204 protein-coding genes, 1 other RNA gene, 1 pseudogene and 3 riboswitches (2 of these 209 running past the window's edge) are annotated in these 230,686 nt (G+C 62.8%); of the genes and pseudogenes, 86 read left to right on the top strand and 120 right to left on the bottom strand.

Annotated features, from left to right (window positions below):
- A protein-coding gene (locus EK373_RS08770) for a formimidoylglutamate deiminase (RefSeq protein WP_198683161.1) crosses the window boundary here: on the bottom strand, nt 1–114 show its 5' end (the start). It extends 1,278 nt beyond the left edge of the window; 114 of the gene's 1,392 nt are visible here — the first part of the coding sequence; the start codon lies at nt 112–114; its stop codon lies off the left edge, out of view.
- A gap of 26 nt (nt 115–140) precedes the next feature.
- Between EK373_RS08770 and hutI the strand changes: the two genes are divergently transcribed.
- Nucleotides 141–1,415, top strand: a complete 1,275-nt coding sequence (gene hutI, locus EK373_RS08765; protein ID WP_129642303.1) for an imidazolonepropionase — start codon at nt 141–143, stop codon at nt 1,413–1,415.
- On the opposite strand, the gene EK373_RS08760 is transcribed toward hutI, so the two are convergent.
- A complete protein-coding gene (locus EK373_RS08760) occupies nt 1,412–2,116 on the bottom strand; it encodes an outer membrane beta-barrel protein (protein WP_157994280.1) in 705 nt (234 codons plus the stop codon). The genes hutI and EK373_RS08760 overlap by 4 nt on opposite strands.
- Nucleotides 2,117–2,330: 214 nt before the next feature.
- Nucleotides 2,331–2,741, bottom strand: a complete 411-nt coding sequence (locus tag EK373_RS08755; RefSeq protein ID WP_129642301.1) for a hypothetical protein — start codon at nt 2,739–2,741, stop codon at nt 2,331–2,333.
- A gap of 113 nt (nt 2,742–2,854) precedes the next feature.
- Here EK373_RS08755 and EK373_RS08750 point away from each other — a divergent pair, with 113 nt between their 5' ends.
- Both EK373_RS08750 and EK373_RS08745 read left to right on the top strand, forming a co-directional pair.
- Complete coding sequence (locus EK373_RS08750) at nt 2,855–3,673, top strand: helix-turn-helix domain-containing protein (protein ID WP_129642300.1); 819 nt, start codon at nt 2,855–2,857, stop codon at nt 3,671–3,673.
- A complete protein-coding gene (locus EK373_RS08745; RefSeq protein WP_129642299.1) occupies nt 3,670–4,452 on the top strand; it encodes a thioesterase family protein in 783 nt (260 codons plus the stop codon). Before EK373_RS08750 ends, EK373_RS08745 begins: the two co-directional genes overlap by 4 nt.
- A 2-nt stretch (nt 4,453–4,454) precedes the next feature.
- Here the strand turns inward: EK373_RS08745 and EK373_RS08740 are convergent, their stop codons facing one another.
- On the bottom strand, nt 4,455–4,694 hold the full coding sequence (locus EK373_RS08740; protein ID WP_129642298.1) for a hypothetical protein: 240 nt from the start codon (nt 4,692–4,694) through the stop codon (nt 4,455–4,457).
- Between the two features lie 92 nt (nt 4,695–4,786).
- Here EK373_RS08740 and EK373_RS08735 point away from each other — a divergent pair, with 92 nt between their 5' ends.
- The 3 genes from EK373_RS08735 (at nt 4,787) to EK373_RS08725 (ending at nt 10,021) form a co-directional block, all read left to right on the top strand.
- On the top strand, nt 4,787–6,595 hold the full coding sequence (locus EK373_RS08735) for an ATP-binding cassette domain-containing protein (RefSeq protein WP_129642297.1): 1,809 nt from the start codon (nt 4,787–4,789) through the stop codon (nt 6,593–6,595).
- Nucleotides 6,596–6,747: 152 nt separating this feature from the next.
- Nucleotides 6,748–7,302, top strand: coding sequence for an ECF-type sigma factor (locus EK373_RS08730; protein WP_129642296.1), 555 nt, complete (start codon nt 6,748–6,750; stop codon nt 7,300–7,302).
- 4 nt (nt 7,303–7,306) lie between these two features.
- Nucleotides 7,307–10,021, top strand: a complete 2,715-nt coding sequence (locus tag EK373_RS08725) for a serine/threonine-protein kinase (RefSeq protein ID WP_129642295.1) — start codon at nt 7,307–7,309, stop codon at nt 10,019–10,021.
- Between the two features lie 294 nt (nt 10,022–10,315).
- On the opposite strand, the gene EK373_RS08720 is transcribed toward EK373_RS08725, so the two are convergent.
- The 3 genes from EK373_RS08720 to EK373_RS08710 all read right to left on the bottom strand — a co-directional run bounded on the left by EK373_RS08720 (nt 10,316) and on the right by EK373_RS08710 (nt 13,666).
- Nucleotides 10,316–11,530, bottom strand: coding sequence for a S41 family peptidase (locus tag EK373_RS08720; protein ID WP_129642294.1), 1,215 nt, complete (start codon nt 11,528–11,530; stop codon nt 10,316–10,318).
- A gap of 360 nt (nt 11,531–11,890) precedes the next feature.
- Nucleotides 11,891–12,781, bottom strand: a complete 891-nt coding sequence (gene bla, locus EK373_RS08715; protein WP_129642293.1) for a class A beta-lactamase — start codon at nt 12,779–12,781, stop codon at nt 11,891–11,893.
- 561 nt (nt 12,782–13,342) lie between these two features.
- Nucleotides 13,343–13,666 carry a hypothetical protein gene (locus EK373_RS08710; protein WP_129642292.1) on the bottom strand — a complete coding sequence of 108 codons (324 nt, stop codon included), beginning with the start codon at nt 13,664–13,666 and terminating at the stop codon, nt 13,343–13,345.
- 340 nt (nt 13,667–14,006) lie between these two features.
- Here EK373_RS08710 and EK373_RS08705 point away from each other — a divergent pair, with 340 nt between their 5' ends.
- Nucleotides 14,007–14,564 carry an NADAR family protein gene (locus EK373_RS08705; RefSeq protein ID WP_129642291.1) on the top strand — a complete coding sequence of 186 codons (558 nt, stop codon included), beginning with the start codon at nt 14,007–14,009 and terminating at the stop codon, nt 14,562–14,564.
- A gap of 195 nt (nt 14,565–14,759) precedes the next feature.
- On the opposite strand, the gene EK373_RS08700 is transcribed toward EK373_RS08705, so the two are convergent.
- Nucleotides 14,760–15,116, bottom strand: a complete 357-nt coding sequence (locus tag EK373_RS08700; protein ID WP_129642290.1) for a winged helix-turn-helix transcriptional regulator — start codon at nt 15,114–15,116, stop codon at nt 14,760–14,762.
- A gap of 114 nt (nt 15,117–15,230) precedes the next feature.
- Between EK373_RS08700 and EK373_RS08695 the strand changes: the two genes are divergently transcribed.
- Nucleotides 15,231–16,094 (top strand): NAD(P)-dependent oxidoreductase, encoded by an 864-nt coding sequence (locus tag EK373_RS08695; RefSeq protein ID WP_129642289.1) that lies wholly within the window; start codon nt 15,231–15,233, stop codon nt 16,092–16,094.
- 127 nt (nt 16,095–16,221) lie between these two features.
- Here the strand turns inward: EK373_RS08695 and EK373_RS08690 are convergent, their stop codons facing one another.
- The gene (locus EK373_RS08690; protein WP_129642288.1) at nt 16,222–17,487 is read right to left on the bottom strand and encodes an MFS transporter; all 1,266 of its coding nucleotides are present in this window, start codon (nt 17,485–17,487) and stop codon (nt 16,222–16,224) included.
- A gap of 205 nt (nt 17,488–17,692) precedes the next feature.
- On the opposite strand from EK373_RS08690, the gene EK373_RS08685 reads away from it, so the two are divergent.
- The 4 genes from EK373_RS08685 (at nt 17,693) to EK373_RS08670 (ending at nt 21,168) form a co-directional block, all read left to right on the top strand.
- Entirely contained in the window at nt 17,693–19,075 is a 1,383-nt protein-coding gene (locus EK373_RS08685) for a spinster family MFS transporter (protein WP_157994279.1), read from the top strand.
- Between the two features lie 35 nt (nt 19,076–19,110).
- Nucleotides 19,111–19,674 (top strand): DOMON-like domain-containing protein, encoded by a 564-nt coding sequence (locus EK373_RS08680; protein ID WP_129642286.1) that lies wholly within the window; start codon nt 19,111–19,113, stop codon nt 19,672–19,674.
- Nucleotides 19,671–20,873 (top strand): exo-beta-N-acetylmuramidase NamZ family protein, encoded by a 1,203-nt coding sequence (locus EK373_RS08675; RefSeq protein ID WP_129642285.1) that lies wholly within the window; start codon nt 19,671–19,673, stop codon nt 20,871–20,873. The genes EK373_RS08680 and EK373_RS08675 overlap by 4 nt, the downstream gene beginning before the upstream one ends.
- A gap of 76 nt (nt 20,874–20,949) precedes the next feature.
- A complete protein-coding gene (locus tag EK373_RS08670; protein ID WP_129642284.1) occupies nt 20,950–21,168 on the top strand; it encodes a DUF6496 domain-containing protein in 219 nt (72 codons plus the stop codon).
- A 24-nt stretch (nt 21,169–21,192) separates the two neighbouring features.
- Here the strand turns inward: EK373_RS08670 and EK373_RS08665 are convergent, their stop codons facing one another.
- Nucleotides 21,193–22,434: an MFS transporter gene (locus tag EK373_RS08665; RefSeq protein ID WP_129642283.1), complete on the bottom strand. Its 1,242-nt coding sequence runs from the start codon at nt 22,432–22,434 to the stop codon at nt 21,193–21,195.
- Complete coding sequence (locus EK373_RS08660) at nt 22,427–24,463, bottom strand: MDR family MFS transporter (protein ID WP_198683160.1); 2,037 nt, start codon at nt 24,461–24,463, stop codon at nt 22,427–22,429. Before EK373_RS08660 ends, EK373_RS08665 begins: the two co-directional genes overlap by 8 nt.
- Nucleotides 24,464–24,639: 176 nt before the next feature.
- Between EK373_RS08660 and EK373_RS08655 the strand changes: the two genes are divergently transcribed.
- The 6 genes from EK373_RS08655 (at nt 24,640) to EK373_RS08630 (ending at nt 32,158) form a co-directional block, all read left to right on the top strand.
- Nucleotides 24,640–27,738 carry an efflux RND transporter permease subunit gene (locus EK373_RS08655; RefSeq protein WP_129642282.1) on the top strand — a complete coding sequence of 1,033 codons (3,099 nt, stop codon included), beginning with the start codon at nt 24,640–24,642 and terminating at the stop codon, nt 27,736–27,738.
- Entirely contained in the window at nt 27,735–28,814 is a 1,080-nt protein-coding gene (locus tag EK373_RS08650) for an efflux RND transporter periplasmic adaptor subunit (RefSeq protein ID WP_129642281.1), read from the top strand. Before EK373_RS08655 ends, EK373_RS08650 begins: the two co-directional genes overlap by 4 nt.
- A gap of 342 nt (nt 28,815–29,156) precedes the next feature.
- Nucleotides 29,157–29,450: a DUF3649 domain-containing protein gene (locus EK373_RS08645; RefSeq protein WP_129642280.1), complete on the top strand. Its 294-nt coding sequence runs from the start codon at nt 29,157–29,159 to the stop codon at nt 29,448–29,450.
- Nucleotides 29,447–31,030, top strand: coding sequence for a PepSY-associated TM helix domain-containing protein (locus EK373_RS08640; RefSeq protein WP_129642279.1), 1,584 nt, complete (start codon nt 29,447–29,449; stop codon nt 31,028–31,030). Before EK373_RS08645 ends, EK373_RS08640 begins: the two co-directional genes overlap by 4 nt.
- On the top strand, nt 31,030–31,362 hold the full coding sequence (locus tag EK373_RS08635; RefSeq protein WP_129642278.1) for a DUF3325 domain-containing protein: 333 nt from the start codon (nt 31,030–31,032) through the stop codon (nt 31,360–31,362). Before EK373_RS08640 ends, EK373_RS08635 begins: the two co-directional genes overlap by 1 nt.
- A gap of 19 nt (nt 31,363–31,381) precedes the next feature.
- Nucleotides 31,382–32,158 carry a ferredoxin--NADP reductase gene (locus tag EK373_RS08630; RefSeq protein ID WP_129642277.1) on the top strand — a complete coding sequence of 259 codons (777 nt, stop codon included), beginning with the start codon at nt 31,382–31,384 and terminating at the stop codon, nt 32,156–32,158.
- 54 nt (nt 32,159–32,212) lie between these two features.
- Here EK373_RS08630 and EK373_RS08625 read toward each other — a convergent pair whose 3' ends face one another.
- The 3 genes from EK373_RS08625 to EK373_RS08615 all read right to left on the bottom strand — a co-directional run bounded on the left by EK373_RS08625 (nt 32,213) and on the right by EK373_RS08615 (nt 34,705).
- Entirely contained in the window at nt 32,213–33,013 is an 801-nt protein-coding gene (locus EK373_RS08625) for an exodeoxyribonuclease III (protein WP_129642276.1), read from the bottom strand.
- A gap of 3 nt (nt 33,014–33,016) precedes the next feature.
- Nucleotides 33,017–33,478, bottom strand: coding sequence for a DUF411 domain-containing protein (locus EK373_RS08620; RefSeq protein WP_198683159.1), 462 nt, complete (start codon nt 33,476–33,478; stop codon nt 33,017–33,019).
- A gap of 162 nt (nt 33,479–33,640) precedes the next feature.
- Nucleotides 33,641–34,705, bottom strand: coding sequence for a hypothetical protein (locus EK373_RS08615; protein ID WP_129642275.1), 1,065 nt, complete (start codon nt 34,703–34,705; stop codon nt 33,641–33,643).
- A gap of 156 nt (nt 34,706–34,861) precedes the next feature.
- Between EK373_RS08615 and EK373_RS08610 the strand changes: the two genes are divergently transcribed.
- From EK373_RS08610 to EK373_RS08585, 6 genes are all read left to right on the top strand, one after another.
- The gene (locus EK373_RS08610; RefSeq protein WP_198683158.1) at nt 34,862–36,781 is read left to right on the top strand and encodes an outer membrane protein assembly factor BamB family protein; all 1,920 of its coding nucleotides are present in this window, start codon (nt 34,862–34,864) and stop codon (nt 36,779–36,781) included.
- Between the two features lie 20 nt (nt 36,782–36,801).
- Nucleotides 36,802–37,986, top strand: a complete 1,185-nt coding sequence (locus tag EK373_RS08605; protein WP_129642273.1) for a DUF3089 domain-containing protein — start codon at nt 36,802–36,804, stop codon at nt 37,984–37,986.
- Between the two features lie 67 nt (nt 37,987–38,053).
- The gene (locus EK373_RS08600; protein ID WP_129642272.1) at nt 38,054–38,806 is read left to right on the top strand and encodes an HAD family hydrolase; all 753 of its coding nucleotides are present in this window, start codon (nt 38,054–38,056) and stop codon (nt 38,804–38,806) included.
- A gap of 149 nt (nt 38,807–38,955) precedes the next feature.
- Nucleotides 38,956–41,115 carry a M3 family metallopeptidase gene (locus EK373_RS08595; RefSeq protein ID WP_198683157.1) on the top strand — a complete coding sequence of 720 codons (2,160 nt, stop codon included), beginning with the start codon at nt 38,956–38,958 and terminating at the stop codon, nt 41,113–41,115.
- A 112-nt stretch (nt 41,116–41,227) separates the two neighbouring features.
- The gene (locus EK373_RS08590; RefSeq protein WP_129642271.1) at nt 41,228–41,953 is read left to right on the top strand and encodes an FKBP-type peptidyl-prolyl cis-trans isomerase; all 726 of its coding nucleotides are present in this window, start codon (nt 41,228–41,230) and stop codon (nt 41,951–41,953) included.
- A gap of 37 nt (nt 41,954–41,990) precedes the next feature.
- Nucleotides 41,991–42,620, top strand: coding sequence for a thiol:disulfide interchange protein DsbA/DsbL (locus tag EK373_RS08585; protein ID WP_157994278.1), 630 nt, complete (start codon nt 41,991–41,993; stop codon nt 42,618–42,620).
- A gap of 72 nt (nt 42,621–42,692) precedes the next feature.
- On the opposite strand, the gene EK373_RS08580 is transcribed toward EK373_RS08585, so the two are convergent.
- The gene (locus tag EK373_RS08580) at nt 42,693–43,424 is read right to left on the bottom strand and encodes a DUF481 domain-containing protein (protein ID WP_157994277.1); all 732 of its coding nucleotides are present in this window, start codon (nt 43,422–43,424) and stop codon (nt 42,693–42,695) included.
- A gap of 201 nt (nt 43,425–43,625) precedes the next feature.
- Between EK373_RS08580 and zapD the strand changes: the two genes are divergently transcribed.
- On the top strand, nt 43,626–44,420 hold the full coding sequence (zapD, locus tag EK373_RS08575) for a cell division protein ZapD (RefSeq protein ID WP_157994276.1): 795 nt from the start codon (nt 43,626–43,628) through the stop codon (nt 44,418–44,420).
- 7 nt (nt 44,421–44,427) lie between these two features.
- Complete coding sequence (gene yacG, locus EK373_RS08570; RefSeq protein ID WP_129642267.1) at nt 44,428–44,622, top strand: DNA gyrase inhibitor YacG; 195 nt, start codon at nt 44,428–44,430, stop codon at nt 44,620–44,622.
- Here the strand turns inward: yacG and EK373_RS08565 are convergent.
- A complete protein-coding gene (locus EK373_RS08565) occupies nt 44,619–46,844 on the bottom strand; it encodes a prolyl oligopeptidase family serine peptidase (protein ID WP_198683156.1) in 2,226 nt (741 codons plus the stop codon). The genes yacG and EK373_RS08565 overlap by 4 nt on opposite strands.
- Before the next feature lie 113 nt (nt 46,845–46,957).
- Here EK373_RS08565 and EK373_RS08560 point away from each other — a divergent pair, with 113 nt between their 5' ends.
- Nucleotides 46,958–49,246, top strand: a complete 2,289-nt coding sequence (locus EK373_RS08560; protein WP_129642266.1) for a S9 family peptidase — start codon at nt 46,958–46,960, stop codon at nt 49,244–49,246.
- A gap of 23 nt (nt 49,247–49,269) precedes the next feature.
- Here the strand turns inward: EK373_RS08560 and EK373_RS08555 are convergent, their stop codons facing one another.
- The 4 genes from EK373_RS08555 to EK373_RS08540 all read right to left on the bottom strand — a co-directional run bounded on the left by EK373_RS08555 (nt 49,270) and on the right by EK373_RS08540 (nt 54,490).
- Complete coding sequence (locus EK373_RS08555) at nt 49,270–49,683, bottom strand: (deoxy)nucleoside triphosphate pyrophosphohydrolase (RefSeq protein WP_129642265.1); 414 nt, start codon at nt 49,681–49,683, stop codon at nt 49,270–49,272.
- Nucleotides 49,684–49,834: 151 nt separating this feature from the next.
- On the bottom strand, nt 49,835–50,491 hold the full coding sequence (locus EK373_RS08550; RefSeq protein WP_129642264.1) for a hypothetical protein: 657 nt from the start codon (nt 50,489–50,491) through the stop codon (nt 49,835–49,837).
- 116 nt (nt 50,492–50,607) lie between these two features.
- Nucleotides 50,608–53,358, bottom strand: a complete 2,751-nt coding sequence (gene secA, locus EK373_RS08545; RefSeq protein WP_129642263.1) for a preprotein translocase subunit SecA — start codon at nt 53,356–53,358, stop codon at nt 50,608–50,610.
- Nucleotides 53,359–53,569: 211 nt separating this feature from the next.
- Nucleotides 53,570–54,490 carry a M23 family metallopeptidase gene (locus tag EK373_RS08540; protein ID WP_129642262.1) on the bottom strand — a complete coding sequence of 307 codons (921 nt, stop codon included), beginning with the start codon at nt 54,488–54,490 and terminating at the stop codon, nt 53,570–53,572.
- 239 nt (nt 54,491–54,729) lie between these two features.
- Nucleotides 54,730–54,834, bottom strand: a riboswitch (cyclic di-GMP riboswitch).
- 67 nt (nt 54,835–54,901) lie between these two features.
- Between EK373_RS08540 and EK373_RS08535 the strand changes: the two genes are divergently transcribed.
- Nucleotides 54,902–55,222 (top strand): DciA family protein, encoded by a 321-nt coding sequence (locus EK373_RS08535; protein WP_129642261.1) that lies wholly within the window; start codon nt 54,902–54,904, stop codon nt 55,220–55,222.
- A 45-nt stretch (nt 55,223–55,267) separates the two neighbouring features.
- Here the strand turns inward: EK373_RS08535 and lpxC are convergent, their stop codons facing one another.
- The 19 genes from lpxC to rsmI form a co-directional block, all read right to left on the bottom strand.
- Complete coding sequence (gene lpxC / locus EK373_RS08530) at nt 55,268–56,185, bottom strand: UDP-3-O-acyl-N-acetylglucosamine deacetylase (protein ID WP_129642260.1); 918 nt, start codon at nt 56,183–56,185, stop codon at nt 55,268–55,270.
- Nucleotides 56,186–56,417: 232 nt separating this feature from the next.
- Complete coding sequence (ftsZ, locus tag EK373_RS08525; protein ID WP_129642259.1) at nt 56,418–57,602, bottom strand: cell division protein FtsZ; 1,185 nt, start codon at nt 57,600–57,602, stop codon at nt 56,418–56,420.
- A gap of 136 nt (nt 57,603–57,738) precedes the next feature.
- Nucleotides 57,739–58,974 carry a cell division protein FtsA gene (gene ftsA / locus EK373_RS08520; protein WP_129642258.1) on the bottom strand — a complete coding sequence of 412 codons (1,236 nt, stop codon included), beginning with the start codon at nt 58,972–58,974 and terminating at the stop codon, nt 57,739–57,741.
- A complete protein-coding gene (locus EK373_RS08515; protein ID WP_129642257.1) occupies nt 58,967–59,788 on the bottom strand; it encodes a cell division protein FtsQ/DivIB in 822 nt (273 codons plus the stop codon). Before EK373_RS08515 ends, ftsA begins: the two co-directional genes overlap by 8 nt.
- Nucleotides 59,785–60,783, bottom strand: coding sequence for a D-alanine--D-alanine ligase (locus tag EK373_RS08510; protein ID WP_129642256.1), 999 nt, complete (start codon nt 60,781–60,783; stop codon nt 59,785–59,787). Before EK373_RS08510 ends, EK373_RS08515 begins: the two co-directional genes overlap by 4 nt.
- Complete coding sequence (gene murB, locus EK373_RS08505) at nt 60,776–61,678, bottom strand: UDP-N-acetylmuramate dehydrogenase (protein ID WP_232831048.1); 903 nt, start codon at nt 61,676–61,678, stop codon at nt 60,776–60,778. Before murB ends, EK373_RS08510 begins: the two co-directional genes overlap by 8 nt.
- Complete coding sequence (gene murC / locus EK373_RS08500; protein ID WP_198683155.1) at nt 61,675–63,105, bottom strand: UDP-N-acetylmuramate--L-alanine ligase; 1,431 nt, start codon at nt 63,103–63,105, stop codon at nt 61,675–61,677. Before murC ends, murB begins: the two co-directional genes overlap by 4 nt.
- Nucleotides 63,102–64,190, bottom strand: coding sequence for an undecaprenyldiphospho-muramoylpentapeptide beta-N-acetylglucosaminyltransferase (gene murG / locus EK373_RS08495; RefSeq protein WP_129642255.1), 1,089 nt, complete (start codon nt 64,188–64,190; stop codon nt 63,102–63,104). Before murG ends, murC begins: the two co-directional genes overlap by 4 nt.
- A complete protein-coding gene (ftsW, locus tag EK373_RS08490) occupies nt 64,187–65,389 on the bottom strand; it encodes a putative lipid II flippase FtsW (RefSeq protein WP_129642254.1) in 1,203 nt (400 codons plus the stop codon). Before ftsW ends, murG begins: the two co-directional genes overlap by 4 nt.
- Nucleotides 65,386–66,723 (bottom strand): UDP-N-acetylmuramoyl-L-alanine--D-glutamate ligase, encoded by a 1,338-nt coding sequence (gene murD / locus EK373_RS08485; RefSeq protein ID WP_129642253.1) that lies wholly within the window; start codon nt 66,721–66,723, stop codon nt 65,386–65,388. The genes ftsW and murD overlap by 4 nt, the downstream gene beginning before the upstream one ends.
- A gap of 4 nt (nt 66,724–66,727) precedes the next feature.
- A complete protein-coding gene (mraY, locus tag EK373_RS08480; RefSeq protein WP_129642252.1) occupies nt 66,728–67,810 on the bottom strand; it encodes a phospho-N-acetylmuramoyl-pentapeptide-transferase in 1,083 nt (360 codons plus the stop codon).
- A 16-nt stretch (nt 67,811–67,826) separates the two neighbouring features.
- A complete protein-coding gene (locus EK373_RS08475) occupies nt 67,827–69,209 on the bottom strand; it encodes a UDP-N-acetylmuramoyl-tripeptide--D-alanyl-D-alanine ligase (protein ID WP_129642251.1) in 1,383 nt (460 codons plus the stop codon).
- The gene (locus EK373_RS08470; protein ID WP_232831047.1) at nt 69,206–70,777 is read right to left on the bottom strand and encodes a UDP-N-acetylmuramoyl-L-alanyl-D-glutamate--2,6-diaminopimelate ligase; all 1,572 of its coding nucleotides are present in this window, start codon (nt 70,775–70,777) and stop codon (nt 69,206–69,208) included. The genes EK373_RS08475 and EK373_RS08470 overlap by 4 nt, the downstream gene beginning before the upstream one ends.
- Complete coding sequence (locus tag EK373_RS08465) at nt 70,774–72,501, bottom strand: peptidoglycan D,D-transpeptidase FtsI family protein (protein WP_129642250.1); 1,728 nt, start codon at nt 72,499–72,501, stop codon at nt 70,774–70,776. Before EK373_RS08465 ends, EK373_RS08470 begins: the two co-directional genes overlap by 4 nt.
- Entirely contained in the window at nt 72,498–72,764 is a 267-nt protein-coding gene (gene ftsL / locus EK373_RS08460; protein ID WP_129642249.1) for a cell division protein FtsL, read from the bottom strand. Before ftsL ends, EK373_RS08465 begins: the two co-directional genes overlap by 4 nt.
- Entirely contained in the window at nt 72,761–73,690 is a 930-nt protein-coding gene (rsmH, locus tag EK373_RS08455; RefSeq protein WP_129642248.1) for a 16S rRNA (cytosine(1402)-N(4))-methyltransferase RsmH, read from the bottom strand. Before rsmH ends, ftsL begins: the two co-directional genes overlap by 4 nt.
- 10 nt (nt 73,691–73,700) lie before the next feature.
- Nucleotides 73,701–74,156 carry a division/cell wall cluster transcriptional repressor MraZ gene (mraZ, locus tag EK373_RS08450; RefSeq protein ID WP_129642247.1) on the bottom strand — a complete coding sequence of 152 codons (456 nt, stop codon included), beginning with the start codon at nt 74,154–74,156 and terminating at the stop codon, nt 73,701–73,703.
- A gap of 673 nt (nt 74,157–74,829) precedes the next feature.
- An RNA gene (gene rnpB, locus EK373_RS08445) (RNase P RNA component class A) lies at nt 74,830–75,214 on the bottom strand.
- Nucleotides 75,215–75,232: 18 nt separating this feature from the next.
- Nucleotides 75,233–76,117: a 16S rRNA (cytidine(1402)-2'-O)-methyltransferase gene (rsmI, locus tag EK373_RS08440; protein WP_129642246.1), complete on the bottom strand. Its 885-nt coding sequence runs from the start codon at nt 76,115–76,117 to the stop codon at nt 75,233–75,235.
- 54 nt (nt 76,118–76,171) lie between these two features.
- Between rsmI and EK373_RS08435 the strand changes: the two genes are divergently transcribed.
- Complete coding sequence (locus EK373_RS08435) at nt 76,172–78,058, top strand: penicillin-binding protein activator (RefSeq protein WP_129642245.1); 1,887 nt, start codon at nt 76,172–76,174, stop codon at nt 78,056–78,058.
- On the opposite strand, the gene EK373_RS08430 is transcribed toward EK373_RS08435, so the two are convergent.
- Nucleotides 78,026–78,826, bottom strand: coding sequence for a DUF72 domain-containing protein (locus EK373_RS08430; RefSeq protein WP_198683154.1), 801 nt, complete (start codon nt 78,824–78,826; stop codon nt 78,026–78,028). The genes EK373_RS08435 and EK373_RS08430 overlap by 33 nt on opposite strands.
- A 172-nt stretch (nt 78,827–78,998) precedes the next feature.
- Between EK373_RS08430 and EK373_RS08425 the strand changes: the two genes are divergently transcribed.
- Genes EK373_RS08425 through EK373_RS08415 form a run of 3 tightly spaced genes read left to right on the top strand, consistent with a single transcriptional unit; the run spans nt 78,999 to nt 80,427 of the window.
- Nucleotides 78,999–79,367 carry a YraN family protein gene (locus EK373_RS08425; protein WP_129642244.1) on the top strand — a complete coding sequence of 123 codons (369 nt, stop codon included), beginning with the start codon at nt 78,999–79,001 and terminating at the stop codon, nt 79,365–79,367.
- Nucleotides 79,368–79,423: 56 nt separating this feature from the next.
- Complete coding sequence (locus EK373_RS08420) at nt 79,424–79,609, top strand: CPXCG motif-containing cysteine-rich protein (protein ID WP_129642243.1); 186 nt, start codon at nt 79,424–79,426, stop codon at nt 79,607–79,609.
- A 47-nt stretch (nt 79,610–79,656) separates the two neighbouring features.
- Nucleotides 79,657–80,427 (top strand): hypothetical protein, encoded by a 771-nt coding sequence (locus EK373_RS08415; RefSeq protein WP_129642242.1) that lies wholly within the window; start codon nt 79,657–79,659, stop codon nt 80,425–80,427.
- A gap of 1 nt (nt 80,428) precedes the next feature.
- Here EK373_RS08415 and EK373_RS08410 read toward each other — a convergent pair whose 3' ends face one another.
- The 5 genes from EK373_RS08410 to cobU form a co-directional block, all read right to left on the bottom strand.
- Complete coding sequence (locus EK373_RS08410; protein ID WP_129642241.1) at nt 80,429–81,190, bottom strand: inositol monophosphatase family protein; 762 nt, start codon at nt 81,188–81,190, stop codon at nt 80,429–80,431.
- Nucleotides 81,191–81,235: 45 nt separating this feature from the next.
- Nucleotides 81,236–81,544 carry a DUF2149 domain-containing protein gene (locus EK373_RS08405; protein WP_198683153.1) on the bottom strand — a complete coding sequence of 103 codons (309 nt, stop codon included), beginning with the start codon at nt 81,542–81,544 and terminating at the stop codon, nt 81,236–81,238.
- Nucleotides 81,541–81,978 carry a MotA/TolQ/ExbB proton channel family protein gene (locus EK373_RS08400; protein ID WP_129642239.1) on the bottom strand — a complete coding sequence of 146 codons (438 nt, stop codon included), beginning with the start codon at nt 81,976–81,978 and terminating at the stop codon, nt 81,541–81,543. The genes EK373_RS08405 and EK373_RS08400 overlap by 4 nt, the downstream gene beginning before the upstream one ends.
- Nucleotides 81,975–86,258 (bottom strand): cobaltochelatase subunit CobN, encoded by a 4,284-nt coding sequence (locus EK373_RS08395; RefSeq protein WP_198683152.1) that lies wholly within the window; start codon nt 86,256–86,258, stop codon nt 81,975–81,977. The genes EK373_RS08400 and EK373_RS08395 overlap by 4 nt, the downstream gene beginning before the upstream one ends.
- A gap of 112 nt (nt 86,259–86,370) precedes the next feature.
- Nucleotides 86,371–86,568, bottom strand: a riboswitch (cobalamin riboswitch).
- On the bottom strand, nt 86,565–87,158 hold the full coding sequence (gene cobU / locus EK373_RS08390; protein ID WP_232831046.1) for a bifunctional adenosylcobinamide kinase/adenosylcobinamide-phosphate guanylyltransferase: 594 nt from the start codon (nt 87,156–87,158) through the stop codon (nt 86,565–86,567). Its footprint overlaps the riboswitch before it by 4 nt.
- 43 nt (nt 87,159–87,201) lie before the next feature.
- Here cobU and cobT point away from each other — a divergent pair, with 43 nt between their 5' ends.
- The 5 genes from cobT to EK373_RS08365 are packed head-to-tail and all read left to right on the top strand — an operon-like array spanning nt 87,202 to nt 90,751.
- Nucleotides 87,202–88,212 (top strand): nicotinate-nucleotide--dimethylbenzimidazole phosphoribosyltransferase, encoded by a 1,011-nt coding sequence (gene cobT / locus EK373_RS08385; protein ID WP_198683151.1) that lies wholly within the window; start codon nt 87,202–87,204, stop codon nt 88,210–88,212.
- Complete coding sequence (locus tag EK373_RS08380; protein WP_129642236.1) at nt 88,209–89,003, top strand: adenosylcobinamide-GDP ribazoletransferase; 795 nt, start codon at nt 88,209–88,211, stop codon at nt 89,001–89,003. The genes cobT and EK373_RS08380 overlap by 4 nt, the downstream gene beginning before the upstream one ends.
- Nucleotides 88,988–89,521, top strand: a complete 534-nt coding sequence (cobC, locus tag EK373_RS08375) for an alpha-ribazole phosphatase family protein (protein ID WP_157994275.1) — start codon at nt 88,988–88,990, stop codon at nt 89,519–89,521. Before EK373_RS08380 ends, cobC begins: the two co-directional genes overlap by 16 nt.
- 43 nt (nt 89,522–89,564) lie before the next feature.
- Entirely contained in the window at nt 89,565–90,083 is a 519-nt protein-coding gene (locus tag EK373_RS08370) for a sigma-70 family RNA polymerase sigma factor (protein ID WP_129642234.1), read from the top strand.
- The gene (locus tag EK373_RS08365; protein ID WP_129642233.1) at nt 90,080–90,751 is read left to right on the top strand and encodes a DUF3379 family protein; all 672 of its coding nucleotides are present in this window, start codon (nt 90,080–90,082) and stop codon (nt 90,749–90,751) included. Before EK373_RS08370 ends, EK373_RS08365 begins: the two co-directional genes overlap by 4 nt.
- A gap of 82 nt (nt 90,752–90,833) precedes the next feature.
- Here the strand turns inward: EK373_RS08365 and bufA2 are convergent, their stop codons facing one another.
- Nucleotides 90,834–91,085 carry a BufA2 family periplasmic bufferin-type metallophore gene (gene bufA2, locus EK373_RS08360; RefSeq protein WP_129642232.1) on the bottom strand — a complete coding sequence of 84 codons (252 nt, stop codon included), beginning with the start codon at nt 91,083–91,085 and terminating at the stop codon, nt 90,834–90,836.
- Nucleotides 91,086–91,259: 174 nt separating this feature from the next.
- Between bufA2 and EK373_RS08355 the strand changes: the two genes are divergently transcribed.
- The 10 genes from EK373_RS08355 to EK373_RS08310 all read left to right on the top strand — a co-directional run bounded on the left by EK373_RS08355 (nt 91,260) and on the right by EK373_RS08310 (nt 101,372).
- Nucleotides 91,260–91,733, top strand: coding sequence for a DoxX family protein (locus EK373_RS08355; protein ID WP_129642231.1), 474 nt, complete (start codon nt 91,260–91,262; stop codon nt 91,731–91,733).
- Nucleotides 91,734–91,754: 21 nt separating this feature from the next.
- Nucleotides 91,755–91,969, top strand: a riboswitch (cobalamin riboswitch).
- A 119-nt stretch (nt 91,970–92,088) separates the two neighbouring features.
- A complete protein-coding gene (locus EK373_RS08350) occupies nt 92,089–94,050 on the top strand; it encodes a TonB-dependent receptor plug domain-containing protein (protein ID WP_198683150.1) in 1,962 nt (653 codons plus the stop codon).
- Nucleotides 94,050–95,090, top strand: coding sequence for a threonine-phosphate decarboxylase CobD (cobD, locus tag EK373_RS08345; protein ID WP_129642230.1), 1,041 nt, complete (start codon nt 94,050–94,052; stop codon nt 95,088–95,090). Before EK373_RS08350 ends, cobD begins: the two co-directional genes overlap by 1 nt.
- Nucleotides 95,087–95,716 carry a cob(I)yrinic acid a,c-diamide adenosyltransferase gene (gene cobO / locus EK373_RS08340; protein ID WP_129642229.1) on the top strand — a complete coding sequence of 210 codons (630 nt, stop codon included), beginning with the start codon at nt 95,087–95,089 and terminating at the stop codon, nt 95,714–95,716. Before cobD ends, cobO begins: the two co-directional genes overlap by 4 nt.
- The gene (locus EK373_RS08335; protein WP_198683149.1) at nt 95,713–96,579 is read left to right on the top strand and encodes an ABC transporter substrate-binding protein; all 867 of its coding nucleotides are present in this window, start codon (nt 95,713–95,715) and stop codon (nt 96,577–96,579) included. Before cobO ends, EK373_RS08335 begins: the two co-directional genes overlap by 4 nt.
- Nucleotides 96,576–97,553 carry a FecCD family ABC transporter permease gene (locus tag EK373_RS08330; protein WP_129642228.1) on the top strand — a complete coding sequence of 326 codons (978 nt, stop codon included), beginning with the start codon at nt 96,576–96,578 and terminating at the stop codon, nt 97,551–97,553. The genes EK373_RS08335 and EK373_RS08330 overlap by 4 nt, the downstream gene beginning before the upstream one ends.
- Nucleotides 97,550–98,344, top strand: a complete 795-nt coding sequence (locus EK373_RS08325) for an ABC transporter ATP-binding protein (protein WP_129642227.1) — start codon at nt 97,550–97,552, stop codon at nt 98,342–98,344. Before EK373_RS08330 ends, EK373_RS08325 begins: the two co-directional genes overlap by 4 nt.
- Nucleotides 98,345–98,348: 4 nt before the next feature.
- Nucleotides 98,349–99,293, top strand: a complete 945-nt coding sequence (gene cbiB, locus EK373_RS08320) for an adenosylcobinamide-phosphate synthase CbiB (protein WP_129642226.1) — start codon at nt 98,349–98,351, stop codon at nt 99,291–99,293.
- Entirely contained in the window at nt 99,293–100,774 is a 1,482-nt protein-coding gene (locus EK373_RS08315) for a cobyric acid synthase (RefSeq protein WP_129642225.1), read from the top strand. Before cbiB ends, EK373_RS08315 begins: the two co-directional genes overlap by 1 nt.
- Nucleotides 100,775–100,799: 25 nt before the next feature.
- A complete protein-coding gene (locus tag EK373_RS08310; protein WP_129642224.1) occupies nt 100,800–101,372 on the top strand; it encodes a cob(I)yrinic acid a,c-diamide adenosyltransferase in 573 nt (190 codons plus the stop codon).
- Here EK373_RS08310 and EK373_RS08305 read toward each other — a convergent pair.
- From EK373_RS08305 to EK373_RS08255, 11 genes are all read right to left on the bottom strand, one after another.
- Nucleotides 101,350–102,990, bottom strand: coding sequence for a hypothetical protein (locus EK373_RS08305; protein WP_129642223.1), 1,641 nt, complete (start codon nt 102,988–102,990; stop codon nt 101,350–101,352). The genes EK373_RS08310 and EK373_RS08305 overlap by 23 nt on opposite strands.
- Before the next feature lie 63 nt (nt 102,991–103,053).
- The gene (ypfJ, locus tag EK373_RS08300; RefSeq protein WP_129642222.1) at nt 103,054–103,902 is read right to left on the bottom strand and encodes a KPN_02809 family neutral zinc metallopeptidase; all 849 of its coding nucleotides are present in this window, start codon (nt 103,900–103,902) and stop codon (nt 103,054–103,056) included.
- A gap of 88 nt (nt 103,903–103,990) precedes the next feature.
- Complete coding sequence (locus EK373_RS08295; protein ID WP_129642221.1) at nt 103,991–105,169, bottom strand: glycosyltransferase; 1,179 nt, start codon at nt 105,167–105,169, stop codon at nt 103,991–103,993.
- A 137-nt stretch (nt 105,170–105,306) separates the two neighbouring features.
- Nucleotides 105,307–106,191 carry a protease HtpX gene (htpX, locus tag EK373_RS08290; protein WP_129642220.1) on the bottom strand — a complete coding sequence of 295 codons (885 nt, stop codon included), beginning with the start codon at nt 106,189–106,191 and terminating at the stop codon, nt 105,307–105,309.
- Nucleotides 106,192–106,323: 132 nt separating this feature from the next.
- The gene (locus EK373_RS08285; protein WP_129642219.1) at nt 106,324–107,568 is read right to left on the bottom strand and encodes a L,D-transpeptidase family protein; all 1,245 of its coding nucleotides are present in this window, start codon (nt 107,566–107,568) and stop codon (nt 106,324–106,326) included.
- Nucleotides 107,569–107,638: 70 nt separating this feature from the next.
- Nucleotides 107,639–108,130 carry a TPM domain-containing protein gene (locus EK373_RS08280; RefSeq protein ID WP_129642218.1) on the bottom strand — a complete coding sequence of 164 codons (492 nt, stop codon included), beginning with the start codon at nt 108,128–108,130 and terminating at the stop codon, nt 107,639–107,641.
- A gap of 5 nt (nt 108,131–108,135) precedes the next feature.
- Entirely contained in the window at nt 108,136–109,068 is a 933-nt protein-coding gene (locus EK373_RS08275; RefSeq protein ID WP_129642217.1) for a TPM domain-containing protein, read from the bottom strand.
- Nucleotides 109,069–109,097: 29 nt separating this feature from the next.
- The gene (locus EK373_RS08270) at nt 109,098–109,760 is read right to left on the bottom strand and encodes a LemA family protein (RefSeq protein ID WP_129643451.1); all 663 of its coding nucleotides are present in this window, start codon (nt 109,758–109,760) and stop codon (nt 109,098–109,100) included.
- A gap of 242 nt (nt 109,761–110,002) precedes the next feature.
- Nucleotides 110,003–112,063 carry a M13 family metallopeptidase gene (locus EK373_RS08265; RefSeq protein WP_129642216.1) on the bottom strand — a complete coding sequence of 687 codons (2,061 nt, stop codon included), beginning with the start codon at nt 112,061–112,063 and terminating at the stop codon, nt 110,003–110,005.
- 50 nt (nt 112,064–112,113) lie between these two features.
- Entirely contained in the window at nt 112,114–112,860 is a 747-nt protein-coding gene (locus tag EK373_RS08260) for a class I SAM-dependent methyltransferase (RefSeq protein WP_129642215.1), read from the bottom strand.
- Entirely contained in the window at nt 112,857–113,720 is an 864-nt protein-coding gene (locus EK373_RS08255; protein ID WP_129642214.1) for an alpha/beta fold hydrolase, read from the bottom strand. The genes EK373_RS08260 and EK373_RS08255 overlap by 4 nt, the downstream gene beginning before the upstream one ends.
- Here EK373_RS08255 and EK373_RS34225 point away from each other — a divergent pair.
- A pseudogene (locus tag EK373_RS34225) lies at nt 113,702–113,821 on the top strand (hypothetical protein); the annotation flags it as partial. The gene EK373_RS08255 and the pseudogene EK373_RS34225 overlap by 19 nt on opposite strands.
- Nucleotides 113,822–113,866: 45 nt before the next feature.
- Here the strand turns inward: EK373_RS34225 and EK373_RS08245 are convergent.
- Complete coding sequence (locus tag EK373_RS08245) at nt 113,867–114,061, bottom strand: hypothetical protein (protein ID WP_116810813.1); 195 nt, start codon at nt 114,059–114,061, stop codon at nt 113,867–113,869.
- Nucleotides 114,062–114,173: 112 nt separating this feature from the next.
- Between EK373_RS08245 and greB the strand changes: the two genes are divergently transcribed.
- Nucleotides 114,174–114,686, top strand: a complete 513-nt coding sequence (greB, locus tag EK373_RS08240) for a transcription elongation factor GreB (protein ID WP_129642213.1) — start codon at nt 114,174–114,176, stop codon at nt 114,684–114,686.
- A gap of 29 nt (nt 114,687–114,715) precedes the next feature.
- Here the strand turns inward: greB and EK373_RS08235 are convergent, their stop codons facing one another.
- From EK373_RS08235 to EK373_RS08225, 3 genes are all read right to left on the bottom strand, one after another.
- The gene (locus EK373_RS08235) at nt 114,716–115,273 is read right to left on the bottom strand and encodes a hypothetical protein (RefSeq protein WP_129642212.1); all 558 of its coding nucleotides are present in this window, start codon (nt 115,271–115,273) and stop codon (nt 114,716–114,718) included.
- A 169-nt stretch (nt 115,274–115,442) separates the two neighbouring features.
- Complete coding sequence (locus EK373_RS08230) at nt 115,443–116,861, bottom strand: homospermidine synthase (RefSeq protein WP_129642211.1); 1,419 nt, start codon at nt 116,859–116,861, stop codon at nt 115,443–115,445.
- Nucleotides 116,862–117,084: 223 nt separating this feature from the next.
- Nucleotides 117,085–117,753, bottom strand: coding sequence for a glutathione S-transferase family protein (locus EK373_RS08225; protein WP_129642210.1), 669 nt, complete (start codon nt 117,751–117,753; stop codon nt 117,085–117,087).
- Between the two features lie 70 nt (nt 117,754–117,823).
- Here EK373_RS08225 and EK373_RS08220 point away from each other — a divergent pair, with 70 nt between their 5' ends.
- From EK373_RS08220 to EK373_RS08190, 7 genes are all read left to right on the top strand, one after another.
- Nucleotides 117,824–118,669 (top strand): sulfurtransferase, encoded by an 846-nt coding sequence (locus EK373_RS08220; protein WP_129642209.1) that lies wholly within the window; start codon nt 117,824–117,826, stop codon nt 118,667–118,669.
- 81 nt (nt 118,670–118,750) lie between these two features.
- Entirely contained in the window at nt 118,751–120,715 is a 1,965-nt protein-coding gene (speA, locus tag EK373_RS08215) for a biosynthetic arginine decarboxylase (protein WP_198683148.1), read from the top strand.
- A 336-nt stretch (nt 120,716–121,051) separates the two neighbouring features.
- Entirely contained in the window at nt 121,052–121,327 is a 276-nt protein-coding gene (locus EK373_RS08210; protein ID WP_129642208.1) for an RNA recognition motif domain-containing protein, read from the top strand.
- 152 nt (nt 121,328–121,479) lie between these two features.
- The gene (locus EK373_RS08205) at nt 121,480–122,316 is read left to right on the top strand and encodes a class I SAM-dependent methyltransferase (protein ID WP_129642207.1); all 837 of its coding nucleotides are present in this window, start codon (nt 121,480–121,482) and stop codon (nt 122,314–122,316) included.
- Entirely contained in the window at nt 122,313–123,476 is a 1,164-nt protein-coding gene (locus EK373_RS08200; RefSeq protein ID WP_129642206.1) for a succinylglutamate desuccinylase/aspartoacylase family protein, read from the top strand. Before EK373_RS08205 ends, EK373_RS08200 begins: the two co-directional genes overlap by 4 nt.
- Nucleotides 123,477–123,481: 5 nt before the next feature.
- A complete protein-coding gene (locus EK373_RS08195; RefSeq protein WP_129642205.1) occupies nt 123,482–124,027 on the top strand; it encodes an NUDIX hydrolase in 546 nt (181 codons plus the stop codon).
- Nucleotides 124,028–124,242: 215 nt separating this feature from the next.
- A complete protein-coding gene (locus EK373_RS08190; RefSeq protein WP_129642204.1) occupies nt 124,243–124,617 on the top strand; it encodes a hypothetical protein in 375 nt (124 codons plus the stop codon).
- 3 nt (nt 124,618–124,620) lie between these two features.
- Here EK373_RS08190 and EK373_RS08185 read toward each other — a convergent pair whose 3' ends face one another.
- The 7 genes from EK373_RS08185 to EK373_RS08155 form a co-directional block, all read right to left on the bottom strand.
- Complete coding sequence (locus EK373_RS08185; protein ID WP_129642203.1) at nt 124,621–125,274, bottom strand: hypothetical protein; 654 nt, start codon at nt 125,272–125,274, stop codon at nt 124,621–124,623.
- A 1-nt stretch (nt 125,275) separates the two neighbouring features.
- Nucleotides 125,276–125,899 carry a hypothetical protein gene (locus tag EK373_RS08180; protein ID WP_198683147.1) on the bottom strand — a complete coding sequence of 208 codons (624 nt, stop codon included), beginning with the start codon at nt 125,897–125,899 and terminating at the stop codon, nt 125,276–125,278.
- 241 nt (nt 125,900–126,140) lie between these two features.
- Nucleotides 126,141–126,704, bottom strand: coding sequence for a hypothetical protein (locus tag EK373_RS08175; RefSeq protein ID WP_129642202.1), 564 nt, complete (start codon nt 126,702–126,704; stop codon nt 126,141–126,143).
- 17 nt (nt 126,705–126,721) lie between these two features.
- Nucleotides 126,722–128,014 (bottom strand): putative porin, encoded by a 1,293-nt coding sequence (locus EK373_RS08170; protein ID WP_198683146.1) that lies wholly within the window; start codon nt 128,012–128,014, stop codon nt 126,722–126,724.
- A gap of 266 nt (nt 128,015–128,280) precedes the next feature.
- Nucleotides 128,281–128,598 (bottom strand): RNA recognition motif domain-containing protein, encoded by a 318-nt coding sequence (locus EK373_RS08165; protein WP_129642200.1) that lies wholly within the window; start codon nt 128,596–128,598, stop codon nt 128,281–128,283.
- 389 nt (nt 128,599–128,987) lie between these two features.
- A complete protein-coding gene (locus EK373_RS08160; RefSeq protein WP_129642199.1) occupies nt 128,988–129,692 on the bottom strand; it encodes an HAD family hydrolase in 705 nt (234 codons plus the stop codon).
- A complete protein-coding gene (locus tag EK373_RS08155) occupies nt 129,692–130,885 on the bottom strand; it encodes an O-succinylhomoserine sulfhydrylase (protein ID WP_129642198.1) in 1,194 nt (397 codons plus the stop codon). The genes EK373_RS08160 and EK373_RS08155 overlap by 1 nt, the downstream gene beginning before the upstream one ends.
- A gap of 138 nt (nt 130,886–131,023) precedes the next feature.
- Here EK373_RS08155 and EK373_RS08150 point away from each other — a divergent pair, with 138 nt between their 5' ends.
- From EK373_RS08150 to EK373_RS08140, 3 genes are all read left to right on the top strand, one after another.
- Nucleotides 131,024–131,662, top strand: coding sequence for a glutathione S-transferase family protein (locus EK373_RS08150; RefSeq protein WP_129642197.1), 639 nt, complete (start codon nt 131,024–131,026; stop codon nt 131,660–131,662).
- A gap of 129 nt (nt 131,663–131,791) precedes the next feature.
- Nucleotides 131,792–132,976 carry an FIST signal transduction protein gene (locus EK373_RS08145; protein ID WP_129642196.1) on the top strand — a complete coding sequence of 395 codons (1,185 nt, stop codon included), beginning with the start codon at nt 131,792–131,794 and terminating at the stop codon, nt 132,974–132,976.
- Nucleotides 132,977–133,029: 53 nt separating this feature from the next.
- A complete protein-coding gene (locus EK373_RS08140) occupies nt 133,030–135,099 on the top strand; it encodes a S9 family peptidase (RefSeq protein WP_129642195.1) in 2,070 nt (689 codons plus the stop codon).
- Between the two features lie 49 nt (nt 135,100–135,148).
- Here EK373_RS08140 and EK373_RS08135 read toward each other — a convergent pair whose 3' ends face one another.
- From EK373_RS08135 to EK373_RS08125, 3 genes are read right to left on the bottom strand one after another with little or no spacing between them, the layout of a single operon-like run.
- Complete coding sequence (locus EK373_RS08135; RefSeq protein ID WP_129642194.1) at nt 135,149–136,183, bottom strand: D-alanine--D-alanine ligase family protein; 1,035 nt, start codon at nt 136,181–136,183, stop codon at nt 135,149–135,151.
- Entirely contained in the window at nt 136,180–137,241 is a 1,062-nt protein-coding gene (locus EK373_RS08130) for a putative zinc-binding metallopeptidase (protein WP_129642193.1), read from the bottom strand. The genes EK373_RS08135 and EK373_RS08130 overlap by 4 nt, the downstream gene beginning before the upstream one ends.
- Before the next feature lie 3 nt (nt 137,242–137,244).
- Nucleotides 137,245–138,675 carry an ADP-ribosylglycohydrolase family protein gene (locus EK373_RS08125; RefSeq protein ID WP_129642192.1) on the bottom strand — a complete coding sequence of 477 codons (1,431 nt, stop codon included), beginning with the start codon at nt 138,673–138,675 and terminating at the stop codon, nt 137,245–137,247.
- A 138-nt stretch (nt 138,676–138,813) separates the two neighbouring features.
- On the opposite strand from EK373_RS08125, the gene msrB reads away from it, so the two are divergent.
- Complete coding sequence (gene msrB, locus EK373_RS08120) at nt 138,814–139,287, top strand: peptide-methionine (R)-S-oxide reductase MsrB (RefSeq protein WP_129642191.1); 474 nt, start codon at nt 138,814–138,816, stop codon at nt 139,285–139,287.
- 25 nt (nt 139,288–139,312) lie between these two features.
- Here msrB and EK373_RS08115 read toward each other — a convergent pair whose 3' ends face one another.
- Entirely contained in the window at nt 139,313–139,840 is a 528-nt protein-coding gene (locus EK373_RS08115) for a TIGR00645 family protein (protein WP_129642190.1), read from the bottom strand.
- A gap of 97 nt (nt 139,841–139,937) precedes the next feature.
- Here EK373_RS08115 and EK373_RS08110 point away from each other — a divergent pair, with 97 nt between their 5' ends.
- Nucleotides 139,938–141,230 carry a sensor histidine kinase gene (locus EK373_RS08110; RefSeq protein ID WP_129642189.1) on the top strand — a complete coding sequence of 431 codons (1,293 nt, stop codon included), beginning with the start codon at nt 139,938–139,940 and terminating at the stop codon, nt 141,228–141,230.
- A gap of 76 nt (nt 141,231–141,306) precedes the next feature.
- On the opposite strand, the gene EK373_RS08105 is transcribed toward EK373_RS08110, so the two are convergent.
- The 6 genes from EK373_RS08105 to ampD form a co-directional block, all read right to left on the bottom strand.
- Complete coding sequence (locus EK373_RS08105; RefSeq protein ID WP_129642188.1) at nt 141,307–142,206, bottom strand: hypothetical protein; 900 nt, start codon at nt 142,204–142,206, stop codon at nt 141,307–141,309.
- Entirely contained in the window at nt 142,203–142,871 is a 669-nt protein-coding gene (locus EK373_RS08100) for an RNA polymerase sigma factor (protein WP_198683145.1), read from the bottom strand. Before EK373_RS08100 ends, EK373_RS08105 begins: the two co-directional genes overlap by 4 nt.
- Before the next feature lie 24 nt (nt 142,872–142,895).
- Complete coding sequence (locus EK373_RS08095) at nt 142,896–144,677, bottom strand: vWA domain-containing protein (protein WP_129642187.1); 1,782 nt, start codon at nt 144,675–144,677, stop codon at nt 142,896–142,898.
- Between the two features lie 90 nt (nt 144,678–144,767).
- Nucleotides 144,768–145,190: an MGMT family protein gene (locus EK373_RS08090; protein WP_232831042.1), complete on the bottom strand. Its 423-nt coding sequence runs from the start codon at nt 145,188–145,190 to the stop codon at nt 144,768–144,770.
- 8 nt (nt 145,191–145,198) lie between these two features.
- Nucleotides 145,199–146,653, bottom strand: coding sequence for a sodium:solute symporter family transporter (locus EK373_RS08085; RefSeq protein ID WP_129642186.1), 1,455 nt, complete (start codon nt 146,651–146,653; stop codon nt 145,199–145,201).
- Nucleotides 146,654–146,731: 78 nt separating this feature from the next.
- Nucleotides 146,732–147,283, bottom strand: a complete 552-nt coding sequence (gene ampD, locus EK373_RS08080) for a 1,6-anhydro-N-acetylmuramyl-L-alanine amidase AmpD (RefSeq protein WP_198683317.1) — start codon at nt 147,281–147,283, stop codon at nt 146,732–146,734.
- A gap of 160 nt (nt 147,284–147,443) precedes the next feature.
- Between ampD and EK373_RS08075 the strand changes: the two genes are divergently transcribed.
- Entirely contained in the window at nt 147,444–148,178 is a 735-nt protein-coding gene (locus EK373_RS08075; protein WP_129642184.1) for a 16S rRNA (uracil(1498)-N(3))-methyltransferase, read from the top strand.
- 3 nt (nt 148,179–148,181) lie between these two features.
- On the opposite strand, the gene EK373_RS08070 is transcribed toward EK373_RS08075, so the two are convergent.
- The 6 genes from EK373_RS08070 to EK373_RS08045 all read right to left on the bottom strand — a co-directional run bounded on the left by EK373_RS08070 (nt 148,182) and on the right by EK373_RS08045 (nt 159,310).
- Nucleotides 148,182–148,661 (bottom strand): chemotaxis protein CheW, encoded by a 480-nt coding sequence (locus EK373_RS08070; RefSeq protein ID WP_129642183.1) that lies wholly within the window; start codon nt 148,659–148,661, stop codon nt 148,182–148,184.
- Nucleotides 148,658–155,503, bottom strand: a complete 6,846-nt coding sequence (locus tag EK373_RS08065) for an Hpt domain-containing protein (RefSeq protein ID WP_129642182.1) — start codon at nt 155,501–155,503, stop codon at nt 148,658–148,660. The genes EK373_RS08070 and EK373_RS08065 overlap by 4 nt, the downstream gene beginning before the upstream one ends.
- 15 nt (nt 155,504–155,518) lie before the next feature.
- Nucleotides 155,519–157,627: a methyl-accepting chemotaxis protein gene (locus EK373_RS08060; protein WP_129642181.1), complete on the bottom strand. Its 2,109-nt coding sequence runs from the start codon at nt 157,625–157,627 to the stop codon at nt 155,519–155,521.
- Nucleotides 157,628–157,868: 241 nt separating this feature from the next.
- A complete protein-coding gene (locus EK373_RS08055; protein WP_129642180.1) occupies nt 157,869–158,435 on the bottom strand; it encodes a chemotaxis protein CheW in 567 nt (188 codons plus the stop codon).
- 19 nt (nt 158,436–158,454) lie between these two features.
- Entirely contained in the window at nt 158,455–158,826 is a 372-nt protein-coding gene (locus EK373_RS08050) for a response regulator transcription factor (protein WP_116810845.1), read from the bottom strand.
- A gap of 70 nt (nt 158,827–158,896) precedes the next feature.
- Nucleotides 158,897–159,310 carry a response regulator gene (locus tag EK373_RS08045; protein WP_129642179.1) on the bottom strand — a complete coding sequence of 138 codons (414 nt, stop codon included), beginning with the start codon at nt 159,308–159,310 and terminating at the stop codon, nt 158,897–158,899.
- 179 nt (nt 159,311–159,489) lie between these two features.
- Here EK373_RS08045 and gshB point away from each other — a divergent pair, with 179 nt between their 5' ends.
- The 7 genes from gshB (at nt 159,490) to EK373_RS08010 (ending at nt 166,541) form a co-directional block, all read left to right on the top strand.
- On the top strand, nt 159,490–160,476 hold the full coding sequence (gene gshB, locus EK373_RS08040; protein ID WP_456107222.1) for a glutathione synthase: 987 nt from the start codon (nt 159,490–159,492) through the stop codon (nt 160,474–160,476).
- Nucleotides 160,473–161,375, top strand: a complete 903-nt coding sequence (locus EK373_RS08035; protein ID WP_129642177.1) for a TonB family protein — start codon at nt 160,473–160,475, stop codon at nt 161,373–161,375. The genes gshB and EK373_RS08035 overlap by 4 nt, the downstream gene beginning before the upstream one ends.
- Before the next feature lie 45 nt (nt 161,376–161,420).
- Nucleotides 161,421–161,984, top strand: coding sequence for a YqgE/AlgH family protein (locus tag EK373_RS08030; protein ID WP_129642176.1), 564 nt, complete (start codon nt 161,421–161,423; stop codon nt 161,982–161,984).
- On the top strand, nt 161,915–162,427 hold the full coding sequence (gene ruvX, locus EK373_RS08025) for a Holliday junction resolvase RuvX (protein WP_322095822.1): 513 nt from the start codon (nt 161,915–161,917) through the stop codon (nt 162,425–162,427). Before EK373_RS08030 ends, ruvX begins: the two co-directional genes overlap by 70 nt.
- 162 nt (nt 162,428–162,589) lie before the next feature.
- Entirely contained in the window at nt 162,590–165,037 is a 2,448-nt protein-coding gene (locus EK373_RS08020) for a DUF4394 domain-containing protein (RefSeq protein WP_129642174.1), read from the top strand.
- Nucleotides 165,038–165,124: 87 nt separating this feature from the next.
- Nucleotides 165,125–166,114 (top strand): aspartate carbamoyltransferase catalytic subunit, encoded by a 990-nt coding sequence (locus EK373_RS08015; protein WP_129642173.1) that lies wholly within the window; start codon nt 165,125–165,127, stop codon nt 166,112–166,114.
- 16 nt (nt 166,115–166,130) lie between these two features.
- Nucleotides 166,131–166,541 (top strand): hypothetical protein, encoded by a 411-nt coding sequence (locus EK373_RS08010; protein WP_129642172.1) that lies wholly within the window; start codon nt 166,131–166,133, stop codon nt 166,539–166,541.
- A gap of 181 nt (nt 166,542–166,722) precedes the next feature.
- Here EK373_RS08010 and EK373_RS08005 read toward each other — a convergent pair whose 3' ends face one another.
- From EK373_RS08005 to EK373_RS07995, 3 genes are read right to left on the bottom strand one after another with little or no spacing between them, the layout of a single operon-like run.
- Nucleotides 166,723–167,850: a PilT/PilU family type 4a pilus ATPase gene (locus EK373_RS08005; protein ID WP_129642171.1), complete on the bottom strand. Its 1,128-nt coding sequence runs from the start codon at nt 167,848–167,850 to the stop codon at nt 166,723–166,725.
- 15 nt (nt 167,851–167,865) lie between these two features.
- A complete protein-coding gene (locus EK373_RS08000) occupies nt 167,866–169,029 on the bottom strand; it encodes a PilT/PilU family type 4a pilus ATPase (protein ID WP_129642170.1) in 1,164 nt (387 codons plus the stop codon).
- Between the two features lie 31 nt (nt 169,030–169,060).
- Nucleotides 169,061–170,101, bottom strand: a complete 1,041-nt coding sequence (locus EK373_RS07995) for a type IV pilus twitching motility protein PilT (protein ID WP_129642169.1) — start codon at nt 170,099–170,101, stop codon at nt 169,061–169,063.
- Between the two features lie 135 nt (nt 170,102–170,236).
- On the opposite strand from EK373_RS07995, the gene EK373_RS07990 reads away from it, so the two are divergent.
- The 5 genes from EK373_RS07990 (at nt 170,237) to EK373_RS07970 (ending at nt 173,695) form a co-directional block, all read left to right on the top strand.
- Complete coding sequence (locus tag EK373_RS07990; protein WP_232831041.1) at nt 170,237–170,941, top strand: YggS family pyridoxal phosphate-dependent enzyme; 705 nt, start codon at nt 170,237–170,239, stop codon at nt 170,939–170,941.
- A gap of 71 nt (nt 170,942–171,012) precedes the next feature.
- Entirely contained in the window at nt 171,013–171,831 is an 819-nt protein-coding gene (proC, locus tag EK373_RS07985) for a pyrroline-5-carboxylate reductase (protein ID WP_129642167.1), read from the top strand.
- A gap of 91 nt (nt 171,832–171,922) precedes the next feature.
- Nucleotides 171,923–172,456 carry a YggT family protein gene (locus EK373_RS07980; RefSeq protein ID WP_129642166.1) on the top strand — a complete coding sequence of 178 codons (534 nt, stop codon included), beginning with the start codon at nt 171,923–171,925 and terminating at the stop codon, nt 172,454–172,456.
- 51 nt (nt 172,457–172,507) lie between these two features.
- Nucleotides 172,508–173,035, top strand: coding sequence for a DUF4426 domain-containing protein (locus EK373_RS07975; protein WP_157994274.1), 528 nt, complete (start codon nt 172,508–172,510; stop codon nt 173,033–173,035).
- A gap of 348 nt (nt 173,036–173,383) precedes the next feature.
- Complete coding sequence (locus EK373_RS07970) at nt 173,384–173,695, top strand: HU family DNA-binding protein (protein ID WP_129642164.1); 312 nt, start codon at nt 173,384–173,386, stop codon at nt 173,693–173,695.
- 65 nt (nt 173,696–173,760) lie between these two features.
- Here EK373_RS07970 and EK373_RS07965 read toward each other — a convergent pair whose 3' ends face one another.
- Nucleotides 173,761–174,213: a tellurite resistance TerB family protein gene (locus EK373_RS07965; RefSeq protein ID WP_129642163.1), complete on the bottom strand. Its 453-nt coding sequence runs from the start codon at nt 174,211–174,213 to the stop codon at nt 173,761–173,763.
- A 27-nt stretch (nt 174,214–174,240) separates the two neighbouring features.
- Entirely contained in the window at nt 174,241–174,900 is a 660-nt protein-coding gene (locus EK373_RS07960) for an alpha/beta hydrolase (RefSeq protein ID WP_129642162.1), read from the bottom strand.
- Between the two features lie 179 nt (nt 174,901–175,079).
- Here EK373_RS07960 and EK373_RS07955 point away from each other — a divergent pair, with 179 nt between their 5' ends.
- Nucleotides 175,080–175,727 (top strand): YbhB/YbcL family Raf kinase inhibitor-like protein, encoded by a 648-nt coding sequence (locus tag EK373_RS07955; protein ID WP_129642161.1) that lies wholly within the window; start codon nt 175,080–175,082, stop codon nt 175,725–175,727.
- Between the two features lie 87 nt (nt 175,728–175,814).
- On the opposite strand, the gene EK373_RS07950 is transcribed toward EK373_RS07955, so the two are convergent.
- The 3 genes from EK373_RS07950 to EK373_RS07940 all read right to left on the bottom strand — a co-directional run bounded on the left by EK373_RS07950 (nt 175,815) and on the right by EK373_RS07940 (nt 178,743).
- Nucleotides 175,815–176,315 (bottom strand): FKBP-type peptidyl-prolyl cis-trans isomerase, encoded by a 501-nt coding sequence (locus EK373_RS07950; RefSeq protein ID WP_129642160.1) that lies wholly within the window; start codon nt 176,313–176,315, stop codon nt 175,815–175,817.
- Between the two features lie 46 nt (nt 176,316–176,361).
- Nucleotides 176,362–178,317: a molecular chaperone HtpG gene (gene htpG / locus EK373_RS07945; RefSeq protein WP_232831040.1), complete on the bottom strand. Its 1,956-nt coding sequence runs from the start codon at nt 178,315–178,317 to the stop codon at nt 176,362–176,364.
- Between the two features lie 195 nt (nt 178,318–178,512).
- Nucleotides 178,513–178,743 carry a hypothetical protein gene (locus EK373_RS07940; RefSeq protein ID WP_129642159.1) on the bottom strand — a complete coding sequence of 77 codons (231 nt, stop codon included), beginning with the start codon at nt 178,741–178,743 and terminating at the stop codon, nt 178,513–178,515.
- 221 nt (nt 178,744–178,964) lie between these two features.
- Between EK373_RS07940 and EK373_RS07935 the strand changes: the two genes are divergently transcribed.
- The gene (locus EK373_RS07935; RefSeq protein ID WP_129642158.1) at nt 178,965–179,927 is read left to right on the top strand and encodes a nucleotide-binding protein; all 963 of its coding nucleotides are present in this window, start codon (nt 178,965–178,967) and stop codon (nt 179,925–179,927) included.
- A gap of 12 nt (nt 179,928–179,939) precedes the next feature.
- Here the strand turns inward: EK373_RS07935 and EK373_RS07930 are convergent, their stop codons facing one another.
- The 8 genes from EK373_RS07930 to EK373_RS07895 all read right to left on the bottom strand — a co-directional run bounded on the left by EK373_RS07930 (nt 179,940) and on the right by EK373_RS07895 (nt 191,364).
- On the bottom strand, nt 179,940–180,209 hold the full coding sequence (locus EK373_RS07930) for a hypothetical protein (RefSeq protein WP_129642157.1): 270 nt from the start codon (nt 180,207–180,209) through the stop codon (nt 179,940–179,942).
- Nucleotides 180,210–180,504: 295 nt separating this feature from the next.
- The gene (locus tag EK373_RS07925) at nt 180,505–181,206 is read right to left on the bottom strand and encodes a DUF6901 family protein (protein ID WP_129642156.1); all 702 of its coding nucleotides are present in this window, start codon (nt 181,204–181,206) and stop codon (nt 180,505–180,507) included.
- Entirely contained in the window at nt 181,203–182,627 is a 1,425-nt protein-coding gene (gene ppnN, locus EK373_RS07920) for a nucleotide 5'-monophosphate nucleosidase PpnN (RefSeq protein WP_129642155.1), read from the bottom strand. Before ppnN ends, EK373_RS07925 begins: the two co-directional genes overlap by 4 nt.
- A gap of 13 nt (nt 182,628–182,640) precedes the next feature.
- Nucleotides 182,641–183,150 (bottom strand): L,D-transpeptidase family protein, encoded by a 510-nt coding sequence (locus EK373_RS07915; protein ID WP_198683143.1) that lies wholly within the window; start codon nt 183,148–183,150, stop codon nt 182,641–182,643.
- 184 nt (nt 183,151–183,334) lie between these two features.
- Nucleotides 183,335–183,718 (bottom strand): hypothetical protein, encoded by a 384-nt coding sequence (locus EK373_RS07910; protein ID WP_129642153.1) that lies wholly within the window; start codon nt 183,716–183,718, stop codon nt 183,335–183,337.
- The gene (locus tag EK373_RS07905) at nt 183,715–185,901 is read right to left on the bottom strand and encodes a LysM peptidoglycan-binding domain-containing protein (protein WP_129642152.1); all 2,187 of its coding nucleotides are present in this window, start codon (nt 185,899–185,901) and stop codon (nt 183,715–183,717) included. Before EK373_RS07905 ends, EK373_RS07910 begins: the two co-directional genes overlap by 4 nt.
- Nucleotides 185,902–186,163: 262 nt before the next feature.
- Entirely contained in the window at nt 186,164–188,125 is a 1,962-nt protein-coding gene (locus EK373_RS07900; RefSeq protein ID WP_129642151.1) for a cadherin repeat domain-containing protein, read from the bottom strand.
- A 104-nt stretch (nt 188,126–188,229) separates the two neighbouring features.
- Nucleotides 188,230–191,364, bottom strand: a complete 3,135-nt coding sequence (locus tag EK373_RS07895; protein ID WP_198683142.1) for a TonB-dependent receptor — start codon at nt 191,362–191,364, stop codon at nt 188,230–188,232.
- A gap of 491 nt (nt 191,365–191,855) precedes the next feature.
- Between EK373_RS07895 and EK373_RS07890 the strand changes: the two genes are divergently transcribed.
- Nucleotides 191,856–194,249, top strand: a complete 2,394-nt coding sequence (locus tag EK373_RS07890; RefSeq protein ID WP_198683141.1) for a glycoside hydrolase family 3 N-terminal domain-containing protein — start codon at nt 191,856–191,858, stop codon at nt 194,247–194,249.
- Between the two features lie 46 nt (nt 194,250–194,295).
- Here EK373_RS07890 and EK373_RS07885 read toward each other — a convergent pair whose 3' ends face one another.
- From EK373_RS07885 to EK373_RS07870, 4 genes are read right to left on the bottom strand one after another with little or no spacing between them, the layout of a single operon-like run.
- Nucleotides 194,296–196,965 (bottom strand): glycoside hydrolase family 3 C-terminal domain-containing protein, encoded by a 2,670-nt coding sequence (locus EK373_RS07885; protein WP_129642150.1) that lies wholly within the window; start codon nt 196,963–196,965, stop codon nt 194,296–194,298.
- A 2-nt stretch (nt 196,966–196,967) separates the two neighbouring features.
- Complete coding sequence (manD, locus tag EK373_RS07880) at nt 196,968–198,224, bottom strand: D-mannonate dehydratase ManD (protein ID WP_129642149.1); 1,257 nt, start codon at nt 198,222–198,224, stop codon at nt 196,968–196,970.
- Entirely contained in the window at nt 198,224–200,164 is a 1,941-nt protein-coding gene (locus EK373_RS07875; protein ID WP_129642148.1) for a sialate O-acetylesterase, read from the bottom strand. Before EK373_RS07875 ends, manD begins: the two co-directional genes overlap by 1 nt.
- Nucleotides 200,165–200,181: 17 nt before the next feature.
- Nucleotides 200,182–202,374 (bottom strand): alpha-glucuronidase family glycosyl hydrolase, encoded by a 2,193-nt coding sequence (locus EK373_RS07870; RefSeq protein WP_129642147.1) that lies wholly within the window; start codon nt 202,372–202,374, stop codon nt 200,182–200,184.
- Nucleotides 202,375–202,509: 135 nt separating this feature from the next.
- Here EK373_RS07870 and EK373_RS07865 point away from each other — a divergent pair, with 135 nt between their 5' ends.
- The 8 genes from EK373_RS07865 to EK373_RS07830 all read left to right on the top strand — a co-directional run bounded on the left by EK373_RS07865 (nt 202,510) and on the right by EK373_RS07830 (nt 212,451).
- On the top strand, nt 202,510–203,592 hold the full coding sequence (locus EK373_RS07865) for a LacI family DNA-binding transcriptional regulator (protein WP_129642146.1): 1,083 nt from the start codon (nt 202,510–202,512) through the stop codon (nt 203,590–203,592).
- A gap of 168 nt (nt 203,593–203,760) precedes the next feature.
- Nucleotides 203,761–205,251 carry a D-xylose transporter XylE gene (gene xylE / locus EK373_RS07860; RefSeq protein ID WP_129642145.1) on the top strand — a complete coding sequence of 497 codons (1,491 nt, stop codon included), beginning with the start codon at nt 203,761–203,763 and terminating at the stop codon, nt 205,249–205,251.
- 11 nt (nt 205,252–205,262) lie between these two features.
- On the top strand, nt 205,263–206,420 hold the full coding sequence (locus tag EK373_RS07855; RefSeq protein ID WP_129642144.1) for a fumarylacetoacetate hydrolase family protein: 1,158 nt from the start codon (nt 205,263–205,265) through the stop codon (nt 206,418–206,420).
- Between the two features lie 20 nt (nt 206,421–206,440).
- Nucleotides 206,441–207,208: an SDR family NAD(P)-dependent oxidoreductase gene (locus EK373_RS07850; protein ID WP_129642143.1), complete on the top strand. Its 768-nt coding sequence runs from the start codon at nt 206,441–206,443 to the stop codon at nt 207,206–207,208.
- Between the two features lie 30 nt (nt 207,209–207,238).
- Entirely contained in the window at nt 207,239–208,108 is an 870-nt protein-coding gene (locus EK373_RS07845; RefSeq protein ID WP_129642142.1) for an SMP-30/gluconolactonase/LRE family protein, read from the top strand.
- A complete protein-coding gene (locus tag EK373_RS07840; RefSeq protein WP_129642141.1) occupies nt 208,098–209,870 on the top strand; it encodes an IlvD/Edd family dehydratase in 1,773 nt (590 codons plus the stop codon). Before EK373_RS07845 ends, EK373_RS07840 begins: the two co-directional genes overlap by 11 nt.
- 190 nt (nt 209,871–210,060) lie before the next feature.
- A complete protein-coding gene (locus EK373_RS07835; RefSeq protein WP_157994273.1) occupies nt 210,061–211,722 on the top strand; it encodes an alkaline phosphatase family protein in 1,662 nt (553 codons plus the stop codon).
- 60 nt (nt 211,723–211,782) lie between these two features.
- Nucleotides 211,783–212,451, top strand: coding sequence for a DUF2459 domain-containing protein (locus EK373_RS07830; RefSeq protein WP_129642139.1), 669 nt, complete (start codon nt 211,783–211,785; stop codon nt 212,449–212,451).
- A 27-nt stretch (nt 212,452–212,478) separates the two neighbouring features.
- Here EK373_RS07830 and EK373_RS07825 read toward each other — a convergent pair whose 3' ends face one another.
- From EK373_RS07825 to EK373_RS07775, 11 genes are all read right to left on the bottom strand, one after another.
- Nucleotides 212,479–213,036, bottom strand: a complete 558-nt coding sequence (locus EK373_RS07825; protein ID WP_129642138.1) for a BON domain-containing protein — start codon at nt 213,034–213,036, stop codon at nt 212,479–212,481.
- Between the two features lie 116 nt (nt 213,037–213,152).
- Entirely contained in the window at nt 213,153–214,535 is a 1,383-nt protein-coding gene (locus tag EK373_RS07820) for a sugar porter family MFS transporter (RefSeq protein WP_129642137.1), read from the bottom strand.
- A complete protein-coding gene (locus tag EK373_RS07815; RefSeq protein ID WP_129642136.1) occupies nt 214,532–215,710 on the bottom strand; it encodes a hypothetical protein in 1,179 nt (392 codons plus the stop codon). Before EK373_RS07815 ends, EK373_RS07820 begins: the two co-directional genes overlap by 4 nt.
- A gap of 13 nt (nt 215,711–215,723) precedes the next feature.
- Complete coding sequence (locus tag EK373_RS07810) at nt 215,724–216,395, bottom strand: D-lyxose/D-mannose family sugar isomerase (protein WP_129642135.1); 672 nt, start codon at nt 216,393–216,395, stop codon at nt 215,724–215,726.
- 9 nt (nt 216,396–216,404) lie between these two features.
- Nucleotides 216,405–218,369 (bottom strand): bifunctional aldolase/short-chain dehydrogenase, encoded by a 1,965-nt coding sequence (locus tag EK373_RS07805; protein ID WP_129642134.1) that lies wholly within the window; start codon nt 218,367–218,369, stop codon nt 216,405–216,407.
- On the bottom strand, nt 218,366–219,067 hold the full coding sequence (locus tag EK373_RS07800) for a ribulose-phosphate 3-epimerase (protein WP_129642133.1): 702 nt from the start codon (nt 219,065–219,067) through the stop codon (nt 218,366–218,368). The genes EK373_RS07805 and EK373_RS07800 overlap by 4 nt, the downstream gene beginning before the upstream one ends.
- A gap of 1 nt (nt 219,068) precedes the next feature.
- The gene (lsrF, locus tag EK373_RS07795) at nt 219,069–219,962 is read right to left on the bottom strand and encodes a 3-hydroxy-5-phosphonooxypentane-2,4-dione thiolase (RefSeq protein WP_129642132.1); all 894 of its coding nucleotides are present in this window, start codon (nt 219,960–219,962) and stop codon (nt 219,069–219,071) included.
- Nucleotides 219,955–221,970, bottom strand: coding sequence for an alpha-ketoacid dehydrogenase subunit alpha/beta (locus tag EK373_RS07790; RefSeq protein WP_129642131.1), 2,016 nt, complete (start codon nt 221,968–221,970; stop codon nt 219,955–219,957). The genes lsrF and EK373_RS07790 overlap by 8 nt, the downstream gene beginning before the upstream one ends.
- Nucleotides 221,970–222,200, bottom strand: coding sequence for a biotin/lipoyl-containing protein (locus EK373_RS07785; RefSeq protein ID WP_157994272.1), 231 nt, complete (start codon nt 222,198–222,200; stop codon nt 221,970–221,972). The genes EK373_RS07790 and EK373_RS07785 overlap by 1 nt, the downstream gene beginning before the upstream one ends.
- 14 nt (nt 222,201–222,214) lie before the next feature.
- Nucleotides 222,215–223,171, bottom strand: coding sequence for a carbohydrate kinase family protein (locus EK373_RS07780; protein WP_129642129.1), 957 nt, complete (start codon nt 223,169–223,171; stop codon nt 222,215–222,217).
- A gap of 3 nt (nt 223,172–223,174) precedes the next feature.
- Nucleotides 223,175–224,035 carry a class II fructose-bisphosphate aldolase gene (locus EK373_RS07775; RefSeq protein ID WP_129642128.1) on the bottom strand — a complete coding sequence of 287 codons (861 nt, stop codon included), beginning with the start codon at nt 224,033–224,035 and terminating at the stop codon, nt 223,175–223,177.
- Between the two features lie 152 nt (nt 224,036–224,187).
- On the opposite strand from EK373_RS07775, the gene EK373_RS07770 reads away from it, so the two are divergent.
- Nucleotides 224,188–225,078 carry a MurR/RpiR family transcriptional regulator gene (locus EK373_RS07770; RefSeq protein ID WP_129642127.1) on the top strand — a complete coding sequence of 297 codons (891 nt, stop codon included), beginning with the start codon at nt 224,188–224,190 and terminating at the stop codon, nt 225,076–225,078.
- Nucleotides 225,079–225,084: 6 nt separating this feature from the next.
- Here the strand turns inward: EK373_RS07770 and EK373_RS07765 are convergent, their stop codons facing one another.
- The 5 genes from EK373_RS07765 to EK373_RS07745 all read right to left on the bottom strand — a co-directional run.
- Entirely contained in the window at nt 225,085–225,714 is a 630-nt protein-coding gene (locus tag EK373_RS07765) for a trimeric intracellular cation channel family protein (protein ID WP_129642126.1), read from the bottom strand.
- 15 nt (nt 225,715–225,729) lie between these two features.
- Nucleotides 225,730–226,461, bottom strand: a complete 732-nt coding sequence (locus tag EK373_RS07760) for an endonuclease/exonuclease/phosphatase family protein (protein WP_129642125.1) — start codon at nt 226,459–226,461, stop codon at nt 225,730–225,732.
- Between the two features lie 63 nt (nt 226,462–226,524).
- A complete protein-coding gene (locus EK373_RS07755) occupies nt 226,525–228,984 on the bottom strand; it encodes a glycoside hydrolase family 9 protein (RefSeq protein ID WP_129642124.1) in 2,460 nt (819 codons plus the stop codon).
- 175 nt (nt 228,985–229,159) lie between these two features.
- A complete protein-coding gene (locus tag EK373_RS07750) occupies nt 229,160–229,876 on the bottom strand; it encodes a TSCPD domain-containing protein (RefSeq protein ID WP_129642123.1) in 717 nt (238 codons plus the stop codon).
- A gap of 115 nt (nt 229,877–229,991) precedes the next feature.
- Nucleotides 229,992–230,686: the 3' portion of an adenosylcobalamin-dependent ribonucleoside-diphosphate reductase gene (locus EK373_RS07745; RefSeq protein ID WP_232831039.1), read on the bottom strand. The gene runs 1,450 nt beyond the window's last position; only the last 695 of its 2,145 coding nucleotides appear in the window; its start codon lies off the right edge, out of view; the stop codon is at nt 229,992–229,994.

Raw genomic sequence — 230,686 nt, 5'->3', positions numbered from 1 at the left:
GTCCGCGGAGACATCGACGATGTCGCCTCCAGGATCGACCGAGATCACCACATTGCGATGCCAACCGTCGGCCAGCCACGCGCAGGTGAAGCGATAGCGGGATTGCATGGACATGCGGCCGAGTATAAGACTGAGCCGCCATGAAATCTTCGACCGCAAATACGCTTGCCTGGGACCGCGTGTGGCTGGGCGTCAACCTGGCCACGATGACAGGCGGCCCTGCATACAATGACGGACAAGACCCGACGGGAAGCTTGGGTGAGCTGCGAGACGCCGCGCTCGCGATCAAGGACGGGCGCATCGCCTGGGTCGGCAGCCGCCAGCAACTCGCCAGCGTGCAATGGTCGGCCGCCAACGTGACTTTGGCCGAAGGCCTGTGGATCACGCCCGGGCTCGTCGAATGCCACACGCATCTGGTGTATGGCGGCGACCGGAGCAACGAGTTCGCCGCACGCCTGCGAGGCGCCACGTATGAGGAAATATCGCGCGCCGGCGGCGGCATCGTTGCGACGATGCGAGCAACGCGCACCGCGAGCGAAGATCAGTTGTTCGAACAATCGCTGCCTCGAGCCCTGGCGCTCGCCGCGGAAGGCGTCACGACGCTGGAAATCAAATCCGGCTACGGCCTCGATCTCGACAACGAACTGAAGATGCTGCGAGTGGCGCGACGCATCGGCGAAGTCACCGGCCTCACCGTGATCAAAACATTTCTGGGCGCCCACGCACTGCCGCCTGAGTTCACGGGCCGGCAAGAAGATTATGTGCGGCACGTGTGCGACGACATGTTGCCCGCGGCCGCGACGGCGAAGCTCGCCGACGCCGTCGACGTTTTCTGTGAGCGCATCGCGTTCACAGAAGAGCAAACGCGTCGCATCTTCGAACGCGCTCGCGAGCTTGGACTGCCCGCGCGACTGCACGCCGATCAACTGAGCGATGGTAATGGCGGCGAGATCGCCGCCGACTGCGGCGCACTTTCCGCCGATCATCTCGAATATGCCAGCGAGCGCTCCCTGCAACGCATGGCCGAGCGCGGCGTCGTCGCTGGGCTTCTGCCGGGCGCGTTTTACTATTTGCGCGAGACCAGGCTGCCGCCCATCGAGCGGCTGCGTGAGTTGAATGTTCCGATGGCAGTCTCGACCGACTGCAATCCCGGCACCTCACCGATCGCGTCGCTGCTCACGGCGATGAATATGGCTTGCGTGGTGTTTCGTTTGACGGCAGCCGAGACGCTGCGTGGCGTCACCGTCCATGCCGCCAGGGCGCTGGGGCTGGCGAAGGATCGCGGCGCGCTCGAAGTGGGAGCAAGAGCGGACCTGGCGATCTGGCGGTTACGTCATCCCGAGCAACTGTGCGCCGAAGTGGGCGTGCACCGCCCGGTCGAGATCGTGCTCGCGACCAAATCGTCGCGGACCTAGAACACCACGGTGATGCCGATCGAAATCACATCGGCATCGGCTTCATCGGTGTTCTTGTCGCCGGCATCGATGATGCGCTGATACTCCAGGCGCACATCGTAGATCTCGAGGAAGTTGAAGCTGGTGCCGACGGCGCCGAGGAAGTCGACGTCGCTGTCGGCAAAGCGGTCGCGCTTGGGGGTCTGCTCGACGTCGATGTAATAAATGCTGAAATCGTTGCTGGAAAACAGCGCGCCGGCGCGCCCGTACACTTCCCAGCGATAACTCAGCGGCCAGACGCCCACTGCCGCCACCGTGAGACCCGCGGTCTCGCTATCGAAATTGAGCGTGGCATCGGTCGGAATGCCGGTAATGTTGCCTTGAACCTGCGCCCGGTAGGACACGCGACCCAGATCGATGTAGCCGCCCTCGACCGCGAAGTGCGTATTGAAACGATAGCCGGCGAGAAAGCCAAAGGACGAGTCCTTCGTGTCCAGCGTCTCATCGATCGACTCCACCGTGAGCTGCACCGCCGGACTGGGAAAGATCCGCGTGGCGGCGTACACGCTGTAGTCCTGGATGTCGCTGTCCTTGTCGCTCTGGCCATAGAAGCCGCCGACGTAGAAGCCGGGCTGCGCAGCCTCAGCGGTTGGCAGCACTGCGGCCGCGGCGAGTGCGACCGCCGCAATGGCGGCAGCGAAGACTCGTTTTTGATTTGCCAAGCGATCACCCATGCTGCGACGTTGGGGACCTGACTTTACCGAAATTGTCGGGCCGCCGCTTCAAGCCCCGGAATGGAAACGGCGTATCTCAGCATATCGCAGCCGGGTGCGGGTCAGATGCAGGTTCGTTGCTTCGGCGACGGGCCGCCGCAGCATCATTCGATGCTTTTTTCGCGGCGGCCAGTCGTCGACAGGCGACATATTCAGCGCCAGTTCACGCGTGCAGGGGAGCAACGACGGCCGACTTGCGCAGGCCGATATATTCCAGCTCCACCATCACCGCGACGAACGCGGCCTGACCCGCAACGAACACATATCCCAGCAAGCTCGGCTGCACCCAACCGGTGAACAACAGCACGATGCTATCGATGGCCCAGATCGCGTTGCCCACGATCACGGCCCACACCGCCGCTCGCGGCAACCGCGCCCGCGAGCTCAGGAACGCCAGCACTAGTGCGAACGGCAACAGCACCATGCTGGCCTGTTGAAGCAGCTCCACCGGCAAGTTCAAGACGCCGGACAGCCCGCCGCCGAATGTCACCAATAGCAATCCCAGGCCCGCGCAGCTGACGGCGTCCAGCAACAGGATCCGACGCAGAAAAGTGGACGTTTCGATCTGGCTCATGACTTCGGTCCTCGTGTGTGTTGACGGGGCTCAGCATGACCGCGATCACGGCGCGGCGTCGATTACCCGACAGGTAATGGAGTGACCACCGAGGCTGCGTTATCGTCTGCCCCATGAACGCAACTGCCCTCCGACCCGTCGGCGACCTGCTGCGCGAATGGCGCCAGCGGCGGCGCCTGAGCCAGCTCGACTTTTCCGTGGAAGCCGAGATTTCCTCCAAACATTTGAGCTTTCTGGAGACCGGCCGCTCGCGTCCCAGTCGCGAGATGTTGTTGAAGCTCGCCGAGCTGCTCGAAGTGCCGCTGCGCGAACGTAATACGTTGCTCATCTCAGCGGGATTCGCACCTCTGTTCTCCGAACGCAAGTTGGACGATCCGTCGTTGCAGGCCGCGCGCGACGCGATGGAAATCGTGCTCAAGGGTCACGAGCCCTATCCCGCCATCGCGGTCGACCGGCACTGGACTTTGCTCGCTGCCAATCGCGCCGTTGCGCCGATGCTGACCGGTATCAAAACAGAGTTGCTGGCCCCGCCAATGAATGTACTGCGCGCGAGCCTCCATCCCGATGGCCTGGCGCCGCGGATCGTCAATCTCGGACAATGGCGAGCGCACATCTTTGCGCGCCTGCGCCGGCAGATTGAAATCTCGGCCGACCCGATTTTGACCACGCTGCTGGAAGAGCTGATTGCCTATCCCGCGCCGGAGCACGGCCATGGCAATGGCCGCGGCAATGGCCGCGGCAATGGCAGCGAAATCACGAACGCCTTCGTCGTGCCCATGCGGCTCGCGACACCGATGGGCGTGCTCAGTTTCATCAGCACCACCACCGTCTTTGGCACTCCCATCGATGTAACTCTGTCAGAATTGGCGCTGGAATCCTTCTTTCCCGCCGATGCGGCCACCGCGGCCGCACTCCGACAGATGCCGTTATGAGTTACGTCTACCGAGTCGATGGTTCAATCGCCCACGCCCAAGCTTGCGCCGCCGGGCCTTGGGATCCCAGCATGCAGCACGGCGGCGCCCCCGCGTCGCTGATTGCCTGGGCGGTCGAGCGCATGCCGATGCGGGAGCCGATGCACGTCGCGCGCATGACGTTGGATTTGATACGACCCGTTCCGGTCGCGCCGCTGGAAATCAAAATCGACGTGCAACGGGACGGCCGCAAGATCCAGGTCTGCAATGTGACTTTGTTGCACGAGGGCGTCGCCTGCGTGCGCGCCACGGTTCTCAAGATTCGACAGGCAGAAACGGAACTGCCCGACCTCGTGATCGACGAACAAGTGACATTGCCCGGCCCGGAGCAGGGTCGCGAGTCCAGGATCCGCTTCACCGATTACGAGCAGTTCGCCGGCGGCGTCACGTTGCGCTCCGTGCGCGGCTCATTCGGCGAGTTGGGCCCGGGCGCGGTGTGGTTTCGTGCGCATCGCCAGATCATTGAAGGCGAGCCGATCACACCGCTGATGCGCGCCGCCATGACCGGGGATTTCTGTAATGGCGTCTCGGCGGTGCTCGACTTCAACGAGTGGATCTTCATCAACGCCGACCTGACGATCAGCCTGTCGCGCATGCCGGTCGGCGAATGGATTCTGCTGGATGCGCAGACCTGGCTGGGGGATCACGGCGCGGGGCTCGCGTTCGCGAAACTCGGCGACGAGCGCGGCTATTTCGGCCGCGCCATCCAGAGCCTGGTGATCGAGCGACGCCCGAAGTAGAACTAGGATTCGGCGCTGGGTGGCGGCGCTGGCGATTCGCTCGCCTGCGCCCTCTTCCGCTCTTCTTCTTCGCGACGCTCCTTGCGGATCGTCCAGACCACGCTGCCGAACGCCGCGGCAATGACCAGCATCAGTGCGCCCATGATGAAAACCAGGCCGCCGGCCAGGCGCCAGCCCTCGTACAGTCCGATTGCCAGCCCGATGGGCGTGGTCACTAACAGCAGGGGTTTGGCGATGCGCATGCCGCTATTGTAGGGCCGGACGGGCGATTTCCAGCCCTGGAATTTGCCGGCACCGGTATCATTCGCCCCCCGACTTGCCTCGCCGCCCTCCGATGCCCCTGCTCACGCTGCGTAATGCCGAACTCGCCTATGGCCTGCACCCGCTCCTGGACAAGGCCAATTTCGCCATCGACGAGCGCGAGCGCGTCGGCCTCATCGGCCGCAACGGCACCGGCAAATCCTCGCTACTGAAAGTCATCACGGGCCTTGCGCCTTTGGATGACGGCGAGGTGTCGCGGCTGGACGGGCTCAAGGTCGTGCTGGTCGAGCAGGAGCCTGTGTTGCCGCCGGCCGAGACTGTGCGTGACAGCCTGGTCCTGCGCGGCAAGCTCGAAACAATCCATGACGAGCGCGAACGCTGGCGGCTCGAAGCGCGTCTCAGCGAATTCTTACAGCGCCTCGGCGTGGCCGCCGAGCGCGCCCCCGACACCACTTCGGGCGGCGAACGCAAACGCGCCGCGCTCGCGCTGGCGCTGGCGCTGGAGCCGGACCTGCTGCTGCTCGATGAGCCGACCAACCACCTGGACATCGACGGCATCACCGCGCTGGAAGAACTGTTGATCAAAGGCCCGGCGTCCATCGTCGTCACTCACGACCGCTCGTTTCTGGACCGCGTCGTCACACGCATCATCGAGCTCGACCGCGGGCTGCTGCGCTCGTATCCCGGCAACTTCGCCGCTTACGAAACGCGCAAGAGCGAACAGCTCGCTGCCGAAGAAGTGATGAATCGCAAGTTCGACAAGTTCTGGGCGCAGGAAGAAGTCTGGATCCGCAAAGGCGTCGAAGCTCGTCGGACTCGCAATGAAGGCCGCGTGCGCAGGCTCGAAGCGCTGCGTAATCAGCGCGCCGCGCGTCGCGAACAGATGGGTAGTGTGAAACTCACCCTGGATTCGGGTGAGCGCTCCGGCAAGCTGGTCGCGGAGTTGACCGATGTCGCGAAATCGTTCGGCGATCGCCCGATCGTTCGCGATCTTTCCATGCGCATCATGCGCGGGGATCGCCTCGGCCTGATCGGGCCTAACGGCGCAGGCAAATCGACGCTCATCAAACTGATTCTTGGCAAGCTCGAGCCGGACAGCGGAAGTGTCCGCCTCGGCACCAACATTGCCGTGGCGTACTTCGATCAATTGCGCGAACAGCTCGATCCGGAGAAATCCGTCGTCGAGACCATCAGCCCGGGGTCGGATTGGGTCGAGATCGGCACCGAGCGCAAGCACGTAATGACATATCTAGGCGACTTCCTGTTCTCGTCACAGCGCGCCAACTCGCCGGTGAAGGCGCTGTCCGGCGGCGAGCGCAATCGCTTGTTGCTGGCGCGATTGTTCGCGCGGCCCGCGAATGTGCTCGTGATGGACGAGCCGACCAACGATCTCGACATCGATTCGCTCGAGCTGCTGGAAGACACCTTGCAGACCTATCCCGGCACGTTGCTGCTCGTCAGCCACGATCGAACCTTCCTCGACAACGTGGTTACGCAGACGCTGGTCGCGCAGGGCAATGGCCGATGGCAGGAATATGTCGGCGGTTACAGCGACTGGCTCGCACAGCGCCCTGCCCCGTTGACCGCAGCCCCGTCGAAGCCGAAGCAAGAAAACAAAGCGCCTGCTCGTGCGCCTGCAGCGGTAAAGCTGAGCTACAAAGAGACGCGCGAGCTGGCGCAACTGCCTGCAGAGATCGAAGCGCTCGAACAGCGGCAGCAGGAGCTGACGGGGCGCATGAGCTCGGCCGATTATCACAAACAGGGCGCCGATCAGATCAAGGCGGATCGCAAGCTGGCCGAAGACCTGGAACTGGAGATGGCGGAGAAGTTCGAACGCTGGTCGACGCTCGAAGCAAAGTCGGAAGCTGCGTCGAAAAGCTGAACGCCCGAACCGATGACGGCACACGGACGTGCAGGATCTACTGCTGCGGAGCTGCTGGCCGGCGGGCCAACGCGCAGGAGCTTGCTGCCCGTCACGGCCGTGACGGCGCTATATGCTAAATTTCGGGCTATCGTCAGGGTCGACGGACGTCCATGTCGCAAGTCACTTTACTGCTCGACGCATCACGGCGGGGCGATGCCGGCGCCGTCGAGCAGCTATTCGATCTGCTCTATAACGACCTGCGACAGCTGGCCCACGCCAGGCTGCGCCGCAGTGGCCAGTTCACGCTGCTCGACACGACCGCGCTGGTCCACGAATCCTACCTGCGGCTGTTCAAGGCCGGCGCCATCGAAGCGAACGATCGCGGCCACTTCATGGGTTATGCCGCGCAGGTCATGCGGTCCATCGTCGTGGACTTCGTGCGTCGTCGTTCTGCGGATCGCCGCGGCGGCGATGTCATCCATGTCGACATCGACGTGGCAGCCGCGCACATCACCGATCCGCGTGAGCGCGAAGTGATCCAGATCCACGAAGCGCTACAGGAACTGGCGAAGATCGACCCGCGACTGGTGAAGGTCGTGGAGATGCGTTACTTCGCCGGCATGACCGAGGAAGAAGTCGCCGACGCGCTAGATCGCAGCGTGCGCTCGGTGGCCCGCGATTGGGAGAAGGCGCGATTGTTCCTGGCCACGACTCTGGCACAGTAGCCCCATGCAAAGAATCGGGCCCGAAGACTGGAAACAGATGTTCGAGCTGCTCGATACGGCGCTCGACCTGCCGCCGACCGAACGCGACACCTGGCTCGACTCGCTGTCCGGGGACTACGAAAGACTCAAACCCGCACTTCGCGAGTTACTGGCGAAGCATGCGACCCGCGACAGCGATGAGTTCCTGCGCGACATGCCGCAGTTCACGAGCCTGACCGGCATCAATACCTCTCCGCTGAGCACGCCTTCGCCCGGAAATCACGTCGGCCCATACCGTCTGGTGCGGGAACTGGGCCGCGGCGGCATGGGCAGCGTGTGGCTCGCCGAACGCGACGACGGCACCTTCAAACGAAACGTTGCGCTCAAGCTGCCGCACGTCACCTGGATCGGCGGCTTGGCCGAACGCATGGCGCGTGAGCGGGACATTCTCGCCACGCTCGAACATCCCAACATCGCGCGACTGTACGACGCCGGCGTGGACGATCTGGGCCGGCCATTCATGGCCATGGAATATGTGGAAGGCGTGACGATCGACCGCTACTGCTCGGAGCGCTCTCCGACCGTCGAACAAATATTGCAGCTGGTCCTGCAAGTGGCGCGCGCCGTCGCTCATGCGCACGCGCGGCTCGTCGTCCATCGCGACCTGAAGCCCAGCAATGTTCTCGTGACGGCCGATGGCTCCGTTCGATTGCTGGACTTCGGCGTTGCCAAGCTGCTGGAGAATCAGCCCGGCGAGCAGACGCAGTTCGCCGTGCGTGCCTTCACACCTGAGTACGCCGCGCCGGAGCAGATCAAAGGCGAGCCGATCAGCACGGCCACCGACGTCTATTCGCTGGGCGTCGTGAGTTACCAGTTGCTGACGGGCGCACTGCCTTACTCGCCGAAGCACACCGGCGGCGGGCAGCTCGAACGCGCGATCACCGAGATCGATGCGTCGCTTGCGAGCACGACCACTCAAGATCAGCAACGCGGCCGGCGTTTGCGCGGCGACATCGACGCAATTTTGAATCGTGCGCTGAAGAAAGATCCCACGCAGCGTTATGCGAGCGCTGACGCCTTCGCCCTGGATATCGAACATCATCTGCAAGGCCGCCCCATTCAAGCGCGGCCCGATAGCGCGTGGTATCGCTTCAGCAAGTTCGTTAGTCGCAACCGGGTTGGGACCGCCGCAGCGGCCGCCGTCCTGATCGCTTTACTCGGTGGCGCCAGCGTTGCAATCTGGCAAGCTCGCGAGGCTCGCGAACAGGCGGCGCGCACCGCCGTCGAACGCGACATTGCTCGCAGAGCCGCGGCGCGGGAAGAAGCCGTCCGCATGTATCTGACGCGCATGTTCCGCAACTCCGTGACAACGGATGACTCCGGTCCAACGACTGCGAAGGCCATGCTCGATCGCAGCGCCGAGCGAGTCTTGCAGGAATATCGCGACGACCCTTATCTCGCCGGCAAAGTCGTCGAGACGCTCGCGGATTTGTATGGCGCGCTCGAGGATGTGGCCGGACAGGTGCCGTTGCTCGAGGGCTATTTGAATCAAGCCGGCCCAGAAGCCAACCCGGAGACGGTGGCGCTCGTCAGGCAGAAGCTCGCGCACGCCGAGCTCGCTCGAGGGAACCTGCAACGCGCCGAGGAACTGCTGCGGCCGGCCGAACAATTCTGGAACACCGACCGCAAGCGCTACGCCGAGCAGCACCTCGAATGGGTCACAGTCAAAGCGAGAGTGCTCCGCGCGCAAGGCGACTTGGCCGGCTCCATCGCGACCAATGAGCAGGCGATTGCCGAGCGCATCGCGCTCTCCGGAGAGAACCACAGCGAGACGGCGATCCTTTACAACTCGCTCGGCATCGCGCTGATGAATGCCAATCGGCTGCAGGAGGCGACGGCAGCTTACCGGAAGGCACTGGCCATTCATGACGCGCTGGGCTCTGGCGAAGACGTGCCCGCGTTAGTGATGCGCGCGAACGTCGGCACGCTGTCGTATCGCGTCGGCCGCATCGCCGATGCGGAGCGCGAGCTGAAACACGCTTTTGAAGGCCAGCGCGCGATCTCGGGCGATTCGGCGGCGGTCGCTGCGTCAATGGGCCAGTACGGCTCGTTACAGACGGCGCTGGGCCGACCGGATCTAGCCATTCCCATTCTCGAAGAAGCTTCGCGCATGGCCGAGAAGTTCACTGCGCGAGGCAGCGGTCTGCACGTGCAGAACCAAACGTTTCTCGCCGAAGCGCATGCCGCGGCCGGGCGAAGCCAGCACGCGGCTCAACTCGCTGACGAATCTTTCGCACTGGCGCGCAAGCAGTTTGGTGACGATCACTTCTTTGCCCAACGCGCACGACTGGCCAAAGCCAGGCTCACCGCCAATCATCAGCCCTTCGAGAAAGCGAACGCCGAACTCGCGAATGTCATCGCCAAATTGCGCGCCGGCGGCCCAGCCGCGCAACTCGCGTTAGGCCAGGCACTGATCACACAAGGCGAACTGCTGCTGCAAAACCATCGCGCCGCCGACGCTGCACCGCTGCTCGAAGAAGCAGTGAAGCTTCGCGAGCAAGTAATGTGGGAACAAAGCTGGGAACTCGCCGAAGCCCGCGCCCGGCTGGGTGAAGCAAACGTCGCCACCGGAAAGGCAGAAGGGAGGCAGCTGATCGAACAATCGGTTGTCACTCTGGAGTCCCAGCTCGGCCCGGATCATCCCCAAACCATTCGCGCCAAACGTGCCATCGCGATGTGAGCTATCGACCGAGCTGCGGCGATCAGCACATCAGCAACCCCGGACGAGCTTCAAACGCGTGCGGATGCCGACGATCGTCCGAGATGCATGTCAGAACCGCCCTGGCTTTCGATAGACTGCGACGCTGCGCTAGCCAGCTCATCTGTTCAGCGAGATGGTTGCAGGTTCAAATCCCTTCTTCGGAATTACCTCCATTCACGGAAAGCTACAGAGCGCTCGGGAGCGCTGCGGGCGGCAGGTTGCGACCCGTACCGGTCAATCACGAATGTCGGCTATGGGCGGCACAATGGTTAGCTATGGCCTTGCCAAAATCCACTGCAGTGCTGCATCTTTTCCCGCCCTGAACAACGGCCAATCAGGGTCGATTCGCTGATCGGGGAATACAGCGTCAGTCTCTGAGTCCGGCTGAAATCTGTACCTGAGCATCGAACAAGAGACACGCAGCTTTGAGAGTGGAAGCGTAAACAAATGGTTCTCCTGGTATCCGTTGGGGCGCGCACCCGTGGGCTCGCCGACCAGGATTGCTTCCGTCTCTCTGCGAAAATCGGTGATGTTGGTCATGCCAGCTGAAAATGCGCCGCGGCCCGTAATCACGAAAAGATGTCCGGCACGGTTTAAGGCGGGCATGAATATCAGCTTGTAGATGAGATATTCCCTCCCCTTGGTGAAGTTTCCACCTTGGTTCCAGCGCATATCGACTATCAGGCGTCTTACCGGATGCCTGCCGACGTATTCCCAAAGCCGTGCGGACTGCGTCTCCAGGTCTCGGTACGAGCGGAAATTCACATAAACCGTTTTGGAGTCAGCCAGGTACGTAAACCAAAGCGCTTCCTCCGGGTGCTGAAAGGGCAATGGCACGGGTTCGATAGCGACCTCCCCTGACTTGCTGGCTCCTGCAGGGACTGGCCGAATCCGCAGCGTGAAGCGACGACCCGAATCATCTTCGAAGGTGAAATCAGCGGAACCCGGACCCGGAAGGACGCCCAAGGCGGCCAGCGGCTCGACGTTCATGAGCTGCTGTGCGCTGCTGTTCAGCACGTACCACTGGTTCTCAGCTTGCGGAACGAACTGTTGAATCCTCTTCTGCACTTCCTCAATGGATACGGATCCGATCGAGACAATCCTGGATCCCAGTGCTTCCCGGTATTCAGGAGCCGCACGGATTACCCTCAGATCGTTGCCAAACCAGAAGGCCTCCAGCGGAAACCTCTCATACAAGCCTGATGTGTCCAGAAACGAATGCCCGTCGCCAATGAGGGCCGCCAGGTGCTGCAAGCCAACGACAACTTCGTAGTCTTTCATCGAGGGGATCCGCTGGCGCAGGCCGGACACCGCCAGGTCGAATTCGGTCTTGCTGGTGAAGTGAAAAGGATCCCGGTGTTTCGTCGTGATCTCGTTGGCGAAGAACTCGAGATCCTGTCGCCACTGTTCGGCAGTCAAATCCGGAAGCGAAGCTTCACCATGAGCAAAGTTGGCAGCAAGGAGCAGGATGCAGAACAGTTTCTTCACAAAGCACATCCAGTGTTCAGCTTCGACGGGTGCTCGCCCGAGCGGTCGAAAGACATGTGTTCCGACTCGGCGGTTCGGACTTATCGTTTTTGGATGCGCAACCCGCTCGAAAGGTTTCAATGGCAGCTCGTCCACGGGCTCGATCTCAGGCGCAACCGCCCAACCGGCGAGCCCTTGACCTCATTGACGCTGAGATCCCATGTTCGGTTGTGCCTGCCAAAGGCTGGTCGTGTCCGAAAAGGGTCGTCTCGCGGTTATCGCACGCGTACCCGCACCGAGACTGCAGGAACAGCGTGTAGCGGCTCACCGATGCGTTCTGACAAACTTCCCCGCCACCGCAACTCGACCGCGCCGTTACCACTACGCGGCCAGCTCGCGAACCACCTCCGCTGCGACCTGCGCATGCGCGGCACTCAGCGTTTCGACCGTTTCCGTCGACTCGGACATATACACCGCCATCAGTATCGGCTTGCGACCAGGCGGCCAGACCATCGCTAGGTCATTGACGGCACCGCTGGCGCCCGTGCCCGTCTTGTCCCCTACCTTCCAGTGCGCCGGCAATCCTGCACGAATACGCTGCAGACCCGTCGACGAATTGATCATCCACTGAATGAGTATCTGGCGCGAAGGCTCGGAGAGAACGGTTCCCAGAAGCACCCGCTCCATGCTACCGACCATCGCCCGCGGTGTCGTAGTGTCGCGCGGGTCTCCCGGCAAGTTGGAATTCAGCGCCAGTTCCGTGCGATCCAGCCGCGTCATTTCATCACCCGACGCGCGCGCGAACTTTGTGAGGCCTTCCGGGCCTTCGATGAGCCGCAACAGCAGATTGGCGGCAGTATTGTCGCTGACCTCGACGACAGCGGCACACAGCTCGCGCAACGTCAGCGAACTTTGCCTGAGATGCTTCGATGTGACCGGAGCATGCGCCAGAAGATCTTTCTCCGCAAAGGAGACCCTCTGTTCGAGGCGCAGCTCCGCGCGCTCGACCTTCGCCAGGACTGCCGCGGCCAGCAGCCACTTGAAGGTCGAGGCCATGGCGAATCTTTCGTCGTAGTCGAGGCCGAACCGCCGGCCGGTGTGGGTATCGAGCACATACGCGCCGAGCCGGCCGCCGATGCGCGAACGGATTGCAGTCAGACGCTCGACGATGCCCTGCTGCTCGCGCGCCGCACCCGCAGCGCCGTATAGCGCAACTGACGCTGCGCCGATGAACCATCGTCGGCTCGATAATGGAAACTCCGGTTGACTCACGAATAGCTGCTCCTGGTGATTCGTGCCTGCGCTCTATCTCACCCGAATCCGAATAGGGATTGCAGGAACGTCGTGTAGCCGTTCTGCGAGATTGCCTGCATGCTCAGGGCATACTCGAGTGATGGCCTGCTAAGCTCGCAGCAGTTTGAACCTGATTCGCGAAAATGGACATGCGAACGACAACTCTCATTGCAGCCTCGGCACTACTGACATGCGTGTACGCTGCCGGTGGGGCTGAGAGCCTGCCACCCTGCGACCCCATGCCGGCAGCACAACCCAGCGAGCCGCGCACCTTCCGCCGTGATGACCTCTACTGGACTGGAAGCATTGTCGTCAGCTTCACGATTGCTGCCGACGGATCGATCAAACTCCCGATACTGGGAGCCAGCTCATCGCACCCGAACTCGGACGAGGACAGCCGGAACAACGTGTAGCGCTTCGCCGCGACCTATTCCACTGCGGGCCAGTGAGTGCTGCAGAGGTCTGCTGGATTAAGCCGCGCTCAGCCGCAGGATTCGACCCAATGGTGACGCGCGGCACGATTTCGGCACCAGTTCGCCGCTACTTTGCTCGTATCGACGTCAACCCTATTTGATAGCGAGCATCCTTCGCGGCGAGCGGCTGCTGGGACCGCGACTCAGGGTCCTTGATTACATCCGTAGTGAACGTGAGATCGATCACTTCATCGTGCGGAGCCAGTTTCACGAACGGAATCGCGGATTCCATATTGCCATCGCCCCATACTGCGATCGGAATCTCACCCAGATCGCGCAATACCTTGCCGTCGTAGGCGAACACTCGGAATCCCCAGGCGGACTCATTGCCGACGTCGGCAAGAATCAGCAGTTCGTGCCGGCCACAATCACCGAAAAAGGTAGGCGTCATGGCGGAGCCATCTTCGGCCCCCGAAGAGTAATACGTCCGCCGGGCTACGCCGCGCTCGGAAGTGTATAGCATCGCTCGTTGACCATAGTCCGACTGCGTGTCGAGCGACTCATCCCGTCCAAAGGCCAGCCGCACATCTTCCGCCAAAGCGTACGTCGCCCCATCCGCAGTAGGGGTCGCCTGCGGATGAAGCTCCTGACAAGCCGGGACGCTGCTCAGGATTGCAGTGGCAGCCAGGAAGGAAAGCATGCCTCAGCCGCCGACGCGCGGTGATAACTGCCAGCAGGCAGATCTATGAACATCGGGCCATGCCGACACATCTGGTACTGTGAGAATACCGATGCGCGACAAGCTATTCCTCGAAGATCTTCGTGCTCGCTTCAACGCGAGAGAAAAGCTGAAGTATGTCTTTTTCTGGGGGCATCAACGCACGAAGAGCGGCGTGACCGCTTCCTGCTTCAGTCAGTGGTATAGCGCCCCGTTCGCTGTTGATGGCCAACGGTACCCAACAGCAGAGCACTTCATGATGGCGGAGAAAGCCGCCCTATTCGGCGATCACGAGACAAGAATGCAAGTGCTTCAGGCGGCGAGTCCCGGTACCGCCAAGGCACTCGGACGCCAAGTGCGAGGATTCAATGAGGCCACCTGGGTAGAAAACCGGTTCTCCATCGTAGTCCGAGCCAACGTGGCGAAGTTTGCGCAGAACCATGAACTGAGACATTTCCTTCAGCAAACCGGCTCACGCATCCTAGTCGAGGCAAGTCCGATGGATAGGATCTGGGGCATAGGTCTCGCCCAGGGCGATGAGAGAGTAAACAATCCGAACCAGTGGCGCGGCCTCAATCTACTGGACTTTGCACTCATGCAGGCACGCGACGCTATTGAGAAGTTGCGGTAGGCATCAAGCACACCCGCCCTGGTGTTGCCGGCAGCGCCTGCCGTCCTACCTCACGCGGACTCGGATCGACACTGCAGAAACAACGTTTAGCGCTTCTGCGGAACTTCCTGCGTCCACTAAGGGCAGCTTTCGACCCGAAACGGCATAGCGCGTCTTGATGATCGAAAGATATTCAGTATCGCTACCGGGCGACGCTCAGCGCTGGCACATCACGTTCGGCGCGGGCGGGTTGCCGTAAGCTGAGCCCCATTCCGCCAACGCGTGCACCGCTCGATTGAGCAGCGCCCCAGGCGGCGTCAAAGAATATTCGACTCGTAACCGAGCCTCATCGAACTCTTCACGGCGCACGATGCCGCTCAGTTGCAGTTCTTTGAGCTGCTCCGACAGGATCTTTTCGCTGATTCCAGGCAAACGCCGCCGCAGCTCGCCGAATCGCAGCGGTTGCGCATGCAAGTGCCAGATGATGGTCGGCTTCCATTTGCCGCTGATCACATTCAAGGCCGCAGTCAGTCCGCAAGCTTGCTGCTCATCGGCGTTGGTGGTGTTCGTCATGGCCTCGGACTCGCGCACTTACGAAGACGTAAGTAATTGATAATAAATTCGCTCGCGCCACACTGCGCACCTCGTGATGCCATCGCGTACATGGATCTCCGGAGCAGCTTACACATGAGTTCAGTCACGGTCATCGGTTTGGGCGAAATGGGCGCGGCGCTGGCGCGTGCCTTTGTGAAATGTGGCGATCGAGTGACGGTTTGGAATCGTTCGGCCGCCAAAGCAGAGCCACTGATCCGGGCAGGTGCCTCGCTCGCCGCGAATGTTGCGGAAGCCGTACGCGCCAGTCCCATCACGGTCATCTGCCTGTCGGACTACCCGGCCACGTGCGAGGTTCTCGCATCAGCGGGAGTCGATGCGGCACTTTCAGATCGAGCGATCGTGCAACTCAGTACTGGCACGCCGCGGGAAGCGCGGGATCTAGAAAGTTGGATGCATGCGCGCGCTGCGCAGTATCTTGATGGCGCCATCCTCGCGTGGCCGAGACAGATTGGCACATCCGAGGCGTCGATCGTGGTTTCCGGTCGCGAAGGGGTTTATCAGGAACATGAGTCGCAGTTGAGGAAGCTTGCGGGCAATCTCAGTTTCTTGAGCGATGACGCCGGTAAGTCGGCCGCGCTGTTCTCGGCCATGCTCTCGTATCTCGCTGGACACTGGATTGGTTTGTGCCAAGGCGCCCGTGTTTGCGAGGTGGAAGGAGTGCGCGTGACAGCCTTCGGATCGATGCTGGCGGATCTGACGCCGCTACTGGGCATTGAGGCGAAACACTTGAGTGAAGTCATCGAGCACGACGACTACGCCGACCCGGAGAGCACGATCAAGACGGCCGGCACAGACATCATCCGGCTAGTGCAACACGCGCGCGAAAGCGGCATCAACGATGAGTTTCCGACGTTCGCGGCTAGCTTGTTCCGACGCGCGATCGACGCGGGTTACGGGGCTGAGGAGCACGCGGCGCTGATCAAGGTGCTGCGGTAGGGGTTCATTCTTGCGAGAAAACTGTGCGCGAGGGAAAGCTATCCATGCTGGTGCCTGGCAACTTGCGGGCCCAGGGCTGTACAGCTGGAGGGGAGTAGCGAGGGATTGTGCGTTTAAGCCAAGCCCGCTAGCGCACGCTCTTCACAGGCAGAATGGTCACCGACGCCATCAGCGCGATCGAGCCTGCAATCGCGAACAGCCACGTGTAATTGCCACCGGTGAGCGCGAGGATCACCGGCGCTACGGCGGGTGCGATGGCTTGAGGCAAAGCATTCGCAACGTTGAAGATGCCGAGATCCTTGGCGGCATCGCGCCATCGGTTCGGCAGAACATCGGTCACGAGCGCCAGATCGACCGCGAAGTAAACACCATGACCGATGCCGGTGATGGTCATGCCGAGGAGGAAGGTTGGATAGTCTGGCGCGGCGGCGATGACCCACAAGCCGATCGCATAGACCGCACCGCCGATCACCACAAAAATCTTGCGACGGCCGATCGCATCCGATAGCCGCCCACCGAGGATGCTCACCGCGATGATGGCGACGGTCTGCACCAGGATGCCCTGGAAAATGAGTGTGGGAATTTCCACCTCGGCGTGACCGAGCTTGTCGATCAGATAGAACGGTTGATAGGTATTCAGGAACGCCGTGCCGAGCACGAGTAACAAACGACTCAGCCAGGTCCAGCCGAAGTCCGGATACTGCCGCGGATTGACCCAATAGATTGCTATCACATCGCGCCAGCCCAGCGGCGGAACCTGGCCTGGCGCGAGGCGTCGATCGGGCAACATCACAGCAAACAACAACACGACCGCCACACAGATCGCCGCAGGCACCATGAACGTGTGCAACGTCGACGTGGCGACCGACTGCACCAGATACGTGCCACTCACCTGCCCCAGCGGCAAACAAACGCCCATCACACCGGCAACAGTGCCGCGCTGTTCCACGGGAACCTGGTCGGGCAAGACGGCAATGATGGCCGCCAACACCGCATTGAACGCGAGCTGAGCCAGGCACCAACCGATGAGCACCATCGCGATGCTGGTGGCCGTTGCGATCATCAACAACGCCAGCGCACCGCAGATGACTCCGCCGATCAGCCAGGGCCTGCGCATGCCGAAGCGCGAGGTGGTTCGATCGCTCAATCGACCGAACAAAGGATTGCCGACGAGCGCGAAGAACGCGCCGAGCCCCAGCACCAGCGACAAACTCGAGGCTGCAGTTTCGGGCGCGAGATTCCGAACGCGCAAAGCAATGGTCACGAGCACCGGCGTGAGCAACGCCAGCCACGTGCCTGTGTAGGCCAGCGCGTGGAGCGTGATGAATCCCCAACCTACGCGCGGTTTGTCATCGACAGCTGCGACCGAAGCCGGCTGCTCTTGTGGATGCATGGCGCGCAGGATGCCCGGAAGCTTGCACAACTCACAAGCGACTTTGTTCTGCCCTATGAAATCAACAAGCTGGACTCGCCGCCGGACGCTGCTGCGACTACACTGATTTGAATTCTCGGTACGCCCCATCAGGAAGACAGGCGGCGACCGCGATGCAGTTGCGAAGGCTTCAATCCATTCGAGCGCCTGCACGGGGGGAACAGAATTGAATACTCAGGATCCGGCGGCCACGCCGCCCGCATTCGCTGGAGCCGTGCCGTATCCGGCGTCGGCGCAAGCCTGGTATCTGGTCTTCGTATTGCTGCTCTTCTACATCTTCTCGTTCATCGACCGGCAGATCATTTCGCTGCTGGTCGAGCCCATCAAACGCGACCTGCAAGTCACCGACACACAGATCGGTCTGTTGCAAGGCTTTGCGTTCGCGCTCTTTTATACGTTCTTCGGTATTCCCATCGGCCGGCTCGCCGATCGCATGAACCGCAAAACCATCGTTGCGGCCGGCATCGTCGCGTGGTCGCTGATGGCAACGTTCTGCGGCCTCGCGAAGAACTGGCTGCAACTGTGCCTGGCTCGCGCCGGCGTTGGCGTCGGCGAAGCTGCGCTTTCACCAGCGGCGTACTCCATGATCAGCGACGCGTTTCCGAGAGAGAAACAGGGCCGCGCCTTCAGCGTCTACAACATGGGCATCGCGATCGGCGCAGGCGTCGCGATGCTGGTGGGTGGCCTGGTCGTCGCCGCCATCTCCGGCGAGGGCAAGACATTCACGCTGCCGTTACTCGGCGAGGTCCGCGCGTGGCAATTCGTCTTCATCGTCACCGGCGCGCCGGGATTGTTACTGCCGTTATTGCTCCTTGGGGTGCGAGAGCCGGAGCGGCGCGGACTGATGAAGATTCAATCGGCGAGCGGCGAAGACTTCGGGCAGAAAGTGCCGTTCAGCGAAGTGCTGAAGTACCTGGCGAAGCACGGCAACTTTTACAGCTTGCACTTCATCGCGCTCGCCATGCTGGCCATGATCGGCTACTCGGTGGGCGCCTGGCTGCCGACTGTCATTGCTCGTACGTACGGAGTGCAGCCCGCGCAGGTCGGCATCGTCATCGGCCTGTCCACCATATTCATCAACACCACCGGCATCCTGCTCGCCGGGAAACTCTGCGACTTCTGGGCGTCGCGCGGTCAAACCGACGCGCCGATCAAAGTCTGCCTGGTCGTGGCGCTGGCGACGCTGGTCACGAGCTCGCTCACACCGTTCATGCCGTCGTTTGCGATCGCGTGCGTCGCCATCTGCATTGCCGGCCTGCCCTTCCATGGTTACGTGGCCATGGGCCCGATGGCGGTCAATCAAGTCACGCCCAACCAGATGCGCGCGCAGATCTCGTCGGTGTACCTGTTCACGATCAACTTGCTCGGCATGGGCGTCGGCCCGGCGCTGGTGCCGTTCATCAGCGACTATCTCCTCAAGGATCCGACGCAGATTCGCTGGGGCCTGGCCATAGTCGTGGTCGCGGGCAGCAGCATCGCCGCGGTACTGCTGTGGCTGGCCCGGCCGTTGTACCGGGAAAAGATTGCGGCAACCGCGAACTGGCACTGACGCGCGCGGGCGGCGGAGTGGCATAGAATGGGCGCATGCAAACGCCGCTGCTATGCCACCCATCCACACCGGACAACGTCGTCTCCGGCATCACGGTCGAAGTAGATTCCCTCACGGCGGATCTGCTGGTGCTGGACTATCGGATCCGCGGCGACATCGATCGTCTGCAGCTGCCGGCCCAGGCGCCCAGCAAGTTCCAGGATCTGTTGTGGCAGCAGACCTGCCTGGAAGCGTTCATCGGCTTCGATGACAGCGACGCCTACTTCGAATTCAACTTCTCGCCCTCCAGCCAATGGGCGGTGTACCGCTTCGGCAGCTATCGCCAAAACGTCACGTCGCTGAACCCGCTGCCGCCGCCGCGCGTGATCGTCCGTCGTCACGGCGACGAGCTGGAAGCCGATGTGGACATCCATCTCGGCGCCATTCCGGGACTGACCGCCCATGAGATCAAGGGCCGCAACATGCGGCTCGCCGTCTCGGCGGTCATGCAAAGCGAGCAAGGCGTTATTTCCTATTGGGCGCTGGCACATCCGCCGGGCAAGCCTGATTTTCACCATCGCGATGGCTTTGCCTTACGGCTGGCCGGAGATCCTGCATGAAGTTCGGTATCGATCGGCTGCTCGACGAGCCATCGCTGCGTCGTGAGTTACAAGGCAAGCGCGTCGCGCTGCTCGCCCATCCCGCATCCGTCACGACGGATCTGACTCATTCCCTGGATGCGCTTGCCGCCGTGGGAGTAAAGCTAACTGCGGCGTTCGGTCCGCAACACGGCCTGCGCGGCGACAAGCAAGACAACATGGTCGAGTCACCGACCTTCAACGACCCGGTCCTTGGGATTCCGGTCTTCAGTCTGTACGGCGAAGTGCGGCGTCCGACGGACGAGATGATGCAGCCGTTCGATGTGTTGCTGGTCGATCTGCAGGACCTCGGCTGCCGCATCTATACGTTCATCACCACGCTGCGTTACGTGCTCGAAGCAGCGGCGAAGCATGGCAAGTCGGTGTGGGTGCTCGATCGCCCGAATCCCGCTGGACGGCCGATCGAGGGACTGCGTCTGCGCGCCGGTTGGGAAAGTTTCGTCGGCGCGGGACCGCTGCCGATGCGACACGGCCTCACGCTCGGCGAGCTCGCGCATTGGTTCGTGCGCACGCTCGAGCTCAACGTCGATTACCGCGTGATCGAGATGCAAGGCTGGCAGCCGGACAGTGCACCGGGTTACGGCTGGCCGCTGGGCGAACGAACCTGGGTCAATCCCAGCCCGAACGCGCCGAACCTTTGGATGGCGCGCGCTTATGCAGGCACCGTGATGCTTGAGGGAACAACGCTCTCCGAAGGACGCGGCACGACGCGACCGCTCGAGTTGTTCGGCGCACCGGATATCGATGCGAACCAAGTGCTGACCACCATGGTTTCACTCGCGCCGCAATGGTTGCAAGGTTGTCGCCTGCGCCCCTGCTGGTTCGAGCCGACGTTTCACAAACATGTCGGGAAACTTTGCTCAGGCTTGCAGATTCACGTCGAAGATCCGAGCTACGATCACCACGCGTTCCTGCCGTGGCGCCTGCAAACATTGGCGTTCAAAGCCATCCGTCGACTGCATCCCGACTATCCGCTATGGCGCGACTTTCACTATGAATACGAGAAGGATCGGCTCGCCATCGACATCATCAACGGCGGCCCGCAGCTGCGCGAATGGGTCGACGACGCGAAGTCGACGCCCGCCGATCTGGATGCACTGACGCAGCCCGATGAGAAATCGTGGGCGCAAGAACGTGAGGCATTCCTGATCTATCGGTAAGGCTTCCGGAACAGCGCACTGACTCAGGGCGTTGGTGGGTCGGGACTGATTCAGCCCGACACCCGAGGAGCCATTCATGGCGACCAAACGCAAATACAGCAAGAAGGCGTCGAAGAAGGTCGAGAAGACCATGCGCGAACGCAAGAAAGGCACGCTGCGCAGCGGTCGCTCCGGCAAGAAGGTGAAGAGCCGCAAGCAAGCGATCGCAATCGGCTTGTCCGAAGCGCGGCGTTCCGGAGCGAAGGTGCCGAAGAAGAAGAGCAGCCGGAAGAAAAAGAGCTCGAAGAAGAAATAGGCCGCTCGACGTGCGCAGCTCCAGTCAAGACCTGGAACTGCGCACGAGCAACAGCGCGCTGAGTGCGATCAGCGCCAGCGCGCTGAGGGTCAAAGAGGTGTGAATGCCGATCGCGGCGCCCATCAGTCCCACCGTCACACCGCTGAACGTTCGCAGCCCCAGCGCCATCATCGAGAACACGCCCAACACGCGACCGCGTATGTCAGCCGGCGCGTTCAATTGCACGAGCGTCTGAGCCATCGAGTTGAAGGACAGGTCCATGAAACCGGCGATGAACAGCAACAACACCGCGAGCGAATAGAACGACGACATGGCGAAGCCGGCCAGTGCAGCACACCAGAGCATCGCCAGGATCATCGCCGTGCGCGGATTCGGCGCCAGCCAGCCACGACTCTCCAGGATGAAGCCTGCCGTCAACGCTCCAATTGCGTCCGCGCCCAACAATACGCTGTAGGAAAGATCCGCATTGAAGTGACCCAGCGAGCGCGCGAAGTCCGGCATCTGCGGCAGGTAAGCATTGCCGATGAAGAACGACGCGCCGCCCGAAAGCAGGATCATCGACAGCAAGGTCTTGTGCGAGCCGATGCGATGCAATGTCGATGTCACATCGCTCAACGACAGCAATGCGCGTCGCGGCGCTCCCTGCCCGGCCGCGGCCCGCGAATATGGCGCTTTCCACAACCAGAGGATCGTCGGCACATAGAAAAATGCATTCAGGAGAATGCCGTGCGTGGGACCGAGCAGCATCAACAGCGCGCCACCGATCGCCGGCCCGCCGAGCAAGCCGAGTTGCCGCGACGTTGCGTTCAGCCGCACGGCGCTCTGCAGATCCTCCGCTGGCACGACGTGATGGAGCAGCACCTGCGCAGTAGGCGTCCACAGCACGCCGGCGATGCCATGCAGAGTCAGCAGCACCATCGCATGCCAGACCTCCAGCGTATCGGTCAGGAACAGCGCGCCCCAGGCGAGCGACACTCCCATGAATATCACCATGCCGATTTGAATCAGGCGTCGCGGATCGAAATGATCGGTCAGCGCGCCGACCGGCAGGGACAACAGCAGGAACGGCAGCCAGTGCGACACCACCGCGAACGCACCGAGCGCATTCGACTGGAACTTCTCGAACATCATCCAGTAGCTGATGACGTGCTCGACGCTGTCCGCCATCATCGCGCCGGCGAAGCTCAGGAAGAAGCCACGATAGCCCGGGTGGCGCAGGGCCGCGAAGGAGCGGCGCGCCGGCGCCGGAGTAGTCGCGTTATTCACTGGCTGTGTCCGAATGCGGTTTCGCGCGCAGCGGCAGCTCGGGAATGAACAGCACGACGAACAGCGCGAGGCCGACGATCCACAGCGCCCGCTCCAACATGTGAGCGATCGAAGCCGCGAATGCTACTTTCACGCCGCGCTGAATGTCGGCGACCAGCTTGTTTGCATACATCGCCATCCCGGCCTTGACCATCTGCAGCGCGTTTTGAGCCCGCTTGGCGACAATCGCATTTTCCGTCGCGAGCAGGCTGTCGCGAAACAAGGTGGCGACGCCCGCAATCACGTCCGGTTCGTTCCACGCGCGCGAGGGAATATTTGCCAACTGCTTTTTCATGGCCGGCGACAGATCGGGATCCTTCAGCAATCGATCACGCCCCGCTTCGCCCGCCTTCAATTCGGCGACCAGAGCATCGGTGCGTTCCTGCAGCTCGTCGTGTGTCTTCGCGCGCAGCCCGCCATCGCGCAGCGGCGCTTTCACCGCTTCCGGCAGTCGTGGATCGGCGAGCACGTCCTGCACCGCTCGCTGATCTTCGTTGAAGGCGCGCTCGATGACTTGATATCGCTCGTCGAGCGCCGCCTGCACGCGCGCACGAATCTGGTCCACGTTCATGGCCTGACTCTGAGCGTGTGCCAGATCCAACTGCGAGACGTTGCCGCCCGGCAGCTGGGGCACGTGCTTGGGCAACTCAGCCGTGAGCGCGTGCGTAAGAAATGTTCCGAAGATGGCCACGCCGACCGTCGAGCCGATCTGCCGGCTGAACTGACTCATGCTGGTGGCCACGCCGATCTGATTCGCGGGCGCGGCGTTCTGAATGACCAGGCTGAACAGCGTCTGCGCCGGTCCGAGGCCCAGGCCGGTCAATGCGAGCCGCCACGTCAGATCGGCTTGCGTCGTGGCCGCGCCGATGCCGGTCAGCGACACGACGCCCGCGACGAGCAGCACTCCGCCGCTCACCATCAGCAATTTGTACTTCCCGGTGCGTGCGACGATGCGACCCGAGCCGATGCTGCTGACGATCAAGGTGAGCATCAACGGCAGCAAGGCCACGCCACTCTGCACAGCTGAAACGCCCTGCACGACCTGCATGTACAACGGCATGAACATCACGACGCCGAGGAAGGCCATGCTCATGACGAACGAACCCAGCGTCGCGATCCGGAAGGTGGGAATGCTGAAAAGGTGCAACGGCAGAATGGGCTCGCGGGCGCGCCCTTCGACCCAGATGAGGATCGCCAGCGACACGAACGACATGACAAACAGGCTGACGATGGGTGGCGAATCCCATGCGTAGTGCGTGCCGCCCAAAGTGAGGCCGAGCAACAACGATGCCGCCGTCAGCACAACCAGCACAGCGCCCAGATAGTCGATGTTGCCGCCGCCGCCCTTCCGCAAGGCAGGCATGCGATAAACGATCATGAACAAGGCGAGCGCGCCGAGCGGCAGGTTCACATAGAACACCCAGCGCCACCCGGCGATCTCATGAGCGCCCAGCGACACGGTGCCGTGATCGGTGAAGAAACCGCCGATGAACGGCCCCACGACCGTCGCCAGACCGAACACCGAGCCGAACACACCAAACAACCGGCCGCGCTCGCGGGGAGGGTACATATCCGCCATGACGGCGAACGAAACAGTCATCAACGCGCCCGCACCCAGTCCTTGCAGAGCGCGGAACACCACCAGCTGCATCATGCCGCTGCCCAGCACCGGCAAGCTGCCGAACTCGCCGCTCAGTCCGCACAGCGCCGAGCCGACCAGGAACACCACGACGCCCAGGATCAAAATGGGCTTGCGTCCGTATTGGTCGCTCAACTTGCCATAAAGCGGCACCGAAACCGTCGAAGTGAGCATGTATGCCGTCGTGACCCAGGCATACATCGACAGGCCTTGCAGCTGCTCGATGATCCGAGGCATGGCCGTCGCGACGATGGTCTGGTCGAGGGCACTGAGCAGGACCACGACCGCCAGCGCCGCCAGCGTCAGGCGCCTTTCGGCGGACGTGATTTGTAAGTCGCTCGAGTCGTTCAAGGGGTGGGTTCGGGGTCGCAAAAAACGCCGCAGAGCTTAAACCGTCCGCCGCCGCCCCGCATCACAACGTTCGGTCTGTCGTGATTTGAATTCGGCTGGTCGCAAGCGCCCAAACCAGCGGACCGAGGTGCGGTCCAATCCGCACCTGGCCATTGTAAATAACAGGGAGCCGTGCGATGCGAGTCATTGCCGCTGCCATCCGTAACCCCATCGCTGTCGGCGTGACCGTGCTGCTCGTCGCCCTGTTCGGCACGCTCAGCCTGCTGGAGCTGCCGCTGCAGCTGTTTCCGGATATCGAGCGACCGACCATCGGCATCACGACCAACTGGCGGGGCGCCTCCCCCGAGGAGGCCGAGGCGGAACTGCTGGAACCGCAGGAACGGGTGCTGCAAGGCCTGTCGGGCGTGGAGGAAATCACCGGCAACGCCAACAGCGGCGGCACCGATGTCACGATCACATTCGCCATCGGCACCGACATGAAGGCGGCGCTCGTCGATGTGATCGGCCGCATGAGTCGTTTGCCGCCGTTGCCGCGCGACGCCGATCGACCCATCGTCCAGTTGGGTGGACTCGGCGGTGACACCAACGAGAGCCTTACATGGTTCTTCGTGCAGCTACTGCCGGGCACCCCGGGTCCGATCGACAACTATCGCCGCTTTATCGAAGACGTCGTGCAGCCGCGTCTCGAATCGATTCCCGGTGTGGGCGGCATACGCGTGAACGGCGGCGCGCCGAACGACATCCGTATCACCGTCGATCTGCCGCGAGCCGCCGCGCTCGGTGTGGGCATTCCCGATATCGCGAGGCTGGCCGCGAGCGCCAACAATGTTTCTGCGGGGCAGCTCGATGTGGGCCGACGGCAGTACGCATTGCGCTATGCGGGCCGATACGACGTGGATCAATTGGGCCAACTGGTGCTGGCGTGGCGCGATGGCCAGCCGGTGCGACTCTCTGACGTCGCCGTGGTCGAGGCCCGTCCACCGGACCAGCTCTTCTATTCGCATCAGAACGGCAATCCCGCCATCGGCTTGCAACTCTTGCGAGCGCCAGGCGCGAACGTGCTCTCTACGCTCGAGGAAGCCAAGCGCGTCGTCGCCGAGCTGCGCGAAGGGCCGCTGCGCGAGCGCGGGCTTGGGATCGAGCAATCGTTCGACGCCTCGGTGTTCATCACTCGGGCCGTCAATCTGCTGATCGAAAATCTGGTCGTCGGCGCGCTGCTCGCGCTCGTGTGCGTGTGGTGGTTCATGCGGAACGTCCGCGCCACCGTGATCATCGCGACCACCATCCCGATCTGTTTGCTTGCGACGTTCTGTGCGCTGCACCTCGCCGGCCGCAGCATCAATGTGATCTCGCTCGCCGGACTCGCGTTCGCCGTCGGCATGGTCGTCGAAGGTGCGATCGTCGTCTCCGGCAACATCATTCGCTTGCGGGAAACCGGCATGCCGATCGATCAAGCGGCGCATGACGGCACGCGCCAGGTCGTGCCCGCGCTGTTCGCATCGACGACCACGACGATCGCGGTGTTCCTGCCCGTGTTGTTCCTCAAAGATGTCGAAGGTCAGATCTTTGCCGACCTGGCGTTGACCATCTCCATCGCCGTCGCATTTTCCATCCTGGTCGCGATCACTTTCGTGCCGGCCGCTGCCGGGCGCATGCTGAGCGGGCCTGCGCAGAAATCCGGTTATGGCGAAGGCTGGCCCGGACTGACCGACAAGGTCATCGAATGGACGCGCACCCGGCGTCAGCAGGTGATGTGGGTTCTCGTGTTGTTGGTCGCGCCATTGCTGCTGTCGTGGGCGTTCCTGCCAAAGCTCGACTACTTGCCGCCGGTGAAGCGCGCAGCGATCGACGCGTACTTCAGTTTTCCGCCGGGCATGAGCCCGGCGACGGTGGATCGCGAGATCGTCACCAGGCTGCACGAGCGCATGCAGCCGTACATGACCGGCGAGAAAGAGCCGCGACTCAAGAATTATTACGTGCTGCTCTGGCCTGGTGGCGGCACGCTCGGCGCGCGCGTGATCGATGACGAGCGCATCGGCGAGCTGGAACGCATCGTGCGTGACGAAATTGTCGTCGGCATTCCCGACACGCGAGTGTTCGTCAATGAAGGCGAGTTGTTCGGCGGCATCGGCGGCTCGGCGCGCTCGGTCGCGATTCATCTGCAAACCACCGACACCGCCTCGTTGAACTCAACCGCTGCGGATGGCCGGCGACTGTTGGAGGAAACATTCCCCGGCGCAAATGTGCAGTCCTTCCCCAATACGGACGTGCAGGTCCTGGAGCTGCGCGCCGAGCCCAACGATCGACGCATCGCCGAAGTTGGCTGGGATCGCGCAGCGTTGGGCACGGTCGTCCGCTCGCTCGGCGACGGCGCCTGGCTCGGGGAATACTTCGATGGTCAGACCCGCTTGCCGGTGATCCTGCGAACCAATCTGGGCGAGACGCCCGAAGATCTCGCGCAGGCGCCGTTGATCACGCCCTCGGGCGAAGTCGTGCCGCTCGGCGAACTGGTTACGCTGGAGACGACGCTGGTTTCGGAGCAGATCCGACGCGTCGATCATCACCGCACCGTGACGCTCACCATCGATCCGCCGCCGACGCTGTCGCTGGAAGACATGCTCGCGAAGATCAACAGCGACATCGTGCCCCAGTTGCGCGCCAATCTGCCCGCCGATGCAAATATCCGGCTCGCGGGCAGCGCCGATCGACTGGACACCATCATTGCCACCATGAGCGGCAACTTCCTGCTGGCGTTGCTGGTGCTGTTCATGCTGATGGCGGCGATGTTTCATTCGCTGCGCGATGCGCTGGTCGTCGTGCTCACGGTGCCGCTGGCGCTGGCCGGCGGCGTGCTCGGCATTCGTTTGCTGGGCGTGGTGGCGTTCCAGCCGCTCGACCTGCTCACCATGATCGGCTTCATCATGATGATCGGCATCATCGTCAATCACGCGATCCTGCTGGTCGACCTCACGCGCGAGGCGATGAATCACGGTCACAGCCTGGAAGAAGCGCTGCGGATGTCGCTCAATCAGCGACTACGCGCGATGGTTGCGAGCACGCTGACCGGTGCGCTTGGCGCCTTGCCCATGGTGGTCAATCCTGGACCTGCCAGCACCATCTATCGCGGCCTCGCGGCTGTAAATGTCGCAGGCGTGATTGTGAGTATGGTGTTTTCGATCGTGCTGCTGCCCAGCTTGATGCGACTCGTCTACGAGCGTCGCGCGCCGGCGGCGGCGACTCACGATGCCGGTTTGTTAACGGAGACTGCGCAATGATGCGAATCACGAAAGGATGGTTGCTGATGCTGTGCGCCGCGAGTGCCGGCGCTCAGCAAACGAAACCCGAGCTGCCGGTCGTGATGGTCGAAGTCGCGCAAGCCTCGGTGACGCGCGTGGCGCCGCGACGCTGGGTTCCCGGCAGTGTCGTCAGTCGCAACGATGCGCGGCTCGCGACCAGCGCCGCGGGCCGGTTGGAATATGTCGCCGAAGTGGGCACTCGCATTCGCGCCGGCGAGCGCGTTGCGAAGCTGGAAGACGAAGCCGTGCGCCTGCAGGTCGAAGATGCGAAGGCGGAGATGATGCGCATCGAGGCGCAGCGCGCGATGTCGGAGCGACAGCTGCAGCGGATCGAGAAACTGGCGAACAACTCCATCTCACAAACCCAGCTCGACGAAGTCCGGTCGCAGCTCGCGATGCTCACAGCTCAGCTGCAACAGGCGGAGGTGCGTCATCGTTCCGCTAAACACGATTTGGAGCAGACGGAAGTTCGGGCGCCATTCTCCGGTGTCGTGACGGAGCGGCTCGCTCAACGCGGCGAATACGTTGCGACCGGCGCGTCGATCGCGCGACTCGTCGATACGGTTCACGTCGAAGCGCGCGTCCAGGCGCCGCTGGCGCTGCTCAGCTCTGTGAAGCCGAACATGGAGTTGCCGATCAAGGTGGCGAACAAACAGGTCCCTGCAACGGTGCGGACGGTCGTGCCGGTCGGCGAGGAACGCTCGCGGCAGTTCGAGCTGCGCATGCTGCTGGCGGACAGCGCCTTCAACGTCGGCTCCGCCCTCGAAGTCGGCCTGCCCGAACGCGACGCGACCGAAGCCCTCGTCGTCCCGCGCGACGCCATCGCCGTCCGCCAGAGCGGCAACTACCTGATGCGCATCCGCCGCGACAACACCGCTGAACGCGTCGCCATCACCTCACTCACGACCGACGGCGACCTCGTCACCATCGACGGCCCGGTCAGCGCCGGAGATGTCGTCGTCGTCCGGGGCGTCGAACGCCTGCAGGACGGCCAGCGCGTCACCATCCTGACTCGCGATGCCTCGCTCAAAGCCAAGCCCCGGCCGGACGCGTGAATCTATTCACCCGACTTTCAAGTTTTCGCCCCCGAGCACAATCAAATCATCGCGCGCACCTCTGAGGCGGCCCATCCTACTGCGGACACCATGGTGTGTTATGCACGGGCACGGCGCCTGGTCGAGCAGTACTGGCAGGTCCCTACCCGGCCACTCCTCCACCGTAACCGCGTTGCATTCCAAATAAGAATGATTATCATCGGACGGCTCTAATCGCTGGGACCAGCCACGCCCGTTTGAGGCCCGACTTGCGCGGCCGAGACCGCTAGCCATCCCTGATGTCGTCGGGAGGCGTATGCAGTCGGGAATCGGGCGCGGGTCAGCACGGTGGAGTCGCTAAGCATGGCGGCGCTCACGCCTTCCTATCGCCTGTCCGTCGCCGCACGAGCCCTCGCAGCCATCGTCGGTGGTTACGCGCTGACCGCGCTTGCCAGCTTCGCGATGGCGATCTTCCTGCCGCTGTCGAGAGCCGAGGCGTCGATGACGGCGACGCTGTCATCGTTCCTCATCTACGCCTGCGTCGTGATCTGGGTGTTCGCCGCTCGCACCACCTGGCGCGCGTGGGCGGGAATCGTCGGCTCCATGATCGTGCTCGGTGCACTCGTTTGGCTGCAAAGACAGGTGGCTGCGTCATGAAGGAAGGGTTTCGCCAATCGATGGCGTGGCTGCACACCTGGTCCGGGCTGGTGGTCGGCTGGATTCTGTTCGCGGTGTTCGTCACCGGCACGCTGAGTTACTTCCGCCCCGAGATCTCACAATGGACGCGGCCGGAGCTGCGCGACGTAAAGGCCGACGCGAACGCGGCGTCGAAGACAATCGCGACGCTCAAGGAGCGCGCGCCGAACTCGCCGCGTTGGTTCATCACTTTGCCGGAAGCGCGTGAGCCGATAGTCCGGGTGACGTACCGAGATCCCAACGGCGGCGGCGAGGGACGGCGCGGTTTCAAGACCGCCTGGCTGGATCCAAGCACCGGCGAAGAAGTGAAAGCCCGCGAGACGCGCGGCGGCGACTTCTTCTATCGCTTCCATTTCGAGCTGAGCATGAAGCCCATCTGGGGCCGTTGGGTGGTCGGCTTCTGCGCCATGTTCATGTTCGTCGCCATCATCAGCGGCGTCATCACCCACAAGAAGATCTTCAAGGACTTCTTCACGCTTCGCCCGAGAAAGGGCCAGCGCTCCTGGCTCGACGCGCACAACGCCGTCGGCGTGCTCGCCCTGCCCTATCACGTGATGATCACGTACACGGGCCTCGTGACGTTGATGTTCATGTACATGCCGTGGGGCGTGCAGGCGAACTACGGCGACAATCGTGAAGCTTTTTTCGCGGACGCCACCGGGGTCGCCGAAGAAGTCAAACCGGCCAATCAGCCGGGCGTGCTGACCGACATCGAGCCGCTGCTGCACGAAGCGCGCACGCGATGGAATGGCGCGCACGCGGCGTTCATCACGATCAACAATCCATCCGACATCAACTCGCGCATCACGATCCGCCGTGACACCGAGGGCCAGCTGGCCAACAGCAATCGAAACGTCGTGTTCTCCGGCACGACCGGCGAGGTGCTTTCCGTTGCAGGTGAACCCGCGCCAGCCTCACAGACGCGCGCTGTGATGTTCGGCCTGCACATGGCGACGTTCTCTTCGACGACCCTGCGCTGGCTGTTCACGCTGTCTGGCCTCGGCGGAATATTGATGGTCGCGAGCGGCCTGGTGTTGTGGACGGTAAAGCGCGCTCCCGAGCGCGCCAAGCTGGGCTACACCCCGTTCGGGCACCGGTTGGTCGAAGTCTTGAACATCGGCGTGATCACGGGCCTGCCGATCGCGGTGGCCGCGTTCTTCTACGCGAATCGTCTGCTGCCAGTGGCGCTGGCCGATCGGCCGGCTTGGGAAGTGCGCGTCTTCTTTGCCGCCTGGCTGCTCAGCTTCGTGCTTCCGATGATCCCGCCGGCGCGGGTCGCCTGGACGACCCAGTTGGTCGCGGGCGCAGCGCTGTTCGCGGCCCTGCCGGCGGTCAATGCCCTCACCACTCAGACCCATCTAGGCATCACCCTGGCCCAAGGCAACTGGGTCTATGCGGGCTTCGATTTGACAATGCTGGGCATCGCCGCCCTGTTAGGTTTGACGGGGTGGTACGCCTCCCGCACGCCCGGCAGCCGCAAACCCGCGCAGCGTAAGGCTCCAGAAGCCCTGAATCTCCCGGCAGAAGCGGAGCGGGCGTAATGTCCTTATTCCCATTCGCGCTGACGTACTCGGGGTGGGCGGCGCTATGCTTCGCCATGAGCCGCCATGCCCGCGAGCTCTTGCAGCGGGAGCCAACGCCCCTACAAAGGGCGCTCCTGCGCGCCGCTGGCTGGATCGCTTTGACCGTGTCGTTATGGATGACCGCCGCCCAGGCGGGCTGGCCGATAGGCACGGTCGAATGGTTCGGCATGCTCACTGCGAGCGCCGTGAGTTTCGTTTTACTGCTGACGTACTACCCCCGGGTGGCTGCCGGCCTGGGACTGGGGCTGCCGATCTGCGCCTTGGCGGGTCACTTTCTGGTCAGCGCGTGATGAGGAATTGAGGAACCAAATGTCTGCTTTCAACACTGAGCGCGTTCTGCGAGTCCGTCACTGGAACGACACGTTGTTCAGCTTCGTGACGACCCGTAATCCAGGCCTGCGCTTCGAGAACGGCCAGTTCGTCATGATGGGCCTGCAGGTCGACGGCCGTCCGCTGACCCGCGCCTACAGCATCGCGAGCGCCAATCACGAAGAGCACCTCGAGTTCTTCAGCATCAAGGTGCAGAACGGCGCGCTCACCTCACGCCTGCAGCACCTGCTGCCGGGTCACGAAGTGCTGGTCAGCCGCAAGCCCACCGGCTCGCTGCTGATCGACGATTTGAAGCCGGGCAAACATGTGTACCTGCTGAGCTCGGGCACGGGCCTCGCGCCCTTCATGAGCCTGGTCAAGGATCCGGCGCTGTACGAGAAGTTCGAGAAGGTCGTGCTCCTGCACAGCGTGCGCGCCACCAGCGAGCTGGCCTACGAGGAATATCTGACGCACGTGCTGCCCAAGGACGAGCACATCGGCGAAATGGTCGCCAATCAACTCATCTACTTCCCCACCGTAACGCGCGAGCCGTACCGCAATCGCGGCCGCCTGACGGACCTGATCGAGAGCGGCAAGTTGTTCGAACAGATCGGCCTGCCGCAGCTGAACCCGGAACACGATCGCGCCATGATTTGCGGCAGCCCGTCCATGTTGAAGGACCTGTCTGCCATCCTCGACGCGCGCGGCTTCCAGATCTCCGCGCACATCGGCTCGCCCGGCGACTACGTCATCGAGCGCGCGTTCGTCGAGAAATAACCTTCCGATCGACGGCACCGGGCCGCAGCGCGGCCCGGTGTTAAGAGGATCAACCTAGTCGATATTCACGGTCACGCTGACCGGGCAGTGATCGCTGCCCATCACGTCGGTGTGGATCTCGGCCTTTTTCACCTGCTTGCGCAGCTTCTCCGACACCAGCCAGTAATCGATCCTCCATCCCACATTGCGCGCGCGGGCATTGGAGAAATTGCTCCACCACGAATAATGGCCGTTGCCTTCCGTGAACATGCGGAAGGTGTCGACGAAGCCGGCGTCGAGGAAATTCTGGAAGCCTTCGCGCTCCTCTTCGGTGAAACCTTTCTTGCCGCGGTTCGGCTTGGGATTCGCCAGGTCCAGCTCGGTGTGCGCCACGTTGAGGTCGCCACAGAACAGCACCGGCTTCTTCTTTTCGAGCTGCTTGAGATACGCCAGGAACGCCGGATCCCAATGTTTGTGCCGCAACGGCAGCCGGCTCAGATCGTCCTTGGCGTTCGGCGTGTACACCGTGACCACGAAAAACTTATCGAACTCCGCGGTGATGACGCGGCCTTCTTCGTTGGCGTCGCGCTTGAGCTCATCGGCGAACGAGAACTTCTTGGCGAAGTCCTTGGGAAAGCCGTTGATCACATCGAGCGGCTCGCGCTTGGAAAAAATCGCCGTGCCCGAGTAGCCCTTCTTGACCGCCGAATTCCAATACTCGTGATAACCGGCGAGATCGACCTCCGCCTGGCCGCGCTCGGCCTTGGTTTCCTGCAGGCACAGGATGTCGGGCTTGTGCTCTTTCACGAACGTCTGAAACGTTCCTTTCTTCACGACGGCGCGGATGCCGTTGACGTTCCACGAATAGAATTTCATTTGTTATTTCTGATCGCCGCCATGAGTTGCAAACACCGAAGTCTTGCCTTCCTTGTCGACCAGCAGCACGTCGTAGCGATCGACGCGGCCCGACGGCACTTCCATGCCGGGCGATCCGGCCGGCATGCCCGGCACGGTCAGGCCCTTCGCCGCCGGTTTTTCACTCAGCAGCCGCTTGATGTCCTGCGCCGGCACGTGGCCTTCGATGAAATAGCCGCCGACTTCGGCCGTGTGACAGGAACCCATGCCGTACGGCACGCCGACGCGCTCCTTGATGGGCGATAGATTCTCGAGGTCGTGCACCTGAACGGCGAACCCCGCCGCCTGCACATGCTTCACCCAAAGACCGCAGCAGCCGCAGGTAGGCGTCTTGTTCACGACCACGACGGGCGCGGCGGCAGCCGAAGCAATTTGTGCCACCGCGGGCAAGGCAACCAGCCCAAGCAAAGCCTGGCGACGATTCATGGCGATCTCCGGGACGGCCGAAAACGATTGAAGGCGGAGCCTGCCACGCAGACTCCGCCCCAATGATGACCGCGACCCGAGGAACTGACCAGTCTTGCCAAACGACAAGCGCTTACGCTTGCATCCAGCCAGGCTTTGACTGGTTTCGGGCCGTCGCTTGGATTACTCGCCTTTGTCGTTGTCCGCCTCGTCCTGCTTGACCGTCTTGCCGGCAGCTTGACGTTCCTCTTCACGCGCACCGGCCAGGATGCCCGGCAGCGCGTAGTTGCCTTCGTGGCAGGCGTACTCGTACATGAGGTCCGGCGTCGCATTCATCGGCAGCTCGCCGGCGAAGGGTTGAGTGAGCGCCGGATCTTCCACCTTGAACTGATACAGGATCTGATCGGCCGAGATACGAGTGAAGCGCTCGGTGACTTTGCGATCCGGCCCGAGACCGCGGAACGTCTGCATCGGATGGAAGTTGGTCGTCTCGACCACCAGCGTGTCGCCTTCCCAGCGGCCGATGGAATCGCCGTACCACTTCTTCACACTGTTCGGCACGTGCTTGCCGCCGATGCGCACCACGCGCGCGTCGTGAATCATCTCGACCAGGATCATCACCGTGTCCGGCGTCTGCACGATCGAATACGTGTTGTTGTACATGAGCGGCAGCATCGGCGGTCCGGCGCTCGAGCCGAACGAAGTCAGACAGCGCTCACCGAGCGAACGCAGCTCGGGACCATCGACCGGCCCCGCGCCTTTGCGGAAAGCAGCCACGCGCGCCGCTGCTTCTTTGCCTGCAGCGGGCGTCATGGGAGGAATGCGGCCGTTCGCCGGCTCGGTGATGATCGAGCTGCGCGGCTCACCGTTGATGCGAATCACCTGCGTGCCGCGATCCACCCAGAAATTGTTGTAACCGCAATTGGTGCCGCTGAAACCGTAGCCGCAATCCTTGGGCAGATCCTGAATGCCCAGCTTCGGATCGGTGGGCTTGGCGTTCTCTTCGACGTGCTCCGCGGCGGCGCCTTCGATCTTCTGCGCCTCTTCGGCGGTCAGCGCTTTGCGATCGCCCTGCGCCGGCGAGCGCTCCAACTGTGTGAGCGTCGCATTGGTCCAGTTGCCCTGCAGGTCCGGCTTGCCATCCGGAGTGCGCGGCACTTTCCACCCTGCGGCAGATGCGCTGACGACACAAACGACCGACAGAATACTGCCCAACAGAACGCGGGCACTCGACGAACGATATTTCATAGCTCCCCCACTCGCGTCACTCATGCAACGCCCGCGCAGTGTTATGGATGAGGCGCAACGAGACAATCGCGTGCGCCCCGCTTTGACTTTTCTTTTTACGGCGCCCCGGTCGAATCCGGTAAACAAGCATGGGGGATTCACATGCCAGCGTGGTTCATGAGCGAGCATTCACTGTGTCGCAAGGCTTTCGCGCGCGTTGCGACGGCACTTGCTTTGGGTCTTGTCGTCAACCAGTTCGCGATGGCGGCCGAAGCCCCTGCACCTGATCCTCGCGCCAATCTTCCCGGCCACCAGGTATATGAAACGTACTGCGCGGCCTGCCATAACATTCCAGGCACTCGCGCCCCTGCGTTGTCAGCGCTGCAATTGATGAGCGCGCAGTCGCTGCGTCTCGCACTCACGACGGGAGTGATGCAACAGCAAGGCTCGATCGTTCCCAAAGAGAAGATGCCGCAGCTCATCGAATATCTCGCGGCCCCGGAAGAAGACACGAATTGGACTGCCGCGATGATGTGCAGCCCCGATCGGCGCAGCGTGAATTTGCAAACCAGTCCCGCGCTGACCATGTTTGGCGTCGATCACAACAACAGCCGGCGCTTAAGCGCCAAACAGGCCGGACTCAGCAGCAAACAATTGCCCGAGCTGGAACTGGCGTGGGCCATCGGGTTCCCGAAGACGACGTCGCTGCGCTCATCGCCGGTGATCGTCGGCTCGACGATGTTTTATGCGCCGGCTCAGAGCGGCAAGCTGCTCGCGCTGGACATCGAGAAGGCGTGCGCGAAGTGGGTTTATGACGTCGGCGTCGCGGTGCGCAGCTCGGTGTCGTTCGGCGCTATCGGTTCTCGCCAAGCGCTGATTCTTGCCGATCAGCAGGCTCAAGTGCACGTAGTGGATGCGCAGACCGGCGAGCGCATCTGGAAAGCAAACGGCCGTCACGATGCGAGCGGCAACATCACCGGCGCTCCTGTTCTCTACAAAGATCGCATCATCGTGCCGGTGTCCTCGTCGGGCGTCGGCAGCGGCGCGAATCCGAAGTTCGAGTGCTGCGTCGGCCACGGCGCGGTCGTCGCACTCGATGCCGCGACCGGCAAACAACTCTGGGTCGCGCACACGATGGAAGACGCGCAATACACCGGCAAGACCAGTGCGACGGGTGTGAAGTTGCGCGGCCCGTCGGGCGCACCTATCTGGTCGACACCTTCGATCGACGCCGAACGCGGGCTGATCTATGCGACCACGGGACAGAACACTTCGCTGCCCGCTACGCCGACCAGCGATGCGGTGCTCGCGATCGACCTTGCCACCGGCCATCTGAAATGGACCTTTCAGGCGCTCGCAAATGATGTTTGGAATCTCGCCTGTCGCCCGGATCCGGCACAGTCCGGACCGAATTGCCCGAGCCCGGCCGACAGCGTGCTGAAGGACTACGACTTCGGCGCCGGCGCCGTGCTCACAAAGAAGCGCGATGGCAGCGACGTCGTGCTCGCGGGACAGAAGTCCGGCGATGTCTGGGCACTGGATCCCGAGCAGAAGGGCAAACTGCTGTGGCGGCAAACATTCGGCGACGGCAGCGCGCTCGGCGGCGTGCACTGGGGTATTGCCATCGACAGCGAATATCGCGTGTTCGCGCCGATCAACGATCCGCACTTCCCCGAGTTCAAAGACTACGTGCCGGAGCCGGGCATGAATGCCATCGACATCGACACCGGCAAAGTCCTGTGGCGCAGGCCCGTCACCGCGGATTGCAGCGACGAGCGTAAAGCTCGCTTCAACTTGTGCGGCGAGAAATATGGTTTGTCGGCCGCGCCGCTCGTGATCGACAAGTCGGTGGTCGCCGGTGCGCTCGATGGGCGCATCTATATTTTCGACGCAGCAACCGGCGACATCGTCTGGCAATACGACACGCTGCGAGATTTCACGACGCTCAACGGCGTCAAAGGGCAAGGAGGCGGCATCGACTCGCATTCGGTGTTCGCCGGCAGCGGCATGTTGTTCGTGGCGTCGGGCTACGGCGGCTTCCGCCAGCCGCCCGGCAACGTGCTGCTGGCGTTTCGTCCGAAGGCAAGAACCCGCTGAGTTTTCATAGGGGGACCATCATGACCAACAGCATCATTCGAGTTTCGATCGCTGCCTGCGGCCTGCTGCTCGGAGGGTCAGCGTTCGCGCAGTCGTCCGCACCGCCCGAGAGCGTGCCCCCGGCCGCCAACGACTACAGCAAGCCCGAAACGTGGCTGTGCCGCCCGGGACGCCAGGACTCTTGCACAGTCGATCTCACGACGACGGTGATCGCGGCGGACGGGAAGCTCACGAAAGCGGCGTTCAAAGCGAATGCGAACGCCCCGATCGATTGTTTCTACGTGTATCCGACCGTGTCGAACGATCCCACGCCGAACAGCGACATGAACGCGGGCCCGGAAGAGAACAGTGTCGTGCGTGCGCAGTTCGCTCGCTTCGGCTCTCAGTGCAAGCTGTATGCGCCGCTCTATCGACAGATCACGTTGAAGGCGCTGCGGGCAGCGATGGCGAGCGGCGGCGGCTTTCCCGCCGATCGCAAGCTCGGTTACAACGACGTCCTCGATGCCTGGAACTACTATCTCCAGAACGACAACAAGGGCCGCGGCGTCGTGCTCATCGGTCACTCGCAGGGCTCGGGCATGCTGACTCAGCTGATCAAGAACGAGATCGACGGCAAGCCGATTCAATCGAAGGTGCTCTCGGCGCTGCTGCTGGGAACGAACATCGCCGTACCGAAGGGCGAGGATGTGGGCGGCTCGTTCCAGAGCATGCCGCTGTGCCGCTCTGCCTCTCAGCTCGGCTGCGTGATTTCGTATGTGACTTTCCGCAGCGACGTGCCGCCGCCCGCGAACTCACGCTTCGGTCGTGTGCCGACGGAAGGAATGCAGGCTGCGTGCGTCAACCCGGCAGCGCCGCAAGGCGGCAAGGCCGAGATGCATGCGTATCTGTCGAGCGGCTTCAACGGTGTGAGCACGGAGTCTGCGCAGCCCAAGCCGTGGGTGACCGGTGCGAAGATCGAAACGCCGTTTGTGAGCTTGCCTGGATTGCTGACGGGCGAATGTGTGAGCAACGATAGCGGCTCGTATCTCGCGATCACTACGAACGGGAATCCCTCGGATCCGCGCACCGATGAGATCCCTGGCGATGTCGTCGCCGGCGGCAACGTGATGAAGGATTGGGGCCTGCACTTGATCGACGCGCACGTCGCGATGGGCAACCTGGTCGACGTAGTTGCGCAGCAGTCGAAGGCGTACCTCAAGAAATAAACGGCTGCCGTGAATTGCTTACACGCGGCGGACGGAACCGAAAATTCCCCCGCCGCGTTCGTCGACCATGCGTTACCTCGCGTTGTGCACTGACTACGACGGCACCATCGCGCGCCATGGCGTCGTCGACCTGCCCACCATCGATGCCTTGGCGCGACTACGCGAGTCGGGCCGCAAGCTCATCATGGTCACGGGTCGCGAGCTGGCCGAGCTCGTTTCGGTATTCCCGCGCCTGGATTTGTTCGACCTGGTGGTCGCCGAGAACGGCGCCCTGCTCTACGACCCTGCGACCAAAGAACAAAAGCCCTTGTGCGAGCCGCCGCTGCCGGAATTCGTAGCAGCGCTGCAGCGACGCGGCGTCTTTCCTCTGAGCGTCGGGCGCACGATCGTTGCCACGCGCGAGCCCTATGAGGAGGTTGCACTCGAAGTGATCCGCGATCTCGGCCTCGAGCTGCAGGTGATATTCAACAAAGGCGCGGTGATGATCCTTCCCTCCGGCGTCAACAAGGCCACGGGCCTGAAGGCCGCCCTCAAAGAGCTGAAGCTCTCCGAACACAACATCGTCGGCGTCGGCGATGCGGAAAACGATCATGCGTTTCTCGGTATCTGCGAATGCGCGGTGGCGGTCGCGAATGCGCTGCCGGCCTTGCAAGAGGCGGCAGACTTCGTGACGAAGGCAACGCACGGCCCGGGCGTGACGCAACTCATCGAGGAGATGCTTCTGGACGACCTCGCCGCCCGCGAACCGGCGCGACGCCGCCGCCACATCGAGGCCGGCAAGAGTCCGCACGCCTGGCAACCCGCACCCAGCCCGCATTGAAGCGGGCCCATTGAAATACCACGATTCGCTTGTATACATCCGCTAGCCGTGAGCTTTCGGCGTGGGCGCGACTCTGGTCGGCGCATCGTGCTTGATGAATGGGCGCGCATTTGTAACCCTGGCCGTCTCGCCGGACACCGAAGCTCACTATGTCAACCAGCAAGCTCGCCGCCGCACTGTTAACCGCGGCGCTCGGAACCATGACCATGAACGCGATCGCCGCCCCTGCCCTCTCGCCGGACAATCCGTTTGCCCGCGAAAGCACGCTGCCCTTCAAGTGGCCGCCGCTCGACAAGATCAAGAACGAGCACTATGTGCCGGCCATGGAAGCCGGCATGGCCGAGCAGCGCCAGGAAGTCGCCGAGATCGTCAACAACAAGGCCGCGCCGACGTTCGAGAACACCATCGTCGCGCTGGAGCGCTCGGGCCAGATGCTGAATAGGGCCGCCACGGTGTTCTTCGCGCTCAGCTCGTCCAACACCAATCCGGATATCGAAAAAGCGCAGACCGACATGGCGCCGAAGCTGTCGGCGCACTCGGACGGCATCTATCTCGACGCCGCCCTGTTCGCACGAGTGAAAAAGCTCTACGACCAGCGCCAGTCGCTCAAGCTCGATCCGGAATCGCTGCGACTGCTGGAGCGCTATCACACCAACTTCGTGCGCGCCGGTGCGAATCTCTCAGACGCGCAGAAGCAAGAGCTGCGCGCGCTCAATGAGAAGATCTCGTCGAAGACCACGGAATTTCGGCAGCTCGTGCTCAAGGGCGATAACGCGGCTGCGGTCGTCGTCGATACGAAGGCAGAACTGGACGGCCTGAGCGATGCGCAGATCGCCACCGCCGCCGAAGCGGCAAAAACGCGCGGCAAGGAAGGCAAGTACGTGCTGACGCTGCTCAACACGACCGGTCAGCCGCCGCTCGCTCAATTGAAGAACCGCGCTGTGCGCGAGCGCTTGTATAAAGCGTCCGCCGGTCGCGGTTGGAGCGGCGAGTTCGACACCACCAAGTTGATCGCCGACATCGTCAAGCTGCGTGCCGACCGCGCCAAGCTGCTGGGCTATCCGACCCACGCGGCCTATGTGCTGGAAGATGAAACAGCACTGACGGCCGAAGCCGTCAACGGCATGTTGAACCAATTGGCGCCCGCGGCCGTCGCCAACGCGAAGCGCGAAGCCGCCGACATGCAGCAGCTCATCGATGAGCAGGCCAAGGCCAACGGCACGCCGAGCTTCCAGCTGCAGGCGTGGGATTGGGACTTTTACGCCGAGCAAGTGCGCGCCAGGAAATACGCCTATGACGACGCGCAGGTGCGCCCGTACTTCGAGTTGAATCGCGTGCTCGTCGACGGCGTGCTGTTCGCCGCGCAGGAGTTGTACGGCCTGAAGTTCACCGAGCGCAAAGATCTGCCCATCTACCAGGAAGACGTGCGCGTGTTCGAAGTGACCGACCGCGACGGTTCGCAGCTCGGCCTGTTCCTGTTCGATCCCTACGCCCGCAGCAACAAACGCGGCGGCGCATGGATGAACAGCTTCGTCGAGCAGTCACGACTGTTCGGCAACAAGCCGGTCGTCACCAACACGCTGAACATTCCCAAGCCGCCGGCGGGCCAGCCGACGCTGCTGACCTGGGACGAGGTGACCACGACGTTCCACGAGTTCGGCCACGCCATCCACGGCCTGTTCTCGAGCGTGCAGTACCCGCAGTTCTCCGGTACCAACGTGCCGCGCGACTTCGTGGAATATCCCTCGCAGTACAACGAAATGTGGGCCACCGAGCCGCGCGTGCTGGCGAACTACGCCAAGCATCATCAAACCGGCGCGTCCATGCCGAAGGCGCTAATGGACAAGGTGCTCGCCGCTCAAAAATTCAATCAGGGCTACGCGACGACGGAATACCTGGCCGCGGCCATCCTCGATCAGCGCTATCACCAGCTGGCGCCCGGCAAGACCCCCGCGGCGAGCGATATTGCCGCTTTCGAGGCGAATGCATTGAAGTCGGCACAGGTGGACTTTGCGCCGGTGCCGCCGCGCTATCGCTCGACTTATTTCCTGCACATCTTCTCCAGCCCGATCGGCTATTCGGCCGGGTACTACGCCTACATCTGGAGTGAAGTGCTGGCGCGTGACACGGAGCACTGGTTCAAGACGCACGGCGGCCTGAAGCGCGAGAACGGCGACCTGCTGCGCTCCAAGGTGTTGTCCAAGGGCTTCAGTGCGGATGCGCTGACGATCTTCCGGGATTTCTACGGCAAGTCGCCCGAGATCGGGCCGCTGCTGGAAGCCCGTGGCCTGACCGGTGGGGCCGAATAGCCCGCTACCTGAATCGGGTAGCGTCGCCGCTGTAAGACAGCGGTAAACAAGGCGAAAGGGGCGGCCGATGCTGTATGCTGGCCGCCCTTTTTTCTGCCGGACAAGGACTCCCATGCGCGCGTTTCTGATAGCAGCGGTCGGATTTTTGGTGTTCGTGGCGGCGGTCAAGCTATACGCCAAGGACCCCAAAGCGGCGGACGCGGGCCGGGCAACCACCTCTGCGCCGCTGGCCGGCAGCGACGACGACAAAGCGTTTTATGCGCTGGGCGTAGCCGTGTCGCAAAACATTGCGTCGTTCAACTTCACGCCGGCAGAGCTGGAGAAGGTCAAGCAGGGCTTCACCGATGGCGCGCTCGGCAAGCCGTCGCAGGTCGATGTGCAGACCTACATTCCGCGCCTGCGTGAATTGCAGAGCCAGCGCATTGCCGCCGTCGCGCAAGTGGCGCTCGACAAGGCCGCTGCCGAACCGGGCGCAAAGCGCCTCGACTCCGGCCTGGTCATCACTACCGTCAAAGAAGGCACCGGCGCGTCGCCGCAGGCCACCGACACCGTCAAGGTGCACTACCACGGCACGCTGCCGAACGGCAAAGTGTTCGACAGCTCGGTTGAGCGCGGCGAGCCGGCGACGTTCCCGCTGAACGGTGTGATCCCCTGCTGGACCGAAGGCGTGCAGCTGATGAAGGTGGGCGGCAAGAGCAAGCTGGTGTGCCCGGCTGCCATCGCCTACGGCGATCGCGGCGCGCCGCCGGATATCGGCCCGGGCGCGACGCTGATCTTCGACGTGGAGCTGCTCGGCATCGAGGCGCCGCCGGCGGCTGAGCCTGCGCCCGCCAAGTAATCGATCATCGGCTTAGCAAACATCGGGGAGAACCATCGTGACCGCAGCCCGGCTCTTGTTCGCGCTGTTCCTGTCAGTCGCAGCTCCGTTGTCGCTCACGCCGGCGCAGGCAGCGCCGGCGCAGGGCACCGATTACAGCTTGATCAATCCGCCGCAGGCGCCGACCACCGTCGGCAAAGTGGAAGTGATCGAGTTCTTCTCGTACGGCTGTCCGCACTGCTATCACCTCAGCCCGCTGCTGACCCAATGGCACAAGACCGAGCTGCCGGCCAATGCGGTGCTGATCAAAGTGCCGGTCTCGTTCGGCCGCCGCGAGTGGGGCCAGCTGGTGCGCGCTTACTACACGCTCGAGGCGCTCGGCGAACTGGAACGGCTCGATGCGAAGCTGTTCGACGCGATCCATGCCAAACACCAGCAGTTGTTCGATCTCGATTCGCTCGTCGGCTGGGCCGCCGAGAACGGCATCGATGCGAGCAAATTCCGCGCGCAGTTCACTTCACCGGAAATCAGCGCTAAAGCGATGCGCGCGGACCAGCTGTCGCGCGACTACAAGATCAACGGCGTGCCGACCCTGACGGTCGCCGGCAAATACCGCGCGATCGGCAAAGACTTCCCGGACATGCTGCGCATCACCCGCGAGCTGGTGGAGCAAGAGACCGCGAATTGATCGTCAGCGGGCGGTCCTCGCAACGAGGACCGCCCTGCCTCGCCCCTGCCGAAGGCAGGCGGCATGAGGCTGTTATTTGATGTCGTACACGAGGTTGATCGTCGTCAACGTATCGGTCTTCTTGAACTCCACCGGTGGGTTCGAGTTGTGGCGCACCCCGTAGCCCACCGCCAGCGCCAGCACGTCGGTCATCTTCACCTGCAGCGAAATATCGTTCTGCACGAACGTGTTTTCCGCGCCGGATTCGACGATGAACTTGTCGACCAGCGACGTCGTGGCCGTGAACTTGTGCTCGAAGTCGAGCGTGCTTCGGAACACCACTTCACTGCTGCTGCTGCCTTCCTCGAGCAGCGCGCCGGTCTCCTCGTCAAAGGCGTCGCGTGTCTCCACGAACTTGTAACCGGCGCCGAGTGTGCCGACCATGGTCGTGGTCGGGTTGTCGAGGAAGCGGCGGCCCACGCCGCCCGACAGGGTGGCCTGGTATTCGAAGCCGCTGAACTCGTCCTCTTCGTAACGGCCGGCGCCGAACACGAAATTGCGCTCGGTGAATTTCCAGCCGAGCTCGCCGAACGTTTCCCAGCGGTTCGCGGTCTTGCCGCTCTCGTCGGACGCATAGAGCGCGGCGCCGCCAATCAAGTTCTTCCACTGCTCGGTCTCGTACTTCATGTTGAGCCTGGCGTTGGCGGTCTCGGTGTTGGTATTGCCGCTCGCAATCACCAGGCCTGCTTCGGATTTGCCGGTCCACTCCGCATGCGCCGGCAGCGCGGCGGCCAATACCGTGGCCGCGAAAAACAATCGTCGCATCAATAGAACTCCGTAAACAAAAGCGCCCGCCCCACGAACGAACGCGGGAAAATAGCGGGCGCAATATGGAAGCAGAATACGTAAATGCTTCCAACTCCGCAGCGAGTTCCCCGTCGCTCGCTGCCGACGCATCCGCCAGCCGGCCACGGCCGAATCAAAAAGGGTTTCTCAACTGCCGGCCAGTGCTTCACAATCCACAGGATGACCTCGTCCGATAGCCTACGCGCCGCCCCGACCGGCCCCGTCTATGAGCAGCCGCTCAATGAGCGGATGCGTACCTTTTTGCGACTGGACTTTTTGTATCAGCAGGCGCTGTTCCACGAAGAGCGCGAAGACCCGTGGTCGACCCGCGCCGCCATGAGCGCGCTGCTGGAAATCCTGGCAATTACGGCGCGCGGCGACATTCGCAGCGAAGTGCTGAAGGATCTCGAGCGGCAGATGGCGGTGATGCACGACTACGCCAGCCGCGCCGGCGTGGACAATTCGCGCCTCAAGGCCGTGCTGAGCAATCTGACGCGGCTAAGGACCGAGCTCAATTCGGTGGGCGCGCTGTTCATGCAGCGGCTGCGCGACTCGGAATTCCTCAATTCGATCAAGCATCGCAGCACCATCCCCGGCGGCACCTGCGAGTTCGACCTGCCCGACTACCGACACTGGCTGGATCAGCCGTTCGCGATGCGCTCCAAGGCATTCGGCGACTGGATGTCCACCATCCGGCCGCTGTGCGATGCCGTCACCGAGTTGCTCTGGCTGACGCGTGAGGCGGCGCGGCCCCGACCCGAAGTCGCGACCGGCGGCACCTTCCAGATCGCGTTCGAGCGGGAAAATCCCTGTCAGCTGTTACGTCTGGCGCTGCCGGCCGGCACCCAGCTGTTCCCGGAGATCAGCGGCAGCCACCATCGCTGCAGCATCCGTTTCCTGTCGTGGAACGATGTGAATTCGCGGCCAGTTCAGACCACAGAGGATGTGCAGTTCCAGCTCACCGTCTGTACTTGAGCCTGTCATGACCGTGGTCCGTTGCCCCACCTGCGACCGTCCCGTGGAGTGGACGGAAGCCTCCCGTTGGCGTCCCTTCTGCAGCGAGCGCTGCAAGCTCATCGACCTGGGCGCCTGGGCCGCCGAGAAGCACGCCATCCCCGGCGAGATCATCGAAACCGAGGATGGCCCGAAACGCGGCGGCGGCCAGGACGACGACTAGTCCGCCCCCGCACCGGCGCGCTGGGACAGCAGCCCCGGCTGCTCCATGTGCAGTGACTTGACCAGGAACGCCCACTGGTCGGCGTAGTCCTCGATCTGCATCCACACTGGCTTGCCAGCGCCATGGCCGGCCCGGGTCTCCACTCGCAGCATCACCGGGTTCGCGCAGCTCTGCGCCGCCTGCAGCGTCGCCGCGAACTTGTAGCTGTGCCAGGGCACGACTCGATCGTCGCGATCCGCAGTGGTCACCAGCGTCGGCGGATAACAGACCTTGTGAACGTTGTGCAGCGGCGAGTACGCCAATTGCGCCCGGAATTCCGCTTCGTTCTCGCTGAGCCCGTAATCGCTCGACCACTGGCGCGCATTGGCGCTAGGGGTGTGGTAGCGAAGCATGTCGAGCACGCCGACGGCCGGCAGCGCTGCGCCGAATAAATCCGGACGTTGTGTCAGCGCTGCGCCGACCAGCAAGCCGCCGTTACTGCGCCCGCGAATGGCAATCTTCGCGGCCGAGGTGTACTTCTCGGCCACCAGATACTCCGCCGCGGCGATGAAATCGTCGAACACATTCTGCTTCTGCAGCTTGGTGCCGGCTTCGTGCCAGGCCTCGCCGTATTCCGAGCCACCGCGCAGATTGGCCACCGCATAGACGCCGCCCATTTCCAGCCACACCAGCACCGGCACGCTGAACGACGGCTGCTGCGCGATGTTGAAACCGCCATACCCGTAGAGCTGCACGAAGTTCTGCCCGGTCAGCGCCAGGTCCTTCTTGTGCGCGATGAACATCGGCACCTTGGTGCCGTCCTTGCTCTTGTAGAACACCTGCTTGACGACGAACTGGCTGGTGTCCGCGGCCAGCTTCGGCGCGCGGAACACTTCGGTCTCGCCGGTGGCGAGATCCAGGCGCGAGATCGACATCGGCGTCAGAAAATCCGCGTAAGCAAAGAAGGTTTCGTTGTCATCTACGCCGCCTTCGAAGCCCTGCGCCGTGCCGAGGCCCGGCAACTTCACGTCGTACTGAACCTTGCCGTCCAGATCGAACACGCGCACCAGCGAGTACGCATCCTGCAGATAGCGCACGATGATGCGGCGCCCGACGATGGAAACCTCATCCGCCGAGAACGGCCCAGCGGGCACGACGACGCGAGTTTCCTTCTTGCCCGTCACCGGCATCGCCACTACTTGCGCGTTTGGCGCGCCCGAGTTGCTGCGGATATAGAAAACATCGTCGATCTCGGCGATGAACTGATAGCTCGCGTCGAAACTGTCGATCAGCCGCACGGTCTCTCCGACCGGCGCACCATCAGCGCCAAGCTTTCGATAATAAATACCGGTGGACTGCGAGCCGTCGTACAGCCAGAAGATCACGTAACGGCCGTCGTCCGAGATCTGCACGTACGGATTGCGGGTTGGATGATCGGTGACTTTGAAGATCAGCGGGTCTTTGCCGACGTCGGCGCCGAGCTTGTGCCAGTACACTTCACGCTGTTTGCTATCGTCGCCCTGGCCATCCGCCTTCACCGGGAAGCGCGCGTAATAAACGGACTTGGAATCCGCCGTCCACGCCACCGGCACGAACTTGATGAAGCGCAGTACGTCGGGCAGATCCTTGCCGGTCTCGACGTCGCGGAAGTGCCACGTCCGCCAATCGGTGCCGCCGTCGGAAAGGCTGTATGCAACGATGCGCCCGTCGGGGCTCGGCACGAACTCGCCCAGCGCAACCGTCGCGTCCTTGCTGAACTGGTTGGGATCGAGCAGCACGCGCGGCTGCGCATCGAGCCGCTCGGTCATGTAGAGCACGCTCTGATTTTGCAGACCGTCGTTGCGCAGATAGAAGTAACGTTTGCCGCGCTTGAGCGGAACGTCGTAGCGCTCGTAGTTCCACAGCTGCGTCATGCGCTGCTTGATCCGTTCTCGCGCCGGGATGGATTCGAGATACGGCTGGGCGAGCGCGTTCTGCGCCTGGATCCAGCTCTTGGTGTCGGGGCTGTCGGCCTGCTCCAGCCAGCGGTAGGGATCGGCAACCTGCGTGCCATGGTACGTGTCGATATGCTCGATGCGTCGTGTTGCTGGATACTTGAGGGCCGGGTTCATCGAGGCGTTGGGCGTTGCGGACGTGCTGGCGGTCAAGGGCGCGGGATCGCCGGACGCTTGTTTGGCCGGCTCCACGCCGCAGGCGCCGAGCAACAGCAAGGCGGGCAATAGCAGCTGAATCTTCCTTTGCATGGTTCTCTCGCTCGACACTTTAAGATGACGGGGTGGGCGCGATGGGGCGCCCGGCTCCTGCCTTGGAGCGTGGCTTAGTGTAACGTCGTCATTCCATTTCCGGCGCAACTCTCATGCGGTATACAACGACCAATGTCGCGATCCTTGCGACCTGCCTGATGGGCCTCTGCTTGTCCAGCCAATCCAGCCACGCCGAACCCTTGACCGTCGCCCGTATTTTCGCGGATCCCGATCTCGCCGGACCTCGGCTACGCGAGCCGAAGTTCTCGCCCGACGGCCGCTACGTCACCTATCTGCAGGGCAAGGCCGACAACAAGGATCAGCTCGATCTGTGGGCCTTCGACACCCGTAACGGCGCGGCCCGCGTGCTGGTCGATTCTCGCAAGCTGGTCGGCGACGACGAAAAGCTCTCGGCCGAAGAAGAGGCCCGGCGCGAACGGCAGCGCACCGCCTCGCTGCGCGGCATCGTCGAGTACGAATTCTCCAGCGATGGCAAACGTCTGCTGATTCCGCTGGGCGGCGATTTGTATCTGTACGACCTGGATTCGAAGAGCGAGCCGGTCACTCGCCTTACGCACAGCGCCTCTTACGAGACCGACGCGAAGCTCTCGCCCGCCGGCCGCTACGTCAGTTTCATTCGCGATCAAAACCTGTTCGTGATCGATTTGCACACGAAGCAGGAGCAGGCCATCACGACCGACGGCGCCGGCCTGGTGCAATACGGCGTGGCCGAATTCGTCGCGCAGGAAGAGATGGGGCGGGACACCGGCTACTGGTGGTCGCCTGACGATTCGCACATCGCGTTCACTCGCATCGACGATACCCCGGTCCAGGAGGTCGAACGCTTCGAGATCAACGCCGATGGCGCTCGCATGTTTCGTCAGCGCTATCCTGCCGCCGGCACTGCCAACACCAAAGTCGAGTTGCAAGTCGTCACGCTCGCGAATTCGAACATCAAAGATATCGAGCTCGGCCTGGGCGACGGCTATCTGCCGCGCGTCAAATGGTTCCCGGACTCGAAGTCGCTCGCCGTACAGCGCCAGACGCGCGATCAGAAAAAACTCGAGCTGCTGAAGATCGACATCGCGAGCGGCGCAGCTCGCGTGCTGCTCACCGAAACGAACCCGCACTGGGTCGAGCTGAGCGATGACTTCAAGTTCCTGCAGTCCAAGCCGCAGTTCATCTGGAGCTCCCGACGCTCCGGTTACAAACATTTGTATCTGTACGATCTCGACGGCAAGCTGCTGCATCCGCTGACCGCCGGCGAGTGGATGGTCGTTGGCGACGGCTCCGAGAATGGCCTGGTTGGCGTCGATGAAGCCGCCGGCCGCGTGTATTTCCTGGGCTCGAAGGATTCACCGCTCGAACGGCATTTGTACTGGAGCTCGCTGAGCAAAGACACTTCGAGCAACGTCACGCGCGTGTCTCGAGAGGCCGGCTGGCACGATGCGAAGCTGCTGCCGGGCGGTCGTGGCTATCTCGATCTGCACTCCTCGCCAAACCAGCCGCCTTCGGCGAGCCTGCGCAAACCGGATGGTTCGCTTCAGCACTGGTTGCTCAAGAATCCGCTCGATGCGACTCATCCATACCACCCGTATGTTTCCAACCAGGTCGCCGAAGAGTTCGGCGCGGTGTCGGCCAGCGATGGACAACAGCTCTACTATCGATTGATGAAGCCGGCGAACCTCGTTGCCGGCAAGCGCTACCCGGCCATCATCGATGTCTATGGCGGGCCGCACTTTCAGAACGTGCGCAAGGATTGGATGGGCGGTGCGCGCGCCGCTCAAGGCTTGTTCCGCCAGGTGCTGGCACAGAACGGATTCGTCGTGCTGACGCTCGACAATCGCGGTTCGGGATTCAGAGGCAATGCGTTCGAGAGCGCGATCGTCGGCCGCACCGGCAAGGTCGAGGTCGAAGATCAGCTGCGCGGCGTCGAATATTTGAAATCGCTGCCTTTCGTCGCAGGCGATCGCATCGGCATCATGGGATGGAGCTACGGCGGTTACATGTCACTGATGGGCCTGACCACGACCAAAGCTTTCCGCGCCGGCGTCGCTGGCGCGCCTGTCACCGACTGGGGGCTCTACGACACGCACTACACCGAACGCTATCTCGGCACTCCGCAAAACAATGCCGAAGGCTATCGTAGCAGTGCGGTCCTTCCTTACGCGGACTCGCTCCACGGCGCGCTGCTACTCGTGCACGGCATGGCCGATGACAACGTGCTATTCACGCACAGCACGCGATTGATGCAGACGCTGCAGTCGTTGAACAAGCCGTTCGATGTGATGACGTATCCCGGCGGCAAGCACGGGCTGGTGAGGATGCCGCAGCAGGGGCGGCATTACTACGAGATGGTGCTGAGATTCTTCGAGCGGGAGCTGAACGCGCCCGAAAGCTGAGGATGCGAACGCGCGCGCTGACCTCAGCGGCGCGCTTCGCGCAGGGCCGGAATCATCGGGCGGTCGGCTTCCAGCAAGCCGACAGTTTCGAGCTCATCGAGCGTGACCCATTTGAGGGGCTGCCCTTCCAGCGACGTTGCCTCGCCGGTGTAGCGGGACACGAGCCACAGATCGAGCAGCACTCGACGATCCGAGTAGCCGTGCTCGTACGCGATCAGCGGCGTCGCATCGAGGACTTCGATCCCCAGCTCTTCTCGCAGCTCGCGTTTCAATCCGTCCAGGGCTGGCTCATCCGGTTCGACCTTGCCACCGGGAAACTCCCAACCGCCCGCCATGTGCTTGCCCGGTGGTCGCTGTGCAATGAGGACACGACCCTGCCCATCGAACAACGCTCCAGCGACGACGTGAATCATTCCCAACCCACTCTCTTTGGACATCGGATCTCCAATTGACGTTCTCAATAAACGCCTCGCCACCCGCGCGAGACGGGCGCCAAGCTAGAGATCCAGCAATCGAGGGTCCAATGTATGTTTGCTATGCCGGCGATAGGCAGACGCGTGAAGATTTCGCCAGCGCTGCGCGGCTGCTTCAGTTCCGCGGCGGCGGCGGATGATAGTACTCGTTCAAACGTTTCCTCACCGCTCGCAGCTTCGTCAGCACCGGAGCCTCTTTCGGACTCTGCGCGCGTGCGAGCGCCAGGATCTCTTCGCCGATGTCCACCAGCCACTTGGGCGGAAGATCTTTGTTCGCAGACCCGATTCTTGCGCTGGGCCAGCCGACACCTTTCAGATTCGTTCGGAACCGATAGCTCACGTCATCGGCCGAGGGCGCGTGTCGGGTGTATCGCGCTTCGAGAATGTTGTTCGCCCAAACGTCGTAGACGACCTCGGCGAACGGTTTGCTGACCTCGAACCTCAGCACATCGACTTGCCGAGCATCCACATCCGATTTCGGGTTTACCAGCCGCCAGCTGCTGAGCACATACTTTCCATCCTCGAGCTGGAGCTGCCACTCCAATGCCGGCTCGGAGGAGGGATATCGACCGAACTCCGCGAGGCAACGCGTGCACCGCCCGCGGACGCTTCCGGAGCCGTCCGGGATCAAACGATCGGAAGTGCCGGCGATGGTCTCATCGCGCTGCTGGGTCACATCCGGCTCGTAGGCGAACGCGACGCTCGAGAGCGCGAGGCAAAGCGCATTCGCTCCGAGCAGAAGCAACAGGCAGACGACGAGTCGGTTCCCCATTATCGAATAGCCCCCAGTCCACCGCTGCCGCGATCATAGCTCGTTACGCACAAATAAAAACGCGCCGGGTGGAGAACCCGGCGCGTTCGGTTTCGAACGATGCCTGGAGAGTGCTGCTAGCCTTGTCCCGCCAGCGCTCCATGACAATGCTTGAACTTCTTCCCGGAGCCGCAAGGGCACAGCTCGTTCCGTCCAACCTTCTTGGTCTCACGCACGAACTGCGCGACGGGCTCTCCCGAAGCAGCGGCCATCGGCTGCGGCTCTTCGGCAGGGCCGGCTGGGGACGTGAGCTGTTCGGGAGCGGCGTGCTGGAACTGCAAGGCGCGGGCGAGGCGAGCCTGGCGCTCGGCTTCTTCGCGCTCTTCGCGTTCGACGTCGGCCTGCGTGCGCAATTGCATGCGGGAGAGCATCGAGACGGTGTCGTGCTTGATGCGATCGAGCATCGCGGTGAACAGCTCGAAGGCTTCGCGCTTGTATTCCTGTTTGGGATTCTTCTGCGCGTAGCTGCGCAGGTGAATGCCCTGGCGGAGGTAATCCATCGCAGCGAGGTGTTCGCGCCAGTGCGAATCCAACTGCTGCAGCATGATGGCCTTCTCGATGTGACGCACGACCGGCGCGCCGTACATCTCCACCTTGTCCTCGTAGGCCTTGTCGATGATCTCGTGGACGCGCTTGCGCAGTCCTTCCTCGACCAGGTTGGTATCCGCTTCCAGCCAGGCCTTGGGATCGATGCTGACCGCGAAGTCCTTATCGACCGCCTGTTTCAAGCCCTCGAGGTCCCACTGCTCTTCCAGGCTGCCGGGCGTCACGAAACGATCCATCAACGCATTGACCACTTCGTGGCGAATGCCGGCGATGGCGTCGCCCACCTCTTCGGCGGCCATCAGGTCGGTGCGCTGCGCGTAGATCACCTTGCGCTGATCGTTGGCAACGTCGTCGTATTCGAGCAGGTTCTTACGAGCGTCGAAGTTGTGCGCCTCGACCTTGCGCTGGGCGCGCTCGATCTGCTTCGAGAGCATGCGGCTCTCGATCACTTCGCCTTCCTTCATGCCGGCGGTCTGCAGCCAGCGCTTGACGCGCTCGGGATCGCCGAAGATGCGCATCAGGTTGTCTTCGAGCGAAAGATAGAAACGGCTCGAGCCGGCGTCGCCCTGACGGCCGGACCGACCGCGCAGCTGATTGTCGATACGGCGTGACTCGTGACGTTCGGTGCCGACGATGTGCAAACCACCGGCGGCCAGCACCGCCTCGTGACGCTGCTTCCACTCCTCGCGCACGCGGGCCTTGGTCGCTTCATCGACCTCGCCCATGCCCTGCAATTCGACTTCCAGGTTGCCGCCGAGCACGATGTCGGTACCGCGGCCGGCCATGTTGGTAGCGATAGTCACGGAACCGGGGCGGCCGGCCTGCGCGACGATCATGGCTTCACGCTCGTGCTGTTTGGCGTTCAGCACCTGGTGCGGAATGTTTTCTTTCTCCAGCAGCGTCGAGAGCAGCTCGGAAGTCTCGATGGACGTCGTGCCGACCAGCGCCGGCTGGCCGCGCGCCACGCAATCGCGGATGTCCTCGATGATGGCTTCGAACTTGTCCTTCTGCGTGAGGTACACGAAGTCGGGGTGATCCTTGCGGATCATCGGCTTGTTGGTGGGGATGACCACCACTTCCAGGCCGTAGATGGACTGGAATTCGAACGCTTCGGTGTCGGCCGTGCCGGTCATGCCGGCCAGCTTCGAATACATGCGGAAGTAGTTCTGGAACGTGATCGATGCGACCGTCTGGTTCTCTTCGCGAACCCGCACGCGCTCTTTTGCCTCGATAGCCTGGTGCAGACCGTCCGACCAGCGGCGGCCCGGCATGGTGCGGCCGGTGAACTCATCGACGATGATCACTTCGCCATTGCGAACGATGTATTCGACGTCGCGGTGATACAGCGAGTGCGCGCGGAGCGCCGCATTCAAGTGATGCATGATGCGGATGTTGGCCGCGTCGTACAGGCTCTCGCCCGGCTGTAACAAGCCAGCTTCGGCGATCAGCTGCTCGGCATGCTCGTGACCGACGTCGGACAGGTGCACCTGGCGGGACTTCTCGTCCGCCCAGTAGTCGCCCTCGCCTTCTTCGCTTTCCTGGCGCTTGAGCTTCGGCGCCAGCTCGTTGATGCGCAGATAGAGCTCGGTGCTCTCTTCGGCGGGGCCGGAGATGATCAGCGGCGTGCGGGCTTCGTCGATGAGGATGGAGTCCACTTCGTCGACGATGGCGTACGCGAGGCCACGCTGCACGCGGTCCTCGAGACGGAACGCGAGGTTGTCGCGCAGGTAGTCGAAACCGAATTCGTTATTGGTGCCGTAGGTGATATCGCAGGCGTAAGCCGCGCGCTTCTCGTCCGAGCTCTGGCCGCTCCTGATCACACCGACAGTGAGGCCGAGGAAGCGATAGACCCGGCCCATCCAATCGGCGTCGCGCGAGGCCAGGTATTCGTTGACCGTGACCACGTGCACGCCCTTGGCGGGCAACGCATTGAGGTAGGCGCCCAGGGTGGCCATCAGCGTCTTGCCTTCGCCGGTGCGCATTTCGGCGATCTTGCCCTGGTGCAGCACCGTGCCGCCGATGATCTGCACATCGAAGTGGCGCATGCCGAGCACGCGGCGCGCCGCTTCTCGCGTGGCCGCAAAGGCTTGGGGCGCGATGTCGTCCAGCGTCTTGCCCTCGGCAAGCAACTGGCGGAACTCCGCCGTCTTGGCCTGCAACTGCTCGTCAGACAGCGCCCGGAAGGATTCTTCCAGGGCGTTGGTCTTGCCGACGATCTTGGAATAGCCGCTCAAAAGCCGCTGATTGCGACTGCCAAACAGCTGGGTCAGCCAATTCGCCACGCTGAAACTCCGGGGAAGGGGCCTTCAGGGCCCGCAAAGCCTATTGGGAAAAGCCCGTTATTGTACACGCGCGCCCGGCGACTCTAATTAAGGTCGTGCAACTGAACGGACGAGCGTCGGGAGGCTGGGGGCGGCGGCCCCGAAAACAAGTGCTTTGGGGTTGCAGTTGGGGGGTTGACCGGAGGGCGGCGCCTCCTCAACCAACCGTCAACTACCGCCGGACAAATGTCATCGGATCCACGGCACGGCCCTGCTTGAGCACCTCGAAATGCAGGTGCGGGCCGGTGGAGCGGCCGGTCGAGCCGATCAGCGCGATGGCCTGGCCTTTCTGCACGGTGTCCCCGACCTGCACCAGCGCCTTCTGGTTGTGCGCATAGCGGGTGACATAGCCGTTGCCGTGATTGATTTCCACTGTTCGGCCGTAGCCGAAGCGGTCCTTGGAATAGGTGACCACGCCGGAGGCGACTGCGACGACCTGCGAGCCGGCCGGGCCGGCGAAGTCGATGCCGCGGTGATAAGCGTTGCGACCGGTGAACGGATCGGCACGATAGCCGAAGTGCGAGGAAATCCAGCCCTGCAACACCGGCCGGCCGTCCGGGACCACCTGGCGGCTCAAATTGCGCGTGGAGATCATGCTCTCCAGCACGCTCAGCTGGCGCTCGCGATCGCGAATCTGGTGGGTCAGGTCATCGAGCATGGCGGTCAGCTCGGGGGCGGCGACGGTGGCGCTTTCCACCAGGCCTTCGGGACCGCCGACGGCGGGCTCGCTATCAAAATTGAATTCGCCCTTGTCGAGATTGGCCATTTCGGTGAGCCGGCGGCCGAGGGCGTCGAGGCGGATCACATGGGCATTCATCTGGCCGACCCGGCTGGTCAGCGCATCGAGGCGTTCTTGCAGGTCGCGCCGGGCATTGGCGATGTCGAGCCGCTGTTGCTCGAGCTTGCCGCCCCACTCCGTGACCTGCGCGGTGGGGTCGAGGACCAGGCCGCCGCGGCCGAGTTGGATGCCGGCGAACAGCACGCCCGCAAGCACCAACACCACCGAGGAAATCGTCACCGTCATCGCCAACGGACGGCCAAGCTCGAATTGGCGAGCCTTGCCGAAGCGCTTCGAGAACACGATGACGTTCATTTGATCACTACCTTCTCTCTTTCGCGCCCTAAACGGCCAGCTTGCCACTGGCGGCACGACAATACGTTCACACCCGGCTGGAACCATGGGGTTTCCAGCGGCGATACGAGCCGGACTACTTCTCTCATCGAAAGCGGCCAAGGCCCTTTCGACACGCCTGTCAAAAGGCGTGACTTTTGCCAAGCTACGGCTCGAGCAGAACTGCGGTGGACGTAGAACCGAATGTTCGTGTTGTACATCCTGGCAACCCCGCTATCGTGGCGCGGCCCGCTTCGCTGCGTGCCTGCTGCCGTAGACCGGTGGCTTTGCGTCCCCGCCTTTCGACGGGTTTGCCCTTAACAGTGGCCGGAATATGCATAACGACGCGTACAAAGATCAAGCGCCTGGCGCCCAGAACAGTGCTTTCAGCGAATGACTGATCGTTTCAAACCGCTGGGCGAGACAGTTGGCCCGTTATTCGCGCAACTCGAGCAGCGCGTCGCAGAGCACGTCGAGCTCACAGAGAAGATTCGCGCGGCGCTCACCGGCCCGGAAAAAGATCATGTGGTGTCAGCGAGTTGCCGCGGCGATACGCTGGTGGTGCTGGCGGACTCGGCGGCCTGGTGCCCGCAGATTCGTTATGCCCAGGCGCAATTGCTGGAAGTGTTAAATCGCGCCACCCCTAACCCGGGTGAGAAGCCAGTCACAAAAGTGAAAGTTCGCGTCGGCAGGAAGGCGCCCGGCCCGACTTGAGATCTACGGCAGATTTCTGCGCTGAACGGCCGAACTGCTCGCTTGTTACGCGCTCACCATCGCGGCGGCGGGGACATATGAAATCGGACTGTCCTTGATGTTGTCGAAGGTCACCGGCTCCCACGCGTTCGGCGTGTTGATCAGCTTGCGGACCAGCTGATTGTTCAACGCGTGGCCGGATTTGTGGCCGCTGAATTCGCCGATCAGGCTCTTGCCGAGCAGGTACAGATCGCCGATGGCGTCGAGGATCTTGTGTTTGACGAACTCGTCCTCGTAGCGCAGGCCGTCTTCGTTCAACACCCGGTACTCATCCAACACGATGGCGTTATCGAGCGTGCCGCCGAGCGCCAGGTTCTTGGAGCGCATGTATTCCAGGTCGCGCATGAAGCCAAACGTGCGTGCGCGGCTGATCTCTTTCAAATAAGACGTCGTGGAGAAGTCCATCGACGCGGTCTGCGAGCGCTTTTTGAAGACCGGGTGATTGAACTCGATCTCCATGTTGACCTTGAAACCGTGGTACGGCTCGAAGCGCGCCCACTTGTCGCCATCGCGCACTTCCAGTGGCGTGAGGATGCGGACGAAACGTTTCGGGGCGGGCTGTTCTTCGATGCCCGCCGATTGCAGCAGGAACACGAACGGACCGGCGCTGCCGTCCATGATCGGGACTTCTTCGGCAGACAGGTCCACATAGGCGTTGTCCAGCCCCAGACCGGCAAATGCCGACAACAGGTGCTCGACCGTGTTGACCCGGACCTCGCCATTGAACAGGGACGTGCCGAGCATGGTATCGCCGACGTTTTCGGCATACGCGCGCACGTCCACCGGCTCATTCAGATCGGTGCGACGGAACACAACGCCGGTGTCTACCGGCGCCGGTCGCAGCACCATCAGCACTTTTTTCCCGGAGTGGAGGCCGACGCCGGTCGCGCGGATGGTGTTCTTGAGGGTGCGTTGTCTGAGCATGCGGATTTCCAAGCGGCGCAGACCCTAACACTGCCAGCAAGTGAACGGCAAGCCTCTGACTTGCCGTTACTTTTGCTTACATCGAAAAGGGACTTCCCGCGTCCTGATGAATCGACTTGCCAGCGTACAGCGAAGTTCCTGGGGCACCATGCATGTTCCCTATGCAGCCCATAGAGATCGCCGCCCCGGCCCGCCGCTCTTCAGCAAGCGCGGTTCACCAGTGGATTCCGCCTCAATCCGCCTGCCGGCGCAAAAACGCCGGAATATCCAGCATCGACGTGTCCTCAGCCGTCAGACCATCGCCCACCGCGCGACGAGTCTGACCCGCATGCGGGTCGCGCTGGTTGCGGATGTAGGTCGGCACGTGCAGGTCGTCCAGCGTCGGCACGCTGCCACGACGGCCGCCTGCGATGGCGGTCATGCGACGCGTATCCTGCTGCGGCGCCTGCATCTGAGTCCCAGGACGGCCGATGCCGGTCGCGACGACAGTCACGCGAATCTGTTCGGTCATTTCCGGATCGATCACGCAGCCGACGACCACGTTGGCATCCTCGGAGGCGTACTGCTTCACCGTGTCGCCGACGATGCTGAACTCGCTGGTGCGCAGGTCCATGCCGGCGGTGACGTTGATCAGCAGGCCATGAGCGCCCTGCAGATTCACATCTTCCAGCAGCGGGCTGGAAACAGCGGCTTCGGCAGCTTCACGCGCGCGATGCTCACCGCGAGCGATGCCGGTGCCCATCATCGCCATGCCGGTCTCGGCCATCACGGTACGCACGTCGGCGAAGTCGACGTTGATCATGCCGGGACGGGTAATCAGCTCGGCGATGCCCTGCACCGCGCCTTGCAGCACCTGGTTCGCCGACTTGAACGCGTCGAGCAGCGTTACATCGCCACCCAGCACCGTGAGCAGTTTCTGGTTCGGGATGGTGATGAGCGAGTCGACGTGTTTGCTCAACTCGGCAATGCCGCGCTCGGCGGAGCCGTGACGTTTCCGGCCTTCCATCTCGAACGGCCTGGTAACGACGGCAACCGTCAGGATGCCCAGCTCCTTCGCGACCTGCGCCACGACCGGAGCCGCGCCCGTGCCGGTGCCGCCGCCCATGCCGGCGGTGATGAACAGCATGTCCGAGCCTTCGATCATTTCGATGATGCGGTCACGATCTTCCATCGCGGCCTGGCGGCCTACTTCCGGATCGGCGCCCGCACCGAGTCCCTTGGTGATGTTGCAGCCGATCTGCAGACCGACTTTCACCTTGGAATGTTTCAACGCCTGCGCGTCGGTGTTGATGCAAATGAAATCCACGCCTTCGATTCCGGCCTGGATCATGTGAGCGACCGCGTTTCCGCCGCCGCCGCCGACGCCAATCACTTTGATGACGGCGCCTTGGTTTTCTGTATCAGCAAGTACAAACATCGTTAGTCCCCTCAATGTCAGCGAGACAAATCAAATTGCAACTCGACGTACGGCCGGTTCAGAGGCCCGCCGCACGCCCCATCTTCCCCAACGATCCCCTTCTTTTGGCCTTGTCCATGGCATCTCGTCTCGATCATCAAAAATTTCCTTGAAACCAGGCTTTCATGCGATCGAACGTACCGCGCACGTTGCCGCCCAGCGGCGACTCGCGGCGTCCGCGCAGATAATTCTCCCGGCCATACAGCAACAGGCCGACGCCGGTCGAATGAATCGGATTGCTCACCACATCGACCAGTCCGGTGATGTGTTGCGGTACGCCGAGGCGCACCGGCATGTGAAACACCTCTTCGGCGAGCTCGACCGCGCCTTCCATCTTCGCGCTGCCGCCGGTGAGCACGACGCCCGCGGCGATCACTTCCTCGAAGCCGGACCGGCGCAACTCTTCGCGCACCAAAGCAAACAATTCCTCGTAACGGGGCTCGACCACTTCGGCGAGGGTTTGTCTCGCCAGCCGGCGCGGCGGACGATCGCCCACGCTCGGCACTTCAATGGTCTCGTCCGAGTTCGCCAGCTGCGACAGCGCGCAGGCGAACTTCATCTTGATCTCTTCGGCGTGATGCGTCGGCGTGCGCAAGCTCACCGCGATGTCGTTCGTCACCTGGTCGCCGGCGATCGGTATGACGGCGGTATGACGAATCGCGCCGCCCGAGAACACCGCGAGGTCGGTCGTGCCGCCGCCGATGTCCACCAGGCACACGCCCAGTTCCTTTTCGTCGTCGGCCAGCACCGAGTAGCTCGACGCCAGCTGCTCGAGCACCACGTCCTCGACCTGCAAGCCGCACCGCTGCACGCACTTCACGATGTTCTGTGCCGCGCTGTCCGCACCGGTGACGATGTGAACTTTCGCTTCCAGTCGCACGCCCGACATGCCGATGGGCTCGCGGATGCCTTCCTGGCTGTCGATCAAGAACTCCTGCGGCAGGATGTGCAGGATCTTCTGGTCGGCCGGGATCGCGACGGCGCGCGCCGCGTCGATCACGCGATCGACGTCTTCGGACGTCACTTCTTTGTTCCGGATCGCGACGATGCCGTGCGAGTTCAGGCTGCGTACGTGACTGCCGGCGATGCCGGCGTACACCGAATGAATCTCGCAGCCGGCCATCAGCTCGGCTTCTTCCACCGCGCGCTGAATCGACTGCACCGTCGACTCGATGTTCACGACGACGCCACGCTTCAGGCCGCGCGAAGGATGCGAGCCCAGGCCCACCACTTCGATACGACCTTCGTGATTGACCTCGCCCACGATGGCGACCACCTTGGAGGTGCCGATATCGAGGCCGACAATCAGATTTCGGTCATTCTTCCTAGCCATCAGAGCGAGGTTCCTCGGCGTCGCGCGCGACTCGGGCTGGAGCGTTCCAACCCACAGAAAAGCCGTTGCTGTAACGCAGATCTACGTAACTAACTTCCGCTGCTCGGGCCGCCACCACGGGGCTCGCCACAGCGATGAATCTTTCCAAGCGGGCCGGCACGTCCTGCCGACCGAGACGGACCATCACGCCATTGCCGAGCGTCAACTGCCACGCGCCGCGCGCGTCCAGCTCGACTTTGCTCAGGCGCATTCCCACGCCCAACAGACGTGGGTATGACTCGAGATAGAGCTTCGCGACCTGAGCTTCGGTGCCCGACGGGCCGATGAGCTGCGGCAACTCTTGTGGAATGTGCCGCGCCTCTTTCAGAAACAATTCGCCTCGCGTATTCATCAGCCCCGACTCGCCCCAACGTGCCGCCGCGACATGCTCGGTGATGAACACGCGCACACCGTTGGGCCACTTGCGTTCAACGCGGGCGCGATCCACCCAAGGAATCGTTTCCAGCGACGTGCGCAACGCAGCCAGGTCGACGGAAAGAAAACCCGAACCGCGAAACTGTGCGACGACTTCTTCGACCTGCAGCGGCGTGACGCGCTGAAATTGCCCGCCCACTTCCACCTTGCCAATCGGCCGATCGAACGAGACCACGAGGCCCCACACCATCACGCCGATACCGAGCACCAGCGCGAGCACGCCCAGCGCAGGACGCAAGCCACCATTGGTCAACGATGCGACCAACGGTTGCAGCCGGCCGAGCAGATCGAGCTGCTCGCCCGCGGCCTTGCGACGATTGCGCTTGCGCGTGCCCATCATGAGCGGAGCGCTCCTTGACCGGCGTGCGGCAGACTGGTTTCCAGCACGCGCCACACCAGCTCATCGAACTCGATGCCGAACTGCTTCGCCGACTTCGGCACGAGCGAATGGCTGGTCATGCCCGGCGCCGTGTTCACTTCTAATAAGTAGAACTTGCCGCTGGCGCGGTCGCGCATTACGTCGACGCGGCCCCAGCCGTAACAGCCAGCGGTGCGGAACGCTTCGAGCGCGAGCGCACGAATCTCGTCTTCGGCTGCGCCTTGCAGACCCGGGCAGATGTACTGCGTGTCCTCGGCTTTGTACTTGGCGTGATAGTCGTAGTACTCGCCCGCCGGCACGATGCGAATGCTCGGCAACGCCGTGTCGCCGAGCACAGCAACCGTCAGCTCATCGCCGACGATCAACTGCTCCATCAGCATCTCGCCTTGATAGCGGGCGGCGAGATCGACCGCCTGCTTGAGATCCGCTTCTTTGAACACGCGAGTCACGCCGACGCTCGAGCCCTCGCACGCCGGCTTCACGATCACCGGCAGGCCAAGATCGCGCGCGGCCGCCGCCACATCGCTGTTGCGAGACAGGCGTGCATAACGCGGCGTCGGCAGACCGAGAGACAGCCACACCTGCTTGGTGCGAATCTTGTCCATCGACAGCGCCGAGCCCAAGACATCCGAACCGGTGTACGGAATGGCGAACGCGTCGAGCAAGCCTTGCAGGACGCCGTCCTCACCGCCGCCCGCATGACCGTGCAGGATGTTGAACACGCGATCGCAGCGCTTGTTCACCAGCTCATCGACGAGCGCGGCGATGCCATCGACCTTATAAGCGTCGACGCCCTGGCGCTTCAGCGCATCCAGACAATTGCTGCCGCTATCCAGCGACACTTCACGCTCGCTCGACGTGCCGCCCATCAGCACGGCGACGCGACCGAAGTCACGCGCGTTGCTGACGCGCCTCGGCGCGAGACTATTGGATTTTGGCTTGTTTGCTTCAGCCATGACTCACCTCGCCGACGATGCGCACCTCAGTGTTGAGTCGCACACCGTGTTTTTGTTCCACCGTCTGTTGCACGTGACGAATCAACTGCTCGATATCGGCAGCACTCGCCGTGCCGTCGTTGACGATGAAGTTCGCGTGCATCTCCGACACTCGTGCGCCGCCGATGCGAAAACCTTTCAGTCCGCACGCCTCGATCAGTCGCGCGGCGTGATTGCCCGGCGGATTTGTAAACACCGAGCCGCACGACCACTCCTGAATCGGCTGCGTCGCCTTGCGCTTGGCGAGCAACTGACGAATGTCGTCGTTGCTCACACCAGGGCGTAGCTCGAAGCGTAGTAGCGCGCCGAGAAACCATTCGTCTTTCGGACCTTCGACGTGGCGATAGCCAACGTTGTAGTCGGATGCCGGGCGCTCATGACGCACGCCGTTGCGATCGATGGTCGCGACCGACACGACGTGCTTCCACGTTTCGCCGCCGAACGCGCCCGCATTCATCGCCAATGCACCGCCCAGGGTGCCGGGAATGCCCGCGAAGAATTCCGCTGGCCCCAAGCCCCACTTGATGCACTGTTTGGCGAGCTTCGCGCAGGCGACGCCGCTGCCACACCAAACGTCGTTGTCGCTACGGCGCTCCAGCTCATCGAAGATGCCGTGCGTCTCGATCACTGCACCACGCACGCCGCCGTCGCGAACCAGCAAGTTGCTGCCCAGGCCGATCCACATCACCGGCGTGCCGGGCTCCAGCCCTTGCAAGAAGCCGGACACGTCGGTCGCGTCGAGGGGCGAAAAGAACAGATCCGCCGGCCCGCCCACGTGCCACGACGTGTGCTTCGACATCGGCTCGTCGCGTTGGACGCGTCCTTCAAAATCAGGCGGCAGCGACAACGCGTTCACGGTTGCCTCCGCTCGGCCGACAAAGAGGTCAGCGCAGCCGGCAGTTCTGGCGCCAGGCTGCCGATGGTGCCGGCGCCCATGGTCACGATCACGTCGCCATCGCGAGCGATTTGGATCAACGCGCGCGGCAGTTCTTCGATCTTGTCGACGAACACGGGCTCGACCCGGCCGTGCGAACGCACGGCACGACAGATCGCCTTGCCGTCGGCCCCCGCGATCGGCGGTTCACCGGCCGCATAAACTTCAGTGACGATGAGCGCGTCGGCGTTTGCGGCCAGCACACGAGCGAAGTCATCGAGCAGATCGCGCGTACGGGTGTAACGATGCGGCTGGAACGCCAGCAGGATGCGACGATTCGGCCACCCCTGGCGGATTGCTTCGAGCGTCGCCGCAAGCTCGGTCGGGTGATGACCGTAGTCATCGATGATCGTGACCTTGCCCGCCGACGTCTCCACATCGCCGTACTGCTGCAAGCGACGATCGACGCCATGGAACGACGCGAGCGCGGACTGGATCGCCGCATCGTTCACTTCCAGCTCCTTCGCGACAGCGATCGCCGCCAGCGAGTTGAGCACGTTGTGTCGTCCCGGCAGGTTCAACTGCACCGACAGCTTCTGCGACGAGCCGCGACGCTCCACGTCGAAGCGCGTCTGCACGCCCTCTCGCTGGATGTTCACAGCGCGCAGGTCGGCCTCTGGACTGTCGATGCCATAAGTCACGAACGGACGATTGATCCGCGGCAACAAGCTCTTCGCGACCGGATCGTCCGCGCACACCACAGCCAGGCCATAGAACGGCAAGTTGTGCAGGAAATCGACGAAGCTCTGCTTCAACCGCTCGAAGTCGCCTTCGTGCGTGCCGAGATGATCGTTGTCCACGTTGGTGACGATCGAAATCATCGGCTGCAGGTGCATGAACGACGCGTCGCTCTCGTCGGCTTCGGCCACGAGATATTTGCCGGCGCCCAGGCGCGCGTTGCTGTCGGCGCTCTTCAAGCGGCCGCCAATGACGAAGGTCGGATCCAGGCCGCCCTCGGCGAGAATCGACGCGACCATACTCGTCGTCGTGGTTTTGCCGTGCGTGCCGGCAACCGCGACGGAATAACGGAAGCGCATCAGCTCGCCCAACATCACCGCACGCTGCACGATGGGCAGGCGACGCGACTTCGCTTCGATGACCTCGGGGTTGTCCGCTTGCACGGCGGTCGAGACGACGAGCACGTCCGCCTTGCCGACGTTCTCCGCCGCGTGGCCGATCTTGATCTGCGCGCCGAGCTTCGCCAGCCGCTGCGTGACGCCGTTCGGCTTCAGGTCGCTGCCTTGGACTTGATAGCCCAGGTTCAGCAGCACTTCAGCGATGCCGCCCATGCCGCTGCCGCCGATGCCTACGAAATGGATGTTGTGAATGCGGCGCATGCGATCTTTCATGCGGCACCTCCTGCAGCGGCCACGCATGCGTCCGCGAGACGCACGTCAGCATCCGTGATCGCAACCGAGCGGGCGCGCATGGCCATCGCTTTCAGTTGCTCACGTCCGCCGCTCAGTATTTTGTTGAGCTCCTGCGCGAGCCGTTCCGGCGTGAGATCGCGCTCGGCGATCGAGACGCCCGCCTGGGCATCGACCAGAAACTTCGCGTTGAGCGTTTGATGATCGTCGACGGCAGCGGCGAACGGCACGAAGATGGCCGGCAATCCTGCCGCCGCCAACTCCGACACCGTCATCGCGCCGGAACGACACACCACCACGTCGGCCCAGCTATACGCTTCGGCCATGTCAGTGATGAAGGCACGAACGTCAGCCTGCACGCCGTGCTTCTCATAAGTCTCGCGCACGACCGGCAAGTGACGCTCGCCGGCCTGGTGAATTACAACGGGACGAGACGTAACATCGACGGTCGCGAGCGCCGCCGGCACCGTTGCGTTGAGCTTCATCGCGCCCTGGCTGCCGCCGATGATGAGCAAACGAATCGGCCCTGTACGACCGTCAAAGCGCTGCTCGGGCGGAGCGATCGCGGCGATCTCACGTCGCACCGGGTTGCCCACCTGCTCGGCACGCATGCCGGAGGGAAAACTCTTTGGAAAAGCTTCGAGCACGCGACCCGCGAGCTTCGCCAGCATACGATTCGTCATGCCCGCGACGGCGTTCTGCTCGTGAATGACCAGCGGCCGACGCGTCAGCCATGCAGCCACGCCACCCGGGCCCGCCACGAAGCCGCCGCAGCCGAGCACCACAACGGGGTTGCGCCTGCGAATGACTTGCAGGCTTTGCCAGATCGACTGCACCACCTTGAATGGCGCGAGCAACAACGTCGCCGCGCCCTTGCCACGCAGACCGCTCATCGAGATCCACTCGATCTCGATCTGCGCAGGCGGGACCAGCTTTGCTTCCAAACCCTTTCTCGTTCCCAGCCACACGGGCTCGAAACCGCGTTCACGCAAGACGCGAGCAGCAGCGAGCGCCGGAAACACGTGCCCGCCTGTTCCGCCGGCCATGATCAGCACCGTGCGCTTCATTCGTCACTCTCCTCTCGCGCACGGCGAGCAGGACGCGACACGGCGAGGCGACCCGACGTCTGTGCCTCGTGATGAATGCGCATGAGGAAACCCAGCCAGCCGAGCGTCACCATGACGCTCGAGCCGCCGTAAGACATGAGCGGCAGGGTCAATCCCTTGGTCGGCAGGATGCCCATGTTCACGCCGACGTTGATGAAGGTCTGCAACGCCAGCCAGATGCCGAACGCCGCCGCGCAGTACGCCTGGAACGCCAGCCCGGCCTCGGACGCGATGCGCGAGATATAAAAGCTGCGCCACACCAGCAGCACGAACAGGCCCAACGTGACGATCACGCCTGCCAGACCCAACTCCTCCGCGAGCACGGCGAACACGAAGTCGGTGTGCGCTTCGGGCAGGTAGAAAAGTTTCTGCACGCTGGAGCCGAGGCCGACGCCGAACAACTCGCCGCGACCGATGGCGATCAGCGACTGGGTCAGCTGGAAACCGGAGTTGAATGGATCGGCCCACGGATCCATGAACGCGGTCAGACGCTTCAATCGATAGGCCGAGGTCACCGCAATCACCGCCATGCCCGCGGCGGCGATCGCGACGAGCGCAAGGAAGTGACGCAGCTTCACGCCGGCGAGGAACAGCACGCCAAGGCCGGTAGCCATCAGCACGGTCGCCGCACCGAAGTCGGGTTCCATAAGCAGCAGAGCCGAAGCGCCCATGAGCACGCCCAGCGGCTTGAGGAATCCCTTCAGTTCTTCCTTCAACTCGCCCTGCCGCCGCACGACGTAGCTGCACAGATATATAAGTAGTAGCACGCGAGCCAGCTCGGACGCCTGGAAGTTCATGACCCCGGCACGCAGCCAGCGGCGGCTGCCGTTCACTTCGTGACCCAGGCCGGGGATCAGCACTGCCAACAGGAAAATGAAGCCGACCAGCAGCAGCGGCATGGCCAGCTTTTCCCAAACGGCCGTGGGAATGGACATCATGATCATCGCGCCGAGCACGCCGAAGCCCACGCCATAGAGCTGACGCTCCAAAAAATAGAGCGGGTCCTGCAGTTGCTTGTCGGCGATGCTGATGGACGCGGACGTCATCATCACCAGCCCGAGCAGCAAGATGCCGCCGATGGTCAGCAACAGCACCGGATCGAACGCGAAACGTCGCGGACGCCCGTTGTTGCGCGCGAATGCCAGAGGTACAGCGCTCATGCCTGCAACCCCTTCACCGCAGCGGCGAACACATCGCCGCGATGACCGTAGTCCCGGAACATGTCGAGGCTCGCGCACGCGGGCGACAGCAATACCGTCTCGCCCGGACGCGCCGCATTCGCAGCGGACTGCACGGCCTCATTCATATCTTTCGCGAACTCGGTGCTCGCTACACCTCGTAAGGCCGCGTCTAGCAACCTGGCATCTTGACCGAGGAGCACGACGTGCCGGACTTTGCCGCGAAACGCCTGAGCGAGCGGCTCGAAGTCCTGACCTTTGCCCTGACCGCCGGCGATCAACACCAACGAACCTGGCATGCCCGCCACCGCCGCGAGCGTTGCGCCGACGTTCGTGCCCTTCGAGTCATCGACGAAGCGCACCCCTTTCACGTCGGCAACCCACTGCGAACGGTGCGGCAGTCCAGCGAAGTCACGCAGCGCCTGCAGACAAGCGGGACGCGACAAGTTGAGCGCATCGCACATGGCGATCGACGCCAATGCATTGGCCGCGTTGTGCAGGCCGCGAATCTTCAGCTCCGACATCGCGATCATTCGCTCGCGGCCGTGCATGAGCACCACGTCATCGCCTTGGTGATGCACGTAGTAATCCGCTGCCCCATCGGCACGCAGGCTGAAGCCGAACACGCGCGACGACTGGTAGCGCATGGAGCGGACTGCGATGTCGTCCATGTTCACGATGGCGGCCTGAGCGCGTTGGAAGATGCGTTCTTTCGCGGCGGCGTATTCTTCGATCGTCGCGTAACGATCCATGTGATCTGGCGTCACGTTCAACACAGCGGCAGCCGCGGCTCGCAGCGACAGCGTCGTCTCCAGTTGGAAGCTCGACAGCTCCAGGACGTACAACTCGGGCACGGGATCGTCGAGCAACTCCAAGGCCGGCCGGCCGAGGTTGCCGCCGGTGATGGCGCGCCGACCCGCAGCGTTCGCCATGAGGCCGACGAGCGTCGTGACCGTGCTCTTGCCATTCGTGCCCGTGATCGCCGCGATCGGCGCCTTGGCCTCGCGCACGAACAACTCGATGTCGCCGACGATCGGAATGCCACGCACGGCGGCACTCATCAAGAAAGGCTCTTTCAGCGACACGCCCGGCGACGCCACGATCTGCGACGCGCCGTCGAGCAACGCTTCATCGAAGCCTCCGAAACGCACTTCCGCTGCCGGCGCGAGTGTCTTCAGCGCCAAAGACTCAGGCGGCGCCGCGCGACTGTCAGTGACAGCGAAGCTCAAGCCGCGAGACTGCAAATAACGCGCGCACGACAACCCCGTCCGGCCCAAGCCGACGACGATCGAACGTCCGCGCTGCTGCTGCGTCATGGCGTTAGCGCACCTTCAACGTCGCAAGACCGATGAGCACCAGGATCACGGAGATGATCCAGAAGCGCACGATGACCTTGGGCTCGGCCCAGCCCTTGAGCTCGAAGTGGTGATGGATCGGCGCCATGCGGAAGATGCGCTTGCCGGTGAGCTTGAACGAGGCCACCTGCAGCATCACCGATACCGTTTCCATCACGAACACGCCGCCCATCACGAACAGGACGATCTCCTGGCGCACGATGACGGCGACGATGCCTAGTGCCGCACCGAGCGCGAGGGCGCCAATGTCGCCCATGAACACTTGCGCGGGATAGGTGTTGAACCAGAGAAAGCCGAGACCTGCGCCGACCAGCGTCGCGCAGAACACCAGTATTTCACCGGTGCCCTCGATGAAAGGAATGCCGAGATAGCCCGAGAACACTGCATTGCCTGTCGCATAGGCGAACACCCCCAATGCTCCACCCACCAGAACCGCCGGCATGATGGCCAGACCGTCCAGGCCGTCGGTGAGATTCACCGCGTTGCTGGTGCCGACCACGACGAAGTAAGCGAGCGCGACGTACCAGACGCCGAGCGGAATCACGACCTGCTTGAACAGCGGCACATACAACGCCGTCTCGGCCGGCGACTTGGCCGTCATGTACAGGGCGATCGCGCAGCTCAGGCCCGCGACCGACTGCCAGAAATATTTGTATCTCGCGATCAGGCCGCGGCTGTTGCCGACCACCAGCTTCAGATAGTCGTCCCAGAAGCCGATCAGGCCGAACGCCAGCGTCACCAGCAGCGTGACCCACACGAAGCGGTTGCTCAGATCGGCCCACAGCAGCGTGCTGAACGTGATCGCGACCAGAATCAGCAGGCCGCCCATGGTCGGCGTGCCGGCCTTCGGCAAATGGGTCTTCGGACCCTCGTCGCGCACGCGCTGGCCGATCTGGTTCACCTGCAGCTTGTTGATCATCCACGGGCCGATCAGGAACGAGATCACCAGCGCCGTCAGCGCGGCCAGAATCGCGCGCAGCGTCAGGTACTGGAAAACGCGAAACGCGCCTTCCAGGAGTGCGAGCTGTTTGGTGAGGTACAGCAGCATTTAAGTAGTTGTGCTCTTAATGATGGCCGTTGATGTTGCCAGGCGGCGTCGCGGACAGTGCCGCCGACACGCGCTCCAACCGATTCGCTCGCGACCCTTTAATAAGTACCGCGACCCCGCTGGTCAGCGACGCCTTGGCATCGCGAATCAACGCATCGATGTCGGCGAACCATTGGCCGCCGCGACCGAACGCCTCCACCGAGAAGCGCGAGCCCTCGCCGATGGCGAGCAGCCGCTCGATACCCGCCTGCCGCGCATAGCGACCGACTTCGGCGTGCAGTTCGTTGCTCGCATTGCCCAGCTCTTTCATTTCCCCCAACACCAGCCAGCGCGTCCCGGCAAAGCTCTTCATCGCATCGAGACCCGCTTTGAGCGAGCTGGGGTTGGCGTTATAGGAATCGTCGACGATGAACGCGCCGTTGATGGCAGGCTTCAATTCGAGCCGGCCCGCGACCGTCTTCATCGCCGCCAGACCTTTGACGATCTGCTCGGCCGGCGTACCGGCTGCGCATGCAGCTGCGGCCGCGCCCAGCGCGTTGCGCAGGTTGTGCAGACCGGCGAGCGGGACTGTCGCAGCGAGCGTGCCATCCGGCGTCACCAGATCGAAGTCGATACGGAAGCCGGACGGCGAGTTCACCTCGCGGACCTTGTGCGCCATGAAATCGGCGGGCTGTTCGAAGCCAAACGTCAGGATGCGATCGGCCGCGCTCGCATCGCGCCACTGCCACGCATATTTGTCGTCGGCATTGATGACCGCGACGCCTTCGAACGGCAGCGCCTGAAACATTTCGCCCTTGCCGGTCGCGACGCCGTCCAGGCTGCCGAACCCTTCGAGGTGCGCGGCGCCCGCATTGGTCACGATGCCGACCGTCGGCTCGGCAAGCGAGGCGAGATGGGCGATCTCACCGACGTGATTCGCGCCCATCTCGATGACCGCGAAGCGATGCTCCTTGGTCAGCTCGAGCAGCGTCAGCGGCACGCCGATGTGATTGTTCAAGTTGCCCCGGGTCACGAGCGTCGGGCCACGCTGCGACAGAATGGAGCCGATCAACTCCTTGGTCGTCGTCTTGCCGTTGCTGCCCGTCACGCCGACCACGGGAATCGGGAACTGACGTCGCCACTCACGCGCGAACGCGGACAACGCCGCCAATGGGTCGGCGACGACGATCTGTGGAACGTCCACGGGCAACTGCTTCGCCACCAACGCGGCGGCCGCCCCGTTCTGAGCCGCGGTCGCGACGAAATCATGACCATCGAACGACGGCCCGCTCAGCGCGACGAACAACGCGCCCGGCTTGATGGTGCGCGTGTCGGTGGAGACGCTCGTGAACGCACGATCGGCGCCGACCAGCTGGCCCTGCGCACACTTCACGATCTCACTCGGTTTCCAGGCAATCATGACTGCCTCCCAAGCGCATTCAGCGCCTGCTCGTGGTCGCTGAACGAACGTCGCTCGGCTCCCACGATCTGATAGTCCTCGTGCCCCTTGCCGGCGATCAGCACCACGTCGGCCGCCGCACTCTCGGCAATCGCGCGATGGATGGCAGCCGCGCGGTCACGTTCGACGGTCGCGGCTTCGGGACGAGTCAACCCTTTAAGGATGTCGGCGACGATCGCATCACCGTTCTCGGTGCGCGGATTGTCGTCGGTGATGATGATGCGATCGGCGAGACGCTCGGCGATCGCGCCCATCAAGGGACGCTTGCCCGCGTCACGGTCGCCGCCGCAACCGAACACACAAACCAACTTGCCGGTGCGATGCTTGCGCACGGCCAGCAATGCTTTCTCCAACGCGTCCGGCGTGTGCGCGTAGTCGACGATGGCGAGCGGCCGATTCGGCGCCGTGATCGTTTCCATGCGGCCCGGCGGCGGACCGCACTTCTCGAGCGCACCAATCGCGTCCTGCACGGATACGCCGCTGGTCAGCAAGGTCGCCAGCACGGTCAGCAGGTTCTCGACGTTGAAGTCGCCGACGAAGCGCGAACGCAGTGTCGCCGCGCCCCAGCTGCCGTCGAACTCGATATCGAGGCCGTTCGGGGCGGCGGTCACGCGGCGAGCAAACAATTGCTTCACTTCGCCCTTCTCGCTGCGCCAACGCGGATCCAGCTGGATCTGGCCGGCGCGACTGAGCACGACCAGGCAGGTGTGCGCCACTCGAGTCGCGATCTCACGACCGAACGCATCGTCCACGTTGACGATGGAATATCGCAGCGATGGCCAGCGGAACAGATGCGCCTTGGCTTCGCCGTACGCTTCGAGCGTGCCGTGATAGTCGAGATGATCGCGAGTGAGGTTGGTGAAGACCGCAGTGTCGAACCGCACGCCGTTGACGCGATGCTGTTCGAGCGCATGCGAGGAAACTTCCATGCCGAGGCAACGCACGCCTTCGTCGCGGAGTTCAGCGATCTGCCGATGAACCGTGATGCAATCCGGCGTCGTCAACGAGCCCGAGTGCAAGGCGCCGACGCGGCCATAGCCCAGCGTGCCGGCGTAGGCGGAAGTCATATTCAACTGTTGCAAGGCGGCGGCGATCACGTGCGCCGTAGTCGTTTTTCCATTGGTGCCCGTGACACCAATGACACGCACGCTCGCCGACGGGGCGTCGAAGAACCAATCCGCAATCGCGCCCAGCCAGGCCGTGAGCCTGGGAATGCCGATCAGCGGCACGTCCTCGGGCAGACGCGGCGGAATCACGCCTTCGACCGGCTCCCACAGAATGGCGGCAGCACCGGCGTTCACAGCCTGCGCCGCGAAGCCGATGCCATGAGTACGCGTTCCGGGAAGCGCAACGAACGCGGCGCCCGGCGCCACCGCGCGGCTGTCGAGTGTGAGATCGGTGATCTCCAGATCCGGCGGCACGAAATCAACGGACGACACGCCGCTGTCCGCGAGCAGCTCCCGCAGATTCTTGGTACGCACGTTGTCGGCCCGGCTGTTCATGGTGATCTTTGCAGCGGCTGTCCTCATGGATTGGCCTGTACCAGCGTCGTGGCAGGCACTCGGTCGAGACCGTCGGGAGGTACACCCATCAAGCGCAACGCGCCCGCCATCACATTGGCGAACACGGGCGCGGCGACGTCGCCGCCGTTCTTTCGATCGCCGGTCGGCTCATCGATCACGACCAGCGCAGCAAGACGCGGATGGCTCGCCGGCACCACGCCACCGAACGATGATTTGTAGCGTTCGCTGGAATACGCGCCGGCATCGGCGGTCCATGCAGTGCCGGTCTTGCCGGCAACTCGATAGCCGATCAGCGAGGCACGCTTGCCGGTGCCTTCCATCGAGACCACCGACTCCATCATCTCCAGCAATTCTTTGGCGGCGCGCGGATCGATGACTTGCTCGCCCGGCACGGGCTCTTCGACTTTGCGCAACGTCACCGGCCGCTTTACGCCATATGCGCCGAGTGTCGCGTAGGCGCGCACCAGCTGCAGCGGCGTGACTGACAAACCATATCCATAAGAGATGGTCGCCTGGCCGATCTTGCGCCAGTGCGAGTATTCATTGAGCAAACCGGCCGACTCTCCCGGAAAGCCGCTGCCGGTGACCTCTCCGAAGCCGAACGCGGTCAGCGTGTCGTACATGGACTTGGGCGGCAGGCTCATCGCCATCTTGGTCATGCCGACGTTGCTCGATTTCGCCAGCACCGTCGCCAGCGTGATTGGACCCAGGTTGTGCTTGTCTGGAATTCGTTTGATGCCCACCTGCACGAAACCCGGCGAAGTGTCGATGATGGTGTTGCCGTGATAGCGCCCGCTCGTGACCCCGGCAGCGGCGATGAATGGCTTGATGCTCGACCCGGGCTCGAAGATGTCGGTGGCAGCGCGGTTGCGATAACGCGAAGCCGCGACCTGATCCCGATCGTTCGGGTTGTAAGCCGGCTGATTGACCATGGCCAGCACTTCGCCGGTCTCGATATCGAGCACGATGACCGTGCCGGCCTTGGCGCCGTATTCCTGAACCGCTGCCTTCAGTTCGCGATAGGCCAGGTACTGGATGCGCAGATCGATGCTGGTAATGAGATCGCCACCCGGATGCGGCGCGCGGATGCTCTCCACGTCTTCCACCGTGCGGCCGAGACGATCCTGAATGACGCGCTTGGCACCGGCTTCCGCGCCGAGCCAACGGTCGTACGCCAGCTCCAGTCCTTCCTGGCCGATGTCGTCATACTTCTTGGTGAAGCCGAGCAGATGGCCCGTGACTTCGCCGGCCGGGTAGAAGCGCTGGTATTCGCGCTGCAGGTACACGCCGGGAATCTTCAGTTCCTTGACCTTCGCGGCATCGCTCGGGCGCATGTGGCGCACCAGATAAACGAACTCGCGATCCAGGTTGCTGGTGATGAGCTGCGTCAGCCATCGCTTGTCGCGATTCAGTGCTTCGGCCAGGCTCGGGATCTGATCCGCGGCCTTCATCACTTCGGGCGGATTGGCCCACACAGTATCCACCGGCATGCTGGCAGCCAATGGTTCGCCGTTGCGGTCGTAGATGCCGCCACGATTCGCGGTCAGTTTGGCGATGCGGGTGTAACGAGCGTCGCCCTGACCTTCCAGGAACCCTTCATCGAGTACCTGCAAATCCACCGCGCGCGCGAGCAGGCCGGTCGCGATCAGCACCAGCGTGCCGAGCACGAATCGCAGGCGACCTCGGTACTGCTCGGGAGAAAAGTTCTTGGTTTCGTCGCGACGGATCATGGCTTCACGATCCGCACTTCATCGGGCCGCGGCACGACCATCTGCAAATTGACGCGAGCGGTCTGTTCCACTCGGCCGTGCGTCGCAAAGGCGCTCTGCTCCAGCTTCAGCTGGCCCCATTCGATTTCGAGCCGGTCGCGCTCCGCGTGCAGACGCTGCAGCTCGATGAACAAGCTGCGCTGCTCGTGCTTGCTCCACACGACGGCAATCGCGGCGCCCAACAGCGCCACTCCCAACACTGGCATGGCAATGCGAGCGCTCATGCAGCCACCCTTTCCGCCACTCGCAGCACCGCGCTGCGGGCGCGCGGATTGGCGGCGACTTCCGCTTCGCTCGGGTGAATCGGCTTGCCGATGCGGCGCAGTTTCGGACGGGCGTGCGCAGGCACGTCGGGCAAGCCGGCGTACACGGGATCTTCCTGCGACTGTTCCTGCATGAAACGTTTGACGATGTTGTCTTCGAGCGAATGAAAACTGATGGCGCACAACCGCCCGTGCGGCGCCAGTGCAATGAGGCTGCCGGCCAACGCGGCGCGGATTTCCTCGAACTCGTGGTTCACTTGAATACGAATGGCCTGAAACGTACGCGTCGCCGGATGTTTGCCCGGCTCCCACTTGGGGTTCGCCTGCGAAACGATTTGCGCGAGCTGCAACGTAGTGACGATCGGCGCCTCACGCCGCGCATTCACGATGGCGTGCGCAATGCGCTTCGCAAACTTTTCCTCACCAAAATCTCGAATGACGCGAGCGATCTCGTGCTCCGGCGCCTTCGCAACGAACTCCGCGGCGGTCATGCCGGATGAAACATCCATGCGCATGTCGAGCGGCCCGTCCTGCGTGAAGCTGAAACCTCGCGCGGCGTCGTCCAGCTGTGGCGACGACACGCCCAGATCGAGCAGCACGCCGTCGATGGCGCCTTCCAGCCCCATCTGCGTGACTACCGAGCCCAACCGCGAAAACGCACTGCTCACCAAAGTCATCCGCCCATCGTTGGCGAAGCGTTCGCGCCCGGCCGCGATCGCCGCCGGGTCCCGATCGAATGCGATCAGCGCTCCCTGCGGCCCGACTCGCTCCAGAATCGCGGCGCTGTGGCCGCCGCGACCGAACGTGGCGTCGAGATAGCGGCCGCCCTCGCGAATATCGAGCGCGGCCAGCACTTCCTGCAGAAGCACCGGCGTGTGCGACAACATGACCGGGGCCTTACAACGACAGCGATTCGAGTTCGGGGGGCAGCTCCTCGGCGGTTTCGTCGACCTTCAGCCACTGCTCGCGGCTGTCGTTCCACAACGCCTCGTCCCACAGCTCGAACCGGTTGCCCTGACCGATCAGCATCGCGGTCCGCGACAGCGTCGCGTACTCACGCAAGCTCGGTGGAATCAGGATGCGGCCGCTGGTGTCCAGCTCCAGATCAGTGGCGTGACCGATCATCAAGCGCTGCAAGCGCCGCGCGACCGGATTCAAGGTCGGCAAACGACGCAGCTTCAGCTCGATCTCTTCCCACTCCGGCAGCGGATAAATGAGCAGACACCGGTCGGCGCGATCGACGGTTGCGATCAGCCGGCCGTTGGAGCGCTCCACGATGCGCTCGCGATAGCGCGTCGGCATGGCTAGCCGACCTTTGCTATCGAGAGTGACCTTGTTGGCGCCCCTGAACATGCCCCACTAACCCACGCATTCCCACTTTTTCCCACCGAGTTGCACTATAGGTACCGTGGTCTCGCGGGTCAAAAAAATCTGGGGCATTTCCTGTTTAGCGACAGGCACTTAGAACGCTAAGCTGGGACCCACCCGGAAACTGGACAAAAGCGGTCTGACAGAAATCAGTGGGTTAGCAAACGTTCTTTGCGTGCCGCGGCACGAGTACCAGGGTTTGTCCCCACCTGTGATTCCAACCAGTACAGGGAAAACCTTAAGCCGCGGAAATGCGCAATCGCGGGGCGGAGGGCGGCCGTTTCGGGGCCGAAATCGGGCCGATTGTGGCCGCGAGGTTCGTCAGGAATTTATCGACAGTTACGGTTAAGTCGGCCTTCTAAGGAGGCTTTGACCTGAGCAACATTTATTAAAATTTAACGCTTCTGTGCGGAGGCGTCGGTGGCGGGCGAAGGCCAGGGCGGGGCCCCTCCTTCCGGCACCGGGGCGCCGGCCGGAGCGCATTGCGCTCCTCACCGCACGTCCATGATGAGCCCTGCGGTTTCGACCCCATCCCCGTGCCGAAAAGCTGCCGGAAGGAGGGACCCCGCCCTGTCCTCCGCCTCTGGCGTTGGCTCGGGTGCCCGGAAGCGTGGGCAGCGTTAGTAGCCAGCTCCAGCAACAGCTGGGAGCGAAAAGAAAAAGGAGTCGGCCGATAAGCCGGGTTCTGTCGTGGACAACCATTCATCTGCGATACGCGTCACCGCGTACCTCCAGCGACCTACCCGGGAGTCTGTGTGGGCCACACATGCGGCCAGTCCGAGGACTGACCGCGCGCTCCCCTATTTGGTCTTGCTCCGGGCGGGGTTTACCGTGCCACCGAGTGTTGCCACCGGCGCGGTGCGCTCTTACCGCACCCTTTCACCCTTACCGTCGCGTGGCCGAAGCCGCGCGCTTAGGCGGTTTGCTTTCTGTTGCACTTTCCGTGGACTCACGTCCCCCAGGCGTTACCTGGCGCCTTGCCCTGGGAGCCCGGACTTTCCTCCACCCTTGCAAGCAAGAGCAGCGGTTGTCTGGCCGACTCCGCCGCGCATGATACAGACTTATTCGTCGCGTTTGCCGCCGCTCAACTGCATGGCGCGCGCATAAAGGTCGCTGCGCTTCTCGCCGCTGAGCTTTGCCGCTACTTTCGCGGCCTGCGACGGAGAGAGCTCTTCCATCAGCGCGCGTAGCAGCTGGTCTGCACTCAAGCACTGCGCAGCACTCGCTTCGCTGGGGTTGCCACTGACGACGATGACGATTTCGCCGCGTGACATATCGGCATTTTTTTCGGCGATTTCGCACAGCTGCGCAAGAGTGCCGGTGTATGTCGTCTCGAAACGCTTGGTGAGCTCGCGACTCACCGAGGCTGAACGCTCGCCGCCCAATTCCGCCGCCATATCGCGCAGAACTTCGGACAGGCGATGCGGCGCCTCGTAGAAGATCATCGTACGTTGTTCGCTCGCCAATGCTCGTAGCCGAGACACGCGAGCTGCGTTTTTCGCGGGCAAAAAGCCTTCGAAAGCGAATCGATCGGTCGGCAGACCCGCAATCGACAACGCCGCGATGGCCGCGCACGGTCCGGGCACAACTGCAATCGAAACACCACGGGCGCGAGCCGTTGCGACGAGGTCGAAGCCTGGATCGCTGATCAGCGGCGTGCCCGCATCCGAAACCAGCGCGATGGATTCCCCGGCGAGCAAACGTGTGATGAGCGTCTCGCTCTTGTGCATCTCGTTGTGCTCGTGCAACGAAGTAAGCGCAGTATCGATCCCGAATGCTTGCAACATTTGTCGGGTGTGCCGCGTATCTTCGGCTGCGATCAGCTGAACGCCCGACAACACCTCGCGCGCCCGCGCGCTGAGGTCGCCGAGATTGCCTATCGGCGTGGCCACGACGTAGAGCGTGCCGGCCGCCACCGCAGATTCGGTGCTAAAACCAGCGCTCATGCAGTTGCCCTATATAATGCCGTCCGCGGCTCACGCCGAGAGGTTGCAGTGGAAATGAATGGCACAAAGACGGCTCGATTTGCGATGAATGGCATCGCCACCATCATACTGGCGATCGGCCTCACCGCATGCGAAGTCACACCCGTCGCCCCGGAAACCCCGAGCGTCGTCGCCGACCGGCAAGTCGATCAGGCCGAAGCCCTGTCTGGAAAGGGCGACTACAAGGGCGCCGCCCGCGTGTACGAAGCTCTGGCTGCACAGTCGCCTGGCGACTTGCGCGATCGCTTCCTGCTGCGCGCTGCTCGTGAATACGTTCGAGGTGACGACACGGCCCAAGCCACGACGCTGTTGAATCAAGTCAGCGCGTCGCTGCCTCGCGCTGATTTCGGTTTGCGCTCACTCGTGACTGCCGAGCTGGCACTGCGTGGCGGCAGGGGCGACAAGGCGCTCGCCGAGCTGGATCGCATTCCTCAGCCGGTTCCCAGCGAATTGTCTTCCGATGTGCTCGAACTTCGCGCCCGCTCGTTGTTTGCGCTGAGCCGGCCGGCTGCGGCAATCAGTGCCGCACTCGAGCGCGAGCGTGCGCTGACGAGCAAGGAAGATATTCGCGCCAACCAGCGCATGATCTGGCAGGGCTTGCAAAAGAGCGCGGCCGGCAACGCTGACTTCACACCTCCGGCCGGCGCGAGCACGACACTCGCAGGCTGGCTCGACCTGGGTCGCGCGGCGCTCGTGACTGCTCGCAATCCGTTCTCCGCGAACGAAGACATCGCGCAGTGGCGCAATCGCTATCCGACCCATCCGGCGAATTCGTTGATCTCCGAAGACGTGCTGCCTCAGTTGAGCGTCGGGCTGGATTATCCGACCCAGATCGCGCTGATTCTGCCGCTGTCGGGTCGTCAGCAGGCCGCAGGCATGGCGGTTCGCGATGGTTTCCTCGCGGCTTTGCTGCAGCAGGAGGCGAGCCGTCGGCCGATGTTGAATGTTTATGACTCGGCGGAGATGGGCGCGACCACCGCCTATCGCAAAGCTGTTGCCGATGGCGCGCAGTTCGTCGTCGGCCCGCTGACCAAGGAAGAAGTAACGGCAATTGCGACCTCGGGCGAGGTCTCCGTGCTCACGCTCACGCTGAATCAGACCGCGGACAATGTTTCTTCGCCGCCGTTGTTGTTCCAGTATTCGCTCGATCCGGAAGAAGAAGCACGGCAGGTTGCGCAACGCGTGACTGCAGACGGCCGCATGCGAGGGTTGGTGCTGTTGCCGAACAACGAATGGGGTCAGCGCGTGTTTCGTGCGTTCGACACCGAGCTGAAAACGTTGGGCGGACAGATCGCGGGCCTGACGTTTTATGACCCGTCGGCGCGGGACTTCTCGCAACCCATTACCGATCTGTTGCTGATCGACGAGAGCCGTGCTCGCGCCAATTCACTGTTCACCGCGCTCGGCACCCGGATGGAGTTCGAACCGCGCCGTCGCGGTGACGCGCAGTTCATCTTTGTCGGCGCGCAGCCGGTGCAGGGTCGTTCGATTCGTCCGGGCCTGAAATTTCATCTGGCCGGCGACCTGCCCATCTATGCAACTTCGGACATCTTCGAGCCGGACACGCAAGCAAACAACGATCTGGAAGGCGTGATCTTTCCAGATATGCCGTGGGTCATTTCCCCCGACGCCGCTTCGACTCAGCTTCGTAGCGCCCTCACGCGCCACTGGCCCGTCCGCGCCCGAGGCCGCGGCCGTTTGTATGCTTTCGGCTTCGACGCCTGCCGCATCGTGCCCCTGCTCAAGGCCGGCCAAACCGGCAGCGCGCACGCGATTCCAGGCATGACAGGATTGTTGTCCGTCGACGAGCAAGGCCACGTCAAACGAGAGCTCGACTGGGCCAAAGTCTCCGGTGGCCGGGCGCTGCCGTTAGGAACGGCGGCGACGGCGTCGGCGCAGTAATGCGCTCGTGAGCGACAGCGCATTTCCTAACCCATATCCATGGGCGGTGTTGTCGAAGATCGCCCATGCTTCCGATGCCTTCGCCGCCATGATCTGCTGCTGAAGCATGGCGAGGCACTCGCGACCGTAGTCGGAGAAGTACTTTTTCGGCTGGCCATGCCATCGGAAGTACACGCATCTGCGATCGCCACCAGGCTGATTCCCGCCCGGCCATAACGGCGGATCGGCCGCGACGCGGGCCACAGATAGCTCGGTGAGCAAACGATCGGCTCGCTCGGCGCCCCAACTCGGATGGCGCGGCTCACACGCGTACCGCACATCGATTCGTTTGCGCATCGATCGGAAGAAACGACGCGTCGCCACGGCATCGAACTCCAGCTTCGGTGGCAATTGCACGAGAATCACGCCGAGCTTCTCGCCCAGGCCAGCAATCTCTTCCGCAAACTGTCCGAGCACATCCGCGCGAGCAGCAAGCGAACCCTCGTGCGTGAATGCCTGCGGCGCCTTGACCGCGAATCGGAAGCCCTTCGGAACGCTCTGCGCCCAGCGAGCGTACGTCTGCGCACGATGGTGGCGATAGAACGAGCTGTTGATCTCGACCGCACTCAGGCGCTGTGCGTATCGTTCGAGGTGAGAACCCTCAGCTGGAAGCTCCGATTGATATCTCGACGGAATCGACCACCCCGCTACGCCGACGAACAACTTCGTCGACCCACCTTTCGCCGCCGGCCGCGAACGCGGCTTCTTAGCTCGAGACTTGCTTGTCACAATCGAGCCAACTCACGGTCGTGCCACGCGGTTCCTCTCGCAACCGCCCTGGCTGTACAGCAAATCACCCCGGAGCGAGCGCGCATTTAGGCTCGCTTCGTCGAGAAATGCGGCCGTCCGCGGCTACGCTGCGCAGGCACGCTGGTGCCATCTCAAGGCGGCGGAGTGGACCATGGACGATCGCGAGCGCAAGGCCATCGGGCAGCTCGGCGAGGAGCTGGCGCTGGCGCATCTGCTTGCGCACGGGCTCAAGCCGCTCATTCGCAACTATCGCTGCAAGATGGGCGAGCTCGATCTAGTGATGATGGAGCGCGAGGTATTGGTGCTCGTCGAAGTTCGCACGCGAGCCAACAACGACTACGGCGGCGCAGCCGCCTCAGTGGACTGGAAGAAGCAGCACCGGCTCGTGCTCGCAGCCGAGCATTTGCGGATGAAACGGGCCGAACTCCGGCGTTACCCGGCGCGTTTTGACGTGGTTGCCATCACCACCGGCGAGCCGAAAGCGACAGTGGACTGGATCAAGAACGCGTTCACGCTGTAGCCTGATCGAACGTCGCTGAGGCCAGCGACGCGCCTCGGTGCGCCAGAGAAATCGTCATGCTCGAAACGACTGCTGAAACCACCTGCCCCCATTGCGGCGAATCCATCATGCTGTTCCTGGACCTGTCGGTCGAATCGCAGGAATACATCGAGGATTGCTCCGTCTGTTGCCAGCCCATGACCGTTTATTACAGCGCCGAAGGCGGCGAGCTCACCGAATTGCGGGTCGAATCCGCGAACTGAGACCTGTCGCGCGGGGCCGGCCGGCGGTGAGCGGGTAACGTCGGCGCATGTGGCGCAATCTCCGCATCTTGGTCCTGCTGCTGATCCTGCTCGTCGTCGCGCTGAACACGTATTTCGATCGCGTGTACTCGACGGACTGGAACATCCCGCTGCGCGTGACCATCTATCCCATCGACGGCGACGGCAGCCCGGCCACCGGGCAGTTCATCGGCAGCCTGAAGCCGGATCGCTTCCAGGCCCTGGAAGACTTCTTCGAGGAAGAAGCGAGCTTCTGGGAGCTGCCGCTGCAACGGCCGATCCGGTTCAAAGCCGCGCCCCAACTGCACGACGTGCCGCCCGCCCTGGATCGTGACGCGAACGTATTCAGCATCATGTGGTGGAGCCTGCGCATGCGGTATTGGGCCTGGCAAGCGCCGGACGGGCCCGGCGTCGCGCCCGACATCAAGCTCTTCGTCGTCTATCACGACCCGGCGCTGACACCGACGCTGGCCCACTCCATCGGCATGCAGAAAGGCTTGTACGGTGTCGTGAATGTCTTCGCCGACCGATCGATGACCGGCTCGAACGACATGATCACTGCGCACGAGTTGTTACATACATTGGGCGCGACCGACAAGTACGATCCGCGCACCAGCCAGCCCATCCATCCGTTCGGCTACGCAGAGCCCACCAAAGAGCCGCGCTTGCCCCAGACCCATGCCGAGCTGATGGGCGGCCGCATTCCGCTGACGAACGAAGAGTCCGTCACGCCCGAATCGCTGAATCAGGTTGTCGTGGGCGAGCTGACCGCCGCCGAGATCCGCTGGCGGAAAAAATAGCTCAGGCCAGCGCGCTCAGCACTGTCGAATGTAACTTGCCGTTCGCCGCGAGCACCGATGTCGTCTCCAGCGTCAGCGCCTTGCCATCGAGATCGGTGAACTTGCCACCCGCGGCCGCGACGATCACCGAGCACGCGGCAACGTCCAGGATGTTCACATCCGACTCGATGACAACGTCGATCTTGCCAGCCGCCAGCAAGTGATAGTGAAGGAAATCGCCATAGCCGCGGATGCGATGAGCGCGCACGACCAGCTTGCCGTAACGATCCCAACGCGGGCCGTTCGCCAATGTTTTCAAATTACCGCCGGAGATCGCGCCCGCCTCGACCGAATCGATCTCGCTCACCTTGATCGGCTTGTCGTTCAACCACGCGCCCTTGCCGATCTCTGCCCAGGCCAGCTCTCCATACACCGGCGCCGATGACACGCCGACGATGAGCTGGCCACGATGCATGAGCGCGATCTGCGTGGAGAACATCGGATACTCGCGCACGAACGCCTTGGTGCCATCGATGGGATCGACCAGCCACAGATATTCCGCATCCATCGCGCTCTGCCCGGTCTCCTCGCCGTAAAAACCGTGCGAAGGAAAGCGCGAGCTGATGATGCTGCGGATGACTTTCTCGGTCTCCACGTCCGCGTCGGTCACCGGCGTCTTGTCGGCTTTGATCGTGACCTGCAGATTGTTCTGGTAGTAACGACGGATAACGTCAGCCGCGGCGCGGGCGGCTTCGAGAGCGGTGTCTAGGAAGGGCGAGTTCATGGGCGGTAGGACAATGGCTGGGCGATGGCCAGGCATTGTAGCCGCTCATTGACCCACCAGGATCAACTTGCCGGTTTTGGGGTCCCGATACACCTGCCCCACCGGCTCCATGCCAGCGCCCGCAGCCTGGCCGCGCAGCCCCTCCGGCAGTTCTGCGAGCTCACGGCCCGGCTCAACGACTTGCTTGCCGCCGTTGGCGTTGCTGGGAGTGCTGTTGAGCACCGGCTGCGCGGACACCAGCGCAACGATCAACCCGCAAATGAACACCAACATGATGTCGACGAGATTGACCAACGATGCCTGCGGGTCCTCGGGTGTCTCGTCGAATCGCACACTGCTCCAGCGCCGCCTCACGACTGCTGCTCCCAACGCAGCAAAGCCTCGTCGTACCAGCGTCGTCGCAACCGACCGATGATAAAACCCACGACACCGGCAGCCAGTCCAAGCACGGTGGCGTCGAAGGCCGTCAGCATCGCTTCGGCTAGCAGGTTCAGACTGCCATTGCTGAGCGCCTTGAGCCCAGGCCCGAGCGAAATCAATGTGGCCATCAAGCCGAGCATGGGCGACGTGCGAGTGAGAATGTCCGCGCGCTCGATGCGTCGATGTGCCCGGCGTTCCACCGCGCCGACATCCGCTGGCCGTTCACGCCGGCGCAAGAACCCCCGCTCACCGAAGAGCACGCCCACATCGACACAAGCAAGCGCGACGCAAACAAACAATCCGATGACCACAGGCGTCAGGAGCAGCGGCACCAGCGCGTGTGTCCATTGCACGATGAGTGAGTTCATGCGGAACGCTCCTTGGGAGCAATGTAACGTCCGCGGAGATATCCAGCGGACAGCAATATCGCGATCGCGAGCACGATGACCAGCAACGCCCAGGGCGACCGACCGCTCGCACCCTCAGCGTCAGAACGCCGCTTCGCCTGATCTTCAGTTGCCGTCTGCAGCTCCGTCATCGTCGTTGGCGACGAAGCAGCCTTCCCATCGACGCGCGCACGGTCGAGCAGTTGTTTGAGCGGTTCGATCTGATCGGCGCGCAGATATGGCTGCACCCACTGGAACACCGAATGATCCGGCTGTGTGTGGCCGCTGCCCGGCAGGCCGTGTTCGAGTAACAGATCCACCCACTTCTGGCTGAGCTGTTGCAACGTAGCCTCGTCGGTCTGCCAGAACTGCTTCTCGGCGGCGACCAGCAGGATCGCCATCATGTTGGTCTTCACGTGCACGTTGGAGCCTTGCTCGAGGAACTCGTCCAGCCCGAGGTCATGTGAGTCGTCGACATACACCTGCTTGACCTCATCCCACGCCCAGCTCTTGATCACATCCGGGTTCGTGACTTGCCAGCCCCACAAGTACTCCGTGAACTCGCTGCCCATGGTTCGCGCACCGGCGTAACCATGCTGCATCAACGGCTTGATCCATGCGGGATTCAGATAACGGCCGCGCAGTTCCGAGAGCAGCGCTGCTGGCAGCGGCTGCATCGTCGGCTGCGATGGGTTGGAATGATCCGCCACATGACTGGCCGGCACACGACCGCTCAGTGTTTCCACCGCGAGGCTCAAGCCGCCGAGATAGTCGAACGCATCGTTGTTATCCATCAGGCCGTAGAGATTGCTGGACCGACCCAGGTAGGTGTTGCGCACCTCGCGCAGGTTGCTCTTCAGCAGTTCCTGATGCGCCTGACTGGTGCCGTCGGCCGAGTACGCGTGCCCAAGGCGATCGATATAGATCTTCGCCAGCTCCTTGCGATCGTTCCAGCTGCCGGAGCGCTCGACTGCGCGATTGATGCCGGCGCTGTAATCGCCGGGCGATGTGCCGAACACACGCAAACTCGCCTGCTTGCCCGCTTGCACATGCCCGACGCCTTGCTTGATGAGCGCCGATGCTTCGTTCACCCAATGGCGCGCGACATGGTTGCGCGCCAGCGGCTCGTTGCTGGGACTCGCCATCGGCCCCAACGGCTCCAGCGCGGCGCGCAGTGCCGATGCGAGATCGGGACGACTGCGCTCGATGGTGCGTCGGCTGCCATCCAACGCAAGCAACACAGCCTTATCCAGCCAAACGATCTGCTGACCGAACAAATCGCGGAACAACCCCGATGTGACGAACACCGTATCGGCGCGCTGACCGCCGTCGTTCAACGGCAGACGCTCGAGCCCCGCGACGATCCCACGACTATTCCACCGCGGCGCAACCCCGAGCAGGGACAATCCAAAGCCCACCATCGCGCCTTCATCCCGGACCGAATCGGACGCCCACAGGATGACCGCTTCCTTGCCGTCCTCTGTCACTTTCGAGCGCTCGTTCGCGAGCTTCGCGCCCAGTGAATAACCCAGCCGCGACGGAATCAGACTGTTGTCGAGACCGTGAAAGTTGCGTCCCGTCGGCAGCGCCTCGGCATTACGAATGGGATCGTTGCCCGGTCCGGCAGGAATGAAGCGCCCGGCGAGACCGTGCAACAGCGCGCGCATTTCATTCTCGGGCGAGCTCTGCAGATTCTGCCGCAGCACTTTGTCGTCGTCGCGCGCCTTCATGGACACCAGCATCGTGTCGAGCGCTTCTTTCTGCCAAGGCTTGCCAAACACGTGCAGTCCCAGCGGCATGAAATCTTCCTGCAAGTGCGTGAGATAGTGACCGATCTCGTGCACGAGCAGTTCATCGTCGGCCTGCTCGAACGAGATACCGCGCACTTTCAACTCCGTGTCCATGCTGGCGGTCAGCGCGTCTTTGAGATGCAACTCATCGATCAAACCGCGCATCGACTCAGCAGCCTGCTTGCGCAGCGCCGGATTGTTCGACGACTCGTAACTTTCGACCAGCTGCCGCAGACGCAACAGGTCGTCATAGAGCGGCGTCGCCGTCAGCGGCGGAATCAAGTGATCGACAATCACGGCCAGTCCGCGCCGCTTGGCCTGCAAACCTTCGCCGACGCCGTCGACGATGTAAGGATAGATGCCGGGAATGTCACCGGCGATCAGCGCCGGATAATCCAGCTCATCCTGACCGACGCCTTTGCGCGGCAGGAACTCGTATGTCGAGTGCCGACCCAGATGCACGATGGCATCGGCGCGAAACTCGTGACGCAGCCAGAAATAAAACGCGAGGTACTGATGCGTCGGTGGAATGCTGGTGTTGGCGTGTAACAACTCCTCGTTCAGCTCCCACCCACGCGGCGGCTGCGGCCCCACAAATATCTTGCCGAAGCGCACGCCCGGCAGCACGAGCTTGCCTTTGTTCACCATCACAGTACCTGGCGCCTCGCCCCACCCCCGCAGTCCTTCGACGCCCGTGGCCGCTATCGCGCGAGTCAACGAGTCGATGCGAGCTTCGTTGCCGCCCTTGGTCAGCTGCATTTCATACGCAGCTTGCAGTTGGTTCACGAGATCGAGAGCACGGCTTCGCGCCGGATGCTGTGCGCCTTCGAGCAGATGCTCGACCTCATGCAGCGTCCGATTGACTTGACCCCGTGCTTCCTGCGGCAAGCGAGCCGCTTGTGCCGCTTGGACATTCGCTTGTAGCAGCGCCAATGGGCCGCCGGTCATTTCCTTCTGCAAGGGTTGCGGCAAAGTTGCAAACCACTGCGCATACTGTTCCGGGCGTACATTGGCAACTCGCGCCGCCATCGCGCGCAGCACGTCGCCTTGTTCGGGGAGATTCACGCCATCCTGCTGCAGTTTTTCGAGCAACTGCGCTGATGACGCAGGCAGCGGTCCGGTGTCGTAACCTTCGCGCTGCAAAGCCTTCAGGATTTCCAGCAGCGAGGCCGGCACATCGAGATTGTCTGCGCCGATGTTGTGACGACCCGGTGGATGGTTGTAGTAAACGATTGCGATGTGCTTCTCGGCGTTCTTCAGCTGCTGCAGCCCGGCCCAGCGCTCGATTCGCGCCGTCAGCTGCTCGAGTTGCGATGGAATGGCCGCGGCTCGGGTCACTGCGATGCCGGTCAGAGAATCCAGCTGCGGAGCAGCCGCGGCCGCTACAACTATTGGCTGACTGATTCCTTGCAGCTCCGGCATGGCCACGCGGTAATAAACACTGTCCCAAGCCAGGCCTTGTTCGGACATGCGCCAGCCATCGACCGTGACATCGTGCAATCGAAGCGCTTTCAGCACCGGCACATCGAGCTGCTCGATGTGTCGCGTCGCCCGAGCGCGATCGCTGCTGCCGCCGACGATGAAATCTTGCACGGATACAATCGCAGCCAGGCGGGCGCCGACCTTACTGCCAATGACTCTTAGCGCATCGCTGCTCGGTTTTCCCCACCCTGCAAGCACCGTGAGGCAATCCAGATCCCGCGCATTCAACGAGCGACAGATTGCTTCACTCAACGTTACATCGGCGTGCTGATCTTCGAGCACGGCGATCACACGTCGATCGCCGGGGATACGCAATGTTTCAGCGGTCGACCATGCGCCGCGATAGTGAAAGCGCATGGGCAGCGCATCTTCGACGGGTTTGATAACCGCCGCGGCTGCGAGATCTTGCTCGGACAGCATCAACGCCAGCAGCGAGATCAAATTCGACGCGCCCCGATTCTGCCAGTACGCGCGCGCTTGAATCCAAGGCATTAGCTGCGGATGGCGACGAACGGCTGCAGCGACAGCATCCGCGCTTGCATCCCTCTCTGCCGTCAACGACGACAACTCCGCATAGCGCGGATCTTCATCGACGAACAAACGTTTGCTGCGCCACCGACTCTGCCGCCCGAGCGCCGGATCGCCGGCGACCGCAATGATCTCGCGAGCGCGAGCAGCTGGCAGCAGCGCCTGAACGCGCTGAGCAGTTTCTTTGAACACCGTCGCGAGCAGCAACGCGTCGGCGCCGCCAATCAGCTCTTGCAACTGAGCATCGCTGAGCGCATCGACCTGGGGGGTCGTGCGAAAGATCAGTCGATGGTTGGGCAGGCGCTGGCTGAAATCACGCGCCGCTTGAGCGAGATCGCCCGAGTTGCGCTCGGAAACGACAGCAACCAGCGTGGCCGCAGATATCTCAGCGGCGAAACAGGAAAGGATCAGGAGAATCAGTCCGCGTAACCAGCGGACGAGGAAGCGGGACTGAGATCGCACAACGGGACCTGCAGAAGCTGACACACTGCACGGTGCGAACGCCTTCAGGCGTCGCTCCGTGAACCTGTCGCCGCTGCAGGAAATCCCGCTCGTTCAGCACACCCCGGCTGCACGAAGACGACCGCGGCAAGCTGGTCTCCTGGCTCGCGGCTTGGGCCGTCGCATCACCTTCCCGGGCATGAAACCCAGTGGTCAGCTCTCACAGGGAGCTCAGATGGCGGCACCGCTTACAGTTGCGGGGGCAGCCCGGGCATTGCACCCGGTTCCCATGACTTGTCGTTCGCGCGACACCTTGCGCGAAAATTGTTACGTCGTCAATCGACTGCCACGGAAGGTCTTGATGGGCACGGCAATTCCGGCAACGACCAGCGTCACCTCGTCGCACGTTGCGGCCAACGCCTGATTCAATCGGCCCTGCTCATCCTGGAAGCGCCGCGCGACCGGCGACAAAGGCACGATGCCCGCGCCGACTTCGTTTGAAATCAACAGTACGTCGCGGCGAACTGCTTGCAGCCATTGCAGGAATTCAGTGCGCTCCGACTCCCAGGCCGCCAGTTCCGCGGTCGGCGCATCCTCGCGAAAATCCTTTAACAAAGCGTTGGATAACCACAGCGTCATGCAGTCGATCACCAGGATCGACGATGCATCCTGCCCTCGCAGCGCTTGCGCAAGACCGGCCGGTGCTTCTAAGGTGCGCCACGTTGCCGGCCGCTCGGCCCGATGTAACGAGATGCGATGCTGCATCTCCTGATCGAGTGCTTGCGCCGTGGCAACGTAGGTGACATTCACGCCCCGCGCGTCCGCCAGCGATTTCGCCAGCGCCAGGGCATGAGCGGTCTTGCCCGAGCGTGCTCCGCCGATGATCAGGCGCCGCCCGACCGAAGCTCGCTCATCTGACACGTCATCCTCTACCATTGCCTGCACTCATCGATTAGATGCCGCCATGATAACCAACGCCACCTTGCAACGCCGACTCGATACGCGCACCAAGCCACAAGGCTCGCTGGGCGCACTGGAAACGCTGGCGGTTCGCATTGGCCTGGCGCTCGACACCGAAACGCCGCTGTTCCGTGCGCCGCAAATGTTTGTATTTGCTGGCGACCATGGCATCGCCACCGACGGTGTCAGCGCATACCCACAGTCGGTGACCTCACAGATGTTGCTCAATTATCTGCAGGGCGGCGCAGCCATCAATGTGCTGGCGCGTCAGCACGGCATCTCGTTGCGCGTCGTCGACGCCGGCGTCGCCAGCGACATTGGCCAGCACCCGTCACTGGTTGCTCGTGCCGTTGCCCGAAGCACGCGCAACTTTCGAGTCGAGCCGGCGATGACACAAGCCCAATGTACGCAGGCTCTCGACACCGGCCGCGCGCTGGCGCAACAGGCTTTGAGCGCAGGCTCGAACGCGCTGCTGTTTGGTGAGATGGGCATCGGCAACACCGCCTGCGCATCGATGCTGCTGCACCGAAGGACAGGTTGGTCCTTGGAAGACTGCGTCGGTCGCGGCACCGGGCTCGACGATGTCGGACTGGCTCGCAAGCGCGAACGCCTGGCCGCCGCATCAGCGCGTCGTCCCGAGAAGCTCTCCCCCGTCGAAACAATTGCCGAGTACGGCGGCTTCGAGCTGGCGATGATCACTGGCGCCTTGCTCGCAACCGCCGAGGCCAAATGCGTTGCCGTGATCGACGGCTTCGCTGTCACAGTCGCCGCACTGCTCGCCATCGAGATCGATCCCCGAGTGCGCGCCCGCTGCATTTTCAGTCATTGCTCGGCGGAACACGCCCACCGCAACTTGTTGGCTCATCTCGACGTGAAGCCATTGCTCGACCTGGGCATGCGACTCGGTGAAGGCACCGGCGCAGCGATGGCGTGGCCCATCATCGACGCCGCAGCTCGTTTGATGACCGAGATGGCGAGCTTCGAATCCGCAGGAGTGGACGACAAGGCTTCATGAGTAGCGAAGCTCGCACCGCTCGCCCTTCGCGTCTGCTCGCCGAGCTGCGCCTGCTGCTGATGGCGATTCAGTATTTCACGCGCGTGCCCATGCCAGCCTGGGTTGGTCACTCGGCAGAGAACTTGGGTAGCACGCCCCGTTACTTTCCGGCGGTCGGCGCGCTGATTGGAGCTATCGGCGCGCTAGTGTTGTGGGCGACCAGTGTGGTTCTCCCAGGCCCGTTGCCGGTCATCTTGAGCACGGCGTTTACCGTGTTCATGACGGGCGCATTTCACGAGGACGGTCTCGCAGACACGTTCGACGGATTGGGCGGCGGCGCGACACGCGAGCGCGCACTGGAAATCATGAAGGATTCGCGCCTCGGCACATTCGGCACGGCTGCGCTGGTGCTGACGTTACTGGTCAAGATCGCCGCGTTGAGCGAATTGCCCGTAACGTTCGCGATCGTCGTATTGATCGCGGGGCATGCGTTCTCGCGCGCGTGCGCAGTAACGCTGATCTTTGCCGGCAATCTCGTCAGCAATCCCGAGCTATCGCGGGCACGAGCTGTTGCGCAGACCATGGGCCGGGGCGAACTGATCTTTGCGCTCGTAGTCGGCATCGCACCGCTGTACTGCTGCGGCACACACGCGATCGCGGGATTTGTTTGCTCGGTGGTCGTGTTGTACGTGCTCGCTCGCTGGTTCATGCACCGACTCGGCGGCTTCACCGGCGACACACTGGGCGCCACGCAGCAGCTCACCGAGATTGCGTTTTATCTGGGCGTGCTCGCGTCGTGGAAATCTTTCTGATTCGCCACACCGCGCCTGCGGTGGTGAAAGGCGTGTGCTATGGCCAAACCGATGTGCCGCTGGCGGATTCTGCGGAGCGCGACATCCAGATCGCATTGGCGCCCTTGCCGAAGTTCGATCTGGTCTATTCCAGTCCGGCGCAGCGCTGCCTGCGCCTTGCCTCCGCGTTAGCACAAAGAGACCAGAGCCCCTTGGTGCTCGCGCCCGAGCTGCAGGAACTGAACTTCGGCGATTGGGAGCAATTGCCGTGGGCGCAGATTCCGAGAGAACATAGCGACCCATGGGCAGCGGACACCTGGAACCTCGCCCCACCCGGCGGAGAAACAGAACAGGCCTTATGGACTCGAGTCGCCACCTGGCATCGCACAGCTTCCTCGAGGCCGGTCGGTCGATGCGCAGTCGTCGCGCACGGCGGGTCGTTGCGGGTGTTGCGCTGTTTGATCCTGGGCCGACCCGCCGAGGATCGCTGGTCCTGGACGCTGAACTGGGGCGAGCACGCACGCTTCGAGCCAGCCTGAACCCGCCCTGCAATAAAATCCTGCTGTTCCCGGTCTACTCCCGATGAACGCTGCCGATAGTGCTCGTGAGCGCGGGCGCTTCGAAGCGCTGTGCATGCCGTTTCGGGCCGACGTGTTTCGGTTCGTGTACTGGCTTTGCCGAGACCGGGCGTTGGCGGAGGACGTGGTGCAAGAAACGCTGTTGCGAGCGTGGCGGTCGCTGGACTCGCTCGGGGACGAGAAGTCGGCGCGACCGTGGCTGCTGACCATCGCACGACGCGAGCTGGCGAGAGTATTCGAGCGCAAGCGGCTGCCGCTCGTGGACCTCGATGTCGCCAACGAAGCCGAGCCCGAGTCGCTGGCTGTCAACGACCAGCATGAAGTCGAGGACATGCGCCGCGCGATTCTGAAACTGGACGTGACCCACCGTGAGCCGCTGGTGCTACAGGTGCTGCTGGGCTATTCCACGGAGGAAATCGCTCGACACCTCGACATCAGTGTCGCTGCCGTGTTGACGCGTTTGTTTCGCGCCCGACAGGTGTTGCGTCAGCAGCTTCTAGGCGCGGAGGGCTCGCGGCCATGAACTGCGAAGAACTGCGCACGCTCGTTGGCGCCGAGCCCAACTCGACGAACCCTGACGTCATTGCTCACATCGAAAGCTGCGCCGAGTGCGCGCGCTATCGCCAGGAACTGCAGGCGATGGATCGGCTGATTTATCGCGCGCTGGCGGTCGATGCGCCGACCGAGACGATCGCCTCGGAACCGAAGCGGAAGCAAAGTCCGGCTCGCACGTGGCGCATGGCTGCGAGCATGCTCATTACCGTGCTCATCGGCGCCATGTCTTTGTGGCTGCTGACACCGAGAGAGAGCTTCGCAGCTGAGGCAATCGCTCATGTAAAGCATGAACAATTCTCGCTCGTGCGCACTTCGGAAACCGTCGACGACAAGGAACTGGAAGCGGTACTCGCAGCATCGCGCCTACGCTTGAAAGCCGGCGCGGCAAAAGTGTCGTACGCGCAGAGTTGCCCTTTCCGTGGCCAACGCGTTCCGCATCTCGTCGTGCAAACGGAACAGGGGCCCGTCACCGCGCTCGTTGTGACGGATGCACCGACTCAACCACGCGAACGTATCGACGAGCAAGGTTTCCAGGGCGAGATCATTCCGGCTCCGCGGGGCGTGATCGTCGTGCTCGGGCAGAACGTGCCGGTGGATGCGGTCGCGAAAACCCTGTTGAGCGCGCTGGAATACTGAGCCTGAAATGCACAGCGGCGCAAACGCGCCGCTGTGGGGTCGATTTGCTGAACGCCGGCGAGCGTGCCCGCCGGCAGCGCAATTACTTCTTCATCTTGGCCTTGGCCGCATCGCACTCGGCCTTGCTCAGCAACAAATAACCTTCGCCTTTGCACTTGTTCTGGCCCTGGCAGGCATTGGTGGCCGTGCTGCAGGCCGACGTGCCTTTGCAGGAATTGACGCCTTCGCACTTCACCTTGGCTTCGTCAGCCGCATTCGCGGTGGTGGCGACAGTGGTAAACAGCAGTGCCGCGGCAGCGGCCATGGCGGCGCGAGTGGCTTTCTGTGTGCTCATGATTCTCTCCTGATCTGATTTCTCGAGCGGATGTGAAACGGATCGTCATCGATGCCGCGAACAGCATCTTGCCCACAAGACCGGACCCGCCGCCATCCCATTACATGCAAATCCGGTAATAAGCGACCGCTGAGACCGGTCCTGTCCCCAACAATCACAATCGGGAGTGCGAACATGTTGAGCGATGCGCTGATGGACCCGAAGGGCCCGCTGGCCCGCCTGCTCGACCACCTGCAAGCGCCGTTCGCGCTCGCCTCGCGGGTATACGTAAGCTGGGTATTCCTCAAGAGCGGCTATCTCAAGCTGTCGGACTGGGACCAGACGGTTGCGCTGTTCGAGTACGAATATCGGGTGCCGCTGCTGTCCCCTCAACTCGCGGCTATCGCGGGCACGGCCGGCGAACTGGTGTTCCCAACGCTGCTGATCCTCGGGCTGTTTGGCAGGATCAGCGCGCTGGGCCTGCAGGCCGTCAATGCGCTGGCGGTAGTTTCATATGCGCACGTGCTGTTCCAGGAAGGTTTCGCGGCCGCCATCGGCCAGCACTACCTGTGGGGTTATATTCTGCTGGTCCTGACGATCTATGGCCCGGGCGCCTGGTCGCTGGACTACCAACTGCGCCGCCGGCGCAAGAATTCTCCCGACACTTGACGAAGACCGGCGCGGACTTCATCCTCGCGCCGCGCGACAAGTTCCCCGCCAAGGGGATTCAAAGGGAACTCGGGTGTGAAGCCCGGGCTGCCCCCGCAACTGTAAGTGGTTCGCCGCGCGTCAAAAAACCACTGGCGTCGCCCCAAGTCTCAGCATGCTGTGAGGGGGCCCGCCGGGAAGGTGACGCGAGGACTTCAGCCATCAGCCAGGAGACCTGCTTGCCGCCGTCGTCCATCGATCGGCCGGGGTGTGCCGAGAGAACGGGAATTTTCCCTGTAGAGGCGACCGGTGTACGGGTCGCGACGCGTTTGTGAGTTGCAGCCCGTGCGGTTTGTAACTTACAGCGGAGCTCTCAGTGTCTACCAACCTCGTCTCCGGCCCCACGTCTCGGGCCTCGTCTCGCTTCCTCACTCTGTCCGTTGCATTGCTGTTGCATCCGGCGTTACCCGCGCTGGCCGCCGATATGGAAGATGGCGTCGAAGATGTCATCGTCACCGCCAATCGCATCGCTCAGGAAACGTCGCGCGTCGGCGATTCGGTCACTGTAATTACCGCGAAAGAGCAGCGACGCAGCCAAAAGACTGCCGTGTCCGATCTGATTGCGATGACACCGGGCGTGGCGGTCGCACGCAATGGCGGCTTGGGCGGCACCACGACGCTGCGCATTCGCGGCGCCGAAAGCCATCAGACAATGGTGCTCATCGATGGCGTCAAGCTCAACGATCCATCCTCGGCGAGCGGCGAATTCAGCTTCGCGGATCTGCTCACCACCGACTTTGCGCAGGTTGAAGTGTTGCGCGGCCCGCAGTCCACGCTCTGGGGCAGCCAGGCGATCGGCGGCGTAGTAAACATCGTCACTCCAGTGCCCGAAGGCCCGCTGTCCGCATCCGTTTCCGCCGAGGGGGGCACTCACGAGACCGCGATGGTCCGCGCTCACGCGCAAGCCGGCGGCGACCGTTTCGCCTGGCGCGTCAGCGGCAACTATCTGACCAGCGACGGCATCTCTGCGTACTCGCGCGATTTGGGCGGGCGCGAGGCCGATGGCTATCGGAACGTTGGATTCAATGCGCGCGGCATTCTGCACATCACCGACAACGTCTCTGCTGAAATCCGCTCGACCTGGAGCGACGGCCGTTCGGAATTCGATAGCTTCGTAGGCTTCGGTCTCGCAGACACACCTGACTACGGCACCACCGAGGAATTGACGACCTATGTCGGTGTGAACTTCGACGCGCTCGACGGACGTTTCGAGAATCGCGTCGGCTTTGCGTACACGGATACCGACCGCAAGGACACCGATCCCTCCTCGCCGGTGCCGACGACCTTCGATGCCGACGGTCGCAACGAGCGTTGGGAATATCAGGGCACGCTGCGTATCACCGATCGAGTGAGCACCATCGTAGGCCTGGAGTCGGAACGCTCCGAATTGAGCACGGCATCGCCGCAGACCTGGGATCCGAATCCCGTGCCGCTGACCGGCGAGGTGCAGATCGACAGCGCATACGCGCAAGTCAACGTGACACCGATCGATGCACTGTCGTTGACCGCCGGCGTTCGCTATGACGATCACGAAACCTTCGGCGGCCACACCACGACTCGTGCGTCGGCCGCATGGTCTGTTACGCCCGCGACGATCCTGCGCGCCAGCTACGGCGAAGGATTCAAAGCACCGACGCTGTATCAGCTGTACAGCCAGTTCGGCAATCTGAATCTCGACGCCGAAGAGGCGGAGAGCTGGGACGCCGGCATCGAGCAACACCTCTTCGACAAGCGGCTGGTGGTGTCCGCAACCTACTTCGATCGCGACACGACAAACATGATCGACTTCGTGTCCTGCTGGGGCGAGACCACGCCAAGCTGCCTGGCGCGCCCCAACGGTTACTACGACAACTTCCAGCAGACGACCGCTCAGGGCGTCGAACTGTCGGCAGTCGCGCACGTTACCGAACAGCTGTCGCTCACCGTGAACTACACGAACATGGATGCAGAAAACACGGCGCGCGGCACGCCGAACTTCGGCCATTCGCTGCCGCGTCGACCGGATGAAATCACCAATGCACAAGTGAACTACGAGTGGCCGGCCGGCTTGACGACGACAGTCGCCGTCCAGCATTCGAGCCGCAGCTTCGACACCATCTCCAACACCGTCGTGCTCGATGGATACACGCTGTTCGACTTCCGCGCGTCCTATGCGGTGAGCGATTCGTTGGAAGTGTACGGTCGGATCGAGAACGCGTTCGATGAAGAGTACGAAACGGTGAAGAACTACGGCACGCTCGGCCGCACGTTCTACGCCGGCCTGCGGCAGAGCTTCTGATGGACAGTGGCGCCGACATCGCAGCAGGTCGCTTCGCACATCATGGCGGCCGCCTGTGTGTCGCGCGCTCATTGTTTCCTGACGTGCCGCAACCGTGGATTGACTTGTCCACCGGCATCAATCCTTCTTCGTATTCAGCGCCGCGAGCCTCGGCTCGCGAGCGCAATCGGTTGCCGGAGCCGAGCGAGCTGACGAAGCTGGAAACCGTCGCGGCCGCAGCCTTTGGTGTCGACGATCCGGCGCGAGCCGTTGCAACTGGTGGAACTGAGAACGCGCTTCGACTGCTGCCCTATTTGCTGAAAACAGCGTCGGCCGTGGTTGCGGGGCCGACGTATGGATCGCACGCAGATGCTTGGATGCGGGCCGGAATAGAGACGAACGTCGTCGCCGATTCGGAGCTGACGACCCGGGCCGCCGCGAACACCTCGATGACCGTGGTCAATCCCAACAATCCGGACGGCCGCGTGCTGAACCGCGAGCAACTGCAAGCGTTGCACGATTCTTTGCAAGCAAACGGCGGCGTGTTGATCGTCGACGAAGCTTTTGGCGATCTCGAGCCCGCGCACAGCGTCGCCAGCTTGGCTGGCACGGATCGCGCGGCGCGCATGATCGTGTTGCGCTCATTTGGAAAGTTCTATGGCTTGGCCGGCGTGCGTCTGGGATTCGTTATTGCATCCCCAGCCATCGCCAACCAGCTACGTAACTTGCTTGGCGACTGGCCTGTGTCTGTGGATGCGTTGCGCGCGGGACTCGCGGCCTATGCGGATGATACCTGGGCGACGAAAACACGTCTTCGCTTGCATCGCGCCTCGCAGCGTCTCGACAAACTGCTCGTTGCCGCCGGCATGACGATCGTCGGCGGCACCTCGCTTTATCGATTGGCTCGTGCTCCGAACGCACGCGCAAGATTCACGCAACTCATCTCTCACGGCATCCTCGCCCGGCCGTTCGATTACGACAGCACGCTGTTACGTTTCGGCCTGCCGCTCGGTGCAAAAGACTGGCGCCGCCTTGCGGACGCGCTGAAGGTGCAACCATGAGCACACCCACCGACGGCCTTGCCGAAGCCGAGAAGGACCGCCTGCACGCCGAAGACATGAAGCTGCGCCAGGCGGAGCGTCGCGCCGAGCGTGCAACCAAGAAGGAACGCGGCGGACTGCTGATGGTCCTCACCGGCCCGGGCAAAGGCAAATCCTCCAGCGCCTTCGGCATGGTGGCCCGCGCGCTCGGCTGGGACATGCGCATCGGCATCGTGCAGTTCATCAAGGGCAAGTGGCAGACCGGCGAGAAACATTTCTTCCGTCGCTTTCCCGAAGCCGTGACGTTCGAAGTGATGGGCGAAGGCTTCACCTGGGACGTGCAGGACCGCCAGCGCGACATCGCCGCCGCCCAGAAGGCATGGCAACGCAGCTGCGAGCTGATCCTCGATCCCGAGTATGACTTCGTGCTGCTCGACGAACTGAACATCGCCATTCGCAACGATTACGTCAGCATCGACGAAGTGGTTGCGTTCCTGAAGAACCGGCCGCGCGATAAGCACATCTGCATCACGGGGCGCGATGCACGACCCCAACTGACCGAGATCGCCGATCTGGTCACCGAGATGACGCCGATCAAACACCCTTACGAGGCCGGCTTCAAACCGCAGCGTGGAGTGGAGTTTTGAAACTCTGGCTCGCACCTCTGCTGGCCGCTCTATGGCTCGCGCCGGGCGCGCAGGCGGGGGAACCGACGCCTCATCCGATCCGCATCGTTTCTCTGAACATGTGCGTCGACGGCATCGTCATCGAACTGGTCTCGCACGATCGGATCGCAGCACTCAGTCATTACGCGCGCGATCCGCAGCGATCGACGATCTCAGACGCGGCGCGAGACCTGCCGATTACTTATGAAACCGCCGAGGAAATCGTTGCGCTTCGGCCGGACCTGGTGCTCACCAGCCGCCACTCAGCCATTGCCACTCGCAACGCGCTGAAGCGGGTCGGCATCCGGTTCGAGTTGTTCGATGTTCCGGATAGCGTCGAAGAAAGCCTGGCGCAGGTGAGACAGGTCGCACATCTGCTGGGTGCGGAGCGTGAGGGCGAAGCGATGGTGGCGCGCATTCAGGCCGCGCTGGACGCTGCTCGTCTGCCTCCTGGCGAGCCACCGTTGACCGCAGCGATCTATCAGCCGGGCGGCCTGTCTGCGGGCGCGGATACCGTCGTCGGCGAATTGATGGAGCTCACCGGCCTTAGAAATATCGCCGCGCGCTATGGCGTCGAGCAGTATCGCCCGCTGCCTTTGGAAGTCTTGGTCTCAGCGCCGCCCGATGTCTTACTGGTCGGGGAGACTTCGCCCGGCGCACCGATGCGAGAAGAAAGGATCGTCCGCCATCGAGCGCTGCGCGCTTTGGAGTCTCAGATGACACAGGCCGTGTTTCCAGCGCGCCTGTTGTATTGCGCCGGACCGACGATGGTCCCTGCGGCGGCTGCGCTCGTGCGCGCTCGTGAGCAAGCGTTGGCTGTGCGGCGTACGAGGGTCAGGCTGTGACTTCGCGTCGGTGGGCCATTCCTGCGCTGCTGGCGCTCGTCGTCGTGCTCGCGATCCTGTCGATCGCCGTCGGCCGCGTGACGCTGACTTGGGATATGTGGAAGGCCCAGGACGCTGTCAGTCGCGCGATTCTGCTCGAGCTGCGCCTGCCTCGCGCGATCCTTGGTGTTTTGGTCGGCGCATCGCTTGGTCTTGCAGGCGCAGCGATGCAAGGCTATTTGCGCAACGCTCTCGCCGAGCCCGGAACCTTGGGTGTATCGGCGATGTCGGCGCTCGGTGCGGTGCTCAGCATCTTCTTCAACATCGCCGGCCTGCATCCGTGGGTGCTGCCCGTCTGCGGCGTGCTGGGCGGCATGACGGCTATGGCTGCGTTGTTTGTTTTGTCCGGCATGGCGGCCAGCGTGCTGACGCTCGTCTTGTCCGGCATCATCCTGAGCGCGCTCGCCGTCGCGGGCATTTCGTTGGTGTTGTCTTTATCGCCCAGCCCATGGGCCGCCGGTGAGATCGTGCGCTGGATGCTGGGTGGGCTCACGGATCGAAGCTTCGATGAACTGACCATCGCCGCGCCGTTGATCGTGATTGGATGCATCGCCGTGCTCGGTTGTCGTCGTTCCCTGGACGCGCTGACGCTTGGCGAGACGGGTGCGCGCTCGCTCGGCATCGATTTGAATCGTGCGCAATGGCAGCTCGCCTTTGGCATCGGGCTGATCGTCGGCGGCAGCACTGCAGTCACGGGTGTCATTGGTTTCGTCGGGCTGATCGTGCCGCATCTGATGCGCTCCCTGGTCGGCTCGCGTCCGGGCGCATTGTTGGTTCCCAGCGCCATTGGCGGCGCAGCCCTGGTGCTCGCAGGAGATATTGTCGTGCGACTGCTGCCCGGCGGCTCGGAGCTCGAGCTCGGTGTGGTGATGTCGTTGATTGGCGCACCCTTCTTCTTCGTGCTGCTGCACTCCATGCGGCGCAAGCTCACATGACCCGGGCGGCTAGCAACCTGAAGATCAACGGACTACAGTTTCGACGGGGCAGCCGCGTCGTGCTGGATGCCATCGATCTGCAACTGCAGTCGGGCGCAGTCACCGCGGTGCTCGGCCCGAACGGGGCCGGCAAGTCCACACTGTTGTCGTGCATCGCCGGCCTGCTCCGGCCGGAGCGCGGCTCGATCGAGCTGGATGGAACATCGCTGCATTCATTGGCCGCCATGCAACGGGCACGTCGCATCGCCTTTTTGCCCCAGACCCCCGAGATCGCCTGGGCGGTCGATGTGCAGACCCTGGTCGGGCTCGGCCGCATTCCGTTTCAAGGCGTCAGCAGCGATGAGGAAGATCGCGCCGCCGTGGCTCGCGCCATGGCTAAAACCGAAGTCGCTCAGTGGGCCGAGCGTGCCGTGACGACGCTCTCGGGTGGTGAGCGTGCACGCGTGCTGCTGGCTCGTGTGCTCGCCGGCGAGTCGGATTGGATTCTGGCGGATGAGCCGTTCACCGGCCTCGATCCGTCACATCAGTTCGAAGCCGCTGAACTGTTGCGAGCGGCAGCCGATCAAGGCGGCGGCGTTGTGCTGACCATTCACGACCTCACGCTCGCGGCAAGAATCGCCGATCGAGTCATCATCATCGATGATGGGCGCATCGTTGCCGACGGCTCACCTCAGGATGCACTGACGCCGCAGATCCTGCGCGACGTTTATGACATCGACGCGCAGTGGCTCGAAGGCATGCATGGCACGCCGCCGACGATTGCCATTCACGGGCGCGCGCCCCGGGGCTAGCGACATGTTCGACCCCTGGCTACTCCTCGCCGCGCTGATCGTCGAAGCCTGCGTCGGCTACCCGCTCGCCATTTATCGCGCGATTCGTCATCCGGTGGTCTGGATCGGGATTGCTCTCGATGCGCTGGAGCGTCGCTGGAATCGACCTGAATTCGGTGACGGGGTGCGACGCGCGTTGGGTGTTGTGACTGTCGTGTTGGTGGCAGGTGGCGCGGCTGGTGTCGGTTACGTGGCTCAGACCCTGGCTGGACATATTTCTTTCGGTTCGGCTTTGATTGTCTTGGTCGCGAGCACCGGCCTCGCGCAGCACAGTTTGTTCACTCACGTTCGTGCTGTGCTTCAGCCGCTTACTAGCGGCGACTTGGTTGCCGCACGCCGCGAAGTTGCGCAAATCGTTGGCCGTGACACGGCAGCGCTCAGCGAATCCGGGGTAGCAGGTGCTGCGCTTGAGAGTCTTGCGGAGAGTTTCAACGACGGCATCGTCGCGCCGGCGCTCTGGTTGTTCGTCGGCGGCTTACCCGGGTTGTTTGCATATAAGGCGCTGAACACCGCGGACAGCTTGATCGGCCATCGCGAGCCGCGCTGGCGAATGTTTGGTTGGGCGGCCGCGCGCGCCGACGACGTCGCGAATCTCATTCCCGCCCGGCTCGCTGGCGCGTTGCTCGCCATCGCCGGCGGCGGTGGATTGTTAGTAATGTGCCGAGACGCGCCGAAACATGCATCGCCGAATGCCGGTTGGCCGGAGGCTGCGATGGCGGGCGCGTTACGCATCCGACTCGGCGGACCGACAGCTTACGACGGCGTCATGCACGAACGACCTGTGTTCGGCGCGGGGGCGTCGCCGACGGTTGACGATCTCAAGCGCGGGCTGCGGATCTATGTGATTGCCTGCGGCCTGCTGTGGCTGACTGCAGTGGCGGTTGGGTTCGCGATGGGTGCAAACGGCTAATGGCGGCGATCATGATCCAAGGCTGTGGATCGGACGTCGGCAAGTCGCTGCTCGTCGCGGGGCTGTGCCGCTTGTTTGCGAATCGCGGCCTGACAGTGCGGCCATTCAAGCCGCAGAACATGTCGAACAATGCGGCGGTCACGCCTGACGGTGGTGAGATCGGCCGCTCGACAGCGCTGCAGGCTGTCGCTTGCCGAACGCCGCCGACTGTCGATATGAATCCCGTGTTGCTCAAGCCGCAAAGCGATCTCGGCTCGCAACTGATCGTCCGCGGCCGACGCCAGGGCGTCATGCAAGCCAGCGCACACGGACGCGACAAACGGGAGCTGTTGCAGATCGCGGTCGAGAGTTTTCGCCGGTTACAGCAAGAGTCGGAGCTGGTGATCGTCGAAGGTGCGGGCAGCCCAGCGGAAACGAACCTGCGCACCCATGACATTGCGAACATGGGCTTTGCGCATGCGGCCGATGTGCCGGTTGTGCTGGTAGGCGACATCGACCGCGGACACGTGATCGCTTCTTTGGTCGGCGCGCATGCCGTGCTCGATGAGGCCGATCGCGCGCGCATTCACGGGTTCATCATCAATAAGTTTCGAGGCGATGCGAGCCTGTTCGATGATGGGCTCCGGACCATCGAGAGCCGCACTGGATGGTCTCGACTCGGCGTCGTGCCATGGCTGCATCAGGCCGGCGCGCTGCCTGCGGAAGACGCCATGCAATTGGATCAGCCGGGCGTTGCGCCGGTTGTCGCTGCTCGAGATCGCATTCGCATCGTCATTCCTCGCCTGCCGCACATCGCGAACTTCGATGATTTCGACCCGTTGCGCGCGGAGCCTCAGGTGGAGCTGATGTTCATTCCACCCGGCCAGCCCTTGCCGCTCGATGCGACGCTGATCATTCTTCCCGGCAGCAAGGCGACCATCGCCGATCTCGAATTCTTCCGTTCACAAGGCTGGGACATCGACCTGCTCGCTCACACCCGCCGCGGGGGCCGCGTGCTCGGCATCTGCGCCGGTTATCAAATGCTCGGCAACGTCGTCCTCGACCCTGAGCGCATCGAAGGCCACGACTCCGCCCGCGGCCTCGGCCTGCTCGATATCACCACCACCATGACCGGCAACAAACAACTCCGCGCCATCACCGGCACGGACCGGGTCACCGGCTCCGCCGTGAGCGGCTACGAAATGCACCTCGGCTTCTCCACCGGCCCAGCAACTGCAAGGCCTTTCATCCGCTTCGACAACGGCGCCACCGACGGCGCCCTCTCCCCCGACACCCGCATCCTCGGCTGCCACATCCACGGCCTCTTCCACTCCCCCGCGTTCCGCTCCGCCTTCCTCGCGCGCCTCGGCGCTCAGTCGAACGAAGAGGACTACGCCTACAGAGTCGAGCAATCGCTCGATGGGATTGCGGCCACATTGGCATCCGCCTTGGACCTCGAGGCGCTGGCTCGCATTGCGAGACTGAGCCGCCAGGACGTATAAGTCGCCTTCTGCTTCAGGAGTCTCCATGGGCCACCGCCTCTCAAAGATCTACACACGCACCGGCGACGACGGTACGACCGGGTTGGGCGATGGATCGCGGGTCGAGAAGACGCATGCGCGCATCGAGGCGTATGGGACGGTAGATGAGGCGAACAGTGCGATTGGAATGATCCTCGCTGTGCCTGACCTGCCGACCGATGTGTCGGCGGCGCTGACGCAGATTCAGCATGAGTTGTTCGATCTCGGCGGAGAGCTCGCGGTGCCGGGGTATCGGGTGATCACAACGGCGCACATCGATGCGCTGGAGGAAACGCTGGATAAGTTCAACGAGCCGTTGCCGCCGTTGAAGGAGTTCATTCTGCCCGGCGGGGGACCGGCGGCGGCCGCTTGTCATCTCGCGCGAGCTATTACGAGGCGGGCGGAGCGCTGCTCGTGGGCGGCGTCGAAGCAGGAAGACATCGCCCCGGAAGTGACGCGTTATTTGAATCGCCTGTCCGATCTGCTCTTCGTGATCGCGCGTGTCTTGGCGCGGCACGAGAACGGACAGGAAGTGCTTTGGAAGAAAACGACGCCGGTCAGTTCAAAGCCAGCACGCTGATCAAATCGTCCTTGGGCGTGAGCCGGAGCGTGATCTCCTGCTCCAGCTCGCGCGACACCACCAGGGTCGCCTCGAAGCGATTGACCATCACCGGCTTCACCGTGGAGCCGCCGGGCCGGTGCGTCAGCATGAAGCTGTGATAGGCGCCGGCATGGGTGGCGGCGAACTGTACGAGGATGTTGATGCCGCCGCCCTCGTCATTGATGCGCTCGTCACAAATCACCAGGAACGCCTGATCGGCCGGCACTGAAGCGAAGGCGCCCGCACTGCGCAGCTCGCTCAAGAAATCAGAGATCTGCCGCGACACTCGCATCCAGGTGCCCGCCGCGTTGGGTAAGCCCGCACACCAGCGCGTGCCGCGCTCGATGGCGTTGATGACGAACAGCGAGAAGCGCCGCTGCGCCAGATAAGCCCAATCCGACGACGCACTCGCGCCGCAGGCCAGTGTCCGCAAAGCCGGCCACTCGCGATCGGGATTGCGCACCGACTGCAGCACGTTAACGCCCATGGCCGCGAGCAGCCAGCGATCGGAGCTGTTCACTTCTTTGGCCAGCTTGGCGCTGGAGCGGAGCATCGGCTCCGGCTCGCGATCTGAAACCGCCGCCGCAACCGCCTCACCCGAGCGCGACAACAATCCCGCGACCGCCCCGCCGTTACCGAAGACTTCGAGGCGTCCTCGCAGCCGATCCATCGCCGCGATGCGCGGGAAAAACATCAGCGCGTTGTCACTACGAAAGTCGAGGGCCTTGAGCGAACGAATCGCCTCGGGGGCACTCTCCCACGACGAAGGCGGGTCGACGATGAGCATCGCCCGCTTGTCCCGGCAGAAGCGGGTTGCGACCAGCAACGCGCTCACGCCCACGTCGATGACTCGCGCCAGCGGCGGGATATAGACGAACGCCAGGTCGTCGACGCTTCCCAGTGCAAACAATCCCGTGCCGCGGGCGGCCGAGCCGATCACGTCATAGTCGCTGATGGGCTTGCCGTCGTCGCCATCGGGATTGGAGTTCACATAGCCCACCGGCAGATTGGTGCCCGGCATGAGCGTCCGATCGGGCCGGATCATCGGCACGGCGCCGCGCACCCGCATCAGGTCCGATTCCAACAGCACCGAAGTGACAAACCGGGTCGACTGCGGATCCACCGACAGGGCACGGAACGTTTCCTGCTCCTCGACCCGCTCCGAACCCGGCGAGCGCACGCGTTGAATGACCAGGTTGAAGGTCTGTTCGTCGTTGTTATCGATATGGTCGTAATCGATCGAAGCTCGCAGGAACTCACGAGTGCCGGGAGCTCGCGCTTCCAGTCGCAACGTCTCTCGGCCGCACTTCAACGAGAGCGTGACCGGCGCCGCGCCGTTCGCGACCCGAACGATCACGGCCTGGCGACCGCCCTGCTCGAAGAAATGCTCGACTGCGTAGGAAAGCGGACTCGGCTGCCACAGGCCGCCGAAGTGCTGCTGAAAGTCCGCGAAGCTGCGGACGACGATGGGTTGATGCAGCGGGCCGCGAAGAGTACGACCGACAAACGCGGTCAGTTGCGCGTTGGCGCGCGCAATAGGTTGCTCCGCACTCGACGTTGCCGCGAACTGGATACCAGCGAGCGTTTGCTCCCGCACCGTACCTCCCCAGGTGTGTGCGGAGCGTAAGTTATCATAGCTATTGACAGGCGCTACAACTGTTTACAGCTGATTCGTGCCGAAAGTGTCACAAGCCTGCACCGAACCCGTCTCGTAGCCGCGTTTGAACCATCGCACTCGCTGTTCCGAGCTGCCATGTGTAAACGACTCCGGCGCTACGTAGCCGCGCGCCTGCTTCTGCAAGCGGTCATCGCCGATCGCGGCGGCAGCATTCAATCCTTCTTCGATATCGCCCTGCTCGAGCAGCTGGCGCGAACGGTCGGCGTTGTGTGCCCAGATGCCGGCGAAACAATCGGCTTGCAGCTCCTGCCGCACCGACAAGGCATTCGCCTCGGCCTCGCCCGCTTGCTGCCGGGCCGCCATGTTGCGTTCCGAAATGCCGAGCAGCGTCTGCACGTGATGTCCGATCTCGTGCGCGACCACATACGCCTGCGCGAAATCGCCCGGTGCGCCGAAGCGGTTCTGCAGCTCCTGATAGAACGACAGATCGATATAAACCTTGTGATCGCCGGGGCAATAGAACGGCCCGACCGCAGCCTCGGCGAATCCGCAAGCCGACTCGACCGCGCCCGAGAACAGCACCAACTTCGGCTGCTCATAGGTGCGCCCGGCCTGACTGAAGATCTGGCCCCATGTTTCTTCCGTATCCGCCAGCACCACGCCGACGAACTCGCGCTGTTGCGCTTCCTCGGGAGTTTCCTGATAGGGCCCTTCCTGGGACGTGGGCGCCGAAGGCTGCACGCCTTGCAGAACGACCGATGGATCCTGGCCGAAGTAGATGGCGATCAACGCCAGCACGATAGTGCCGATGCCGATGCCGCCCGCCCGTCCGAAACGGACGCCACGCCGATCTTCAATGTTCGAGCTGCCTTGCCGGCCTCGCCAACGCATGACGTCACTCCGCCGAGATTTCTTGTCGGTAGAGGTTATACGGCCTGGACCGGAAAGTGTTCCGGTCGCCGCTAAATTGAAGTCGAGCTTATGCCGCCAGCTGCTTCGGGTCGGCAGTAATGAGAGAGGAATACAGCTCGGCCATGCGCGTGGCCATTGCGCCGGCCGACCAGGTGGCGGCGTAGGCGCGTGCTTCAGTGGACATCGTCCGCCGGCGCTCCGGATCATCGAGCAGCTCGACGACCAGATTTGCGAAACCTTCTTCGTCATCCGGCGCGACGCGCGCCCCGCGCTCGGGCTTCACGATGTCGGCAGTTCCCATGTAGGCGGTAGAAACAACCGGCGTCCCGCAGGCCATTGCCTCCAGCAGCACCAGGCCCTGAGTCTCGGTCTTCGATGAGAACACGAACAGATCGCCGGCGTTGTAGCAGTCCGGCAGCTCGCGCTCACGCGACAGATAACCGACGAACCGAACGTTCGCCGACAGTTTCAACGACTCGACATACGACTTGCAGTGCTCGAGCGCGGGTCCTTCGCCAGCCACGACCAGCACGGTCTCGGGCTTGCGCTTCACGACCCGAACGAACATTCGCAACAGGAAGTCGATGTTCTTTTCGTGAGCGATGCGCCCCACGTGCACCAGCGCCGGTCGATTCGCTGCAATGCCGACACGCTCGCGAAAGCGACGGCCATCGCCGCTCGCGAAACGTTCCATCTCCATGCCGGTGGGGATGATGTGCATGGGACAACGCACGCCGTAGTTCTGCAATGCCTTCTGCATCGCCATCGAGGGTACGACGAGCGCATCGAGCGCGGAACATTGGGAGACGGTGAATCGACGCGCGACGAAGCGCATCACCGAGCGAGGAATCAGCGGCACGTAGTGGTGCAGATACTCCTCGAAGTAAGTGTGATAGGTCTCGATCACCGGCACGCCGAGCTCCCTGGCGACGCTCACGCCGTAGTAATGGGCAATGAACGGCGTCTGGATGTGCACGAGATCGAAGCCGCCGCGTTTGAGCTCCGGCCGCAGCGAGCGGAGCGCATTCTGTCGGAGCATACGATCTTCCGGATCGCGCGGCAGATAACGGGAAGGCACACGGATGACCGGCTCCTGGCCCGCGTCGGAATATTCGAGGGGATACTCCGGGGCGATCAGCACCGTCTCGTGGCCGGCCGCGTGCAGGCCGCGGCGGAATGTCTGGATCGAGGTAGAAACGCCGTTGATGCGCGGAAAATAAACATCCGAGATCATCAAGATGCGCATGCCGGCACTCGTGACTGACGATGGGCGCGGAGCGTATGGCGTTTACATGACAGGTTGATGAAGAGGGACCGGAAGCCCTCGCCAAAAAAAACGGCGGCCCAACCTGGCCGCCGTCGTAGAGAAACGGACTCCTTCTGTCAGGTCGCCTGGCGCAGAGCAGCGATGCGCTCTTCCAGCGGCGGATGCGTCATGAACAGTCGCGCCAGCGCGCCGGGCTTCTTGTCGCTGCTGATGCCCAGGGCCTGCATGGAATCCGGCAGCGGCGTTGCATGGCCGTGACGCAGACGTTCCAACGCGCCGATCATGTTCTGGCGACCGGCGAGGTTCGCGCCGCCCGCGTCGGCGCGGAACTCGCGATAACGCGAGAACCACATGACGATCATGCTGGCGAGAATGCCCAGCACCAGCTGCGCAACGATCGTGGTGATCATGAACGCCGGGCCGTGGCCACGCTCGGTCTTGAACACGACGCGGTCGACGGTGTACCCGATCACGCGCGACAGGAACACGACGAATGTGTTCACGACGCCCTGGATCAGCGTCAGCGTCACCATGTCGCCGTTCGCAACGTGACTGACTTCATGCGCGAGCACGGCTTCGGCTTCGCGTTGTGACATGCCGCGCAGCAGTCCGCTGCTGACTGCCACGAGCGCGTTGTTGCGGTTCGCACCCGTCGCAAACGCGTTCATGTCGGGCGCGTCGAAGATGCCGACTTCAGGCATGCCGATGCCGGCGGTCTGCGCTTGTTTGCGCACGGTCTCGACCAGCCAGGCTTCGGTCGCATTGCCCGGTTGCTCGATCACTCGCACGCCCATGCTGCGCTTGGCGATGAACTTCGACATGGCCAGCGAGATCAGCGAGCCGGCGAAGCCGACGACGGCGGAGAAGATCAGCAGGTTGGTCAGATCGAGGCCCGTGCCTTGCTCGTTGAGAATGCGATCGACGCCGAGCAGGCGCAGGGTGACGCTGAGGACCAGCAGAATGGCCACGTTGGTGGCGACGAACAGCAATATGCGTTTCATGGTTGACTCGAGGCCGATGGATCGATTCCTGGGGACAAACGCGGCAGCATCGAACGCAGCTAACCTGCGGTCGATATGCGGCCGGACGCCCACCGCTTCAAGCGGGCGCCCGGTCGCAATAAACGAGAGGATTTAGGAGCCGCTGGCGGCGCCAGCAGGCTTCGCGGCCGTCTTTTTGGCTTTCGGCGGCGTCTTCTTGGGCAACGGCTTGCCGTCGCGCACCGCTTCGAATTCTTCGGCGAGAAACAGACCTTCTTCCGTGTAGTTCCAGGTGGCGCCCTGCGGCACCCGGTTCTCCACGCGACGAGCTCGGGCGAGGTAGGCCTCGGTCGTCACGTTCTGGCGCGAAATCGGCATGGCGATGCCACGCGACTGCGCAATGATTTGATTCAGCAGCTCGATGTCGACGGCCGCAGCGTGCTGTTGCAGCTTCTGCGACAACTTGTCGTTGATGCCGGCGGTGAGCAATTCCTGTGCGCCCTTGGGATGCTCACGCTCGTCATCCTCGAGCACCGGAAACACCTGCACATACATCGCGTCCTTCTGCCAGCCGAAGACGAACGGCTGGTTGACGACGGTGACCTTGGTGCCAACCGGAATCTGGTCGTACAGCTCGGCGATGTCTTCCGGATAGAAACGAATGCAGCCGTGGCTCGAGCGCATGCCGACGCCGTAGGGCTTATTCGTGCCGTGGATCAGATAGCTCGGCCAGCCGAGCGTCATTTTGAAAGCGCCGAGCGGGTTGTCCGGGCCCGGCGGCACACGCGCCGGCAACGGATCGCCGTTTTCCTTGTGCTCCTTGCGTACCGACAGCGGCGGGGTCCAGGTCGGGTTCTTTTGTTTGCTGGTGACCTTGGTGCTGCCTTCCGGGGTCTGCCAGCCGATCTTGCCGATGCCGATGGGATGCGTGATGACGGTGCGCATGCCGTCGTCGACTTCACCCTTCTTCAGCTTGGGCGGCTTCGGGAAATAATAAACGCGCAGCTGTGCAAGATTTACAACGAGGCCTTCACGCGGCGCGTCCGGCAACACGAACTGAGTCGGCACCACGATCTCGCGACCGACGCCCGGCAGCCACGGATCGACGCCCGGATTGGCGCGCAGGATTTCTTCGTAGCCGACATTGAAGCGTCGTGCGATGTCGGGGAGCGTGTCCTCGCCCTGCACGTGAGTGATCTGGATCTCGCCGACGACTTCGTCGTGCGCCGGATCGAAGCGGAATTTATGCGTCGCGATCGGTGCTTCGATCGGCGGCGGTGCAGGCGGGGGCGGCGGAGGCGGCGGTTCAGCCGGACGGATGAGTTGGCAACCAGCGGCCACCAGAGCCGCGGCCAACACCACCAGACGGCCCAAGCCGGAACGAATCGACGGGTTCATAGGGCTACTTATTACCTGATTGAGCCGCGCTTTTCCATTTCCGTACCCCGGCAGAGCCACTCGCCAACCCTCATAGCAGTGTCGGGCGATCCGGCAACTCGTTGCGATCCGCCGCGGGAAAATGCCGCGAAATCAGCGCGCCTGCCGCCTCAATGCCAGCAATTACCGCAGACGCCGCCGAGCCATGGCTGAACAGCTGCTCCATGCGATGACACACGTCGGTCCACTCTTGGGCGCTGATGCGGCCGTTGAAGCCACGATCGGCGACGATCTCGACATCACGATCGGCCCAGAGCACATAGATCAACACGCCGTTGTTGAGTTCGGTGTCCCACACGCCCAAGTGGGAAAACGCCTGCAGCGCGCGCTGGCGCGGCGTGATGTCGCTGAACAGCTCGGCCGGATCGAGGCTCGCTTCGAGCGCGATGCGCACCTCGCCGCCGTGGGTCTTCTCGGTGTCGGTAATTGCCTTCTCTATCGCGTTCAGCGCGGTTTCATCGAAGGCGCGCCGCAGGCTGCGTCGAGGCATGAAGATGTGTCGGGCGAGTCGGGCGAAATTCATGATGCTTACCACCGTCCCGAAGCACCGCCGCCGCTGAAGCCGCCACCGCCGCCGCTCCAACCGCCGCCTCCGCCAAAGCCGCCTCCACCGCCGAAGCCGCCGCCCCAGCCGCCACCGCCCCAACCGCCGCGACGATTGCTCCAGCCGCGGCCACCTCCGCCGCCACCGCCGCTGAAGAGTGCGAACAGGAAGGCGACGACGGCGGCGACAAAGGAGATCGCCATGACGCTGGTCAAAATCCACATCAACAGACCGGCGATACCCGCCGTCGCACCCGCCCCGCCGACACGGCCGAGCATGCTTCGCAAGATTCCGCTGCCGACGAAAACAAACATCAGCAGGATTGGCAGCGCATTACCGATGCCCCGCGCCTCACCGCCCCCGGAGCGACGCTCAGGTTCGGGCAGCGGCTCGCCTTCGATCACCGCGATGATTCGAGTAATTGCTGCATTGATGCCGCCCGAGAAATCGCCTTCGCGGAAGTGCGGCACGATGACCTGCGAGATGATGCGACTGGCGATGACGTCCGGCAGCGCGCCTTCCAGACCAGTGCCGACTTCGATGCGCACCGCGCGGTCGTTCTTCGCGACCAGCAGAATGACGCCGTCATCCGGCTCGGCCCGGCCGACCTTCCATGCATCGGCGACGCGAATGGAATATTGCTCGATCGATTCGGGCTGCGTCGTCGGCACGATGAGCACCGCGATCTGACTGCCCTTCTCCTGCTCGAATGCGAGCAGCCTGCTCTTCAGTGCAGCGGTTTCTTCGGGCCGCAGCGTGCCCGTGAGATCCAGCACCGGCGCGTCCCGAGGCGGCGCTGGAACGGGCGTTTCTTGCGCAAACGCAGCGAACGCCAACAGCAACGTCAGCAATAGCAGCCAGGGAATCGCAGCCCGCGGCGCTGGCAAGCGTCCGCGGGAGTTGGCGAAGGCGGTCATCAGGGTATTCGCGCCGTTCTCGAGCCGGTTCAGCCGGGCTTCTCAACCTGGGGCTGCGGCGCCGGCTGCGCCGGCGGAGTCTGCTGCTGCGGCCCAGACTCGGTGCGACCGAAGTCCACCGCCGGCGGACGCGCGATCTCGCGCTCGTTCTCCACCGAGAAGTTCTGTTTCGATTCGTGCCCGAACACCTTCGCGGTGAGGTTGGTCGGGAAGGAGCGTACGGTGACGTTATAAGTCTGCACCGCGTCTATGTAACGTTTGCGCGCGACCGCAATCCGGTTCTCGGTGCCCTCCAGCTGCGCGCGCAGATCCTCGAAGCCGGAGATGGATTTCAGCTCCGGATAACGCTCCACGACCACCATCAGTCGCGATAACGCCTGGCTCAACTCGCCTTGCGCGGCCTGCCACTGCTGGAACGCCTGTGGATTGTTGATCAGCTCCGGCGTCGCCTGGATCGATGTGGCGCGGGCACGCGCTTCCACGACGCTATCGAGAATGTCCTTCTCGGCCTGCACCGCGCCCTTCACTGTGTTCACCAGATTGGGCACCAGATCGGCGCGGCGCTGATATTGGTTCAGCACTTCCGACCAAGCCGCAGTCACCTGCTCATCCTGCTGTTGCAACCGGTTGTAACCGCACCCGGTCAACAGCGCGCCGAGCAGTACCAGCAAACCTACGCGCAGAACATGCATGACGGAGCCCTTCATAGTAATCGTCGTTTCGCCGGGCCAGGTTCTGCGCATCCCTGCGCTCCCGGCACTTCGGGCATCTTGCCCAGCGTCGCCGGCAGCACACGTCAGCCGCGCACCGCCGGACCCGTCAGCGAAACCGTCCTGGATCGGTCAGAGTTCCGCCGACAGCAGCTGTTAAATTGGGGAAATTCGCTCGAAGTTTCAAGCGCGCGCCGGCGAGTGCAGCAAAGTCGCCGGCGGCTTCACCAAATCCGGACCCGCTCGGCGGGCGCTTTGTACATCTTGTCGCCCGGCTTCACGTCGAAAGCCGCATGAAACTCCGGCAGATTCGCGACGACGTTATTGGTCCGGTACTCGCTCGGACTGTGCGGATCGGTCAGCAGGCGGCGGCGCAACTCGTCATCGCGGTACTTGCGTGCCCAGCCCTGGGCCCAGCCGATGAAGAAGCGCTGCTCGCCGGTGTACCCGTCGATCACCGGCGCGGACTTGCCACGCAAGGATAGTTGCCAGGCGCGATATGCCATGGCGAGGCCGGCGACATCCGCGATGTTCTCGCCCATGGTGAGGTCGCCGTTCACAAACAGGCCGGGCAACGGGCTCAGTGCGTTGTACTGCGCGCCCAGCTGCTTGGCGCGAGCGGTGAACTCAGCATTGTCCTCCGGCGCCCACCAATCGTTCAGGTTGCCGGCGCCATCGTAGCGACGGCCCTGATCGTCGAAGCCGTGACTGATCTCGTGTCCGATGACCGCGCCGATGGCGCCGAAATTGATGGCGTCGTCCGCGGCGACGTTGAAGAACGGCGGCTGCAGGATGGCTGCCGGAAACACGATCTCGTTGGTCGGCGGGTTGTAATAAGCGTTGACGGTCTGCGGCGTCATGAACCATTCGGTGCGATCGATCGGTCCGCCCAGTTTGGCGAGATTGCGTTCGAACACCACGGTCGAGGCGCGCATCTCGTTGCCGATCAGATCGTCGCGACGAATCTCGAGCTTCGACCAGTCGCGCCACCTGGAGGGGTAACCGATCTTCGTGGTCAGTCGCTCCAGCTTCGCGTGCGCTTTTTGTTTGGTGGCCGGCGACATCCACTCCAGCGAATCGATGCCTTGTCGATAAGCCGTCAGCAGGTTGCCCACCAGCTCATCCATGCGGCGCTTCGCGTCCGGGCTGAAGTGACGTTCCACATACATCTTGCCGACCAGATCGCCCATCGCGCCGTCGACCGTATCCACCGCGCGCTTCCAGCGCGGCTTCAGCTCTTCGATGCCAGACACCGTCCGCTGAGTGAAGTCGAAATGCAGGTGCGCGAACTTGCCCGGCAGATCGGGCGCATAAGTGCTGAGCAGCTTGTAACGGAAATAGCCGCGCCAGTCGGCCACCGGCGTCGTCGCAATCAGCTTGCCGAGCGCTTCGAAATAGCTCGGCTGCGCGACGACCAGCGCCTGCGTCTTGTCCATGGGAATCTGCGCGCCGGCGAAGAATGAATTCCAGTCGAAGCCCGGCATGAGCTTCGGCAAGGCCGCGACTTCATAGCGATTGTATGTTTTCTGCGCGTCGCGATTCTGCACGCGCGTCCAGTGCGACTTCGCGAGCTGCGTCTCCATCGCGACGATTTTCTCCGCGACGCTCTCGGCTTTCGGCGTGTCCGCGGCGGCGAGCAGATCATTCACGTAGACCTGATACTTCTCACGAATGCCCTTCAGGCGCTCGTCGCCGGACAAGTAATAGTCACGATCCGGCATGCCCAGACCGCTCTGCGCAAGGATGCCTGTGTACTGGCTGGAGTTCTTCCGATCGACCGAAACGTAGTACGCGAACGGGTGCATCACCGAGATGCGCTGGCTGTAACCGATGTGGCGCGCAACGTCTTGCTTGGTCTTCAACTCATCGATGCGCTTGAGCTCGGCCGCTAGCGGCGTCAGTCCGCGCGCTTCGATGGTTGTCTCATCGAGGTAGCTCGCATACAGGTCGCCGACCTTCTGTGCGTCCGAGCCCATCGGCGCATTGGCCGCGGCGGCTTCTTCCAGGATGGTCTTGAGATCTTCCTCGGCGCCGTCTTCGAGCAGCGAGAACGTGCCGTAGTTGGAACGGTCGGCCGGGATGGTGGTGTTGGCGAGCCAGTGGCCGTTCACGAATCGATAGAAATCATCCTGCGGCCGGACACTCTTATCCAGGTTCGAGCCGTAAACGCCGGAGCGCAGGGTCGATGTCGATGAAGCTGCCGGCGGCGCGCCGGTCGGCGGGCTCGAACAAGCGGCAAGAACGACGGCGCAACTCAACGCAGCGAGCAAAGGTTTGGCGTTCATGCCCGCGATCATAGCGGGCGCCGCTGTACTGCGGAGAGGCCATTGAACAGTCAGTGGGGTCGGCCGACCTTCAGATGCAAGGGCCAGGTCACCGTCCTGGTCTCGACCGGCGAGCCCCAGCCCGGCGCTATCTCCGCCCGCAGAGCGGGCAAGGGATCCTGGCCGGTCGTGCGCTTGTATCTCTGCACGGCCGACCAGGTGCCGAGATAGCCGATCAAGCTGTCCAGGTCCCATTGCAGCTGCAGCTGGAATTGCGGCGTGCCGATCTCCTGGAACGGGAACGGCAGATCGCGATACGCGCTCTCCACCCAGCGCCGCTCGGGCGGCCAATAACTGCCGACGACATCGCTATAGAAGTGCCTGACGATGGCGTCGATCTGCGGCTCGACGTAAGCGAGCCCGTAAGTCCACAAGGCCAGCGCGCCGTCGCTCTTCAGTACGCGCTTCACTTCGGGATAGAAGCGATCGTGATCGAACCAATGCGCGGCTTGCGCGGCGACGACGAGATCGACCGTGTGGGCGCGCAGCGCCGGTTGCTCGGCGAGATTGCCGATGTATGCGACGTGCGGATGCTGTTCGGCGTTCTGCAGTTGAGACACGCTGCCATCGCTCGCAACCACCAGCTCGAAATGTTCGGCCAGCCCGACTGCCGCCTGTCCGCTGCCCGTGGCGCAGTCGAGCGCGACCTTCCGATGTGGCGTCAGAGAGGCGAGATAGTGGAACAGCTCGGCCGGATAGTCGGGGCGATATTTCGCGTACGCATTCGCGTGGCCGGAAAAATGATCTTTGAAACTCACGGCAGCTCCGCCAGGAAACGATCGAGCGCCGCGCGACACTGCGGCTCGTCGAGCTGCGGCACGTGCCCTCTGTTCTCGACGGTCACTCGCTGCAGGCGCGGATGCTCGCGTTGCATACGGTCGAACACATCCACAGACAACAAATCGGACAGCGCGCCGCGAATCGCCAGCGTCGGCGTATCGCGCAACGCGTTGAAGGCGAGCCACATGCCTTGCGCCGCGCCCGGCGGCGGCACGACCGCTCGAATCGCGTCGCCGATGCGTGGATCGGCTTCCAGCCGCGGCGAACCTGTTTCGTCTTCGCTGTAGGAAAGTCGCACGAAATCGCGCCACTGTTGCTCGGTGAAATCGGGCAGCGCTACGTCGAAAACATATTTCATTTGCTCCACGGCTTCATCCCAACTTCGCGGCGGCGGAAAGCGCCCCGCGTAACTTCGGATACGCGCAGCGCCGACCGGATCGACTTCCGGCCCGATGTCGTTGAGCACGACGCCCGCGAAAGTCTGCGCACGAACTGCGCCCATGAGCATCGCAACCAGGCCGCCGAGCGAAGTGCCAATCGCGATGACGCGATCGATGCCCAACTCCCGCAGCAACGACCACATGTCGTCGACGTAAGTCATCGGGTGATAGTTCATCCACATCGAGTCGTACTGCGACTGCCCGCGCCCGCGGAAGTCCGGCGTGATGACTCTTCGTCCGGGGGTGATCTTGAGCGCCAGAGCCTCGAAATCACGACAGTTGCGCGTCAGCCCGTGCAGGCAAAGCACGGGCACTTTTTTCATGTCGCCCGGATAGTCGCGGTAGTAAAGCTTCAGCCCGTCGCGCGAGCGATAGGTCTGCTCGGAATATATCGGCATCCCGCCAGGATAACCCGCGGCGAAATCGAGGCAAAAAAAACCCCGAGCTTTGGGCTCGGGGCAGAGAAGCGGACTTTCTGAAGGGAAGTAAAGCCCGCTAGGGGATTCGAGACTGATCTATTCGATGAAGTTTGGGGGCACCCGCTTTAGTGCAACCGGCTCCACTGCAGAACCTTGATATCCTTGGTGTCGCATTCGAAGTTCTTGGCCAGCACCGAGGCGGCTTCCTTGAGGTCGCCGCGCAGCAAGGTGCGGTTCACTTCGACCACGCCGCGGAACTCGCTCATGCCCTTGGGGGCCCGTTCTTGCAGCAGAAAGTGCGTGTAGTACTTGATGCTCATGGGACGGCAGAGTAAAGAGCGCGAGGGCCGGCGACCGTGAAGGATTCCACAGAATTTCGGCCATTTGACGTTATCAGCGACGGCCTTACGAAAGCTTGGCAAATCGGATCACATGTCCCGTTACCGACCGCCTCAACCAAAGGGTTCAAAGTTCATTACTCCTGTCGGTGCACAACGACTCAAGGACGAATTGGACCACCTGTGGCGCGTCTTGCGCCCGCAAGTCACGCAGGCCGTGCAAGAGGCCGCGGCCCAGGGCGACCGCTCGGAAAATGCCGAATACATCTATGGCAAACGCCAGCTGCGCGAGATCGATCGCCGTGTACGTTTTCTGCGGCAACGACTCGACGGCATGGTGATCGTCAGCCAGCCCCCGTCGGATTCATCCCGTGTGTTCTTTGGCGCCTGGGTGACGCTCGAAGACGACAATGGCGCCGAGAGCGAATACCGCATCGTGGGCCCCGACGAGTTCGATGCATCCCGGGGGTACATCAGCATGGACTCGCCATTGGGCCGCGCGTTGTTGCGCAAAGGTTTGGATGATGAAGTCCGCGTCGAAGTTCCGGGCGGTCTCAAGACTTATGTAATAACCGCCGTGCGCTACGAGACGCCATCAGGCGGATGATTAAACGCCCGTTAACTCGACGATGACGGCTATAGCCCGAATAGGGAGAAGAGGCGGCGCACCGGCCCCGCAGCCGCATCCAGATCGCGTTTACGCCGGGTGTGCATGCGCTTCAGCAATGTTTCCCGGCGTTGACTCAACCATTGCTCGCGGTCCGCGCCGGGCGGCGAGTGACGCTTGGCGAGCTGCGCCGCGCGGAATTTGCAGAAGTCGCGGTACGCCTCCAGGTCGTGGTGCAGATCGCGACTGACCAGCTCGATCATGATGGCTTGGTCGAGCAGCGCCGAAGAGGCGCCCGGCGCCGGCTCGCCGAAACACGCCAGCGCGTTCAGCAGGCGCTGCGAGTCTTCCTCACTCAGCCGCCACTCCGCGTCGTCGACCATGTCGAGCATGGTGCCGAGGCGCGAGTAACGTTCCTTAACGAAGTCGGCGAGATGCGCTTGCGCGCCTTTCAAATAAACCTCGCGTGCCGAAGCAACGATGCGCTCGATGGGTTGCGCGCGCGCCGCCGACTGCCGCACCTGCGCGACTTCCGCGAGGTGCTGCAGATCGGCGTCGCCGAGATTGAAGCTGACTTTGAATGGCATGAAGTGGCTAGCCGTTCCTTACCAAGTGCCACCTCGGGTACATGGATGTACCCCGCCGCCTAGGGCGGCGGGCGAGCGGCAAAAGTCACGCCTTTTGCCGCCTCGCCGCGAGGGTCGTGGCAGGATGCCCGACCCCGAGTTTTTATATGCTCTCGCAATGTGAATCAGCTCAAACGATCACGTTTTTGAATTGCCACGGATCGCTCTTGTCGAGGTTCTCCTCGAACAAGCGGTTGCGATCGAACAGCGGCGTCCAGTCGCTGTATGCACCGACCACCGGGCCGAGGTACGGCATGCAGATCTCGAGGTTGCGGCGGAAGTCCATCTCGTCCGGCTCGACCACGCCGCGATTCGGATTTTCCATCGCCCAGATCATGCCCGACAGCACCGCCACGCAAACCTGCAAGCTGGTCGCCGTGTTGTGCGGAACGAGCTTGCGCGCTTCGTCGATCGACAGCTGCGAGCCATACCAGTACGCATTCTTCTTGTGACCCGCCAGCAGCACGCCGAGCTCGTCGATGCCGCCGGAAAGGATTTCCTGATTCAGGATGCGCTTGTGATCCTGCAGCCGCCAGTTGCGGCCGGCGAACTCGTGCACCGACATCACTGCGTCGTCGCACGGGTGATAGGCATAGTGCACCGTCGGGCGGTACACGACCTTGTCACCTTCGCGATGGCTCAGATAGTCGGAGATCGAGATCGACTCGCCGTGCGTGATCAGGAAGCCGTGGAAATGTCCGGCTTTCGGCGTCCACGTGCGCACGTTCGTGCCGGCGCCTGGCTGCATCAGATAGATCGCGCTCTGGCGGCCAAACTCGTGACGACGACCCTGCGGCGGCAGCTCCTTCTCGTGCGTGCCCCACCCCAGCTCCGCCGGCTGACAGCCTTCGCTCACGAAGCCGTCCACCGACCACGTGTTCACGAACTCGTTGACCTTCTTCGGCGTGTTGGCGACCTGCGTATCGCGCTCGGCGATGTGAATGACTTTCACGGCGAGCTTGGCCGCGAGCGCCGCCCACTCTTCGCGCGTCTTCGGGTTGCCCGCGTCAACGGACGTGTCGGCCGCGATGTTCAGCAGCGCCTGCTTCACGAAGTGCGACACGAGGCCGGGGTTTGCACCGTGAGTAATCACGGCCGTCGGCCCGCCCTTCTGCGCGTCGCGCACCGCCAGCATCTGCTCGCGCAGCGCGTAGTTGGAGCGCAGCGACGGCGGCACGTTCGGATCGGTGTAGCCGCCGGGCCACGGTTCGATGCACGTGTCCAGATACAGCGCGCCTTTCTCGTGCGCCAGCTTGACCAGCGCGATGCTGGAAACATCGACCGACAGGTTGAGCAGGAAATCGCCCTTGCCGACCAGCGGCTCGAGCACCTGGCGATAGTTTTCCTGCGTCAGCGGGTTGATGATGAACTTCACGCCGTATTCGGCGGCTTCCTGCTGGCCCAGATCTTCCGCGGTCACGATCGTGATGCGCTCCGGTGGGAGCGCGATGTGACGCAAGATGAGTGGCAAAACTCCCTGTCCGATGCTGCCGAAACCCACCATCACGAGACGGCCGGGGAAGTTGAAATGCACGGGATATTGGGACATAGCACACTCACTCACGCAACGAACAACCAAAAAATTTGGGAACGTCGAACCTCGATTGCGAAACAGCTCGCTTCGGCGACGGCGCGCAGTTTACTGACTTTTGCCGCCGCGTCGACCGTAATGAAAATCGACGCCGATAAGTGCGCCGCGTGAGCGCACTTTCAAGAGGCGACAAAGATTTTTTTTGCAGCGGCGCGCTCGTCAATGCGCACCGCGGGCAGCCTTATTCTTTTTCTTTCCAGTGCGGCGGATAGGTTTTCTCGTAGCCGGGCAGCGCTTCGACGCGCTTGATCCACGCGCCGATGGCCGGAAAAGTCGTCTCGATCGGCAGCAGACGCGCGCGCAGATCTTCCGCCTCGCGCCGCTCCAGCACGCGCATCAGCTGCTGGATGCCCGGAAAAATGACGATGTCGGCGGCCGAAAACGCCTCTCCGACCAGCCACGCGGACGTCGCCAGCCGATTTTCGATGGTGCGCGCCTCGGCGATCACGAAATTGAGCGCTCGCTCGATCTCCTCCATGTGCCCTTCGACGCCCTGGAACAGAATCGCGTAGATGAGCTTGGCGAGGTGATCTTCCGCGTACGACTGGTACTCGCAGATCACGCGCGTGATCGTGCCCTCTTCCTCGGCGTTGTGGCCGAAGATAGGTATCTCGGGATACTTGCGGTCCAGGTAACGCAGGATGGCGAGCGACTCGAACACCACATAGTCGCCGTCCTTGAGCACCGGCACGCGCCCGCGCGGGTTCATCTGCAACATCTGCGGCGAGCGGTGCTCCTGCTTGGAGAACTGCACCAGATGCGACACGTACGGCAACCGCTTGTGCTCGAGCGCGAGCAGCGCGCGCCAGGAATAAGGGCTGCCGCTACCCCACCACAGTTCCAGTGCCATGAAGTCGTCCCCACGAAGCCAAGGGGCGGATTGTAACGAAGCGGGCCTCGCTGGCTAGTAGACTAGCGACATGCACACCACACTCGTCAGCGTCGGAACTCTGGCGCAACACCTGACCGATCCACGGTGGTTGATCGTCGACTGCCGCTTCGACCTGGCGCAACCGGCGGCGGGAGAAGCTGCATATCACGCCGGGCACATTCCTGGCGCCATTTACGCGCATCTGGATCGCGACCTGTCGAGCCCGATCACGCCGTCGACCGGCCGGCATCCGCTGCCGGATGCTGAACATTTTGCGCAGACGATGAGTCGCTGGGGTGTGGGCGCCGACACACAAGTGATCGCGTACGACGCCGACAACGGCATGTATGCATCCCGCTTGTGGTGGCTGCTGCGCTGGGTGGGGCATCGCGCAGTGGCCGTTCTCGATGGCGGTTTGAAGGCGTGGACCGCCGCGAGTCTGCCACTTGGCACTGAAATTCCTGCACGCCGGCCGACCCAATTTCAGGCGCGTCCGGATCGCGAGTTGTGGCTCGATGCCGACCAGGTGCAGGCCCGCGTGCAACAGCCGGACTGGAGACTGCTGGATGCGCGGGCGCCCGAACGCTTCCTGGGCAAAGTCGAGCCGCTCGACAAAGTCGCCGGCCACGTGCCAGGCGCTCGCAATCATCCGTTCTCGACCAATCTGTCGAGCGATGGCCGCTTCGGCGCGCCGGAGGAATTACGACGTCGCTACGAGCAGTCGCAGGCGGGCGTTGCGGACGATCACACCATCGTAATGTGCGGCTCCGGCGTTACCGCGTGTCATCTGCTGCTCGCGATGGAAGTCGCCGGAAAACCTGGTGCGCGCTTGTACGCGGGCTCGTGGAGCGAGTGGATCAGAAATCCGCAGCGAGGCGTTGCAACTACGGATTAAAACGCACGCTTAATTTCGCAATCTCTTTGCAGTATCGTTCGCGCCTTTCCTACACGGCCCAACCTTCAAAGGCCAGCGCACTTGGACTCCACTGCTAAAAAACCCCTGCCTGTAGGCGTCACCAACGGCTCCTGGGACACCGAGGATTCGCTCGAGCTGTATCAGGTGCCGCACTGGGGCAAGCACTACTTCAGCATCAACGCCGCCGGCCACGTCGTAGTGCGCCCGGATGGCTCGCCGGATCGCGAGATCGATTTGTATGAAGTGGTCGAAGGGCTGCGTCAGCGCGATCTGACCACGCCGGTTGTGGTGCGCTTCTCCGACATCCTGCGCCATCGGCTCAGCCGGCTGCAGAAGGCGTTTGCGCAGGCCATCGCCGAGAACGACTACAAGAACCGCTACACCGCGGTGTTCCCGATCAAGGTGAATCAGCAGCGTCTGGTGGTCGAAGAGGTGTATCGCTACGGCAAGGAATTCGGCTTCGGCCTGGAGGCCGGCTCCAAGCCCGAGCTGCTGGCGGTGATGGCGCTGACCGAAGATGCGCCCGAGCGCATGATCGTCTGCAACGGCTTCAAGGACGACAGCTACATCGAAGCCGTCATCCTCGCCACCAAGCTCGGCCGCACCATCATTCCGGTGATCGAAAACTTCGAGGAGCTGCAGCTGGTGCTGAAGCACGCACAGAAGTATCAGGTGCGCCCGCGCATCGGCGTGCGTGTGAAGCTGGCGAGCGAAGGCGCCGGACGCTGGCGCGATTCGGCCGGCGAGAAATCCAAGTTCGGCCTGTTCGTCACCGAAATCCTCGAGCTGGTGAAGGTGCTGAAGGCCAACGACATGCTCGATTGCCTGGAGCTGGTGCACTGTCATCCCGGCAGCCAGCTGCAGGACATTCGCAAGGTCAAAGACGCGATCAACGAGCTGGCGCACGTGTACGCCGAGCTGAAGCTGATGGGCGCCGGCCTGAAATATATCGACGTGGGCGGCGGCCTCGGCGTCGACTACGATGGCAGCGGCACCAACTTCGAATCGTCGATGAACTACACGATGAACGAGTACGCCAGCGACGTCGTGTATCGCATCGGCAGCGTCTGCAACGCCCGCGGCATCGACCATCCCGTCATCGTCAGCGAATCGGGTCGCGCCACCGCGGCTCATCACAGCGTGCTGGTGTTCAACGCGCTCGGCTCATCGTGCTTCGATAAATTCCGCATCTCGGACCGTATCGAAGACGAATACAGCGGCGACAAGGACGAGCTGCCGCAGCCCGTGCTCGATCTGTTCGAAGCCTATCGCACGATTTCCGAACGGCGGCTGGTGGAGTGCTATCACGACGCTCTGCAGGCGCGCGAACAGGCGCTGCAGATGTTCAACCTCGGCCTGCTGAGCCTGGAATTCCGCGGCCTGACAGAACGTTTGTATTGGGCGACGTGCGCCAAGATCCGCGACTATTGCCGCAAGCTGGAACGCGTGCCGGAGGAGCTGGAAGGCCTGGAGCTGATTCTTTCCGATACTTACTTTTGTAATTTCTCGGTGTTCCAGTCGCTGCCCGACAGCTGGGCCATCGACCAGTTGTTCCCCATCATGCCGATCCACCGGCTCGATGAGAAACCGACGCGCAACGGCGTGCTGGCCGATATCACCTGCGACTCCGACGGCAAGATCGACCGCTTCGTCAGCCAGCGCGAAGTGAAGCGCACGCTCGAGCTGCACGAACTGAAGCCCGGCGAGGAGTATTACCTCGCGGTGTTCTTGGTCGGCGCGTACCAGGAAACGTTGGGCGATTTGCATAATCTGTTCGGCGATACCCACGTCGTGCACATCCGCTTGCACGACGAAGGCGGCTGGTGGATCGAGGAGATCGTCAAAGGCGACACGGCCGGCGAAGTGCTCAGATATATGCAGTACGACGTGGAACGGTTGTTTCCGCAATTCGCCCGCGACTGCGAGCGCGCGGTCCGCGAGGGCCGCATGACGCTGGCCGAGAGCCAGGCGTTGCGCCGTTTCTACGAGTGGGAGCTGAACGGTTACACGTATCTGGAAGGATGACGTCGTTCCAGGCCGGGCGGAGCCCGGCCTTCCTACCTGAGCGACCCTGCGTTCGCAGCTGCAAAAAATTCCAAAAATCCCGTTGTCAAGTAGGATCATTGCAGTCGCCAAAAGGCTGACGTAGTATCGACCGCGGTCAGCTGAATACGCATTTCAACCTACAAGAGCGACCTTCGGACATACGCGCTTCATAGCTCGTCTCCACGCCACGCCATTCCCATGGTTGATTGTCAGCGACCAAGACACGGCGATCGTTCTCTCATCCGGGAGCCCATGAGCTCTGCGGAGGCGATCGTTTGGCTGCAACTTTTGTCTGGCCTCAAAGAGTGACCTTCGATGACGACGATCTACGTTGGCAATCTACCGTTCAGCGCCACTGAAACGGACGTCCGCTCCCTGTTCGAAAAACACGGCACGGTGCAATCGGTCAAACTGGTGAACGATCGCGAAACCGGACGCCCCCGCGGCTTCGGTTTCGTGGAAATGCCCTCCAGCGATGCCCAAACGGCCATTCAGCACATGAATGGTTTCGATATGGGCGGTCGGCCGCTGCGCGTAAACGAAGCCCGCGAGCGCGAAGCCCGTCCGCCGCGGCAAAACGGCCGCTGGTAACCAGCTCCGACAGCCTGCTGCAACCAGGCTGCCGTAACTGAACCGGTCCGTAAGCCCAGGCTACGCTCCGCAGGGCGTGGCCTGGGCATGGTTTTGATTTGCCACTGTCGCATCCACTATCTTCGCGGCTCGTGAGGTCGCGAGGAGAAGGAATGAGATTGCCCTGCGTCGCCCGGTCGTTCTATTGGTTCGTACTGAGCGCGATAATTCTGACTGGTTGCGCGACGACGCCTGCCACCGATCCAGCCACCAGCGCCGCGCTCGATACCGTGCTTCGCGGTGAGCACCGCGCACCCGAGCATCGCGCCCGGGATATATACCGCCATCCCAAAGAGACATTGGAATTCTTCGGCTTCCGCCAGGACATGACGGTGGTCGAAGTGTGGCCGGGCGCCGGCTGGTACACCGAAATTCTCGCACCGCTGCTGAAGGACCGCGGCCAGCTGTATAGCGCGCTGCTCGACCCCGCCGCCGGCGAATACGCCAAGAGCACAGTGGATACCTACAAAGGGAAGCTGCGGATGCGGCCGGATCTATACGGCAAAGTGATCATGACGACGCTGGCCGCGCCGCCGGCCAAGAACGAGATCGCCCCGGCCGGCTCGGCCGACCTGGTGCTGACGTTCCGCAATCTGCACAACTGGATGATGTTTGGCTGGGAACGCGACGCCCTTGCCGCCATGCACGCCGCGCTCAAGCCAGGCGGCGTGCTCGGCGTGGTCGCGCATCGGGGCAACCCGCAGCTGCCGCAGGATCCGAAGGCCGCGTCCGGTTATGTGAACGAGGCTGTCGCGATCCGCATGATCGAAGCCGCCGGTTTTCAGCTGGTCGGTCGGTCGGAGATCAACGCCAATCCCAAAGACACCAAGAACTACGAGAAAGGCGTGTGGACGCTGCCTCCCGGCTTCGCCGATGGCGACGATCAGCGTTACAAACAAATCGGCGAGAGCGACCGCTTCACGCTGAAGTTCGTGAAGAAGGCGCCATGAAGCGCGCCCTGACCGCACTGCTGCTTGGCTGCCTGCTCAGCACGCTCGCACACACCGCCGAAGAGCCAGCGGCGCCGACCCCGGCGCCCGCGACCATGGAGGGCTCAGAAACGCTGAAACCCAAGGGACGCCTGCGCCTGCTCGGCAGCGAGGTGCCGCCGGGCACGCGCAAGAAACTCATCTGGACCAGCGGCCAGGCGATGGAAGGGTTCGTGTCGCCCGTGCCAGTGTTCGTGCTCAATGGCAAAGGGCCAGGACCGGTGTTGTGCCTGACAGCCGCCGTGCACGGCGATGAGTTGAACGGCATCGAAGTCGCGCGCCGCGTGCTCGACGACATCGACGTGGAAGAATTGAATGGCGCGGTCATCGGCGTGCCCATCGTCAACATCCAGGGCTTTTATCGCGGCGCTCGCTACCTGCCGGACCGCCGCGATCTGAATCGTTACTTCCCGGGCAATCCGAAGGGCAGCGCCGCCACGCGCATGGCGCACTCGTTCTTCACCGAGGTCGTGAAGAACTGCTCGGCGCTGATCGATCTGCACACGGGCTCGCTGAATCGCACCAACCTGCCGCAAGTACGCGCCGACCTGCGTTTGCCGCAGGTGTCCCGCATGACCAAAGCTTTCGGCGCGACCGTCGTTCTGCACAGTGTCGGCGAACGAGGCTCGTTGCGACGGGCGGCGACCGAGGCAGGCATTCCTTCGGTGACGTTTGAAATGGGCGAACCCATGCGCGTGCAATCCGAGCAGGTCGAGCACGGCGCCAAAGCGGTGGAAACATTGCTGTACTCGCTCGGCATGACCAAGCAGCGCCGCTACTGGGGCGATCCCGAGCCGGTGTACTACGCCTCCAAATGGGTGCGCGTCGATCACGGCGGCATCCTGTTCTCCGACGTGGCGCTCGGCGAGCGGGTCAGCGAAGGCGAGTTGCTCGGTGTCGTCACCGATCCGATCTCGAATCAACAGCATCGCATCTACGCGCCCACCAGCGGTCGCGTGCTCGGCATGGCGTTGAATCAGGTCGTGCTGCCGGGCTTCGCGGCCTATCGCATCGGCACCGCCACCACGCCCTCGAAGATGTCCAAACAAAGCGCCGAAGATGCCGCCGAGGACGACGAGTCGGCGCCGCCCACCGAGGAAGCCGATCCTCCTCCAGGTTGAGTCACATGAGCATCGAAAAGATCACCCACATCTTCACCGGCCGCGCCATCACGGTGAACGTCGAGGAAGTGCGGCTGCCAAATGATCACGTCGCAACGCTGGACATGGTTCATCACCCCGGCGGCGCCGCGATCATGGCGCTCGACGACGCCGGTTGCGTTTGCCTGGTGCGGCAGTACCGTCACGCGGCCAATGGCTACATCTGGGAATTCCCGGCCGGCAAGATCGACAACAAGGAACCGCCGCTGCAGACGGCGAAGCGTGAGCTGGAAGAAGAGGCCGGCCGTCGCGCCCGCGAGTGGCGCAGCCTCGGCGACTTCCTGCCCTCTCCCGGTTTCCTGACGGAGGTGGTGCACTTGTTTCTCGCCACCGGCCTGACCGAGGTCTCCAACCGGCTGGAAGCGAGCGAAGTGCTCGAAGCGCATTGGCTGCCGTTCGATCAGGTCTTGCAGATGGCGCAGTCCGGCGAGCTGCGTGACGGCAAGACCCTGGCGGCACTGCTCCGAGCCGCTCCTTATGTGCAACCGCCGGCCCGGCAGCTGGCTTTATAGGCTCGCGAGTGTCGGTATTTTTAGCGCATTTGCAGCACTGTCGATGTACATGACAGTCGAGCCTGCACATCCGCCACTCACATCACACTTTTGCAACTTGCCCGTCGTGCTGCGAAGCACTTCAATAGCGACACCCGTCCAAAAGGATGAGAGACGTGGAATTCTCAACAGGGGCCGGAAGGCGCGAACCTACGGCAGGAGATGGAGACGCGGAGTTGAATGACGATTTGAAGAAACTAGGCTTTCGTCTGCGGCCCCGAGTGGTCGAGCCGAAGCAGCCGGGCCGCATTGCCTTCGACGAGCGTGGCAATGCCGTTTATGCGTGGAATGACGATCGCTTCAGCGAAGACGGCGAGGAAGGCGAGCGCGCACGTCGCAAGGCCCTCGATCACCCCGGCCTGTCGTTTGCGGAAGAAGAGCAGCCGACCAACACGATCCAGAACAACGCCAAAGGCTCGCGTCTGGGCTACAACCCCTACGAGAGCGGACTGTTGCAGCGGAAGCCGGCCGCGCCGAAGCGCGACCTGCGCGAGCTGTCGAAATGGATCGAGATGAAGAAGCGCGTCGGCGACAACAACAGCGGCGAGTGAGCCTCACACCGCGAGTTGTCTGATCTTCTCCTGATGTCCGCAACGAAAGAATCGGCGTAGCTCCGCGAGCCACTTCTCCGGTTGCGAGCGCCGCGGGTGCAGATAGCGCTGATCCAATGACCGGCAGTAGCGCGCCGCGTGCCGATTGGCTTCTTCGTAGCGACGCCGGCTGATCTCGTCCAGCTGCGGCAGGAAGCTCACCCCGTTGAACATCCTTGCGTGCAACGCGCTCGGGAACGCACCCGCGCGTTGCTGGGTGATCAATGCGAGCGCAGTAGCATACTTGTCCACTTCGGCCTGCAGCTCCAGCTCGAGCAGTGACACCGGCCGGCCGCGCGCCAGACTCCAGATCAAGTAATGAAAGTGACTGACGCCTTCGAGCGCCGTGCAGAAGTCGTGCAGGTTGCCTTCGTCGAGTGCCTTCAGCGGATCCTGACGCTCCAGGCGGTCGAGCACTCGTGCATCGATGAACAAGCCGATGCGCACGCCGCCGTCTTCCTGCACCACGAACACCTGCTCGTCGCTGAGCGGCCCGCGTTGATCGCCGACCACTTCACGCAGCCGCTGCGGGTCGCTGATCAGGAAATCTTCGGCGTCGTGTTCGACGGGGGCGTCGTACAGTCGGGTCAGGAGCGACTGCATACGACGCAGCAGCATGTCAGTGCTCCTTTCTCCCGGCATTCACCGGTGCGACACCGAGCCTCTGCAGGATTGCGAAGGCGCGCGGACTGCCGGTCTTCAGCCAGATCTCGTACAGGCGCAGGATGTCCTTGTCGGTGTGCTGATACGCCATCTCGGCCACATCGTTGAGCACATCGACCAGGCGCTGAAACTTTCTTGCGAGCTCCAGGAACACCGTGGCGAACGCCTGGCCACGAATCGAGTAGCGCATGTTTTCGGCGAGCGTGCCGTAGGCGCGGCCGCCCATGGCAATGTGATAATCGACGTCCACCAGTTTGCGCGCAAAGCTTTGCGCGAAGAAGCCAGCAATGAACAGAGAAACATCGCCCAGGCGACGCAGCGCTTCGTCACGCTGCTGGCTGGACTGCGCCGCCGAGGCATCCGCCAGCATGTGGGCCAGCGGTTTGAGCCGCACACCTTCGGGCGTTCTTTCGTAGAGCTCTTCGGAGCGTGCGAACACGGTGAGCACGTTCACGACGTAGTGTTCGGTGTGATCGTCGACAGCCACGCGTTGATTGCGTAGCGCCTTCTGCACCGAGTCGTGAAAGAACTCGCGCAGATTGGGGACCGCAACTACCGTTCCTGAGCCATCGTCGCTCATCGCCAAGCACCTCGTGCATGACCCTTGTACTAAGACATCGGCATCAGCCGTCGAGAATTTAACCCTCTAGCGTTAGATGCGGTTCCCAGCGGCAAGTTCGCAACAGGCGCGCGGATGGATCCGGCGAGATTTGTGAGAAAGTTCCCTTAGCACTCGCCGGCAATGTTTGCTAATCAAGAAAAAGGCCCCCTGCCTTTCGACAGCGGGGCCTTAGCAAACATCGCACTCGGGCGCGTGGGCGCTAGTTCGCCAGCTTGCCGATGCTGAGCCCGACCACGAGCGAGCCGATTGGCTTGCCACTATCGAGCACGGGCACCGCGACCTGCAGCTGTTGCAAGCCGGAGGACTCGTCCACTTCCACCTCGCCCTGCCAGGTCTTGCCGCTCATCGGCAGATCGTGTTTCGGCTTGCCCTGATGACTCCAGTTCGTCGGCTTGCCGAGGAACGCAACCTTGCCGCCATCGGCGCCCGACAGAAACGCTTCGGAAACTACCTCGCCCCGCTTCGTCTTGAGCACTTGCGCCGCCGGCGTCTTGGTGAGGCCGCGCACGAACGGATCGATGACGCTGGTGTTGGTCCATCTGGCCTGGTCCATCGACGCCGCCTGCGGCGCCTTGCTGGTGTTGTACTCCTTCACCGCACTGACGATGGCGGGATCGGCCGCCCAGGCTTTCACTTCCTTGATCTTCGCGGTCACACTGGCTTGCAGCGCCGGATCGAGATCCGAGGCCGCGGCGACTTGCGACAAACAGAGCACCGCCGCCAGCATCGAGCCGGCAAGCGCTTTGACGTTGATCGTTCTCATGAACATCTCGGGCCAAATCAGAACCTGGTATTGAAATCGAGCATGAGCCGATCGAAGTCGTACTCGGTGCCCACGTCCTTGTTGTTGGCGTTCTTGAAGTACGTGGCATTCAACACCCAGTTCTTCGCCGGCGCATAGCCGGTGCGCAGCACCCAGCCGTCGGAGTCCGACAGGCCGCCGCCGAAGTCGGAGTCGATGTGTTGGGCGAACAGTGCGTCCTTCTCGATCAACTGATAAGCGAGGCCGGTTTCCCAGGTGCCCGGGTTCGACGCCTTGCCGACCATCGTGCCCATGGTGAACGCGGTGTCGTATTCGGCATCGAGGTTGCGCGCGACATCGGCCCACACCTGGAAGGGCACATCGCGCAGCTTGAAATTGTATTCAGCCATCAGGTCCACGACCTGGAAGTCATACGCCAGACCGCCGCTGACGGTGAGCGAGTTGCCGTTCGGGGAGTTGTTATAAAACGGACGGCGCCCCTCGGCGGCGGCGAGGTCGTAGTACGAAGCCGCGACCACCAGGTTGTTGCCGCCGATATCGAAGCGATTGCCCAGCTGCAGGCCGTACATCTTGGTGTCGGTGGCGGTAGTCGTCGTGGCGCTAGTCTGCACGTTCTCTTCGAGCCAATAGCTCCAGGCCGAACCGAACATCGAGCCGGCGCTGTAGGTCAGCGCGATGCCTTCGGGATTGATGTCGTTGTCCCAGAACAGGCTCTGGCCGGGACGTACGAACGGCATCTTCATCTTGCCGGCGATGAAATGAGCGTTGTCGGCAAACGTCCAGTCGAAATAGGCGAGGTCGAGATACAGCGACTTGCGCGAGAACGCGCCATCGAGCTGCACATTACCGCCGCGCGGGTTGCCGGGAGCGGAAGTGGTGCTGACGCCAATGGCCGCCACGATGCTGTCGTTTACTTTGGCTTCCACACCGAGCCGTGCGCGGAGCAGATCTTCTTCGCGCTTGGCGCTGGCGTTGTCATCGTCAGTCTGTTGATGACGGTAGCGAACGTCGCCTTTGAGCACGACGCGGCTCGGCCAGTCGGCCGCTTTCACGGCGGCCGGGGCCGGCTTCAGGTCCGCACCCTGAGTCGCGCTCTGGGCCATTTGTTTGCTGACCTGCTCGGTCTGGGCCTTGAGCTGGTCGTTCTCGGATTTGAGCGAGTTGTTTTCGGCTTCGAGCTTGTCGACTCGCTGCATGAGACTTTGCAACTGCGAGCGGATCTGCGCGAGCTCATCATTCGAGGCAGCGTGCGCGGCCGAGCCGAAGCTCAGGGCAGCGGCAATGGCGGCCGCGAGGAGCGGGTTCTTCACAAGGTTCTCCGGTAGGGACGACATATCGCTATGGTGCCGCGCGGTCACGCGCCGGTCACACGATTGCAACAATGCGATGGTTACCGGCCTGCAGTACTGCCGTCATGCGATTTCGCCTGATGCACCGCTAGGGCCGGGCCCGCCAGTCGTCGTTATGTGAACCTCTTCCCAGGCGCTTTGTGACGCAGGTCCAAAAAGCAAAACCCCGCGGTATTGCTACCGCGGGGTTTTGTAACAAGCGAAGCTAGCTTCGTTGTTGGGGCCGCTTACCAGCGGCCGCCACCGCCGCCGCCGCCGCCCGGGCCACGGGGGCCACGGCCACCGCCGCCGCCGCCACCACCCTGACGTTCCTGCGCTTCATTGACGCGCAGAGGACGGCCACCCATGTCTTTTCCGTTCAAGGATTGAATGGCGCGCTGTGCGTCGGCACGGGGCATTTCCACGAAGCCGAAGCCGCGAGGACGACCGGTTTCACGGTCGTTGATCAGGGCGACGGACTCGACGGTGCCGTGCTGTTCGAACATCTGGCGAACCTGGTCCTCGTTTGCCGAGAACGGCAGGTTACCCACATAGATCTTTGTCATAGCGATACAGTCTCTCTGAAAAAGCCTCGAGCGCGATCCCCCTGCTGGGAAATATCATCACTTCGAGGCCTGGTTACATTCGGGCTCCGCCCCTGCACTCCCCCAGTCGTTCCTGACTCAGAAGTCATGCGGTTTAGGTTCCCAGGCCTACGTTCGCGGTCTCGTCGGATTTTTCAGAAGTTGGCCGATAAAAGGGTCTTCAATGACCCGGCTGGCCAAGCCAGAGAAAAAAGCGGGCAAAGGCACAACGAACGGCGCGGAATGTACGCCAATCAAAGAGTCAAGGCAATCGGCTGCAACGCCCGCAGGTCCTTGAAAGTAGGGATACAACGGCAAATGTATCGGGCTCGCAGCGCACCGTAATGCGCGCCCCCCGCGCCAACCGTTGGTTAGGACCGCAGTCCCAACAAGTCGCCGAGCTCGTGCAATGTTCGCACTGTATGCACAGGCTCCCCGAACTCGGCCGACCATGCGAAGTCGCCGCGGTTGATCCAGACCGGGTGCATACCGGCGGCCCTTGCTCCCACTACGTCGAGGGCCGGATCGTCACCCACATACACAACCTGTTGTGGTGTCAGTCCAGTTCCTTCAATTACCTTGTGGAACAAGCGGGGATCGGGCTTCAACGCACCGACCTCGCGGGCGGCCAGGCAACGCTCGAAATAATGCGCCAGACCGATGCGTTTTAGATCGGCATTGCCGTTACTGGCGGTAAACAGACGGAAGTGCGGCTTGAGCCAATCCAGGCCCGGCAGCACGTCCTCGTACAGCTCCACTTCGTTGCGCGCCTGGAGGAAAGCCTCGAACGCCTCGTCCGCCATGGCCTCGGCGTAACCGAACTCCCGGGCATGGTCGGCCAGCGTCTGCCGGCGCAAAAAAGTAAAGTCATGCGCCATTTGCGGGTAGGCCTGCGCAGTCTCCTGGCGCGCTTTGCGCAACATCTCGACCGTCATCGCCGCGGTCACGCGCGGGTACTTGAGGGCGAGAAAATCGTACATAGCCTGCTCGGCCCGCTCGATCACGGGCATCACGTCCCAGAACGTGTTGTCCAGATCGAAGCAGATCGCGCGAACGCCCGACAGGTCGCCCGCCATCACGCCGCCACCGAACGAACCGCCGCGAGGCCGCGCTCGAGATCGGCTTGCAGATCGCGCACGTCTTCCAGACCGACCGAGATGCGGAGCAAACCCTCGGTGAGGCCGGCACGTTCGCGCTCTGCCGGACTGATTCTGGAATGGGTCGTCGTGGCCGGATGAGTGATCGTGCTCTTGGTGTCGCCGAGGTTCGCCGTGATCGAGAGCAATCGCGTCGCGTCGACGAACGCCCAGGCGCCTTTGCGGCCGCGCTCGACGTCGAAGGCAATGATGCCGCCGAAGCCGCTTTGCTGACGCTTCGCAAGCGCGTGTTGCGGATGCGACTCCAATCCCGCGTAGTACACCTTGCTGACGCCCGGCTGCCCTTCCAGCCAACGAGCCAGCTGCAACGCGGCGGCGGAATGGGCGCGCATGCGCAGCTCCAATGTTTCCAAACCTTTCAGGAACACCCAGGCATTGAACGGGCTCATGCTCGGCCCGGTGGTGCGCAGGAAGCCGAAGATCTCCTTGCCGACCAGCTGCTCGTTGCCCAGCACCGCACCGCCGACGCAGCGCCCCTGGCCGTCCAGATACTTGGTGGCCGAGTGGATCACCAGATCCGCACCCAGCTCGAACGGCTTCTGCAATGCCGGCGTGCAGAAACAGTTGTCGACGATCAACAGCACGCCGCGCTCGTGTGCGATATCGGCGATGCCGCGAATGTCCGCGATCACCGAGAGCGGGTTCGACGGCGTCTCCAGGAAGAACAACTTGGTATTGCTCTTGATCGCGCGGCGCCACGCATCGTTGTCGTCCGGGCGCACATAGGTGACTTCGACGCCGAACTTCACCAGGTAACGATTGATCAGCGCGATGGTCGAGCCGAACACGCTGTCGGAACAAACGATGTGATCGCCCGCCTTCATCAGCGCCATACAGGTCGCGAGAATGGCCGCCATGCCCGAGCCGGTCGCGACACAGGAGGCCGCACCTTCCATCGCCGCGAGCCGCTCTTCGAAGCAGCGCACGGTGGGATTGGTGAAGCGCGAATAGATATTGCCCTTGACGCTCTCGTCGAAACGCGCGGCGGCATCGGCGGCGCTCGCGAACACATAGCTCGAGGTGGTGAAGATCGGCTCGGAGTGCTCGGCTTCGTGGGAGCGGCTCTGGCCGGCACGGACCGCGAGCGTGGCAAGGTGATGTTCGTCAGTCATGGTCAGGGGTCGTTGCTCGGAGGGTGGGGTTAGTTTAAGAAAATTCACAGCTTGGTTCAGTTCATTTCGCTGCACGGGATGCGAGCTGAGGCTAAAGTGCAGTTCTTGACCATCCCACAACCGCTGACCGCTCTCCCCATGCTTACGCTCATCATCGGCAACAAGAACCTCTCTTCCTGGTCGCTGCGTCCCTGGCTCGTGCTGAAGCACTTCGGCCTGCCGTTCCAGGAAGTGAAGCTGCCGCTCGACACACCTGAATTCCAGCGCGACATCGTCAAGTATTCGCCGACGCGGCGCGTGCCGCTGCTGATCGACGGCGAGCTGAAGATCTGGGACTCGCTGGCCATCGCCGAGTACCTCAACGAGCAGGTCCAGGGCCGCGCCTGGCCGTCCGATCCCATCGCTCGGGCGCTGGCGCGTGCGGTCAGCGCCGAGATGCATTCAGGCTTCGCGGCTCTGCGCACCAACTGGCCGATGAAGGCGATCGGCACCGCGATCGTCCCGCTGCCCCCGCAAGGTGTGGACGATGTGAATCGTGTTCAGCAGCTCTGGCACGAGCAGCGTTCGCAATATGCGCAACGTGGACCGTGGCTGTTCGGCGAGTACTCGATCGCCGATGCGATGTACGCACCGGTCGCGCTGCGTTTCCGCCACTACGGCGCGAGGTTTGCCAGCCCCATCGTCGAGGCATATCAACAGCAACTGATCCAGGATCCGCACATGCAGGAGTGGATCGCGGAGTCCCAGGTGGAAGTAGACACGCGCTTCGGCACTTAACCGAGTCGGTAAATAACGCTCAGCTTGCAGCGCTGCTGACGACGGGCAGCATGGCGGCGATTGCAGAATGGCATTTAACGAAAGAATGCCTAGAATCGGGCGCTCGACTCGCATTCAAGCAGGACAGCTATGCGCTGGGCATCCGCCGTCGATACCGATAATTCCTTGCGGGCCGCAGTGGAGCATGCCGCTGAGACCGTGTTCCTCGGGCTGGGGCGTCAAGAGCCGGATCTGGCGATCGTGTTCGTGAGCGCCGAGCACTCGGGCCACTTCGACGCCGTGCCGGCGCTGCTCCAACGCGAGTTCGAAAACGTCTTCATTTTCGGTTGCTGCGGCGGCGGCGTGATCGGCGGCGGCCGCGAGATCGAGGATCGTCCCGCTTTTTCATTGACCGGCGCGGTGCTGCCCGGCGTGCGCCTGAAAGGCACGCATCTCGACGCCGCCCAGGTGCCGCCGGTGTATGCCGAAGCACGCGCGTGGGAAGACGCAGTGCGCGTCACCGCCGCTCAGCAGCCCTCATTCCTGTTACTTGCGGACCCTTTCAGTTTCGAGGCCGAGACTTTCATCAAGGGTCTGGATCGAATCTACCCACTCGCACCGAAAATCGGTGGCTTGGCCAGCGGCGCGCGCCAGGTGGGCGGCAGCGCGTTGTACTTGGGCAATCAGGTCTACCACTCGGGCTGCATCTCGCTGGCCCTGACCGGCAACGTCGATATCGACATGGTGGTCGCGCAAGGCTGCCGGGCGATCGGCGATCCGATGTTCGTCACGTCGGCGCACGAGAACCTGGTCCGCGAGCTCGACGGGCGCTCGCCCCGGGACGTGCTGTCGGCGCTGTTCGAGCGTCTGCCCGCGCCCGATCGAGAGTTGTTCAGTCAATCTTTGCACCTCGGCATGGCGATGCGCACCGATGCGAGCGAATTCACGCCGGGGGATTTTTTGATTCGCGGCATCCTCGGCATGGATCCGCAAAGCGGCGCGCTGTGGGTCAGCGCCAATGTCCCCGCCAACAGCGTGGTGCAATTCCATCTGCGCGACGCTGCCACCTCGGCCATCGACCTGGAGCGCACACTGACGGCCTACCGCGCATCGCATGCAGTCGCATCCGATGCCGGGGCGCTGCTGTTCTCCTGCCACGGCCGCGGCATTGGCCTGTACGGTCAGGCTGATCACGACAGCAATGCGTTCCGGCGGCTGGTCGCGGACCTGCCCATCGGCGGCTTCTTCTGCGACGGCGAATTCGGGCCCATCCAGAACTCCACCTTCCTGCACAGCTATACCAGCGCCTTCGCCGTTATCCACGAGAAGAAATAAGCGCCGGCGATAAGCTCTATACTCCCGTCCTTTCGCCGGACCGGAGTCCCTTGATGCGTCAGTCGTTCGCCCCTGCCGCCTGTGCGTTATCTGCTTGTTTCCTGATACCGCTCGGCGCCCTCGCGGCCCCCCATCCCTTCAACGTCGAAGACCTGGTCCGCATGCAGCGCGTGTCCGAGCCGGCGCTGTCCCCCGACGGCCGCACGGCCGTTTTCACGGTCCGTGAGACCGATCTGGCGGCGAACCGAGGGCGCACCGATCTTTGGGCGCTCGATATCGCGACCAAAGGTGCGCAACCTCGCCGGCTCACCACGCATCCCGAAGGCGATAGCTCGCCGGAGTGGACCGCCGACGGGCGCGAGATTTATTTCCTGTCCACGCGCAGCGGTTCCAGCCAGGTGTGGCGCCTGCCGGCCAACGGCGGCGAAGCGATTCAGGTCACCGACCTGCCGCTCGATGTCGGCTCGTTCCACGTTGCCAGCCCTGCCGGCCGCCTCGCCGTGACCTTGGAAGTATTCCCCGACTGCAACGATCTGCCGTGCACGGTCGACCGGCTCAAGGAAGCCAAGAACGTGAAAGACAGCGGCGAAGTTTACGACCGGCTGTTCGTGCGGCATTGGGACGCCTGGAGCGAGGGCCGCATCTCGCAATTGTTCGTGCTCGGGCTGAACAATGGGGTTGCCACCGAGCCGGTGTCGGTCAGCAAGGCGCTCGATGCCGACGTGCCCTCCAAACCATTTGGCGATGCGAGCGAATATACGTTTTCGCCGGACGGCTCCAAGCTGGTGTTCTCGACGCGCGTGAAGGGCAAGTCGGAGCCCTGGTCGACCAACTTCGATTTGTATGAAGTCGGCGTCGATGGCAGCGGCCTGCGCAACCTCACCGAAGACAATCCCGCCTGGGACACGCAGCCCGTGTTCTCGCGCGACGGCAGCCAGCTCGCGTGGCGTGCGATGGAACGCGCCGGCTTCGAAGCCGATCGTTTCCACATCGTCGTCATGGATCTGAAGAGCGGCCAGCGTCGCGCGCTCACCAAGGATTGGGATCGTTCGGTCGACGGCATGGCCTTCGCCAACGACGGCAGGACCTTGTTCGTGACGACCGATCATTTCGGCCAGCATCCGCTGTGGTCCGTCGACGTGAAGAGCGGCAAGCCCACCATGCTGACCGGACCGGGGCGCGTCGAAGCGTTCAGCGTCGGCGAGAAAGAGATCGTGATGGCGACCTCATCGCTGAAATCCCCCGCCGAGCTGCAGGCGCTGACCATCAAGGGCGGCGATCTGCGAGCACTGCCGCGCATGAACGAAGCGGCGCTGGCCGAGATCAAACTGGGCGAGCCCGAGCAGTTCACGTTCGCCGGCGCCGAAGGGGCGACGGTGTATGGCTTCGTGATGAAGCCGGCCGACTTCAAGCCCGGCAGCAAATATCCGGTCGCTTTCATCATTCACGGCGGCCCGCAGGGCTCGTTCTCCAACTCCTGGAGCTATCGCTGGAATCCGCAGACCTATGCAGGCGCGGGCTACGCGTCGGTGTTCATCGACTTCCACGGCTCGACCGGTTACGGCCAGGCCTTCACGGATTCGATCAGCCAGGATTGGGGCGGCAAGCCGCTCGAAGATTTGCAGAAAGGTCTCGCGGCCGCGCTCCAGCAGTACCCGTGGCTGGATGGCGATCGCGCGTGCGCGCTGGGCGCGTCGTACGGCGGTTACATGATCAACTGGATCGCCGGCAACTGGGCCGAGCCATTCAAGTGCCTGGTGAATCACGACGGCGTGTTCGACGCGCGCGCCATGGCCTACTCCACCGAGGAACTGTGGTTCACGGAATGGGAGCAAGGCGGGATTGCGTGGGAAGTGCCGGAGAACGTCGAGAAGTTCAACCCGGTCAATCACGTCGCGAAGTGGAACAAGCCAATGCTCGTCATCCACGGCACGCGTGACTATCGAATCCCGTATTCCCAAGGCATCTCGGCGTTCACGGCGCTACAGCGCAAAGGCATTCCCAGCCGCCTGCTGATGTTCCCGGATGAGAACCACTGGGTGCTCAAGCCGAACAACAGCATCCGCTGGCACCACGAGGTGCAGAAGTGGCTCAACGAGTGGACTGGGAAGAGCGGCGAATAATTTCGAGCTCAAAGGCCCGCTGCGAAGCGGGCCTGTTTCGTTCGAGCAACTACTCTTCGTCGGCGCGCCAGGCCGCTTGATAGTTGTTGCCAACCCGCATGATCTGTTCCAGCAGCGTTGGATAGTCCATGCCGGCGGCCAGCGCCGAATCGGCGAAGTCTTCCTCGCGGCTGATGTTTGGGTTGCAGTTCGCCTCGAGCACGAACACGCTGCCATCCGGCCGCATGCGAAAGTCCATGCGCGCGTAGCCGCTCAAGTACAGCGAGCGAAAAATGCGCTTGGACAGCTTATCCAGATAAGCAGCGCACCCTTCCGGCAGGTTCTGCGCGGCTCCAGTGCGGATGCCATGTTTCTTCTGATAGCGGCGATCCCATTTCACTTTGCGGGTGGCGATGCCCGCCATCACGTCAGGCAGAGTGCCGAAATCCATTTCCCACACCGGCAAGGTCCGCAACCGGTCGTTGCCCAGTACGCCCACGTACAGCTCGCGGCCCTCGATATATTCCTCGATCAGTGCGTCCGAGTTGGTCTGATCGTGGATGAACTGGATACGCTCCTTCAACTTGTCGGCATCGGGGACCACCGACGCTTGTGAGATACCCAGCGAGGCGTCCTCGGTCACCGACTTCACGAACAAGGGAAACTTGAGCTTGCGCGGCAGGCGGTAACGCTGCCCTTTGCGAATGACCGCGAAACCCGGCGTCGGAATGCGGTGATAGGAAAGAATCTGCTTGGAGAGCGCCTTGTCGCGCGAGATCATCATGCCGCGCGGGTTGCAGCCGGTGTACGGCAGCTTCATCAGCTCCAGGAACGCGACTACGTACTGGTCGTAAGTGACGATGCCCTGGAATTCCTCGAGCAGATTGAAAGCGACGTCGGGCTTCCACTCGGTGATGATGGAGCGCAGCTCGGCGAGATTGTCGCCCAACCCGAGCGCCCTCACTTCGTGACCGGCCTTCTCCAGCGCCGCGGTCACATCGTATTCCGTCCTGAACTCGTCGATTTCCTTGTCGCTGAGACCCTTGAGACTGGCCGGCGGCACGAGACTCTCATGCATCAGCACCAGAACTCGACGCGGCTTCATAGTGTGTACCGTTCCCGGTCACGCCGCAGGATGTCGATCAAGATTCGCTCCAGTACGCCCAGCAATGCGCGCTTGGCTTCGTGTTTGGAAGTATCCAGCACCAGATCCAGCTCACGGCAGCGTTGAATCACCGTCCTGAGCACATGATGCACGAGATAAGGGTACAACCGCGAGCGTCGCATCAACCAACGTTCCAGTTCCGGCCGGCTCTGGCGCACGAACGTGCTCGCACGTACGCGCCGCCGTCCCTTGTGATATTTGCCGAAGACCCGCTTGAGCCGCAAGTCATAGGCATCCGGCGTGTCGAAGTCATAACGAGCCCGCTTGCGACGATAGTGCTCGGCCAGCGTGGTTTTGTTCTTGCCGATCGGCTCGATCAGCGAACGATTCATCACGTGCGGCAGCGTGCCGGACAGCTCGCCAATCAGCCGATCCACATATTCCAGCTTCTCGAGCGCGGGCCAGCCCTGATAGTCGCGCCGCCAGCGCGCCTTGGGCTGCATCCATACCGCGAACGTCTCGGCCCAGTCTTCGGTTGGATGGCTCTGCGCGTACCAGTGGCCCAGGTGTAAGACGAAGTCACGACTGGCAGGCCGCGGCCGATACACGTTTGGATAGCGCCGCTCCGGATCGCCGAAAGTCTCGCGCCATTCTTTACGACGGCGAATGCGATAGGCGTTGTCGAGCGCGTGCGCGAACTCGTGACGCATGATGCGGGTCAGCCAGTTGGCATTGCCGCCCTCCACTTCATCCATCATCTTGCGTTCCAGGCGCATCAACCGTGGGTGCGCCATATAGAACGCGATGGCGATGCCAGGCACGCCATCGGGAGAGAACCATTCTTCGGAGAGCCAGACGTGCGGTGCGAACAGAATGCCGCGGCGCTTGAGATCACGCCGGATCTGGCGGATGTGACTATCGATCTCGGTGTGGCGCAGGGTCAGCCGCAGGTCGCAGAAACGTTTCTGTAACAGCTCCTCATCGCTGAGACGGGTCCAGGCGGGTTCGCGAGAGCGCACGCGACGACGGGCAGGAGCACGCTGGGTCCGAGTCGGCATCGCTCAATGCATCAAACGGCGCGCCAGCGAGCGCAACAGGGCTTCTTCGGACAATTGCCGTTGCAATTCGGGCGAAACGGCATCGCCGCCATGATAGGCGCCGCACAGGGCGCCACAGAGCGCGGCCGCCGAGGGTGCAGCTCGCGAGGAAGTGAGCACGCGAATCAACGCATCGTGCAGTGTCTTGGCAGCGGCAAAGCCGTCCAATGCCACACAGGTTACCGCGAGGGCATCGCTGGCATCGGCACAAGGCTGCGCGCCGCGCCCCTCGATCAATCGCTTCACCTGAGGTTTGAGCTGGCGCCGCCGGACCAATTGCATCGCCGGCCCGCCGAAGCTCAGCAATGTTTGTTTGTTGACGCCGGCGAACGCATCGACGAACAGCGCCGCCCAGACGCGGCACAGATCCAGCACGATCGGCGACTGCTGCGTGGTGCGCGATGCTTCGACCGCGGCATCGATCGCCGCTTGGGGATCGCTGCGAAGAAACATTGCAACCACCAGGGTGCGCGGCAGCGAATGCGGATCCAGATTGGCCGGATCGTGCGTGCCCGCCAGTTTCTTCCTCGACCATTGCCATCCCGCCAGCGCCCGGCGCACCTCCTGGGGCACGCCGATATTGCCGACGCCTTGACTCCAGGCGAGATAGCGATGCATCTGATCGTCCGAATCGTTGATGCCATGGGCCAGCAGGCTCTCGGCCAGCGCCCGGGTCATGGCCGTGCTCGCGCCGGTGACGAGCATTCCGGCATCGCGCAGGCCGCCGCCAGCCACCAGGGTTGCGGCGTCGAAATTACTGTTCGCGACCATGCTGCCCAGCGCATCGCCAATCGCCAGGCCGACGATGCTGGCTTCATAACGTCCCAGCACGTCGACCGGACTGCCCGGCGTCGCCGCCTCGCGCCACTGGCGCACGAATTCGATCTGCTCGTCGGTCTCGGGAATGATCGGCCAGCGGCTCGAGCGGCCGCACTGCTGCCACAGGTCCTGCAGCCGATCGAGCGCTGCCTCATTGCTCAAGCCGCTGCGGATCAAATGACAGCCGACCGTGGTGCCGGTGCGGCCGATGCCCGCCCGGCAATGAACGTACACACAGCGCCCGGCCGCCAGCTCGCTGTCGATGAAATCCAGGATGCGCACCATGTGGGCCGGCGACTCGGGCAAGCCGTGATCGAGCACCGCCAGCCGCCGATACCGGATGTGCTGCTCGCTGAGCTCGGCCAGCAGCGGATCGTAGGCGGGCATCTCGCCCTCTTCGGTCAGGTCGACGAAGCTGTTGACACCCGCGTGCAACAGCTTCTGCACGCGCTCAGTCGCCTCGGCGCGCGACATCGATCCCGGATATTCACCGGCGAGCAGCTGCCCTGGGCGCACCCAATAGCTGTTCGGGATCGGCACCGAGGCGATGCCGACAGTGAAAGGATCGGTACTCATGGGCGGCAATGATAAGGGATGCAGTCGGCATAAACCCGCACGCCGGGCGGTGCGTTCCACCTATATTCGCGCCGGCATCGCCTTGACTTGGCCGCAGTCGCCGCCAATTCTGCCAGACCGCCACCCGAGGGACTCTGCATGCAAAAGCCCACCGAACCGGCCGCCCGCTCCGCCAGCGGCTACGACCTGCGTCCCTTGAGCAAGGCCGAACGTGAACGGCTCGCGGCCCCGCTGACGCCGGAAGAGCGCCACATCATCCTGGATCACGGCACCGAGCGGCCGTTCTGCGGCACTTTGCTGAACAACAAGCAGTCGGGGGTGTATGCCTGCCGCCTGTGCGGGCTGCCGCTGTTCCAGGCCAATGCCAAGTTCGAGTCCGGCACCGGCTGGCCGAGCTTTTATCAGCCGTTCGATCCCGAGCACATCACCGAGCTGCGCGATGTCAGCCACGGCATGATCCGCACCGAGATCCGCTGCCGCCGCTGCGACGGCCATTTAGGTCACGTGTTCCCGGACGGCCCGCCACCGACTCATCAGCGCTATTGCTTGAACTCGGCTTCGATGCAGTTCTATCCGGAAGGTCAGCCGCCGGAACAGCACACGGCCGCATAACCGTGCGGGTCCCCCGGGGCGAGGCTCAAGCCTCGCCCTGGTGATCGTGACTGCCGTGGGACTTGGCGGTAATTCGATCCAGCAGGCCCATCATCACCGCCGACACGACGAACGTCAGATGGATGATGACGTACCACATCAGCGTGTTGCCTTTGTCGACAAGCGTTGGCGTCTCCATGAAGGCGCGCAACAAATGAATCGATGAGATCGCGACGATGGACGAGGCCACCTTCAACTTGAGGGAGTTGGCGTCGAGCTTGCCCAGCCAGCTCAACTTTTCCGCGCCCTCCTCCACGTCCAGCGCCGACACGAAGTTCTCGTAACCCGAGAACATCACCATGACGATCAAGCTGCCGACCAGCACCATGTCGACCAGCGCGAGCAGCATCAGCACCATGTCCGCCTCGCCCATGGCTGCCACGCCGGTCACCAGGTGGTACAGCTCCTGGAAGAACTTGATGCCCAGCGCGACCAGCGCCAGCGACATGCCGAGATAGACGGGCGCCAGAATCCAGCGACTGGCAAACAACAACTTTTCGATCGTCTTTTCCATTGCTCCGTTCCGGGCCGGCGGTACCGGTCGGGATTCTACCGTATGACCCGCCGAACGTATTGGATGTCGATCCGGTCGGAGGTACAGTCCGCCCAGCATGAGCGCAGACACTCAGCAGGGAGAAGGCAGTGGAAGCCCGGCTTCGTTCGAAGCCGAACGCATGCAGCTGGCCAGGTTGCACGCCAGCCCGGCGTCGCGGCTACGCGACTTGTGGTTGCAACTCTCGGAAATTGCGGCGCGAGCATTGAACGTCGAGCGCGTCGGCGTCTGGATTCTGGCCGACGAGGATCGAGCGCTGCGTTGTCGCTATCTCCTGCAATTTTCCAGTCAGCAGGTTTTTCAGGGCGCGGTGTTGCGCGCGCAGGATTTCCCTAATTATTTTCAAGCGCTGCAGCAGCAGCGCACCATCGCTGCCGACGACGCACTCGGCGCAATGACCACGGGCGAATTGCGAACGGCGTATCTCGAACCCTTGGGCATCACCTCCCTCTTGGATGCGCCGATTTATGTAGGCGGCAAGGTGGCGGGCGTCGTTTGTCATGAGCACATTGGCGCGCCGCGCACGTGGAGCGAAGCGGAAAGTGATTTTGCCGCGACGATTGCCGACACGATTGCACGCGTCTATGGCGAATATGAGCATCGCCATGCAGAGACGGCGCTGGAAAATTACCAAATGCATCTGATGGAGTTGCACCGCATGGAGGCGCTGGGTCGCATGGCAGCCGGCGTCGCGCACGACTTTCGAGGGATTGTGAGCATCGCGCTCGGCTTCACCGAGTTGATCCGGCGCATTCCCAATCTGGCGCCGCAGGCGGATCACTATGCGCAACGGGTGATCGAAGCGCTCCAGCGCGGGCAGAATCTCACTCAAGAGATCATGAACTTCGGCAAGGACGATCCAGTGTCACCGCGCGTCCTCGACATTGGCGCGGCGTTGTCGAAATGCTCTCACATGTTTCGTGTACTGCTCGGCGCCGGCATCCGCCTGCGAGTGCGCAGCTCGGGCTCGGTGAGCCGGGTATTCATGGACGCCTCGCAGTTCGAGCGCATGATGCTCAACCTGGTCATCAACGCGAGGGACGCGATGCCCTCGGGCGGCGACCTCGACATCGACTACCAGGACGCCATCATCGGCGATGAAGATGACGAACGTGCGACGTATGTCGCGATCTATGTCCGCGACAGTGGCGTCGGCATGGACGAGATGACACGGCTCAATGCGTTCAAGCCGTTCTTCACGACCAAGGGCGATCGAGGCACTGGCCTCGGATTGGTGATCGTCGATCAGATCGTCGCGCGGGCGGGTGGCAGAGTGAAGATCGACAGCGAGGTCGGTCGCGGCACGACGCTGCAGGTTTACTTGCCGCGGATTGCGGGGGCGGCGCGGTAGGAATAAGAAGACGTCGGTGGCTCGCACGCAGCAGACGGCCGAAACGTTTGCTGGACCTTCAAACCTCAGGAAGCTTTTACTTCTTCGCCTCGCGGGCAGCATCAGTCTCCGCCACCTCATAGTTCGGGAAGGCGGCGACGAAGCGGCGCCATTGGCGGTCGGCTTCTTCTTGTTTGTTATCTTTTCGCAGCTGGCGAATGTCTTTCAGCCACGCTTCCGGGTCCGTGTAAGTCTTCTGCAACGTCGCCATGCTATCGGCGGACGCGCTGATGGGGCGTGAGTAGCTCAACACGGCCTTGGGCTGGGGTGTTTCGACGGTGTCGCGAGGGCCGGCAACGTCGGCTTGGTCGCCACGCATGGCTCGTTGCGTCGCAGACAGCTCTTGTTCTCGCACCGCTTCTTCCAGCGCCTGCTTCTGGCGCTCAGCGTTGGCTACGAACGCCGCACTGTTCGCTTGCGCAGCTGGAGTTGGCTCACGAAGCAAGGCTTCGGCGGCCACATGGGCGACCGGCTGCTCGGCACGCGCGCTCTGCTCCGGTGCTGGTGCGGGAGCGGCAGCTGGCGGCGGAGGAGCAGGAGCATCCAGCTTCGGCGGAGGTGGCACATCAGCCGACGCATAAGCTGGCTCCTCGATCGTCTTCGTTTCGATAGGATCAGTCGGGGCTTCCGCAGCCGCCTCACGTTTTTCCTGCATCACGGGCGCGGATACGATCGTTTCATCCTGCACACCCGTCTCGATCACGATGGAAACGACCAGCACCGCCGAAGCCGCAACCGCCAGCGGCGCAGTCCAACGCATCCACGTCGGCCGCGACGGAGGCTTCACCGCATCCTCGGCCTGACGGAGCACGAGACGATCGAGCGATGGCGGAACATCCGCACCGGGCAACTGGCGATATTGACGAGACACGCTGGAATCCCCCTTCAGGTATTCGTCCAGCTGCTGCTCGTCAACCTTGTCGGTGGGTTCGGTCATGACACGCTCGACTGCAGAGTCGGAGATTGATGCTGGCGCAGCGCCCCGCGCAGCTTGCCCAAGGCATAACGCAAGCGGCTCTTCGCCGTTTCCATGGCGACGCCGGTAATGCGGCCGATATCCTCCAACCCAAGCCCCGTTTCTTCGTACAGCAGGAATACATCGCGCTGTTCCGCCGGCAATTCATCCAGCGCGCGTTTGAAATCCGCACGCAGCTGCGCTTCGGACAGCGCGGCATCGGGACTTTCATGACCCGGCCCCGGCAGCTCGTCCGCCAGCGCATCGACATCCTGTGCGCCTTTTTCCTGCGGCCGCCCGGCGCGCCGGAAATAGTCGATCGCGCAGTTGTGCGCGATGTGAAACAGGAACGTCGTGAACTTGGCGCGCACTTCGTAGCGCTCGCGGCTGGCGATCACCTTGCTCCACACCTCCTGAAACAAATCATTGGCCGCCTCCTGGCTGCGACACAGGCGCTGCAGGTAACGATACAACGCCCCTTTGTGCCGCTCGTAAAGCATCTCGAACGCGCGCACATCGCCCTTGCGATAGCGAAGCATGAGCGTCGCATCGTCCGGCGCCGCGCCGATGGTCGAAACCGCCGCGCCGGTGACATCGCCCGCCGCAGCCGCCAGCGGCTGCGGGCCAGGAGTGGAGGAAAGATCCATGCAGCTAAGAATATCAGCAATGCTTCATTCTGAGATCTGACTGACCTTACTAGCGTCGGTCGAGGGCGTCAGGCTCTTCGCCAGCGCCACCAGCGACACGAACTCCTTACGATATCCATCGCGATCCGGGCCCATTGCGCCGCTCGCGAGCTTGGTGACATCGGCGTAGCTGAAGTCGCCCATGTATTTTCCACCTCGCAGCAACTGGCCGAACGCCGCGACGCTGGCCGCGAACCGAAAGTCCTCGGATACCCGATCGGCCACCGAATCCTTGCGAATCGGATATTCCAGCAACTGGCTGGAATCCGACCCCGGCTTCTTGTAACGCAGCCGGACGTTCGCGAGCTCGCCCTTGCCAGCGGCAGCTTCGGTCTTGGCGCCGTAGCGCAGTGAATCGACGCGGCCTTTCGCGCCCACCGGCACGACTTCATACAACGCCGTGACTCGGTGACCGGCGCCGATCTCGCCCGCATCGACCTTGTCGTTGTTGAAGTCCTCGCGCGCCAGCATGCGGTTCTCGTAACCGATCAGACGATACTCGAGCACTTCGGACGGGTTGAACTCGACCTGGATCTTCACGTCCTTCGCGATGGTGTACAGCGTCGAGCTGAGCTGCGAAACCAGCACCTTGCGCGCTTCGGACAACGTATCGATGTATGCATAGTTGCCGTTGCCGGCATCGGCCAGGCGTTCCATGAGCTGCTCGTTGTAGTTGCCGGCGCCGAAGCCCAGCGTCGTCAGCTCGACGCCCGTGGCCCGCTCGCGCTCGACGATGTCTACCAGCGCCTCGAAATCCACGGTGCCGACGTTGAAGTCGCCATCGGTCGCGAGCACGACGCGATTGATGCCGCCTTTGACGAAAGTATCGTGCGCCAGTTTGTAAGCGAGCTGGATGCCGGAGGCGCCGTTGGTCGAGCCGCCAGCGGCCAGCCGAGCGAGCGCCTCTTGAATTTCATTCTTCGCATTGCCCGGCGTCGGCTCGAGCACGACGCCTGAACTGCCGGCGTACACGACCATGGAAACGCGGTCGCGACCGGTCAACTGATCCGTCAGCATGCGAAACGCGTTCTTCAGCAGCGGCAATTTATCGGGTGAGTCCATCGAGCCGGAGACGTCGATCAGAAACACCAGATTCGCGGCCGGCCGCTCCTTCGCCGCCACTTCGAAACCTTTGATGCCGATGCGCATCAGCAACGCCTGCGAATTCCAGGGTGCGGCAGACAGCTCGGTCGATACACGGAACGGCGTGTCGCGGTTGTTCGGAGTCGCGTACTCGTAATCGAAATAGTTGATCAGCTCCTCGACTCGGACGGCGTCCTGCGGCGGCAGGCGGCCGTCGTTGAGGAAGCGGCGAACGTTCGCGTAGGCGCCCGTGTCCACGTCGATAGAGAACGTCGACACCGGCTGCTCGGCGGCGACTTGTATGCCGTTGTCTGGTTGATGCTGATAGCGCTCGGTGTCGGCGGGATTCGCCGGCATCGCCAACATCGGCGGCGGTGGCGCGAAATGCGACGAGGCCATCTTCATTTCCGCTTTGGCCCGGCCGAGCTGATCGGCCGATATCACTTGCCGATAGGCTTCTTGGGCCGGAGCTGGCATGGCTTGCGGCGGAGGCGGCTGCGCATGATTCGCAGCGTCAGCGCGCGATGCGGACGCCACTTCTTCTTCGATCATGCGAGTCTCGACCGGCGCCGTCGCGTCGCCGACCTGCTGGGCGGTGCCATCTCTTTCTTCCCGCTTCGCGGCACAGGCAGCCAGAACGGCAGCAGCAATCAACAAGGATCCCCGACTGACGATCCGATTCATGACTTCGCTCCCCACTCCGACGCGGCATGCGTCACTGGGGGTATGAACGGCAGGTCGGATCGGATCGGGTTAAGGCGACGTCGAAAATTTTCAGGCCGGTCCCCAGACCAGCTCGTCCAGCATCTTTTCGCGGGGCGGCCAACCATAGCGTTCCAGGCTCACCCGGCCGCCGACAAAATCTATCCCCTCATTTTCCAAGTGCTTACGCTGGCGGGCATAGCTGTCGCTGCCGACCGGAAAGGAAATACGGCCACTGGCGTTGATGACCCGAAACCACGGCACCCCTCGCGACGCGGGCGTCTGGCGCAACACTGTGCCCACCAGCCTTGCCCGCCGCGGCAAGCCAGCCACATCGGCTACGCCGCCATATGTGCAAACCTTGCCTCGCGGAATTCGCTTGATCGCCGCAATGATGCGAGCAGCGTCGTTCGCCGGCGCGAGCACGGCGGTTTTCTTCTTCGGGGTCTTTCGCGTCGCTTTCTTACCGGCCTTTTGTTTGTTTCGCGAAGCCACGAGTCACCTCAGATCGGCACCCGATCGTGCACGGTTTCCTGGGAGCGATCGGCGCGGTCGGGATTGCGCCGGCGCTCGCCGCCGGTCAGGGCGATACCCAGCGAAGCCACGAAGGGCATGACCCGCTCCAGGAAATCGCCCGGCGCATCCGGCAACAAATGAAATATCAAGGAGAGCATGAACCCGGACCAGATTGCCGCCAGCATCGCACCGGGGCGCACGCGCTTGCCGCAGACACGAACCAGCAGCAGCGGGCCGAACGACGAACCGATCGCCGCGTAACCAAACATCGCGTGTTCGAATATGGTCGTCGGCGCCCACAACGTCGACAGCGCGATCAGCACCGCCGACAACACCATGGCGGCTCGACTCCAACCGATGGAAAGCGGCGCGTTCACCCGACGCATATCGATGCCCAAGGTGGTCGCGAGCGCCAGCAACTGACTGCCCAGGTTGGCGAAGATCGCCGCAATCAAGCTCGCGACGATGAACGCGGCCAGCAGCGGCGGCAGCAGTCGGTCCGCGATCGTAAACATCGCCAGCTCGGGCCGATCCAGGTCCGAATACAGGATGCCGGCAGCCCAGCCACAACACAGCACCAGGCCGACCAGCAGCGTGGTGAGCACGAGCGACAGGCAGCCGGCCCGGAACAATGTTTTCTCGTCGCGAGCTGCCATGAAGCGAGTGGCGAGCTGCGGCTGGCCGGTCATGCCCAAGCCGATGCAGAACACGCCGGCAGCGAAAGCCAGCGACACGACTCCCTGGCGCCCTCCGAACCAATCGGTGGCCAGCGGCCCGAGCGCCGTGAACGCGATCTTGAATTGATCCCACCCCTCGATCGCGACACTCGCGCCTGCCAGCAACAGGGCCGCGAACAGTCCGACAACGATCACTTGCACCGCATCGCCGACCGCCGCCGCTCGCAAGCCGCCGGCGAACGCGCCCACGGTAATAAGAAACATCGAGGTCAGCGTGATGCTGATCAGGTTGAAACCAAACTCCTCGACCAGTAGCCCGCCGGCGAAGCGCAGCATCGCACTGGTCTGCAACAGCACACAAAGCAGGAAGATGAGAATCGCCGAGCGCGCCACCACAGGTTGCAGGCGATCGCCTGCATCGGCGCTCAACAGTTGAAACAAAGTCGCCGTGCCCTGCCCCACGGAGATACTTCGCAGGCGCGGAGCGATGAAGAACAGATTGAGCGCAGAGCCGAGAACGAAGGCTCCGCAAATCCAGACAGCCGACCAGCCCCACGCGAAGGCGGCGCCGGCGAGCGTCATCAACAGCCAGCCGTTGACGGTATTCGCTGTACAGCTGGCCGCCGTCAGCCAGACACCGAGACGGCGGTTTGCGAGCGCGAAATCGGCCGCATTGTGCGTGCGCCGGCCAGCCCAGGCCGCCACCACCAGCAGCAGCGCCGCGAAGGCCATCAGCGTCAGCAACACCGTGGCGGAGCGGTTCATGGTCGAATACGAGTCCTCAAGCGGCCGGGCGGCGATGCTACACGAGGCCGTGTTCGCGCGCGAAATGTGTCGCCAGAATCAGGCAATGGCGCGCAATAGCGCGTAAAGCCGCTGCCAGTCGAATGCCGGACCCGGATCGGTCTTGCGGCCCGGCGCGATATCGCTGTGTCCTGCGATCCGGCTCAGCGACAACGACGGATAGGCTTCACACAGCGCCAGGATGACCGCGCTCAGCACGCGATATTGCGCCGGCTCGTATGGAATCTCATCGGCGCCCTCCAATTCGATGCCGACGGAAAAATCATTGCAACGCTCGCGCCCCTGATAGCTCGACGCACCAGCGTGCCAGGCGCGCTCGTGAAACGGCACGTACTGCACCGGCTCGCCGTCGCGACGGATCATCAAGTGCGAGGACACCCTCAGATCCTTGATCTTCTCGAAGTACGGATGCTCGGCGGGCGACAGCGTGTTGGTGAACAAGCGGTCGATCCACGGCCCGCCGAATTCGTCCGGCGGCAAGCTGATGCCGTGCACGACAATGAGTTCTGGCAAGATGCCGCCCGGCCGCGCATCGAAGTTCGGCGACGGCACCTGCCGGGCCGCACGCAGCCAGCCGCTATTCGCGTCGATGCCCGCCGCCACCGTGAGCAGGTGCCGAGTCAGAGCGTCAGCCGAGGAGGTGAAGTGCATGGGTTGTTCCATCACTGGCTCACGGCACAATGTTTGCTTGGCCTTGAATAGATCATGACTGGTCCGGGCTCCAGAATCCCCTACTCGCAATGAGGCGAGCATGAGAATGAACCGAATCTTTTGCGACGGCCCGCTGGCCGGTCGCACCGAAATCGACCTGCCCCCCGCCGGCGGCTACCACGTCGCACGCGTCCTGCGTATGCGCGAGGGTGCACCGCTTAGTGTATTCGATGGCAGCGGCCAGGAATTCCGCGCCGAAATCACGCGAGTCGAAGGCGATAAAGTGACTGTCAGCCTCGGCGACCCGACGCCCGGCACGGCCGAATCGCCGCTGAAGATCACCCTCGTCCAGGGCGTCTCGCGCAGCGAGCGCATGGATTGGACGCTGCAAAAGGCGACGGAACTGGGCGTGGCCGCGATCTCGCCTGTGCTGACGGCGCGCAGCGTCGTACGCCTCGATGAGAAGCAAGCGGCCAAGAAACGTGAGCATTGGAAGGGCATCGTCGTCGGCGCCTGCGAGCAATGCGGCCGCGCGAAGATCCCGGCGGTGTCTGCGCCGATGACGCTTCGTGAGTACTTCGCGAACGTCAAGAAGGACGGCCTGCGTTTGGTGCTGAGCCCGTCCGCCCCCGCGTCGCTGGTAGGTCTGTCGAGCATGCCGAGCAAAGCCGAACTGTTGATCGGCCCGGAAGGCGGCCTGGACGACGACGAACTGCACGCCGCGCAAAAAGCCGGCTTCATGCCGGTGCGTCTCGGACCGAGAGTGCTCCGAACCGAAACAGCGGCCGTTGTCGCGCTGTCTGTGCTTCAAGGTCTTTGGGGCGACCTTCAGTAGAAGTTAAGCGGCCCGGCTCTCTTCGCTGATCATTTGCTCGAGGTGCTCGAAGTCCGGAATGAGCGGCGACTCATTGAGCATACGAACCTGGCACAGGATCGGACCGCGCTCGGGGAACGTCCGGCTCGGGTCCGACTTCACGACGTCGTTATTCACGCGCACCAACTGAGGGAAGCCCTGCGTGATGACACCGAAGTAGCCACCGGTAACCTGGCTGCTCAAAGCAACGAAAATCACGATACGCGTACGCGTGCCCGGGGTCGGCACCTGCTGACCGCAGGCCGCTTCGAAGGAGATCACCGGCACCGGCCGCCCGCTCCAGGAAATCGTGCCCAGATACCACGGCGGCACGCCCTCCACCTTCTCCGGCGTCTGCCACGTCACGACCTCAGCCACGCACGCGCGCGGCACGATCAAACGTTCCTGCGCCAGCGGGATCAGCAGGCTGTACAGCTCGTGCGAGGGGATGTCAGTAGCACTCACGACACTTTCCTTCTACGCGCCTGCACCAGCGGCTCGATGGCGTCGAGCAGCTGATTTTCCTGATACGGCTTGCCGAGGTAATCGTTCACGCCGATCTCGATCGCGCGGGCGCGATGTTTCTCGCCGACGCGCGATGTGATCATCACGATCGGAATATCGGTCAAACGCGCATCGGCGCGCACCTGCGTCGCCAGCTCGTAACCGTCCATGCGCGGCATTTCGATGTCGAGCAGGATCACGTCCGGGATGTGTTCCTGCAGGATCGACAGCGCATCGACGCCGTCCTTCGCCGTCATCACTCGCATGCCATTGCGCTCGAGCAGACGCTGCGTCACGCGGCGCACGGTGATCGAGTCGTCGACGACCAGCGCGAACGTGCGGTTGTCCTGCTTCGGGCCCTGCTGTTCCAACGGCGCCTTGCCGCCGCGCCAATCCGAGCGCACCAGCGTGCCCATGTCCAAGATGATCACGATGCGGCCGTCGCCCAGGATCGTCGCACCGGCAATGCCACGAATCGTCGCGATCTGCGGGCCCACCGATTTCACGACCATCTCGCGGCTGCCGACCAACTCGTCGGTGACGATCGCCGTCGAATGCTCGCCGGCGCGAATCAGAATCAGCGGCACTGACACGTCGAGCTCGGGCAGCGCCGACGGACCGCCGCCAACGAACGCGCCGAGATGCTGCAATCGATAGACCTGTCCGCCGTAGCTGAACGTCGGCGCGTCCTCGGCCAGATGCTTCTGCACTTCCGACTTCGGAATGCGAGCGACGCCTTCGACCGACGGCAGCGGCAACGCGTACAGCTCATCGCCCGTGCGCACGATCAACGCTTGCGTGATCGCCAGCGTGAACGGCAGACGGATCGTGAACTTCACGCCCTTGCCCAGCTCCGACGCGGTAAACAGGGCGCCACCCAGTTTCTTGATTTCGTTGACCACCACGTCCATGCCGACGCCGCGGCCGGCATGTTGAGTGATGGTGCTCGCGGTGCTGAAGCCCGGCTCGAGAATGAGCTGCATCGCTTCTTCGTCGGTCAGCACGCGGCCCGCTTGTAACAAGCCACGCTGCTTGGCGCGCTCGCGCACGGCGTTCACGTCGATGCCGCGACCGTCGTCTTCCAGCACGATGACCATTTCCGAGCCTTCTCGGTGCAGGCCGACTTTGATCGTGCCTTGCGCCGGCTTGCCGCGCGCAACACGTTCTTCCGCCGTTTCGATACCGTGCACGACGGAGTTACGCAGCATGTGCTCGAACGGCGGCAGCATGCGCTCGAGCACCTGACGATCGAGCTCGCCGTTCGCACCGACGACCACCAGCTCGACACTCTTCTTGGTGTCGTTGGCGACCTGGCGAACCAATCGGCTGAGGCGTTGCACGTGGCGTTGGAACGGCACCATACGCGTACGCATGAGGCCGTTCTGCATTTCTGTCACGACGCGCGACTGTTGTAGCAACAGGTTCTGCGCTTCGCGCGTGAGATTTTCCAGCAGGCCTTCGATCGAGCTCACGTCGCTCACCGATTCGGCGAACGCGCGCGTCAGCTGCTGAATCGTCGAGTAGCGATCCATTTCCAGCGGATCGAAGTCGGCGCGATCCGGGAACTGTTCCTGATGGCGGTGCAGGATCTGCGATTCGGTTTCCAGCTCCAGCTTGCGCAGCTGTTCCTTCAAGCGCGTGACGGTGCGGCCCAGCTCGGCGAGGTTGAACTCGATGGAGCTGACCTGCTGTTCCATGCGCGAGCGGAAGATGCTGACTTCGCCGGCGTTGTTGAGCAGGTTGTCGAGCAGGTCGGCGTCGACGCGCGCGAATTCGCGAGGCTCTTGCTGACTCGGCTTTTCGCGGCCCGGCAGTGCTGGGGCCTGCGCTTCGGCTGCAACTTCGTCCTGTTGCTCGCTGCTGTCGGGCGGCAGCTCGGGAGCGACCGCTGAAACGTCGTGGGCTGCATGCACGCCGGTTGCAGCGTGCTCCGCTTGGATGGCGGCATCGGGAGTTTCTTCGACGCGAACGGATTCGCGCGGAGCGACGGCGCCGAGTTCGTCTGCACCGAATTCAACTTCGACGTCCGAGACGGCTTCGATTTCCGGCGCGGACGGTGCTTCGTTCCATGCGCCTTCGGACAGCTCGCCTTCGGCGAGCGCTTTTTCGGCGGCTGCTTCTTCTTCGACCAGCGCTTCGATATCGGTGAGCGTCGGGACGATGTCGGTTTGCGAGCCGATATCTCTGTCGTCGGGCGAGTAGTCCTCGATCTCGACGATCTCTTCCGCCGGCGCATCGAAGACCGCTTCCGGCGTAAACTCGGCCGGAGGGACGATCTCGGGCGCGATCGGCGCGGCCGGCGAAATCGCAGCAGCCGCCATCGATGCTGGCGTCGGGGCAGGCGGTGTAACAGCGTCCGTCGTCGCGGCTGGCGATGGCGTCGGCACGGCGGCGGGCGCGTCTTCGGCTTCACCGTTGGCCAGCGCACGAATGCGCCTCATCAGTTCGCGAGCCGGCTTGCAGCGCTCGCCGCTGGCGACCACATCGCGCATGCGGTGCAACTCGTCGAGGCTGGCCTGCAGGGCGTCGAACACGTTCTGTTCGGCGGGCACCTGGCCGGTTTCGACCAGGCCCATCAATGTTTCCAATTCGTGGCTGAGATCGCCCATGGCGCGAATGCCGGCCATGCGAGCACCGCCCTTGAGCGTGTGCACGACGCGTTTCAGCTCGAACACCAGCGCGGTGTTGGCGCGATCGCGAATCCACGAGGAGAGCGATTGATCGGCGGTTTCGAGCAGCTCGGTGGCCTCTTCGGTGAAGATGGCCGCAACATCGGGATCGAAGTCGCTGTCGTCGTAGTCGCCTTCGTCCTCGGGCTCCTGCGCGGGCGCAGCCGACGCTACTTCAGAAACAGTTTGAATTTGCGCAGCGGGCGCCGGCTCGGAAATCGGCGTTGCCGCCGCCTCAGAAAGCTGATCAGCGAACGCCGCGGAAGCGGCCGTTTCAGCGGACGGCGATAGCTCAGGCACGGCAGGCGTCGGCGCCTCGCCCAACGTTTCATCCGCAGCCGGCCTCAGCAGCGGGCTGCGAATCGTCTCGGCATCATCGCGTGCAACCGCCGAGTCCGGCGGCAATATCGGCGGCTCGTATTCCGCTGCCCAGGGTGCGGTCTCGACAATGAGATCGGTAGCTTCGGCGGGCAGTGGCTCGTTCAGCTGCAGCAGCGCGCGATTGCTCTCATCGAGCAGGAGCTCCGCCTCGTCGACGACGATACCCGGCTCTTCCCTGGTCAGCTCCGCGAGCGCGGCAGCTTCCTGGGTGAGATCGTCGTCCGAAGTCAGCTCGGCTTCTTCAACCTGCATTCCGGCGCTGGAAACATCGTTGTTGGCCGCGGCATCGGCGCTGTCCTTCGGGAAGTTCTCGTAGGACCACTGCAGGGTGTCCAGCCCTTTGAAGCCGGCTTCGATCTCGACCACGTCGCCGGTCGGCTCATCGGGCGTGATCTCTTCCGGCGTAACCTCGACTGCGCCGAGCACGATCTCTTCGCCGATGGCTTCGGTGGCGCCGACATTCGGAGCATCAAGCGTGATGTCTTCGCCTGCCAGGTCGGCCGCATCGAGCGTGATTTCCTCGACGACGAGCTCCGGCGTAGCCAGGTCGATGTCCTCGACCGACACCTCGGGCGCGTTGATATTGATCTGCTCGCCCACCAGCGTGGTCGCATCGAATGCGCCCGACTCGAGCATGCTCGGCTCGACGGGGCTGAGCTCGAAGGTTTCCGGCTCGATCGGTGGCAGCATGGCATTGACCTCCGCCAGCGACATCTCGTCGACGTGGACGGGTTCGAGGCCCGGCGCCGGCACGCTCAGCTGCAGATTGACGCTGGTCGCCGCCGTCGACGTGATCAGATGCTCGCCCGTCGCTTCGCTATTCGTAGCATTGGCCGAGGTGGTTGCACCGAGCTCGGCAATGCGCGAGATCTCCGCATCGAGCGAGTGCTCCAGCTCGTTCAAACGACGTACGATCAAATCGTGGTCGAGGAAGAACCCGGTGTTCTCGTTGATGTTCTCGACGACCTGCTGGATCGCGGTCACCGCATCTGACAACGACGCAAGCCCGGCGTCGGACATGCCGATGGAATTGTCGTAGAGCTTGCGAATGTAACGATTCAGCGGCTCCGCGATCTTGATGCCCTGGCGCGCGCCGGCGGTTTTCGCCGTACCGCTCAGGGTGTGACACGAGCGGTGCAGATCTTCCGTGACGACATAAGGAGGCGTCGCGAGCCGGCAGGCCGCGATGAACTTATGAATCGTCGCGAGGTGTCCCGCGGTTTCTTTGGCGTAGATCTCGTGGAGCCCCGGGTCCATTGGGGATTCTGCCGATCCCGCCGCGGGGGTTGTTACTTCCGGGACTGGGTCTGTTTTTTTTTCCGGCAGGGGCGACAGCGTCGGCGCCTCCATGGCGGCTGCCGTGAGCACCGGCGGCTCCGGACGACGCGCCGGAGCAGGCGCTGCGGCAGGCGCCGGCGCCGCAGCCAGCGTCTGCGTCGCCGAAGCTGGACGAACGCCCGCAAGCGTATTCGCCGTGTTGATGATCTTCGCGATATCGGCCTGCGGCGCGCGACCGGTTTCGAGCTGCTCGACGAGCTCGGGGACGGCCGCCACGGCGGAGCGCATCAGCGCCATGATGTCGGGCGTGCGATCCAGCGTCTTGTTGATGACGCGATTCAACATGTTCTCGACCGACCACGCGAAGTCGCCGATCAGCTGCGCCCCCACCATGCGACCGCTGCCCTTCAACGTATGGAAGGAACGGCGCACGTTGACCAGCGCTTCCTGATCCTGCGGATTGGCGTCCCACAGCGGGAAGAACTGGTTGAGCTTGGCAATCTCGTCCTTGGCTTCTTCGATGAACAGCTCGACGAATTCCGGATCGACTTCGCGGTCGACGGGCTTCGTGAGCGCAGGCGGGATCGGCGGCGGTGGCGGCTGCGGAGCGGCAGCCGGCTTGGTCGGACGACGCACTTCCTGCGTGACCGGATCGAGCACAGCGGTCGGCTCGTGCTCGGTGCCGAGCGCAACAGTGGCCGCGTGCGGCTCGATAACAACCGTACGAGCGTGATCGGAAGTCGTGCCGCCAAACGCTTCGACACGTGGCACCGGCTGCGCCTCGGCGAGATAGCGCAGGCAGGTTTCGGCGTTGTCGAGCATGTACCAGGGATCGGCGCGGCCGGCCTGGATGGTTTCCATGTAGTACTCGACGGCGACGATGGCGTCAGCGAGACGATCGACCGCCTCCTGCGGCAGCGTCATGCCGTCGCTGCGCACGAAGTTCTGCAGCGCCTTGTCGATGCCTTCCATGATCTCGACGACACGCGTCTTGCCCAGCATCAGCAAGCCGGCAGTGATGCCGCGCATGAGCTGAGGAATCTGATCGACGGCCGTGCCTTCGCGAGGTTTGTCCAACGAGTGCGCGATCGCTTCCTTGATGCGCGCCATGTTGACGATACATTCGCGCAGCACGGCCTCGGTGACCAGACGGAACTCGATATCGTCCGGACCGGCCGGTTTCGCGGGCGCACTGCCGCTTTCAGCCGCCGTCGGCACGATCATGCCGACCAGCTGCTCATCCAGACTGTCTTCGACCTTGATGAGCGTCGCCGCCATGCGCAGCAACGTGCCTTCGCTGGCTTTGGACTTCTGCGCGACGATGGCCTGCAGATCGGCCGTCTCGGTCTGCACCTTGTCGCGCAGCTCGCCGAGGCCGAGCACGCCGAGCGTATCGGCGATCTTCTTCAACAATTCCAGCTGCGGCGCGAGCTCGTCGACTTGAGTGCCACCCTGGCGCACGAAGATATCGAGCGCGTCTTTGACGCGGCTCAAATCTTCCTTGATCGCGGCAGCCACGGTCTTCATCAGCTTGACCGACGGTGCGGACAGACTTTCGCGCGCCTGCTCGACGCCCTCGTCGACCGGCAGCAGCTCGGACAGACGGAACGAAGCGCGAACCGCCGCCACGCGCGGGCCGTTGGTGCGCGCACGAGCGACGTAATAAAGCAGGTTGTTCAGTAGTTCGAGCGGCGGGGAATCGGCGTAGCGCGCTTCACCCGCTTCGTACAAACGTTTCATTTCACGGTCGGCCTGACCGAGCAAACGTTTGATCGAAGCACTGCCCTCGAGTCCGCCTTCACGCAGCGCTTCGAGGATTGCGCCGACCACCCACCACAGCTGGAACACAGCTTGGGTCGTGGCGACGTGCTCCAGCTTCTCGGAGGTGCGCGACAGAATTTCTAAGTTCTGATCGACACGCTCGCCCTTGATCCAGCCCAGCAGACCGAGCTGGAAACGAGTGCGCAGCTTGCGAGCCCATTGCGCAACGGTGAGCGCGCCCTCGGCGGCGCCCGTGACTGGGTTCGCTTGTTGATCCGAGCTGAGATTCAGCAGCAGCAACGTGCCTTCGGACAACAGCGCATGACCGCGCACGGCGCGCAGATCGTTCAACAGAGGCAACAGTACGAGCGCCATGTCGCGCCCGCCGCTCATCACGCGCTCGAGATACGTCGGCAGCTGCACCATCGCGCGCATCAGCGCGTCGAGGCCTTCGGCGAGATGCCGTTTCTCGTTGAAGTTCGAGATCAGGTAGTTCGCGACCTGGCCCATTTCTTCGGCCAGCAAAGCCGCGCCATACACTTCGGCGACGCGCAGAGCGCCGTGCACCGCGTGCAGGTGTTCATTGCACTTACGAAGCAGCGCCAGGTTGTCCTGCTGCTCGCCGAAAGCTTCCAACGAAGCCCGTGCTTCGTTCAGTTCGCTGGCGAGCTCGCGCGCAACGATGTGCAGAGTCTGCGATGAAACCTCAGCCATGGTCTCGCGTATTTGTTAAGCGTTGAGGCCGCTGACTTTCTTCGGCGCGTTGGTGCGGTTCGCAGCGGTGCCGCTGCCGGTCGCTGTGAGCGACGGCGGCGGCGCCACGGGCGGCGCTTTGCGGGCCGGGTCAGTCAACAAGGCAGAGCCACCGGACACAGCGTCCGGCAGACGGAAGCCCGCGACAGACTTGCGCAGCTGCGAGGACAGCTCGGCAAGCTTGCCGACCGAGCTGGACGTAGCGGCGGAATTCTCCGCTGTCTGCGAGCTGATCTCTCTGAGCACGCCCATGTTGCGTGCGATGTTTTGCGCCGCCGAGGACTGCTGACGGGCGCTGGCGGAAATGTTCTGCACCAGGCTGGCGATCTGATTCGACACCTGCTCGATCTCTTCCAGCGCCGCGCCGGCGTTCTCGGCCAGCAAGGCTCCGCCCACCACGTCCGTGGTACTGCGCTCCATCGACACCACCGCTTCGTTGGTGTCGGCCTGAATCGTGCGCACCAGCACTTCGATCTGTTTGGTAGCGTTCGCGGCGCGCTCGGCCAACCGCTGCACTTCGTCCGCGACGACCGCGAAGCCGCGGCCCGCTTCACCGGCCATGGACGCCTGAATGGACGCGTTCAAGGCCAGAATGTTGGTCTGCTCGGCGATGTCATTGATCAGCTCGACGATGTTGCCGATCTCCTGCGAGCTCTCGCCCAGGCGCTTGATGCGCTTGGAGGTCTCCTGGATCGTCTCGCGAATCGTGTTCATTCCGTCGATGGTACGGCGCACGGCTTCGCCACCCTTGTGCGCCACGTCCACTGAGTGGCGCGCAACGTCGGCCGAACGCTCGGCGTTGCCGGACACTTCTTCGGTCGACGCCGCCATCGCGGCCACCGACTCCGACGCCAGCGCAACTTGTTTGGACTGCGCGACCGACGCCTTCGCCAACTGACTGACCGAGCCCTGTGTTTGTTTGGCCGCGGAGTCCAGCGACACCGCCGACTCGTTGATGGTCGCAACCAGTTCGCGCAGCGCTTCGATGGCGTAGTTGATCGAGTCCGCGATCGCGCCGGTGATGTCTTCGGTCACCGTGGCCTGCACGGTGAGATCGCCGTCGGCCAGGCTCGACAGCTCGTCGAGCAGCCGCAGAATCGCTTCCTGGTTCTGTTTGTTCTTGCTCGCCTGCACTTCCAGCTGTTTGCGGATGTTGCCGCCCATGGAATACAGCAACGTGAGCACGGTCAGCGAGATCAGGCCGAGCGCGAGCAACCCGATCGGCAAGGCTTTGCTGTTGACCACGCCGGCAGCAGCGCCGCCCGGCACGCCGACGCGCGTAGCAAACGCGCCGTAAATCTTGTCGCCGCTGGCGGCGAGCGCCGCGGCAGCTTCGCGTGCGGACTTCACGCGATCAGCAGAGCTGATAGCCGTGCGAACCTTGTCGCTCAGCTGAGCATACAAAGAGCTGGTGCTCTTGAAGCGGCCTTCGGCTTCCGGCCCCGTGACCTTCGGCAGGCCCAGGCCCGAGTCTTCGCCGCCGAGCCCGCCGACGACCTGGCCCATATAGTCGTTGCCGTCCGCGAGCCGGCGCGCAATCACCGTCGCGTCGCCGACGCCGCCAGCCAGTGCTTCCACGTCCTGCTGCAAACGCAGCCCGGTCAGCTCGAAACGTTCCAGATGCCGCGTCATGCCTTCGATGCCGGGGGAGCCGAGCGCGCTCGCGACATTGCCGAGGCTCTGTAACAACTGCGGCACCAGGGCGCGCACTTCGATGGACGACTTCTGCACGCCTTCGATGGCTTCCTGCGCGTTCAGGATCGCCTGGCTCTGTTTCAACAGGTCGGTTGTGCCAGTAAAGCCCTGCACGTCGGGACCGAGGGAAGCAGCGAGCGTCGAATAACGGGTGCGCGACTCGGACAGCGCGTTGAATGCGCCCTGGGTGCCGCTCAGCGCCGCATTGGCTTGCAAAGGCAACTTCTGCGACAGCGCGAGCAGCTCGTTCATCTCGCGCACGCTCTTGTCGTCGCCGCCCGTCTCGCCGCCTGCGAACGCCAGCAGGCCCAGCGCTGCGACTACGCTCACCAGCGCGACCACCATGAGGGCCGGCAGGAAGCGCACGCCAGTCATTTTTTTCTCAGCCATGATCCTGCCCTTCCGTGGCGATCACCTTCGGTCGTCCCGCGGGATTTCCCGGGCCGCACTCCTTGAGTCGTGCAGCCTTCGGGTCACAAGACGTAACGCCCCGCCAACCCGCTGTCGCAGGCGCCGGCGCATGCCGTGTGCTGATGCTGTAGTTGTTTTGCACGACCGTCTTCCAACTCGTCTCGTCTATCTAATTGGCCAAACTGCTTACGACTTTCAGTATCGGTTCGATGAGGCGCGGCTAGGAGACCGCTGCTTGCAGAAACTCGGCGCTCTCCAGCAGCGAGCGCAGGCTGAACACCGGCCAGCTCTCCGTGCCACGACGGAACGCGCCGGCGAGATAACGATCGCAACGTACGATGGTCGGCGGCGGCGTCGCGGAGAACTCGCCATCGGCGAAGCGGCGGAAACCCAGCACTTCGTCCACCAGCAAGCCCGCCGGCACTTCGCGATGGTTCGCCACCAACACTCGCGTGCTGCGATTGGTGTTGGTCATGCCGCCGCCCAGATAAGCGCGCAGATCGACCACCGGCAACAACTGACCTCGCACATTTGCGATGCCACGGATCCAGGGTTTCGCGCCTGGTACGCGCGTCACCACGGACGGATAACTCAACACCTCGCGTGTTTCTTCACGCGCGGCCAGAAAACTTTCCGAGCTCAACCGGAACGCCACGCCGACCCACTCGCGCTCGGCGGCAGCATCGCGGCCCTGCCCGGTCAGCGCGACGCGCGCCAGTCGCTCGAGCTCCCGCAGGAGATCGAACGGCTTGTCACGCAGCGACTTGAGTGTGGCGGAGGCGCTCATTTCCTTAGGGCAGTCCCTGTTAGCCGGCCTGGGTCAGAGCGGCCTGCGCTTTTTCGATCAGCTTTTCCATCGACACCGGCTTCACCAGGTAGTCCTTGGCGCCCTGGCGCATGCCCCAGATGCGGTCGGTTTCCTGGTCTTTGGAAGTCACCATGATCACCGGAATCGCCTTGGTGTCCGGATCGGAGGCGAGCTTGCGCGTCGCCTGGAAGCCGTTCACGCCGGGCATCACCACGTCCATGAAAATCAGGTCGGGCTTCATTTCCTTGGCCTTGCGAATCGCCTCGGCGCCATCGCCGGCAGAGGCCGTCTGATAGCCGTGGCGTTCCAGTGCCTTCTGCATCACGTGCACTTCCGTCGGCGAATCGTCGACGATGAGGATCAGTGCCATACCTTGCTCCGCCGTACCTTGCTCCGTGAGAGTTGCCAAAGCTGCGCGCACCACATCATTTTCCTTGGGGCTACCTTGCCGCCGCGCCAACGTGCGTTTCGATCGCGTTCAACAACTCATCCTTGGTGAAAGGCTTGGTCAGATAGTGCTCGGAGCCGACGATGCGGCCGCGGGCCCGATCGAACAAGCCGTCCTTGCTCGACAACATGATCACCGGAATGGAGCGGAACACCTTGTTGTGCTTGATCAGCGAGCAGGTCTGATAACCGTCCAGCCGCGGCATCATGATGTCGACGAACACGATGTCGGGCTGGTGGTCGGCGATTTTCGACAGCGCATCGAAGCCGTCGACCGCCGTGAACACCTCGCAACCTTCCTTCGACAGCAGCGTCTCGGCCGTCCGGCGAATGGTCTTGCTGTCGTCGATGACCAGCACCTTGAGGCCCGAAAGTCGGGCGGACTGGCTCGCTGCTAGGTTCTCCATCGCGCTAATTCCTCAAGCCCTCAACTGATCCGGAAAAAACTGCCGGGGCACAACCGCCGGAACTTTTAACATATTGGTTATAGGGCCGCCATCGCCCGCCTTCCTATACTATGAAGCCCGTCACACAGCGCTCGCACCGCGAATTCCGTGTGATGTGTACGCTCGACTTCCCAGGTGAAATGCCCATGTCCACCCCCAGCCCAAGCACTGTGTCGCAACCTGTCCGCGTCGTCGTGGTCATGGATCCCATCTCTGAGATCAAACCGGCCAAGGACACCACGCTGGCCATGCTGCTGGCCGCCCAGGAGCGGGGTTGGGAGCTGTGGTACGCCGAACAGCAGGATCTGTGGCTGCGCGACGGCGTGCCCATGGCCCGGCTCGCGCGGGTCACGGTGAAGAACGATCTGAACGATTGGTACCAGCTGGGCGAATCCCAGGTACAGGGATTGTCCGAATTCGATGTCATCCTGATGCGTAAGGACCCGCCGTTCGACATGGAGTACATCTACACGACGTACATCCTCGAACGGGCCGAGGAGGCCGGCGTGCTGGTGGTGAACCGGCCGCAGGGCCTGCGCGACATGAACGAGAAGGTATACACAGCCTGGTTTCCGCAGTGCTGTGCCCCGACGCTCATCACGCGCGACATGGCCGACATGCACGCGTTCCTGAAGGAGCACGAGCGCATCGTCTGCAAGCCGCTGTATGGCATGGGCGGCCGCTCGATCTTCGTACTCGAGCAGCGCGACAAGAATGCCAATGTGATATTCGAGACCATGACCGAGTACGGCACGCGCTTCGCGATCGTGCAGAAATATCTGCCGGAGATCGTCGACAGCGGCGACTCGCGCATCCTGGTCATCGATGGCGAGCCGGCGCCCTATGCACTGGCGCGGATTCCGTCGGCCACCGACAATCGCGGCAATCTCGCCGCCGGCGCCAAGGGCGTGGGCCGCGAGCTGAACGATCGCGACCGCTGGCTCGTCGGCCAGATCGGGCCCGAGCTGCGGCGTCGCGGAATGTTGTTTGTTGGATTGGACGTGATCGGCGGCTTCGTCACGGAGATCAACGTGACCAGCCCCACCGGCGTCCGCGAACTGGACAAGCAGTTCGGCACACAGATCGCCGGCCTGCTCATGGATGCGATAGAGAAACGACTGCAATGAATGCTTCGGCTCAGCCAGACGATTCGTCACTCTCCAGCGAGCTGCAGGAGGGTCAGGCGCCCGTCAACGATCGGCTGACCACCACTTTGTTTCTGGCGGCGCTGTTTCACGGCATCGTGATCCTGGGCATCACTTTCGCCGCGCCTCGCGGCGACAACAGCCCGACGCCGACCCTGGAAGTGCTGTTGCTCACCAGTAACGACACCCGCGCCGCCGATAATCCCGGCGCCGAATATCTGGCTCAACGCAGCCAGCAAGGCAGCGGCACCACCGACGAGCGCGTGCGGCCGGCGAATCCCACCTCCTCGCCCGTGATGGCCGATCTGGATGGCGTGCCTGACGGCAACAGCGATCGTTACAAGGAAGCGGTCAGCGGCCAGCAATCCACCGAGATCGTCAGCAGCCGCAGTGATCGCAGCGAAGTCGAATATCGCAGCGGCGACAACGATCCGTCGCAGCAGGCCGAAGTGCCGCTGGCGCTGTCGCCAACTGCGCCGCGCCCGATCGCCACCAGTGCGACCGACACATCGCTCGTGCTTCGCGGCAAGCGCATGGACGGTGCGACCGAGATCGTGCCGAACACACGCGAGTCCAAACTCGCGCCGTATTTGAATGCCTGGCGGACCAAGGTCGAACGTCTGGGCACGCTCAACTTTCCGCAGTACGCGCGCAAGGGCCAGACCGGCAATCCGGTGCTGGAAGTTTCGCTGAAACCCGACGGCACGCTGGGCGACGCCCTGATCCGCCGCTCCAGCGGCAGCAAGGAAATCGACCAGGCGGCGCTGTCCATCCTGCGCCTGGCCTCGCCGTTCGACCCGTTCCCGAGCGAGCTGCGTAAGCAGTACCAGGAATTGCGGTTCGCCTATGAGTGGCAATTCCTCGGCGCGGCTAAAAATTGAGCTTCTGTGCTTGAGCCCCGGCGGGAGCCGCCGGATACTTGGACCATGTCCGAAGGCGACTTCCTCACCAACCAGTTCCTCATCGCCATGCCGGCGATGACCGACAGTAATTTTGCCCAGACGGTCACGTTCATCTGGGAGCACAACGCGGACGGCGCGCTCGGCATCATCATCAACCGCCCGTTGCAGATGCGGCTGCTGGACGTGTTCGAGCAGCTGAAAATGCCGACGGCGCCCGGGGTGTTCGGTCACCAGCAAGTCTTGCAAGGCGGCCCGGTGCAAACCGACCGTGGCTTCGTCGTGCACCAGGTCGGCGGCCATTGGGAACATACCCGCCAGGTGTCGCCCCGCCTGCAGGTGACGACTTCGCCGGACATCCTGAATGCCATGGCTCGCGGCAGCGGGCCGAACACCGCGCTGGTCGCCCTGGGTTACGCCGGCTGGAGCGCCGGCCAACTGGAAACCGAGTTGGCACAAAATGCCTGGCTCACCGCGCCCTGCGATGAGCGCATTCTGTTCGACACACCCTACGAGCAACGCTGGCGCGCCGCCGGCCGTCTGCTGGGCGTGGACCTCGCCACCATCAGCGATCAGGTGGGCCACGCCTGAGCCCGCAGGTCATCCTCGCGTTCGATTACGGAACCAGACGCATCGGCGTCGCCAGTGGCGACACGCTGACGCGTACCGCTCGCGCACTCACCACGCTCGAACGCGGCGAGGTCGTGCCCTGGGCGGCGATAGCCAGGCTGGTGCAGGAATATCAGCCGTCACAGTTCGTTGTAGGCCTGCCCTGGAACATGGACGGCACACCGACGCTGCTCACCGAGGTAAGTCGCGCCTTTGCAGCCGAGTTGAAGACGCGTTACAACAAGCCTGTGGCGCTGGTTGATGAACGACTGAGCTCGCGCGAAGCCGAATCGCAGCTGCGCGATGCCCGCGCCTCCGGAATGAAGAAGCGTCGTAACACCCACGCCGACGTCGACATGATCGCCGCGCGCATCTTGCTCGAACAATGGCTCGAGAACCCCCACGCTGCGGAACAGGTCAGCTGAAGATCGATCCGAGGCGGCGAGGAAACGTGACGCGCCTCTCAACTTCTCCACAACACGAAGCGCCGCCGCTCGCTGGAAATAATTCGACACAGAAACGGCGCATCCATCGCTTGCCGAACGCCGAAGCAGCCTGCATCTGCAGCCGAAGCGACAGGCGACCCCATGAAACTCAACGCTCGCGCCGTTACGGCCCGCGCTCCGTTTGCTTTATATGCGTTGCTCACGCTGCCGCTGCTGGGATGCAGTAGCGGCGGCGGCGACGATCCAGCACCCGCGCCAGCGCCGAATCCACCGAGCGGCCTCGTGCCGGGCGATACGTTTGCAGTCACCAGCTCGAACCGGCTGATGAGCTTCAACAGCGCCACCCCCGGCAGCAGTTCGGCGGTTGCCATCGCCGGCCTGCGCGCCAACGAAAACATTGTTGGCTTCGATCTGCGGCCAGGCGGCTCGCCCGCAGGGCAACTGATTGCCGTCGGCAACCAAGGGGGTGTCTACGCCATTGACCCGAACAGCGGCACGGCCACGCTCAAAAGCACGATGGTCGCGGATCCATCGGACACGAGCGATCCCTACACGGCGCTGTCCGGCACACGCGTCAGCATCGACGTGAATAACGTCGTCGATCAGCTGCGCATCGTCAGCAACTCCGGTCAGAACCTGCGCGTGAACATGGACACCGGCGCGACCTTCACAGACACGACGCTCACGGTTTCAGGCCTGCGCAGCATCGGTGTGGTCGAGGTCGCTTACACGAACAACTTCTCGTCCGCATGCCGCACGACGGTTTATTACATCGACACCACGGACGATCGTTTGCTCACCAGCGCCAATGCAAGCGGCGGCGTGCTGACCACGGTCGGCCCCCTGACCGTGAATGCCGGGATTGCCGGCTTCGATATCGCCACCGCCGCCGACGGCACGCAATCCGCCATCGCCGCGCTGTCCGTGGGCAATGTGACTTCGCTGTACACGATCGATCTCAACACCGGCACTGCCACGCTCGTCGCCGGGATCGGCGGACTGAACAGCGGCGAGAGCGTGCTCGGACTGGCGCGCCCGACGCCTGCGACGACGCCGCCGCAACCCGTCGGCGAACTGTTGGCGCTCACCGATAGCAACGGCCTGGTCTCGTTCAACAGTGGCCTGCCCGGGAAACTCTGCACGAACGCCACCATCAACGGCTTGCAAGGTAACGAAACCGTTGTAGGCGTCGACACGCGGCCCGCCGACCGCAACGTCTACGCGCTCACCAGCGCCGGGCGGCTCTACACGGTCAATGCGGCAACCGGCACGGTGGCGTTCAGGGCAATGCTTGCTGCATCGGTGAACGATACGTCGCTGCCCTTTCAGAGCCTCGATGGCGGCAACATCACCGTCGACGTGAGCCCGGCGGCCGATGGCTTACGCGTGCTGAGCAGCAACGGCATGAACCTGCGCGTGCTGTTCGATACCGGAGAAACTTTCACCGACGATCAGCTCAACCCGTCCGGGTCGAGCGTGACTGCGGCGGCGTACACGAACAGCTTCGCCGGTACGGGCACGAGCACGTTGTATGTAATCGATACCGCAAACGATCGGCTGATGATTCAAGGACGCGCGCCGAGCACTCCGATCGCCGGCGATCTGCAGGTCGTTGGCCCATTGGGCATCGCTGGCGACGTGCAGACGCTCGCCGGCCTGGACATCAACGCCATCAACAACAACGCTTTCGCGGCGCTGAATGTCGGTACCGCAACGACTTCCGATCTCTACAGCATCAATCTCACGACCGGCGCAGCCACTCGCATCGGCCCGATCGGCTCGACTGCACGCATTCGCGCGCTGACGCATTCGAACGTGCCGCAGGCGACGCTGCTCGGCGTGACCAACGACGGGCGCCTGCTCAGCTTCAACGTCAACACCCCCGGAACGATCGCCAGCAACCAGGCCATCACCGGCCTGCAAGGCGGCGAGCGGGTGCTGGGCTTCGACATCCGTCCAGCGAATCAAGTGTTGTATCTGCTGACCGACGCGGGCCGCATCTACACCGTCGATCCGGCGACCGCCCGTGCGACGCTCGGCAAGGCGCTGATGCCCAACGTCGGCGATCCGTTCCGAGCACTGATAGGCACGACGTTCGGCGCCGACTTCAGCCCGACCGCAGATGCGCTGCGAGTGCTGAGCGACGCCGAGCACAATCTCGCCGTCATCGTGGATACCGGCGCGACCATCACCGCCACGTCCCTGCAGCGCATCCCCGCCGAAAGCGGTCGGCCGGCGCCCGATGTGGTCGCGATCGCATACACCAACAACTACGCCAATCCGGCGGACACCACCCTTTACAACATCGATCTGGGCAGCAATGCGCTGGTGACCCAGAAGCCGGCGAACAACGGCCTGCTCACGACGGTCGGCCCGTTGACCACCAGCGGCCAGACCTTCACCTTCAGCGGCGGCTTCGACATTGCAGGGGGCGACAATGGCCTCGCCGTAGCCGCACTTCAGCCCATGGGCAGCAGCCAGTCTACGCTGTACCGGGTGGAGCTCCGCACCGGTGCGCTGACCGCCATCGGCCCGATCGGTGCGGTCGATACGATGCGGCTGATGGGGCTGACGATCCGGCTCCAGTAATCTCTACTTCGCCGCTCGGGGCCGCCCACCCCGGCCGACGATCGCTGTGCCCAGCGTGGCGCGCTTGGACTACAATCGCGCCCCGCCATGACGACCACCGACCACAGCTCTCAAATGCAGCGCGACGCCGAAGGGCGGCTGCGACACCTGATCACTCTGGACGGCCTGAGCCGCGACGAGATCGTCGCCCTGCTCGATCTGGCCCAGTTTTACGCACGCACCCCAGGCGAGCTCGCCGCTCGCGATCAAACGCTGGCGGGGCACACCGTCGCCAATCTGTTCTTCGAGCCCAGCACTCGTACGCGCGTGTCGTTCGAGCTGGCGGCACAGCGGCTCGGCGCGGACGTGGTGAACCTGGACATGCAGTCGTCCTCTCGCGTGAAAGGCGAGACGGTGCTCGACACGATCTACACCTTGCAGGCCATGCAAGCCGACATCCTCGTGATGCGCGATGCCGAGCCTGGTTTGCCGGCGTACGTCGCGAAGTACGTCGCGCCGCATGTTTGTATCTTGAATGCGGGCGAGGCGCATTTGTCACATCCGACGCAGGGCTTGCTCGATGCGCTCACGGTGCGGCAAACCAAGGGTGACTTCGCCAAACTCAAGATTTTGATCGCCGGCGACATCAGCCACTCGCGCGTCGCGCGCTCGGCCTGGCATGCGTTCACGACGCTCGGCGTTGCCGAACTGCGCATCGCCGCGCCGGAGGATTTGATGCCTGGTAAGGATGAATTCAAAGGCGCCACGCGTTTCACCGATATCGACAAGGCGATCAGCGGCGTGGATGTGGTCATGACTCTGCGCATCCAGCGCGAGCGCATGAGCGGGGCGTCGATTCCCGACGAAGCAACCTATCACCACACGTTCGGCATCACCGCCGAACGCCTGGCGAAAGCAAACAAAGACGCCATCGTCATGCACCCCGGCCCGATGAATCGCGACGTCGAGATCGCCAGCGCCGTGGCCGATGGCCCGCAGTCGGTGATCCAGCGCCAGGTGACCAACGGCGTCGCCATCCGCATGGCCGTTCTGGCGACCATCGCCCGCAACGTGCAGGCGCGCCGTCACTTCCAGTGACGTTCGCGAGTGAGCCGTGCGGCTTCTGATTGGTACGGACTCGGAACTGGCGGCGGTCGTTCGCGCCGCCAACGAAATGCATGAAGCGGATCCGAGCACGCCGCTGCTCGTGCTGCTCGGTAGCGCGAGCACGTTTTCCTTCAAGCCACGCCCTTCGACCATTCTTGTGCCCGGCATGCCCGCCGGCGTGATCGCGGCCGTTCCCGTGCTCGAAGAGTTTGGAATTGCGAGCAGGTTGTCGAGTGAGATCGGGCTGCCGGGTTGTTATGACGGGCCGGTGCTGGAATTAGCGCAGCAGTGGCTGCAGAACATCGAACCGTCTCTGCGCGCTCAAGCTCGTATGAGCGTCGTCTCCGAAGAGCTGCTGCGATCCGCGGAAGATGTTGGCCACCAGCTGAACGTGCCGGTCAACGCAGTCTCTCCGTAACACCCTCAACAGTCCGGCAACTGGATCAAACAGGGACGTTTTTCCAGTAGCCGCTACAGGGAAGTACAGCAAAGTTGCGCGCGTTAGCGCGAGCGAAGCGATGCGACGGCGTGCGTCGCGGTGCCGGGAGGAGGTCTCCCACCTCGGCGGCGCGCAAGCCACAACGCCTCTCAAATCCCCTTCAACCGAAGTTGATCTTCGCCTCGAGGTTGGTGCGAGAGTCCGCGTAGGCCAGCGCATCTTCCATCGAAATCCGGCCCTGCTTGTACAGCTCGTACAGCGCCGTATCGAAGTGCTGCATGCCCTTCTCCGAGCTGGTGCGCAGAGCTTCCTTCGCACCGAGCACGTCGCCTTTCTTGATCAGCTCCTGTACGTGCGGCGTGTTGATCAGCAACTCCACCGCCGCGACGCGGCGCTTGTTCTTACCCGGCACCAGGCGCTGCGCGATGATCGCGCGAAGGTACTGCGAGAGGTCGAGGAAGATCTGCGTGTGCTGATCCAGCGGGAACATGTTGATGATGCGGTCGAGCGTTTCCGCCGCATTGTTCGCGTGCAAGGTCGCCAGCACCAGGTGGCCGGTGCCCGCGAGCATGATCGCGGACTCCATCGTCTCGCGATCGCGAATCTCGCCGATCAACAGCACGTCCGGCGCGGCGCGCATGGCGCTGCGAAGGGCGCGTGCGTAGGACTTCGTGTCCAAACCAACTTCGCGCTGGTTGATGATCGACTTCTTGTTCGAGTGCAGGAACTCGATCGGATCCTCGATCGTGATGATGTGGTCCGAAGAGCTCTCGTTGCGATAATTGATCATCGACGCGAGCGTGGTCGACTTGCCCGAGCCGGTCGCGCCGACCATGAGCAGCAGGCCGCGCTTCATCATCATCAAATCTTTCAGGATCTCCGGCAGGCCGAGATCGTCGATGCGCGGCATGTCGGCAGTGATGTAACGAAGCACCATCGCGGGATTGCCGCGTTGATGGAACACGTTCACGCGGAAGCGGCCGAGGCCGGGCTCGGAAATCGCGAAGTCGATCTCCAGCTCGTCGTTGAACGCGTCGATCTGCTCCTGGGTCATCAAGCCATACGCAGCCTGACGCACCACTTCCGGCGTCAGCATCTGCTTGTTGACCGGGAAGATCTGGCCTTCGATCTTGATCTTGATGGGCGCGTAAGAGGTGAAGAACAAGTCGGAGGCGCGCTTGTCCACCATCAACTTGAACAACGGCTTGGTGTTGAGAACGACCGCGCGTTCCTCACCGGTGTTCTCGGCACTCGCTTCGCTATTGATCGTTTCGCCGTCGGCAGCCATGTTCTGGAATTCCAACTATCTACCAATGACGCCTTCGGACTCTTCATCCATGATCCGCAGGCTGTCGCCGCCCTCATCGGGAAGCTTCGCTTCGCGCTTGCTCTCGAGCTTGATGCGCAGGCGCACTTCGTTCTTCGAGTCCGCATTACGCAGCGCATCTTCGTAGGAGATCATCCCGCTCTCGTACAGGTCGTACAGCGACTGGTCGAAGGTCTTCATACCCAGCCGGTTCGACTTGCCCATCACATCCTTGATCTGCGCAACTTCGCCCTTGAAGATCAGGTCCGCGATCAGCGGCGAGTTGAGCATGATCTCCATCGCCGCGATGCGGCCGGTGCCGGTCTCGCGCGGAATCAGGCGCTGCGAAATCAGCGCTCGAATATTCAAAGACAGATCCATCAGCAACTGTTCCCGGCGCTCTTCGGGGAAGAAGTTGATGATGCGGTCCAGCGCCTGGTTGGCGCTGTTGGCGTGCAGCGTCGCCAGCACCAGGTGGCCGGTTTCGGCGAACTGAATGCCGTATTCCATCGTGTCGCGGTCACGAATTTCGCCGATGAGGATCACGTCCGGCGCCTGGCGCAGCGTGTTCTTGAGCGCCACGTGCCAGTTCTCGCAGTCGACGCCGACTTCGCGGTGAGTAATCACGCACCCCTTGTGGTTGTGCACGTACTCCACCGGATCTTCGATGGTGATGATGTGACCGCGGGTCTTTTCGTTACGGTAGTTCAACATCGCGGCCAGCGACGTGGACTTACCCGAACCGGTGCCGCCGACCAGAATCACCAGGCCGCGCTTGCTCATCACGACGTCGCGCAGGATGAGCGGCAGCTGCATTTCTTCCAGTGTCGGGATCTTGGCATTGATGGTTCGGACCACGCAGCCGATCTGGCCCTGCTGCACGAACGCGCTGACACGGAAGCGGCCGATGCCGGCGGGGGCTATCGCGAAGTTACATTCCTTGGAGGCGTCGAAGTCGCGCGTCTGCTTGTCGTTCATGATGGAACGAACCAGCACCGCAGCCTGCTCCGGCGTGAGCACGCGCTCGGACTGCGGGCGGATCTCGCCGTCGACTTTGATGGCGGGCGGGAAGCCCGCGGTGATGAACAGGTCCGAGCCCTTGCGGTCGACGACGCGCTTGAGCAGGTCCTGCATCAGCTTGATAGCTTGTTCGCGTTCCATTTCGCAACCTCAACTTTCAGCGCACGGGCGCTTAGAACGCATCCTTGTTTTGGGCGCGGAAGCGTGCTTCTTCCTTGGTCACAACGCCCTTCTGCAACAACTCGGCCAGACATTGGTCGAGCGTCTGCATGCCGTCTTTCTGGCCGGTTTGAATCGCCGAATACATCTGCGCGATCTTGCCTTCGCGGATCAGGTTACGAATTGCCGGCGTGCCGATCATGATCTCGTGCGCGGCCACACGGCCGCCGCCGATGCGCTTGAGCAACGACTGCGAGATCGCTGCGCGCAGCGATTCGGACAACATGGTTCGCACCATTTCTTTTTCCGCCGCGGGGAACACGTCGACGATACGGTCGATGGTCTTGGCGGCAGAACTGGTGTGCAAGGTGCCGAACACCAGGTGGCCGGTTTCCGCCGCGGTCAACGCCAGGCGGATCGTCTCCAGGTCGCGCATTTCGCCGACCAGCACCACGTCCGGATCTTCACGCAACGCCGAGCGCAACGCTTCGGAGAAGCCGAGAGTGTCACGGTGCACTTCGCGCTGATTGACCAGCGAGCGTTTGCTCTCGTGCACGAACTCGATGGGATCTTCGATCGTGATGATGTGATCGGGCTTGTTGTCGTTGACGTAGTTGACCATCGCCGCCAGCGTCGTCGACTTGCCCGAGCCCGTCGGCCCCGTCACCAGCACCAGGCCGCGCGGCTGCATGGCGAGATCCTTGAAGATCTTCGGCGCATTCAAGTCATCGAGCGACATGATCAGCGAGGGAATGGTCCGGAACACCGCAGCCGCGCCACGGCTTTGGTTGAAGGCGTTGACGCGGAAGCGCGCCAGCTTCGGAATCTCGAAGGAAAAGTCCGTCTCGTAGAACTCTTCATAAGCCTTGCGCTGCTTGTCATTCATAATGTCGTACACCATGCTGTGTACTTCCTTATGAGAGAGCGCCGGCATGTTGACGCGCTTCATGTCGCCGTCGACACGGATCATCGGCGGCACACCGGCCGACAGGTGCAAATCCGAGGCGTTGTTTTTGACGGCGAAAGCCAACAGCTGCGCGATATCGACAGGCATGAATCTTCCTTCCAATCCGCAGACCCCGCCGGGACAGGTCAGGGTGGTGCGGACGCAAAAGATGAGCGTGCGGCAGTATAACGGAGCGGTATCGGGCTCAATATGTTAACCGGTCCGCAGATTTCGGCTGACACAGTGACAGACAGTGCATCTGGAAACCTGGCGAATAACTGGGCGCAGACCCGGCAACGCATTGCCACAGCGGCCTCGCAGTGGGGCAGACTGTGCGATTCCGTCGGACTGGTCGCAATCAGTAAGGGCCACCCGGCCAGCGCGATCCGCGCGGTGGCAGCCCTGGGTCAGCGCGACTTTGGCGAGAATTACCTGCAGGAGGCGCTGCCCAAGCTGCAGGAATTGCAGGACCTGGAGCTCACCTGGCACTACACCGGCCAGCTCCAGGGCAACAAGACCCGCCCGGTCGCGGAGCATTTCCATTGGGTCCATACCCTGGATCGGCAGCGCATCGCCCTGCGTCTGAACGAGCAACGGCCGCACTACGCCCCGCCACTCAATATATGTGTGCAAGTCAGCCTGGCGCCCGAGCCCGGCAAAGGCGGCGTACCGCCCGAAGAAGTGTTGCCCCTGGCCCAAAGCGTGGCGGCGCTGCCCAAGCTCAAGCTGCGCGGGCTGATGTGCATTCCGCCGCCGCGCGATAGTTTCGATGAACAGCGTGCGCTGTTCGAACAACTCGTCGCTTGTCAGCGTCAGCTACTGGATGCGGGCCTCGCCGTCGATACTTTATCGATGGGCATGTCGGCCGATCTGGAAGCCGCCGTCGCGGCGGGCGCCACTTGGGTCAGAATCGGCACGGCCATCTTCGGCGTGCGAACTCCCAAGTAGACGCAACGGTTAAGCGACAACAGTCCGGATAGAATTTCACGGATTCATCTAGACAAATAAGTATCCGACTCATGAAACAACGCATCGCATTCATCGGTGGCGGCAATATGGGGCGCAGCCTGATCGGGGGCTTGATCGCCAAGGGCGCCGATCCCGCACAGCTCGTAGTCGCCGATCCGTACGCACCGACGCTGCAATCGCTGCAAGCTCAGTACAACGTACAGACCGTCAGCAACAACGCCGACGCCGTGCGCGATGCAGACGTGGTGCTGCTCGCCGTCAAGCCGCAGGAATTGCGCAATGTGATCAGCTCGTTGCAGGAGCAGCTTCTGCGCACCCGTCCGCTGCTGATCTCGATAGCCGCCGGCATTCTCGCCACCGACATCCAGCGTTGGGCTGGTGGCGTGCCCGTCGTGCGATGCATGCCGAATCGTCCGGCCATGCAAGGCTGCGGCGTCACCGCGCTGTACGCGAACGATCTGGTCACCGATGAGAACTGCACGCTCGCCGAGCAGATCCTCGGTGCGGTCGGCGCAACGCTGTGGGTCGAGCGTGAAACCGACATGGATACCGTGACCGCGATTTCCGGCAGCGGCCCGGCCTATTTTTTTCTGCTGATCGAGATGCTGGAAGCGGCCGGGCAGTCGCTCGGCCTGTCACCGGAAGTGGCGCGCAAGCTCGCGGTCGAGACGGCGTATGGCTCCGGATTCATGGCGCACGAGTCAAGCGATTCGCCCGCAACTTTGCGCCAGCAGGTCACGTCCAAGGGCGGAACCACCGAAGCGGCGCTCAAGCACCTGGAAGCGAACAACGTCCGTGCTATCTTTTCGCAGGCCGTAGCCGCCGCCGCGCAACGCTCGGCGCAATTGGCGAAAGAACTGGGGAATTAGCGGTTGGCCGTTACCGGATAGTTTCAGAATCGGAACCAGATCGTCGCCATTCTTCTTGCCAACTCCCAACTGCTAAGCTCAAACCGCTCTCATGGAATCCATCAGATTCATCATCGGCACCTTGCTCCAGGTGCTGCTGGTCACGGTCTTCTTATTGCGCGTGTTGTTGCCGTTGGCCCGCGCGGAGACCCGCAATCAGCTATCGCAAGCGGTGATCCGGATGACCAATCCTCTGGTCCTGCCGCTGCGTAAAGTGCTGCCGCCGATCGGCAAGGTCGACACCGCGTCCATCGTCGCGTTGATCATCGTGCAGGCGGCGGCGGTCGCGCTGATGTGGTTACTGGGCAGTTACCCCTGGATTTTCACGCCCGGGCAGTTCATTACGGTCGTGCTCCTGACGCTGATCAGGACCATCATCAACTTCTACATCTTCGCGCTGTTCCTGTACGTCATCCTGAGCTGGATCGCTCCCGGCACCAACAGCCCGGGCGCGGCGCTGATCGACACGCTGTGCGAGCCGCTGCTGCGTCCGGTGCGCCGGGTGATTCCGCCGCTCGGCGGTTTCGACCTCTCGGCGTTGTTCGTCATCATCGGTCTGCAGGCGCTAAACATCGCGATCACCTGACAAAGCGATCGGTGCTATAACCAGTTCTCCATGCCCTTTTGGAGAACATCGGTGCTCAATAACACACGCAAGCACACCGCCGTTCGCACTTCCCGGAATTCGCCCATCGGTCCGCTGCTCGCATTGCTCGCGGCCACCGTTCTGGTCGGTTGCACGGAGCAGCCCGAGCAACGCGCCATGCCGGCGCAGGCGCTGGACGAAACCTTCAAGGACTTCGGAAATTACGAGGTGCATTTCAACGCGCTTCGCACCGACGAGCTGACTCCCGAGGTAGCGCGCGCTTATGGCATCCAGCGCAGCGCCAATCGGGTCATGCTCAACGTGACGGTGTTGCGCAAAGAAGCCGAGCATGCGCCGCGCAAGCCGGTGGAAGCCAGCGTGGCGGTGGACGCCTACAACTTGAACGGGCAGTTGAAGGACATCGAGATGCGCCGTGTTTCCGAAGGCGAAGCGATCTACTCCATCGGCGAGGTCACGATCGCCGGCACCGAAATTCTGGTGTTCGACATCAACGTCACACCGCAGGGCGAATCGTCGCCGTTCAACGTGAAGTTGAAGCGTGAATTCGTCTCGGATTAGACCGGCAAAAGTCGCGCCTTTTGCCGGTCGCATCGAAAGGGCCTCGGCCGCTTTCGATCAGAAGAGCAGCCTCGGCAAAAGTCGCGCCTTTTGCCGGGCGCATCGAAAGGGCCTCGGCCGCTTTCGATCAGAGAAGTAGTCCGAAAGTCGCATTCGCCTGACGATTTGGCCTCAACGAACGTGCTGTCGCTGTGAGGGAGTGCGCGGGAGCCTGAAAAAATAGGCGAAAAAACGGGTCGGCTGCTTATTTCCCGGCAAATCTTGTGCTATTTTCCGCGCGTCTTGCGATTGCCCGCGACCGATCCATTTCAAGACGGCGCGATTTGTCACTTACTCAGGAGACTACAAATGGCAAAAAAGAATGCTGCGCCGACCAAGTCGGAGATCCTTGCGCAGATTTCCAAAGACACCGGTCTTGCCAAGAAGCAAGTGTCCGATGTGTTTGAGTCGTTGAGCGGCGTAGTGAAGAAGAGCCTGAAGGGTTCGGGACTGTTCACCCTGCCGGGCCTGCTGAAGATGAAGGTTGTGAAGAAGCCTGCCACCAAGGCTCGCGAAGGCGTCAACCCGTTCACGGGCGAGAAGATGACCTTCAAGGCGAAGCCCGCCAGCAAGAAGGTGCGCATCGCTGCACTGAAGAGCCTGAAGGAAATGGTGAACTAAGAGTTCACTGCTTCTGATGCTTTTCGCGGCGCCGGATTCCTCCGGCGCCGCTCCCGACTCCTCTCCTATCGATCGACGACCACTTTCAGCTTCAAGCGCACCCGGTCGCGATCGGAAATGTGCAGTAACCCTGCGATTCGCTGCACCAACTGCTCCTCGTGCTTGTCGATCCGGCCGTCCGCGTGACTGACGCGCCAGAGCATTTCCACGATCTGAAGCTTGTCTGCCTCGGGCAATTCCCGATTCAATCGATGCGTGAATTCGTGCAGCGACACCGCTTTGTCGGCGCGCTTCGCGGCATTGACCATGAGCACATCGAGCGCTTCGTCGCTCAGCTCGAACCGCTTCTGCAACAGATGACGGATGGCCTGCACCTCGGCATCGCTCTCGGAAAAATCAGCGCGAGCCAGCTCCAGCAGCAGCGCCGCCGTCGCCAGCTCGAACGGCTCGCGATCTTCCAGCACGCCGCGCGGCACGGCATCTTCGCCAAAAATCTTTTTCAATTGACCCAGTAACATGCGTACTCCGTAAGTCCGGCGCGCGGCTCAGCGGCCCAGATGCGCCAGCTCGATCAACCATTGCACCACGACCTGGCGCAAGTCGTTCAAGCGGCCGTGGAAGAAGTGTTCCACGCCGCTCAGCACCGCCAGGCGGGGCGACTCCGGCAATGCTTGCGCCCATTGTTGGATGTCGTTCGGGTCGACCAGTTCATCCCGATCGCCCTGCACGATCAGCCAGGGACATTGCGGTAACGAGCCATCGTCGACTCTGACTCTGCGAATCGCGGGCGCGACCGTCACTAATCTCGCCACGTCGCGGGCCGCAGCGGCACGAATCGCAACGGCGCCACCGAAGGAAAATCCGCCGAGCCACAAGCGTGCACCAGGCCAGCGCTGCGCGGCCCAATCGAGCACGGCGATTGCGTCGTCGGTTTCACCATTGCCTTCGCCGTAGCTGCCGGTGCTCGCACCTACGCCGCGATAGTTGAATCGCACCGACGGCGCACCGGCTTCGTTGAATGCTCTAGCAATCGAATACACCACTTTGTTGGTCATGGTGCCGCCGTATTGCGGGTGCGGATGACAGATCACCGCAACCGACTCGGGCGCGGCTATCGCAGGAGGTACATCGAGCAGCGCTTCCAGCGTGCCGGCCGGGCCGGGAATGGTCAGAGCTTGTGAGGCGGTCGGGGCGGTTGCAGTCATTGTTCCAGGGTACCATTCATGGCCGGGCAGACGGCACCGAAGCCCGAGGCAGCTCCTGCACGTTCGTGCGGCCGCTGTATTCCGGCAGCCTGCCCAGCAACGGCGAAGTTTCGCACCGGCTGACGGAACATCGACTGCCGTCCTTCAATTCTTTCTGAATCCGACCTTGCGAGACTGTCATGAAGCTTACTTCCTCCAGTTTCCAGCACGATCAGCCCATTCCGGAGAAATTCGCGTTCGGCGCGCCGGATCCTGTGCTGCACATCCGGCTCACGGATAATCACAATCCGCAGTTGCAGTGGGCCGATGCGCCCGCGCAGACGCGCAGTTTCGCGTTGATCTGCGTCGATCCGGACGTACCCACGCAGCCGGACGATGTGAACAAGGAAGGGCGCAGCGTGCCGGCGAGTTTGCCGCGCACCGATTTCTATCACTGGGTGATGGTCGATATCCCGGCGCAGACTACCGAAATCAAGGCTGGCGAAAGTTCCAAGGGCATCGTCGCCGGTGGCAAAAAAGAGCTCGGCGGCCCGGCCGGCTCACGCCAGGGCGTGAACGATTACACCGGCTGGTTTGCGGCCGACGCCGACATGAAAGGTACGTACAAGGGTTACGACGGCCCGTGCCCGCCCTGGAACGACGAGATCGTGCATCACTACAATTTCACGGTGTACGCGCTCGATTGCGCGAAAGCGCCGGTGGATGGCGATTTCACGGGGCCGCAGGTGTTGCAGGCAATTCGCCCGCACATCCTTGCGCAGGCGACGCTGACCGGCACTTACTCGAACAATCCGAAATTCAACAAGCCCAAGCCGCTGGATAAATAAGCGGCTGGGAATTTTTCCCCAGCAGGAAAAAATAAAAGAATAGTCCCCTCCCGTACACGGGAGGGGACGGTCAGGGTTCGATGGTGGTCAAGGCGCCGGCGGTGGCGGCGGGTCTTCGATCGCCAGCAACTCGACATCGAACAACAGCGTCGCATTCGGCGGAATCTGTCCGCCGCCTGCGCCCGTTGCGCCGTAGCCCAGATCGGAAGGAATGATCAGCTGACGCTGGCCGCCGGGCTGCATGCCCTGCACACCCTCCTCCCAACCTTTGATCACCTTGCCCTGGCCGATGACGAAACGAAACGGCCGGCCGCTCTCGCGCGAGCTGTCGAACTGCTTGCCCTTACGCCCGGGCGCGCTCGGGTCATACAGCCAGCCCGTGTAGTGCACGACCGCCTGCTGCCCTGAAGAAATACCCTCGCCGGCTCCTTTGACGAGATCGATCTTCCGCAGCTCGGTGACGGGCGCCGCCGTCGGCGGAGGATTCTCCATCGGTCGGCGCGCCGTACTTGGGGCATCGTTACCGCACGCCGCCGCGAGCAGAGCCGCTGCGACGCCAGCCAGCATCAATGACGATGAACGCTTCATTCTTCTGATCCGGTTTCTTGATCCAGGCGCTAATTGTGCCCGCGAGTTACGCCGTCTTCATCAGTAGCCGGTTCAAGCGCTGCACGAACGCCGCGGGCTCGGGCAGCTGACCGCCATCGGCCAACGTGGCCTGTTCGAACAACAGCATCGACAGGTCGTTGAACTCCGCATCCTCGGCGGTCTTCTCGATCCGTTGCAGCAATGGATGATTCGGGTTCACTTCCAGCGTCGGCTTGCTGACCGGCGCCTTCTGCCCCGCCGCTTCCATGATCCGACGCATCTGCGCCCCCATGTCGTACTGACCGAGCACCAGGCACGCGGGCGAATCGGCCAGGCGAGCGGTCACGCGCACGTCGCTGACCTGCTCGGTGAGCGCCTTCTTCATGCGCTCCACCAGATCGGTGTGACCCTTCGAAAGCTCTTCCTGCGCCTTCTTTTCCTCGTCCGACTGAATGGCCGCGAAATCCAGCTCGCCGCGCGCCACGTTCTTCAGCTGCTTGCCGTCGAACTCGCGCAGGTGATCGACCAACCATTCATCGACGCGATCCGACAACAGCAGCACCTCGATGCCCTTCTTGCGCAGCACTTCCAGATGCGGGCTCGACTTCGCCGCGCCGAAGTTGTCGGCGAGGACGTAATAGATCTCCTTCTGGCCTTCCTTCATGCGGCCGACGTATTCCTCGAGCGACACGTCCGCCTCGGGCTTGTCGGCCAGCGTGCTGGAGAAGCGCAGCAGCTTGGCGATGCGCTCGCGATTGGCGTGATCCTCGGCCGGACCTTCCTTCATCACCGTGCCGAATTCTTTCCAGAACGTCGCGTACTTTTCGGGCTCGTCCTTCGCCATCTTCGCCAGCATGTCGAGCACGCGGCGCGCGAGACCGGTCTTCATGGTCTCGATCGCCGGATCGTGCTGGAGCATTTCGCGAGAAATGTTCAGCGGCAGATCGGCGGAATCGACCACGCCTTTGACGAAGCGCAGATACAGCGGCAGGAACTGCTCGGCGTCATCCATGATGAACACGCGACGCACGTACAGCTTCAAACCGCGAGCGCCTTCGCGATGCCACAGGTCGTAGGGCGCGCGCGACGGGATATACAGCAGGCTCGTGTATTCCTTCTTGCCTTCGACCTTGCCGTGCGACCACGCGAGCGGATCGGTGAAATCGTGCGTGACGTGGCGATAGAACTCTTTGTATTCCTCGTCCTTCAACTCGGTGCGCGGCCGCGCCCAGAGCGCTTGCGCCGCGTTGACCGTTTCGAATTCCGGCTTCGCATCCTCAGCTTTGACTTCGGCAACGACGGAGTCGTCCTTCTTCTCTTCGTCCTCGCCCTTGTACGGCGCCGGCTTCGGCATGCGCACGGGGAACGCGATGTGGTCGGAATACTTCCGCACCAGGGAACGAATGCGATATTGATCGGCGAACTCGTGATCGCCTTCCTTCAAGTGCAGCACGATGCGCGTGCCGCGCTCCGGCAGCTCGACGTCAGAAACCGTGAATTCGCCGTCCGCCTGCGAAACCCAGTGCACGCCGGCGCCCGCCTCGAGGCCGGCACGGCGCGAGAACACTTCCACTTTCTCGGCGACGATGAACGACGAATAGAAACCGACGCCGAACTGGCCGATCAGCTGCGCGTCCTTCTTCTGATCGCCGGTGAGCTTGGCGAGGAAGTCGGAGGTGCCGGACTTGGCTATGGTGCCGAGGTGCTCGATGGCTTCCTGGCGACTCATGCCGATGCCGTTGTCGACGATGGTGATGGTGTGCGCCTTGTCGTCGGCGTCGATGGTGATGGTCAGCTCAGCGCCACCTTCCAGCAGCTCGGGCTTGGCGAGCGCCTCGAAGCGCAGCTTGTCGAGCGCGTCGGAGGCGTTGGAGATCAGCTCGCGGAGAAAGATTTCCTTGTGGCTGTACAGCGAATGGATCATCAGCTTCAGCAGCTGCTTCACCTCGGCCTGAAAGCCCAGCGTCTGGGTCTGGGTCTCGTGCATGCCCGTGTCGTTCATTGAGTGCTCTCCATAAGTTCGCGTCGCGCCCAGCCGCCGGTCGGAATGGCGTGGCTGAACGGTGAAAAGCCGGTCCCGGGAAGACCAGCATAATAATTCGGACGCGTGGGCTTATGGGGCCCCCCGCTGAGGATTCAAGTACGGGGGGCCGAGCATTCTCCCCGATATATTTTTCGGGGAGTTACGTAGCGCGGGTCAGTCTTCGTTGGCCAGCGCCGCGCGGCGCCGACGCCAATAATCATAGAGCGACGCCGACAGCATCAGGCCGATGGCGGCCAGCGTGGCTTGCGGAGCCAGCAGCAACGCGAATCCAGTGAGCGCGAACAAGGCGAAAGCTAGCAGGAAACCGAGAATCTTAGGCGCCAGGTGCCGGGTGGCACACAGGGCGTCATCAAGGTTGTCCCACCACAGCAGCAGGAATTCCATAGGGGTCCTCAAAGTTGACGGCGACGACTCTAGCCGCGGCCAGTTGGGGTCGGTGTGAGCCGACTCACAGCAACAGCAAGCACGGCCGGTGATGATCGTCACAACTCTGAGCTTGCGGCGCCGCGGGGCGCTGCGTAGGCTGATTCACGACAGAAAGTGACTCTATTTGACAGTCGATTTGACAGTCGATCGTCTTCGGTAGAACGGCAGCGTCGGCGAGCATGCAAAAGATCGTCGTATTAAATCCCAAAGGTGGCTCGGGCAAGACCACGATAGCGACCAACCTGGCCAGCTATTTCGCGGTCGAGAAGCTGCGCCCGACGCTCATGGACATGGATGCCCAGGGCTCGAGCACGCACTGGCTCAGCAAACGAACCCAGGAGCAACCGCTGATCAGCGGCATTGCCGCTTACGAGCGTAATACCGGAATGACCCGCAGTTTTGCCACCCGTCTGCCGCTGGATACACAGCGCCTGGTGGTGGATACGCCTGCAGCCGTCGAGCCTCAGAAACTTCCCGACATCACACGCAATGCCACTGCCGTGCTGGTACCGGTGCTGCCCTCGGACATCGACATTCACGCCGCGGCCAAGTGCATATCCAATCTGCTGCTGATTGCCAAGCTGCGTCGTGACGATCAACGCATCGCGGTGATCGCCAATCGCGTGAAAAAGCAGACGCTCATCTACAAGTCGCTGATGAAGTTCCTGGAGAACCTGCAGATTCCGGTGATCGCGACGTTGCGCGACTCGCAGGCTTATATCCGTTCGGCCGAGATCGGCATGGGCATCTTCGAGATGAAGCCGAATGGAGTGCGCGAAGACCTGGAGCAATGGCTGCCGCTGGTTGGCTGGCTCGCGCAACGCAAGCCGCTGCCCATCGAGCCAGGTACACCGGCGATTACCTCGGCGCCGACTACTGCGCCGAAGACCGCGACCACGTCGCTCGAATCTCTCGTTCCACCTGCACCGCCTGCGAAGCCTGTGCTGGCGCAGGCGCTTGCCGCCCCACCTGTTCGCCCCAAGCCTGCTGCGGAACGTTCGACACCGCAGTTGAGCCCTGATGCGGTCGTGAACGCGCTCGCGAGTCCGGCCAGTGCGCTTACTCCTCGTGGCTCCAGCGACACGAAGATCGAGCGCTCCGAGTCGTTGCTGCCGTCACTGCTTCGCCGCGTCTTCGGCTGAAGCAGTTCGCGGTCACTTGCCGCTCTTCGTATCCTTGTCCCAGCTGCTCTTCACCTTGTCGGTCCAGCTCTTGTAGTTGGACCAGGTGTGCAGCGAGCGCGTGATCGCGGCATGACGCGAGTTGCTCGCGGGCTGCGCACGATCGAGCCAGTTGGCTCGCTGCGGCTCGCGAGGCGGAGCGCCAGCGCCGGCACGAACGATCGCACCCGCGTTCTCGCCCGCCCAGGCGCGATGCCGGCCAGTGGCGGTCATCTCATCGATCTTGGGTTCGGTGGTGGTCATATGTGATCTCCTGTTGCGAGCGAAGTTACGGAGCCCACACCACACGCAAGAGGAACTACATCACAGCGATCGAGTGACGTCTCCAGAGTGCGACAGCCATCGCAAGGGCGGCGCTTCTCACGTCACAAAGCGCACTGTATTTAACCGGCCGTTATGCATTATTGGAGTGATCGCACAGCGTCGCGCGCAAAACACATCGATGCGCGCGCGTGTTCAGAAACGCAAGTGGAAAAAGATCCGACACTCACGAGAGATAACAAATGTTCGGATGGCCACCATCCGACCAGATAAATAATTATTTCGCAGCGAGCAAAGCCGCGAACGCCGGTTTGATCTCGTCGAGGATGTCGTGGATCGCAGCAGGCACGAGACTGCTGAACACATCGAGCAACACCACTGCATTCACGATCGCATCCTGTCGGCTCGCCGCGCGCAGACGCGTCGCCATGCCGCGATTCACCGAGTGCACGCCGCGATATACGCGCTCGAGTTCGTTGAGCACGAAATCGCCCGACGCCCCTTCGCGCGCAGCGTAGTGCTGAGCGAGCAGATACATCGACGCAACTCGATACGCCGTTTCCGATTCGCTCGAGAATGGCAGATGGAAGCGCGCCATCGGGCGGAACACCGCGGTGCGCGGGCAGCCGCTCGACGCCATGATCAGGCCCATCAGCGAAGCGAGCGCTTGCTGTGCGGCCAACGTCGCAGTGACCTGCCGCTCTTCGCTCTCCACCGTCACTTTCACCTTGTCGTAGGAAACGATGTCGGTGAAGCCATCGATCACGCCAGCCAGCTGCAGGGCCGCGGGACAGTGCGGCGTCTCGGCGGCATTGAACGGACAGCCCGTGCACTGATTGAAGCCGAGCGCGGTCCATGCCGGTGGCTGCGGCACGTTCGGCGGGCTGAGCTCCGCCGTATCGCGATCCAGCTCCAGCTCGAAAGCTCGTTCCTGAGAATCGGGGAAAGTGAAGCGATAGGTAAGTGCGACCTTGCTCATGCGACCAGCCGATAGCAGGGCTTGTATTCGCCCGCGAGCTTCATGCGTTTTTGCCGCACGAACGCCGACAGCAGCTCATCGAGCAGCGTCATCACTTCCTTGTCACCGTGCAGTTCGAAGGGGCCGCGCTCTTCGATGGCGTGAATGCCGTTTTCCTTTACGTTGCCGGCGACGATGCCGGAGAACGCGCGGCGCAGATTGGCGGCCATCAAGTGCGAAGGCAGATCCCGGCGCAATTCGAGGCGCGCCATGGCCTCGTGCGTGGGCTCGAAGGGACGCTGGAAATCCTCGGGGATCTTCAGCAGCCAGTTGTAGTTGTAGGCATCGCTCCTGGTGCGTCGATATTCGCGCACCGCTTCGATGCCTTTGTACGCTTCGCGCGCCGCCTGCGGCGGGTCGCCGATGATGATCTTGTAACGGCTGCGCGCAGCTTCACCCAAGGTCGCCGCGATGAAGCGATCGATCTGACCGAAATATTCGGCGGCCGAGGGTGGCCCGGTGAAAATCACCGGCAGCGGCTGATCGGCATTGGCTGGATCGAGCAGGATGCCGAGCAGATACAGAATCTCCTCGGCGGTGCCGGCGCCGCCCGGGAACACGATGATGGCGTGCGCGCAGCGGACGAACGCTTCGAGACGCTTCTCGATGTCCGGCATGATCACCAGCTGATTGACGATGGGATTCGGCGGCTCGGCGGCGATGATGCCGGGCTCGGTCATGCCGATATAACGCCCTTCGCGAATGCGCTGCTTGGAATGGCCGATGGTGGCGCCCTTCATCGGGCCCTTCATCGCTCCTGGACCGCAGCCCGTGCAAACGCTGAGCGCGCGCAGGCCGAGCTCGTAGCCGACCCGCTTGGTGTAGTCGTATTCGACCGAGCTGATCGAATGGCCGCCCCAGCAGACCACCAGGTCGGGCCGGCCTTTGTAGTCGAGGATCCGCGCGTTGCGCAGGATGTGGTAGACCGCGTTGGTGATGCTGGCCGAATCGCCCAGGTCGAAACGCTGGCTGCCGAGAATCGCGTCGTGGATATAGACGATGTCGCGCAGGACGGCGAACAGATGTTCCTTGATGCCTCGGATCATCGATCCGTCGACGAACGCGCTCGCCGGCGCATTCTTCACTTCGAGCTTGATGCCCCAGGCCTGGCGGCCGAGCCGGATCTCGAAGTCTTTGTAGCGATCGAAGATGGCGCGCACGTCGTCGGACTCGAGGCCCGAGCTGAGCACCGCCAGCGCGCAGCGGCGGAACAGGTCGTAAACGCCGCCCTGCCCCGAGCTGAGCAGCTGCTGCACTTCACGCTGCGATAGATTTTCCAGGCTGCCTAGCGGCGAGACTCTGGCGTCGACCACTCCTTCGGGTTCGGCCTGGGTGACGGTCACCGAGGCCGAGGCGCGTCCATCGGTGGACGGCGCCTTCATCTTGAACTCTCTTTCACGGCAGGATCTCTATGGGCGTGTCGGGCGGCGTCATCAACCAGATTTCCACCATGTCCGAATTGGACACGGCGATGCAGCCCTCGGTCCAGTCGACATTCGCGTAGTAGTCGCGGGACTTCTTCGGAGTGTTCGGCTGGCCATGAATCATGATCGCGCCACCCGGACGCAGGCCCTGCTTGCGGGCGCGCTTCACGTCCTGCTCGTTCGGGTAGTCGACCTGGATGGAAAGGAAATATTCGCTGTTGGGGTTCCGTCGCGTCAGACGATAGGCGCCCTCGGGCGTGCGGAAGTCGCCTTCGAACTGCTTGTGCCCCTCGGGGCGCAGCCCGAGCGCGATCTTGAAAGCCCTGAGCGGGGCGCCGTTGTTCATCAGGTACAGCTTGCGCTCGCCCTTGCGGACGACGACCTTGTCCGCCAGCGGCAGCGCGGCTTCGACGCTGGAGGAGACCAGCGCAGAGGACTGCAATGGCGTTTCCGCCCGCAGCGGGGCGGCGGAGAGAAGCATCAACGAAGCGGCGGTGACTAGGACGGCAATGTTTCGCGGCATAGGAGTGGCGATGGTCAACGCTGACAGAGTATAGCGTGGCTGAGACTTATGTCGGCTCGCCGACAGCCGGATTGAGGCTGTAGGACATCCTCCATGTGTATCTTGGCGGCACGTGGCGGAAAAACCGTGATTTGGATCCCACTCAGTCCTGGGATTCGAGCGTCACACCGGTGCACTCACGCAGCGCCGGACCGGTCTCGGCTCGCAACCGGTATTTACGACCGCCGTAGACCTCCACATCCAGCGAATGGCGCGAGCCGCCCTTGGTCTCCGCTATCCGGCAGTCCACCAGCAAGGTGTGCTTGCCTTCCAGAACTTCGACCGAGGTCTGCGTGACACCGATGTCGTGACCGTCGACCTGCCGCAATATCACCGTGACCGGCGAACCGGCGGTGACCACCGGATCGCCCGTGATGCGGGCCACTTCGTCCCGATCTCGTTTCGGCCCGTCATACAGCTGCACACTCATGCAGCCGCCGACCAGCAGCGCCGCAATCGCCAGCAGACTCAGTTCGATGGACTTCAAGCCGAGGGCTCCGAAACACCTGTGGCTTCGACCAGCGGAATCACCAAACGTGCCCCAGGCTGCAACGAGCCGAGGTCGAGGTCCGGGTTGTACTGGCGCAGCAGCCAGATCGGAATGTTGTAGCGCTGCTGAGCCAGCACCCACACCGATTCGCCGCGCTTGATCACGTGCTCGCTGGTGCCCTGGATGCGGAAGCCCGTGAAGAACGCCTCCTGCAGGGCACGGTGATACTCCATGCGGCGCGCTTCGAACTGGTCGGGCGTGACCTTGGAGAACACCAGCTTCACCTTGCGACCGATCACCACCGGCGTCGCCATCGAGATGCGGTTCAGCTGGCGCAGCTGGCTGGCGCGCACGTCCAGCCACTCGGCGTAGTGACCGAGAGTCTCGGCCGCCTGCACGATGACCATGTTGTCGTCTTTGACGCCGTAATCGCTGGGGTCGGCCGACGCGGCCGTCTGCGTACCGGGCACCAGCGCCGGGCCGATTTCTTCGGCTTCGCGCTCCGACACCGGCTCGACCGCTTCAGCCTCGGCCGGCGGCTCGCTGACGGCGGCGATCGTCGCGACCGGCACTTCAGCTTCCACTGGCGGCTTGGCGCGCGCCGATGCCGCCAACGCGAGCACCTGGCCTTCGTAGATGAACTGGCGGTTGCGGATGTTGTTCAGCTCCATCAGCTGGTCTTCGGTCAGCCCGTGCTTCTTCGCAATCTTGCCGAGCGTGTCGCCACGACGGACCACATAGCTCTCTGCGCCAACCACACCGGTCGGAGGCGTTGGCTTGGCGGCGGGCAGCGCGGGCGGCGGTGTTTCCTTCGGGGTCTGCGCGACCGTCGCGGCTGGACGAGTGCCCTTCGCCGGCAGCTCCAATACCTGACCAATGCGCAGCCGGTAAGGGCGGTTCAAATCGTTCAGCTCCGCCAACTGCTGCTGGCTCACACCATACTGGCTCGCAATGGCCGACAGCGTCTCGCCGCGCTCCACGCGATGCTTGGATTCGGCAAGCGCGACTTCGACAGCCTCGGTCGCGCCGCTCGTATTCAGTTTGGCCATTACCGTCGACAGATCGATGTGCGAGGGCACGCGGAACTCATAACCGCGCGGCACATGGCGTGCGCCCTTCCAAACCGAGTTCAGCAACGCGGGGTTCAGACGGCGCAGCTCTTCGCGATCTACGTCGAGCGTGGTGGCGATGCGGCTGGCCGGAATCGATTGCGGCAACTTCAACACCAGGCTGCTGTCCGCAGCGTTGCGACGCAGGCCCGGAAAGTACTTCTCCGGGTTCTGATCGATTTCCAGCGCCGCCAGGAACGCCAGATAGAAGTTGCGCGAAGCAAAGCCGAACGAACGGCTGTTGTACTTGCGCACGATGGTGGTGATGTCGCTGGTGCCGAGTTGCTCCTGAGCGCGCTTCATGCCGCCAGGACCATGGTTATAAGCGGTCAGAGCGAGCGGCCAGCTGCCGAGAATGATGTAGTTCTGTTCGAGGAAGCGTGCCGCGGCCTCGGTAGAACGGTAGGGATCGAGACGCTCGTCAACCGTTGCGTCGATGCGCAGGAAGCGGCGGCCCGTGCTGCGCATGAACTGCCACATGCCGGCGGCGCCGACCTTGGAATAAGCGTAAGTGTTGAACGAGGACTCGACGTGCGGCAGCGACGCCAGCTCGCGCGGCAAGCCCATTTTCTGGAACGTATCGGCGATGTGCTCGCGCCAGGCGCCCGAACGCACCAGACCTTCGCGGAAGCGGTCCGCCTGACCCAGCTGGAAGCGCACTTCTTCGGCAGCCTGTTCGAAACGTGAACGGCGCGTGTTCTTCGGCCACAGCGCCTGAACGCGCAGCTCTTCCTCGCTCAGATCGTCGGCGCCGCTCGCCAGACGATCCAGGATGCGCGAGTACTTCTTCTTGGCGTCCTCGATGCGCTTGGTGCGCGTTTTCGGCGAAATATCCGAGGGAAACTCGAGCACTTCATAAACGACGCTCAAGTCTTCCGGGTCGTGCAGCAAACCGCCTTCGGTCGTGACCTCGGTGTAAATGCGGCGCCAGAACGCGATGTCCGGTTCCAGTTCGGCCGGCCTCACGAAGTGCGCGCTCTGGCTGGCGCTGGCGCGGACCGGCATGGCGAGCGTGATCGCCAGCGAGGTCAGCAACAACAGGAGGGTGAGGCGATACGAGGTCGTCTTCATGAAACTCGAGCAACGGGGAAGCTTGGCGGCAAGACTATGTAAAACCTTGGCGCTTGCACAGCGGTGCAGTTCGCAAATTGCGACAGGTGGGGCCCTAAGCCTTTCCCTGATTTCGAGTGCCCATTCGTCGCGGCTCGCCGGCCGGTTGCGGATGGCGGTGCAGAAAAAAAAACGGCAGGAGAGTTGCGTCTCCTGCCGTCAAAGTCGTCGGCGGGTAACACCACCGGGGGTAAACGACAGCACCCCCGCCGACGTCTCTCGATCAGCGTTTCCGGCAGCCGCCTCCGATCGGGTCGCCGTGCGCCAGATGGGCCGGCACCGCGCGCTTGTTCACATGCAGGCTGCGGCCCTTGTGACAGATCTGGACCTCGCTCGGAATGTTGACGATCACTTCAGCCTCGTGGCTCGGCAGCTTGCCGTCGCCGGCCATCACCGTGAGCTGGTAGGCCTCGCGTCTGAAATCGATGCGCTTGGGCTGCGCGATGCGAATGTCGCCGGTAACCGCGTCGATCTCGAAGATGCCGGCGCCGGTGCCGCCCTTGATCTGCCAGCTGCCAATCACGTCGTTCTCGTCGGCGTCCTCGGCAACCACCGTGCCGACCGTGTTCAGCGGCGCTTCTCCCAGCCGGAACTTCTGATCGTTGCGAATGACGGGGCGACTGTCGTTCAGGTATCGGGCAGCGAAGGTCGCGAACGTCGGCCAGTTCGGCGTCGAGATGTGACCTTCGATCTGGCGCCGCCAGCCCACCGTGCCATCGATGAACGCCACATTGAATGGCGGCGTGCCGCCGATCGATTCGCCGGGCCCCGAAGTGAACACCGTGCCCTCGGGAACGATCTGTCCTTTCCAGCCGAGCAGGTTCCACACCGGCGAGGCCAGCCGACCCGAAAGGAATGTGCCGCGCGGATCGGCCCAGGCATCGCCGAAGCCGGGCGGCGTGTCCGTACCGTTGGTGACGAAGATGGCGCGCGGTGCGAGCAGCGACGTGGTCGAGTGCGCATCCACATCGAGCAACTCGAGCTTGCGTGGCATGAGCTGCCCTTCGTGCAACGGGCCGGCGTATTTCAGAATGTTGCCATTCACCCAGTGATATTCACCGGTGGAGCTGGCCACGAATTCCAACGACTCGCCCCAATGTCGACGCGCCATCGCCGTTCCCATCGCACCCGCGTCGCTGGGCCAGGCAACGACGACGCGCTCATCGTAGGCGGCCGTAACCAACGTCGCCTTGCCGTAGCGCGAGTGCCCCTGCACGGCGATCTTGTCGCCATCGAAGTCTTCATCGCGATCCAGCGCGTCGATCAGCCGGCTGACTCCCCAGCCCCATGCGACCAGCGCGCCAGGATCGTCCGGCTTGCGCCATTGGCCTTGCGTGACCAGGCCGATGAGATAGCTGGACAGGTTGCCGGTGTTGCCATTGTCCGGCTGTACTTGGGTGGGCAGGTAATTGCAAACACCGATGCCATACGGCGCGGTGTATTGGAAACGATTCACGCCTTCGCCATAAGTGACGACGGCGGGATATTTCTTACCGGCCTCGGCGGGATAGCGACAGGTCGCATTGACGATCGGCACATTGCGCAGCTGCGGATAGCGCGATGTATCGACCGTACCGGTGAATGTTTTCTCTCGATAGGGATAGTCGACGCCGCCGACCACTTGCGTCCCGGTCGTCACGGCGCTCACCGCCCAATTCACCTTGATGCCGGGATCGATCGGCTTACCGTAGAGTTGCTCTTGCACCAGCTTGAAGATTTCCGGCCGGCGCTTTTGCCACCAGTCCGTGGCGGTAGCGACTTCGCCGCCGTCCTTCATGCTTAACAGATCGATGTCGGTATACCGCGGCGAGGAAAACGGACCGTAGTCGCCGAAGCCGCTCATCGCCCCGCCCGCTGCGCCGGCGGAATCGTCATAGGTGTGCCACAAACCGAAGTTGGTGCGCACGACCGTATGACCGAGCGCGTCGGTCCAGTTGCCTTCGGGACTGGCGGGGCTCGATGGCCACGCGTTCGTGGGACGATTCGGATCTTGCAGACGCGGCGGCAAGTCCGGAAACGAAATGCCGAGCTGGCACAGCATGCGATCGCGATCCTGCGCCGATGTGACGGTCGCATCGGGCATCGCCGGCAACGCGCAGTTCTGCGCCTGTGATATCAACGGAAGAAGCAGTGCTCCCGCGAGCGTCCCTATGACGCTGCCGCGGGGGAAGGAACTAACATTCATGTCGATCCCCCGAGCTGTTCGTGTTTGTTTCGACTCGCCGCGGCCCGAGGATTGCCTCGGGCCGCGAACGAAGATGCTCCGTGCGTGCTGGTCTCTCTAGTTGATCAGAACTTCCCGCGCAGGCCGACGATCACCGTGCGGCCGGGCTCATACTGCGTGAACGTAGAGTTCGGGAACTGGAAGTACTGACGCTGTTCCTCATCGAACAGGTTGATCACGTCCACCGTGAGCTGCGGAATGAACTCGGACCAACCGAACATCGTCGCGAAGTCGAAGCTGGACGAGAAGTCCCACTGCTCGTAGTCATCGTTGAAAATCGCCGCGGCAGCGATGCCGTTCTGATTCAGACCCGACGCTTGCGTGCCCTGGCTGAACGTCGTCGACAGACGCGCGCTGATGCCGAAGTTCTCGTAGTAGATCGTTGCGTTGTAGGTTTCCGGCGCGACGCCGACCGCCACCGCCGGCACCTGGCCATCGCCCTTCTGATCGACGATCGTGTAGTTCGCCGTGACGCCGAGGCCCTCTACGCCCAGATCCGCGAGCAGGAAGTCGAGCGGCTGCACCCAGTTGAGCTCGAGGCCGTTCACCGTGAGGCGACCGTCCGCGTTCACCTGTTGATTCAACACCACCGTGGCCGCGCTCGGTCCGCCGCGAGAATTGATGGCCTGCTGTTGCGTGGGGGTGAGGCTGTCGAAAGTCACGCCGTACAGCGAGAGATCGCTGAACGGAACGGTCTTCGAGCCGAGCACCGTGAATCCGTCGATACCTTTTCGGAACGCGGTCGCGCCGACGTAACCTTCCTTGCCGGTGTAGATCTCGAAACCGAGGTCGATGTTGTCCGACAGGAACGGCTTCAGATCGGGATTGCCGACCGTACCGACGTCCGCCGACGGCGTGCTGAAGCCCAGACCGGGCAGCATGTCGTTCGGATTCGCACGGGTCATGGATCGCGACGCTGCGGCGCGCAGCACCACGTTGTCGGTAACGTTGAAAGCGACATTCGCCGACGGCAGCCAGTTTTCGTACGTACGCTCGGTCTCGACGAAGTTCACGATGTTCGGATAGCGCGAACCGTCCGGTATCGAGGTGCCGTCTGGCAGCGTGTTACGAGGATCGGCGATCGAGACGCGACCACCGACGGTCTGATCGGTGCGAACGAAGCGCACGCCCACGTTGTAACGCAGCCGCTGCTCGCCCACGTCGACGTCGCCGTTGACCTCGGTGTAGAAGCCGGTGGACTGCTCGCGAATCAAACCGCCACTGGCGCCGGTGTTGGACGAACTGGCTTGCGGCGAGTTCGCGTGAAACTGCGCGTACTGCGAGTCACGCGCGAAAGCATCCCAATCGGCAGTGATGAAGCCCGGGCCCGGCCGCAGATAATTCACCAGCGACGACTGCGGAATCAGCGAGCCTTGATAGTTCAGCGCCGGGGCGCCCGCGGAGCCACCCGCGCCCAAGCCCGGATACGCCGGGTAACCCGCCGGTGCTGCGCCCGGCGCAACCGCTCCCAAGCAAGCCGGCTGAGAATTCGGTGTCTGCAGGAAAACGTTCGGATTGTTGCCGCACACCGCGTTCTGCCAGGCCTGGCTGTTGTCGAACGCGAGAATCCGACGCTCGACGTCGTCGTATGCACCGCCGACGCTGACACTGAACGCGCTGTCGCCCCACGTCAGGCTGGCGCGCGTGCCCTTCGTCTCGGTCTCGCGCTCTTCATCCTGCATGTTGACGCGGCCGCCCGCCCAACCGAAGTTCGCCGGATTGTTCAGATCGAGCGAGCTCTCGATGGTCGGAATGCCGCCGTTGTTGACGTAGTTGACCGTCATGCCGGAATTGGCCGGTGTGCTGACCAGGAAGGTCGGCGATTCGCGATGGAATTCGCTGTGCGTGTAATCGGCCTGCCAGTTCAAGCTCAGCTTGTCGGTCAGCTGCCATTCGAAGCCCGGGTTGGCGCCGTAGAACTCGGTGTCTTCGATGAACGGCCGGTACTCGAGGAACGCCTGCGCATTCGCGAACGTTGCGCTGGTCACCACGCAGCCCTGCGCGCAGTTGGCGCGGTCCACTTGCATGTTGAGCGGGATCATTGCGCCGTTGCGCCCGACCAGGTTCATGTCGATGCGCTCCAGGTCGTTCTCCTTCTTGCCGTACATCGTGTCGAGGTAGGCATGGAAGGTATCGCTGGGGCGGAATTCGAACGCGGCCACGGCGTTGTAACGATCGCGATCGCCTTCGATCACCGCGGGACGACCCAGGCGCGGAATGATGGCGTTGTCGATCTGTTGCAGCGTCAGGCCCGGATTGTGAGCCAGCAGGAAATCCTGATTGATGGCGTCGCCCGGCGTCAGCCCATTGCCGGCGTTGCTCGGCACGGTTTCCGCGATGGTGAAGTTGCCGCCGCCGCTGCCATTACAACCCGATCCAGCCCGGCATTGCGCCTCAGCGTCGGAGATGATCGTGTTGTTCGACCGGCGCGTGCCCGGTACGGTGAGATTCGGGTTGGTCCAGCCGATGGTTTCGAAGCCGGTGGTCTTCACTTTGTTGTGAACGCCGGCCACGCCGATCAGCGCGCCGAAGCTGCCCCAGGTATTGCTGGCGACAATGGAGCCGCGGCTGCCCATCGAGTCGGCATTGCTGTTGTCGATGCCCTGAATCGAGTAAGCCATGTGCCCGCCTTCGTTGTCGAAGGGACGCGCGCTGCGCATGTTCACGGTGCCGGCGGCGCCGCCTTCGAGCATGGCGGCCGTCGGCGTCTTGCTCACCGTCAGCTGTGAGAACAATTCCGTTGGAAACATATCGAGATCGACTTCGCGGTTCGTGCTCGCCGCATCGGTGCGGCCGGTGGACGCAACCGCGACCGGTGCGCCATTCAGCAGCACTTTGGTGAAGTTCGTGCCGAGACCGCGGATCGCGATATTCAGGCCTTCGCCCGAAGTTTCGCGGTTGATGGTGATACCGGGAATACGGTTGAACGACTCGGCAATGTTGGTATCGGGAAACTTGCCGATGTCCTCGGCGAAGATGGCGTCGACGAAGCCCACCGCGTCCCGCTTGGCCGAGGTCGAACTTTCCAGACTCTGGCGGTAGCCGGTGACCACCACCTCTTCCAGCGCGCTCTCATCGCTCGGCGTGGTCGCAGCCTCTTGAGCCTGCGCGAACTGCGCCTGGCCCAGCACGGCAGCGATACAAATGCTCAGAGCTCTGCTACGGGCGGCGCGCCCTGCGTCCAATCTGCGAATACTCACAATCCCCTCCCATCACGAACGTTACGACGTGCGCCGAACGGCGCTGCATGGCAAAGGGAGGGAGCCCGCGGCTTTGGCGGCAACAAAGAGCCGAGGCAAAAGCATCGTTCTCTCCCCCTGACAAATTCCGGTCTTTTATCTGGGCCAGCCGCGCTCACAGCGGGCCGCCCTGTTGCTTTCCAGCGAAGGCGATTTGATGATAGCGCTCACAATTCGACAAAAGCAACCGTTCCTGGCGAGCGCTCCGTCACAAACTCTCGGGGCCCGCTTCCAGGCCTGTTGTAGCGCCGACGCCATCGAGAAAATTCGTCTAAAAATAGCGTCGCTCGCGAATGATGCCCGCGCGCCACAGTGGCTGAACGAACACTGGCGGGAGGACTTTGCAGGGGCGATTGACCCCGACCGGGGGCCTGGGTTAATGATACCGGTATCAAGTTATCTAACAATGACGGGCCCCTTTTTCAGCCCGTCTCACAACCCTAGGGGGATCCATGGTGCGAGCTTTTAGCCTGGCCGCGGCCGGCCAGCGGATGCGTCATCCGAGTGCGAAATTGGGTGTTCTGATCGCTGCGGTGCTGATGGCCTCGGGGGTATCGGCGCAGTCACGCAGCGAACGCCCCGTATATAAAGACCCGGCGGCGCCAGTCGAACAGCGCGTGCAGGACCTGCTCTCGCGCATGACTCTGGAAGAAAAGATCGCGCAAATCACCGCGGTCTGGTCCAGGAAGAATGAGCTGCTCGACGCCAAGGGAAACTTCGTTCCGGAGGCCGCGCAGAAGCTCTATCCCGCCGGCATCGGTCATTTCACACGACCGAGCGATCGTCAGGAGGTCGGCAGTCCGCTGCAAACGCCATTTCGCAACGAGCGTGAGACCGTCGAGCTGATCAATGCCATCCAGCGTCATGCCACGCGCAACACGCGACTGGGCATTCCGGTTTTGTTTCATGAAGAAGGCCTGCACGGCCATCAGGCGCTCGGCGGCACGAGCTTCCCGCAAGCCATCGCACTCGCGAGCAGCTGGGATCCGCAGTTGCTCGAGCGCATTTTCACCGTCGTCGCCCGCGAGATTCGCGCTCGCGGCGCGCATCTGGTGCTGGCGCCCGTCGTAGATGTCGCGCGCGATCCGCGCTGGGGGCGCTTCGAAGAAACATACGGCGAAGATCCCTATCTCGTGAGCACGTTGGGCGTGGCGGCGGTGCGCGGATTCCAGGGCACCACCCTGCCGCTCCCCAAAGATCGAGTGTTCGCGACGCTCAAGCACATGACGGGCCACGGCCAGCCGGAGAGCGGCACCAATGTCGGCCCGGCGAATATTTCCGAGCGCATCCTGCGCGAAGTGTTCTTCCCGCCATTCAAAGCCGCCGTCGCTGCCAACGCCCAGGCAGTGATGCCCTCATACAATGAAATCGACGGCGTACCCTCGCACGCCAATCACTGGTTGCTGCAGGACATTCTGCGCGGCGAGATGGGTTTCAAAGGCGCGATCGTCAGCGACTACTTCGCGATCAAAGAACTGATCGACGTGCACCACGTCACGACCGATCCGGTCGATGCCGCGGTCCGAGCGTTGAAAGCAGGCGTTTCTTCGGACCTGCCCAACGGTGAGAATTTCGCGTTGTTGCCGAAGGCGCTCGCCGAGGGCCGCATCCAACAGGCGGAGATCGATAGGGCTGTCAGCGACATGCTGCGCCTGAAGTTCCTCGCGGGCCTGTTCGAACAGCCGTTTGCGGACGCCAAGTACGCCGAAAAGATCACCGGTAACGCCGAGGCTCGCGCCTTGGCGCTGGAAGCCGCCCGCAAGTCCGTTGTGCTCCTGAAGAACGATGGCGTGTTGCCGCTGCGTGCCGATGGACTGAAAACCTTGGCAGTGATCGGACCGAATGCTGCTCGCGTCGAGCTCGGCGGTTATTCGAACGTTCCCAAGCACGCCGTCACACTGCTCGACGGCATCAAGGCCAAGGTCGGTCAGCGCGTGAATGTCGTCTCGGCCGAAGGCGTGCGGCTCACCGAGAGCGGCGACTGGTACACCGACGAAGTCGTCCGCACGAAGCGTGAAGACAATCTCGAACGCATCAAGGAAGCGGTGAAAGTCGCGCAAGGCGCCGACGCCATCGTGCTCGCCATTGGCGGCAGCAGCGCTTTGCATCGCGAGGCGTGGGCGAAGAACCATCTGGGCGACAGCCTCACCCTCGGCCTGACGGGGGAACAGAGCGAGCTCGCGGAGGCGATGTTTGCTCTGGGCAAGCCGGTCGTCGTGGTGCTGATCAACGGCCAGCCGCTGTCGATTCCGCAGGTCGTGGAGAAAGCCAACGGCGTGCTCGAAGGCTGGTATGCCGGCCAGGAAGGCGGCACGGCTTTGGCGGACGTGTTGTTCGGCGATGCGAATCCGGGCGGCAAGCTGCCGGTCACCGTCGCGCGCGACATCGGACAGTTGCCATTCTTCTACAACCAGAAGCCGAGCGCGCACCGCGGCTATCACTTCGACTCGAAGGAGCCGTTGTTCCCCTTCGGCTTCGGTCTGTCCTACACCAGGTTCGAGCTCGGCGAGCCGAAGCTTTCGAGCGCACGCATCGGCACCGACGGCAACGTGAGAGTGTCGGTGGACGTGCGCAACACCGGCTCCATGCAGGGTGATGAAGTCGTGCAGCTGTACGTACGCGACGTTGCCAGCTCGATCACCCGCCCGGTGAAAGAGCTCAAGGCATTCCGCCGCGTTTCGCTGCAGCCCGGCGCGTCGACGACCGTCGAATTCAGTTTGACCAAGGACGCTTTCGCGTACTGGAATCAGGAGATGAAGTACGCGATCGAGCCGGGCGAATTCACGATCATGACCGGTCCCAACTCGGCTGAGCTGAAGTCCGCGACCTTGACCATCGGCGACTGATCGACGCTGTGGCGTCCGCCGGTTCCGGCGGACGCCATTGCCCGAACTAGCGTTTCACTTCAAACGTCTGTCGAGCGCGAATGTCGGCGCTCGACGCACCGATCTGCACTTCGTACTTGCCGGCATCGACCGTGTAACGCTTGGCGTTCACGTCGTAGTGACGCAGATCGTCGGACGCCTCGAGCGTGAAGCTGACATTGCCCACCTCGCCCGGCTTCAACGCAACGCGCTTCATGCCGCGCAGGTCTTTATTGGCCCACTGCTGCTTGGAGTCCTTCGGCGCAACGTACAGCTGAACGACTTCCTCACCGGCGTGAGCGCCAACGTTTTTCACGGTGAGCGACGCCTGAATCGTTCCATCCGGAGCGACGTTCGCGCGATCCAGCTTCAGGTTCGAATATTCGAAGCGCGTGTACGACAGCCCGTGGCCGAACGGATACAACGGCTGGCCCGTGAAATAACGATACGTGCGGCCCTGCATGGCGTAGTCATCGAAAGCCGGCAGCTTCTCGTTCTCTTTGTAGAACGTGACGGGCAGACGGCCCGACGGGTTCACGTTGCCAAACAACACATCCGCGACCGCATTGCCGCCGCGCTGCCCCGGATACCATGCCATCAGGATCGCAGGCAGGCGCTGCTGCGCCCAATCGACGGCGAGGGCCGAGCCGCCCGTGAGCACCAACGCAATCGGCTTGCCCGTCGCCTGCAGAGCTTCGAGCAACTTTCGCTGGCTGCCAGGCAAGCGCAGATCGGTGCGATCGCCGCCGGCGAAGCCCGGATAGCTCACCTTCATCTCCTCGCCTTCGACGTCGCCGGTCAGACCGCCGACGAACACCACGGCATCGGCAGCGCGAGCTGCGTCAATTGCTTCCTCGAATGGCGCCTTGGCGCCCGGGCGTCGCCAGCCCAGACGGATCTCGGCATCGCGGATGTCTTCGAAGTATTCGAGCTTGATCCGATAGGCCCGGCCGCCTTCGAGATCCACGCTGGCGCTGTGACTCTTCACGCGTTCGTTCTGATCCCAGCCGTTCACGATCAGGCGATCGTCGATATACAAACGCACGCCATCGTTCGCCCCTACGACCAATTCATATTTGCCCGAAGTCGGCGCCAACAGCTGACCGGTCCAGCGAACACTGAAGTCATCGCCGGCCAAAGCCTGCTCATTGGACAACTCACCTCGCGCAGCCAGATCATCTGTCGGCGCGCCGCGATCCCAGCGAAACGCGATTCGCGAATCGACGCGTGTCATCACCGGCGCGCCCGCGAGATCGCGGCCCCGGAAATATTCGCCCTTCAGGCCCTGCTCTTTCGAATTTGCGTCGGGCCGCAGGAAGTTCGCGTCGATCAGCGGCACCGCTCGCGGCTCTTCCCGACCTTCGACCAGGTCCGCGCCACGCGAGTAGATCACCTTGGTCTGCTTGCCGGCCGCTTCACGAATACCCTGCAGAATCGTCACCGGCGCCGCCGGTGTGCCGTAGTAATTGCCGAGCAGCGACATCACTTCGTCCGCCGTCGGGCCGATGACGGCCAGCGTTTTGATATCGCGCGAGAGCGGCAGCATGCCATCGTTCTTCAGCATCACGATGGAGGACTGCGCAGCGCGCCGCGCCAGCTGATCGTGCTCGGGCGATTGATTGACCGAATACGGAATCTGCGCCCAACGAACGCGCTCCGGCGGATCGAACATGCCCAGCTGGAAGCGCGTCAGCATCAGCTTGCGCACAGCCCCGTCGATCTCCTTTTCGCTGATCAGGTTTTGCTTCACGGCTGGCAGGAGAGCGTCATAGGTCTTACCGCAGTCCAGTTCGCAGCCATAGCGCACGCCCAGCGCGGCGGCTTCAGGCGCCGTGGCAACGATCTTGTGATATTTCCAGATGTCCTCGATGGAATCGCAGTCCGAGACGACATAACCTTCGAAGCCCCAGTCCTTGCGAAGAATCTGCTGTAACAGCCGCGGACTGGCGGACGCCGATTCTCCGTAAACGCGGTTGTATGCGCCCATCACGGACGCAACCTTGCCCTCCTGAACGAGCGCTTGGAACGCCGGCAGATACGTTTCGTAAAGATCGCGCTCGCTCGGGTGCACGTCGAAGTGATGACGATCCGCCTCGGGTCCGCTGTGCACCGCGAAGTGCTTGGCTGTAGCGTCGACCTTCCGATACTTCGGATCGTCGCCCTGCAAGCCCTTCACGAACGCGACGCCCATGCGCGCTGTGAGCCATGGATCTTCGCCGTAGGTTTCCTGTCCGCGGCCCCAGCGAGGATCGCGGAAGATATTGATGTTCGGCGACCAGAACGTCAGGCCCTGATAGCGCTTGCGCAAACCGCGACGTGCGAATTCGTGATGCTTGGCACGTGCCTCGTCACTGATGGCAGTCGCAATCTCGAGCATCAGCTTCTCGTCGAAGGTCGCGGAGAGACCGATAGCTTGCGGGAATACGGTCGCGGAGCCGGCGCGAGCGACGCCGTGCAATGCTTCGTTCCACCACTCGTACTCGGGCACGTCGAGCCGCGGAATGGCCGGCGCGTTGTTGCCCAGCTGGGCGACCTTTTCTTCCAAGGTCATGCGCGACACCAGGTCGGCCGCACGTTCCTCGAACGACTTGTTCAAATCCTTGTATACGGGTTGCTCCGCAGCTGCCGAGAATGAAACGGACAGCAGCGCGGCAACGATCAAAGCAAGCTTCGTCGATCCCGACTTGGTGTAGCGCATGGTTACCAATCCCACATTGAGCCGTCTTCGAGACGAGCGATAGGTAGTTGTTTAGGCGAGTATGGATATTTCGCGGCGAGCTTTTCGTCGATGGTGACGCCGTGTCCCGGCGACTCGCCACAGTGCAACCGACCATCGCGGAAGCGATAGTCGTGTGGAAACACTTCGTCGGTCTCCTTGGCGTGGTGCATCCACTCCTGAATGCCGAAGTTCGGCACCCAGGTGTCGAAGTGCAGCGCCGTGCCCATGCACACTGGAGAGAGATCGGTTGCGCCGTGGAAGCCCGTGCGCACTTGATATAGCGATGCAAAGTCCGCGAGCCGCCGGACGTGCGTAATGCCGCCGGCGTGCACGATGGTCGTGCGAATGTAATCGATGAGCTGATTCTCGATCAGATGTTTGCAATCCCAGATCGAGTTGAACACCTCGCCGACGGCGAGCGGCGTGACGGAGTGGTGTCGGATCAGCTCGAACGCCTTCTGATTTTCTGCGGGCGTCGCATCTTCCAGCCAGAACAGGCGATAGGGCTCGAGACTGCGCGCCAGACGCGCCGCCTCGATCGGGGTCATCCGGTGATGACCGTCGTGCAGCAGCTCCACGTCGTTGCCATGATCGATGCGCAACTGCTCGAACAGCTTCGGCACGATCTCCAGATACTTCGGCGTCGACCACAAGGTTTCCAGCGGCAGCTGAGTTTCCGCCGGCTCGTAAGCCTTGCCGCCGCTCGCAATTCCGTAGGTCTTCGCCAACCCAGGCACGCCGCACTGAGCCCGGACCGCACGAAATCCCATCTCGATGTAGCGAGCGACTTCATCGCTGGTCTGGGCGATGTCGCGACCGTTGGCATGCGCGTAGACGAGCGCACCCTCGCGAGAACGACCGCCGAGCATTTGATAAAGCGGCAAGCCGGCGAGCTTCGCAACGATGTCCCACAAGGCCACGTCGACAGCAGCGATCGCCGTCATCGTCACGGGGCCGCGACGCCAATACGCGCCGCGATAGAAGAACTGCCACGTGTCCTCGATGCGACCGGCATCTTTGCCGATCAAGTTGGGAACGATGTGCTCTTGCAGATAGGCCGCGACGGCCAGCTCACGACCGTTCAGCGTGGCGTCGCCGAGCCCGGTGATTCCGGAGCGCGTAACGATCTTCAACGTAACGAAATTACGACCCGGACAAGTCACGATCACCTTGGCGTCGACGATCTCGCGATCCCGACTCGAGCCGGCCACTGCTGGCGACTCCTTCTCGACCTTCATCACTTTACCTCGATCTGGAACGGGCCGGCCGGCAGCGGCACTTCGTCGTATAACGTGCACACGGGGCTGTCGGCCCAGCAATAACGGACGCGCGTCGCGGTCCCTGAGTTCGCGCTCTTCAACAGCACGCGCGGACCTTGAATCGTCGCTTCGGCGTATTCGCACGTGCCCGCACCGGCGCCGCACGTTTCGAAGCCGATTGGATGCGCGGCGCTGTACGCCACGAGCTTTCCGGTGACGTCCGTGAATTCAACTGAAACGGCGTCACCCTCGCGACGCGCGCTCACCGGCACAGGACCGGACGGCGGAGCAGCGTCCTTGTAAAGAACATGCCGAGCCGCTCGAGCAAGGCGGCGCGCGACTTCTTGTTTGTTGGCCGGATGAACGTCGGTGTACTCGCCCAAGTCGATGGCAATGGCAAGAGCCGCGTTCGGGTCGGCGTTCACCGCCAGGCGCTGCGCTTCTCGCGTCTTCGCCCAGCCGCTCTCGGTCGGTTGGGTCGAGGCCGGGCCGTAGCCCGCGAGCTGCACCACGAAGAACGGCACGTTCGCACCGAACTGCGTGCGCCAATCGGCCATGAAGCGAGTCAACAGCGCCTGGTACTGATCGCTTTCATCCGTATTGGATTCGCCCTGATACCAAACGACACCACGCAGGCTGAGATTCGACAGCGGCGCGATCATGCCGTTGTGAATCACGCCCAATCCGGCGGTTGCCTCCCAAGGCGCGCGCAACGGAAACGCCGCGTTGGCCGGTGGCAGCTGGTAATGCCATTGCTTGTTGAGCACGACGCTCGAGCCGTCGGCAAAGCGAATTGCACGACTTTCCATCGGACCGGGCAGACCGCCGCTCGCGTATGTATCGAGCACGCTAACGACGACCGTGTTCTCTCCAGCACGCAACAGCTTCGGCGGCAACTGGTAGGACTTCTCGCCACCGGGGCCCGCGGCTCCGACCAGCCGGCCGTTGATCCATACCTGATCGGACTCATCTGCACGCCCCAGCGCGAACGTGGCCTGCTGCGCGGCTTGTGACTTCGTCAAAGTCACATTCGTCCGATACCACAGCATGCCGTCGTACTTGGCCAACTCGGCCACACCCCAGTCTTCCCAGTAGCCGCGCTCGACCGGCGCAGGCTTCCACTCTCCACTGGGCTTCGTGCTCCAAGGCTCGTAGCCCGGCCGATCTTTGGTGCGCTCGCGCCACCAGCCTTCCCAAATGCTGGCCCACTGAGCGTTCGCGGCGATCGGGTCTTTGCCAGACAGCGCCAGCGCATCCAGCGCGCCGTCATAAGTCCTCATGGAACGAAGCGCCGGCGCCGTCATCCAGGACTGGATCTTCGATCCGCCCCAGGCCGCGGCAATCAAGCCCATCGGCACCTTGTCTTTCTTCTGCAGCTCGCGCGCGAAATACAAACAAACGGCCGAGAACTCCGGCACTGTCTGCGGCGACGCCTTCTGCCATTGCACCGGGCTGGCAAAACCGTACTGGGGCACTGGATTGTTCGCCAGCGGCACGGTGAGCATGCGGATGGAGTCGTTCTTCGAGTTGAGGATCTCGGAGCGAGAATCGAGCGCGCGGTGGACTTGCAGAACCATATTCGACTGGCCCGAGCACAACCACACATCGCCAATCATCACATCGTCGACGACCTGCTTTTCGCCCGAGGCCGCGGCGACGGACAGCTGATAAGGACCGCCCGCGCTCATGCTCGGCAGGCTCGATCGCCAGACACCTGTCGAGTCCGCCTTCGCCTGTACGCTCGAGTTGGCCAGTGTCACCGTAAGTGACTCACCCGGCTGGGCCCGCCCCCAGACATTGATGGCCTGCTCACGCTGCAGGACGACGTGATCCTTGAACAGGTCGTGCAGCAGTGGCGCCGCATTTGCGCTCGACGTCGAGAGCACTACCAACAACACGCCCGGGAGCCACTTCGACATGCAGCAGGTCCTCATGATCAGTGATGTCCCGGCGCGTAGGGGAACTCGAGCGACTTGTAATAATCGAGCGAGTGCTCTGGAGGCGCGAAGCCTGCGGGCAGCGGTCGCTTCGAGAACGTCTGGAAGTAGGCGATGCTGGCATCGCGCCACCATTTCGCCTCCTTCTCCTGAATCTTAAGAAACGCCGCGACCTGCTGATGGCGCTCGGCATCGACCAACGGCGCCAACCCTTGCCACGTGCCTTCCATCTCGCGAACCGTATCGACACCGCGCGTGTATCGATACACCAGTTCGTCCCAAAGGATGCGGCCAGACTGCGTGCGATGGTCCCAAGGCACGTGATGGAACCACAGCAGGAACTGCTCGGGCACCCGCTTGAGATCGCCAAACTGCGCGGCCACCGGCGGAGCATATTGAGCGACGGCGTTGCTGCCCGTCTTCGTGCGATCGAAGCCAATGCCGTTTGCGTCGGCGCGATGGTAGTAAACGGAAGTCCAGTCGGCGCGCGGGCCGCCTTCGACCCACGGTCCCGGTCCGTAGTGATGGCCGCGACCCATCAAATGGTGCAAACCAAGAGGCGTCATGTAATCGACGACCGCCTCGTGCGACTTCATCATCATCGCGACCACCGGCTGCACGAACTGCGGAGCGTTCGAGAACGTCATCCGCACCCATTCTTCGGCCAGGTCCTTGGAGGACAGCATCGGATTCCAGGCGAGGCGCCCGAAGGCATACCAGTTCGCTTGCTCGAACTGCGCGCCGCTCCAGTTGCGATCGGTGCCGATATTGGCGACGCCAGCGATGGCCGTGCGCGCGTAGTTATGAGCGGAGCCATCGAGGATCTTCGCCACCGTCGAACCCTGACGCGGGCGATAGGTGTCCGCGCGCAGCACTTCTTCGTAGAACGCGCCGAGATAAACCAGGTGCGTCGCGAAGCCCAGATATTCCTTGGTGATCTGGAATTCCATGGCCAGCGGCGTCTTCGGCATGGCGCCGAACAACGGATGGAACGGCTCGCGCGGCTGGAAGTCGATGGCGCCGTTCTTCACCTGCACCAGCACGTTGTCGCGGAACTTGCCGTCGAGCGGCACGAACTCGTCGTAGGCCTGCTTGGCGCGATCGTCCGGCTGCTCGTGCGAATAAACAAACGCACGCCAGATCACGGCGCCGCCGAACGGTTTCACCGCATCGGCCAGCATGTTCGCGCCGTCGGCGTGAGTGCGACCGTAATCCTGCGGGCCGGGCTGTCCTTCGGAGTTCGCTTTGACCAGGAAGCCGCCGAAGTCGGGAATGAATTTGTAGACTTCGGCAGCCTTCGCTTTCCACCACTGCTGCACGGCCGGATCCGCCGGATCCGCCGTCTTCAAGCCGCCGATTTCGACCGGAGCACTGAAGCGCGCCGTTAGAAACACACGGATGCCGTACGGACGAAACACGTTCGCCAGCGCTGCGGCCTTTTCCAGATAGGGCGCCGTCAGCATCGTCGCGTTTGCATTGACGTTGGTGAGCACCGTCGCGTTGATGCCGATCGATGCGTTGGCGCGCGCATAGTCGGTGTAGCGCGGATCGAGATAGTCAGGCAGCTTGTGCCAGTCCCACAGCGAAAAGCCTGCATAACCGCGCTCGACGGTGCGGTCGAGATTGTCCCAATGATTCAGCATGCGCAGCTGAATTCGCGAGGACTCGGTGAGGTTGATGTTGCCCAGCGGCTGCTGGGTCTGCAGCAGACGCAGGAAATGGAACACGCCGTACAGCACGCCGACATCGTCGTTGGCCGCGACGATCACCGTCGCCTGGCCATTGATGGGCCGGTGACGAATCACATAGCCCTGCGCCGCCAGTCCCTTCAATCCCAGATCGAACCGAGCAATCTGCGCGTTCGACTGTGGCGTGCCGATCACCAGCGCGGGTGCAGACACACGCTCGACGGCAGCAGGCTGTTGCGACAGCAAGCCGTTCAACCCACGCAACAGTTCATCCTTGGCGGCAACCAGCGTCGGCGACGGAGTCGGCATCACGAGCTGGGTGGTGGCGCCGACATAACGGGCGCGGTGTTCGGCCGGCAGTGGGTGATAGCGAAGCCAGAGCTCATAGCCATCTTCCGCGGCTGCCGGCTGCACGAAGAGCGCCGCGCACAGCGCCCAAATCGACAACACTGCTCGAAACAAAGGCGCGCACCCGCCACCTAGCGAACGATGACCTGGCGCCATCTCTTCCCCCTACCATCGGCTAACCGGAGTTTTGGTAACGGTAACACGGGCGCTCAACGCGCTTCCACCCTTCCCGCTCCAAGGCAATAATGTGCTGAATTCATGAGCCCATCGGGCCCGCCACTTACAACTTGCATGCAAAACGCACCTCGCAAAGCCAGGAATTCGGCCACATCGACGCGCCGTAAAAGCGCCGCTGTCACCATCCACGAGGTGGCCCAGCGCGCCGGCGTCTCGCCGATGACGGTGTCGCGCGTGGTCAACGGCAACGCCAATGTGCGAGCCGCGACCCGCGAATTGGTGATGCGCACGGTGCGCGAGCTCAACTACACACCGAACGCCGCCGCCCGTTCGCTGGCCGCGGCGTCGGGCACCCGGATCGCATTGATCTATACAAATCCGAGCTCGGCCTACTTGAGCGAGTTGCTGGTCGGCGCGCTCGACGGCGCCAGCAAGGCCGCGACCCAACTGGTGCTCGATACCTGGGATCACATGACGCGCGCGACCGAACGAGCCGCCGCTCGCAAGATCGCCCAGAGCGTGGCGGGTGTGATTCTTCCGCCGCCGCTGTGCGAATCGAAAGCCGTTTGTTCCGAACTGGTGGCCGCTGGAATTCCGGTCGTCGCGATTGCCTCCGGGCGCTTCCAGCCCGACATTTCCGGCGTGCGCATCGATGACTTTCGCGCAGCGCAAGAGATGACCGATCACTTGATTTCGTTCGGACATTCGCGCATCGCGTTCATCAAGGGCCATCCCAATCAGACCGCCAGCGCCCTGCGTTACGAAGGTTTCCAGGCGGCCATGGCGGCGGCCGGCGTGCCGGTCGATCCGACCCTGGTTCAGCAAGGCTTCTTCACCTACCGCTCCGGCCTGGAGGCGGCGGAGAAACTGCTCGCGCGCAAGAAGCCGCCAACGGCCATTTTTGCCAGCAACGACGACATGGCCGCGGCCGCCGTGTCGGTGGCTCACCGCCGTGGAATGGATGTACCGCGCGACATATCCGTGGTCGGTTTCGACGATACGCCGACCGCCACTACGGTCTGGCCCGAACTGACGACCATCCGCCAGCCTATTGCCGCGATGGCGGCCTCTTCCATCGACCTGCTGTTACGGAGCATTCGCCGCCGTAAGGACGGCGAAGCGCGGGTCGTGGTCGATCACGTCGTGGCTCACGTCCTGGTCAAACGCGACTCGGTAGCCGCCCCCGGCCCAGGCTGATTCCGCGCTTCGGAGCGCATTTTCCTCCGCTAGTCCTACGTTCCGGTAAGGCAAGGTCGCGCTTGAATTTTGATAGCGCTATCAACTACGCTCGTCCAGTAGCATGAGGCCGTTGAGAGCCTCGCTTCGCCAATTCACTTACAGGCGTCATCTCAGGGGGCGCAATTTATGTCACAGGGGATTCCCCAGGCCGAGCTGAATCCCACGCTGGTGCGTGGACTTGCGTTCGTCGCTGCACTCGGCGGACTGCTGTTCGGCTACGACACGGCCGTCATTTCCGGCGCGGTCGGCGCCATCGACCACAACTTCATCCTGCCGCGAGGGCTGCCGGAAACCAGCGCAGCCAGCCTGTCCGGTTGGGCCATTTCCTGTGCCCTGCTCGGCTGCGTGATCGGCGCAGCGTTGGCCGGTCCGATGTCACAGAAGATCGGACGGCGCGGCGGCCTGATGGTCTCGGCCGTCCTGTTCATCCTCTCCTCAGCCGGCTCCGCCTACCCGGAATTCGGCTTCCTGGGCGTCGGCGGCGACGGGCCCGAAGCGCTCAGCTCGTTCATTCTTTATCGAATCCTCGGCGGCATTGGCATCGGCGTGGCCTCGATGCTCTCCCCGCTGTATATCGCCGAGATTGCTCCGCCCAAGCAGCGCGGCCAGCTGGTCACTTATCAGCAGGTCGCCATCGTCGTCGGCATGACGCTGGTGTACTTCGTGAATTGGTTCATCGCCTCGCAGGGCGACGACCAGTGGGTGCTGTCGACCGGCTGGCGCCTCATGCTGCTGTCGGCTGCACTGCCGGCTGCTTTGTTCCTCGGCCTGTTGCTGCTGGTGCCCGAAACGCCGCGCTGGCTGGTGATGAAAGGTCGCATGGACGAGGCTCGGAACGTTCTGGCGCGCCTGACGAACGAGACCGAAGCGCGCGTCGTGCTCAAAGAGATCGACGAATCGCTGCACGAGCGCACCGGAAAATTGTTTGCTTTCGGCGGGCTGGTGATCTTCGTCGGCATCATGCTGTCGGTGTTCCAGCAGTTCATCGGCATCAACGCAGTGCTCTACTACGCGCCGCTGATGTTCCAGAACATGGGCGCCTCGACCGATAGCGCGCTGTTGCAGACGATCATCGTCGGTGTGGCCAACATCGTGTTCACGCTGGTCGCACTGGTGACCGTGGATCGCTGGGGCCGCAAGCCGCTGCTGATCCTGGGCGGCGTGGTGATGGCGGTCTCGATGCTGTCGCTCGGCTTCCTGTTCAACAGCCACAACGTCGGCACCGCCGCGCTGGTGGCGGTGGTCGCCTACATCGCCGGCTTCGCGCTCTCGTGGGGCCCGGTGGTGTGGGTGCTGCTGGCGGAGATCTTCCCGAACCCGATCAAGGGCAAGGCGATGGCCATTGCGGTGGCCATGCAGTGGATCGCGAACCTTTTCGTTTCCTGGTCGTTCAAGGTGCTGGACGGTAACTCGGCGTTGAACGCGATGTTCAACCACGGCTTCTCCTACTGGATCTATGGCGTGATGAGTATTCTTGCCGCGCTGTTCGTGTGGCGCTTCGTGCCCGAGACCAAAGGTCACAGCCTGGAAGCCATTCAGCACCTGTGGATGGAAAAGCCCCAGGGCGACGCCAGCTCCTCAGCGGCGTCCAAGGCCAGCACTGCTAACGCGCTCTGATCGATCTATTTATGAGACTACTTGCCCATCTTCCGGCGGACTGGCGTGAGGCCACCTTGGTTGGCCGCATCGCCACGGCCGCCGGCCCGACTCCGGTCGTCGTCACTCGCGGTCGCGTTCGTGACGTGTCGCGAGTCGCGCCGACCGTTTCCGATTTGCTCAACAATTGGAACGGCTCGCTCCCGGACGGCGATGACCTCGGTCCGCTCGAGCAGCTGGCACTGTCGGCTGCTTTCAACGGCGGCGCGAATGCATCGACACGCTTGCTCGCGCCGGTAGATCTGCAATGTGTGAAAGCCTGCGGCGTGACATTCGCCGTCTCGGCGGTGGAACGCGTGATCGAAGAGCGCGCTCGTGGCGACTACGCCAAAGCTCAGTCCATTCGCAATGCACTAGGCGAACGCGTCGGCGCCGACATTCGCTCGGTCAAGCCCGGCTCGGCCACTGCAGTCCGCTTGAAAGAAGCGCTGATCGCCGACGGCTTGTGGTCGCAATATCTGGAAGTGGCGATCGGTCCGGATGCCGAAGTGTTCACCAAGTCCCCGGTGCTCTCCTCGGTAGGCTGGGGTGACTGGATCGGCGTGCGCAAGGAATCGCAATGGAACAATCCGGAGCCCGAGATCGTGCTCGCGTGCGATGCGAAAGGCCGCACGCTCGGCGCATCACTCGGTAACGACGTGAATCTGCGCGATATCGAAGGCCGTAGCGCGCTGCTGCTCGGCAAGGCGAAGGACAACAACGCGTCCTGCGCCATCGGCCCCTTCATTCGCATGTTCGACGCGACCTTCAGCATTGATGACGTGCGCCAGACCGTGGTGTCGCTGACCGTCGAAGGCCCCGAGGGCTACAAGCTCGAAGGCCGCAGCTCCATGTCGTTGATCAGCCGCGATCCGCTCGAGCTGGTCGAGCAGACCATGAGCCAGCACCAGTATCCGGACGGCTTCGCGCTGTTCCTCGGCACCATGTTTGCTCCCACCGACGATCGCGATGTGGCCGGCCGCGGCTTCACGCACAAAATCGGCGACATCGTGCGCGTGTCCTCGCCTCACCTGGGCACGCTGGAGAACAAACTCACGACTTCGGACCAGGCGCCACCGTGGTCCCACGGCATCGCTCATCTGATGCGCAATCTTGCCAGCCGGGGCTTGTTGGCCCAGCGCTCCACTTAAGCTCAGGCTCAGCTCACTCTATGTCTCACACCGTTTATCCCTCGCTTCGTAACAAACGTGTCGTCGTCACCGGCGGCGGCTCCGGCATCGGTGCGGCGATCGTCGAAGCGTTCGTCCGCCAGGGCGCGCGCGTGGCGTTTCTCGACATCGCCGACGACGATTCCAAACAGCTCGAGCGCCAGCTGGAATCCAGCAGCGCCACGCCGCCTCGCTACTACCGCTGCGATCTGAAGAGCATCGACACGATCCGCGAAACGTTTCTGCGCGTGCGTGCCGACCTGGGCGGCGGCGTCGATATCCTGGTGAACAATGCGGCCAACGACGATCGTCACACGCTGCAGGAAATCACCGAGAAGTACTGGGACGATCGCATCGCTGTGAACCTGCGCCATCACCTGTTCTGCGCGCAGGCCGTGGTCGAGGACATGAAGGCGGCCGGCGGCGGCGCCATCATCAACCTCGGCTCGATCTCCTGGCACCTGGCCCTTCCCGACCTCGCCATCTATCAGACCGCAAAGGCCGGCATCGAAGGCCTGACCCGATCGCTGGCCCGCGACTTGGGAACGTTCGGGATTCGAGTGAATTGCGTAGTACCGGGCGGTGTGCGCACGCCGCGCCAGATGAAGCTGTGGCACACGCCGGACGAAGAGGCGCGCATGCTCGGCCTGCAATGCATCAAGGCTCGCGTCGAGCCGCACGACGTGGCCAACATGGTGGTGTTCCTGTCGTCGGACGACGCCCGCATGTGTACAGGACACGAATATTTCGTGGATGCTGGCTGGCGCTGAGCCAGCGAAATCTCACATCACGGACTGACCATGGGCAAAGTCGATTGCGTCTGCGCCGTGGGCGCCCAACTGGGTGAAGGCCCGCTCTGGTCGGCGCCAGAGCAGGCCGTCTGGTTCGTTGACATCAAAGGCCGCCAGGTTCATCGCTTCGACACTCGTGGCAGCGCGCTGAGCTCGTGGGCGGCGCCGGAAGAAGTCGGCTTCATCGTCAAGGCCAGCGGCGGACGCTTCGTCGCCGGCACGAAGAGCGGCCTGCATTCGTTCGATCCGACGAGCGGCAAATTCACGTTGATCACGCGCGTCGATTCGGACAAGCCGCGCAATCGACTCAATGACGGTTACGTCGACGGCGCCGGCCGCCTGTGGTTTGGCTCCATGGACAACGAAGAGTCACAGCCAACCGGCTCGTTGTACCGCTTCGACCACCGCGGACTGCGCCGCTGCGACGAGAACTACGTGATCACCAACGGTCCGACGACCAGCCCGGACGGCCGCACGCTGTATCACGTCGACACCCTGGAACGGATCATCTACGCCTTTGACTTGAACGACGGCGAGCTCAGCAATCGCCGCGAGTTCGCCCGCATCCAAAAGCCAGGCGCGTATCCGGACGGTCCGACGATCGACGCCGAGGGCTGTGTATGGATCGGCCTGTTCGGCGGCTGGGGCGTGCAGCGCTTTTCGCCGCAGGGCAAGCTGCTGCAAACCATCGAGATGCCGGTCGCCAACTGCACGAAGGTTGCCTTCGGCGGCAACGACCTGCGCACCCTGTACATCACCACTGCGTGGAAGGGCTTGTCCAAAGAGCAGCTCGCCACGCAACCGCTCGCCGGAGGCCTGTTCGCGACCCGCGTCGGCACGCCCGGCGTGGCTCCGAACGAGGTTCGTTATGACGGCTAAGCGCCGCTTCCGCTCCCAGGATTGGTTCGACGCCCGCGATCACATCGACATGATGGCGCTCTACCTGGAGCGCTTCATGAATTACGGCCTGACGCCGAAAGAGCTGATGAGCGGCAAGCCCATCGTCGGCATCGCTCAGAGCGGCAGCGACCTCACTCCCTGCAATCGCATCCATGTCGATCTGGCCACGCGCGTGAAGGAAGGCATTCGCGATGCCGGCGGCATTCCGATGGAATTCCCCACGCATCCGATCTTCGAGAATTGCCGGCGCCCGACCGCGGCCCTGGATCGCAATCTCGCCTATCTCGGCCTGGTTGAAATCCTGCACGGCTATCCGATCGACGCTGTCGTGTTGACGACGGGCTGCGACAAAACGACGCCTGCTGCCGTAATGGCAGCATCGACGGTCGACATCCCCGCCATCGTGCTCTCCGGTGGCCCGATGCTCGATGGCTGGTTCGAAGATGAGTTGGTCGGCTCCGGCACAGTGATCTGGAAGAGCCGGCGGCGTCTCGCCGCGGGTCAAATTACCGAACAAGAGTTTCTCGATGCGGCCGCAGCTTCCGCGCCCTCGCCCGGCCACTGCAACAGCATGGGCACCGCGTCGACGATGAACGCCGTCGCTGAAACGCTCGGCCTGTCGTTGCCGGGTTGCTCCGCCATTCCCGCGCCGTATCGCGAGCGTGGTCAGATGGCGTATGAGACCGGGCGTCGTGCCGTTGAAATGGCCTTCGAAGATTTGCGCCCGTCCAAGATCCTCTCGCGTGAATCGTTCCTCAACGCGATCACTGCAATTGCGGCCCTCGGCGGCTCGACGAATGCGCAGCCGCACCTGACCGCAATGGCACGGCACGCCGGCGTGGAACTGAATCCTCAGGACTGGACCAGGTACGGTCATGAGATCCCGCTGCTGCTCAACATGCAGCCTGCCGGCAAGTATCTGGGCGAGCGCTTCCATCGCGCCGGCGGCGTCCCAGCGGTTCTGCACGAGCTGATCGAAGCAGGCAAGCTGCACCCCGACGCGATGACCGTCACCGGTCGCACGTTGAAAGAAAACGTCAAAGGCCGCGCGAGCCGCGACCGCGAGATGATCACGACCTACGACAAGCCTCTGCGCGAGCGCGCGGGCTTTGTCGTGTTGAGCGGCAACCTGTTCGACTTCGCGATCCTCAAGGCGAGTGTGATCACCGAAGATTTCCGCCGTCGCTATCTGGGCGAAGCCGGGCACGACAACGTGTTCGAAGGTCGCGCCATCGTGTTCGATGGCTCCGATGACTATCGGGCCCGCATCAACGATCCGGCGCTGAATATCGACGAGCGCAGCGTGCTGGTGATTCGCGGCGCCGGCCCGCTCGGCTGGCCCGGCTCTGCCGAAGTCGTGAACATGCAGCCGCCCGATGCGCTGCTGAAGCGCGGCATCGCGAGCTTGCCGACGATCGGCGACGGCCGGCAGTCCGGCACCTCCGACAGCCCGTCGATCCTGAACGCCTCTCCGGAAAGCGCCGCTGGCGGCGGCCTCGCCTGGCTGCGGACCGGCGACATCATCCGTATCGATCTGAATCAGTCCCGCTGCGACATGCTGGTGTCCGATGAAGAGATCGAACGCCGCAAGAAGGACGGCATTCCCCCGGTCCCCGAAAGCGCGACGCCGTGGCAGGAGCTGTATCGCTCCACCGTCAGCCAGCTCGATACCGGCGGGGTGATGGAAATGGCGTTGAAATATCGGCAGGTAGCCAAGAAAACGCCGCGGCACAATCATTGAGCCACGCTCGCCAGCCCCTGTAACGCTGGCGAAACAAACGCAGATCAAAGTGACGGGCTGGCGCGAATCCGGGCGCCGGCTCGGCGTGCGCATGTCAGAGGCTTAACCTGACGCGGCCGACCGGGCGCCGTAAAATGGACGGCTATTCGAGTCGAGTTCCGGCTCTCATAAGGCTCCGATGTCGCCGCCCATGAATTCAACACTCCGCTCGGCAATCGTGCGTTGCCTGTCCGCCTGCATGTTGGTCGGCTCGCTCACCGCAGCCTCGCTGCACGCAGCCGAACCGCCGCGTCCCAAGCTCGTCGTCGCCATCGCGGTCGACCAGTTCTCCTCCGATGTGTTCACCGAATACCGTCCGTTGTATCAAGCCGGGCTGAAGCGTCTGGCCAGCGGCGCGGTGTTTCCCAAGGGCCATCAGAGCCACGCGTCGACCGAAACCTGCCCCGGCCATTCCACCATCCTGACCGGCGCGCGGCCGGGACGAACCGGCATCATCGCGAACGACTGGCAGGATCCGTTGCTGCCGCGGACCGTGAACGGGAAGGAAACATTCACGCTGTACTGCGTGGAAAAGCCCGAGCCGGCTGGCAGCGTCGTGGACAAGACGGTCATCTCGCCCCAGTCATTACTAGTGCCGACGCTCGGCGATCGCATGAAGGCGCGCGATCCCGCCACTCGAGTCGTATCGGTCGCCGGTAAGGATCGCTCGGCGGTGATGCTCGGCGGTCACAACGCCGACCTCGCCTTGTGGTGGACCCAAACGGGCTTCACGACGTATGCAGGCAAAGAGTCGAGCATTCCCAAAGAGATCGCCGATAAGGTCAATGCCAACCTTCGCAAGTCGTACGGTTCGCCTTCGGTGCTGAAGCTGCCGGCCGCTTGCGCCTCGCGATCGCGCGAGACCAAGCTCACCGACACTATTTCCATCGGCACGCTGCAGAATCTTCCCGCCAACTCAAAGCGCTGGCGCGCGACCCCAGCGATGGATGCGTTCACCGTCGACGCCGCGCTCGCCGCGGTAAAGAGCTTCAATCTCGGCGGCAAAGGCACAACCGATCTGCTCGCCGTGAGCTTCTCCGGCACAGACTACGCCGGCCACTACTACGGCACCGAAGGGGCCGAGATGTGCACGCAGCAACTCGCGCTCGATCAATCGATCGGTCGGCTGCTCGCGGGCCTCGACAAGACCGGCATCCCGTACGTGGTCGCACTGACCGCCGACCACGGCGGCGTCGATACCACGGAAAGAAACAAACAGCGCGGCGTCACCGAAGCGGCTCGCATCGATACGAACCTGCTGGCCGCGAACGTCAGCGCGATCCTCGAAAAGGAACTGCCGGATCTGCCGAAGCCTATCCTGCTCGGCCCGAAAGAGTTCGCAAACGATGTTTACTTGAATGCCGCGATTCCCGCGGATCGCCGCGCAGGCGCTCTTCATCGCGCCGCTCAGTTCTATCGCAATCACCCGCAGATCGCCGCGGTGTTCACGAAAGACGAGTTGATCGCGGCCGAGCCGCCGTCGGGCCCGGTCGATGAATGGACGCTGCTCCAGCGCGCCAAGGCTAGTTTCAATGCGCAGCGCTCGGGCGATCTGGTCGTGCTGCTCAAACCTTATATCTCGCTGTATCAGCTGCCGAAGAACGTGGAGAGCGACTACACCGCGTCGCACGGCTCGCCTTGGGGCTATGACCGCCGCGTGCCGCTGGTGTTCTGGTGGCGGGGCATCGTTGGCTTCGAGCAGCCAGTCGCCGTCGAAACGGTGGATCTCGCACCGACACTGGCGAAGATCATCGGACTGGAAGTCCCCGCCGGCGAATTCGACGGTCGCGCGCTACCGGTCTTCCAGCCCTGATCGCCTTGCATCTGCGGCGGATTGCCGCCTAAGTTACGTTTAATGTAGCGTGCGCCGTGCATGACCCACGGCTTTCGACAACTGCTGTCGTTATTTGTCACGGTGCTGCTGGCGGGCACGCTCTCCGGCTGCGCTTCGAATGACGCGTGCTATCCGCCCACGACGCCGCAAGATTCCCTGCATTCGGTGTATGTGATCAAACGCGCCTGGCACACCGGCGTCGCAGTCGCCGCCGCCGATTGGCCGAATCGCAATTGGTCGGTGCTCGCCGACTTTCCGGAGTCACGGTATCTCGAGTTCGGCTGGGGCGATGCTCGTTTCTATCAAGCGCCGCCCGGTGAAGAAACCTGGTGGCTCGCCCTTCGCGCGGCATTCTTCTCGACGGCCAGCGCCGTTCACGTCATCGGCTTCGAGCATCCAACGGCGGAAGCGCTGCTGGCCAATGAAGTCATCAAGGTGCGACTCTCGGCGGAGGGATTGCGGAAACTCACGGCCTCGATCGAAGCAGAGTTCAAGCAGAGCACACCCAGATCGTTTGGCGCGCCGCTGCACGGTACTCCCGAGCCGAACAAATTCTATTATGCCAAGCGACGCTTCTTCTTTCCTCGCATGTGCAACTGGTGGACCTCGCGGCGTCTGGAAGATGGCGGCTGTCCGCTTGCGGCGTGGTCGGTCGTCTCGGCTAACCGGGTGATCAGGGAAGCGAAGGGATTCGCGGGCGCGCATTGAGCACCCTCGCGATGGCTGAGCCCCCGATCATTCCTGCGGCGCGCGCTCGTGCTCCTCGGTCAGCGCGATATTGTTCTCAACGTCTCTAACGCCAGGCACGGCACTCGCCGCATCGCCCGCGCGAGCTTTCTCTTCCACGCTGGTCACAAAGCCGCTCAGCTGCACCACGCCCGCGCTCACTTCGACATTGACGTCGCTCTCGTCGTCCATTTCAACGTTGCCCAGGCTGCTGCGGACTCGGGCCGCAATCACGGTGTCGGAGACGGGCTGCTGAGCAGGCCGGTCCTCATTGCGAACGACCAGGTCATTGCGAACTTCATCGACGCCATCGACCGCTCGAGCGCGCATCACGGCCGCAGAGACCGCGTCCTCGGACTCGACAAATCCGCTCAACTGAACGATGCCGTCGCGTGTCTCGACCTCGATGTCTGTCGCTTGCACAGCGCTATCGGCGGCCAGAGCTGATTTGACCTTGGCCGTCAGTGCGGTGTCGCTAACAGCACGAGTGTCCTGCTCAGCCGCTGCGGCGGCAGGGATGACGCAAAACAAGCACACGATGAGGGTGAGTTCTCGCAAGTGACGCATGGCTGATCTCCGGTCGCAGATTTCGCTGCGATGTAGTGGGAATGGGTCAGCCAAATCGAAGTTCCCCGGGGCAGGGGAAAGTGCGCACGCAGTGTGTAAGAAAGCCGACTGCGATGCTAGGGAGCTTCGCGGGCGCCCTGCACGACGACTGCGCCGTCAGTAGGATCCGAGGTTCCCAAGCGCCGTTGAATGTCTTCGAGTCTGATGCCGCTGGTCTCGGGAAAGAACATCCACACGACCAGAAACTGCAGGATCACCATGACCAGGAACCCGAAGAAGGGCCCGGACTGCGACTGAGTTGCGACCACCGGAAAGGCGGCCGACACGAGGGCGTTCATCACCCAATGCGTCGAGCTGCCGAGGCTCTGCCCTTGCGCGCGCACGCGATCGGGGAAAATTTCACTGAGGTACACCCAGACGACCGCGCCCTGCGAAAACGCGAAGAACGCCACGTAGCCGACCACGAACACCAGCAGCATCTGCTGATACTGCTGGATCCGGAAGATCGTCGCGATGGCGGCCAGGCACACCGCCAGTCCGACGGAGCCCACCAACAACAGCGTGCGTCGGCCGAACCGATCGATCAGGCTCAGTGCGATGAGAGTGGCGATCAGCATCGTCGCACCGACGGCCACGGCCTGTGCGTTCTGCGACGCGCGATCGAAGCCAGCCATCTGGAAGATATCGTTCAAGTAGTAGAGCACCGCGTTGATGCCGATCAACTGATTGAACGAGGCCAGCACCAGCGCCAGCAGGATCGGGCGGCGATAGCGCCACTGAAACAGCCGATCTGAGCTCGGCCCCACATCCGCCTGCAGCGACGCGCGGATAGTTTCCCGCTCCACTTGCGGCTGCAGCGAGCCGAGCATCGCAAGCACCTGATCTGCTTCCGTCAGGCGATTCTGTGCGATCAACCATCGTGGGCTCTGCGGAATACCGATCAGCATCGATAGAAACAGTGCCGCCGGCGCGGCTGCGACGCCCAGCTGCCAGCGCCACTCGACATCGCCCAACGGAAACAATCCGATCACGTAGTTCGATAGATACGCGAGCAGAATGCCGCCAATGATGTTTATCTGAAATGCGCCGACCAATCGCCCCCGCCACGCGGCGGGAGCAATCTCGGCGATATATACCGGCGCAATCACGGATGAACCGCCCATGCCGAGGCCGCCGACGAAGCGGAAGATCAACAGCCACATCCAAGATGGGGAAAGCGCACAGCCCAACGCCGATATGAGGTAGCACGCGGCGAGAATGAGCAGACTCGTGCGCCCGCCGAGCACGCGGCCAAGCCAGCCTGCCGCCATCGCACCCAGCACCGTGCCCCACAGCGCCGCCGACACTGTGAACCCCAGCTCGGCCGGCGAGAGATTGAACACCTGCGTCAGCCCCTGCGTCGACCCGGCGATAACTGCCGTGTCGAACCCAAGCAACGAGCCGCCCAGCGCAGCCACGAAGACCGTCCGGACCAAAGTGCCGTTGAGCGTTTGTTTCATTGTAATGCGAGCCCCGGTAAGGTTCCCGTGCGCAGGAAGTCGAGATGACAATGGACTGCCACCGCTGCGCCCGATGCCGCGCGCAGCACGATGCTGTTATCTCTCCAGTGACCTTCGATGTCGGCGACGCAATCGAAATCCGCCGGTATGCGTGCGACGCCCTGGACATAGAAAATGGACAGCCGGCCACGAGCATCGGGCCGTAGAGAAGTCGGTATGCCTCGCGCGTTCAACGGATTCTCACGGCACGACGCGGCGAGCCCGGCGTGAAAGTAGGCCGTGATGTCCTCGATCCCCATGACGTTGACGTGCCTGCCATTCCAAGGCGGGAAGTGACGCCCACCATTGGAGAACCACAGCAGCGTCGAGGCGAGTTGCTTCGGATCGCGCAATGCGAACCAAACAAATCGTTGCTCCGGGAAGGTCACGGCCGACCAAGCGAACTCCTGCGCCGGATCGGCGCACAACAGCGCCAGATCTTCGAATCCGCGTCGGGCGGGAAAGCGGCACAAGTCCGTGGTCGAGCCATCGATGCACGGCGCAGCGTGCAGATCGACGATCTGCTCATTCGTCTTGAGCCACGAGTAGCCGCGATCTTCGGGCCTGGCAGTTGGCTCGACATAGGTGCGCGCATGAAGCAACGAACTAAACGAAAGTCGTGCCGCGCCCTGGCCGATTGGAAACGCCAGTGTCGCGTGATGGCCCGGGTTGATCGGACCGGTCAGTCCCGAAAGGTCATGACGCTGATAAACGATCGATTGATTGGAGAGCAGAGCCGTGGTCGCGTGACATGCGCCGCCCTGCAACGGCATCTCGACACCCAGGCGCAGCCAGCAGCCGTCGCTTGTTCCTCCACTATCAATCTCGCGCCAATCACGATTCGCAGTTTCACCGTGCGGCGGCAATCGCTGGCCACGATACGGCTCGCCATTCTCTCCAAATGCCGAGCAGAACCAGTCGCCACGCAATGCTCGGAGCATCGGCGGCACATCTGCAGGCAGCGATTCCTCCGCCCACGGCGCGATGGCATAGGGCTGAATCGGCGCATCGTCTTCGGGAAAGAACGTCACCGGACCCAGCATGCCGCCGGTCCGGGTCAACGCCAGCTCGACCTCCCGCGTCCCCAGCAGGAATGAGTCCTGTCCCTGAATCTTGACGGTGGACTCGAAGGTCATGCGGCACCGAACGTTAGTATTCAGTACACAGCTTGTGCGTCACCGGCTCGTCTTCGTCGATGGTCGGAAAGCGCCCGACCTGGGCATAGAAGGCATTGTCGGTCTCATCGTCATTGACCGAAGAGACTTCGCCCACGATGGCAGTGCCCCGGCCTTCTTCGGCCCAGAACTCGTGGTACAGATAGGGCGTCAAGGTGATGGAGTCGCCCGGCTGCAGACGAAAGGTATGCCCGGCTGCGACACGGTGGCGCACGCCGTCCAACGAGACCTCGACATCCGAGTCCGCGAGCTTGCCGTCCGGGCCGCGATTGAACAGGCGAATCAGCAGATTGCCGCCCGACTTGCAGATGATGTCCTCGGACTTGAGCATGTGATGATGCATCGGCGTGTGCTGATTCTCTTGAATCACCAGGATCTTCTCGGCATAGGGCTTTTTGTTGTACGGCGCGAGCTTGTGATGGCCGTTGCGCACCGTGAAGACCACCAGGCCGACCTTGTCGAAATCTCCTGAGCCGAAATCGGTGATATCCCAACCGAGCTTGCACTGGCGAATCTCATCGCATTCTTCGCCCTTGGTCGCCCACTCCGCAGGACTCCAGTATGCGAACGGCGGCAGGCGGACCTGGTGCTCGTGGAGCAGCGCGATCGCGTCATCGATCAGCGCATTGATTTCGGACCGTTTCATGCTTCCCCCTCAGATGACCCGCTCGTTGCCGCCATCCACTGGAATCTGCGCGCCCGTGGTCCTGGAGAACCTGGGCCCGCACAGCTCGGCGGCCAGCTCAGCCACGTCTTTGCTCGTCACCTCGACCTTGAGGACGTTGTTTGTTTTGTATTCCTGGACACTCAGTTTGTAGGAGGCCGCACGCGCCGCCAGCACTTCGGGTGTCCAGATCGCCGTATCGAACACGGCATTCGGGTGCACGCAGTTCACGCGAATACCATCGCTGCCCCACTCCAGCGCCGCAACTCGCGCCAGCTGTTGCATCGCTGACTTCGAGGCCGAATAAGCCGCGGCTCCCGGCCCCGGGGCGGCGACATTCTTGGATCCGATAATCACCACGCGGCCACCGCGCGGCGCGAGCTTCAGCAGTGGATGACATTCCCGCATCAGCACCAGGTTTGCATCCAGATTAATACTCATGGTTCTGCGCCACACGTCGGTGGCCAGCGCGGCAATCGGCGAGCTCCTTGGAAAGATTCCGGCATTCAGGACCAACATATCGATCGAACCGAAGCTGCGCACCGCCTGGTCCAGCGCCGCGCCGATCTGCTCCTCATCGGTGAGATTGCACTCGATACCCAGATAACTCTTGCGGTCGTACAGTTGTTTGACACCCGACGCTACATCCAGACCGACGACGGCGGCGCCGCGTGCGAGCAAGGCGTCGACGCAGGCTTTACCGATGCCCGAAGCCGCGCCCGTCACGAGCGCAACTTCTCCCAGGAAGACGGATTCAGGAGCGGGCTTGGCAAGCTTGGTGCGCTCCAGGTCCCAGAACTCGACATCGAAGAAATCTCTGGCGGGCAGCGCCTTCCAGCCGCCGAGTATCTCGGCGCTCATGATGATGTCGATGGTGTGCCGGTAGATATCCTCAGCGATGCCCACATCCTCGGCGCTTCGGCCCAGCACCGCCATGCCCAGCTCAGGATCGAGAATCACGCGCGGCGCTGGATCAACGGCCGCCAATGTGCGCCCAGCTGCGTAGGCTCGCGCATAATCTCGATATGCCGCCGCATAGGCTGCAACATCGCGCCCCACCATCGGTACGCGCTTCGTACGAATGACGTGATCGGGCGTCACGCCGCCACGCTGAGACAACTCAAACACGTCGGGACGCCGGGCAAACCCCAGCGCCTGTGAGTCCGAACGTACGGTCATCACCATGGGCGTCCCGGCCACGTCACTCACCTGCCGCCGAAGCGTCGCAAGCTCTGCGCGGGACTGGGGCTTCACAGGCTGCGTAAGCCACTCGATGCGGCCAGCGCCATGCGTCTCGAGATAGCGCTCCGCCAGCGACACCAGATCGATCGTTCGCTCGTAAGAAAGTTTCGCCGACTCGCCGAAGGTAAAGAGCCCGTGATGCATCAGCACGACACCAATGGTTTCGCGTGATGCCTCTTTGGAAAGAATCTCGCGGCACAAACGAACCAGTTTGAAGCCCGGCATCGCGTACGGAATGATCACGACCTGCGTGCCGTAGATCTCCTGCAAGCGCTCGAAGCCGTTGCGTGAGTTCATCACGGCGATGAGCGCATCGGCGTGCGTGTGATCGACGAACTTTTGAGGAAGCAGCGCGTGAAGCAGCGTCTCAACTGACGGTGCGGGAGCGGAGGCACGGGTCAAGGACAGCTTCAGCTCGCTCTCCATCTGCTCGTCGGTCAGTTCGGGGAGACTAACCAGTCGTAGCAGTCGCCTCAACCGACAGGGCGAGAACCCCGCCGCGTCGATCGTGCTCAGATCCGCGCCGCGCCCTTTGACGTAGAGCACTTCCTCGGATTCGCCGAAAAGATTCGGCTCGAACAGCTTGACCGACGTATTGCCGCCGCCATGGAGAACGAGCGAAGGATCGCGACCGAGCAGGCGCGACGTGTAGACCCGTTGTCCCAACGGCCCCTGGAATCGGACCGCGTCCCGATCGTTCCACATGCTGTTCATCGCAACGCGCCCATCATTGCTCTGGCGTTCTCCAACGGGGCCTTGCCATCGAAGACGGCGCTACCGGTCACGATGATGTCGGCGCCAAGGCGAGCGATGTTGCCAATATTGTCTCGCGTGACGCCGCCGTCCACGCAGATCAACGCCGTATCTCGCACCATCTCGCGCAACCGTTTGACACGTTCGCACGTCGACGCGATGAACTTCTGACCGCCCCAGCCCGGATTCACCGCCAGCATCAGGACCAGCTCGAACTCGCCCGCCAGCGGCTCCAGCACTTCCAGCGGCGTGCCCGGATTCAAAGCGATGCCACGCACGATGCCGCGATTGGAATCGTTGGCGTTGGTCATCGTGCCCAAGGTCTGCAGCACGCGATGAAGATGACGAGTGGACTCCGCGTGCACGGTGATGATGTCCGCGCCGGCGGCAACGAACGCATCCAGCTTGCTGAGCGGATCTTCGATCATCAGGTGCACGTCTTTGAGCAGACGTGTCTTGAGCCCCGCGACGACGGGCGCACCCAGGGTCAGCATGGGGCAGAACACCCCATCCATCACATCGAAGTGCAGCAGCTCGACCCCCGCGCTTTCCAGAATCTCCAGCTGCGAGCCCAGCGTCAGCCAGTCCGCAGTGAGCACCCCGACGCTGATCTGAGGCGCAGAGGCGCGCAAACGATCAACGAGAGGGGAGCGCGCCATTTCAATGTCCTTTCGACTCTTCGCTTCTCAAGGTCAGGAACAGCTCATGCGCTTCCTTCGGCTTGAGACCGTTGTGCACGACTTTGTGAATCGCCTGCATCATGGCGCGTGGCGCGTCGCTCTGGAAAATATTGCGCCCCATGTCGACGCCGGCCGCACCCCGCTGAATCGCGTTGTACGCCATGGTGAGCGCGTCCAATTCCGGCAGCTTCTTGCCGCCCGCCATCACGATGGGCACCGGACACGAAGCCGTGACCGTTTCGAAACCTTCGGCGCAGTAATACGTCTTGACGATCTGTGCCCCCAGCTCGGCACAGATGCGGCAGGCCAGGCGAAGATACTGAGCATCGCGCGTCAGTTCCTTGCCCACCGCAGTGACCGCCATCGTCGGAATGCTATAGCGCAGGCCCATGTCGACGAGCCGCGTCATGTTGTGCACCGAGTGCGTCTCGAACTGACCGCCGATGAACACCTGCGTGGTCAGCGCCGAAACATTCATGCGAATGGCGTCTTCTATGTCGACCGCCAGCTCCTCGTTCGACAGCTCCTTGAGAATGCTCGGACCGCCGCTACAACGCATGACGATGGGCTTGTCGATCGCCGGCGGCACCGTGGTCCGCAAGATGCCGCGCGTGAGCATCAACGCATCGGCCATGGGCATGAGCGGGACGATGTTGAGATCCACGCGCTCCAGGCCCGTCGTCGGTCCTTGGAAATAGCCATGGTCGATGGCGAGCATCACGGTGCGGGCGGTTTCAGGATTGAAGATGCGCGCCAGGCGATTCTTCATGCCCCAGTCGAGCGAGCCGGCTCCCCGCAGAAAGAACCCGGGCGCGCGCACCGGCACGTCCTCGTAGAAATTCTTCGCTTCTCTGAGTGCTTCGGTATCAGCCATGGCTCTCCTCCAGTATCTGGCGCACTCCCATCGAGATGCGATCCGCGTTGGGGCGATATGCGTTTTCGAGCACGGGAGTGAAAGGAACAGGGACATCAGGCGAGGCCACGCGCGTTACGCGCACCGATGGCCAACGCTCGGCGATGCCGGCGGCGATTTCGGCGCCCACACCGCCGGTCACCGGTCCTTCTTCGACGATGACGGCGTGACCGGTCTTGCGCACCGAGGCGCCGATCGTTTCCCAATCGATAGGAGACAGACTGCGCACGTCGATCACTTCGGCGTCGAGCTCATCGGCCACTTGCATCGCGTAGTGGACCATCAAGAGCCAGGCCAACACCGTCACGCGCTTACCTTCGCGCCGAATCGCGGCTTTGCCGATCGGCACCACATAGTCGTCCAACGGAACATCGCTCGACGCATCGACGGCACCGCCCTCGGCGCGCGCGCCCTTCGAGCCGTACAGCAACTTGTGCTCGAACATGAGCACGGGATTGCCGTCACGTAGTGCGGCCTTGAGCAATCCTTTCGCGTCGTAGGCGTTCGAGGGGGCAACCACTTTCAATCCAGGAACGCCGGTGAAATAGCGTTCCATGTTTTGCGCATGCTGCGAGCCCCGGCCCGTCGCCCCCACCGGTGCACGCATGACCAGCGGTACGCTGATCGTTCCGCCGGACATGTAACGAAGCTTGGCCGCGTTGTTGATGATCTGGTCGCTGGCCAGGAACAGGAAGTCGCCATACTGCACGTCGGCAATCGGCCGCATGCCCATCATTGCCGCCCCGGTGGCCAGGCCGAAGAAACCGAGCTCCGCGATCGGTGTATTGATCATCCGCTCCGGAAATCTCTTCTCCAGGCCCAGCGTCACCGTGAACGCACCGCCCCACCCTCCCGGCACCCCAATATCCTCGCCGATGCAGAACACGCGCGGGTCCGCAGCCATTTCTTCGGTGATTCCCTCGCGCAGCGCTTCGGCAATGCCGAGACGTCGCGTTGATCCACCTGCACTCACGACGGGGTTTAATTGTTCATTGAGAGCAGATGGCCGCGGCGACGCCTCGGCATAAACGTACTCGGCCAGATCGCTGGCGCTCGGATGCGGGGCGACCTTCGCTCGCTCGACTGCTGCGGCCAGCGTCTTTTGAACGCGAGTGTTGATGAGCTCGTGTTCTTCGGCCGTGATCTGGATCCTCGCGGCGAATCGCTCGATGGGATCGCGTTGCGTCCAGGCCTCGCGCTCGTCCTTCGGTTGGTAATGACACGGGTCGCGACGCGAATGCCCGGTGCGACGATAGGTCAGCAGCTCCAGCAGCACCGGACCGTGGCCGGCGCGACATTCGGCGACCGCTTTCTGCGCAGCTTCATACACTGCGAGCACATCGTTGCCGTCCACCGTCTCACCGCGGAATCCATACGACTTCGCGCGATCCGAGATGCGCGAATTCTTCATTACCAGATCGACATGCGTCGACGCGCCGTACAGATTGTTCTCGCACACCAGGATGAGCGGCAGGTTCCAGATGGCGGCCATGTTGACGCCTTCATGAAACGCCCCTTCGGCAATGGCGCCGTCACCGAAGAAGGACGCCACTACGTGTGGCTTGTTTTCCAACTTGAATGACAGCGCCATGCCGGCGGCCAGTGGAATGCCACCTGCCACGATGGCGATTCCCGGCACCATCCCCTTGCTCATATTGCCGACGTGCATCGATCCGCCCCGGCCCTTGCAACAACCGGTTTCGGCGCCAAACAGCTCGTCCATCAGCTCTTGCGGCCCCAATCCCTTTGCCAGCGCGTGGCCGTGGCCACGAAACGTCGAAGTGATCCAATCGTCGGACGACAACGCCGTGCACACGCCGACAGCGGTGGCCTCCTGGCCCTGACATTGATGAATCGTTCCGGGCATGGTGCCTTCGAGGAACAGGAATTTGACCGCGTCCTCGAACTCGCGGATCAGCACCATGCGCTCGTACATGCCGAGCAGGAACTTGCGATCGTAGCCAGTCATCAGCTCACCTTGATCGTTGCGATGACGGTGCCGACGGCAACTTTCTGCCCGGACTGCACATGGATGGTAGTCAGGGTGCCGTTGGCGATGCACTCGACTTCCTGGACCGCTTTGTCGGTTTCGATTTCCAGCAGCGCCTGACCGCGCTTCACAGGGTCGCCCACGTTAGCGAGCCAGCGGGTGACGCCCAGCTCCACGCCCTCGTTGGTGGCGAGGTCCGGCATCTTCATGTTCACATCCATCGTCAGTGTTCCTCGGTGTTAACAGGCAACGGATGCTCGACTAGAAACGCGTCGGCTTCTTCGGCGCTGAAGACGGAATCGGTGGTGCCCGCTGCTCTGGTAGCCGACGCGCCGACGGCGCTCGCATAGCGAAGGGTTTGCTGCAGATCCCAGCCTGCCAGCAGGCTGCGGATGACGCCCGACGTGAATGCATCCCCGGAGCCGGACGGATCGACCACGGCCATGCGGTAGGCCCCGCAACTCCACATCTTCCCGTTCCGCCCCGCGACGGCCCCCTGTGAGCCACGAGTGATGATCACGGTGTTTGCACCGGCATCTTTCAGCGCGCGCAGTTGGTCGCACGGATCGGCGCAACCAGTGAAGGCGCGCGCTTCATCGTCGTTCGGCAGAAATACATCGATGTATGGCAGCAAGGGGGCCAACTGCGCCATGCCCGTCATTCCTTGCGGAACGACTACATCCACGACGGTCTTGACCTCGACTTCCTTGCAGAACTGCAGCAGCGCTTTGAGCTTCGAAAAGTCGATGCCCGGCATGGCAAACAAGCCGCCGAGATAGAACACTTTCAACGACTCCAGCCATTGGGGCGAGATGCGATCGATGCGGAACGCGTGGTTGGCGCCGAAGGTGTGCAGGTAACGGCGGTCCTGGTTCTCGATCAACAGCACGATCGTCCGACTGGTCGGATACTGCTCGACGCGCTCCACCAGCGAACAACCGACGTCGTGCCTGGCAAATGCTTTGAAGAGCGTTTCGGCGGATCCGTCGCGGCCTACACAACCGACGAGATCGACGCTGACGCCTTGCTTGGCAAGATCGATAGCGACGTTCGCCGCACAACCGCCGGCTCGTACCGGCATGTCGTCCAGCGCGTGCAATTGTCCCGCCGGTGGCAGGGCCGGAAGAGGACCACAGAATGTGTCTTCGACCAGGATTCCTGCGCAACCCACATCAGGCATGGCTCACGCCCTTCCGCAACAACCGAGCAGATCGATCCGTTCCAGGACGGCTTCCTTCACGACGCGACGGCCGATGACCATCAGGTCGGTGCCGCTGCCATCGCCGAGCAGTGCGTGCGGATTCGGCTCGGCGGTGTCCAGCGCCTCGCGGATCGTTCGAAGATACTTTTGTTTCATATAGGTGCCATAGTTGATCTTCCTGACACCCAGATGAATGGCGGCCTTGATCGAGTCATCCTCGATGCCGGTCCCCCCGTGTAATACCAGGGGCACATCGAGCCGCCGGCCCAGTGCTTCGAGACGGCTCAAATCCAATGGCGCGCGGCCCTGCAATTTGATTTCTTCGTTGCCGACGCTGACCGCGAGCAGGTCGACGCCCGTTTCCGTCACAAACTTCACAGCGCCGTCGGCGTACTGAGCGGTGTCCAGATCGTCAGCTTCGAAATCCGCTTCCACGGCGACCTGACGGCTATGGGCCAATGCAGTGAGCCGCTTCACACGCCGGGTGTAATCCTCCAGCGGAGCGTGCGGATCGGCCGGCATGACCAGGTTGAAGCCCGCGCCGATCGCCTGCTCCACCCAAGCATCGTTCGGGCATTCATTGAAGATGAACCCGACGGGCACGTCGGCTTCTGTTGCCGCCGCCCTGCCGAGCGCCGCGTACAGGCGCAGCTCCTGGGCCGAGGCGTTCTGTCGGTCCGCGAGCCATTCACCGTTGAAGCCGATGATGATGGGCGAGCGGGTGGCTTCGGCCGCATCGATCACGCCTTGCACGGACTCGAGGCTCCAGCTCTCGAAATAGCCGAGCGCATAGTCGTGATGGCGGGCGTGCTGCATCAGTCGATTGATCGGTTCGAGCGACATGGGAAAACCCGCGATGGCAAAGGCTGAAAAGGCTGGTGAACTAGCGTCGGGCTATGACTGAACTATGTTCACTAATTTTGTAGTGTTACTGAACTTGATTCAAAACTACGCGGCCGCTGGTGTGCTGTCAAGGCTGCTCATAGAATGGTCCTGTGCGACGCAAGAACTCTGCAATAAAGGCATCGACTGACACGCTTGGGGCCGACGGCCGGCGGCCGTTGCTGACCTATATCAAAGGCATCCTCGCTTCCCTCAATCCGACAGACCGGTTGATCGCGGACTGTGTGCTCGCCGACCCGGAACGGGTCATCACCTCATCGATCGCTCAGTTGAAGGACGACTGCGGCGCCAGTGTCGGCGCCATCGTGGCGTTCTGCCGGCGCGTCGGTGTCGCGGGTTTTGCCGAGTTCAAAATCGCCTTGGCCCGCGACCTGGCGCAGTCGGGCCTGCCCGCCGGACAGGCGCAGGAAAGCGGCACGCTGCTCGAGAAGGTGTTTCAGGTTCACGCGCAGAGCCTGACGGAAACCCTGCAGATCAACCCGCCCGCTCAGTTCGAAAAGATCGCGCAGGTGATCGACAAGAGCCGCCGCGTGGAGCTGTTCTCCATCGGCCTGTCATATCCAGTGGCGCACACGGCGTACTGCAAGTTCCTGCTGCTGGGGCTGCAGGCCACGGCGCATTTCGACTCGCACATTCAGCTCATCGCCGCGACCCAGCTGGAGAAAGGCGATGTGGCCATCGGCATTTCGTTGTCGGGCACGACTCGCGAAACCGTGGAATGCCTGAAAGTCGCCAAGGCCAAGGGCGCCACCACCATCGGGCTCACCAACGCGATGAAGTCGCCGATCACGACTCATAGCGATTACTGTCTGTACGCGACACCGAGCGAGATCAAATATTTCCAGGCGCCGCTCGCCTCGCGCGTGACGCAGCTGGCGTTGATCGATGCGTTATTCGTTTTCCTGGCTTTGAAGCACAAGAGCCGGACGGCGGCCAGGCTGCAGTCCTCCGGCGAGGAACTGATCAAGCGCCGGATCGAGTGACGCCAGTCATTTAGGCTGCTGCGGCGGTTGTTGAAAAGGCTTGGGCAGCTGCCAGCCACGCTTGATCGCCATCACGCGTAACACAAAACAGAACGCAGCTCCGCACAAGGCGGTCGGCAGCGGCGGGGCCCCAAACTGCTGGCCCAACACCACGACGGTCGCACCGCCGAGCGCTGCCACCGCATACAGATCCGCACGCAACACCAGAGGAATCTGCGCCAGCAGCAGATCGCGAACGACTCCGCCACCAATACCGGTCAGCATGCCGAACAACGCCGCCATCACCGGATTGAGCTCGTATGCCAGCGCCTTCTGAGTTCCTACCACCGCAAAGAGTGCAAGACCCGCCGCGTCAAACATTCGGACTGGATTCTCCATGCGCTCGATGGCGGCGTGCCACCGGAACGCAATGACTCCAGCCACCACCGACGTCGCAAGGAACCGCCAATCTGTAATGGCCGCCGGCGGCGTCGCGCCAATCAAAACATCCCTCGCGATGCCCCCGGCACATGCCGCCGCGAACGCCAGCACGAGTACGCCGAAGACATCCAACTGCCGCCGCGCGCCCGCCGTCGCACCTGCGAGCGCGAAGACGAAGGTGCCGACGAGATCGAGGATGAGGACGAGGGTTTTCATGCGGGCGCCTGCAGCTCACAACGTGCGCCGCTCGACCACCGCCAGGATCCCCTTGTGATCGCTGATGCCCTCCAGCACCTGCACCTGCGTCACCCGATATTCCGGCGTCGAGAAAATGTTGTCGACCGCCAGCTCGAGCGCGCCGGCGTAGTGGAACTGCGAGTCGAGAGTCGTGGTGACGTGGGGCGGCAGGTGATCTATCAGCCCCAACTCGCCCGTGAACTTCGAGAACATTTCCCCGCCGCGCGGCGCATTGAAGTCGCCGCACAACACATAGTCGGGATATGGCAGCAGCACCCGCTTGAGCCGTGCGAAATCCTCGCGTTGTTCGTCGGTCGTTGCGCCGTTCTTCGACCAGGTGAAATGAGTGGTGCCGATCTTGAAGTTCCGCCCCTCGTGCTGGAGCTCCGTCATGACCACCAGGCGCCGCGGATCATTGGATTCCTTGAAGATTCGGATGCGCGGGTCGTCGGCGTAGTAAGCGACGGTTTGGTTGTGAACCGGCACTCGAGTCAGCACCGCCACTCCCCAACTGCGCGGACTGGTATTGCCCTTCTCGCCCTCCGGCATGAGCGTGCTGAGCGCGTACTTCACTTGATAACCGCCGACCGCCGCCAGTTTCGCGCAGTCCTTCTCGAATACTTCCTGCAGGCAGACTACGTCCGGCAAATGTGTCGCAATCGTCTGCGCCACGCGGTCGAGATGACGATCGTGTTCGATGTTCAGGGTCAGTAGTTTGAGCGGCATGGGTACGAAGGTACGCGACTGCCGGCAGAAAAGAAAACGCCCCGCGTCGAGCGGGGCGTCCGCTCACTCGCGATTCAACAGTTCCTGCGCGGCGTGCACCAGGAAAATATAGCTCGCGCCCACGTTGATGACGTATTCGTTCTCGCCCCACAAGTACGGCCAGTCTTCCTTGTTCTCCGGAAAATCGGGCTTCAGGATCAACACGCCCGGCACGATGCCGCCGGCAATGAAAGAAAAGTCCGCGCGATTGTTGCCGTATGCGACCTTCTTCGAATGCGTGCCTACGCCCGAAACGAAGGAGATGTCGGAGCTCGGGTGCGTGCCGTACAAAAAATTCAAGCCGCGGAACACGGCTTCGCGATCGAACAGATCGGGAAACGCCGTGTGCAAAAAGAACGCTGCCGTGGAATACGCCACGACGGTGCCGTTGCCAGCCCAGCCCGCGCGCGTGACCGGCACACCATAGGGATTCTCTTTGAGCTCCGCCGTTGATTGATCGCGATACTTCGCGGCACGGGCGCGCAGCTTAGCGGCGAAGTCCTTGCCCATGAGCGGCATGACTCGCACCGCATCGGCAGCGTTCGCCATGAAGCGTTGATCGATCGCCGGCCACAACGCGTTCACGCGCGCGGCGTACTTTGCATCCTTCGTCGCGAGCAACAATTCGACCGCGGCGCGCAGCTCCTCATCTTCGGGATTGCCGCCAGTCGTATTTCCGAACGCAAACAGATTGGGCTTGCGTCCGCCCTCGAAATCCCATGCCTTCTGCGCCCATGAGAGGCACTCATCGGCCAATGCGTCGCGATACCCGCGCAGCGCGCGACTCGCAGCAGCCAACGCCGCAGCGGATCCGTAGTTGAGCGCGGTCGTCGCAGTCGTGAATGCGAGGCGATCGTCTTTCGCCGAGTTCGGGTCGGTGGGATCGTCGATTTTGTTGTCCGTCTTCGTTACGGCGTCACCCAGATGCGTGTACTGCCCCAGGTCCGGCTCGACGATGCCGGGAATCGCGTGACCGAACACACGGTACTGCGAGATCAGGAATAGCGTGCCATGTTCGATCTGCTGCAGCAGGTCCGGCACACCGTCGGGACGATGGATCTCGACGTGACGCCGCTCCTGATTGATCGAGGTTTCGTCGCGCATGGGCTTGTATCTCTCCCAGGTATCGACGAGCGATTGCACGACGCTGTAGTGCGTCTGCGTGCGCAGATCGAAATCGCCTGCGTCGTACCAACCGCCGACATTCAACCCGGGGATGTGCTCGCCGGCTTTGAACGGCGAATCGTTCGATGGGCTGCCGCCGTAGAGATCGAAATGCTCCTTGTTCTCCGCAGCCTGACGCGCGTCGTCCAGGTGCGAAGCGCCGTGCCACACGCGATACGCTTCGTTCACGAACATGTGATCCATCGCCACCGGAAAGTACACGTCGAGCGTCGGTTGCCACGCGCTCGCGAGCACGTCGTGAGCGATGCGGAACGCATGCGTTCGCTGACCGCCGGCTTCGATCATGTAGAGTCCGGGCTCCTGCACGGTCGAGAAGTCGAACGTGTAGTAGCGATAGCGCAGGTAGTCGCCCCACGGTCGCGGCGGGGCACTGAACGCCTCCGACATCGTGCCGTCCGCATTCACCTTGAGCAGCTTGGCCGTCGACGGCGCCGCTGCTCTCGGGTCGGCTTCGATCACCGCGATCTTCTGTTGGCTCGGGCCGTAGCCCACTTGCGAATGACCGATCACCGCCGGACGGGTCCAGCCCGGAATCGTGCTGGCCGACAGCGTCCACTCGAGCACCGTGCCGGTTTTGCCTGCAGGCAATAAGCTGCGCACCACGAACCAGCCGTTCTGCGCCTGGTTGCGACCGTCGTACAGCGCGAGCTCGGCCTTGTTCGACGTAATCGTCACGCGGCGTTCGGCGTCTTCTGGCGCGAGCGTGAGGTTGTGTCCCGTCGCCATCGGCAGGCGGGTCGTCTCCCCTTTCGCATCGCGCCCCGATGGGCCGAACGGATAGAGCGGCAGAGCGCCGCTGTTCCGATCCATCAGATAAGTGCGTGTGAAATACGCCGAAGGCAGGAATTCGAGGTTGAAGCCGGCTTTACCCTCGAGCTCGCGCGGCAGCGGACGGTCCAGGGCCACGCTGATTCGCACGCCCGCAGCGCTCGGCTCGGCATGAACGACGTACTCGAACTTGTGTTGCGGGTAGTGCAGGTGAACGTCGATCGCACCGCTGGCCTTGTCGACCGTGCGTTTCTTCACCGCAGGCGTAGGGTCCCATTGCTCCGGCGTCGGGCCCAAGCGGACATCGCCGTTCGTGGCGGTGCGCACTCCGTGATGAATGAGCTCGATTCCCGCGATCTTCGCATCGCTGAACAAGCCATCGTAGGTATTGTTGAACACCAGAACGTCGAGGCCGGGCGCCGCGAAATACTCTTTCTCCGTCAGGACCAACTTCTCAGGGCCTGCGGCTTGCGCCATCGCGCCGATGAACGCGGCGCAAAGTACGGCCACTGTCTTCGAATGAAAGCTCATGGTTTTGCCCCGGAGGCCGCAGTGTTAGCGATACCAATGCTGCCTTTTTCCGGAGGCGAGCTCAAGGTGGGCGACTCAGTGCCTGCTCAAAAGAAAACGCCCCGCACGAGGCGGGGCGCAGGTGGCGTGGGTTAGTCCCCAAGGCCGTCGAACAAATCAGCTCAAGCGGCAGTGCTCATCCGCACTTCGAATCGCCGCAGTTCAAACAAGTCATACAGCCGTCCATCAACACGACGGCCGTGGTGCTGCACTTGGCGCACAGTTGCGCGCCTTCCGGGAAGTGGCTCTTGGCGAAGGCGTCGACTTGCTTGCTGCGCGCTTCGTACTCGGCCTTCTTTTCCTCGATGAGCTTCTTGCGCTCCTCTTCCATCTCCGGCTTCTTCAGCAGGCCGATGGTCTGCAGGTGCTTTTCGACCACGTAGCCCAGCTCGGCGATGATGGATGGCATGAACTTGCCGCCCGACTGCCAGTAGCCGCCGCGCGGGTCGAACACGGCTTTCATCTCATCGACCAGGAAGGTCACGTCGCCGCCCTTGCGGAACACGGCGGAGAGAATGCGCGTCAACGCCACGATCCACTGGAAATGATCCAGGTTCTTGGAGTTGATGAAGATCTCGAACGGCCGGCGCTGCTCGTGGCGGGTGCCTTCGTTCAAGATGATGTCGTTGATGGTCACGTACATGGCGTGATCCGACACCGGCGTCTTGATCTTGTAGGTCGAGCCGATCAGCACATCGGGACGCTCGACTTTCTCGTGCATCCAGACGACGTTCGATTCTTCCTTGCGCTCCTTGGCCTGCGCAGCTTCGGAGGCGGCCTTTTCAGCCGCCGCGCGATCTTCGGGCTTCTCGACCCGGTACTTGACGATTTTCTTGTCGATCTTGGAGCTCATGGTTGAACCAGCGGTTAGCGGTTAGCGGTTCGCGGTTGGCGGTTGGTTCGGAAGGGCCCGCGGGTTTCTTCACCCAACCGCGAACCGCTAACCGATAACCGATAACCGCGTCTCCTCAAAATTTTCCGTAGTAGCCTTCTTTGAGCGCGTCGAAGAGATTGGCGGCGGTGTGCTTCTCGCCGTCGTACTCGATCTCTTCATCGCCACGCACCTTCACTTCGGTGCCGTCTTCCAGCGTGAACACATAAGTGGTGTTCTTCAGATCCTCTTCCTTGACCAGCACGCCCTGGAACGCTTCCGGGTTGAACCGGAACGTGGTGCAGCCCTTCAGGCCCTGCTCGTAGGCATACAGATAGATGTTCTTGAAGTCCTCGTACGGATAATCCGTCGGCACGTTCGCCGTCTTGGAGATCGAGGAGTCGATCCACAGCTGCGAGGCCGCCTGGATGTCGACGTGCTCCTTCGGCGTGATGTTGTCCGCCGTCGTGAAGTAGTCGGGCAGCTTCTCGGCCGCGTTGGTGGAGTTCGGCATTGCGCGCGGATTGATCAGCTCGCGGTAGGCCAGCAGCTCGAAGGAGAACACGTCGATCTTCTCCTTGGTCTTCTTGCCTTCACGGATGACGTTCCTGAAGTAGTGATGCGCGAACGACGGCTCGATGCCGTTGGACGCATTGTTCGCCAGCGACAACGAGATCGTGCCGGTCGGCGCGATCGAGCTGTGATGCGTGAAGCGCGCACCGACTTCGGCCAGCTCATCGACCAGCTCCGGCGCAGCTTCGGCAACGCGCTGCATGTAGCGGCTGTACTTGG

Source organism: Peristeroidobacter agariperforans (assembly GCF_004138335.1).
GTDB lineage: Bacteria > Pseudomonadota > Gammaproteobacteria > Steroidobacterales > Steroidobacteraceae > Steroidobacter > Steroidobacter agariperforans.
This window is presented reverse-complemented; position numbering and strand designations above follow the sequence as displayed.

Excerpts from the sequence above, each read along its gene's own strand:
- EK373_RS07865 (WP_129642146.1), top strand. The coding sequence starts at position 202,510 with ATGCAAAACGCACCTCGCAAAGCCAGGAATTCGGCCACATCGACGCGC.
- EK373_RS08295 (WP_129642221.1), bottom strand. The coding sequence starts at position 105,169 with ATGCGCATCTTGATGATCTCGGATGTTTATTTTCCGCGCATCAACGGC.
- EK373_RS08045 (WP_129642179.1), bottom strand. The coding sequence starts at position 159,310 with ATGGAGAACCTAGCAGCGAGCCAGTCCGCCCGACTTTCGGGCCTCAAG.
- EK373_RS08225 (WP_129642210.1), bottom strand. The coding sequence starts at position 117,753 with ATGGCACTGGAACTGTGGTGGGGTAGCGGCAGCCCTTATTCCTGGCGC.
- EK373_RS07785 (WP_157994272.1), bottom strand. The coding sequence starts at position 222,200 with ATGAAGATGCCGGACCTCGCCACCAACGAGGGCGTGGAGCTGGGCGTC.
- manD (WP_129642149.1), bottom strand. The coding sequence starts at position 198,224 with ATGAAGGTCGAGAAGGAGTCGCCAGCAGTGGCCGGCTCGAGTCGGGAT.
- EK373_RS08285 (WP_129642219.1), bottom strand. The coding sequence starts at position 107,568 with ATGAACCCGTCGATTCGTTCCGGCTTGGGCCGTCTGGTGGTGTTGGCC.
- EK373_RS08380 (WP_129642236.1), top strand. The coding sequence starts at position 88,209 with ATGAGTAGCGAAGCTCGCACCGCTCGCCCTTCGCGTCTGCTCGCCGAG.
- greB (WP_129642213.1), top strand. The coding sequence starts at position 114,174 with ATGTCCCGTTACCGACCGCCTCAACCAAAGGGTTCAAAGTTCATTACT.
- EK373_RS08640 (WP_129642279.1), top strand. The coding sequence starts at position 29,447 with ATGAAGGAAGGGTTTCGCCAATCGATGGCGTGGCTGCACACCTGGTCC.
- EK373_RS08230 (WP_129642211.1), bottom strand. The coding sequence starts at position 116,861 with ATGTCCCAATATCCCGTGCATTTCAACTTCCCCGGCCGTCTCGTGATG.
- EK373_RS08235 (WP_129642212.1), bottom strand. The coding sequence starts at position 115,273 with ATGCCATTCAAAGTCAGCTTCAATCTCGGCGACGCCGATCTGCAGCAC.
- EK373_RS07950 (WP_129642160.1), bottom strand. The coding sequence starts at position 176,315 with ATGAAGCGTTCATCGTCATTGATGCTGGCTGGCGTCGCAGCGGCTCTG.
- cbiB (WP_129642226.1), top strand. The coding sequence starts at position 98,349 with ATGTTCGACCCCTGGCTACTCCTCGCCGCGCTGATCGTCGAAGCCTGC.
- EK373_RS08600 (WP_129642272.1), top strand. The coding sequence starts at position 38,054 with ATGCGTTACCTCGCGTTGTGCACTGACTACGACGGCACCATCGCGCGC.
- EK373_RS08150 (WP_129642197.1), top strand. The coding sequence starts at position 131,024 with ATGCTTACGCTCATCATCGGCAACAAGAACCTCTCTTCCTGGTCGCTG.
- EK373_RS08745 (WP_129642299.1), top strand. The coding sequence starts at position 3,670 with ATGAGTTACGTCTACCGAGTCGATGGTTCAATCGCCCACGCCCAAGCT.
- EK373_RS08155 (WP_129642198.1), bottom strand. The coding sequence starts at position 130,885 with ATGACTGACGAACATCACCTTGCCACGCTCGCGGTCCGTGCCGGCCAG.
- EK373_RS08560 (WP_129642266.1), top strand. The coding sequence starts at position 46,958 with ATGCGGTATACAACGACCAATGTCGCGATCCTTGCGACCTGCCTGATG.
- EK373_RS08510 (WP_129642256.1), bottom strand. The coding sequence starts at position 60,783 with ATGGCTGAAGCAAACAAGCCAAAATCCAATAGTCTCGCGCCGAGGCGC.
- EK373_RS08605 (WP_129642273.1), top strand. The coding sequence starts at position 36,802 with ATGACCAACAGCATCATTCGAGTTTCGATCGCTGCCTGCGGCCTGCTG.
- EK373_RS08125 (WP_129642192.1), bottom strand. The coding sequence starts at position 138,675 with ATGAGTACCGATCCTTTCACTGTCGGCATCGCCTCGGTGCCGATCCCG.
- mraZ (WP_129642247.1), bottom strand. The coding sequence starts at position 74,156 with ATGTTCAGGGGCGCCAACAAGGTCACTCTCGATAGCAAAGGTCGGCTA.
- ftsZ (WP_129642259.1), bottom strand. The coding sequence starts at position 57,602 with ATGTTTGTACTTGCTGATACAGAAAACCAAGGCGCCGTCATCAAAGTG.
- cobO (WP_129642229.1), top strand. The coding sequence starts at position 95,087 with ATGAGCACACCCACCGACGGCCTTGCCGAAGCCGAGAAGGACCGCCTG.
- EK373_RS08255 (WP_129642214.1), bottom strand. The coding sequence starts at position 113,720 with ATGCCGATATATTCCGAGCAGACCTATCGCTCGCGCGACGGGCTGAAG.
- EK373_RS08590 (WP_129642271.1), top strand. The coding sequence starts at position 41,228 with ATGCGCGCGTTTCTGATAGCAGCGGTCGGATTTTTGGTGTTCGTGGCG.
- EK373_RS08210 (WP_129642208.1), top strand. The coding sequence starts at position 121,052 with ATGACGACGATCTACGTTGGCAATCTACCGTTCAGCGCCACTGAAACG.
- EK373_RS08005 (WP_129642171.1), bottom strand. The coding sequence starts at position 167,850 with ATGGCTGCCGACGGCGAAACGATCAATAGCGAAGCGAGTGCCGAGAAC.
- EK373_RS07940 (WP_129642159.1), bottom strand. The coding sequence starts at position 178,743 with ATGGAATTCCTGCTGCTGTGGTGGGACAACCTTGATGACGCCCTGTGT.
- EK373_RS08030 (WP_129642176.1), top strand. The coding sequence starts at position 161,421 with ATGTCCGAAGGCGACTTCCTCACCAACCAGTTCCTCATCGCCATGCCG.
- EK373_RS07970 (WP_129642164.1), top strand. The coding sequence starts at position 173,384 with ATGGCAAAAAAGAATGCTGCGCCGACCAAGTCGGAGATCCTTGCGCAG.
- EK373_RS08265 (WP_129642216.1), bottom strand. The coding sequence starts at position 112,063 with ATGAACGCCAAACCTTTGCTCGCTGCGTTGAGTTGCGCCGTCGTTCTT.
- ftsW (WP_129642254.1), bottom strand. The coding sequence starts at position 65,389 with ATGAGCGCTGTACCTCTGGCATTCGCGCGCAACAACGGGCGTCCGCGA.
- EK373_RS08315 (WP_129642225.1), top strand. The coding sequence starts at position 99,293 with ATGGCGGCGATCATGATCCAAGGCTGTGGATCGGACGTCGGCAAGTCG.
- EK373_RS07930 (WP_129642157.1), bottom strand. The coding sequence starts at position 180,209 with ATGACCACCACCGAACCCAAGATCGATGAGATGACCGCCACTGGCCGG.
- EK373_RS08735 (WP_129642297.1), top strand. The coding sequence starts at position 4,787 with ATGCCCCTGCTCACGCTGCGTAATGCCGAACTCGCCTATGGCCTGCAC.
- EK373_RS08680 (WP_129642286.1), top strand. The coding sequence starts at position 19,111 with ATGCAAACGCCGCTGCTATGCCACCCATCCACACCGGACAACGTCGTC.
- EK373_RS08105 (WP_129642188.1), bottom strand. The coding sequence starts at position 142,206 with ATGACCGAACCCACCGACAAGGTTGACGAGCAGCAGCTGGACGAATAC.
- EK373_RS08135 (WP_129642194.1), bottom strand. The coding sequence starts at position 136,183 with ATGAAGCCGCGTCGAGTTCTGGTGCTGATGCATGAGAGTCTCGTGCCG.
- EK373_RS08675 (WP_129642285.1), top strand. The coding sequence starts at position 19,671 with ATGAAGTTCGGTATCGATCGGCTGCTCGACGAGCCATCGCTGCGTCGT.
- EK373_RS07915 (WP_198683143.1), bottom strand. The coding sequence starts at position 183,150 with ATGCTTCTCTCCGCCGCCCCGCTGCGGGCGGAAACGCCATTGCAGTCC.
- EK373_RS07845 (WP_129642142.1), top strand. The coding sequence starts at position 207,239 with ATGGGCAAAGTCGATTGCGTCTGCGCCGTGGGCGCCCAACTGGGTGAA.
- EK373_RS08695 (WP_129642289.1), top strand. The coding sequence starts at position 15,231 with ATGAGTTCAGTCACGGTCATCGGTTTGGGCGAAATGGGCGCGGCGCTG.
- EK373_RS08635 (WP_129642278.1), top strand. The coding sequence starts at position 31,030 with ATGTCCTTATTCCCATTCGCGCTGACGTACTCGGGGTGGGCGGCGCTA.
- EK373_RS08750 (WP_129642300.1), top strand. The coding sequence starts at position 2,855 with ATGAACGCAACTGCCCTCCGACCCGTCGGCGACCTGCTGCGCGAATGG.
- EK373_RS08355 (WP_129642231.1), top strand. The coding sequence starts at position 91,260 with ATGTTGAGCGATGCGCTGATGGACCCGAAGGGCCCGCTGGCCCGCCTG.
- EK373_RS07815 (WP_129642136.1), bottom strand. The coding sequence starts at position 215,710 with ATGACCTTCGAGTCCACCGTCAAGATTCAGGGACAGGACTCATTCCTG.
- EK373_RS08565 (WP_198683156.1), bottom strand. The coding sequence starts at position 46,844 with ATGCAAAGGAAGATTCAGCTGCTATTGCCCGCCTTGCTGTTGCTCGGC.
- murD (WP_129642253.1), bottom strand. The coding sequence starts at position 66,723 with ATGACGCAGCAGCAGCGCGGACGTTCGATCGTCGTCGGCTTGGGCCGG.
- EK373_RS08075 (WP_129642184.1), top strand. The coding sequence starts at position 147,444 with ATGAGAATGAACCGAATCTTTTGCGACGGCCCGCTGGCCGGTCGCACC.
- EK373_RS07980 (WP_129642166.1), top strand. The coding sequence starts at position 171,923 with ATGGAATCCATCAGATTCATCATCGGCACCTTGCTCCAGGTGCTGCTG.
- EK373_RS08400 (WP_129642239.1), bottom strand. The coding sequence starts at position 81,978 with ATGAACTCACTCATCGTGCAATGGACACACGCGCTGGTGCCGCTGCTC.
- EK373_RS07750 (WP_129642123.1), bottom strand. The coding sequence starts at position 229,876 with ATGAGCTCCAAGATCGACAAGAAAATCGTCAAGTACCGGGTCGAGAAG.
- EK373_RS08595 (WP_198683157.1), top strand. The coding sequence starts at position 38,956 with ATGTCAACCAGCAAGCTCGCCGCCGCACTGTTAACCGCGGCGCTCGGA.
- EK373_RS07810 (WP_129642135.1), bottom strand. The coding sequence starts at position 216,395 with ATGAAACGGTCCGAAATCAATGCGCTGATCGATGACGCGATCGCGCTG.
- ftsA (WP_129642258.1), bottom strand. The coding sequence starts at position 58,974 with ATGGCTAGGAAGAATGACCGAAATCTGATTGTCGGCCTCGATATCGGC.
- EK373_RS08175 (WP_129642202.1), bottom strand. The coding sequence starts at position 126,704 with ATGAGAACGATCAACGTCAAAGCGCTTGCCGGCTCGATGCTGGCGGCG.
- EK373_RS08245 (WP_116810813.1), bottom strand. The coding sequence starts at position 114,061 with ATGAGCATCAAGTACTACACGCACTTTCTGCTGCAAGAACGGGCCCCC.
- EK373_RS08370 (WP_129642234.1), top strand. The coding sequence starts at position 89,565 with ATGAACGCTGCCGATAGTGCTCGTGAGCGCGGGCGCTTCGAAGCGCTG.
- EK373_RS08000 (WP_129642170.1), bottom strand. The coding sequence starts at position 169,029 with ATGGAACGCGAACAAGCTATCAAGCTGATGCAGGACCTGCTCAAGCGC.
- EK373_RS07955 (WP_129642161.1), top strand. The coding sequence starts at position 175,080 with ATGAAGCTTACTTCCTCCAGTTTCCAGCACGATCAGCCCATTCCGGAG.
- EK373_RS07800 (WP_129642133.1), bottom strand. The coding sequence starts at position 219,067 with ATGGCGCGCTCCCCTCTCGTTGATCGTTTGCGCGCCTCTGCGCCTCAG.
- EK373_RS07850 (WP_129642143.1), top strand. The coding sequence starts at position 206,441 with ATGTCTCACACCGTTTATCCCTCGCTTCGTAACAAACGTGTCGTCGTC.
- EK373_RS08645 (WP_129642280.1), top strand. The coding sequence starts at position 29,157 with ATGGCGGCGCTCACGCCTTCCTATCGCCTGTCCGTCGCCGCACGAGCC.
- EK373_RS08555 (WP_129642265.1), bottom strand. The coding sequence starts at position 49,683 with ATGTCCAAAGAGAGTGGGTTGGGAATGATTCACGTCGTCGCTGGAGCG.
- EK373_RS07905 (WP_129642152.1), bottom strand. The coding sequence starts at position 185,901 with ATGAAGACGACCTCGTATCGCCTCACCCTCCTGTTGTTGCTGACCTCG.
- EK373_RS08195 (WP_129642205.1), top strand. The coding sequence starts at position 123,482 with ATGAGCATCGAAAAGATCACCCACATCTTCACCGGCCGCGCCATCACG.
- EK373_RS08050 (WP_116810845.1), bottom strand. The coding sequence starts at position 158,826 with ATGGCACTGATCCTCATCGTCGACGATTCGCCGACGGAAGTGCACGTG.
- EK373_RS08310 (WP_129642224.1), top strand. The coding sequence starts at position 100,800 with ATGGGCCACCGCCTCTCAAAGATCTACACACGCACCGGCGACGACGGT.
- EK373_RS07935 (WP_129642158.1), top strand. The coding sequence starts at position 178,965 with ATGCAAAAGATCGTCGTATTAAATCCCAAAGGTGGCTCGGGCAAGACC.
- murG (WP_129642255.1), bottom strand. The coding sequence starts at position 64,190 with ATGAAGCGCACGGTGCTGATCATGGCCGGCGGAACAGGCGGGCACGTG.
- EK373_RS08535 (WP_129642261.1), top strand. The coding sequence starts at position 54,902 with ATGACTGATCGTTTCAAACCGCTGGGCGAGACAGTTGGCCCGTTATTC.
- mraY (WP_129642252.1), bottom strand. The coding sequence starts at position 67,810 with ATGCTGCTGTACCTCACCAAACAGCTCGCACTCCTGGAAGGCGCGTTT.
- EK373_RS08725 (WP_129642295.1), top strand. The coding sequence starts at position 7,307 with ATGCAAAGAATCGGGCCCGAAGACTGGAAACAGATGTTCGAGCTGCTC.
- EK373_RS08165 (WP_129642200.1), bottom strand. The coding sequence starts at position 128,598 with ATGACAAAGATCTATGTGGGTAACCTGCCGTTCTCGGCAAACGAGGAC.
- EK373_RS07870 (WP_129642147.1), bottom strand. The coding sequence starts at position 202,374 with ATGGCGCCAGGTCATCGTTCGCTAGGTGGCGGGTGCGCGCCTTTGTTT.
- cobT (WP_198683151.1), top strand. The coding sequence starts at position 87,202 with ATGATAACCAACGCCACCTTGCAACGCCGACTCGATACGCGCACCAAG.
- msrB (WP_129642191.1), top strand. The coding sequence starts at position 138,814 with ATGCAAAAGCCCACCGAACCGGCCGCCCGCTCCGCCAGCGGCTACGAC.
- EK373_RS08420 (WP_129642243.1), top strand. The coding sequence starts at position 79,424 with ATGCTCGAAACGACTGCTGAAACCACCTGCCCCCATTGCGGCGAATCC.
- EK373_RS08220 (WP_129642209.1), top strand. The coding sequence starts at position 117,824 with ATGCACACCACACTCGTCAGCGTCGGAACTCTGGCGCAACACCTGACC.
- EK373_RS08615 (WP_129642275.1), bottom strand. The coding sequence starts at position 34,705 with ATGAAATATCGTTCGTCGAGTGCCCGCGTTCTGTTGGGCAGTATTCTG.
- EK373_RS08060 (WP_129642181.1), bottom strand. The coding sequence starts at position 157,627 with ATGGCTGAGAAAAAAATGACTGGCGTGCGCTTCCTGCCGGCCCTCATG.
- EK373_RS08200 (WP_129642206.1), top strand. The coding sequence starts at position 122,313 with ATGAAGCGCGCCCTGACCGCACTGCTGCTTGGCTGCCTGCTCAGCACG.
- htpG (WP_232831040.1), bottom strand. The coding sequence starts at position 178,317 with ATGAACGACACGGGCATGCACGAGACCCAGACCCAGACGCTGGGCTTT.
- ypfJ (WP_129642222.1), bottom strand. The coding sequence starts at position 103,902 with ATGCGTTGGCGAGGCCGGCAAGGCAGCTCGAACATTGAAGATCGGCGT.
- EK373_RS08540 (WP_129642262.1), bottom strand. The coding sequence starts at position 54,490 with ATGAACGTCATCGTGTTCTCGAAGCGCTTCGGCAAGGCTCGCCAATTC.
- EK373_RS08470 (WP_232831047.1), bottom strand. The coding sequence starts at position 70,777 with ATGAGGACAGCCGCTGCAAAGATCACCATGAACAGCCGGGCCGACAAC.
- EK373_RS08065 (WP_129642182.1), bottom strand. The coding sequence starts at position 155,503 with ATGGCTGAGGTTTCATCGCAGACTCTGCACATCGTTGCGCGCGAGCTC.
- EK373_RS08465 (WP_129642250.1), bottom strand. The coding sequence starts at position 72,501 with ATGATCCGTCGCGACGAAACCAAGAACTTTTCTCCCGAGCAGTACCGA.
- EK373_RS07855 (WP_129642144.1), top strand. The coding sequence starts at position 205,263 with ATGAGACTACTTGCCCATCTTCCGGCGGACTGGCGTGAGGCCACCTTG.
- EK373_RS08180 (WP_198683147.1), bottom strand. The coding sequence starts at position 125,899 with ATGAGCGACGATGGCTCAGGAACGGTAGTTGCGGTCCCCAATCTGCGC.
- EK373_RS08365 (WP_129642233.1), top strand. The coding sequence starts at position 90,080 with ATGAACTGCGAAGAACTGCGCACGCTCGTTGGCGCCGAGCCCAACTCG.
- EK373_RS07840 (WP_129642141.1), top strand. The coding sequence starts at position 208,098 with ATGACGGCTAAGCGCCGCTTCCGCTCCCAGGATTGGTTCGACGCCCGC.
- EK373_RS07900 (WP_129642151.1), bottom strand. The coding sequence starts at position 188,125 with ATGAATGTTAGTTCCTTCCCCCGCGGCAGCGTCATAGGGACGCTCGCG.
- proC (WP_129642167.1), top strand. The coding sequence starts at position 171,013 with ATGAAACAACGCATCGCATTCATCGGTGGCGGCAATATGGGGCGCAGC.
- EK373_RS07830 (WP_129642139.1), top strand. The coding sequence starts at position 211,783 with ATGACCCACGGCTTTCGACAACTGCTGTCGTTATTTGTCACGGTGCTG.
- EK373_RS08425 (WP_129642244.1), top strand. The coding sequence starts at position 78,999 with ATGGACGATCGCGAGCGCAAGGCCATCGGGCAGCTCGGCGAGGAGCTG.
- EK373_RS08100 (WP_198683145.1), bottom strand. The coding sequence starts at position 142,871 with ATGGATCTTTCCTCCACTCCTGGCCCGCAGCCGCTGGCGGCTGCGGCG.
- EK373_RS08160 (WP_129642199.1), bottom strand. The coding sequence starts at position 129,692 with ATGGCGGGCGACCTGTCGGGCGTTCGCGCGATCTGCTTCGATCTGGAC.
- EK373_RS08705 (WP_129642291.1), top strand. The coding sequence starts at position 14,007 with ATGCGCGACAAGCTATTCCTCGAAGATCTTCGTGCTCGCTTCAACGCG.
- EK373_RS08610 (WP_198683158.1), top strand. The coding sequence starts at position 34,862 with ATGAGCGAGCATTCACTGTGTCGCAAGGCTTTCGCGCGCGTTGCGACG.
- EK373_RS07820 (WP_129642137.1), bottom strand. The coding sequence starts at position 214,535 with ATGAAACAAACGCTCAACGGCACTTTGGTCCGGACGGTCTTCGTGGCT.
- EK373_RS07780 (WP_129642129.1), bottom strand. The coding sequence starts at position 223,171 with ATGCCTGATGTGGGTTGCGCAGGAATCCTGGTCGAAGACACATTCTGT.
- EK373_RS08035 (WP_129642177.1), top strand. The coding sequence starts at position 160,473 with ATGAATGCTTCGGCTCAGCCAGACGATTCGTCACTCTCCAGCGAGCTG.
- cobD (WP_129642230.1), top strand. The coding sequence starts at position 94,050 with ATGGACAGTGGCGCCGACATCGCAGCAGGTCGCTTCGCACATCATGGC.
- rsmI (WP_129642246.1), bottom strand. The coding sequence starts at position 76,117 with ATGAGCGCTGGTTTTAGCACCGAATCTGCGGTGGCGGCCGGCACGCTC.
- EK373_RS07925 (WP_129642156.1), bottom strand. The coding sequence starts at position 181,206 with ATGAGCAAGGTCGCACTTACCTATCGCTTCACTTTCCCCGATTCTCAG.
- EK373_RS07965 (WP_129642163.1), bottom strand. The coding sequence starts at position 174,213 with ATGTTACTGGGTCAATTGAAAAAGATTTTTGGCGAAGATGCCGTGCCG.
- EK373_RS07755 (WP_129642124.1), bottom strand. The coding sequence starts at position 228,984 with ATGAGCTTTCATTCGAAGACAGTGGCCGTACTTTGCGCCGCGTTCATC.
- yacG (WP_129642267.1), top strand. The coding sequence starts at position 44,428 with ATGACCGTGGTCCGTTGCCCCACCTGCGACCGTCCCGTGGAGTGGACG.
- EK373_RS08325 (WP_129642227.1), top strand. The coding sequence starts at position 97,550 with ATGACCCGGGCGGCTAGCAACCTGAAGATCAACGGACTACAGTTTCGA.
- EK373_RS08130 (WP_129642193.1), bottom strand. The coding sequence starts at position 137,241 with ATGCCGACTCGGACCCAGCGTGCTCCTGCCCGTCGTCGCGTGCGCTCT.
- EK373_RS08650 (WP_129642281.1), top strand. The coding sequence starts at position 27,735 with ATGATGCGAATCACGAAAGGATGGTTGCTGATGCTGTGCGCCGCGAGT.
- EK373_RS07885 (WP_129642150.1), bottom strand. The coding sequence starts at position 196,965 with ATGCGCTACACCAAGTCGGGATCGACGAAGCTTGCTTTGATCGTTGCC.
- EK373_RS08670 (WP_129642284.1), top strand. The coding sequence starts at position 20,950 with ATGGCGACCAAACGCAAATACAGCAAGAAGGCGTCGAAGAAGGTCGAG.
- EK373_RS07825 (WP_129642138.1), bottom strand. The coding sequence starts at position 213,036 with ATGCGTCACTTGCGAGAACTCACCCTCATCGTGTGCTTGTTTTGCGTC.
- EK373_RS08110 (WP_129642189.1), top strand. The coding sequence starts at position 139,938 with ATGAGCGCAGACACTCAGCAGGGAGAAGGCAGTGGAAGCCCGGCTTCG.
- EK373_RS08115 (WP_129642190.1), bottom strand. The coding sequence starts at position 139,840 with ATGGAAAAGACGATCGAAAAGTTGTTGTTTGCCAGTCGCTGGATTCTG.
- EK373_RS08015 (WP_129642173.1), top strand. The coding sequence starts at position 165,125 with ATGACGACCACCGACCACAGCTCTCAAATGCAGCGCGACGCCGAAGGG.
- zapD (WP_157994276.1), top strand. The coding sequence starts at position 43,626 with ATGACCTCGTCCGATAGCCTACGCGCCGCCCCGACCGGCCCCGTCTAT.
- EK373_RS08655 (WP_129642282.1), top strand. The coding sequence starts at position 24,640 with ATGCGAGTCATTGCCGCTGCCATCCGTAACCCCATCGCTGTCGGCGTG.
- EK373_RS08690 (WP_129642288.1), bottom strand. The coding sequence starts at position 17,487 with ATGCATCCACAAGAGCAGCCGGCTTCGGTCGCAGCTGTCGATGACAAA.
- lpxC (WP_129642260.1), bottom strand. The coding sequence starts at position 56,185 with ATGCTCAGACAACGCACCCTCAAGAACACCATCCGCGCGACCGGCGTC.
- EK373_RS08710 (WP_129642292.1), bottom strand. The coding sequence starts at position 13,666 with ATGACGCCTACCTTTTTCGGTGATTGTGGCCGGCACGAACTGCTGATT.
- EK373_RS07775 (WP_129642128.1), bottom strand. The coding sequence starts at position 224,035 with ATGTCGCTCGAACCGATCAATCGACTGATGCAGCACGCCCGCCATCAC.
- EK373_RS08055 (WP_129642180.1), bottom strand. The coding sequence starts at position 158,435 with ATGAGCGCCTCCGCCACACTCAAGTCGCTGCGTGACAAGCCGTTCGAT.
- EK373_RS08145 (WP_129642196.1), top strand. The coding sequence starts at position 131,792 with ATGCGCTGGGCATCCGCCGTCGATACCGATAATTCCTTGCGGGCCGCA.
- EK373_RS08475 (WP_129642251.1), bottom strand. The coding sequence starts at position 69,209 with ATGATTGCCTGGAAACCGAGTGAGATCGTGAAGTGTGCGCAGGGCCAG.
- EK373_RS08280 (WP_129642218.1), bottom strand. The coding sequence starts at position 108,130 with ATGAATTTCGCCCGACTCGCCCGACACATCTTCATGCCTCGACGCAGC.
- gshB (WP_456107222.1), top strand. The coding sequence starts at position 159,490 with ATGCCCATGTCCACCCCCAGCCCAAGCACTGTGTCGCAACCTGTCCGC.
- EK373_RS08625 (WP_129642276.1), bottom strand. The coding sequence starts at position 33,013 with ATGAAATTCTATTCGTGGAACGTCAACGGCATCCGCGCCGTCGTGAAG.
- EK373_RS08020 (WP_129642174.1), top strand. The coding sequence starts at position 162,590 with ATGAAACTCAACGCTCGCGCCGTTACGGCCCGCGCTCCGTTTGCTTTA.
- ppnN (WP_129642155.1), bottom strand. The coding sequence starts at position 182,627 with ATGAAGGCGCCGTCCACCGATGGACGCGCCTCGGCCTCGGTGACCGTC.
- EK373_RS08700 (WP_129642290.1), bottom strand. The coding sequence starts at position 15,116 with ATGACGAACACCACCAACGCCGATGAGCAGCAAGCTTGCGGACTGACT.
- xylE (WP_129642145.1), top strand. The coding sequence starts at position 203,761 with ATGTCACAGGGGATTCCCCAGGCCGAGCTGAATCCCACGCTGGTGCGT.
- EK373_RS07765 (WP_129642126.1), bottom strand. The coding sequence starts at position 225,714 with ATGAAAACCCTCGTCCTCATCCTCGATCTCGTCGGCACCTTCGTCTTC.
- EK373_RS08085 (WP_129642186.1), bottom strand. The coding sequence starts at position 146,653 with ATGAACCGCTCCGCCACGGTGTTGCTGACGCTGATGGCCTTCGCGGCG.
- EK373_RS08270 (WP_129643451.1), bottom strand. The coding sequence starts at position 109,760 with ATGCATGTTCTGCGCGTAGGTTTGCTGGTACTGCTCGGCGCGCTGTTG.
- EK373_RS08630 (WP_129642277.1), top strand. The coding sequence starts at position 31,382 with ATGTCTGCTTTCAACACTGAGCGCGTTCTGCGAGTCCGTCACTGGAAC.
- EK373_RS08550 (WP_129642264.1), bottom strand. The coding sequence starts at position 50,491 with ATGGGGAACCGACTCGTCGTCTGCCTGTTGCTTCTGCTCGGAGCGAAT.
- EK373_RS08620 (WP_198683159.1), bottom strand. The coding sequence starts at position 33,478 with ATGAATCGTCGCCAGGCTTTGCTTGGGCTGGTTGCCTTGCCCGCGGTG.
- EK373_RS08275 (WP_129642217.1), bottom strand. The coding sequence starts at position 109,068 with ATGACCGCCTTCGCCAACTCCCGCGGACGCTTGCCAGCGCCGCGGGCT.
- EK373_RS08205 (WP_129642207.1), top strand. The coding sequence starts at position 121,480 with ATGAGATTGCCCTGCGTCGCCCGGTCGTTCTATTGGTTCGTACTGAGC.
- EK373_RS08515 (WP_129642257.1), bottom strand. The coding sequence starts at position 59,788 with ATGATGGGCACGCGCAAGCGCAATCGTCGCAAGGCCGCGGGCGAGCAG.
- EK373_RS07960 (WP_129642162.1), bottom strand. The coding sequence starts at position 174,900 with ATGACTGCAACCGCCCCGACCGCCTCACAAGCTCTGACCATTCCCGGC.
- EK373_RS07995 (WP_129642169.1), bottom strand. The coding sequence starts at position 170,101 with ATGCCTGTCGATATCGCGCAGCTGTTGGCTTTCGCCGTCAAAAACAAC.
- EK373_RS08755 (WP_129642301.1), bottom strand. The coding sequence starts at position 2,741 with ATGAGCCAGATCGAAACGTCCACTTTTCTGCGTCGGATCCTGTTGCTG.
- EK373_RS08580 (WP_157994277.1), bottom strand. The coding sequence starts at position 43,424 with ATGCGACGATTGTTTTTCGCGGCCACGGTATTGGCCGCCGCGCTGCCG.
- hutI (WP_129642303.1), top strand. The coding sequence starts at position 141 with ATGAAATCTTCGACCGCAAATACGCTTGCCTGGGACCGCGTGTGGCTG.
- murC (WP_198683155.1), bottom strand. The coding sequence starts at position 63,105 with ATGAAAGATCGCATGCGCCGCATTCACAACATCCATTTCGTAGGCATC.
- EK373_RS07805 (WP_129642134.1), bottom strand. The coding sequence starts at position 218,369 with ATGAACAGCATGTGGAACGATCGGGACGCGGTCCGATTCCAGGGGCCG.
- EK373_RS08730 (WP_129642296.1), top strand. The coding sequence starts at position 6,748 with ATGTCGCAAGTCACTTTACTGCTCGACGCATCACGGCGGGGCGATGCC.
- EK373_RS07875 (WP_129642148.1), bottom strand. The coding sequence starts at position 200,164 with ATGTCGAAGTGGCTCCCGGGCGTGTTGTTGGTAGTGCTCTCGACGTCG.
- EK373_RS08140 (WP_129642195.1), top strand. The coding sequence starts at position 133,030 with ATGCGTCAGTCGTTCGCCCCTGCCGCCTGTGCGTTATCTGCTTGTTTC.
- htpX (WP_129642220.1), bottom strand. The coding sequence starts at position 106,191 with ATGAAACGCATATTGCTGTTCGTCGCCACCAACGTGGCCATTCTGCTG.
- bufA2 (WP_129642232.1), bottom strand. The coding sequence starts at position 91,085 with ATGAGCACACAGAAAGCCACTCGCGCCGCCATGGCCGCTGCCGCGGCA.
- rsmH (WP_129642248.1), bottom strand. The coding sequence starts at position 73,690 with ATGTTGTCGCACACGCCGGTGCTTCTGCAGGAAGTGCTGGCCGCGCTC.
- EK373_RS08185 (WP_129642203.1), bottom strand. The coding sequence starts at position 125,274 with ATGCTGCTGCGTCGTATGCAGTCGCTCCTGACCCGACTGTACGACGCC.
- EK373_RS08740 (WP_129642298.1), bottom strand. The coding sequence starts at position 4,694 with ATGCGCATCGCCAAACCCCTGCTGTTAGTGACCACGCCCATCGGGCTG.
- EK373_RS07760 (WP_129642125.1), bottom strand. The coding sequence starts at position 226,461 with ATGCCGCTCAAACTACTGACCCTGAACATCGAACACGATCGTCATCTC.
- lsrF (WP_129642132.1), bottom strand. The coding sequence starts at position 219,962 with ATGGCTGATACCGAAGCACTCAGAGAAGCGAAGAATTTCTACGAGGAC.
- EK373_RS08095 (WP_129642187.1), bottom strand. The coding sequence starts at position 144,677 with ATGAATCGGATCGTCAGTCGGGGATCCTTGTTGATTGCTGCTGCCGTT.
- EK373_RS07890 (WP_198683141.1), top strand. The coding sequence starts at position 191,856 with ATGGTGCGAGCTTTTAGCCTGGCCGCGGCCGGCCAGCGGATGCGTCAT.
- ftsL (WP_129642249.1), bottom strand. The coding sequence starts at position 72,764 with ATGAGCGCTCGCATTGCCATGCCAGTGTTGGGAGTGGCGCTGTTGGGC.
- EK373_RS07835 (WP_157994273.1), top strand. The coding sequence starts at position 210,061 with ATGAATTCAACACTCCGCTCGGCAATCGTGCGTTGCCTGTCCGCCTGC.
- EK373_RS08415 (WP_129642242.1), top strand. The coding sequence starts at position 79,657 with ATGTGGCGCAATCTCCGCATCTTGGTCCTGCTGCTGATCCTGCTCGTC.
- EK373_RS08410 (WP_129642241.1), bottom strand. The coding sequence starts at position 81,190 with ATGAACTCGCCCTTCCTAGACACCGCTCTCGAAGCCGCCCGCGCCGCG.
- EK373_RS07790 (WP_129642131.1), bottom strand. The coding sequence starts at position 221,970 with ATGACTGGCTACGATCGCAAGTTCCTGCTCGGCATGTACGAGCGCATG.
- EK373_RS08435 (WP_129642245.1), top strand. The coding sequence starts at position 76,172 with ATGAATGGCACAAAGACGGCTCGATTTGCGATGAATGGCATCGCCACC.